Below are 230,686 nucleotides of genomic sequence, written 5' to 3' on the forward strand. Positions count from 1 at the left end.
CATTTGAGAAGATCGTTTCAACTTCTCCTTCAATCGTTGTTCCACTGACTGGAAGGACAATTGCATCAAGGGTCGTTAGCTTCACTTCATCCAATGTGCATTTCGTTGCACCTGTAAAGCCATGATCAAGCTGATCGAATCCGATTAAATATAAATCGGCATTCAATTCGGTTAACTTTCGAATAATTTCAAGCTGGCGGGCATCACCGCCAATAACAGCGATATGTTGATTCGTTAGCATCGTTCCTCCCCTTTCCTTTTCCACGTCTTACTACGGGGATTATTGTAATTTCTCAACATTCTATGTGGTGTATGCCCGCTTGGTGAATCAAGAAGTGTACCAGTTTTATCCCTTTTGATGATTTTGCAAAATGATCATATCTCTTCCAATCGTTTCTATATGCTCCCATGGAATCGTAATTTCTTGTTCTTTGCGTTTTAACCCCATCCAGGATGATTTCGGAATGATCAATTCTTTTAATAACCCTGTTTTTTCATCAAACAATAGATCAGTTTGCCCAAGTACACCAAGCTTCCGCCCTTTTTCTATATCAATAAGCTCCTTACCGCTAAGCTGACTTAATCTCATCGTATGCCCCCTTTAAACAAATTGATGAAAGTCCTATCGGAAATCACTATCTAATAATACGTTCACGTTATATACCATAGTCTATGAGTAGTTTATTAAAGGAAGACATGAAAAAAACCCGCCTTATGATTCGACGGGTTAGCGTCCTTAGGATTTCATACCACCTGGTAATTGACCGTTTGGACTAATAAGCGAACATGAAAATTCATCAGTAAACATCGAATGGATCATACCGTTTACATTCTCATGATTAACGCTCTCAATATTCGTAATAATATCATCGAGTGAACGATGTTGGTTTAATAGTAACTCATTCTTACCGTTTCGGCTCATACGGCTGTTTGTACTTTCAAGACTGAGCATCAAGTTACCTTTTAGCTGCTCTTTGCAATTCTTCAACTCTTTCGTTGTAATGCCATCACGCTTAAATTCCGTTAAAGTCTTCTGGATAGTCTCATATAAGCGATCCAGCTGGTTCTGAGCGGTACCTGCATAGATCGTTAATAACCCACTATCCTGATAAGCAGAATGATAAGAAAAGACTGAGTAAGCAAGTCCTTGATCTTCACGAACATCCTGGAAAAGACGACTACTCATGCTTCCACCAAGCACATTGTTCATCACAATGAGACTATAAATATCATCTGTACCAAACGGAAGTCCAGCGTACCCAAGACATAAATGGGCTTGCTCCGTTTCCTTCTGGCGAGCGATTTGTCCTGAATGGAATTTTGGAGCGAGTACTTCAGGTTTTCCAGCAGGAGTTTCCCAGTGTTCAAATGCACTCTCTACTTTGTGCATGAACGATTCATCAATATTTCCTGCAATCGACACCACAATATTATCCGGTGTGTAATGAGTTTGCATGTAATCACGAAGCGTGTCACCTGAGAATCCTTTTAACGTCTCTTCTGTTCCAAGGATCGGCATCGCAAGCTCATGATCACCATAACTTGCCTGACTCAGCATGTCATGTACAATATCATCTGGGGTATCTTCATACATTTTGATTTCTTCGTGTACAACATTCTTTTCTTTCGCAAGCTCTCCAGCTTCAAATGTTGAATGGAAAAACATATCAGTTAATACATCAAGAGCATAATCTGCGTGCTCATCAAGAACTTTTGCATAATAACACGTGTACTCTTTTGATGTAAACGCATTAACTTGACCGCCAATGCTATCAAAGGATTCCGCAATATCTTTTGCACTGCGCTTATCCGTTCCTTTAAAAAACATATGTTCAAGGAAATGTGAAACACCATTTAATTCTTTCGGTTCAAAACGAGAACCAGTTCCAATCCAAATTCCGATAGCAACTGAACGGACTGTTGGAATATTTTCTAGTACTACTCTGACACCATTTTTACAAGTTACTTTATTTATCAAACCTGTTCCTCCTGTATCGAGCCATTATGTTTCGTCATACTCCAAAAACACTATATCATTAATGAAGAAAGGACACAATTTTATCATCTTTTCTCAAGTCGTTTAGAATCTAACACTTGTGAAACTGTCCCAAGCTGGTAACCTCTCTTTTCTACGCCGCGAATTAACGCTTCAAGACTTTGTTCTGTCGGTTCTGTTGGATGCATGAGTATCAGAGCACCCGCGTGTACATTTTGGAGCACCCTCTCTGTCAGTACTTGTGGTGCAGGTTTTTTCCAGTCCACAGTATCAACAGACCAGAGCACTGTTTGCATCCCAAGCTGATCAGCAATTTGAACGGCGTTATTCGCGTAGCTTCCGCTTGGTGGTGCGAAAACGACAGGTTGTTTATCTATTGTTGCTTCAATAACTTGATTTGTATCTTCAAGCTCTTTACGGATAGCAGCGTCGCTTAGCTGTTTCAAATCAGGATGAGAATAGGCGTGATTTCCGATTTCATGTCCTTCTTCATCAAGCATACGAACGATATCAGGGTTTTTCTTTGCCCATGAGCCATCAAGAAAAAAAGTACCATGAACGCTATGTTTCTTAAGCTGTTGCAACATATCAGGTAAATATTCCTCTCCCCAAGCGACGTTTATCATAAAGGCGACCATCGGCTTCTTAGGATTACCCTTATAGACTGCAGTAGGCTCAAGATCATCCAACTGAACATCAGGCTTCACTTCTTTTTTTACGAGTAGATTCTCATCAAACGCCTTCCCCTTCATTTTTTCATAGGAAGCTTCTGCATCAATTATCAGACCATTATAGCCTGGGATTCCTTTCCAAACACGATCGATTACAGCATTAATTGGAGGTATATCCATGCTTTCCTTCGCATCAGCAATCTCGTCATATAGTGGACTTCCATTCACGTTCAAGGTAGCTTGTTCTTTCAAATCACTTAAATACATTGATGTGTAGGGGTTCTGAAGTGAACCTGCTGCTACGCCTAAGATCATAATAAACACAATAAATTGGATCCAGGATTTCTTCATTCATCTGCCCCCTTTTGTAAAAAAGGTATGTTTAATGGGCAAGCTCTAGAACTTACGTAAAACAAATCGTTGCCAAAAAACAAAGGTTTTCATTAGGTGAAATCAACGCCGGTCACATTTATCAAAATGAAAGGAAACAGTATAAACCAACAAAAATCAGCAAAAAAAAATGAATTCGGCCTCAGCCGAATTCATTAGCTCTTTTGACTTTGTTCTTCACGTTCACGCTGTTCTTTCAAAATCTCTTTACGAGAAAGGTTAACGCGTCCTTGCTTATCGATTTCTTTCACTTTAACCATGATTTCATCACCGATTGAAACAACGTCTTCTACTTTGTTTGTACGTTCTTCAGCTAGTTCAGAAATGTGAACCAGACCTTCTTTCCCAGCAAATAGCTCAACGAATGCTCCAAATTTCTCAACTCGTTTCACTTTACCAAGATAAGTTGTGCCAACTTCCACTTCTCTAACAAGATCTTCGATCATTTTCTTCGCTTTTGCGTTCATTTCTTGCTCAGTAGAAGAAATAAAGACCGAACCATCCTGCTCAATATCAATTTTTACGCCAGTTTCTTCAATGATCTTATTGATGATTTTACCGCTTGGTCCAATAACGTCGCGGATTTTATCTGGTTTAATTGACATTGTAAGAATCTTAGGTGCGTATGCAGAAAGCTCAGTACGAGGTTCGTTGATCGCACTCATCATGTTTTCAAGAATGGCGAGACGACCGTTTTTCGCCTGCTCAAGAGCCTGACGAAGGATGTCTTCGTTAATTCCAGAAATTTTAATATCCATTTGAAGAGCTGTTACGCCTTGCTTTGTTCCAGCAACTTTAAAGTCCATGTCACCAAGAGCATCTTCCATGCCTTGAATATCTGTAAGAACTGTTACATCCTCGCCATCACTTACAAGTCCCATTGCAATACCTGCAACTGGTGCTTTGATCGGCACACCTGCATCCATCATCGCTAGCGTACTAGCACAAATACTTGCTTGTGAAGTAGAGCCATTTGATTCAAGAACTTCAGATACAAGACGAATCGTATATGGGAAATCCTTCTCAGTTGGAATAACCTTCTCAAGTGCACGCTCACCAAGGGCACCGTGACCAATCTCACGACGACCAGGTCCACGCATTGGTCCAGTTTCGCCGACGCTGTATTTCGGGAAGTTATAGTGATGCATGAATCGCTTAGATTCTTCTGTACCAAGACCATCGAGAATCTGAACGTCTCCTAGTGCACCAAGAGTACAAATGCTAAGTGCCTGGGTTTGTCCACGAGTAAACAATCCAGATCCGTGTGTTCTTGGTAGAATTCCTACTTCAGAATCAAGTGGACGAATCTCATCAACGCCACGACCATCAGGTCTTACTTTATCTTTTAGAATTAAACGACGAACTTCTTGCTTAACAAAGCTATTTAGAATTGATTTCACTTCATCGGCACTATACTCTTCGTTTTCTTCATATGCTTCAGTTGCACGCGTCATTACAGCATCAATTGCTTCCTGCCTAGCATGCTTCTCAATCACTTTTACAGCTTCTTTAATGTCAGATAAGTACTGCTCACTAAGAGCTGCTTCAAGCGTTTTATCTGCAGTCTTAAGAACAACTTCGCGCTTTTCTTTTCCAGTAGCTTCAATGATCTCTTCCTGGAATGAAATTAGTCGCTTAATTTCTTGGTGACCAAAAAGAATACCCTCAAGCATGATTTCTTCAGGAACTTCTTCAGCTCCAGCTTCAACCATGTTAATTGCATCTTTCGTACCTGCAACTGTTAGGTGAATATCACTCTGTTCAAGCTGCTCAACGTTAGGGTTTGCAATAAACTCCCCATCAACGCGTCCAACGATAACGCCAGCAATTGGACCATCAAATGGAAGGTCACTAATACCAAGCGCTAGAGATGAACCGAACATTGCTGCCATCTCAGAAGAGCAGTTTTGATCAACGCTCATCACTGTACTGACAACTTGAACTTCATTACGGAAACCATCAGGGAATAATGGACGGATCGGGCGATCAATTAAACGACTCGCAAGAATCGCTTTTTCACTCGGACGTCCTTCGCGCTTGATGAATCCTCCAGGAATTTTACCTACTGCATATAATCGTTCTTCATAATTAACCGTTAGTGGGAAAAACGGAAGGTCTTTCGGCTCTTTAGAACCAGTAACCGTTGCTAGTACGGCTGTATCGCCGTAACGGATCAATGCTGCACCGCTCGCCTGTTTAGCCAGTTGACCAATTTCAACTGACAACTCGCGACCAGCCCAATCGATTGAAAACACTTGCTTATCTTGTGCCATTAATGTGAGAACTCCTCTCATCCAATAAAATCATTTCTTTTATTATACCCTAACCTTTTTGCTTCTAAAAAGAAAGGAAGAAATCTATGTATTTTTAACCTAATAAAAAAGCGGGAAAACATCCCGCTTTTCTGAATCATTATCGACGTAGACCAAGTTCTTTGATAAGTTCGCGGTAACGAGTAACGTCTTTGTTACGAAGATACGTTAAAAGATTACGGCGTTTACCAACCATCTTAAGAAGACCGCGACGAGAGTGGTGGTCTTTCTTGTGGAAACGTAGATGATCGTTCAAATTGTTGATTTCCTCAGTAAGGACAGCGATTTGAACCTCTGGAGAACCAGTATCATTCTCGTGAGTTTTGAACTTAGTGATAAGTTCTTGCTTACGTTCTTGTGTGATTGCCATCCGTTTCACCTCCTTAATTTCTAATCCCCTGATACCGCGCAAACGTCGGTGACTCGATAGCCCAGTATAGGTTGTGTACTTGTCGTACAGATATTAGATTACAGGTTTTTGTTCTAAAATGCAAGGGAAATCTATTTCAGTATTCCTCTTGCATTTTTCGCATCCTGACCTATTTGGGCAATTAAGTCATCAACAGAAGAGAATTTAACCTCTCCACGAATCTTTTGATGGAATTCAACCTCTACAGACGATCCATACAAATTGCCACTGTAATCAAATACGTGAACTTCCAGTGACGGCTGATCAGGTTTTTCGTCATAGAAGGTTGGTTTATATCCAACATTGCATACACCACTCATCCAGCTACCTTCCGTTTTCATACGCACTGCATAAACACCTGTAGCTGGCACGAGATACTCGTCTTTAAGATCGACGTTGGCCGTTGGGAAGCCAATTGTGCGGCCGCGCTGATCTCCTTGAACAACAGTGCCCTTCACCGTGTAGTTCCGACCTAGAACGGCTTTCACGTCCTGGACAGCCCCTTCACGAATATATGAACGAATTAAAGTAGAGCTTACTTTCTCGTCATGTTGAGATACTTTATCAATCACCGTTTGACTAAAATGGTTACGGGCATGAAATGGAAGGGAGTCCATCGTTCCTCTTCCTTTACTTCCATATGTAAAATCAAACCCTGCTACAACGTGAACAACTGATAAGGCAATAATATAATCATCAACAAATTGCTGAGGTGTTAATCCTGCAATCGTAGTATCAAATTTCACGATATAAAGAACGTCAATTCCAAGCTGCTCAATAAGCTCAATTTTATCATCAAGTGGTGTAATGGCTTCTGTTTGAGGTGTAGACTTCCCCAAAACGACTGATGGATGGGGATAAAACGTCATAACTGCTGACTCTACGCCTTTATCATCAGCAATTTCTTTCGCAGTCGAAATCACTTTCTGATGGCCTCGATGAATGCCATCAAAATATCCAAGCGCCATGACGGCAGGATGTTTAGATTTTAACTGATGAGGATGCGATAAATAAATTGTTTTCAACGGTTTCACCTTCTAACTTCATCTCGAAAACACTTTTTCAGGCTTCATTAAGCCCGGCTTCTCAGGATGTTTTTGATAGATTGCAATTGCTTCTCCGTCCCTATTGTACATAACAAGTCTATTCTCTGTCATCTCTTCCAACTGAGGAAGCACAGCGCCATTTTGAAGCTTCTCTTCTAGCGCAGAATCAACAGTATAGGATGGCATAGTAGAAAGAGCGTATTCCATAGGAAAAAGAGATAGCGTTTCCTCTTCTATCATCTGTTTTATCTGATCAAATGTCAAACATTCTTCTAGTTTAAATGGGCCTGACGCTGTCCGAATCAGAGACGACATGTGAGCTGGAAAACCTAGCTTTTCTCCAATATCAACCGCAAGTGTTCGAATATATGTCCCCTTACTGCACGTGGCACGTACAGGGATAGAGACCGCTCCTTCTTCAAGCGTAACCTCTCCAATTAACTCTAGGTTATGAATCGTTACCTTTCTAGATGGACGATCCACCACTTCTCCTTTAAAAGCATACTCATAAAGACGTTTACCGTTAATTTTGACAGCAGAATACATTGGGGGAACTTGCTCGATCTCACCTCGAAACGCAGCAAGTGCTTCTTCTATATCGTTAGTTGAAGGCAGTTTGTCCACTTTCTTTTCTTCCACTTTCTCTCCAGACGCATCTTCCGTCGTCGTTGAAAACCCTAGTGTAATCACTGCTTCATACGTTTTAGAAAAATCCGTCATATACTGGGCTACTTTAGTTGCTCTGCCGATACATAGTGGTAAAACGCCTGTTACATCTGGATCCAAAGTTCCTGTGTGACCAACTTTTTTTGTCATTAATAGCTTTCTAGTAACTGCTACACAATCATGAGACGTCATTCCGGCTGGTTTCTTGAGTGGTAATATGCCGTTCATTGTTTTCCTCCTTTCAATATGATGACATAGAGAAAGGATAGACATTCCTGCCTATCCCTTCGTTTCTACTCATCCGCTTGATTTAAATCTGCAAGAAGTCGTTCAATTTTGTTCCCATAATCGATCGATTCATCAAATTCAAAATAGATTTCCGGTGTTTTGCGAAGACGAATGCGTTTCCCTATTTCAGAACGAATAAATCCAGTTGCTTTCGCAAGACCATTCAGGGTAGCTTCTTTCTTCTCTTCATCACCAAGGACAGTAATAAATACCGTTGCTTGCTGTAGATCATTCGTAACTTCAACAGCTGTTACTGTAACGAAACCTACGCGCGGGTCTTTAATCTTCCTGCTGATTATATCACCAAGTTCTTTCTTCATCTGTTCACCAACACGATTTGCGCGAACATTACTCATCGTTACACCTCGTTTCTTTCCTAAAGCCACTCATAAGTTACTCGAGTGAGTTCGATATCAGGACGTGAATCAATCAATGAGACGGCTCGCTGGAGCTCACGCTCGCATGCCGTTTTGCTTGAAGCCGTTGTAACAATACCAATAACGGTATGTTGCCATAAATCCTGGCTGTCAAGCTCAGAAACAGAGAGATTATAATGCTTCAGACGGCTAATAACCGACTGAAGCACAGATCTTTTTTCCTTCAAGGATTGCGCATCATAAATGATGCATTCACATTCTACATATCCAATCACTTAGGCTTTACTTCAACCATAATATACGCTTCAATGATGTCGCCTTCTTTAACGTCATTGAATTTTGCAAGCGTAATACCACATTCGTACCCTTTGGCCACTTCTTTCGCATCGTCTTTGAAGCGCTTCAATGTATCCACTTCACCTTCGAATACGACAATTCCGTCACGGATGACACGAACGCCAGAATTACGAGTGATTTTACCTTCTGTTACGTAAGACCCTGCAATTGTACCTACTTTAGAAACTTTAAATGTTTCACGTACTTCAGCTTGACCAATCACTTTTTCTTCATAAACTGGATCAAGCATTCCTTTCATTGCAGATTCAATCTCTTCAATCGCTGTATAGATCACGCGATGCAAGCGAATTTCTACTTGCTCAGAATCAGCTACTTTCTTCGCATTTGAATCTGGACGTACGTTAAATCCGATAATGATCGCATTAGAAGCAGATGCAAGGATAATATCTGACTCTGTGATTGCACCAACAGCTGTGTGAATAATGTTAATCTTAACACCTTCTACTTCAATCTTCTGAAGTGAGCCAGCAAGTGCTTCAACAGATCCCTGTACGTCAGCTTTCACGATAATGTTGATATCTTTCACATCGCCCTGCTGAATCTTTTCGAATAAATCATCCAAATTCATTTTAGAAGATTCTTTACGCTGAGCTTCAATTTGCTGCTGATTACGTGCTTCACCAACTTGACGTGCTGTCTTCTCGTCTTCAAATGCTACAAAGCGATCTCCAGCATTTGGTACGTCACTTAAACCAGTCACTTCTACAGGAGTAGAAGGTGCAGCTGTTTCAACACGCTTACCAAGATCGTTGACCATAGCACGAACACGACCAAATGTGTTACCGACTACAACTGGGTCACCGACTTTAAGCGTACCTTCTTGAACAAGAAGTGTTGCGACTGGGCCGCGTCCTTTATCTAGCTGTGCTTCAATGACTGTACCTGTAGCAAGCTTATTAGGGTTTGCTTTAAACTCTTCTACTTCTGAAATCAAGAGAATTGTTTCGAGAAGATTATCAATTCCTTCACGCTTAATGGCAGAAAGGTTAACGAAAATTGTATCGCCACCCCATGCTTCAGAAACAAGTTCATACTCTGTTAGTTCCTGCATCACGCGATCAGGGTTTGCTCCTTCTTTATCCATCTTATTAACAGCAACGATAATTGGCACTTCCGCTGCCTTCGCATGGTTAATAGCTTCAACCGTTTGTGGCATAACGCCATCGTCTGCTGCAACTACTAGAACCGTGATATCCGTTACTTTTGCACCACGTGCACGCATTGTTGTAAATGCCGCGTGTCCAGGAGTATCAAGGAACGTAATTTTTTTGTTATTTTCTTCGATCTGGTAAGCACCGATGTGCTGCGTAATACCACCAGCTTCACCCTGTGTTACTTTTGTATCACGGATTCCGTCTAATAGCGTTGTTTTACCATGGTCAACGTGCCCCATAATTGTAACGACTGCAGGACGTTCAACAAGCTTTCCGTCCTCATCTTCACTTGTGTAATTATCAAGATCCGTTACTTCAAATAGCTCTTCTTCTTCTACTTTTACGCCATAATCATCACAGATAAGTTCCATTGTATCTTTATCTAGTTCCTGATTAATGGTTGCCATAACACCAAGACCCATTAACTTCTTAATCAATTCAGAAGCATCTTTACCTAGCTTTTCAGCAAGCTGTCCAACTGTTAATGAACCAATGAAGGTTACTTTAGAAGGCAATCTTCTTGGAGCAGCTGTGTTTTTAGGTGGCTGTCCTTTACCACGGCGGTTTGGACGACGTCCACCGCGACGGTTATTTGGTGCGCTTTTACTATTCTTTTGATTTGCATTTGCTTTTGGGTTGTTTCGATTGTTTTTATTTTCCATACTGTTTTTGTCGCTTCCCTTTTTGGATTGTTTCGAATCGTTATTAAGCTTATCAATGGCCTGATCATCAATCACAGACATATGATTGTTTACCGTAATATTCATGCTTTTTAACTTTTCGATAACATCCTTACTAGTAGTATTATGTTCTTTTGCATATTCATGAATTCGCATCTTACTCATACGATCACCCCCGAGTTATTGATCGAGCATTGCGTGTAGCTTCTTCGCAAACCCTGCATCAGTAACGGCTATCGTGACTCGTTGAACTTTGCCAATTGCATGTCCAAGCTCATAGCGCCCTGTTACAAAACATACTGGGACTTTATAAGTAGTTGCTTTATCCGTTATTTTCTTTCTTGTGTTATCAGATGCGTCGCTCGCAACTAATACGAGTCTTGCGCTCTTGCGCTGAATTTCCTTCACCACAAGTTCTTCTCCAGACACGACTTTGCCAGCGCGCTGAGCGAGTCCTAACAGTGACTCCCAATTCTTATTCTTCATTTAATTTGACCGCGATTCTGCGAGGTCAGCATAAATATCTTCCGTCACTTCTGCTTTTAGATGAGCCGCTAAAGAATTTCGCTTCTTAGCAAGTACGAAACACTCTTCTTTGTTGCAAAGGTATGCGCCCCGTCCATTCTTTTTACCCGTTTGGTCGATCGATATAACCCCTTCAGGCGAACGAACGATTCGAACGAGCTCTTTTTTAGGCTTCATTTCTTGACAGGCGACACATTTCCGCATCGGAATTTTACGTTTTTGCACGATGGACACCTCTCCTGATCTTGCTTAATCTAGCTCAGAATCTTCCGCGTCATTCTCTTCGAATAGAGGAGCTTCATCAGCACTATAGATGCCAAGCTCTTCCGCTTCAGATTGACTCTTAATATCAATTTTCCACCCAGTCAGCTTCGCAGCAAGGCGTGCGTTTTGACCACGCTTCCCGATTGCAAGTGAAAGCTGATAGTCAGGTACGATAACCTGAGTCATTTTATTTTCTTCGTCTACATTTACTTTAAGTACTTTTGAAGGACTTAGTGCATTTGCTACGTATGCAACTATGTCTTCAGACCAGCTTACGATGTCAATTTTCTCACCTTTAAGCTCATTAACAATCGCTTGTACACGCTGACCACGCTGTCCTACACATGAGCCAACCGGATCAACTTCAGGATCTTCTGCGTGAACCGCAATCTTAGAACGATCCCCAGCTTCTCGCGAAATGGACTTTACTTCAACCGTTCCATCGAATATTTCAGGTACTTCAAGTTCAAATAAACGCTTAAGAAGACCAGGATGAGTTCTCGAAACCATCACCTGTGGCCCTTTGGTTGTTTTTTCAACTTTTGTCACATATACCTTGATCCGATCATGGGAATGATACGTTTCGTTCGGCATTTGTTCACCGGCAGGGAGAAGTGCTTCGATACGACCGAGGTCAACATAAATAAAACGATGATCCTGACGCTGAACAATTCCTGTCATGATATCGTCTTCGCGTTCAATAAATTCGCTAAATATGATCCCACGTTCTGCTTCACGCACACGCTGAGTAACAACTTGCTTCGCTGTTTGAGCTGCGATACGACCGAAATTACGAGGCGTTACTTCAATTTCTACGATATCTTCTAATTCATATTGGCGATCAATGTCTTTCGCATCTTCAAGTGAGATCTCAAGACGAGCATCTTCCACTTCTTCTACGACATCTTTTCGAGCGAATACTCGGATCGAACCTGTATCCTGATTAAAGTCAACTCTAACGTTTTGCGCCTGATGGAAGTTTCGCTTATATGCTGAGATAAGCGCTGCTTCAATCGCCTCAACGATAATATCCTTGCTGATGCCCTTTTCTTTTTCAAGAATATTTAGCGCATCTAATAACTCACTACTCTTCATTTTTCATTCTCCCCTTTAATTAAAAAACAACCGCAAGCCTAGCGCTTGCTACTTTTTCATAAGGTAATTCTACCTTTTTAATTCTTGTTTTCACTCGCTGATCAATAACAACCACTTCTCCATCGAAGTCCGAAAGTACACCTTCAAAGCTCTTTTCGCCATTAAATGGTTCATAGGTTGTGACATAGACTTGCTTGCCAACTGCCTTCTCGAAGTCCGTACGTTTTTTGAGTGGACGTTCTGCACCAGGTGAAGAAACTTCAAGGAAGTATGGTTGTGTAATCGGATCATGTTTATCAAGCTGTTCACTTAGCTTTTCGCTAATTATCCCGCACTCCTCAATATCAACGCCTCGAGGAGAATCGATATAGACACGGAGAAACCAATTCTTGCCTTCTTGTGTGAATTCTATATCTACAAGTTCCAAGTTCATTTCATCTACTATTGGTTTTACTAGTTCTTCAGTAACCGTAATCACATTTTCGTTCATTGGTTGTCCTCCTTTCTGATCCTGTACAGCAGGGTCCCAATCGAAAACGAAAGAGTGGGATAGCCCCACTCTTCCGTCGCGTGTGTATTCACTAGTATTTCCACAATTACTATACCATACTCATATAACCAATTCAACAGAGAAGCGAAGGCGCCTCATTAGAATAAGCTGAGTTGATTCGCATCTGGAAGTCCTTCAAGACATCCATGATCATCCAAGTACTCAAGTACAGTCTTTGAAATCTTGCTTCGCTGCTGTAAATCCTCTTTTGATAAAAATTCACCGGCTTCTTTGGAGTTTTCAATATTGATCGCTGCGTTCGTCCCTACTCCCGGAAGAGAGTTAAATGGAGGAATGAGCGAATCTCCATCGACTACGAATTCAGCCGCTTTTGATCGATAAAGATCTACTTTCTGCATCCGGAGGCCACGTTCTGACATTTCAAGCGCAATCTCCATCACGGTTAATAGGTTTTTCTCTTTCGGTGAAGCATCAAGTCCCTTTTCATTGATTTCTTCGATTTTTGCGCGAATCGCGTTGGATCCTTTCGCCATCGTATCAATGTCAAAGTCATCGGCTCTTACGGTAAAGTATGCTGCATAGAAAAGAATTGGATGGTGAACTTTGAAGTAAGCGATCCGAACAGCCATTAACACATATGCTGCTGCGTGAGCTTTCGGGAACATATACTTGATCTTCAAGCACGAATCAATGTACCAGTCTGGCACATCATGTTTCTTCATTTCAGCTACCCACTCTTCTTGCAATCCTTTCCCTTTTCGCACAAACTCCATAATTTTAAATGCAAGGGACGGGTCAAGGCCTTTGTAGATCAAATAAACCATAATGTCATCACGACAACCAATTACTTCACTAAGGTTACAAGTACCAGCTTGAATCAATTCCTGTGCATTACCTAACCACACATCAGTACCGTGGGAAAGACCTGAAATCTGAACGAGCTCAGAAAATGTACTAGGTTTCGTATCTTCTAGCATTTGACGAACGAATCGTGTTCCGAATTCTGGGATTCCGTAAGTTCCTGTTTTACACATAATTTGATCCTGTGTCACTCCAAGTGATTCCGTTCCACTAAAGAGCTTCATCACTTCAGCGTCGTCTGTTGGGATGGTTTTCGGATCAATTCCACTTAAATCTTGAAGCATACGAATAACCGTAGGATCATCGTGCCCAAGTATATCAAGCTTCAATAGATTATCGTGGATCGAATGGAAATCAAAATGGGTGGTTTTCCATGCGGATGTTTTATCATCTGCTGGGAACTGAATAGGTGAAAAATCGTAAATGTCCATATAATCAGGTACTACGATAATACCACCCGGGTGCTGCCCAGAAGTACGTTTTACTCCTGTGCACCCCGAAACGAGACGATCAATTTCAGCCCCTCGATAGTGAAGGTCATGGTCTCCCATATACCCTTTTACATAACCGTACGCCGTCTTCTCAGCGACTGTACCGATTGTTCCTGCTCGGAATACATTGTCTTCTCCAAACAGTTCCTTCGTATAATTATGGGCTCGGGGCTGATATTCCCCTGAGAAGTTCAAATCAATATCGGGTACTTTATCACCTTTAAACCCAAGAAACGTCTCAAACGGTATATCATGTCCGTCTTTTGTAAGAGGTACATCGCAATCTTCGCATGATTTGTCTGGAAGATCGAACCCTGATCCTACAGAACCGTCATCAAAGAACTGTGACTTCTTACAAGATGGACAAACATAATGAGGTGGTAATGGGTTCACTTCAGTAATTTCAGTCATAGTGGCAACAAATGAAGACCCTACAGACCCACGTGAACCAACGAGATAGCCGTCGTTTAGTGACTTCTTAACTAGCTTATGAGAAATCAAGTAGATAACGGCGAATCCATGGCCAATAATACTTTTTAGTTCTTTTTCAAGTCTCTCTTCCACTATTGTTGGCAGTTCATCACCATAAATGCTTCGAGCCATGTTATAGCTCATCTCACGCATTTCTTCATCGGCACCTTCAATTCGAGGTGTGAATAGATCATCTTTGATCGGTTTAATATCATCGATCATGTCGGCTACTTGCTGTGGTTTTTGTACGACAATTTCCTTCGCTTTATCTGCCCCAAGAAAATGGAAGCAATCAAGCATTTCGTTCGTCGTTCTAAAATGAACCTGAGGTAACGTTTGGCGATTTAATGGGTTACCCGCCTGTGCTTTAATAAGAATTTTACGATAAATATGATCCTCTGGCTCGAGATAATGAACATTACCAGTAGCAACGACTGGCTTATTTAGCTTCTCACCAAGCTTTACAATCTTACCAATAATTTCACGCAACGCCATTTCATCTTGAACAAGTTCTTTCTCGATTAAATGCATGTAATTTTGTGGCGGCTGCACTTCCAGATAGTCATAAAATTTCGCGATGTCCTCCACTTCTTCAGGTGACTTTTGCATCATCCCTTCAAAAACTTCACCCTTGTCACAGCCTGAACCAATCAGCAGACCTTCGCGGTATTTCTCAAGCTTAGAACGAGGAATACGTGCAGTTCGGTAGAAGTAATCAATGTGAGAAAGGGAAACGAGCTTGAACAAGTTTTTTAAACCTACGTCATTTTGCGCCAATATGATCGTGTGCGATGGACGCGTACGTTGGAAACCAGTTTGCCCCATATTATCATTCAGCATATTATGGTTTGTAATTTCACGCTCAAGTGCATCTTTCACCAATTTCCACAATAAATACCCTGTTGCTTCCGCATCATAAATCGCTCTATGGTGCTGAGTAAGGTCGATATCAAACTTTTTACAAAGCGTATTTAAGCGATGGTTTCGCATTTCCGGATATAGAAAACGAGCAAGCTCAAGAGTATCAATTACTGGATTTGTTGCTTCTCCTAACCCAATATTACGTAACCCTACATTCAAGAAGCCCATATCAAAGCTAGCATTGTGAGCAACTAGAATATCATCTCCCATGAATTCGTGGAAGTCTTTTAAGACGTCTTCAATTTCAGGGGCGTTCATAACCATATCGTCCGTAATCCCCGTTAGTTCAATGGTTGTTGAGGATAAAGGATGATGCGGATTAGCAAATCGCTCAAACTTATCAACGATTTCTCCATCTTTCAATTTCACTGCTGCTAACTCGATAATTTTATTATAAACAGCCGAAAGTCCGGTTGTTTCCACGTCAAAAACAATATAAGTGCCCGTTTCAAGGTCACGATTAGCTTCATTGTAGGCCATCGGTACCCCATCATCGACAAGGTCTGCTTCTAAACCATAGATGACTTTTATATCGTTCTTTTGTCCTGCTGCATACGCATCGGGAAATGACTGTACAACATTATGATCCGTAATGGCGATAGCAGGATGTCCCCATTTAGCTGCTTGTGAAATCAGTTCACCTGTTGAGCTGACGGAGTCCATTTGACTCATTTGCGTGTGAGCATGTAGCTCAATACGCTTTTCATCCTCAGGCGCTTCATCTACACGTAGCTCTGGCTTAATCTCTGTCAAATCATTACCGATCATGACAAGGTCGCGCACAAATGTGTCGTTCTGAATCCCGCCGCGTACTTTCACCCATATTCCTTTTCTTACTGCTTCTAGAATTGGAACATCTTCTTTATCACGGGAGAACATCTTTACAAGGATTGAATCCGTGTAATCCGTTATTTTAAACGTTAATAGCGTTCGTCCACTTCTAAGCTCTTTCGTTTCAGCATGGAAGACATAACCTTGAACAGCAATGCGTCGTTCTTCGTCCTGAATAGTTTCGATTGGTACTGGATCTTCTTTGATCTTGTAACCAATGACAAGAGAATCTGGAACGTTTTTACTTGAAGATTTATCTGCCTTTTCTTTTTCAATCAAGGCTTCCATCATCTTAGATTGATCTTCTTGTTGTTTTTGTTCAACAAATTTTTGATAATCCTGTTCAGAAGCCTTAACTTCTACTTCAAGCACGTACTTCGGAAATCCAGCGTGCGTATAACACTCTGACAAAGGACCAGATAGCTTTCGTCTTGCGATTGCAGCTTCCGTTTCATTACGAACCGTTACAATAAGCTTATTTCCACTTATTTTAGGCGTTTGACTTTTCAATACAGCTGTTAGGGATGCGGAATGCTCTTTCATCAGTTCAACGACATTGTCCCAGTACGCCATTGCTAATTCTTCATTTCCTCCACTATCTGTGGAGATTCCGTAAGTCACTGTAGCGATGTGCTTTAATCCATCTTGCAGACGACTGCGAAATAGTTCATATACATGAAACGGAAGAACGTCTGGAAAATGAAAGTCAAAATGCCATTTTCTCGTTTCTTTGTATACAGTTAATTTCGAAATGTACCCATCTCTAAAATAATCAACGAATTTATCAGGAATCGATATTTGTTGAAGGAGCAGTTGGAGACGTTCTTTTCTTATGTTTAAATCCTGGTCCATTCAATTGTTCCTCCTTCTTAAAAATGCGTAAAGGCAACGAAAAAAAAGGTGGAAGGTACCACTGGCACCTATCCACAATTTTAGTTCATTTGTGTTAAAAGCTGCTGGATTGTCTCATTCAAGTTATCAACTGATACTTCAATTGACTCTCCAGTATCTCTTCGCTTCACTTCCACGATCTCATCGTTTGCTTTCTTACCAACGATTACGCGTAATGGAAGACCGACGAGATCCGCATCTTTAAACTTCACACCTGCACGCTCTTTTCGATCATCATATAGAACATCGTAACGCTCATTCTGTAGAGATTCATATAGACGATCTGATAGAGCTGTCTGATCAGCATCTTTCACGTTGATTGTAATCAAGTGAACATGAAATGGCGTTACAGCAAGAGGCCATTTCAGCCCATTGTCATCTGCATTTTGCTCAGCGATCGCTGCAAGCGTTCGTGAAACGCCGATCCCATAACAACCCATCATAATAGGCTTAGCTTTCCCACCTTCATCAAGATAAGAAGCGCCCATTGTTTCACTATATTTAGTTCCTAGCTTAAACACCTGGCCAATTTCAATGCCTTCCGCAAAAACAATCGTTCCATTGCCATCTGGAGAAGGATCTCCTTCTTGAATAAAACGAAGGTCTTCATAACTTGTAACGGAAAGATCTCGATCTGGATTAACATTCTGATAAGCATGTTTACCACTAATTGATCCGTTGACGAGGGCTTTAACTGCATTGTCTGCAATAACCTTGCCGTTAAATTCTTTCACATCAACTTCTTCATTCAAGACTTCTACCATATCCGTTGCGAATAGGTGCTTAACCTTGATGTCATTTAATTCATGATCCCCTCTTACAAGAACAAGAACGGTCTCATCTTCTACCTTTATAAGAGAAGTGCGTATCTGGCGTTCTAACGAAGCCTCGCCCTCCCCTTTAGTTAAAGGTGCCTCTGGCTCGTCCGATTTCTGATACGCTACATGAACTTCTGCCATTTCAATATTCGCCGCGTAATCTGAAGAATCACTATATGCGATCGTATCTTCCCCAACGCTAGATAATGCCATAAATTCTTCTGTATCTTTACCACCCATTGCACCCGAATCAGCCACAACAGGACGGAAATTCAAGCCCAGGGTACTAAAGATTCGACTATAAGCACTATGCATATCATTGTAGGCTTCATCAAGCTGTTCTTCAGAAGAATGGAAAGAGTAGGCATCTTTCATAATAAACTCTCTTCCTCGAAGCAAACCAAAGCGTGGACGACGCTCATCACGATACTTTGTTTGAATTTGATAAAGAGTCACCGGCAGTTGCTTGTACGATTTCAACTCATCACGAACAAGACTTGTAATTAACTCTTCATGAGTAGCACCGAGAGCAAAAGGTCTACCGTGGCGATCCTTTAGTCTCATTAGCTCAGGACCGTAAACGTCCCATCGCCCCGTTTCCTGCCATAGCTCAGCAGGTTGAATCGCTGGCATCAATAATTCCTGTGCACCAGTTTCATCAAGCTCTTTTCGAATGACTTCTTCAATTTTCATTAGTACTTTCTTTCCTAATGGTAGGTATGAATAAATACCTGAAGCATTTTGACGTATAAAACCCGCTCTGACAAGGAGCTGATGACTTTTAATTTCGGCATCAGCTGGATTATCTCGAAGGGTTGGATTAAAATATTTAGATTGTTTCATCTACTGCACCTCATTTCATTCTTAAAACGGGTCCCGTGGCTCCTATAGGAAGAAGCGTTGGATATCATTCCATGTCACTACTAGCATGAGTAACATGAGAAACGAAAAGCCAATAAAGTGAACTAAGCTTTCCTTTTGCGGATCAATTGGCTTGCCACGTAACGCTTCCACACCGATGAATAGTAGTCTTCCTCCATCCAGCGCAGGAAGTGGCAATAAGTTAAAAATACCAAGGTTAATACTTAAGAAACCAGCCCATCTCATGAGAACATAGAGCCCTCCAGACGCAGCTTCTTCTGTGTAACTATAAATTCCTACTGGTCCTGAGAAAGCATCGATGGAAAGCTGCCCCGTTACAAGCTGGCCAAGTCCTACGAATATGGCCTTTCCGAATTCATACGTTGATGTAAAACCAAAAACGATAGAGTCTAAGAAATCCACTTGATATTCTGGGGATACCCCAATACGACCAACAGATTGATTTTCAGAAAGCTCTTGTTTTTCTGGAGTAATGGATAAAGAGACCGATTCACCTTCGCGATCTACTTTAAATCCTAGTTGATTATTTGCGTTATCCTGAATAATAGACGTCATCTTATTCCAGCCTGTTATTTCAGTCCCATTAATCTCAGTTATAACATCACCATTCATCATACCGGCTTGCTCAGCAGGACTACCTTCAACGACTTCCTTAACCTGGCTCGTTGGCGTCCCTTGTAATAAGCCTAGCGTGATAAAAATAACGATCGCAAGTAAGAAGTTCATTACTGGTCCAGCAAAAATAGCCAGGAAACGGTCCCAAAGCGACTTTGAACCGAATTGACGATCAAACGGCGCGATCTGAAACTCAGATCCATCCATCACATAATGAGATGTTTCATCAATTGAGAATACCGTAGCTGGTTCATCTTCGTCTTCGTATCCTTTAATATAAAGCCCACGCTCTAGGTCGGCTTCTTCAACCGTTACTTCTTTTAAATTAGGGTAAGCTGATTTTTGATTGATAACAATCTTTTCAACTTTATTTTGATCATTAAACAGAAGCCCAACACGCTGTCCAGGTTTCAATTCAATCATTTCAGGATCCTCGCCGGCCATTCGAACAAACCCACCGAGCGGCAGAAGTCTGATCGTATAAACCGTCTCACCTTTCTTGATTGTGAAAATTTTCGGTCCGAAGCCTATGGCGAATTCTCGGCACAAGATTCCTGCACGTTTTGCCAGGAGCAAGTGACCCAATTCATGGAAAAAGACAAGTGCTCCGAATATGATAATGATCGAAATCACAGTATTCATATCCACTTACCACCTTTATTTAATTAATGACTGAACTCGTAATCTTGTTTCAGAATCTACAGCAAGAATATCTTCAAGCGATGCATTTTGAACGATATTGTGGTTTTCCATCGCCTGTTCTACGAGCTCTTCGATCGTTAAGAAATCGATCTTTCCCTCCAGAAATGCTGCAACGGCCGTTTCGTTTGCCGCATTCATGACGGCTGGGAGTGAACCACCGGCGCGGCCAGCTTCATAAGCTAACTTTAATGCGCGGAAGCGGTCGTAATCAACCTTCTCAAAATGTAATTTACCAACTTCCCATAAGTTTAACCGTTTTGCATTTCTGATTTCAAGTCGATCAGGATAGCTAAGTGCATACTGAATTGGAATTCGCATATCCGGAGTACCTAGATGGGCCATGACACTACCGTCTATGTACTCTACCATCGAGTGAATAATACTTTCTTTATGAAGCAATACATCAATCTGATCATAAGGTGTACCAAACAGCCAGTGCGCTTCAATCACTTCAAGGCCTTTATTCATCATTGTAGCTGAATCAATGGTAATTTTAGCACCCATTGACCAGTTCGGATGATTTAAGGCATCATTCACACTAACTCCTACAAGTTCTTCACGTGTTTTATCACGGAAGCTTCCACCTGATGCTGTAAGAATGAGGCGCTCCATTTGATCTTGTTTTTCACCATTCAAGCATTGAAACAATGCTGAATGTTCGCTATCTACTGGCAGAAGGGCAGATCCATGTCGTTTGGCTGCCTCTGTTACGAGATGCCCAGCAGTTACAAGCGTTTCTTTATTTGCAATAGCAATCGTTTTTCCCTGTTCAATCGCTGAAAGGGTCGGAGAAAGTCCGATACTGCCGAGAATAGCATTTACAAGAACGGTTGAATCGTGATGACAGGCTACTTCTAGCAATCCTTCATCTCCATAGACAATCTTTGTCTTTCTTGAAATTGTTCTTCTGAGTGAGTCAGCATCTTCTTTCTTTTGAACAGATAATAGCTTTGGCTTAAATTCCTCTGCTATTTCCACCGCTTTTTGAACATTTTTCCCTACTGAAACAGCTACAAGGGAAAACATGTCAGGGTGCATTCTCACAATGTCGAGAGTCTGAATACCGATTGAACCAGATGCTCCCAATAAGCTTATTTTCTTCAAACGACCCGTTCCTCCAATCTACTCTGTTTCATCAAACCAGGTTAAGTAAATGCAGAAGAGGGAGAACGAATATTAGACTATCAAATCGATCAAGTATCCCTCCGTGCCCTGGCAAGATACTGCCTGAATCCTTCACTCCGTAATGACGCTTGAATGCTGATTCAACAAGGTCACCTATCTGTCCAAAAACAGAAGTTAGAACGGAGACGATCAAAACAACTATCATGGAATCATACACCGGATAAATCAATTGAAAAACAACGCCAACAAGAACTGCCATTACAACGCCGCCAACTGCACCTTCAACCGTTTTGTTTGGAGATATATGCGGCCATAGCTTTTTCCTTCCGAGCGATCGTCCTACAAAATATGCACCAGAGTCAGACGCCCATATAAGAAAAATAATGAAAAATAAATGAATCATACCATCTAAATTATTTTCTCCCAGGTACCGTGTCGCTGTAAAATAATAGAAACCTAGACCGACATATAATGAAGCCATCATAATAAATGAACTCTCATCAAAACTATACTTATTCTTCGTAAGGACAGTCATTGCAAGCAAAATAAGCAAACCGAAGAACAAGAGGTCAATCTTGGTGAATACAGACGACGTCAATGACGCAATCCAGTCGTCAGGCATAACAAGAATCCACGTTCCGACGATAGCAAGTAATCCAGGAAGTGAAACCAATGTGATTTTCTTCATTAGTAACAGTTCGACCATTCCAACAGTGGCAACAAGCGCCATCAAAATGATAAATGGCCAGTCTCCTACAATAATCATTCCTAACAAAAGGGCGCCAAAAATCACACCCGTAATAACACGTTGTTTCATTACGTTAATGTCCTCCTACACTTACACCCCGCCGTAACGTCTTCCTCTTCGCTGGTATTCCTGTACGGCCTCAATAAAATGGTGCTCTGTAAAATCAGGCCAAAGAACTTCCGTAAACCAAAGTTCCGTATAAGCTAACTGCCAGAGCATAAAGTTACTTAAGCGAATTTCTCCGCTTGTCCTTATTAATAAATCCGGGTCCGGGTACTGGCTACTGAGTAAATACGAAGAAATCTTCTCTTCCGTAATCTCTTCTTCCGTCAGTATCCCCTTTCTTACATCACTTAATAACCGCTGCATCGCTGTTTTCATTTCATGACGGCTACCATAGTTAAGCGCGAAGTTAAGAATGAGTCCGGTATTGTCCTTCGTCTCTTTCACTGCCTTGCTTATGGCTTTGAACGTATGGGGGGGCAGCTGTTCTCGTTCTCCCATAATTCTAACTTGAACGTTCTGCTCGATCAATTCTGGCAGGTGGCTAAGTAGAAATTGCTCAGGGAGCTTCATTAAAAAGTCTACTTCTTCCTTTGGTCGTTTCCAATTCTCGGTCGAAAAGGCATACAGGGTTAAATATTGAACACCCAGGTCATTCGCCTTTCTTACGATTTTTTTTACAACCTTAACGCCTTCACGGTGGCCAGCCACACGCGGGAGACCTCGCTTCTTCGCCCAGCGTCCATTGCCATCCATAATGATCGCAATATGTCCTGGGATATTTGCAGATGTGTTAATTTCTAAATGTTCCTCATCTTCATTCTTTCTCATCCAGTTCGAGAACTTCCCAAGCATTGCAAATCCTCCATTGTGTCACTTACTTAACAAAAAAACCCCCTGTGGGAAAAGAGGGTCCTTTTATTATCTTATTTTACATGTTATTGAATTAGACTTCCATGATTTCTTTTTCTTTATCAGTCGCAACACTATCAGCTTCAGCTACATACTTGTCAGTAAGCTTTTGCACATCGTCATTACCGCGGCGAAGCTCGTCTTCTGTAATATCGCCATCTTTTTCTTGTTTCTTTAACTCATCATTTGCATCTCGGCGAATGTTGCGAAGCACAACTTTGCCTTCTTCAGCATACTTCTTAACGAGTTTCACAAGATCTTTACGACGCTCTTCTGTTAGAGCTGGAATCGTTAGACGAATAACATTACCATCATTAGAAGGTGTTAGGCCAAGATCTGATTTAAGAATTGCTTTTTCGATCTCGCCAATTGAAGTTTTATCATAAGGTTGGATTAGTAGCATACGTGCTTCCGGAACAGAAATACCAGCAAGCTGGTTAACTGGTGTTGGAGCACCGTAGTAGTCAACTTGAATTTTATCAAGTAGAGAAGCGTTTGCTCTTCCAGCTCTTAGTGTTGCTAGCTCACGCTTTAAGCTTGAGATTCCATTCTGCATACGTTCTTCAGCGTTTTTCAAGATTTCTTTCGTCATCTTAATTTCTCCCCTTTACAACTGTTCCAATTTCTTCGCCGCAAATGGCGCGCTTAATGTTTCCTTCTTCCATAATGGAAAAGACAACAAGTGGAATGTCATTATCCATACAAAGTGAAGAAGCTGTGGAGTCCATTACAGCTAAGCCTTCCTTAAGTACATCAAGGTAAGATAGGGTGTCATACTTCTTCGCAGTAGCGTCAACTGTAGGATCGGCTGTGTAAACCCCGTCTACGTTGTTCTTCGCCATTAAAATAACATCTGCTTCAATTTCTGCCGCACGCAATGCAGCAGTCGTATCTGTTGAGAAGTATGGATTACCAGTACCAGCCGCAAAAATGACAACGCGTTTTTTCTCAAGGTGTCGAATCGCTTTACGACGAATATATGGCTCAGCTACCTGCCTCATTTCAATTGAAGTTTGAACACGCGTCTCAACTCCAATATTCTCAAGGCTATCCTGCATTGCTAGTGAATTCATCACTGTTGCAAGCATCCCCATATAATCAGCAGTAGCACGGTCCATTCCCATCTCACTGCCTACTTTACCACGCCAGATGTTTCCTCCGCCAACGACGACAGCCACTTCCACACCCATTTCGTGAATTTCCTTCACTTGAGATGCGATTGACTGTACGATTGTCGGTGAAATCCCTTGACCTTCTCCACCCGACAAAGCTTCTCCGCTTAATTTTAACACAACGCGTTCATACTTGGCTCCGCTCATTTTAACCCTCCAGCATGTTTATCAGTATTTGTTCTTGAAAAATAGGGAACACAACGTGTTCCCTATCATTGTTTTACTTCTTCACTTGAGACATAACTTCTTCAGCGAAGTTATCTTCACGTTTCTCCATGCCTTCGCCAACTTCGTAGCGGATGAAGCCTTTTACAGTAGCGCCTTTAGATTCAACGTACTTACCAACTTTTTGATCAGTGTCTTTAACAAACGGCTGATCAACTAGAGAAATTTCTTCGAAGAATTTGTTGATACGGCCTTCTACCATTTTCTCAACAATTTTCTCTGGCTTACCTTCGTTAAGAGCCTGTTGCTTCAATACTTCGCGCTCACGTTCAACTTCTTCAGCTGGAACAGCATCACGAGATACGAAACGAGGGTTAACTGCTGCAGTGTGCATAGCAACGTCTTTCGCAACTTCTTCGTCAGTTGTGCCTTCAAGAAGTGTTAGAACACCAATGCGTCCACCCATGTGTAGGTATGCGCCGAATGCGTCAGCGTCAGTTTTCTCAATGATTTGGAAACGACGAAGAGAAATCTTCTCGCCGATTTTAGCGATTTTGTCGTTTAAGAATTCAGTAACGGTTTGTCCGTTTTCCATTTTGCTTTCAAGAGCTGCGTCCACAGACTCAGGATTCGTTTTAAGGAGGTGATGCGAAATATCATTGATTAGTGAAATGAAGCTTTCGTTCTTTGAAACGAAGTCAGTTTCAGAGTTGATTTCAGCAATTACTGCTTTGTTTCCTTCAACAGCGATCGTCGCAAGACCTTCAGCTGCTACGCGGTCAGCTTTCTTAGCTGCTTTAGAGATACCTTTCTCACGAAGCCAGTCGATTGCTTTGTCCATGTCACCGTCGTTTTCTGTTAGAGCTTTTTTGCAATCCATCATACCTGCACCAGTTTGTGCACGCAATTCTTTTACCATTTGAGCTGTTACTGCCATTAGTAATTCCTCCTTGAATTATGATATGTAATCATACCCTTTTGGGTTAAAAAAAGGTGATAAAGGGGTTAGAGTTCCCCTTTATCACCCCTTTGTGTTCTTATACAGATGTTTCTTCAGTTTCTACCGCTTCAACTTCTGCTTCTTCTTCTACTTTGCTAACTTCGATAACAGCGTCAGCCATTTTAGCAGTAAGAAGTTTCACAGCGCGGATTGCATCGTCGTTACCAGGGATAATATAGTCGATCTCATCTGGATCACAGTTTGTATCCACGATCGCAACGATTGGGATATTAAGCTTACGAGCCTCAGCAATAGCAATACGCTCTTTACGAGGATCGATTACGAACATTGCGTCTGGAACGCCGTTCATATCTTTAATACCACCAAGGAATCTTTCAAGGCGATCCATTTCTTTTTTAAGAAGCATAACTTCTTTCTTAGGTAGTACTTCAAAAGTACCGTCTTCTTGCATCTTCTCAAGGCTCTTCAGGCGGTTAATACGCTTTTGAATAGTTTCAAAGTTCGTAAGCGTTCCACCCAACCAGCGTTGGTTGATGTAGTATTGACCAGCACGGATCGCTTCATCCTTAACGGAATCTTGCGCTTGCTTTTTTGTACCTACGAAAAGAACTTTACCACCGTCCTGAGCGATGTCACGAACGAAGTTATAAGCTTCTTCGACTTTCTTCACTGTTTTTTGAAGATCGATAATATAGATACCGTTTCTTTCAGTGAAGATATAAGGTTTCATTTTCGGGTTCCAACGACGAGTCTGATGACCGAAGTGTACCCCAGCTTCAAGAAGCTGTTTCATAGAGATTACTGCCATGATTGTGTTCCTCCTAATGGTTTTTTTATCCTCCGCTTGCATCTATTTCGGAAAAAACTGCGTCTGCAGCACCACTTTCCAAATCAACAAGCGTGTGTGATTAACACCGTTGATTAATATATCATATCAAGTGACAAGTCGCAAGTTTAAATCTTAAATTCCATGAATGCCTATACAAACTCACTTTCATAGTAGACGTAAACGGTTCGAATTCATCTCCATCGTTTGCAAAAGGATTGTTGAAATCAGCAACATTCTATTAAAAAAGCTCCGAGAGTTCTCGGAGCTTTAGTTGAATTACTGTGTCTTTAGTTTTGAAAGCTCTACAAGGAATTTATCGTTAAGAACTTTAATGTAAGTTCCTTTCATTCCTAGAGAACGAGACTCAATAACACCAGCACTCTCAAGCTTACGAAGAGCGTTTACGATAACAGAGCGAGTGATGCCTACGCGGTCAGCAATTTTACTAGCAACAAGAAGTCCTTCATTGCCTTCAAGTTCTTCAAAGATGTGCTCGATTGCTTCAAGCTCACTATAAGAAAGAGAAGAAATCGCCATTTGTACAACCGCTTTGTTTCTTGCTTCTTCTTCAATTTCTTCCGCTTTTTCATGAAGAATTTCCATTCCTACTACTGTTGCGCCATATTCAGCTAATAGAAGATCATCATCTGAGAATGAATCGCTTAGACGTGAAAGGATGAGCGTACCAAGACGGCTTCCACCACCAACGATCGGTACAATTGTTGTAAGACCTTTTTCGAAGAGGTCGCGGTTTTCTACCGGGAAAGCTGTGTACTCGCTTGTGATATCAAGGTTTGAAGAAGTTTCTGCAATGTTGAACAGGTTTTGTGTATATTCTTCAGGGAACTGACGCTCAGAAAACATTTTCTTCATGCGTTCGTTTTCGATTTCTTGATTAATTGCGATTCCAAGCAGCTTACCTCTGCGGCTTACGACATATACGTTCGCCATAATGACGTCACGTAGTGTTTCGGCCATGTCTGTAAAGTTAACTGGCCCCTCAGATTTTTGTAGCATTCCATTAATTTTTCTTGTTTTTTCAAGTAAATTCATAGTTTTGTCCTCCTGCATGTATTATAGGATGTATTGGCTGAGGTCACGGTTCTTCGCAATAGAAGCTAACTTTTCCTCAACATACTCTGGTGTAATCGTGATGCTGTCTAGATTAATGTCCGGTGCTTCAAATGAAAGATCTTCAAGAAGCTTTTCTAAAATTGTGTGCAGTCTTCTTGCGCCAATGTTGTCAGTGTCCTGATTCACTTCGGTTGCAATCGTAGCAATTTTAAGAATAGCATCGTCAGAAAATTCAACTTTAATACCTTCTGTTTCTAATAATGCTGTGTATTGCTTCACAAGAGCATTATCAGGCTCTGTTAATATACGTTTAAAATCGTCTACGGTTAAACTTGATAACTCAACGCGGATTGGGAACCTGCCTTGCAGTTCAGGGATTAGATCAGATGGTTTCGACATGTGAAACGCCCCCGCGGCCATAAACAAAATATGGTCTGTTTTCACTGGACCGTACTTCGTTGTTACCGTTGAACCTTCTACGATTGGCAAAATGTCTCTTTGAACGCCCTCTCTGGATACATCAGCTGACTGCTGACTTTTCCCCGCGACCTTGTCAATTTCATCAATGAAGATGATACCCGATTGTTCCGTCTTTGAAACTGCATCCTGTGCGACTTCATCCATATCCACAAGTTTTGCTGCTTCATCCTGCGTTAAGACCTTTCGTGCTTCTGACACGGGAAGCTTACGTTTTTTCTTCTTTTTAGGCATGATATTTCCGAGCATATCCTGCATGTTCATACCCATTTGTTCCATGCCAGCTCCCTGGAACATGTCCATCATGGAATTGTTTTGTTCTTCCACTTCAACAGTGATCATCCGATCTTCGAGTTCACCTAGCGCAAGCTGTTGTGCTATTTGCTTTCGTCTTGAAGCAATCGACTGATCTTCTGAACTCGCCTGGGTATTTGTTTCTTCTTGCCCCTGATTACCAAATAACATTTCAAGCGGATTCTTGTATTGTGTCTGCTTCTTATTAGACGGTACGAGCAGTTCCACAATGCGTTTATTCGCATTCTCTTCCGCTCTGCCCTTCACCTGTTCCATTCGATCTTCTTTGACAAGTCTGATTGATGTTTCAACGAGATCGCGAACCATTGATTCCACGTCTCGGCCAACATAACCCACTTCAGTAAATTTCGTTGCTTCTACTTTAATAAAAGGAGCATTGACAAGACGAGCCAGTCGTCTCGCAATTTCTGTTTTACCAACACCTGTTGGCCCAATCATTAAAATATTTTTCGGATTCACTTCATCCCTCAGTTTATCGCTTAAAAGACCCCGACGGTAACGATTTCTCAATGCCACAGCAACAGCCTTTTTCGCGTCATTCTGACCAACAATATACTGATCAAGCTTTTCAACAATTTGTCTCGGTGTTAATGGATTAGACATACGATCTCCTCCAAAGATACAGTTTATATACTAAATGGTTTCTACGATAATTTGATCATTTGTGTACACGCAAATTTCTGATGCAATTTCCATAGAGGCCCGCGCAATTTCTTCAGCGGTTTTGTTATCACTGTATCGCTTAAGAGCTCTACCAGCTGAAAGTGCGTAGTTAGAACCTGAACCAATGGAAAGAATGCCATCATCAGGTTCGATTACTTCACCAGTACCTGAGATAAGCAGAAGCTCATCCTGATTCATAACGATTAACATGGCTTCAAGCTTTCTTAGTACGCGGTCACTGCGCCACTCTTTTGCGAGTTCAACAGCAGCACGCTGAAGGTTACCGCCGAATTCTTCCAGTTTGCTTTCGAATTTCTCAAAAAGAGTGAATGCATCCGCAACTGATCCTGCAAATCCAGCAATCACCTTCCCATGAAATAACCTTCTTACTTTCTTAGCCGTATGTTTCATGACTACGGCATTGCCAAATGTCACCTGGCCATCACCGGCCATTGCGCACTCCCCATTATGCTGTACTGCAAATATCGTCGTTGAATGAAAGTCTCCCATAAGTTCCTCCTCCCGAGCTATTTAGCTCTTGGGTGATGGTTCATGTATATATTTCGCAATCGATCTCCCGTCACATGGGTATAGATCTGAGTAGATGATAAATCGGAATGCCCTAAAAGCTCCTGAACAGATCGTAAGTCTGCCCCTTCATTCAGTAAATGTGTTGCGAATGTGTGTCTCATCACATGGGGACTTATATGTACATGCAGTGAAGCGTCTTTCACAATCTTATCCAAAATTGTTCGTACGCCTCTTGCTGTCACGCGACTACCTCTAAAGTTTAAAAACAGGGCTTTTGTCGGCTCTTTTCCGGACGAAGCGAGTTTTACTCGTCCATCCTCTAAATACTCTTTTATTGCATCTATAGCGAAACTACCAATTGGTACATATCTTTCCTTACGTCCCTTACCGATTACAAAAATAGTACCAATCGCGAAATCAATGTCTTCTAAATTAAGCGCAACGCATTCACTAACGCGAATACCACACCCGTACAATACTTCGAGCAAAGCTCTGTCTCTTTGACCAAGCGGCTTAGACGTATCGGGCGTATCAAACAATACATTGAGCTCTTTTTCATACAAAAATTGCGGAAGGCGCTTCTCTTGCTTCGGTAGTGAGCTCATTGTAAAAGGATTAACCTCAACGATGTTTTCACGTAAAAGGAATCGATATAAGCTTCGTAACGTTGAAATTTTTCTCGCTGCTGTTTTTCTTGCGTAACCTCGCTCGTGAAGCTCAGTCAAATAAATTCTGACATCTGCATAAGAAACAGCAGCAAAGACATCGATAGTCTGCTGCTTCATAAAAGACTTGAAATGTTCAATGTCCTGTAAGTAACCTGAGATCGTATGTGGTGAACAATTCTTCTCAATCTGAAGATACTCAGAAAATGATTGAATATGAGCTTGTTGGTTGTTATTCATCGTTATCACCTCAAAAGGCTTCTAAATCGTATCACAATTTAGAAGCCTTAGCAATAGGAATTTACAATCTTTTTACAAAATTCTGAATTGTTTCTAACGCTCGATTAGCGATCGTTTCATTACGCTCTTTCTTGCCTTTAATTCGCGTCTCAAGCGGTGGGAACAAACCAAAGTTAGCATTCATCGGTTGGAAGTTATCCGGATTAGCCGTCGTAATATAATTCGCTAAACTACCAAGCGCAGTTTCTTCAGGGAACACTAGCGGCTCTTCATCCTTCATTAGTCGAGCAGCGTTAAATCCAGCAATTAGTCCAGATGCTGCTGATTCTACGTACCCTTCCACACCTGTCATTTGACCTGCAAAGAATAGATTCTCGCGATCTTTGTATTGGTAAGTAGCTTTCAATAGGTTCGGTGAGTTAATAAACGTATTCCGGTGCATCACGCCATAACGTACGATGTCCGCGTTCTCAAGTCCAGGAATTAAGCGAATCACTTCTTTTTGTGGTCCCCATTTAAGGTGCGTTTGGAAACCAACAATGTTATACAGTGTACCAGAAGCATTATCCTGCCTAAGTTGAACGACAGCGTAAGGACGCTTTCCTGTTCTAGGATCTTCAAGACCTACAGGTTTAAGAGGACCAAACGTCATCGTCTTCTGCCCGCGCTGGGCCATTACTTCAATTGGCATGCATCCTTCGAAGAAAATTTCCTTCTCAAATTCTTTAAGCGGAACCGTTTCAGCTGAAATAAGTGCTTCATAGAACGTGTTAAATTCCTCTTCCGTCATTGGGCAGTTTAAATAAGCTGCCTCTCCCTTATCATAGCGTGACTTCTTATAAACTTTCTCCATATCAATACTTTCCGTTTCGATAATAGGAGCAGCAGCGTCATAGAAGTATAGGTACTCTTCTCCACTTAAAGCCTTTAACTGATCGGAAAGATCCTTAGAAGTTAGCGGACCTGTTGCAATAATTGTTGGGCCGTCAGGGATTTTAGTACATTCCTCTGAAAAGACCGTTACATTTGGATGGTTTTTAACATTCTCCGTTACCTTCGCAGCGAATTCATGACGATCCACAGCCAGTGCACCACCAGCCGGAACGGCACACTCGTCAGCAGACTTAATGATAACTGAATCCATTCGACGCATTTCTTCCTTTAAAACGCCGACTGCATTTGTTAATGTATTCGCTCTTAGTGAGTTACTACATACTAGCTCAGCAAATTTATCGGTATGGTGAGCAGGCGTTTGCTTCTTAGGACGCATCTCATAGAGATGAACGTCCACTCCTTGCTTTGCAAGTTGCCACGCTGCTTCACTTCCAGCAAGTCCGGCACCGATTACCGTCACATGTTTACTCATTGCCATAACCCCTTACTAGTTTTCTTCTTCAACGAAATCGCAGTTTACGCATTTGATTTCTTTCTTTTTCTTCGTTTTCTTCTCGACAAGTAAATCACCGCATTTAGGACATGGTCTTTTGATTGGTTTATCCCATGAAAGAAAATCACATTCCGGAAAACGATCACAACCATAGAAAAGACGGTTCTTTTTACTTTTTCGCTCTACAACATTACCTTCTTTACACTTCGGACAGGTAACACCAACTTCTTTAAGGATTGGTTTTGTATTACGGCAATCAGGAAAGTTTGAGCAAGCCATGAATTTCCCATAGCGTCCCATTTTGATGACCATAGGTGAACCACACTTCTCGCAATCTTCTCCAGCGGGTTCATCTTTAATCTCGACTTCCTTCATTTCTTCCTCGGCTACCTTCAGCCGCTTTTCGAAGTTTTGATAAAATTCATTGATGACAGAAATCCATTCTGCATCGCCATCCTCAATTTTGTCAAGATCATTTTCTAATCCCGCAGTGAATTCAATGTTGATGATATCCTGGAAGAACTCCAAAATCAGCTCTAATACAATTTCACCGAGCTCAGTTGGCACAAATTTCTTATCTTCTAACGCCACATACCCTCGACGTTGAATCGTATCAAGCGTAGGAGCGTAAGTAGAAGGGCGCCCTATACCGAGCTCTTCCATTGTTTTAACGAGGCGAGCTTCTGAATATCTCGGCGGCGGCTGTGTGAAGTGCTGAGATGGATCAATTTCTGATGTAGAAACATCCATGCCTTCTTCAAGGTCAGGAAGCATTTTATCTTCTTCTTTTTTATTGTCGTCGTTTCCTTCAACGTACACCTTCATAAACCCTTTAAATTTCACTTTAGAACCAGTCGCACGGAAGATCGTTCCGTTGTTCTCAAGATCTACACTCATCGTGTCCATAATAGCCGGTGCCATCTGACTGGCTACAAAACGCTCCCAGATGAGCTTGTATAAACGAAGCTGATCGCGCTTTAAGTAAGCCTTCATCTCGGAAGGATCACGCATAACAGATGTCGGTCGAACCGCTTCGTGAGCATCTTGTGATTTACCTGACTGCTTCTTAGCAGGCTTTTTACCCGATAAGTATGTGTCTCCATATTTACCTTGAATGTATTGCTTCGCTTCATCCTTCGCTGTTTCAGAGATGCGTGTTGAGTCAGTTCTCATGTACGTAATTAAACCGACTGTACCTTGTTTACCAATCGCAATCCCCTCGTAAAGCTGCTGAGCAAGCATCATTGTTTTCTTCGCTCGGAAGTTTAACTTTCTTGCTGCTTCTTGTTGAAGAGAAGATGTTGTAAATGAGAGGGCTGGGTTTCGCTTACGTTCTTTCTTTTGAACGGATTTGATCTCAAACTGATCTCCTTCAATGCGCTTTAACACGTTGTCGACGTCTTCACGTGATTGAAGATCTGTTTTCTTTCCATCTACTCCGTAAAAACCAGCTTCGAATTGCTCTCCATCTTTTTCGAAAGAAGCTTTGATTTTCCAATATTCTTCTGCCTGGAAATTCTGAATCTCTTTCTCTCTTTCAATAATAAGGCGAACTGCAACGGATTGAACTCGTCCAGCACTTAGGCCTTTTTTCACTTTTTTCCATAATAATGGACTGATGTTATACCCAACAAGTCGGTCAAGTACTCGACGCGCTTGCTGTGCATCCACTAAATCCATGTTAATTGGTCTCGGCTGCTTGAAAGCATCCTTTACCGCATCTTTTGTAATTTCGTTAAATACGACCCTGCATTCGGTTTGCTCATCAATCTTCAAACTGTGAGCTAGATGCCACGCAATCGCTTCCCCTTCGCGATCGGGGTCAGCTGCGAGATAGACTTTCTTCGCTTTTTTGGCTGCATCTTTAATTTCCTTAAGGACAGGGCCTTTCCCGCGTATTGTTATATATTTAGGAGCATAGTTGTTTTCCACATCAACGCCCATCTGACTTCTTGGCAGGTCAATGACATGACCTAATGAGGCTTTCACCTGATATTTCTTTCCTAAATATTTTTCAATTGTTTTTGCTTTAGCGGGAGATTCAACAATAACTAGATAATCTGCCACAATACGTTTCCTCCCCCCATTGAGGTAAATTTTAAAATCTTCCTTATTATTAAATAGTCAAAACTCGTTTGTCAAATAGTGCTAGTTTCATTTTCATGAAAATTCGGTAATTCATTAAGTATATCTTTTGCTTCTAATACTAGCTTAGCCCCCTGCTGAATAAGTCGATTTGTTCCTTCAAAGTACGAGTCAGTCATCCTGCCTGGTAAGCAAAAAACTTCTCGTCCCTGATCCATCGCTTGATCAGCAGTAATCAACGAACCACTTCGTTTTCTTGCTTCTACAATAAACGTTCCAAGCGATAATCCGCTAATAATTCGATTCCGCTCAGGAAACTGATGTTTTTCTGGTCCCCTATCTGGTGGATATTCTGAAAGAAGAAGACCGTTTTTTGCAATAATTGAAGCAAGTAGCTGATTTTCTTTAGGGTAAATATGCTTAAACCCGCTTCCAAGGACGGCAATCGTGCCTGCATCGTGATCAAGTGCGATCCGGTGTGCAAGAGTATCAACACCGAGAGCAAGACCACTTACGATCGTCCAACCTTTCGTTACGATTGGCGTTAAAATAAGTTTCATCATCGCTTCTGCATCACGCGAATGATTTCTTGACCCGACGACACTAAGAGCTCGTTGTTGATTAAGAAGCGCGGTGTTACCGATACAATATATAACCCACGGTGCATCATAAATATGCGAAAGCCTTTCAGGGTATGCTTCGTCAAATCTCGTAATAGCCCGAATTTCCCCTGCTTTAATATGAGAAATCCTCCATGGTTTCTTCATATGAAGATCTTCATATAATAAGCTCGCATGCTCTCCTGGTATGTGAAATTGTCTTAACTGAGTAGCAGACATATCATATATGCTTTGAAGCGTTGGGTCAAATGTAAGAAATGAACGCAGCACTTTCCAGTCAGTTCCTCGGCACTGATGTAACTGAATTAACCGGCTTCTAAACGTTCTCAACCATGCCTCTCCCCTATCAGCATTAAAATGTATTATTTTCTCGTTATGTATAAGAGAAATAGCTCCCGAACGGGAGCTATTACCATTAAGCCTTATGTGTTGTGCACTTCTGTAGTAATCCTTTATCTTCAAGAACAGAGATGAGCGTTTCGCCCATTACAGCAGGTGTAGGTGCGACTTTAATTCCGCACGACTCCATTGTCTTGATCTTCTCGTCAGCTGTCCCTTTACCGCCAGAAATAATTGCACCCGCATGACCCATGCGCTTTCCTGGAGGTGCCGTTTGGCCACCGATAAATCCAACGACAGGCTTTGTCATGTTTGCTTTCACCCATTCTGCCGCTTCTTCTTCTGCCGTACCACCGATTTCGCCGATCATAATGACGGCGTACGTATCTTCATCTTCGTTGAAAGCTTGCAAGACATCGATAAAGTTCGTTCCGTTAACAGGATCTCCGCCGATTCCAACAGCAGTGGATTGACCGATTCCTGATTCAGAAAGCTGATGAACAGCTTCATACGTTAATGTACCAGAACGAGAAACCACTCCTACGTGACCTTTTTTGTGAATGTAGCCAGGCATAATACCAATTTTACATTCATCAGGAGTAATCACACCAGGACAGTTCGGTCCTACAAGACGTGTTTTCTTCCCTTCCATATAACGCTTTACCTTCACCATATCGATGACAGGAATACCTTCCGTAATACAAATCGCAAGGTCCATTTCAGCGTCTACCGCTTCCATGATCGCATCTGCTGCAAAAGCAGGCGGAACATAGATGACCGAAGCATTAGCGCCAGTTTTTTGAACAGCTTGCTCAACTGTATCAAATACGGGAACGCCTTCCACTTCAGTACCGCCCTTACCTGGCGTTACACCACCAACAATTTTCGTACCATACTCAAGCATTTGCTGTGTATGAAATAAACCAACTGATCCTGTAATTCCTTGAACGATGACTTTTGTATCTTGATTAATGTATACGCTCATTCCTAGTCCCGCCTTTCTACTTCACTAATGAAACGATTTTTTCCGCGCCGTCAGCCATAGACTCAGCAGCGGTAATATTTAATCCAGAATCTTTCAGGATTTGCTTTCCAAGATCAACATTTGTGCCTTCAAGACGAACAACAAGCGGAATTTCAAGGCCTACTTGCTTCGTAGCTTCTACAACACCTTCAGCAATAACGTCACACTTCATGATCCCACCAAAAATGTTTACATAAATACCTTTAACATTTTTGTCTGATAAGATAATTTTGAAGGCTTCCGTTACTTTCTCAGCTGTTGCGCCGCCCCCAACGTCAAGGAAGTTAGCGGGATCGCCGCCGTAATGCTTGATAATATCCATCGTAGACATAGCAAGCCCTGCACCGTTAACCATGCAGCCGATATTACCATCAAGGGCAATGTAGCTAAGTTCATATTTTGATGCTTCGATTTCCTTTGAATCCTCTTCATCAAGATCACGAAGTTCAAGGATATCTTTATGGCGATAAAGCGCATTTGGATCAAAGTTTAATTTAGCATCAAGAGCCATTACGTTCCCATCCCCAGTTGTTACAAGAGGATTGATTTCCGCAATTGAAGCATCTTTTTCTACAAAAACTTTGTATAGGCCAAGCATAAACTTCACTGCTTTATTGATTTGTTCTTTCGGGATATTAATATTAAATGCTAGTCTTCTAGCCTGGTAACCCTGAAGACCTACAGCTGGATCGATCACTTCTTTGAAGATTTTCTCTGGGCTGTGTTCAGCCACTTCTTCAATTTCAGTTCCGCCTTCTTCAGATGCCATCATGACCACTCGTGACGTTACACGGTCAAGTACTAGACCAACGTAATATTCCTGTTTAATATCGCAACCTTCTTCAATAAGTAAGCGCTTTACTTCCTTGCCTTCTGGTCCCGTTTGATGAGTAACAAGTGTTTTTCCGAGGATCTCCTCAGCGTATGTACGAACTTCCTCAAGGTTCTTGGCAATTTTAACACCGCCAGCTTTTCCTCGACCACCTGCGTGGATTTGTGCTTTTACTACGTAAACTTTGCTGTCTAATTGTTTTGCAACGTCCACAGCTTCTTTCGCGGAGTATGCGACTTGTCCATTAGGGACTGATACCCCGTAGCTTCTTAGGACTTCTTTTCCTTGATATTCATGGATATTCATTCTCTCATCCTCCTATCCTAGTCAATCAAATCTTTGACGACGTTTTCATTGTATAGAAAATTCACACCGATTGTCTACCCTTTTGCATAAAGTCTCTGTTGTTTCTTGCAAATATTGTTCCAATTTATCCAGTAAAGAAGCTGTATAGCGATTCTTTCGCTCTTTTTCCGATGTGAACATTGCCATTTTTCACAAAATTTGTTGCATGAATCTCAACGCCATACGAAACTTTCAACTTTTTATTGAGGAAACAAGATTGATGACTAAAATTACAAAAAAAAGAAGAGGGACTATCTCCCCTCTTCTCGTTCGTCTCTTCCTGCTTTTTTTGGTGAGTTCTCTTGCTCTCTTCTTTTATGATCCGTAATGGTTAATTCTCTTGCAGCCGCAGGTGTGTAAACACCAAATTCTTCTCCGGCTTCTTCATAAAACGAGTCGTTTTTGTCTGGACGTCCTGGATCTTTCACAAATGATTGCTCCTTCACACTAGAATAGGTATAGTATCAACTGTTTCAGCCGATTCATACACAATTTAATGCAAGCCTAAGCGATCTCTTACAGGAGCAAATGATTTCCGATGTGCATCCGTGACACCATATTGATCAAGAGCAGCGAGATGTTCTTTCGTTCCATACCCCACATGTCGCTCAAATCCATATTGTGGATAAGTTTCTGCTAATTTTACCATCATGCGGTCACGTGTTACCTTCGCAACGATTGAGGCTGCTGCAATACTAACACTTCTCGAATCACCTTTAATGAGCGATTCCTGATCGATTTGTAGTGGGATGTGCATGGCATCCACTAGTAAGAAATCAGCTTGGACGTTCAATCCCTCAACGGCTTGTTGCATTGCTTTTTTGGTTGCTTGATAAATATTTAATTCATCAATTTCGCTTGAACTAACAACACCAATTCCAATTGAAATAGCATCCTTATGTATCTGATCAAATAAGTCATTGAGTTTCGCACGAGAAAGTTTTTTTGAATCCTGTAGCCCAAGTATAGGTAGATCAGGGTTTAATATGACCGCTGAAGCAACCACAGGGCCTGCTAAAGGGCCTCTTCCTACCTCATCGACTCCTGCTATAGCAAAACGACCTTGTTCTCTGTAATGAGCTTCTAAGGCGCTCATCTCTTCATGCATTTGAAGTATTTTCAATTTTTCTTGCTCTTTCTTTCCTTCTCTAGCAATTAAGCTCATCACACCTTTGCGTGTATCCTGTTTCCATTCTTCCCAATCATCGTTTGTATATTGCCCTCGCTCCAACATCTGGGTAATTTCTTTAATTGACTTTAGTTTTTCACTCATTTAATCTCCTCTTTCTCTTCAGTTCATTTAAAAAAGGTAAGGCTCATGGCCTTACCTTTCTGGCGTTTCAAGTGTCACATCGCCTAATTTACCACTTCGAAGCTCACGTAGCACGGTCTCAGCTGTTTTATCGTAATCAATCCAGCCGCCACTCATTAAAAAGCCACGTTTTTTCCCTATTTCATCAAACAACTCTACAACATCTTCAGGGATATCCTCAAGATGGTAGCGATCCTTCAGTCGGTTAGGATAATATTCACTCATGAATTTGAGTACATACACCGAAATATCCTGAAAATCCAGGATTTCATCTTTTATCGCTCCGGTAGCAGCTAGTTTATATCCGGTTATCTGGTCTTCAAACTTAGGCCATAAAATACCTGGCGTGTCGAGAAGGTCCATTTCATCGCCTACTTTGATCCACTGCTGCTTTTTCGTAATACCTGGTCGATCTCCTGTTTTAGCAATTTTCTTCCCCGCTAAACGGTTGATCAAGGTAGATTTCCCAACGTTAGGAATTCCTAAAATTAATGCCCGAACCGCGCGCGGCTTCATGCCCTTCTCGATCATCCGGTCAATCTTATCACTCATCAGCTCTCTAGCTGCTGCAGGAATACTTTTCACGCCTTTACCGGTTTGCGAATCAATTGGCAATGCTTTATGTCCTTGCGATTGAAAATAGTGTTTCCATTCAGTTGTTTTCTGATCATCCGCCATATCTGCTTTATTGAGCAAAATTAGTCTTGGCTTTGAAGAAACTATTTCATCAATCATCGGATTCCTTGAAGCAAGCGGGATGCGTGCATCCACTAGTTCAATTACAACATCAATCATTTTAAGCTTCTCGGTAATCTCCCGGCGTGCTTTTGCCATATGTCCGGGAAACCATTGAATCGTCATGCCATCTCCACCTATTCTCAAATCATGAGGTATCGAAAAATTCTAGATCCTCACTCCATTACTTGTATATCATTTAAGGGCCAAAAAATAACGTTTGCTTCTCCGACAACTTTTTCAACAGGAACGAAGCCAATGGAACGACTATCTTTACTATGTTGTCGATTGTCCCCCATCACAAACAATTGTCCTTCTGGAACTGTAGCTTCACCAGTTACACCAGTTAAATCGAAATCGTACGTTAAGTTCCCTTCTAGCAAATCATCTTTATATGGTTCTAGATAGGGCTCCTTAACCGCTTCACCATTTACGTAAAGCATATCGCCTTTGTATTCCACCTTATCTCCAGGAAGGCCAATCACTCGTTTAATATAATCTTTACCTTCAGGTGCCTCAAATACAATGATATCGAAACGTTCAGCATCACCAATATTATAGCTGATTTTGTTCACGATCATCCGATCACGATCCTGTAATGTCGGCATCATGCTTTCGCCATCAACAACGATGGGAGCAAAAATAAAATAGCGAACGGCTCCTGCTAGTATAAAAGCAATGATGAGCGCACGTATCCACTCCCAGGAATCTTTCTTCTCTGCTGATCTGGTGCTTTTCATGCTCGTTCCTCCTAATGAAAGGGTCTTTTTTACCTATTTCTTTCCCCTCTAGCCTTTCCTACAAACCTTTATAACCCGCTTTATTTTATCATAGAAAGTTACTTATTTCACATGAGTTTTTTTCAATAGAAAAAAGGAGCCTGACAATGCAAGCTCCCTTTCGCGTCTAACTTTATCGAATTTCTTTAATACGAGCGGCTTTACCACGAAGTGCACGCAAGTAGTATAGCTTAGCACGGCGAACTTTACCGCGACGAGCAACTTCAAGCTTAGCAACTTTTGGTGAATGTACAGGGAATGTACGCTCAACACCTACTCCGTAAGAAATCTTACGAACAGTAAATGTTTCACTGATTCCACCACCACGTCGTTTAATCACAACACCTTCGAATAACTGGATACGCTCACGAGTACCTTCGACAACTTTAACGTGAACTTTCACAGTATCTCCTGGTCGGAAATTAGGAAGATCCGACTTAAGTTGGTCTTTTGTGATATCCTGGATTAACTTGTGCATCAAGTAACCCTCCTTCCACACAGATGCTCATATAAATCATCTTGCATTACAGCGGAACATCGTAATAACGTGACTAATGCCACAACTGTTATCATAGCATAGCACTTTTTAGATTACAAGAATGAATTCACTCTTTTTCTCGCTTAATATCTTGAAGAAATTTCTCTTCTTCCTTCGTCAAGTTTTTCTCTCTAAGAAGATCCGGTCTTCTATTCCACGTGCGCCTTAACGATTCCTTAAGACGCCACTTACGAATAGCCTCATGATTTCCTGATAGAAGCACATCAGGCACGTTTAACCCAGCATAGTCAGCAGGGCGTGTGTAGTGAGGGTGCTCTAGTAAACCACTACTAAACGAATCCATAGGGGCTGATGTATCATTACCTAGGACTCCAGGGAGAAGTCTTGTAACACTGTCAATAACGACCATGCTCCCAAGCTCTCCTCCTGTTAAGACGAAGTCACCAATGGAGATCTCATCCGTTACTAGATTTTCCCGAATCCGCTCATCATACCCTTCATAATGACCGCAAATGAAAATAAGATGATCTTCCTTCGCAAGCTCTTCCGCTTTCTTTTGTGTAAATCTTTCTCCTTGAGGACACATCAGAATGACGCGCGGATGCTTTCCTGCTGAAAGATCGGCGACAGCATCAAAAACCGGTTGAGGCGTCAACACCATTCCAGCTCCCCCACCGTATGGATAATCATCAACGTTTTTATGCTTATTCGAACTATAGTCACGAAAATTAGTCACATTATAAGTCACAGCCCCATTATCCTGAGCACGCTTTAAAATCGAATGGTTAAATACACCTGAGAACATTTCAGGAAACAGCGAAAGCACATCAATCTTCATGCTAATCACGAAGTCCTTCCATTAAATGAACGGTAATTTTCCCTTCACTTAAATCGACCTGTTTCACCACTTGTTCGATGTATGGTAACAAAAGATCCTTACCCCCGCCAGCAGTTTGAACAACCCAAACATCATTTGCTCCTGGTGAAAGAATTTCTTTTACCTTACCAAGATACTCGCCATCTTCAGTATGAACTTCAAGCCCGATAATATCACGGTAGTAGAATTCTTCTTTTGATAGCTTTCCTCCTTGATCTTCCTTTACTTTCAGAATACCTTCTTTCATGTGCTGTACTTCGTTTATATTGTGAAACCCTTCAAATGTAAGCAAATCAAACTGCTTATGCTTTCTATGTGATGAAACGGTTAAAGTTACAGGCTCATCATCCTTAAACAAGTACAGCTTGTTGCCTATTGCATAACGCTCCTCTGGAAAATCAGTTCTAGAAATAACGCGTACTTCACCTCGCACGCCATGTGTATTCACGATCTTTCCTACATTAAGCCATTCTGTCATATCATAATATCCTTTCCTTTTGAGTCAGGGAAGATGCTTTGCACAACCCCATCTTTTACGACTATTTTACCTTTTTGCTCTCTTCCATGCCACTCGTCGCCAATTTGAACTTCCTGAATGGATTGAATTTCACCGTCGTGAATTTCAGACCCTAAAGTCAACTGATCAAGTTGATCCATTTTGAAATCAAGGAATGACATTCGTTCAGATCTTGTCCGAATTTCTTTATCAAATTGATCAGCTATCCACTTTTGATCAGAAGGGCGTTTTTTTTGCAGGCGCTTCATTTCAAATTGAAGTTGATCACATTCCCGCAGAAGAGAGGCATGTTCTTTTTGCCATTTGTCTAGATAGGAAGCCCGGCTTTCTTCAGTTAAAATTTGTTTCACATCATACGTTACAATGATTTTCATTCCGCTGCCCTCCATATGTAAATAGGACCTGATTTTCACACAATAAATAGAAGCAATAGAAAAACCTGGCTTCTGGCCAAGTCTTTTAAAAAGGGAAAGTTTTCGTATTTGATATTAAATCCACTTTCTCATAAGGCTATGTTAATAAATGTGGTTGATTTTTGGCTAAGACGAGTGAAACAGATGTTTCATTCGATTGAGCCAATAAACGAGATATCATCACAATAAGATAACATAGCTTATCATAAAAAAAGAGCCCTTACGATCAATGAGAAGTTTTATAAACGTTAAATATGGATTATGAATCTGGTGAAAGGCACGTGAATTGAAAGTTTCATTCGAGTGAGCTAAAACAAAAAAAGAGGAGTTTCATCTCCCCCTAAAGTATCTCCAACTGTACACGTTTATTGGACTGAACAGCAGCGGCGTTCATCACCGTACGGATTGATCTAGCGACCTTTCCCTGCTTCCCAATCACCTTTCCTGTGTCCTCTGCATGAACGTGAAGCTTGTATATATCCAAACTGCTTGTCTCATCTTTTTCAACACGAACTTCATCAGGATAATCGACAAGAGCTTTTACAATTGTTTCAACCAGGGCTTCCATTATAATCTACCACCTTTTTAAAAATGATGGACCTAGATACACCAAAGGAGGCTTTCAAGAAAGCCTCCTCTAAGGTGTTAAATTACTTTGTGTTTTTTGCGTTGTGAAGCTTCTCCATAAGACCTGCAGTGGAGAATAAGTTACGTACTGTATCAGAAGGCTTAGCGCCTTTAAGCATCCAATCAAGAGCTTTCTCTTCGTTGATTTTCACTTCAACTGGATTAGCAACCGGATTGTAAGTACCGATTTCCTCGATGAAGCGTCCGTCACGTGGTGCACGTGAATCAGCAACAACTACGCGATAGTAAGGAGCTCTTTTAGCACCCATACGCTTTAAACGAATTTTAACTGCCATGTGTTTCACCTCCAAAAATATTCACATAAATAAATATAATATCATAAATTTATACTCTTGTAAAGAGAAAATTTACTTCATTTTTATTGCATGAATGGGAAATTCATGCCCTTACCTTTTTTCTTACCGCCTTTAGACATGTTGGTCATCTGTTTCATCATCTTCTTCATCTCATCAAATTGCTTCAAGAGACGATTGACATCTTGCACAGATGTTCCACTACCGACGGCAATTCTTTTTTTGCGACTCGCATTGATGAGATCAGGCTCTTCTTTCTCGCGTGTTGTCATGGATTGAATAATGGCTTCAACTCGGCCAATTTGCTTCTCATCAACACTGACATTTTTCATGGCTTTCTTATTCATTCCAGGAATCATGTCCATCAATTCATCAAGCGGTCCCATGCTTCGAACCTGACCAAGCTGATCAAGGAAATCATCGAACGTAAAGCTCATCGTTCGCATCTTTTTCTCAAGTTCTTTTGCTTTGTCTTCATCTACTGAAGTCTGGGCTTTTTCAATGAGCGTTAAAACGTCTCCCATTCCGAGAATTCGCGATGCCATTCTCTCAGGATGAAACGGTTCAAGTGCATCGAGCTTCTCACCCATACCAGCAAACTTGATCGGTTTATCTGTTACAGACTTGATCGAAAGTGCAGCACCACCGCGCGTGTCACCATCAAGCTTTGTTAGAATGACACCCGTTATATCAAGCGCATCATTAAAGCTTTCGGCTACATTCACAGCGTCCTGTCCTGTCATCGAATCAACGACAAGAAAAACTTCGTCAGGCGTAACAGCTTCTTTAACATCTTTTAGCTCTTGCATTAGATTTTCATCAATATGCAAGCGACCGGCTGTGTCAATAATGACATAGTCAAGATGCTCTTCTTTTGCTTTTTCGATTGCTTTAGTTGCAATCTCAACCGGACTAACCTGATCGCCCATCGAGAACACCGGCATACTAAGTTGTTTACCAAGCGTTTCAAGCTGGTTAATCGCAGCAGGACGATATATATCCGCCGCTACTAATAGTGGTTTGCGGTTGTGATTTTTACGTAAATGGTTTGCAAGCTTCCCGACAGTAGTCGTCTTACCTGCACCCTGTAGTCCGGCCATCATAATAACAGTCGGCGGGCGACTTGAAACAGCAATTTTGCTCTGTTCGCCACCCATTAGCGCTGTCAGCTCTTCATTAACGACTTTAATGACCTGCTGCCCTGGCGTCAGGCTTTTCATAACTTCCTGTCCGACGGCGCGCTCTTTGACCTTATTGATAAACTGTTTTACGACTTTAAAGTTAACATCGGCTTCAAGCAAGGCTAGCCTTACTTCACGCATCATTTCTTTGACGTCAGCTTCTGTTACTTTCCCTTTACCGCGTATTTTCTGCAGGGTGTCTTGCAGTCGGTCGGCTAACCCTTCAAATGCCATGTTCGCCGCCTCCTAATCCAGTTTTTCAAGCGATGTAATCAACGGCAGCGCCTTCGAGTGTTCATTCTCACTCGCGATCGCTTCTCTAAGCTTTTCTAACAGCTCTTGCCTTTTGATATAACGCTCGAATAGCAACAGTTTTGCTTCATATTCTTCAATCATTTGTTCAGTTCGCTTAATGTTATCATAGACAGCCTGACGGCTAACTTGAAATTCTTCTGCGATTTCACCAAGTGAATAATCATCAAGGTAATACAATGCCATATAATTACGCTGTTTCGGTGTTAAAAGCGACTGATAAAAGTCGAATAACGAGTTAATTCTCATCGTTTTCTCTAGCATTGTTAACAGCCCCTTGTTAAGGTAATCACCTTTACGTTAATTATATTACTATGCGTCATTTTATTTGTCAAGATTTTTTCTTAACACAAATAATTTAGAATTTATTCTTCGTTTTCTTCCTCTTCTTCAATGATTGAGGAGAAGAGTCCGTATACGAATGTATCAGGATCAAACTCCTGCAAATCATCCATTTTCTCCCCTAGACCTACGAGTTTAACAGGGATATCAAGTTCGTGTCGAATGGCAAGCACGATTCCACCTTTTGCTGTTCCATCGAGCTTGGTTAACGCTATGCCAGACACGTCTGTTGATTGTCCAAATTGCTTCGCCTGACTCATCGCATTCTGTCCTGTAGTAGCATCTAGAACGAGAATCACCTCATGTGGACCCGATGGTACTTCACGTTGAATAACACGTTTTACTTTTTCGAGCTCATTCATAAGGTTTACTTTGTTCTGAAGACGCCCCGCTGTATCACAAAGCAATATATCTGCGTTCCGTGATTTAGCAGATTGCACAGCATCGAAAACAACTGCTGCTGGATCTGAGCCTGCTTGGTGTTTTATTACATCAACTTCAGCTCGTTCCCCCCATACTTCTAATTGCTCGATTGCTCCTGCTCGGAACGTATCCCCCGCTGCAAGAACCACTTTCTTTCCTTCTTGTTTAAACTTATGTGCAAGCTTTCCAATAGTAGTTGTCTTTCCTACCCCATTAACTCCAACGAACAAGAAAACCGTTAAACCTTCTTCTTGTACATTAAGAGAGCCATCTTCATCGGACTTATGAAGAAGCTCTGCTAACTTTTCTGAAATGACGCTTTGCAGTTCTTTCGTATCTTTAATGTTACGCGTTCTCGCTTCATCTTTTAATACGTCAATGAGATCCATTACAGTCGCAACACCGACATCGGCACTTATAAGAAGCTCCTCTAGCTCTTCGAAAAAATCTTCATCAACTTTGCGATAGTTTTTTACGAGGTTATTCATTTTTGTTGAGAAAGACGTTCGTGTTTTCTCAAGACCGTCTTTAAATTTCCCGCTTACTTCATCTGTTTGTGTTGTGAACTTGTCTTTTAACTTTTTAAAAAAACTCACGTTTAATCCCCCTACTCATTATTGCGATATTAATTGCTTCGATTCTTCTAGTCTAACGGAAACGAGTCGGGATACACCTGACTCTTGCATGGTAACGCCATATAGAACATCAGACTCTTCCATTGTACCTTTTCTGTGTGTAATCACAATAAACTGCGTTTTTTCACTAAATTGCTTTAAATATTTCGCAAATCGATTGACGTTCGCATCGTCTAGCGCTGCTTCTACTTCATCCAGAACGCAAAACGGAACAGGTCGAACTTTTAAAATCGAGAATAAGAGAGCGATGGCCGTGAAAGCTCGTTCTCCTCCCGATAGAAGCGCTAAATGTTGAAGTTTCTTTCCTGGCGGTTGCGCTAATATATCCACGCCTGTTGAAAGAAGATTATCCGGATCCGTTAGTACGAGATCTGCTTTACCTCCCCCAAACAATTCCTTGAAGACAATTTGGAACTGCGCTCGTATTTTAGTAAATGTATCTTCAAAGCGCTTTTTCATCTCTTGATCCATTTCCTCAATCACATCATACAGTGTTTTTTTCGCTTGAAGAAGATCCGCTTGCTGTTCACTAAGAAATGTATAGCGATCATTCACTCGTTCATACTCATCTATCGCACCAAGATTAACGGTACCAAGCTCATCAATTTCTAGCTTAATGAGCTTTAGCTTACGCTTAGCATCTTCAGGTTCCAGTGTAAGAATGTGCTTTTCTTTCGCCGCTTCATAAGTCAGTCCATACTCTTCACTTAAAATAGCTAACCTGTTCTCAAGTTCCACATCAAGTCTGTTAATCCGCACCTCAACGGCCTGCATTAATCCCGAAAGCTGCTTTTCCTCTGCGATTAATAGATCGAGCTTGCTACTGACAGATTCAATCTCCTGTTGTAAAGATAACTTCACTTCACGTTCATTCTGTAGTGTTGTAAGAAGCTTCTCTTTCTCTGATCGGAATGAGACGATATTTTGGTCAAGCTTCTCCTCACCATTAGAATTGGAAGACATAGCTTCTGATAGGAGCGTAAATTCTTCGGTTGTTTCGGTTAGCTGAGCATTCGTTTCACTTTGTTCAGACGTTAAGCGGTCGAGCGTCTCTTTCTGATTCTGGAATGATTGCTGGTGCTCCGCCACTTTCACTTTAAGGTCTGTGATCTCAGTTTGAATTGTCTCACGAGACGTTTGCTGCGTTTGTTTCTTTGCAGTCAGGTTCTCGATCTTACCTTCAAGTTCTTCTGCTTGTTGAGTAATCACCTCAAGACGTTCGGTCAAATACCCGTGTCGCTTCTGATGAGTTTCTACTTCCTCATCGATCGCTTTCTTTTCTCGATCGTATAGCTGTAAACGTTCGTTTGTATTCCGTTCGTCTCCTTCAATTGCTCTCAAATCACCAAGAAGAGACTGTTCTTCAAGTCTAAGGTTCTCTCCTCGTTCACGCATTTCATCAAGATTCTCTTCAAGATCAGCTAATATTGCTTTATCCTGTTTAATCTCCTGCTCGACTACAGCGGTCTTCTTCTGCATATCATCAAGCTTGTTGATCAGTAGTTCAAGATCTCGCTGACGACTTAGAAGCGATGATGATTTTTGCTTCACACTACCTCCGCTCATAGAACCGCCTGGATTAACCACATCCCCTTCAAGGGTTACGATGCGCGTTCGATATTGCATGATTTTTGCAAGTTCGTTTGCACCCTTTAGGTCTTTAGCTACGAGAACGGAGCCTAATAAATTCTCCATCACTGCTTGGTACTTCGGATCGTACGTGATGAGTTCGGAAGCCACGCCTACGAAAGCTTCATTTTGCTTCACACGTTCTAAATCATAGTTCGAAATTTTTCTGGATTTCACGACTGACAGTGGAAGGAAGGTGGCTCTTCCGGAACGGTTCTTCTTCAAGAATGAGATCGCCTGTCTTCCTGCAGCCTCATCACGAACAACGACATTCTGCATCGCACCGCCAAGGGCCGTTTCAAGCGCTGTCTCTACATCTTTAGGTACTGTTATTAGTTCCGCAACTGCCCCTTCGATCCCGGTAAGGTCTTCGCGAGCTTTGAGTACTTCTTTAACACCCTGGAAGAAACCAGCATAATCGTCCTGCATTTCTTCTAACATTTCTTTCTTAGACTTATATTGTTGAATATATTGATAAGCTTGATAAAGCTTAGATTCTTTCTCACCAAGCTCTTTCTTTTTCTCTTCCACGTCATGCTTGCTTTTATAGAAGCGTGACACGTGCGCTTCAAGTAGCTTCTTGGATTCGGCTAACTTGGCAGAACGCTCCTCTTTCTTTTCGTCCACAGCGCTTCGTTCTTCAATGTATTTATGATTATCTCCATCGAGTCGCTCCTTACGCTGATTAAGAACAGAAAGCTGATCTTGAAGATAGCGGTTTTCGTTACGAATCGACGCTTGTTCGTTAAGTAGCTCGAAGTAATCCGATTTCATACGATCAAGTTCTTGTTCAATGTCTTGCTCAATATCAGAAAGAAGCTCTGTTTCTTTTTTAAGACTGGCCTTTAAGTCACTTAATTCTTTCTTTTGCTGATCAAAGCGTTTATAGTGATGCTCAATTTCTTTCTCATAATAACTTTTTTTCTCTTGTAAAAACGTCATACGCTCACTCAAATTAGTGCGATTTTGATGCGCATTTTTTTTCCGTTCCTTAAGCACTTCTTTCTTTCCTTCAAGCTTCTCTAACTCTTCACTCGTATCAAGGAGCTGCTGCTGATAAGCTTCTAAATTACGCTCAGACTGATCAAGCTTCAATCTGATATTCGTTAGCTCGTCTTTCTTAACCTTAATGGAATCGCCGAGACTGCTTTCTCTCTCCTTTAACGAATCCAATTCAGCTTTCTTTTGCTTCCATGATTGATGATACTCTTCAATTTCATGAACCGTTAGTGCCGCTTCAATCTTTTCCAAGTCTTCTCGCTTTTGCAAGTAATCTTTGGCGATCGATGCCTGCATGCGGAGTGGTTCAACTTGATCTTCCAGCTCATAAAGAATATCCTCGACGCGATGGAGGTTATCTTCCGTCTCTTTTAAACGAGTTTCCGCCTTCGTCTTGCGGGTTTTATATTTCAACACGCCCGCAGCTTCTTCAAAAATCTTGCGACGTTCTTCAGATTTGCTACTAAGAATCTCTTCAATTCTACCTTGACCAATAATGGAAAATGATTCTTTCCCTAACCCAGAATCCATGAAGAGCTCAATGATATCTTTTAAACGACATGTCTGGTTATTTAATAAATACTCGCTATCTCCTGATCGATATACACGTCTTGTGACACTAACCTCATTATAGTCAATCGGTAGATATTGATTTGTATTATCAAGCGTAAGCGTTACTTCTGCTAAGTTAACCGCTTTTCTCGTATCGCTCCCTGCGAAAATGATATCTTCCATTTTAGCGCCTCTAAGTGACTTGGCTGATTGTTCACCAAGTACCCAGCGAATGGCGTCATTTATGTTGCTTTTGCCGCTCCCGTTCGGGCCGACAACTGATGTTACTCCTGGGACAAACTCAACTGAAATACGATCGGCGAATGACTTAAAGCCGACTACATCTAATCGTTTGAGGAACATCATCTTTCCCCCTCATCTGTTTCATCTATGTATGCGAATCAAAACGTTTGGTTTACTTTTTTCACTAACTGTCTTATTTTATCATAAAACAATGACCTCTACGATACTGAGCTGAGACATGTTACAATAAGGAAAACCCTAAAGCAAGACAATGATTCTCTCATTGTTACTTGATTGGGAAATGGTACATAGCATGGCGACATGTCGTCATTAATTAAGTCAAATGAATAAGGCAGGTGTTACGAATGGATCTTTCCATTAAATCAGAAGAAAATCTAGCATTTATGGTCGAGAGCATTAAAGAAAAAATGCAGGTCATCAATTCTGGCATGATTAAGCCAGAAGCATTCGATTTATCTTCTTATGAAGATATTCATGAAATCTATGTGATGTTAAACAAAAAACAATCACTTAGTGTTGCAGAAATGCAGGCAATCTTAGCTGAACTAGGCAAATTGCGCGCATCCTAAATCGTTAGTTAAAAGAGAATGAATCTAATGAAAAAGAATCCTGGCATCAGGATTCTTTTTCATTACGATCTTTTAAGTTTATAAGTGCTTTTTGAGCAGCCATTTGTTCTGCTTCCTTCTTTGAGCGTCCGACCCCAACACCAAGATCACTTCCATTTAACATAACTTTCGAGGAGAACTCTCTGTTATGTGCGGGTCCTTTTTCATCGGTAATAACGTAATCAATCACGCCAAGGCTTTCACGCTGAATAACTTCCTGAAGCTGGCTTTTATAATCCATCACATGAGAAAAAGCACCGGCGTTAATTTTGGGATAAACAAACTTCTCAAGAAATTCAAAGACGACTTCAAGACCTTGATCAAGATACAAAGCACAGACGAATGACTCGAATACATCAGCAAGAAGGGCAGGGCGCATTCTACCACCCGTCATCTCTTCTCCTTTGCCAAGAAGCACGAGATGTCCAAAATTCATGTCATTTGCAAACTGAACAAGTGATGGTTCACAAACAATTGCCGCTCTTAGCTTCGTTAGCTGGCCTTCACTCATATTCGGGTACTTTTCATATAAGTATCTTGATATCGTAAGTTCAAGTACGGCATCTCCAAGAAATTCAAGACGTTCATTATCCATCTGCGGATGCAGTCGATGCTCATTCACATAGGATGAATGGGTAAAAGCTTGAAAAAGAAGCTGTTCATTTTCGAACGATACACCAATTTCCTTTTGAAAAGCAGTGAATTGCGATCTGATTGCCTCTCCAACCACGAGTTGTCGTGAATGCTTAGGTTTGAAACGTCTGGCTCTCGTTTTTGGTGAATGTTTTGATTTGGACATAGATACCTCCACGACTTATCACTATCCTCTTTGTACTCTGGAGCTTTAATCATTAATAGGAATAAACCCCCAGGCTAGCGAGGTTTATTCCACAACTTCAGGATGATCCTGAAGATTATTGATGGCTGTTTATGTAATCAATTACATCGCCAACTGTTACAATTTTCTCAGCATCTTCATCGGAAATTTCAAGATCAAATTCATCTTCAAGTTCCATGACTAATTCCACTACATCAAGGGAATCGGCACCAAGGTCGTCTTTGAAAGAAGCTTCTGGTTTAATTTCAGATTCTTCAACTCCAAGACGATCAACAATAATTTTTGTTACACGCTCTAGTGTATCTGCCATTAGACTCACCTCCCCTCAAGCTATTATAGGATATATAAAACAAAAAAACTAGATGTTGTTGAAAAGTTACATGATCATGCCGCCGTCAATATGAAGCGTTTGACCTGTAATATAATTGGCATCGTCAGAAACGAGAAATTTCGTTGCTTTAGCGATGTCCTCAGCTGCACCGAGTCTTCCAAGTGGAATTTGTCCTTTCATTCCGCTTTTCACTTCATCAGAAAGTTCGTCTGTCATATCAGTTTCGATGAAACCAGGTGCAAGCGCATTAACCGTAATGTTGCGACTAGCAAGTTCTTTAGCAGTTGTTTTCGTTAATCCGATTACGCCTGCTTTCGCTGCTACGTAGTTAGCTTGACCTGCATTCCCAGCTACACCAACGACAGATGCTACGTTTACAATGCGACCATAACGCTGTTTCATCATTTGACGAGTAACGGACTTCGTACAGTTAAAGACACCTTTTAAGTTTGTGTCGATAACGGAATCCCACTCTTCTTCCTTCATACGCATAATGAGATTATCACGTGTAATGCCGGCATTATTCACAAGCACCTCAAGACTTCCGAAAGTTGAAACAACTTCCTTAATCATGCCCTGAACTTCTTCCATGCTTGCTACGTTTGCTTTAATCGCAATCGCATTTCCACCAGCCGCTTTAATTTCGTCTACAACGCTATTTGCTTTCGCTTCACTTCCTGCATAATTGACAGCTATGTTCATGCCCTCTTTAGCAAGCTCTAATGCAATAGCGCGTCCAATACCTCGGGAGGCTCCTGTTACTAGAGCCGTTTTATTTTCAGCCATCGTTTATTCCTCTCCTAACTTAGCAATGAGTTGATCGAGTTGTTCTGGAGTTCCGACTGCATGAACAGATGCACGACGGTTAACCTTTTTGACTAGACCTGAAAGAACATTACCTGGACCAATTTCAATAAACGTATCAACACCAAGGTCCATTAGTTTTCTTACCGTATCTTCCCATAGAACAGGTGAATAGATTTGCTCCAATAAGTGGTTCTGAATCTCTTCAGCAGAAGTAGATGGTTCAGCCGTTACGTTAGCAATGACTGGAATCGATGCATCCTTTATCTCAATTGCTTCAAGTATGCCAGATAGCTGGTCTGCAGCAGGCTTCATAAGACTAGAGTGGAACGGCCCACTTACTTGAAGTGGAATCACCCGCCTAGCGCCCTTCTCTTTTGCTACTTCTGAAGCTTTCTCAACACCTGCTTTGGCGCCTGAAATGACAATTTGTCCAGGACTATTTAGGTTTGCAAGCTGCACAGTATCAGTAGAAGCCGATACCTCGTCAACTACTTGTTGTAACTCCTCTCGCTCCATTCCCATAATGGCTGCCATTGCACCTTCACCTGAAGGAACTGCTTCTTCCATATAAAGCCCCCGGTTTCTAACCGCAAAAACGGCATCGGAAAAGGATAGAGCACCTGAAGCGACAATGGCAGAATATTCCCCAAGACTATGACCAGCCGTATAATCAGCTGTAATGCCTTTTTCGCGAAGAGCTTCAAGAACTGCCACGCTCGTCGTCACAAGAGCGGGCTGTGCATTTTCCGTTCTCGTTAGCGTCTCAATTGGACCGTTCATAATCAATTTAGTTAATTCAAAGTTTAAGCGATGATCTGCTTCTGTAAATACATCTTTCGATACAGAATAAGCTTCCATAAAATCCTGTCCCATCCCGACAGCCTGTGAACCTTGGCCGGGGAATAAAAAGGCTGTTTTTCCCATAATTACTCTCCTTCCTCTTTAACAAGAGATGATTGAATGGCGGTCACAACATTTCCAGTGACCATCGTTCTAGCTTGTTTAATCGCACTGAAAACAGCTCTTCCATTTGAAGATCCGTGCGCTTTAATAACAGGAGCGTTTAAACCAAATAAGCCTGCTCCACCGTACTCTGAATAATCTAGCTTCGTACTTAAATTCTTCAGCTTCGGTTTTAATACTCCTGCTGCTAATTTACTTGTAAATGAGCTTGTGAGCTCTTCTTTTAGCATCTTAAACATTGTGAGAGCCGTTCCTTCAATCGTCTTTAATACTAGATTCCCTGAGAACCCATCACAGACGACGACATCCGCTTCATTACCAAGGATGTCCCTTGACTCTACATTTCCAACAAAGTTCAATCCACTTTCTTGAAGCAGTGAAAAGGCCTGTTTGCTTAGCTCATTCCCTTTACCTTCTTCTGTTCCAATGTTCAAAAGACCTACGCGAGGGTTCTCGATACCTCGTACTTTCTCAGCATAAACCGAGCCCATATGTGCGTATTGGAGAAGGTGCTCTGGTTTCGCATCCATATTGGCGCCAACATCAAGTAGCACAAAACCAGCTTCGTCAATTGTTGGGAGCGTAGGAGCTAATCCTGGACGATCAATGCCCTTAATACGGCCAACGTAGAGCAATCCAGCTGCCATTAACGCACCAGTATTACCAGCTGATATAGCCGCATCTGCCCGACCTTCCTTTACTTCGTTCACGGCTAAAACCATCGAAGCGTTTTTCTTTCGTCGAACAGCTTTTACTGGTTGATCTTCTGATGATATGTATTCTTCCGTATGTAATACCGTGATTCGATCCATGTTTCCTTTTAATAGCGGATTGATTTTCGTTTCGTCTCCTACAATCGTTACAGACAAATCACTAAATGCTTCAATCGCTTCATATACCCCATCTATGATGGCATCAGGTGCGTTGTCTCCACCCATTGCGTCAATTGCAAGTCTCATTTTCAAACAACTTCCCTTCAGGATTTAGTCGAGCGATACATGACAAATTCACCAGAAAAGACATTCTCATTCTGGACGAAGCTATTCACTTCAACCGTTGTCCGGTCTTTCCGTTGATCTATCACTACAGCTTTCGCAACTACTCGCTCTCCTTCATTCACCTGACTTGAAAAGCGAATATTTGCTTTTGCTGTCAGTGCAAGTTCATCATCAATTATAGCAACAGCAAGTGAATTCGCCTGCGCAAAAAGGTGATGTCCTCTTGCGATTTTGTTTCTTGAAAAAACGTGTTCAGGGCGAATGTCCAATATGGAAATCGCACTTTCATCAAGCTGTAGATCGATCACCTGACCGATTACTTCATCAATCGGAAGTGCTTTCACCTCATCAAGCTGCTGTTGTGCCACATACTTAATTCGTTCTCTTAATTCTGGAATGGAGAGCTCAAGACGATCGAGTCTGATGGTTTGAATGCTCACATTAAATTTATCAGCAAGCTCCTCATCTGTGATAAAGGGAGTGCTCTCAATCGTTTCCTTTAGCTGACTTTGCCGATCTTTCTTACTCCTCTTCATATACTACCGCCGCCTATCTAGCATTAATAAACGGATAAAGAGGATCAAGTTGATCCTCTTTATCTCAGTCTTATGACTAGGTCCTAAAAGGTAGTATATACCGAGCATGTTGATTATGCAAGCTAATCCAATTTTTCTCCACTTAAAACGCCCTGCTCTGTCAGATAGTCTCGTAAACTGCGGTATGTCCCATCTTCCCAAAATGCGGTGGACTCTACGAGAGCAGCTGCATCATTTCGAGCTACTTCTAGCACGCGATAATCATGCACCAGGTCGGCTACTTTAAATTCAGGCAAACCACTTTGTTTACGTCCAAAAAAGTCTCCAGGTCCTCGAAGTTCTAAATCACGCTGAGAAAGAACAAAGCCATCATTCGATTCTGTCATAATTTGCATTCGCTCTTTGCCTACTTCAGATTTCGGATCTGCTAGTAATATGCAATAAGATTGCTCACTTCCACGACCTACTCGACCTCTCAGTTGATGAAGTTGAGCAAGACCAAATCGTTCTGCATCATAGATTACCATAATTGTCGCATTTGGGACGTTTACCCCAACCTCAACAACCGTTGTAGATACAAGAAGCTGGACGTCATTCGTACTGAATTCCTCCATTACGGCTTCCTTTTCATCTGAGCTTAGACGTCCATGCATTAAACCTACTTGATAGTCAGGCAATGCTGTTTGCATTTGAAAATGAACATCAATCGCATTTTGTACATCCAACTTCTCTGATTCTTCAATAAGCGGGCAGATCACATAGCCCTGTCTGCCTTGATCTAATTCTTTTTTCACAAAATCGATAACACGCGGTAGCATTCCTGGCTTTGCCCAATATGTCTCAATTGGTTTACGCCCTGCAGGCATTTCATCTATCGTCGAAACATCCATATCCCCAAATACCGAAATAGCAAGCGTCCTTGGGATAGGTGTTGCCGTCATATAAAGAACATCTGGACTTAGTCCCTTTTCTCTTAGTACTCTGCGCTGCCCTACTCCAAACCGATGCTGTTCATCTGTAATAACTAGGCCAAGATTTTGAAATACCACTTCATCTTGTATTAACGCATGTGTCCCAATTAATAGATCCACTTCTCCAACCGCGAGTCGTTCAAGTATCTCTCTACGCTTCTTACCTTTCACAGACCCAGTTAATAGTTCCACCTTTAGTCTGTTACCTAAGAGATCCTGAAATGATTCGTAATGCTGTTCTGCTAGAATTTCCGTCGGAACCATTAACGCCCCCTGGTGACCAGCTAAGTAAGATGCATATAAGCCAATAGCCGCTACTACAGTTTTACCAGAACCTACATCACCTTGGAGCAGGCGATTCATGCGATAGGAGCTTTCCATATCCTTCAATATCTCTCCTACTACGCGATTTTGTGCACCTGTTAATGGAAAAGGGAGGCTTTGTACAAACTCCTCTAATTTTTCCTTTTCAAAAACTTGTGAAGCTCCTTCAGTGTTTTCACGTTCCCTTTTTCGGAAAATCTGCATTTTCAACTGAAATTGGAGTAGTTCTTCATAAACAAAACGACGTCTCGCTTGCTTAAGTCCTTCATGAGAAGGAGGCGAATGCATCATCAAGACGGCATCCTTCCTTGGCATCAACTTATACCTTTCAAGCATTTGAGGTGGAAGGTTTTCTTCAATTTGTTCTCCAAACTGATTCAAAGCAAGCTGAATATATCGCTTCATTGCTTTCACCGTCACATCTCCACCTACAGGATAGATCGGCTCAATTGTGCCGTCTGGGTTATGACTGGAGAACGTGATTTCATTTGCTGAAAGCGTCATTTTATGTTGATCCCATTTGCCAGTAACAGTAACAATCTGTCCTAACGTAAACTGCTTTTTTAGAAAAGCACGATTAAAAAAAACGGCTGTTATGAGGAATTTTCCTACTAACAGCCTTACGGACAATCGTGATTTTTTCTTTCCATAAAAGCGAACTACCGGTTCACTATGAACTTTCCCTTCAAGTGTAGCTCGCTCTTCATGTTTCACATCAGCGAGATCTTTCAACTCATAATCTTCATAGCGAAATGGAAAATATTCAATTAAATCTTGTATTCTGTTTATGCCGATTGATGAAAGAGACGCTGCTTTCTCATCACCAATTCCTTTTATCTGTGTAATCCGATCGTCCATTGATCTTCACTCATTTCCTATCAAGGGATACTCCAAATATTTTCGCTTCTAACTCTCGGCCAGTTGGCGTTGCTGCAAGTCCTCCTTGAGCCGTTTCTCGAAGAGTAGAAGGCATAGATTGCCCAATTTTGTACATTGCATCAATCACTTCATCACAAGGAATGCGACTTGTAATGCCCGCAAGAGACATATCTGCTGCAACTAGTGCGTTGGAAGCGCCCATGGCATTTCGCTTAACGCAAGGAACCTCGACAAGTCCAGCTACAGGGTCACATACAAGACCAAGCATGTTCTTAAGTGCAATCGCAAACGCATGAGAAGATTGTTCAGGAGTACCACCCATTAATTCTACAATCGCTGCCGCAGCCATCCCAGTTGCTGATCCTACTTCAGCCTGACAGCCACCTGCAGCACCTGAAATGGAAGCATTATTAGCTACAACAAACCCAAATGCTCCTGAAGTAAAGAGGTATCTTACCATCTGCTCTTCTGTAGGATTCACTTTCTCTCGAATTGCAAAGAGTGTCCCAGGCACCACTCCTGCAGACCCTGCTGTTGGCGTCGCACAAATGGTTCCCATCGCTGCATTCACTTCATTCGTAGCGATCGCTTTACTTACCGCATCAAGCATTGTTTGTCCAGACAGTGAATTCCCTGTCTTCATATAGTTTTGAAGCAGCACTGCATCTCCGCCAGTTAATCCTGAATGAGAGCGAACATCCTCATTAATTCCCCGTTCAACTGCTTGCTCCATAACAACAAGGTTATTTTTCATTTGAGCATAAACTTCTTCTCGGGTATTTCCTCTGAAATCCATTTCCTGTTCTATCATAATTTCAGAAATTGGTTTATCTTTCGATTGCGCTAACTCTACTAGTTCTGCTACGTTACGAAACATTCCCATTCCTCCTCTATATCTTAATCGCTAATTTTTGCGACTTGAATAATATTCGGTAATGACTCAACCTCATCTAATACAACTTGAGGGATATTTTGATCCACTTCAATCGTCATCAATGCTTCCTTGCCCTTTTCTTTTCGCGAAACGTTCATATGACCGATATTAATTTCATGTTTTGCTAATGTATTAGATACACCTGCAATGGCACCGAAACGATCATTATGGACTACAAGAATAGCTGGACTGTTCCCTGAAAGACCGAGCGCAAACCCATTTAACTCAATGACTTCAATTTTACCTCCACCTATCGAGATCCCGACAAGCTCAAGTTCACCCTTCTCATCAGTGAGATGAATTCGAGCAGTATTAGGGTGATCTGTTAAGGCATCTTCTTCAGTAAAACGAACTTTGATTTTCTTCTCTTTCGCAATTGTAAGCGCATTCACTATTCGCTCATCGTAAGTATCAAAATCAAGCACGCCACCGATTAGGGCAACATCCGTACCGTGTCCTTTGTACGTTCTTGCAAATGAACCATATAAAGAAATTGTAATTGTCTTTGGCTCACGACCAAACAAATGTCTAGCAACTCGACCAATTCTTGCTGCTCCAGCCGTATGGGAGCTTGAAGGACCAATCATAACAGGACCAATAATGTCAAAAACACTGCGAAACTTCACATTGATGCCACCTTTCACCATATACACTTTATCTCACAAAAGATGTTCTTTACAGAAAAAGAAAACCTGGCTCAAGCCACGTTTCTTTTTCTGCAAATATGAAACATTTATTCCACTGCCATGATATAGCTATATATCGGCTGTTTACCTTCGTGAAGTTCTACTTCTACTTCATCAAACTGCTCTTCAATATAAGCAACAATACTTTCAGCTTCTTCTTGATCTGTATCTTCACCATATATGATCGTAACGATTTCATCATCTTCGGTAATCATAGAAGACAGAAGCGACTTCGCGACTTCAAGACGTTCCTTTTCAGAAACAATAATTTTGCCATCTGCGATTCCCATGAAATCATCTTTCGTAATATCGATACCATCAATCTTTGTATCTCTAACCGCAAACGTAACTTGTCCTGATTTAACAGCTGACAGGCTTTCTTTCATTGCTTCCTCATTAGCTTCAGGATCAACCGATGGATTGAAGCCAAGAAGACTAGAAATACCCTGAGGAACTGTTTTAGAAGGAATCACAATTACATTCTCATCTACGACTGAAGCTGCCTGCTGTGCAGTCATCACAATATTACTATTATTCGGTAAGATAATAATATTCTCAGCATAAACTTCTTCAATCGCTTTAATGATATCTTCAGTACTTGGGTTCATCGTCTGGCCACCTGGGATCACATAATTCGCACCTAAGCTTTCAAACAAAGTAGCGATTCCGTCTCCCATGGAAACCGTAATAATTCCGTATTTTTTTCGTTCCGCCGGCTTCTCCTGCTTAGCAGGCTCGGGACGTTCTTCTTTTAAAATTGTAGAATGCTGCTCACGCATATTCTCAATCTTAATTTTAATTAAGCTCCCGTAATTCTGTGCATACGTCATAATATTTCCCGGGTACTCTGTATGCATATGTACTTTAACGAGATCTTCATCAGATACGACCAAAAGCGAATCCCCATGTTTATCGAGTTCGTTTCGGAATGCTTCCTCATCATATGGCGATTTTGCAAGCTTCTCATTTTCGAATTGAACCATGAACTCTGTACAGTAACCAAATTCAATGTCTTCCGTTTTCATATGACCCTGCGCACTTTTGTGGTGCTCAGCTCTAACGAGTTCGTCCATTTTCTCTTGATCAACGGATGAATCGGGCGTTTCTTTTCCTTCTAGAACCGCTAGAAACCCTTCATAAATAAGTAAAAGTCCCTGGCCGCCTGAGTCAACGACACCGACTTCTTTCAGAACTGGAAGAAGATCAGGAGTACGATTGAGGGATTCTTTCCCCTCTTTAACTACTACCTGCATTAATTCAACCACGTCTGATATTTTCTTTGAAGACTTCACTGCTTTTCGAGCAGCGTCTTTAGCTACTGTAAGAATTGTACCTTCCACTGGTTTCATAACGGCTTTATAGGCAGAATCCACCCCGTTTTCAAGAGCAGCGGCTAGTTCTACACTTGTGATCTCAGACTTTCCTTCGATCGATTTCGAAAATCCTCGAAATAGCTGAGAAAGAATTACGCCAGAGTTTCCCCGTGCGCCCATTAATAATCCTCTTGCAAAAAGAGATGCGACATCTCCTACTTTATCTGAGCTGCTCGATCTAACTTCAGCTGCTCCAGACGTAATTGTTAAGTTCATGTTTGTACCAGTATCTCCATCCGGCACTGGAAAAACATTAAGCGCATCTACCATCTTGGCATTCTTTGAAAGATTGTTTGCTCCTTCAAGGACCATTTGCGCAAAACGCTTCCCATCAATCTTTTGAATCGTCACAGACTTTTCCTCCTAACTCCGTTTAAGGGTTCGTCACTCTAACCCCTTGGACGTATATGTTTACTGAATCAATTGATAGCCCAAGCATTTGATCAAGCTGATATTTCACTTTTGTTTGCACATTGTGGGCTACTTCAGAAATCTTAGTACCATAGCTCACGATAATATACATGTCAATGTTAAGGTCATCGTCTTCTTCTTTGCGAACGACAATCCCTCTGCTAAAGTTATCTTTTCCCAATAGTTCTGTAATACCATCTTTCAATTGCTTTTGTGAAGCCATTCCAACAATACCATAACAATCAATCGCAGCGCCACCTGCAATCGCAGCGACTACTTCCGTCGAAATATCAATCTGTCCATATTGGGTTTTCATTTCAATTGCCATTATATTTCCTCCCTTAGCGATTTGGGTACTGATCTTTTGACTACTTCTATCCTCGTATAGATTCTGTTCATAAAATAATGGCTAAGTTACTGAACGATGAGTAAAACGAATGTTTCAAGCAAATGAGCCAAAATCGAGAATTCAACACTATAAGCTTACATAGCCAAAATAATAAATAAATAAATCCTATGCACAGCTACCGTTATTTTACTACACTATTAGTCATAATAAAAGTTCATCGTATAAAACCTCTAATATGATAAGCTTTTACTGTTAAGTTTTTTTCTTGATAAGACGTGTTAAACATCTTGCATTCACTACACCTACATGATACTATAGTGGAGGATTTATCCTGCACTTCTTGTGCAATGTAGGACAGTAAGGAGGTAGAAACAATGGCTAAATGTGCAATCACTGGACGCAAAACTTCGTTTGGTAACAAACGTTCTCACGCGTTGAATACAACTAAACGTAAATTTGGTGCTAACCTTCAAAAGGTACGCATCATGGTAGATGGTAAACCTAAGAAAGTTTATGTATCTGCTCGTGCTCTTAAATCAGGCAAAATCGAACGCGCATAGTAACATGCAAAAAAGCACCCACACGGGTGCTTTTTTTTGTTTCTAAGCTATTCATTTTTTTTGAAAGACCCTAGCACTGCTCTCACAAAACCGCCGAGAAACTTTGGTAATTTAATCGTATAGAACTTCATATTTCCCCCTCCTCAGAAAGTCAAAGATGGACCCCAGGATGAACAATATGAGAATATAAGATGCATTACTATTATATTCGCCGAAATTAAAATAGTACCTAAACCTGCTCGGCGTCCGAACTTCTTACCACCAATAGTATGCCCTGATTAAATGAATAAGACCCATTTTCCTCGATCAGTTCATTGCTAATACATAAACTTGACCCCCATGAAATATGTCTATTCTTAAGGGGATAACGATATCCAATTAGCGTTAAACCTTTGACTTCAGGAGTAAAGGAGAGAAAAGACATATAGGGAAAACGATGATCCTTTTGGACAGTATATGTGCCAGGCTCTTTCATTTCCAATCGATTTAATTTATCCTCAATAGCAAGCTTCACGTGTGACTTCACGCCCTTAATTAACATCTGAACATTCATCCAGCTATGATCAAGCCTACCACCCGTTACCCCATACATTGTAATCTCTTCAGGATCTTCATCGATGGCCCAATCAAGAGCGATTTCTAAATCTGTGTGGTCCTTTTCAGAAGGATAGACGGTAAACGATAAATCGTGTGACTCCATCCATTCTCTTTCTTCATTGGTTACTGAGTCAAAATCCCCGAATCCATGTTCAGGAATAATGTTGTTTTTCAGAAGCGTATAGACGCCTCGGTCGACCCCAATCCACCTTACATTTCTTTCAGTCAAAAGATGAGTTGGAAGATCTTCTTCCGGCCCTCCTGCAACAATATAAATAGGCTTCCTCATTGCTCATGCACCAGCTTAGGTGCTTGATGTGAGAGCAGCGCCAGGACGACAATTGATACAGCAGCAGTTGGTAACAAATAAGATGCATTATAAAGAAAGGAATATAAGGCCACAGGGGTACCTTCTGGTGCCATTTCGCCGAACCAGATCACCCCAGATATAAAATGACTCACAAGTCGAAGCAATGATCCGGTTAAACAGCCAAGAATGATCATGGTGATGCGCTTCCGTTTCGCCTCGTCAACTTTGACACTAAAAATCCCAGCCATACCGACAACCATAAATGCAATTGGATAATCTAATAGAAATTGAATAGGATGCACATAAAAAGGCGGCACGATTAGAGGTTGTAAAATACCAACTAATAGCCCTGTCGTTAAACCGGCACCAAGTCCTCTTCGATAAGCAATTAGAAAAATAGGTACCATTGCTAGCGACACAGAGCCGCCATTTGGCCAAAGCCTGAGTGATAATAAGTCTAAAATCACTCCAACCGCAGCCATTAAAGCTATTTCTACAAGCAAAAGAAGTCGATTATCTTTCTTCATGAATCATAATTCCTCCATAACCTAAACTTTTGTATAAATTCTTATTAAAAAACAGCGGGAGGAGCCCCGCTGTTTTATGATTGACGTATCTGATCAATGGCTGCTTTCCGATCAGAATGATTATAAATGGCTGAACCCGCTACGAGAACAGTGGCACCTGCTTCAATACATGCACGAGCCGTCTCCGCGTTCACACCACCGTCTACTTCGATTTCAGGAGCTACACCAAGAGAATCTGCTAACTGCTTCGTTTCCGTAATCTTCGCAAGAACTCTCTCAATAAAAGCTTGACCACCAAAACCTGGGTTGACCGTCATTAATAGAACTAGATCTACATCCTCAATCACGTGCTTAATGGAATCAACCGGCGTCGCAGGATTAATCACAACACCCGCCTTCACACCTTTACTTTTAATGAGCTGAATAGTGCGGTGGAGATGCGGACAAGCCTCTGCATGGACGGTCAAAATATCTGCTCCAGCTTCAGCAAACTCTTCGATATATTGGTCAGGATTTTCTATCATAAGATGAACATCAAGCGGTAGTGATGTCACTGGACGAAGAGCTCGTACGATTGGTGCACCAATCGTAATGTTCGGAACAAAATGACCGTCCATCACATCTACGTGAATATAGTCAGCACCTGCTGCTTCTACGTCTTTTACTTCTTCACCTAATCTGGCAAAGTCTGATGCCAAAATAGAAGGGGCGATTTTTATCATAATTAATACCTCCGTTTTTGGTCCTTGATTTCCTGGAAGAAAGAAGAATAATGGTCATAGCGATACGCTTGAATCTCTTCTTTTTCGACGGCTACTTTTACTGCACAACCCGGCTCTGATTGGTGGGTGCAAGCGCGAAATTTACATTCACTGCTTTTCATTCTGATCTCCGGGAAGTAGAGCCAAAGATCATCGGCTTCAATTCCTCTAAAATCCAATGAGCTAAATCCAGGAGTATCTGCCACAAGGCCTGAGCCGAAAAGAATAAGTTCTACATGTCGCGTCGTATGTTTTCCTCGGCCAAGGTGAGTCGATATATCACTTGTATCTAGTTCAAGGTCAGGATTAATAGCGTTTAATAAGGAAGACTTCCCTACTCCTGACTGTCCTGCAAACACCGTTACCTTTTCTTGGAAATAAGGCTCGATTTCTGAAACGCCTGAAAGGCTTTGAGCAGAAGAAACGATGACGTCATATCCAATCTCACGATAATCATCAGCATAAGCCATGATCTCACTTTCTTCCACCTCTGCAACCAAATCAATCTTAGTAATACAGATGATTGGCTTAATATCACTAGCTTCAATGTGCACAAGAAATTTATCAAGAAGCTGTGTGTTAAACGTAGGTTGCGTCGCTGAGAAAACAAGAAATGCCTGATCAACATTAGCAATAGGTGGTCGAACCAATTCGTTTTCTCTTTCCTTTATTTCCAATACATAGCCATCCGTTTTGTTCTCGGCTTCATACCTTACAAAATCACCAACAAGTGGCGTGATTTTTCGCTTCCGAAAATTCCCTCTTCCTCTGCACTGATAAATTTCCTTATTCTCTTCATCCTGCACGTAATAAAAGCCACTAAGCGCTTTAATTATTCTTCCATCTGCCATGTAGGACTCCTTACTCATTTTTTCCATATTTTTGTTTCGCTTCGTCATACGTAATGGTCTTTGAATTCTCCTTTTTTTCTTTCCCATCGACATATGTTTTATATGATGCTTCCTCACCGGGGTAAATGGTTAAATCAAACTTAATCTCTTTCGTTTCGGTGATCGTTTCAGAAATTTCTTCTCCTTCTGTCGTTGAATCCTTGTAGAGAATTTCAATTAAATGCTCTTCTCCCTTTTTTACATCGATTTTAAACGAATTTGGAACAACGATTGCCTCATCTTCCGGCGAAGGTTCTGGTTCTGGTTCTGGCTCTGGTTCTGGCTCCGGTTCTGGTTCCGGCTCTGGTTCCGGTTCTGGCTCTGGTTCGGGTTCTGGACCTTTCGATAAAGTAATTGTAATCTCATCGCCAGCTTTCACTTCCGCAGCAGTGCCTGGTGAATGAGAGACGACTTTACCATCTTCAACAAATTCACTAAATTCAGGGTCATTATAAGAGAGATTTAGCTTTTTATCATCTGCATAGCTTTCCACTTCTGCTTTTGTCTTTTCCTTTAAATCCTCTAATGGGAATGGTTCAGGTCCTAAACTATACCATATGATTATTCGATCTTCTGTTGGTAACACCAGCTTCCCAGCCTCAGGATTTTGATCATAGATCTCACCTTCAGGGTCATCTCGGTATTCACCTTCATACTTCACACCTTTAAAGCCTTGCTCTTTCAATAACGGTTCAACCTCATCTTTTGACTTACCGATAAAATCATCAAGCTCTGTTTTTTCAGCACCTTCACTGACATATAAAGTAACGGCGCTATCTTCCTTCACCATCGTACCTGATGTTGGATCCTGCTTAATAACATCGTCTTCCTCGATTTCTTCGCTAAATTGCTCTTCTTTTTTTACATCCAGCTTTTGTTCGATTAGGGCTGATCTTGCTTCTTCATAAGTCATTCCAGATACGTCAGGAACTTCCACATCACTTACTGAGAAGAGATCAGGGATAAAAGTAAATGCAAGCGCGGCTGCACCACCTAAGAGGAGGAGAATCACTAAAACAATAACAGCAATCTTACCGGCCTTTTTCTTCTTTTTAGGTGGCGGATCATCAGACTCTGTCGTTTGCACAGGTTCTTGAGGCCTTGTCTCCTGCATTTTGTCACCAAGACGGCCAGGAGTTACTGGTGCCAACACTTTTGTGGCATCTGCATCATCCTGCTCAGGTGCTTTATCGTAAATTTTAGTTGGACTTAGCGACATCTCAAGCGCTTCATAAAGCTCTTCCGCGTTTTGGTAGCGTTGAACAGGGTCTTTTGCCATAGCTTTCATAATAATATGTTCCACGTTTTTCGGAAGAGAAGTGTTAATCAGGCTTGGTTTAGGAAAACGATCTTGTAAGTGCTTTAGGGCAACAGATACGGGGGAATCACCCGAAAAGGGAAGAACACCCGTGACCATTTCGTAAAGAACGACACCAAGAGAATAAATATCTGACCGTTCATTTGCTACAGCGCCCCGCGCCTGCTCAGGTGAGAAGTAATGCACAGAGCCAAGAACGGAGTTAGTATGCGTAATTGTTGCAGATGTCACGGCCATCGCAATTCCAAAATCCGTTACTTTTGCTTCTCCGTAGTCGTTTATTAGAATATTATGAGGTTTGATATCTCGATGGATGATGTGATTCTCATGTGCATGCTCAATTGCGGACGTCATTTGCTTCATAATATCAATGGCTTCCTCAATCGGCAGTGCTCCACGGTTGCGAATTTTTTGCTTAAGCGTTGTTCCCGGTACGTATTCCATGACGATATAGTAGAAGTCTTCTTCTTCCCCTACATCAAAGATGGAAACGATATTAGGATGAGCTAGACTCGTTGCAGATTCTGCTTCTCTTCGAAATCGCTTTATAAAATCATCATCTTGAGAAAATTCGGGCCGAAGCAGCTTGACAGCAACTGTACGATCCAGAATTAAATCTAAAGCTCGATAGACGATTGCCATTCCGCCGTCACCAATGACTTCAAGCAGTTTGTAACGTCCATTTATGTGCTTTCCTAGCATGAGCCTTCACTTCCAGAAATAGAGGAATTCTCAATAATCGCAACTGTGATGTTATCTTCTCCGCCTGCTTCATTTGCTAAGCGAATGAGTTCTGTTCCCTTCTCGTGGAGAGATCGGTCAGAGTTCATAACTTCCTCTAATTCACGATCAGAAACTTTGTTCGTTAAACCATCTGAGCAAAAAAGGGCCGATTGATTCTCATCCCATTCAAAGGTATGCACGTCTACCTTAACGTTTTCATCTGTTCCAATCGCACGTAATAATACATTTTTTCGAGGATGATCTTCTGCTTCTTCTTCTGAGAGCTGACCACTTTTTACGAGTTCATTCACAAGTGAATGATCACTTGTTTTTAGATCAAGAACACGATCGCCGAATAAGTATGCGCGGCTATCGCCTACATGACCAATTGTAATAAACTCATTTGTACATATAGCTGCTACAAGAGTCGTCCCCATTCCGGAATATTCAGGTTTTTCTTTAGAAAAGGCTAGGATTGTTTCATTCGCTTTACGAATGGTATGTAATAGCCATGCTTCCGCTCTTCCCGGGCGAAATCCAGCTTTCTCTTCTTCCCAACTCATTTCCATCGATTCAACTGCTAGAGCACTGGCAACGTCACCTGCCTGATGACCGCCCATCCCGTCTGCAACAATTACGAGATACTCATTTAGACTATTGTGCACAACCTTCGTGCTATCTTCATTGTATGCCCTTACTTGTCCTTGATCAGTTAATGCTATTGCTTGCATGTGATTACCCCGTCTCCTCTTATCACAAGAATGCGGGAAGAATCGCCTTTTACAAGACGATTCACCAGCACTCAGCATTATTTTTTAACTAAACACGCGATATAAAATCCATCCGTACCAAAATACTGTGGTAGCAACTGTAACTGTCCATCTTCACAATACGTTCTTACTTTTTCTGGTAATCGGTTTGAGAATGATTCATCTAATGAAAAATCAGGATGCTCTTCAAGGAACTGTTTTACCACTTCCTGGTTTTCTGCTCCTTCTATTGTACACGTACTGTAAACCATTTTTCCACCTGGTTTTAAAAGAGAAGCTTGAGAAGCAAGGATGCCTTTCTGAACACTTGTAATCCGCTCAATGTCATCTTCTTTCTTTGACCACTTAATGTCTGGTTTTCTTCTTAGCACTCCGAAGCCTGTACACGGCGCATCAACAAGAATACGATCAAATGATTTTGCCTTGAACCGATCGGCAACGTTTCTACTGTCGAGCGTTTCTGCTTCAATAGCGCGGAGATTAAGACGCTGTGCCTGTTTTTTAATTAATTTAACTTTATGAGGATGCAAATCAAGTGAATTCACATGTCCTGATCCGTTAAGTCTTTCTGCAATATGAGTAGATTTACCACCAGGAGCTGCACAAGCGTCGAGGACTTTTTGACCTGGCTCAATTCCAAGCGCTCTTGCAACAAGCATCGAGCTTTCATCTTGAATGGTTAAATCGCCGCGCTTATACACTTCAGTATCAAGCACTTTCCCCTGGATCACCTTGACGGCATCTACTGAAAGACTACCTTCTACAGCTTCAACACCCTCTTTTTTCAGGTCTTCGATAACTTGATCAACAGAAGTTCGTACCATATTCACACGCGCTGTCACATATGGAGAAAGAAGATTTTCTTCACACATCGCCTCTGTCGCTTCCACACCAAGCTGATCAATCCAGCGTTTGACGAGCCAGAGCGGATGACTTTTCGCAATGGAAATGCGTTCCGCGACATCTTCAATATCTTCAGGATTCTTCAGTCCTTTTCTTTGGGTATTGCGAAGTACCCCATTCACCATTCCACTAATGCCTTTGTGTCCACGTTTTTTTGCTATTTCAACTGCCTCATGGATGATGGCGCGATCTGGTACACGATCAAGATAAACCATTTGATAAAGAGAAAGTTGCAAGAGAGAAATGACCCACGTCTGGATTCTCTTACGATTTGTTAGAAAATCATCTAAGTAGAAATCCAGTGTATTCTTTCGCTGAATCGTACCGTATACGATTTCTGTTAATAAGCCTGTATCTTTCCGGCTTAGCTTATGCTTCTTAATCGTTTCATTCAGCAATAAATTGCTGTATGCCTGGTTTTTGTTAATCTTTTCAATTACATCAAGTGCTGCTTCTCTTACATTTGTCATACTATTCACCAAATCTCTCATTTTTCTCGAATGTTCTTGCTTGTAAATACTGTGCGGATGTCATACGTTTTTTGCCTGATGGTTGAATCTCCGTTAACTTGATTGCTGTTGAGTTGCCTGTTGCTACGACCGGACCATCTGCATCCGTATATAAAACAGAACCTGGATCTGCCTTCTCAGCACTCTCTACTTTCTCAGCCCACCAAATCTTCATCACTTTTCCATCATACTCTGTAAACGCGACTGGCCATGGATGCAATCCACGTACATGGTTATAAATTTCTTCACCAGTCTTCGTCCAGTCGATCTTCTCCTGCTCTCGTTTAATGTTAGGGGCAAAAGTAGCCTCTTCATCGTTTTGCTGTACAGGAGTTAATTCACCATTTAGGAGCTTTGGCAACGTTTCTTTCAAAAGCTCAGAGCCTGAAACACTTAATTTATCATGAAGTGTTCCAGTATTGTCACGTTCTTCAATAGGGACAACGGACTGTGTTAGGATATCGCCTGCGTCCAATTTCTCAACCATATACATGATCGTAATGCCCGTTTCTTTTTTCCCCTGTAGGATAGAGTAATGAATCGGTGCGCCTCCGCGAAGCTCAGGTAGCAATGACGCATGAACATTAATACAACCGTATTTCGGTGCATCAAGCAGCTGTTTTGGTAGAATTTGTCCAAATGCAGCCGTTACGATCAAATCAGGTTCTAAATCTAGAATAGGCTGAAGCTGTGCAGGGTCTTTCACTTTCTCAGGTTGTAACACCGGAAGTCCATGCTTTTCTGCAGCCACCTTAACAGGAGGAGGCGTAAGCACTCTTTTTCTGCCTTTGGGACGATCTGGTTGTGTCACTACACCAACAATGCTATAACCTTCTTCTACAAGCATATCAAGAACAGGAACTGAAAAATCTGGTGTACCCATAAATACAATTTTCGTCATCGTTACTCACTCTCTCCTTCCTGTTCAGGATCGACATACCGAATAACCTTCTCAGTAAAAAGCACGCCATGAAGATGATCGATTTCATGCTGAATCGCTCTCGCAAAGAACCCCTCTGCTTTCAGTTTGAATTCACGTCCAAAACGATTTTGCGCTTTTAGTGTGATCGTATACGGGCGTTCAACTTCTCCAAATAATCCAGGAAAACTTAAACAACCTTCAAGATCCACCTCTTTACCAGAAGCCTTCACGATCTTAGGATTGATTAATTCTAAAGCTTCTTCCTCTCTCGTATCAACAACTGCGACTTGCTGTTTAATGCCAATTTGCGGAGCAGCTAGACCCACTCCATCTGCTTGATACATTGTCTCAAACATATCATCAAGCAACTGATGCAATTCTTTATCGAAATGCTCGACAGGCGCGCATTCCACTTCAAGCACCTCATTCGGGTGCAATACAATATCTCTAATAGCCACTCATATACTCCCTTTCACATTCTACATCATCATATAAGGCTGGGTATCAATAGACAGCTGCAGTCCTCCACGGCTAATTTCCTTCGAAAAGTGCTTTTGGATTTCTTTTAAATGATGATGTAAGTTCGGTTCAGTTTTGTATTTTATCATGCATTGATAACGATATCTATCTTTGATCCGCGGGATAGGTGATGCAACAGGACCGAGAACCACACTAGCTTTGGTTAAATGATCCTTTAAATAGCCCGCAATTTTCTCAGTCACATCAACCGTTTTCGTTAGCTCTTCGTGTGAGACGTTCACCATGGCAAGAAAGTAAAACGGCGGATACCCGAATTGTTTTCTTGTTAGCATCTCACGCTTATAAAACGACTGGTAGTCGTGATCAGCTGCCATTTCAATACTGTAATGTTCTGGCGTGTATGATTGAACGATTACCTCGCCCGGAAGCAGGTGACGGCCGGCACGACCACTAACTTGCGTGAGAAGTTGGAACGTTTTCTCAGAAGCACGAAAATCAGGTAAATGGAGCATTGCATCCCCCGCTAAAACACCAACGAGCGTTACGTTCGGAAAATCAAGACCTTTTGCGATCATTTGAGTACCAAGTAGAATATCCGCTTTTCCTTCTCCAAATTGGTTCAGGAGCTTCTCATGCGCTCCTTTTCTCCTTGTCGTATCAACGTCCATTCTAACAACCCGAGCTTCCGGAAGAATTTTCGTAAGTTCTTCTTCCACTCGCTGCGTTCCTGTCCCAAAGAAGCGAATATGCTCGCTTTCACATTCAGGACAGCGGCTTGGAAAGGGTTCTTCATGGCCACAATAGTGGCATCGCATTGTTCCATTGATTTTGTGATACGTTAAGCTGATATCGCAATGAGGACATTCCGCCACATACCCACAGTCCCGACACATGATGAATGTTGAATATCCTCTTCGATTTAAAAAGAGAACCGTTTGCTCCTTTTTTTCAAGTCGATCTTTCAGTTTGTCATAAAGATCATTTGAAAACATCGACCTGTTGCCGGCTCGCAATTCTTCTCTCATATCGACAATAGATACAGCAGGCATTGCCTGCTTGTTTACTCTTTCTAATAATTCAAGGAGTGTATAGACACCTTTAGACGCTCTTGCAAACGATTCGAGTGACGGTGTAGCACTGCCGAGTACGACGGGACACGCGTAGTGCTCTCCTCGCTTAATGGCTACATCTCTCGCATGATACCTTGGGTTTTCTTCCTGTTTGTAGCTACTCTCATGCTCCTCATCAATAATAATGATGCCAAGATTCGTAAAAGGCGCAAAAACCGCCGAACGTGCTCCAACAACTACTTTCACTTCTTTTCGATGAATTTTACGCCATTCATCGTACTTTTCTCCCCGAGAAAGACCGCTATGTAAAACAGCGACTTCTGAACCGAATCGACTTTTGAATCTGGTCACCATTTGTGGTGTTAATGAGATTTCAGGGACGAGGACAATTGCCTCTTTTCCTTGTTCGAGCACACGATGAATCGATTGCAAATAGATCTCTGTTTTCCCGCTCCCTGTTACGCCATGAATGAGAAACGTCTCGTGATGACGATTTTCAATGCTATGAAGAATTGGAGTAATAGCTTGTTCTTGAAGATCAGTTAGCTCTAGGGCAGTTGAAGGTGTAAACTCTCGACCCTTATAAGGATCACGATAAAGCTCCACTTCTTCTTCCTTTAATATCCCTTTTGACACAAGCGATTTGATCGTAGACCGGGTTGTATCGAGCATATCCATGAGCTCTTTATAAGAAACCGCGCCTTTATATTGAATAAAATGCTGAATAATTTCCTGCTGTTTCAACGCACGATTACCCATTTGTTCTTTTTCGCTTTGAAGTTGATCCTCACTAAGAGCTGCGGAAACCGAAAGGATTGTTTTCGGTGCCGTTTTCTCTTTCACATCATAGCGCACTTCAAGCTCATCATTTTTGATAGCTCGATTTAACTCCTTATGGCTAAAGTGGGAGAGAAAGTCTTCCCACTTCACAACGTTTGAAGAAGTGAGCATGCGATGCCATGGTGCCGCTTCATTCGAACGGTTTCCGAGTACAACTGATTTCGTTACATTCGCTTTCATCGCTGCAGGTAACATAACTTGAAGAGCTGATACGGCATAGCAAAGTGCTTTTTCAGTTAGCCAGAATCCTAGATCAAGTAATTCTTTTGTCAACACTGGCGTAACATCTTTCACTTCACTTATTTCCTTCAATTTTGCATGCTCTGATTCACTAACGACAGAAATAACGAACCCCTGAATTTTTCTTGGACCAAATGGAACGACAACCCTCATTCCAGGTTCGATCATTTCCTCCCATTCTTCAGGTATAGCATAATCAAACATACGATCAGTTTGATTTGCTGGTACGTCAACGATAACTTTAGCGATCATGAATGTGTCACGTCCAAACGTATCACTTCATCCAATATTCGGTTTGCGGCTTCATGTTTTGACTGTAATGGAAGATCTACTCGCTCACCATCTTTTCTAAGGAGCGTCATCACGTTTGTATCTTTGTCAAAACCTGCTCCCTCCGCTTTAATGTTATTCGCACAGATAAGATCAAGGTTTTTCTTTTCTAATTTCTTTAGTGCATATTCATCTAACCGCTCTGACTCAGCAGCAAAGCCGACAAGTATTTGGTCCTTTTTCTGCTGTCCAAGCGTCCATAAAATATCTTTTGTTCGCTCCATTTCAATGACCATGTTCTCATCTGACTTCTTCATTTTCTCAGTAGAGACCATAGAAGGACGGTAATCAGCAACTGCAGCTGCCTTAATGATCACATTAGCATCCTTAGAAGCTGACAGGACAGCTTCGTACATCTCTTCAGCTGTTATCACATCAATACGCTGAACTCGTTCAGGAGTCGTTAACGTAACAGGACCTGCTACAAGAGTGACGTCTGCGCCACGTTTCGCGGCCTGCTCGGCTAGAGCAAAGCCCATTTTCCCGGATGAATAATTTGTAAAGTAACGAACGGGATCAACCGCTTCACGAGTTGGGCCTGCTGTAACGACGACTTTCTTACCAGACAAGTCCCCTACATCATCTTGAAAATATGTTTCGAGCGTTGAGAGAATGTCTTCTGGCTCTGCCATCCGACCTTTGCCAACGTATCCGCACGCGAGTAAACCTTCTCCTGGCTCAAGAAAATGACAGTTGAAGGAGCGCAGTATATCCATATTCTTTTTCACCGCAGGATGATCGTACATATGAACGTTCATGGCAGGGGCTACAAAGACCGGCGCCTCTGTAGCAAGTAATGTGGTGGACATCATGTCATCTGCAATTCCATTAGCTAGCTTACCAATCATGTTTGCTGTTGCAGGTGCAATCAAGACGAGATCGGCCCAATCTGCCAGATCAATATGAGCAACTGATGCTGGATCTTTTTCTTCGAACGTATCTCGATACACATCATTTCGTGATAACGTTTGGAATGTTAACGGCGTTACGAATTCAGTCGCTGAATCTGTCATTAACACTTTTACTTCTGCGCCTGTTTGATACAATTTGCTCGTAAGTGCAGCTGCTTTAAACACCGCAATTCCACCGCTCACACAAAGCAAAATTTTCTTCCCTTTGATACTCACCAGATTCACCTTCCATCTTATTAATTAACATAATATAAATATCGTCACCTTGATAATTGTGGCGATCGTAATGGAATGCTCTCTATAGAATCAAGAAAAAAATAACAACCTATTCTCATAGGTTGTTACTTCTTAATCAGTCTTCTATCATTCCATCAGCAAGTAGTTTGCCATCAAGCACTTCTTCAAGCGCTTTGCCAACAGCCTTAACGGACTTTGGACGATCAACATAAACATTACCAGTTTGTTGAATCGTGCGTGCACGCTTAGCTGAAAGTGTTGCAAGTGTGTACTTTGAATCAATGCGATCCATTAGTGAGTCAATCGATGGGTATAAAATCATAATTAAACCTCCGTTACATTCTTATATTTATGTGCAAGACGATCACGTCTCAGGTGCTCTGCTGTAATAATAGCACGAATTCGCTCGCAGGCTAATTCAACTTGATCATTTTCAACGATATAATCGTATTCATCAATCAATTCGATTTCCTCTTTCGCTACTCCCATACGGTTATCAATTAAATCATTTGATTCCGTACCGCGGTTTACGATGCGATTTCTAAGCTCCGTTAAACTAGGAGGCATTAAGAAAATGAAAGCTCCTTCAGGAAAGTGCTTTCGTACTTGCTTTGCTCCCTGAACTTCAATTTCCAGTAGCACATCTCTACCTGCCTGTAACGTCTCTTCCACATAGTCAACAGGAGTACCGTAATAATTGCCAACATAATGGGCATATTCGAGTAGCTTATTATTCTCGATCATCTCTTCAAATTCCTCATGAGATTTAAAGAAATAATCGACGCCGTTCACTTCACCTTCACGCGGTTTACGGGTTGTAACAGAAATTGAATACTGTACTTCAGCCGCATTTTGCATGAATGCTTTTCTGACTGTTCCTTTTCCGACACCAGATGGGCCTGATAGAACAATTAACAATCCACGTTCTTTTTCCATACTTACCTCCACTTAATTGATGCTACTCGTCTGAAAGCTCGTCTTTGTTTACTAGACGCTGAGCTACTGTTTCAGGCTGGACTGCCGAAAGAATAACATGGTCGCTATCAGAGATAATAACTGCTCGTGTTCTTCGTCCGTATGTTGCATCCACAAGCATATTGCGGTCCCTTGCAACAGTAATGATTCGTTTGATTGGTGCCGATTCTGGACTAACAATTGAGACAATTCGATTCGCATTCACAATGTTGCCGAATCCGATATTGATTAATTTAATACTCATGGTCGTTCCTCCCAGGAATCACGATTCTATTTTTACACCAGTAAGGTGATTTTAAACAAAGCGTTCAGGCTATTCAATATTTTGAACCTGTTCACGAACCTTTTCCACTTCGCTCTTAAGATCAACAATATGCTGGCTGATCTTATGGTGTTGAGACTTGGAACCGATCGTATTCAGCTCCCTATTGATTTCCTGTACTAAGAAATCAAGTTTCCTTCCAACGACACCATCACTACTAAGAATATCATGGAATTGGGCCAGATGACTACGGAGCCTGATGATTTCTTCATCTATACTCGCTTTATCTGCAAGAAAAGCTACTTCAGATAATATCCGTGCTTCATCCACTTCATCTAATTCTTTAAAACTTTCAAGCTTTGTGCGGATCCTATTCTCAAAAGCTGTCGTTACTTCATGAGAAAGGTGTGAAATAGAAATCATTTGATCATTCATGTTGGCAAGTTTTTGGCGTATATCTTGATCAAGTGCCTTTCCTTCGATCTCCCTCATCTCAACGAGCTTATGAATAGCTTGATTTAGCGTATAAAAAATCGATTCCTCAAGCCGCTCGATGTTATGCTCCTTTTCATTCACTTGAAAAACATTCAGATTCATCATGGTAGAAGCTGACAAATCTTCTTTCAAATGATAGCGTTCTGTAGCTTGTTTCAAAATCGTTATGTATTGATCTAGCAAGTGCCAATCTACTTGAACATCAGATGATTGGAAATCAGCTCCATCGATGGTTAAATAAAGTTCGATTTTCCCACGATTGACATAGCTCTGAATCGTCTTCTTCATCTTACCTTCTAGATGAAAGACTGCTTTTGGCATGCGAAATGTTCCATCAAAGTAGCGGTGATTCACAGACTTCATTTCGATTGTGACTTGAACACCCTCATATACATTTGACGCTCTGCCAAACCCGGTCATGCTCTTAACCATATTATCACATCCATTAGCTATTCTAACCAATTGTACCACTTCATCAAACCGAAACAAAGGGATATCTCTCTCGACTATACGTACTACAACAGAAAAACAGAGGGGGCTACCCTCTGCTATGTTTTCTTCTAAAGAGTGTTGTTCCAGCTAGGAGAAATGTTGGAATGCTGGAAAAGACAAGAATTAACATCCATTCTCTCATCGATAAATAAGTTGTATGGAAAATCGGTTGTAATGGTTCATAGTAAATTACTGCCAGAAGCAAGCCAACGGAAGATAGGACAGCAAGAACCAATGCTTTATTCTCAAATGGATTTCGGTGAAAAATCGACCGTTCGCTTCGACAGTCAAAAACATGGATTAATTGCGCAAGAACGAGCGTTGAAAAAGCTACAGTTTGCGCTTGAACGAGGTCATTTGGGTTTTCATTGTAACAGATCATAAACGCTGCTAATGTACATGCTCCGATCATAATCCCTCTAGAAATGATTTTCCAACCTAACCCTCTTGCAAATACGCCTTCTTTCAGCTTGCGTGGGTCTCGCTTCATGACGTTACCCTCTGCAGGATCAAGTCCAAGTGCCATTGCCGGCAACCCGTCTGTAACGAGGTTCACCCATAGAATTTGAATGGGTACGAGAGGAAGCGGCAGCATGAGCAAGATAGCAAATAGCATGACGAGAATTTCGCCTACATTAGATGCTAATAAATAGCGAATGAACTTTCTAATATTCTCATATATGTTTCTTCCTTCTTCAACTGCGTCTCGTATTGTAGCAAAATTATCATCGCTTAAAATGAGCGATGACGATTCTTTTGCCACATCCGTTCCTGTTTGTCCCATTGCAATGCCGATATTAGATGCCTTAATAGCCGGAGCATCATTTACTCCATCCCCCGTCATTGCGACAACATGCCCTTTATTTTGGAGGGCTTTTACAATCTTTAATTTATGTTCAGGCGACACACGAGCAAAAACATAGATGTCTTCAACTTGATTTTCGAGTTCTTCTACTGTCAATGTCGATAGCTTACTTCCTTCCATTACTTTGCCACGCTCTGGTAGAATCCCCAGGTTAAGAGCAATCGCTTTAGCTGTTGTCACATGGTCCCCTGTAATCATAATCGTTTTGATGCCTGCTGTTTTACAATCTGCAACAGCTTGCTTCACTTCTTCCCGTGGGGGATCGATCATACCTTCTAAACCGACAAATGTTAAGCGAGATTCAGCCTGAACGCTATGTAGCATATTCTCTTCATTTTGTATCGGTTTAAAAGCAACTGCAATAGTTCTTAGAGCTAAACTACCAAACGTATCAAGCTGCTCCTGAATTTGTTTCTCATAGCTTTTGCGTAATGGCGCTTTCTTCTCACTCCAAAGAACTGATTCACATTGCTTTAAAACAATATCCGGTGCCCCTTTGGCAATGACATAGCGTTTACCCGAAGAATCTTCCACTATCATACTCATCATTTTCCGATTAGAATCAAAGGGAAATTCTTGAATGATAGTAAACTCTTCTTCTCTTACATCCTCTGTTAACCCAGCCTTCATCGCAGCGGTAACAAGCGCTCCTTCAGTTGGGTCTCCATCAAGTACATATTCACCCTTTTTCTCTATCACTCTTGCATTACTACAAAGAAGACCAAACGTCAGAAGTTGCTTCAAAGACCGTTCATCATCTGAGTAGACACGCGTATTCCCTTTAAAAAAGTCACCGTAAGGAGAATACCCCGATCCGGTCACATCCCACGTTTCCCCTCCAGCCCACAGTTTTGTAACCATCATTTTATTTTGTGTAAGTGTTCCTGTCTTATCAGAACAAATGACTGTCGCACATCCAAGTGTTTCAACAGACGGTAGTTTACGAACAATCGCTTTCCGTTTACTCATTCTCTGCATGCCGATCGCAAGCGCAATGGTCACAATCGCTGGCAATCCCTCAGGAATTGCTGCCACAGCAAGCGATACACCAGCTAAAAACATGCTATACACATCGCGACCTTGAATGATCCCAAGGACGACCACTAGCGCTGTTAACATAAGCGCTGCTGCGATTAAGATTTTACCCAGCTGTTCGAGTCGATGTTGAAGAGGAGTTTCCATCGTATCCGCTGATTGAATTAAGTGAGCGATCTTTCCCATTTCGGTCTTCATTCCTGTTGCTGTTACAATGCCAATCCCTTTTCCCTTCGTAACGAGCGTGCCCATGAATCCCATATTGTGCTGATCCCCTAGCCCAGGATGTTCATCTGGAATCGGCTCTGGATGTTTGTTAACTGGCAATGACTCCCCCGTTAAGGCGGATTCTTCAATAAGCAAGCCCTGACAAGAAAAGAATCGCACATCTGCTCCAATTCGATCTCCACTTTCCATTCGTACCATATCTCCGATAACAGCTTCGGAAGCTTGAATTGTTGTCCATTCTCCATCACGAAGGACCCTCATCTTTGGAGATGACAACTGTTTCAACGCTTGGAGAGACTTCTCTGCTTTTCGCTCTTGAACAAAGCCGAGTATCCCATTCATTAAAATGATTAGGATAATAGCAATGGCATCGAGATACTCTCCAAGTAAACCGGAAATCAATGTAGCTGCAAGAAGCACAACGACCATAAAATCCTTAAATTGAGCTAAGAAGATTAAAATCATAGATGGCCTTTCTACTTCATCGAGCTGATTCAATCCAAATGTCTTTCTTCTTTGGACCGCTTCTTTTGAGCTAATCCCTTCATCGCTTGTCTCTAATTCCTCTTTCACTTCCGCTTTTGTCATGTTATACCAGTTCATTTTCTCCACCCCGATCCTGCACGTAATCTCCCTAATAATTCATCTATATTCAGACAAGCTCAAAAAAATGCTATACTAAGAATAATGTCTATTGATAGGAATGTAGGTGAACAATATGTCTTTTGACGGTATGGTAATGAGAGCCGTTGCACACGAAACAAATGAATTGTTAAAAGGTGGACGAGTTACGAAGATCTATCAGCCTTATGCAACTGATTTATTACTTGTTATTCGTTCAGGTGGTAAAAATCATCAGCTGTTATTATCGGCGAATCCATCTTATGCAAGAATTCAAACAACACAGGAATCTTATGCAAATCCAAAGGAGCCTCCAATGTTCTGCATGCTTCTTCGTAAGCACTTAGAAGGTAGTATTGTAGAAGAGATTAAACAAATCGAAAATGAACGCATTATCCACGTCACATTTAAAGCACGTAATGATCTTGGTGACTTAACAACAAGAACGTTAGTAGCTGAAATTATGGGTCGTCATAGTAACGTTATTTTACTTAACGAATCAAATATGATTTTAGATAGCATTAAGCATCTTTCTCCGTCTGTAAACAGACACCGGACGGTTCTTCCAGGGCAGGATTATATTGCACCTCCTGCACAGAACAAAATTTCACCGTTCGGCTTAACGAGAGATGATTTTCTAAGACAGATTGATTTCAATGCAGGTAAACTAAGCCAACAGCTCGTTCAAGCTTTCGGTGGACTTTCACCACTGATCGCAAAAGAAGTGATTCATAGGGCAGGACTAGCCAACCGCACAACTCTACCGGAAGCTTTCTTTGATGTCTTCCAAAAGCTAGAGCAGCATCACTACAAGCCACAAATGGTAACAGAAGCGAAAGAATTCTTCTCTGTTGTTGAGCTGTCTCACTTATCAGGAGAAAAAAGAGAATTTGAATCTGCTAGCGAACTGCTCGACCGCTTCTATTATGGAAAAGCTGACAGAGACCGCGTAAAGCAGCAATCGAATGATCTAGAGCGTTTTCTTTCAAATGAATTAAAGAAAAACGAGAAGAAAATTCAAAAGCTCACTCGTACGATTCAGCAAGCACAGGAAGCCGATACGTATCAACTACTTGGCGAGCTGTTGACAGCAAACATGCATATGGTGAAGCGCGGGGATAAAAAGGTAGAAGTGATCAACTATTATGATGAAGATGGTGGAACAGTTCTTATTGAGCTGAATCCTCAGAAAACACCTTCTGAAAACGCTCAAGCCTATTTCAAAAGATACAGTAAAGCGAAGAATTCGATCTCTGTTCTTGAAGAACAAATCAGAATGGCCCATCAAGAAATCGCATATCTGGAACAGCTGATTCAACAATTAACCTCGGCCTCCCCACGTGACATAGAGGAGATACGTGAAGAGCTTGAAGAAGAAGGATACATTAAGAAACGTCGTAAAAAGAAGAAATCCAAACCAACGAAACCTCAGCTTGACGCTTACGTCTCGTCAGATGGTACGGAAATACTCGTTGGGAAGAACAACAAGCAAAATGAGTATTTGACGAATAAGCTTGCTGCTCGAGGAGAAACGTGGCTTCATACGAAGGATATTCCAGGATCTCACGTGGTGATTCGAAGTAAAGAATACACGGAGGAAACGCTCCTTGAAGCCGCCAATCTTGCTGCCTATTTCAGTAAAGCACGCGAATCTGGTTCAGTGCCGGTTGATTATACCGAAGTACGTCATGTGAAAAAACCAAACGGCGCCAAGCCAGGGTTTGTGACGTATGATCAACAAAACACTCTTTATGTAACACCAGATCAGGATTTGATATTTAGGATGAAGAAGTAATTTCAAATTCATAACGAAAGAAGGGCTGATCGCAATTGTATAGCGATCAGCCCTTCTTTTTTTATTCATACTAAAAGATATCTTCTATTACCAGGAGTACTCAATTTCACCTAGATTAATCTTCTATATTGAGTTAGAAGTTCAGAGTATCAGCTGAACACTTCTCCAGAAATTTTCTTAGAAGCATCTCCATGCTCCCACCCACAGAAACGATCATAGAATAGATCATATTTCGCTTGATATTGTTCTTTTACCTGATCAATGTTTTTAATCGAATTAATAATCTCATCGTTTGTAAACACTAACGGCCCAGGTAATTCAGACTCCATATCAATATAAAATCCCCTTAAGGTATCACGATATTTTTCTAAATCATATGTGAAGAAAAGAATTGGTCGTTTCAAGTTTGCATAGTCAAAGAACACGGATGAATAATCTGTGATTAAGATATCGGCTATGAGATATAATTCTGAGATATCATCATACTTAGAAACATTGAAAGCAAATCCTTCAAAATCTTCAGTATTAAGATGATCGGCTATAAAGTAATGCGTTCGAAGAAGCACCACATACTCATCACCTAATTCTTCTTGCAATCGCTCAAGATCAAATTTTAACGAAAACTTGTATTGACCAGGTTTATAAAATTCGTCATCGCGCCAAGTAGGTGCATATAATATGACCTTTTTATCTAATGGAATATTTAACTGCGTTTTAAATCTTTCCATAAGCTGTGTTTTGTTATCACTGTGTAATATATCATTTCTAGGATAGCCATATTCAAACATGCGATTGTTAAATTTAAACGCACGCTGAAATATCTCACTGGAGTAAGAATTTGCTGAAATTAAGTAATCCCATCTTCTAGATTGTTCATAAAAGTCTGCTTTATAATTTGGATTGGCTGAATGAACATCATTCATATCAAACACTAGTTTCTTTAATGGTGTGCCATGCCACGTTTGAAGGTAGATATTTCCCTCTCGTTTCTTTAAAGCTTTTGGAATGCGAGAATTCGAAACCCAATATTTTGCCCGCGCCATGTAATAGAAATAAGCTAATGATAGTCGTTTCACTTGCTTAGCATTACCCGGTATTTCTTTACCTGGTTTAGCGAAAACCCAAATATAATTATAGTCCTTATTTTCGTTAATGAGCTCTTCATAAATGTTTTTAGGACTATCTGAATAATTCTTTCCTAAGAAGCTTTCAAATACGATTGTTTTGTTTTGCATTGGTAGCTTAGTAAATACATAGTTGTATAACGTTCGATAAAGTTTTTGGCGACCCTTTAGTGATCTTGAAGTTATTCTTAAAACTTTATGGAGCTTCAATAGCTTCCTAAGCTTTTTCTCATCCTTATTTCTGATCGCTTTTAGCTCTCTTTTAATAAAGAAGCTAATTCTTCTAGAATATGAATGGGTATCTATAAATTGTACGACTGACGATAAATCCTCCAGGACTTCTGAATAGATGTCTTGTTCTTGAAGAACGAAGATCACGTATTGACAATAATAAGAAACGAACTGATTGCATAGAAATTTAATGGCTTTTGGATTCTCTGAGTACACTTCTGTTAGTTTTTGAAATCTCTCCACATATTCTTTTATTTTAGCTACGTCATCGTGTTGTGTTAATGACTCGGGAGAATCGGGGTCTTTTCGCCATTGTTTTTTATAAATATAGCCTGTTATCGTAGGTACGGTTTTGAAATAGTCAAGGAGAGGTAACAAAAATGTTAAATCACTATAGTATCTGTAGTCCTCATCAAAACGTAGATTTAGTTCATCAACTAACGTACGTCTAAACAATCGATTAAGTACAGATTCATTTCGAAATTTAGATTTTGAATATTTAATTCGATGTTTAACAGGTAAAGTGAGGTTGGCTTTTTTATTTTGTTTGTTGAATGAACCAAATATAACTTCATGATGAGTGATGTTGCTAATAAGAAGACCTAGAGCATATTGATCTAAACTATCGTCACTATCTAAAAAGTAGATAAACTCTCCTGTCGCCACATCTAATCCAGTGTTTCGGGCATGCGCTACTCCTTTATTAACTTTTAAATCTATGGATTTTATTCGAGAATCTTGTTTTTCATAATTCCTAATAATCGATAGACTATTATCCGTTGATCCATCGTTAATCAAAATAGCCTCCCAATTGGAATAGGCTTGATTGATTAATGATTCAATACAATTTTCCAAGTAAACTTCTGTATTGTACACAGGAATGATAATTGATATTTTATTTTTCATGACATTTCACCTTTATCTATGATTTTGAGTTCATTGTTATACTACATTTTTCAAAATCACTATCGATTTTCATGTTGGTTCTTATTGAGATCTTTTATACAATTAATCCAACTATCTTTTTGGCATAAAACCCTTTTTATAACATATGAGGACTCAATTTACTAGATTACCATAGCTTAATCTTTTTGTAAATTTTTGTTTTATTTATTACATTAAAGTAAATAAACGTAAAAACTTTAATAATATCGTTATGAAATTTACAATTATTCAACATCATATATTTTGGTTATGTTAGAGAACATTATTAATATTTGACTCTGCCGAAAATCAAAATAGAGGTTAAACTCTTTACAACAAAAAGGTTCCTGCTAAGTAACTAGCGGGAACCTCTTATTTATTAGGCTTTATTCTCAAAAATTGTGGCTATTGAAAAAATTGTATAAAGAATCACACTTCGCTGATTGAAGCGGAAATACCTCCGCTCAGCAACACTGTTTTAGAAAACAGTCATTTGTTATAATACTGCAACCGTAATAATCGCTAACCCATCAAGCACTTCTACATGTTTCGTTTCCTTCGCACCAAGCCCTTTCAGCTTCTCGCTTAGCTGTTCTGGTGTATAGCGATGTCTTTTCGTTGAAACGTTCGACCACTTTAACAGTGATGTTTGTTCAAAACCGCTCATTCCATGCTTTTTTGCATATTCGAAAGCAGCCATTTGGTTCATTTGAAGAGATGGATTTAACATAACAATCCTACCGTCTTCTTTTGTAACCCGCATCATTTCTTTCATACCTGCTTCAGGCTCTGGTAAAAGGAACATAACGCACGTTGATAGAGACAAATCAAACGTGTCATCGTTAAACGAAAGATTGCATGCGTCATCTTCTGAAAAGTGACTTTTATTCGCTCGATTTAAAAAGAAGAAATTCTGTTTGCTTGCCTTCACCATTTCAGATGATAAATCAACACCTGTCAGCATACTCGCTTCCTCGACGCCACGAAGAAGAAGTCTTCCTGTTCCACACCCTACATCTAGAACTGACTTCCCTTCCCATGATCCTGAAGCTTGTTTTAATTCATCGTGAACAGCTCCAAGCCATTTTGTTCTAGCCATATCATCAAAAAAGGATACGAGCGAATCGAACTCTTCTCCTTGCATTTTTCTCATCTTCCCCCTCCTAAACGGAGAGATCTTTCAACTGCTCCAACCATTCTGTTGAAGATGGATTGTCGCGCCAGTGAAGCAGTGATTGAACCTCTCTTTCCTCAATCATACCTGTTTCAACGGCGCTTGTTAACAATTCATCGAAATTGGTAAGGGTATCCCAGGCAATTCGTTCAGCAGCGAACTGCTCTGCCCCTTTTTTCATCCCATATGTAAAGATCGCGGCCACACCAAGAACATTCGCTCCTGCAGATTGTAATTGCTTCACAGCATCAATGGCACTGCCGCCAGTTGAAACCAAATCTTCAATTACCACAACTTTTTGGCCATCATCTACTTTTCCTTCAATAACATTCCCTTTTCCATGCACCTTTGCGCTTCCCCGAACGTAAACCATTGGTAGATCTAATACGTCGCTTACCCACGCAGCATGAGGAATCCCAGCTGTTGCTGTTCCAGCAATCACTTCTGCATCAGGGTATTTTTCCTTCACCATAGTAGCAAGCCCACGGGCAATTTCTTTTCTTACCTTTGGATATGAAAGTGTTAAACGGTTATCACAGTAAATTGGTGATAATAATCCTGAGGACCACGTAAATGGGTTATTCGGCTGTAGACTCACTGCCTCAATTTCCAATAAGGCTTTAGCGATTGATTTCATATGAATTCCTCCATTCAGATTTTAGTATGTTATATGCCGCTAATGGATTCTTCGCTCCAGTTACGCTGCGTCCTACGACTATGAAATCACTTCCTAGAGACCGTGCTTTCTTTGGTGAGCAGACGCGGTTTTGATCACCAGCCATATCCCCTTCGAGTCTAATCCCAGGAGTTACCGTTAGAAAACGATCGCCACAAGCTTCTTTTATCATCGGGACTTCGAGAGCTGAGCTCACAACACCATCAAGCCCACTTTCTCTTGCAAGATTGGCGAGAGAAACAACGCTATTCTTCATATTTCCAGTGATTTGCAATTCTTTTCGAAGCATCTCTTCTGACGTACTTGTTAATTGCGTAACGCCGATGCAAAGCGGGCGCTTTTGCCCTGAGCTCGTACCTGATTCAAGCCCTTCTATTGCCGCCTTCATCATACGCGACCCTCCACTAGCATGAACATTGATCAAATCAACACCAAGACCGGCTAATCCTTTCATCGCCTTTTGGACGGTATTTGGAATATCATGAAGTTTCAAATCAAGAAAAACATCGTGACCTTGCTGCTTTAATTCATCTACTAACTTAGGTCCATGTTGATAGTATGCTTCCATACCAACTTTAACGAAAAGCTTTTCCCGCTCAAATAGCGCAAGGAAATCATCTAGCTCATCTTTTCTAGAAAAATCTAATGCGAGGATGATTGAAGATTCCATTCCGATTTCCAACTCCTTCCCGTAAGCTCTGAAATATGGTGAACACCTAACTCATCAAGCAATGCTGGTAAAGACTCAATAATGTTAGGACATATAAATGGGTCAACGAAGTTTGCTGTTCCAACCGCTACAGCGCTTGCTCCAGCAAGAAAATATTCCACTACATCTTCAGGAGTCTGCACCCCGCCCATACCGATAATTGGGATATTTACTTGTTGACTTACTTGATGAATCATACGAATGGCAACAGGCTTAATGGCAGGACCTGATAAGCCACCAGCCCCATTTGCAAGGATTGGCTTACCGGTTTTCAAGTCAATTCGCATTCCGAGAAGCGTGTTGATCATCGTTAACCCATCCGCTCCAGCACGCTCAACTACTTTTGCCATTTCCACAATATCTGTCACGTTCGGTGAGAGCTTGACGTAAACAGGAACTGACGATACGTCTTTTACAGCTTTAGTTACGTCATATGCTGTTTCTGGTACCGTTCCAAATGCAAGTCCGCCTTCCTTCACATTGGGGCAAGAAATGTTTAACTCTAGCGCATGAACGTTCGGTGCTTTAGAAATCCGTTTAGCCACGGCCACATAATCTTCAATTGTAGATCCGGCGACATTCGCAATAATTGGCACATCAAATTGTGATAACCATGGTAATTCTTCTGTCATGACACGCTCAAGGCCAGGGTTCTGGAGACCGATAGCGTTTAACATGCCTGACGTCGTTTCTGCTACACGAGGTGTAGGGTTTCCGAATCTAGGCTCATTGGTGGTCGCTTTTACCATAATGGCTCCAAGCTGATCTAGTTTGTAAAATTGACTGTACTCTCTACCAAATCCAAAGCAGCCAGAAGCTGGCATAATCGGATTCTTTAAGTCAAGACCTGGTAGCTGAATTCCTAATCGGCTCATAGGACAACCTCCCCTGCTTGAAATACCGGACCGTCACTACAAACTTTTCGATAAGCAAAGCCTGTTTCGTCTCCCTGTACATGACAAACGCACGCAAGACAGGCACCAATTCCACAGCCCATTCGCTGTTCAAGGGAGAGGTACACGCCCTTTTTTGCATGATAGTTTTCTAGCGCTTTTAACATTGGAGATGGACCACAGGCAAAGAGATAATCTGCTTCCATATCAAGCTGATTTGTTACAAACCCTGCTTCCCCATACGTTCCATCCGCTGTTGTAATCGTGACAGGGCCTAATGCTTTAAACTTCTCTTCATAAAAAACTACTGAGCTCGTTTGAAAGCCATTTATGTGCTTCACATTGACGCCGCGCTTCGTTAATTCTTGCGAAAGATAATAAAGGGGGGGCACGCCGATACCGCCTCCTACAAGCAAAGCCGTATCTCCCTCCATTGTTTTATCAACCGGAAACCCTTTACCGAGCGGGCCGAGGAGGTCAACCTCAACCCCCGGCACCATCTCAGATAAAACTTTCGTTCCTTTTCCTTCTGCTCGGTAGATCATCGTCAACTCATGCTTTTTAGGATCAATACGACAAATGCTAATCGGCCTTCTGAGAAGTGGATCTGAACCGAAGCCAGCTTTTACATGAACAAATTGTCCAGGTTGGAAGCTTTCATCAATCTCCTTATGGAAAACTACTGCTTCATAAATCGAAGCTGCAATTTCTTTTTGGGACACGAGCTCGGTTTTTAACTGTCTCATGAACGAACCACTTCTTTTTCGTGAAACTTCGGCATGCTTGTGCTTGTAAAGGTCATTGTTTCAATAACGCGAAGCAGAGCTCTTGCTGTATCAAGAGATGTAAAGCACACAACTCCGTTTTCAACTGACTCTCTTCGAATACGGAAGCCGTCACGAGCCGGTTGCTTTCCTCTAGTGAGCGTATTAATAACAAATTGTGCCTGACCTTCACGAATGACGTGTAGTAAATTCGGCTTTTCTGCCCCAATTTTATTGACGACTGTCACAGGTATTCCAAGATCACGTATGATGTGAGCTGTTCCTTCTGTCGCCAGAATGTGATAGCCGATCGCATTGAAACGCTTCACAATATCGATCGCTTCTTCTTTATCTTTGTCCGCGATTGTGAATAACACTGAGCCGTGAGTTGGAATCTTCATACCTGAAGCAACGAGCCCTTTATATAGAGCTTTCTCCAGTGTGTAATCGCGCCCCATCACTTCGCCTGTTGATTTCATTTCAGGCCCGAGCGTAATATCAACGCGGCGCAGTTTAGCAAATGAGAAGACCGGCACTTTTACATATACATCGTCTCGCTCTGCTCCATACCCTGTTTCGTAACCAAGTGATTCAAGCGATGCTCCTAGAATCACTTTTGTTGCTATGTTCGCCATCGGTACCCCTGTAATTTTACTTAAGAATGGTACCGTCCGACTTGAGCGCGGATTTACTTCAAGCACATACACCTGTTCATTTTGAATAACATATTGGATATTAAGGAGACCTTTGATCTTCAAACCTCTCGCAAGAGCGATTGTCTGATCAATGAGCGTTTGTTTCACCTCACTAGATAAGCTCTGTGGAGGGTATACTGCAATCGAATCCCCAGAGTGAATCCCTGCACGCTCGATGTGTTCCATAATACCTGGAATAAATACGGTTTCTCCGTCAGAGATCGCATCAACTTCAATTTCTTTCCCCATCAAATACCGATCGATTAAGACTGGGTGCTGCGGATTAACCTTAACGGCATTTTCCATGTAATGAAGCAGTTCGCTTTCCTTATACACAATTTCCATTGCTCTTCCGCCGAGTACATAGGATGGGCGAACGAGGACAGGATAGCCAATTCGCTCAGCAATGGCAACTGCTTGATCAACGGAAGTTGCTGTCTTCCCTTCTGGTTGAGGGATGTTCAGCTCTGCCATCGCCATTTCGAATTTGTCGCGATTCTCCGCTCGATCCATATCTTCTAACGATGTTCCAAGGATTTTCACCCCTCGAGCTGATAGTTCGTCCGCTAGATTTATAGCCGTCTGACCTCCGAACTGAACGACTACGCCTTTAGGCTTCTCAAGATCAATCACATGCATCACGTCTTCAACAGTTAATGGTTCAAAATAAAGCTTATCTGAGATGCTGAAATCAGTAGATACAGTCTCCGGGTTATTATTAATGATAATGGCTTCATAACCCGCTTCACGAATGGCCCAAACGCTGTGCACCGTTGCGTAATCAAATTCAATCCCCTGGCCGATTCGAATTGGCCCCGAACCTAGTACGAGCACACTCTCTTTTGGTGTTTCAAGTGATTCATTCTCATCTTCATAAGTGGAGTAGTAATAAGGCGTTTCAGATTCAAATTCGCCCGCACACGTATCAACCATTTTGTAAACGGGACGGATGGCTTCTCGCGTTCGTAGTTCATAGATTTCAAGCTCCGTTTGATCCCAGAGGGTTGCAATGATATGATCTGAGAACCCTTTTTGCTTTGCTTCAAGCAAAAGATCGAGATTTCCTTTGTTTTCTTTCAACTTGTTTTCAAGCTCAATGATTCCTTGCATTTTGACGAGGAAATAATGATCAATTTTGCTCCAATCATGAATTTCTTTTATCGTTTTTCCTCGTCTGAATGCTTCTGCTACAACGAAGATGCGCTCATCGTCCGCAAAGCGAATTCTTCTCTCCATCGTTTCTTCATCAAGATCAGCTAGTTCAGGAATAGTAAGGTGACTAACGTTCGATTCCAGTGAGCGAACCGCTTTTAGTAGTGATTCTTCAAGTGTACGGCCGATTGCCATCACTTCACCTGTTGCCTTCATTTGCGTTCCTAACTTGCGATTTGCACTTTCGAATTTATCAAATGGCCATCTTGGAATCTTAGATACAACATAGTCTAAAGCTGGTTCGAAGCTTGCATATGTTTTTCCTGTAACAGGATTTTTCATTTCAGCAAGAGAGAGCCCCACCGCGATTTTCGCTGCAAGCTTGGCAATCGGGTAACCCGTTGCTTTAGATGCAAGAGCGGAAGAACGACTTACTCTAGGATTTACTTCTATGATGTAATATTGGAAGCTGTATGGATCAAGAGCGAGCTGAATGTTACAGCCCCCCTCGATTTTTAGTGCGCGAATGACTTTTAGCGCTACGTTACGTAGCATTTGATAGTCTCGGTCAGATAGGGTCTGACTCGGCGCTACGACGATGGAGTCACCTGTATGGATTCCAACAGGATCGATATTCTCCATGTTACATACAACGATCGCTTGATCTTGACCATCTCTCATCACTTCATACTCGACTTCTTTAAACCCAGCAATGCTTTTTTCGAGAAGACACTGCGTAACCGGGCTGTATTTTAGGCCACTTGAAACAATTTCTTCTAATTCTTCATCGTTGTTCACGATTCCACCGCCTGTACCACCAAGCGTATAGGCAGGACGTACAATAACCGGGTATCCAATTCGATTCACAAATCGATAAGCTTCCTCAAGGTTATGAATAATATCACTTTCAGGAACTGGCTCGTTTAACTCATTCATGAGCGTACGAAACAAATCTCGATCCTCTGCCTGCTGAATCGCATCAAGTTTCGTACCTAAAAGTTCTACTTCATAGTCTTTTAAAACGCCCGCTTCTGATAATTCCATTGCCATATTCAGTCCAGTTTGCCCTCCAAGTGTTGCAAGAAGAGCATCTGGTCGTTCTTTTCGAATAATACGGCTAACAAAATCAAGCGTTAGTGGCTCGATGTATACTTCGTCCGCGATTGTGGTATCCGTCATAATTGTTGCAGGATTTGAGTTTACTAGAATTACTTCATAACCCTCTTCTTTTAACGCCTGACATGCCTGCGTTCCTGCATAGTCAAATTCTGCTGCTTGCCCGATGACAATCGGTCCAGATCCGATCACAAGGATTTTCTTAATATCTGTACGTTTAGGCATATGTTTTTTCCCCCTTGAATGTTGTAATCATCGAGATAAAGTCGTCAAAAAGTTCATTGGAATCTTCTGGTCCAGGTGATGCTTCTGGATGGTATTGCACACTAAAAGCTGGTTCATTCTTATGCTTGACGCCTTCAATGGAACCATCGTTTACGGCAACATGTGTGACTTCAAGGTTGGTATTCTCTAACGTTTCAGCGGCAATCGTATAACCATGATTTTGCGAAGTAATCGCGACCCGTTTTGTTGTTAAATCCATTACGGGATGATTGGACCCTCTATGACCAAATTTCATTTTCTCTGAATCCGCTCCGCAGGCAAGAGCAAAGAGTTGGTGACCTAGGCAAATGCCAAAGAGCGGAATTTTACCGAGAATACCGTTAATCATGTCCACTCCTTCAGGAACATCTTTTGGATCGCCAGGGCCATTACTTAGCATCACGCCATCAGGATTTAGGCGCAGAATTTCTTCTGCCGACGTATTGTATGGGACAACAACAACATCACATTTCCTTTTTGTTAGTTCTCTTAAAATGCCGTGCTTCATTCCAAAATCGACAAGAACGATGCGGAATCCACGACCTGGACTTGCATAAGGTGCTTTAATGGATACCTGCTGTACCTGGTCCCTTTTCAATGGTGTATCTCTTAGATCACGCGCAATCTTCTCTGGATCAACATCCATGCTACACATTTTTCCTTTTAACGTTCCATTTGAGCGGATCAGCTTTGTTAGCTTCCTTGTGTCAATTCCTTCAAGTCCAGGAATGCCTTTCACACGAAGCAATTCATCAAGCGTCATTTCATTTCTCCAGTAGCTTGGTACTTCTGTTGCTTCTTTCACAATAAGACCGTGTACAGATGGGTTTATTGATTCGAAATCATCTCTGTTTATGCCGTAGTTTCCGATCAACGGATAGGTTAGCGTGACGATTTGAGCACAATAGGATGGATCGGACAAAATTTCCTGATAGCCCGTCATGCCTGTGTTGAAAACAACCTCACCACTTTTCTCAATGTCACTACCGAATGCTTTCCCTACAAAAACGGATCCATCTTCTAATATCAGCTGTCTTCTCATCATTGATCGCTCCCCTTTTCAAACACGATTTTGCCATTGACAACTGTTGCCGTTGGCCATCCTTTACAAGTCCATCCATTAAATGGGGTATTCTTTCCTTTCGAAACAAATAACTCTGGATTAATGTCCTTTTGCTCTGTTAAATCGATAATTGTCATATCCGCTAGTGCACCTATTTCGAGAGTGCCGTATTCAAGTCCAAATGCCTGCGCTGGTTTCACCGTTAACCAATCCACAAGTTGCTTGAGTGTAAAGGTCCCTTTCTCAACAAAATGGGTGAATAACAGCGGAAAAGCTGTTTCCAATCCTACAATGCCGAATGGCGCTTTTTCCATTGACTGTGCTTTTTCTTCCTCTGAATGAGGGGCATGATCCGTTGCAATAAAGTCAATTGTGCCGTCAAGCAAACCTTCGATAAGTGCTTCTCGATCTTCTTTTGATCGAAGAGGCGGGTTCATCTTGTAATGCGTATCAAGTCCCGGTATATCATCTTCTGATAAAAGGAGATGATGTGGTGTTACTTCAGCTGTTACGTTAATGCCAGCCCGCTTCGCATCGCGTACAGTACGGACGGACTCCTTCGTACTAATGTGGCAAACATGATAATGAACGCCTGCTGCTTCAGCGAGCAGAACGTCTCTTGCAATATGTACCGCCTCACAAACCGATGGAATACCATTTAGTCCATTCTCTTTTGAGAAATGACCTTCATGAACGCTTCCTCCGTTGATCAACGTGTTTTCTTCACAATGGGCAACAATTGCTAGGTTACTAGCTGCCGCTCGCTTCATCGCTTCTAACATCATTCCTGCATCTTGAACACCAACGCCATCATCTGTTAAAGCAAACGCACCGTTTGTTTTCAACCCTTCAAAATTCGTAAGCTCTTGACCTAGCTGTCTTGTTGTAATCGCTCCGTATGGTAGGACGCGAACACTTGCCGTTTCTTTGATACGTTTCATTAATGTTTGCATCGTTTCTCCATTGTCTGGTACAGGTCTTGTATTCGGCATAGCTGCGATTGTTGTAAATCCGCCTTTCGCCGCTGCTTTAGTACCAGTTTCAATCGTTTCTTTATGCTCTCCTCCCGGTTCTCTTAAGTGCACGTGAAGATCAACGAGCCCTGGAACTAGGAGGTTCCCTTTCGCATCAAAGGTTTCGTACTCACCCTTTTCAATGCTCTGTGCGATTGTTTCAATTTGACCTTCTTGATTGATAAGAACATCGCGCTCCATCAATTCTCCAGATTCATTAAGTAGTTTCGCGTTTTGGATTAGCATTACACGACCATTCCTTTCTTATTAGGTTGTAGGACCAAATTCAAGCAGGCCATTCGTACGTAAACACCGTTTTCCATTTGTTTAAAAATTCTTGAGCGTTCACATTCCACTAATGATGTATCAATTTCAACGCCTCGATTAACCGGCGCAGGATGCATGATAATGCTGTGTTTCTTCAAACGTCTTTCTCGCTCTACCGTTAAGCCGAATGATTGGAGGTAAGAATCAGTATCGCTTCTTCTTGCATGGCGTTCATTTTGAATGCGGAGTAGCATGAGGACATCCGCCTGTTCAACCGCTTCATCCATTGTGACGTATGGGTAGTCATTCATTGTTTCATCTTGCCATTCACGGGGGCCCGAAAAACTCACTTTTGCACCTAGCCTACTTAATACGTTCGCATTTGACCGCGCTACCCTGCTGTGCTTTATATCACCAGCGATCACAACGTTTAGACCTTCAAATCGCTTGAATTCTTGACGAATCGTTAGGAGATCTAGTAGCGATTGGGTTGGGTGATGCCCGCATCCATCGCCTGCATTAATGATGGACATGGACGTTTTCTCAAGTAGCGGTTCGAAATACTTCTCATCTTTGTGCCTTACGACTACAGCACTTGCCCCAATAGATTCAAGGGTTTTAATAGTGTCGTATAGCGTCTCCCCTTTTTGAACGCTTGATGATGACGTTTCAAAATTCAACACCTCATATCCAAGTCGCTTCTCTGCTACCTCAAAGCTAAATCTTGTTCGGGTTGACGGTTCGAAGAAAAGATTCGCTATAAACACTGGCTCCTGTCTTTGAATACTTTTTCCATTTTTAAAACGTTCAGCCTGCAGTAAAATTTCATGAATTTCATCTAATGTAAGAGAGGTCATATCAAGTAAATGCTTCACATCACTCACTCCGTTTCGTTAATATTTTTCTCAAAAAAAACACCCTGAGCGTTGTCAGGGTGCAGAAGGTTAGACGCGTTTAAGTAAACGCATCTCTTTCCCACCCTTTTAGGTCTCTCTGTACCTTTTTAAAGGATGATGCTATGCAGCTGGTTCGTTATTTTCAAGATCTTCTTCAAACATTTTCTCAACCGATTGTTGTGAGCTTCCGCCAGGCAAAATGAGGTTCAGCGTAATACCAATGACAGTCGCAAGCGCCATTCCTGCAATTTGCAAGTTGTCACTGACCTGGATGAATGCCCCACCTACACCGATGACTAGGATTACGGAGGAGATGATCAAGTTGCGCTTTTCACCAAGATCAATTTTGTTATCAATCAGCATGCGCAAGCCAGATGATGCAATAATTCCGAAAAGAAGGATCGACACGCCGCCCATGACAGCCGTTGGAATCGTTGAGATAAGAGCTGTTACTTTTCCAATGAAGCCGAACATAAGGGCAAGGACAGCAGCCCCTCCGATGACGAACACGCTGAATACTCGTGTTATCGCAAGTACGCCAATGTTCTCCCCATATGTTGTGTTCGGCGGCCCACCAAGGCAAGATGCGATCATTGTGGCTACTCCGTCTCCAAGAATGGAGCGGTGGAGACCTGGAGTTTTCAAGAAATTCTTGCCGGCAACTTTACTTAAAACCATCTGATCGCCAATGTGCTCTGCAATCGTAACAACTGCAATTGGTACCATGATGAATAAGATTTCCCATGAGAAGACATCAACCGGGTTGTAATCCGCAAACGGGATGATGAAATCCGGCATTTGTAAGAATGAAGCTTCTTTAATTGGAGTAAGGTCAACAATACCCATGAAGTAAGCAAAAGTGTATCCAGATACTATGCCGATTAAAATCGGAATCAGGCTGAAAAATCCTCTTAAAAACATGGAAGCGAGAATGGTAACCCCTAGCGTGACAAGCGCGACAGTAAAGTGTGTGCCGCTATAGGCTTCCGTAGCAGGGTTATTCATCGCCATGTCAATCGCCGTTCCTGCAAGACCTAGTCCGATGACCATGATCACGGGGCCAACTACGATCGGTGGAAGAAGTTTTAACAGCCAGTTTAACCCAAGCGCTCGAATCCCAATTGCGACAAGACCGTAGACAATCCCGGCAAAAAAGCTTCCGATCATGGCTCCCTCTGGTCCGTGTAAAGAGACGGCTGAAATGATTGGTGCAATAAAGGCGAATGACGACCCCAGGTATGCTGGGATGCGACCTTTCGTTATGGCAAGATAAGCTAGCGTCCCAAGTCCACTTGAGACAAGGGCAACCGCCGGATCAAGTCCGACGAGAAATGGAACTAATATCGTTGCGCCAAACATGGCGAATAAATGCTGTAAGCTCAATGTAAGCCAGCTTGAAGGTTTGGGTACCTCTCGAATTCCTAATACTTTTTTCATGATGTATTCCTCCTCGGTTGTGCGTGTCCCGGCCATCGTTTTTCTTAACCCTAAGGTATAAAAAAACTCCTTGCATGGCCGCAAGGAGGTACACGCGTGTCCTTAAACGGAACGCGTCTCCTCCCTTGGCCGTCTCTCTGGACGGATTTAAAGGGAGCACGATTTATGATTGTGATAAGCTAACTTGATCAAAGTCATCTACTTCTGTTAGAGCAACTTCAATGATTTCTTCTTTTGCTGTTGGTACGTTCTTCCCTACATAATCGGGACGAATCGGTAATTCTCTGTGTCCACGATCAACTAGCACCGCCAGTTGAATTTGTGATGGACGTCCAAGATCCATTAAGGCATCCATTGCAGCACGAACGGTTCTGCCTGTATAAAGAACGTCGTCAATAAGTATAACTTTTTGATCTGTTACATCCTTTGAAATGCTTGTGCCTTTTATTAGCGGATCCTGATCTTCGTTTTTGTGAGTAAGGTCATCGCGATACATGGTGATATCAACTTCTCCTACTGAAATCGCTGATCCTTCAATTTGTTCGATTCGTTCAGCTAACCTCTCAGCTAAATAAATGCCTCTAGTTTTAATCCCAACAAGCATTGTATTATCAATGCCTTTATTACGCTCTAGAATTTCATGTGCAATTCGCGTAAGCGCTCTTCGAATCGCTTGATCATCGAGCAAAATGCGTTTGTTTTCCATGATGATCGCCCCTCTCTCTTTATCGATCTGTGGCATTAAAAAAACCCTTTTGCCATGAGGGCAAAAGGGTTTTGGGCATATAAATGTACCGATCGTACATAGCCGTTTTTCCTTTGCAGCCTCACGGGACTGTCTTTAAAGGGTATGCTATTGTCTATAAAGAGTATCGCAAAGATCTCTTCTTAAGTCAACCTTAATCTTGTCTAAGTCGCTTTAATAAACGTTCAATATCCTCTGGAATAGGAGCAGAGAATTCAAGCCACTCTTCTGTCACAGGGTGACTGAAGCCTAGAACACCGGCATGAAGGGCCTGACCATCAATCGGAAGCGACTTTCTTCTTGGGCCATATTTAGGATCACCTGCAACGGGATGATCGATATATTTCATGTGAACTCGAATTTGATGCGTTCGACCAGTTTCAAGCTTACATTCAACATAAGTAAATTGCTTATAACGTTCTAGAACATGAAAATGCGTAACCGCATCTCGGCTATTTTCATCCGTTACCGTCATCTTCTGACGATCTTGCTTATCTCGCCCGATTGGCGCATCAATTGTCCCCACGTCATGCTGAATGTTGCCATGAACGATGGCAGTATAACGCCGGTTAACGGTTTTAGCTTGAAGCTGCTTTACAAGTGACTCATGGGCTTTGTCGTTCTTTGCGACCATTAATAACCCTGAAGTATCTTTATCAATACGATGAACGATCCCAGGACGGACAACACCGTTAATACCGCTTAGATCGTTAACTTGATACATTAACCCATTAACAAGCGTTCCGCTAGCATGTCCTGGAGCTGGGTGAACAACCATTCCTCGTGGTTTGTTCACGACAAGAACATCTGCATCCTCGTAAACAATCTCAAGGTTCAGATTCTCTGCTACAATTTCTAATTCTTCAGGCTCAGGAACGGTTACTTCGATCTTATCGCCTGCAGTTGCTTTATAATTGCCTTTCACGTCTTCGCCATTCACTTGAATATTTTTATCTTTAATCCAAGCTTGAACCTGGCTACGCGACCAGTCATTTTCATAAGAAGTAATGAGCTTATCGATTCGCTCACCTTTCTCTTCTTCTGCTACTTTAAATGTGAATTTTTCCATTAGTTTTCCCCTTTAGCCTGCTTACTTTCAAAAATGGTTCCGATAAAGATAAGAATAACACCTACAACAAGGGAGGCATCGGCAACGTTAAAGATCGGAAAATCATAAGAGAAGATAAATGTGTTCACAAAATCTACTACTTCTCCACGAAGGACTCGATCTATAAAGTTCCCTATTGCACCACCAAGTATGAGTGCTAGGGTGACGCTAACGAAACGGCTATGTTTATATTGTTTCATATAATAAATAACCGCTCCAATGACGAAAATGGTAATGATATAAAAGAAAATCATCTGTCCTTGAAGGATTCCGAAGGCGGCGCCCCGGTTTCGATGAGAAGTTAGATAAAGAAAGTCATTAATTAATGTAATGTTTTCACCATATTCCATGTACTTCACAACAAGCCATTTCGTCCACTGATCTAGAACAATGATGCCTATGGCTATGAGATATTTCCACACGAGCGCTCCTCCGATCAAATGTTACTTCCTATGAAAGTTTAGCACAGCTTGCTTCAGCAGACAATCGAAACTGAGCTAACAACAAAGAAAAGACGCTTCGCATCGCAAAGCGTCTTTTCGATTTATTTCTTTAATTAGTAATGATTTTTAACCGTTTCAGCACAGCTAGCGCAAAGAGTTGGGTATTCACTATTAGCGCCAACGTCTTTTTTCACTTGCCAACAGCGCTCACACGTTTCTCCCTCAGCAGGTGAAACGGAGATCGCTAGTTCTTCATATACTTTCGCTTCTGCTGGTGCTTCAGCCTTCGTACCGGCCACTGTAGCACCTGATACGATAAAGAGCTTCTCAAGATTTGCTACGCCTTCCAGCAAATCCTTCGTACCATTATCAGCATAAATATGAAGCTGAGCGGTTAACGATTTACCGATTTTCTTCTCGTTACGCGCTTCTTCTAGTGCTTTTAGAACTTCGTCACGAAGCTCCATCACATGATCCCATTTTTCTTCAAGATCAGCTGTACCTTCAAAATTCTTCACTTCTGGCATATCGGAAAGCTGTACATACTCTTCCTTCTCACCAGGGACAAACTGCCATACTTCTTCAGCAGTGTGCGGAATGATAGGCGAAAGAAGTTTCGTAAGCGCAACAGCTGTCTGATAAAGAACTGTTTGGATCGCACGACGGTTCGGGTGATCTGCATGTTCAATATAAAGCGTGTCTTTCGCGATATCGAGATAGAACGAGCTCATTTCAATTGTAAAGAAGTTATGGATGGTATTATAAACCGTTAAGAACTGATACTCATCATAAGCTTTTTTCACTTTCGATACGAGATTATTTAGCTTCACAAGCATATACTGATCAAGTTCACCTAAATCCTTATACGCCACTTGATGCTCTGTTGGGTCAAACCCTTCAAGGTTCCCAAGCATAAAACGGAACGTGTTGCGAATCTTTCGGTACACTTCAGCTACTTGTTTTAAAATATCATTCGATACGCGAACGTCAGCTTGATAATCAGCCGATGAGACCCATAGACGCAGAATATCCGCACCCAATTGTTTCATAACATCGTTCGGTACCATGGTATTTCCTAGCGACTTACTCATTTTCTTTCCTTCACCGTCAAGAATAAATCCATGGCTAAGAACCGCTTTATAAGGTGCTTTACCTGTTACGGCTACAGCTGTTGATAGGGAGGAGTTAAACCAGCCACGGTACTGATCAGAACCTTCTAGATACAAATCAGCAGGTCGTGCAAGGTCGCTTCTTTCTTCGAGAACAGCTTGGTGAGAAGAACCTGAGTCAAACCAAACGTCCATGATATCCATTTCTTTACGGAATTCACCGTTTGGACTATGCTCTGAAGTAAATCCTTCAGGTAGAAGTTCTTTTGCATCCCACTCAAACCAGATGTTTGATCCATGCTTACGGAACAATTCTGATACATGAGCAATTGTCTCATCTGTAATGATGGGTTCATTATTTTCGCCATAGAACACTGGGATTGGAACGCCCCATGCGCGTTGACGAGAAATACACCAATCTTCACGATCCTTTACCATATTATGAAGGCGGATTTCACCCCATGATGGGAACCATTTCACATCTGCTACAGCTTGAAGAAGTTCAGGGCGGAACTCTTTGATCGACGCAAACCACTGCTCAGTTGCACGGAAAATGATCGGTTTCTTCGTACGCCAATCGTGTGGATAAGAGTGAGTGAAGAATGTAAGCTTCACAAGCGCGCCAACTTCTTCAAGTTTTTCAGTAATTGGTTTATTCGCTTTGTCATAGAACATACCTTCAAAGCCAGGAGCTTCATCAGTGAAAACACCTTTTTCATCTACAGGGCAAAGGATGTCTAGCTTATACTTTCGTCCGATCATATAGTCATCTTCACCGTGTCCAGGGGCTGTATGAACGCAACCTGTACCTGCGTCAAGCGTTACGTGGTCACCAAGAATCACAAGGGATTCGCGATCGTAGATTGGATGCTGAGCCGTCACGTATTCAAGTTCGCTACCTTTTACGCGCTTTACTTCACTTACGTTGTTCCACTCAAATTCTTCTTTTAATTGATCAACAAGCTCTGTTGCTACAACGTATTTCGTAGCATCCGCTTCAATGACGCTGTATTCGAACTTCTCATTCAACGCAATCGCAAGGTTTGAAGGAATGGTCCACGGCGTAGTTGTCCAGATGATAAATTTCTCATCGCCATCAAGAACACCTTTTCCGTCTTTTACATCAAACGCAACGTAAATCGATGCAGAGCGCTTATCTTGATACTCGATCTCAGCTTCAGCTAATGCTGATTCAGATGTCGGAGACCAATAAACGGTTTTTTTATCTTTATAAATATAACCGCGCTTTGCCATTTCTCCGAACACTTTAATTTGCTGTGCTTCATAGCCTTTATCAAGCGTAATGTATGGATTATCCCAATCAGCACGAACTCCAAGTCGCTTGAATTGTTCACGCTGGCGATCAACTTGTTTTAATGCGTATTCTTCACATTTCTTTCTAAATTCAGCAACCGTTAACTTCTTACGATCGACGCCTTTTTTCGTTAACGCCTGCTCGATTGGAAGTCCGTGCGTATCCCAACCAGGAACATATGGAGCATTAAAACCGTTCATTGATTTATATCGAACGATGATATCTTTTAAAACTTTGTTCTCTGCATGACCCATATGGATGTCACCATTTGCATATGGAGGGCCATCATGTAGGACGAATAGAGGGCGGTCCTTCGTTCTTTCCTGTACTTTTTCATAGAGATTAATGTTTGCCCATTCTTTTTGCATGTCAGGCTCTTTATTCGGTAAATTTCCTCTCATCGGAAATTTTGTTTTTGGCATTAAGAGCGTTTCTTTATAGCTCATGAGGTTTCCTCCTTCAACTTATAACGAGCAACAACCGTAACGATCTTCAGCCACTCGGGGATTGTTTCTTCAAAGTGTGCTACAAAATAAAAAAACCTTCTCGTCCCCGAAAAGGGACGAGAAGGTTTTCCCGTGGTACCACCCAAATTAAGCTTTACGCTCACTTTGCATTCGTAACGTGAATGATTCGCCGAGGCTTACTTATCGTTCAGCACGGGACTCAGGGGCGATCTTCTCTGATTGCTTAACACCGGCTCACACCATTCCCGGCTCGCTTTGTTAAGTAAGAATCAGATACTCTTCCCATCTTCGTCGATCGTTATTGCTATTAATAGAAGTATAGTGTAAATAAAAATAAGAAGTCAAGGAAATGACAAAAATTAAATGAGTGCTTTATGCTTTTTCTTCGATTTGCTCCTGTTGCTGCTCTTCTTCCTCATCAAATCGAGCCAATAGGCCATCCCAGTCTTCATTATTTAGCATCTCTAGCTGGGCTTCAACTAGCATACGAAAACGTGTGCGATAAACCGCTGCTTGTTTTTTCAGTTCTTCATTATCCATGGAGATTTTACGCGCTTTAGCGAGCGAATCATTAATAATGCGGTCGGCATTTTTCTCAGCTTCTTTTACGATGAGCTGGGATTCTTTCTTAGCGTTTTGTCGCACTTCTTCTGCTGACTCTTGTGCTACTAAGATCGACTTATTTAACGTTTCTTCAAGGTTTGAGAAGTGCCCAAGTCGTTCTTCTAGAAGCTTCACTCTCTCATTCAATTCTTTCTTTTCTCTGATTACCGTTTCATAATCTTTGATTACCTGATCAAGAAACTCATTGACCTCATCTTCATCATAACCGCGAAATCCGCGTGTAAATTCTTTGTTATGAATATCTAATGGTGTTAAAGGCAATTCAGCCACCTCCGATTTACTCTCTTTTTTCATATACCCGGCTTACTCGTATTTCGACAATCATTTGGATATTCCTTCTATTTATGACAAACTATTTACGAATTTGATACGTAATCCGCCATTTATCCCGCTTTGTTTTGCCATCAACAGAAATAATCTTACTTCTACCGGAACCACGTAACGATAAGTAGTCTCCCTCTTTCACTTCAGCAGAGGGTTGACTGACGATCTTCCAATTTAATTTAGCTCGCTCATGTTCAATCATCGGAGCAACTTTACCTCGTGATAGATTGTATACTTCTGCAAGTACCGTATCCAAACGAAGGCTTGTTACTGTGCCTGACTGCTCCTGCCAGGAAGCTTCTACGACGCTTACGCTCGTTAATGGAATTTCGTTAGGAGATATGGACGCTTTCCCTGCATGTGTTAAATTCATTTTCACGAAATCCGCAATTTCCTTCGCTACGATTAAATTCGCAGAACTATCCTGCACAAGGATATCTCCAAACTTCTCACGCTTAATTCCAAGACCCATCATTGCCCCAAGCAAATCTGGATGAGTAAGTGATACGAATTTGGCTGGATATGTAATTTCAAAAGCGATTATCTCGAAATCTTCAGTTGTTGGTTCAAAGTAAGGAGGAACAAGAAGAGCCCTCTGACGCTCAGACCCTTCAACTCCACCCGAAAAAAACACGCCCACGTCAGAGTGATTTCCAATGATTTGCCTCACCATATCCTGTTCTCTTGGATCAAGAAAATCGGTTAACCTGGGAGCATACCTTTCTTGAACCTCATCCTGCCATTGTAAAACGCGATCGACAAATGTTCTTTCTTCTGGACGATAATGTTCGTAAATAGACATTAGCCTATGAATCTAAAGACCGCAATAATTCCATATTGCACAAACTGAAGTGCGAAAATGGCTACGATCGGCGAAATATCAAGCATTCCACCGATTGGAGGAATAATTTTGCGAAACGGAGCTAGATATGGTTCTGCTATAGAAGCAATCATTCGTCCAATAGAAGATTCTCTTGCATTTGGAATCCATGACATAAAGATGTAAATGATGAGGATCCACGTATAAATTTGTACTGCTGAAAGTAAGATTGAAACTATGTTCAAACTTTTCACCCTTTCTTAATTACTGGTCTTCGTAAATTTCATCTGTAATGTTACCTGAAATTTCAACATTGTCCGGTGTACATATAAACGTATCCGGACCGAGTTTCTGAATATCGCCACCAACAGCGTAGACTGTTCCACTTAGAAAATCGACAATGCGTCTCGCCTGATCTTGTGGAATACGCTGAAGATTCATCACAACAGACTTGCGATTTTTCACGTGATCAGCGATATCCTGAGCTTCAGCATACACTCTTGGTTCAACTAGCACAACTCTTGAGTTCTTATGAACGCTTTGAAGACTTACCACATTTTGTTTAGACTGCTTACGATTCGCTCGAGTAACTTCAGGCTCTTCTTCTTCCATATATGAATCTTGCTCCTGCTGCTCATCCAACTCTATCGTTTCATCATCAAGTTCAAAGAACTGCTTGAATTTCGTTTTGATACCCAATTCCCTGCACCTCCTGGAGAGCTTATTTTATTTTTCATTTCCGACAAGTGACGATCCAATGCGAACATATGTCGCGCCCTCTTCAACAGCAATTTCATAATCATTTGACATCCCCATTGAAAGCTCATTGCATGGAGCATGTGGGAGTGAAAGACTTTGGACACGTTCTCCAAGCTCACGAAGTTTCTTGAAAACATCTCGAATTTCATTTGTATTATCTGTATGCGGAGCCATAGCCATTAATCCTACGACTTTAATAGATGAGAATTCATTAAGTGACTCAATAAAAGGTAGCGTCTCATCTGGCGATAATCCATGCTTAGATTCTTCACCAGAGACGTTAACTTGTACAAAGCAGTTTACTTCGACATCAGCTCTCTTTTGTATTTCTTTAGCTAGAGATATACGATCGAGGGAATGAATATAATCTACAAATGGAAGAATGTCTTTCACTTTACGAGATTGTAGTGTGCCAATAAAGTGCCACGAAGGCAATGTGCCAATAGCTTCTACTTTCTTCAATAGCCCCTCATCACGACTTTCACCGAAGTGAGTAACGCCTGCTTCTAATGCTTCTTTTGTACGTTCGACGCTAACATATTTAGTCACCGCTACAACATTAATATGATGAGGATCACGACCTGACCGTTTTGCTGCTGCGCTAATTTTCTCCTTGATTGTTTCTAGACTTTCTCTTACATTCACGATAATGCTATACCTCCCCGAGTCCTATGTATGCCATCATTCTTCCTGTTTTTCCATTTTCTTTTCGATGGGAGAAAAACAGATTGCTACAGCTTGTACAATAGTCAGTAACTGATAGTTGACTCGACTTAATCCCTGACCGAAGGAGGAGCTCGCGATTCACGGCTTTTAAATCAAGCTGGTATTTCCCAGTTGCTTTTTCATCAAAAAACAGATCCTGATCTCCTACTAGCGCTTTAATGTGTTCGATGACGCCATCATCAACCTCGTAGCAACATTTCCCTATTGAAGGGCCGATTGCAGCATAGATATCGTCGGTTTGGATTCCATCGTTGTTCCACGCACGAATCATCTCTCCTGCAATATTCTTCGTTGTTCCTTTCCAGCCTGCGTGGGCAATCCCCACTCTTTTAGCTGATGGCGCATAGAAATAGAGCGGAACGCAATCGGCATAAAGAGCGGTTAGAAGAACTTCCGGATCATCTGTATATAACCCGTCCACTTTCGGAATGGCATCTTGATGATTCGTTGCTCCTCGTCCCTTATCCGCTGCTGTTACATTCGCAATGTCGGCGCCATGAATTTGCTCACCAACGATCCATCGATCAAGGGATTGTCCGATATCATAGGCAAGGGTTTCGCGATTTATTAGTACATCTCTCGCTCGATCTGGTACGTGGAATCCAAGATTCAAGCTAGAAAACGGAGTCTGGCTAACTCCGTTTCTACGGGTTGAAAAACCTGCTATCAGGTTATCGTTCCGTTCAGCTTGATCTGGAAATTTCAGTGCCAGTGATGTTTTATGTGTTGATGGTTGAAATGGTTCTTTTTCCACAGTTGCACCCCTTTATACCATGATACAGTTTATACCTTATTTTATCATAATATGTTGAACCTAAGGGATATAGATTGTTAGATCTTTTTTTCCTTATGATTCTTTCTGAAACGATTCGCCATCAGCTGTATCATGATGTCTTACCAGAATAACATCTGACCCAATTTTCACTATGTTGCGCCATGGAATCACGACATCACTTTCTCGCGCAAACAATCCCATCATTTTACCTGCACCTGGAATCACAATCGCTTCTATTTTGCCTGTCGTTAAATTAATTTCCAGATCAGCGATGTGACCAAGCTTACGTCCATTCGAAACATTCACAACATCTTTCACCTGAAATTCTGATATTTTTATCATCGCACACCCACCTTTCATCTCATTATATGAAAAGAAGGCAAAAGAAAAGACCTGTTTCCCAGGTCTCGTTCTAACTTTGGATATTTTTATTCATTTGGTGAATCGCCGCTTTCTCAAGTCGGGACACCTGTGCTTGCGAAATCCCAATCTCATCTGCTACTTCCATTTGCGTTTTACCCTGGAAGAATCTCATTTGTAAGATCATGTTCTCTCGTTGATTTAATCTTGTCATGGCTTCCTTTAAAGCAATATCTTCAAGCCACTGGATGTCTTTCTGTTTATCATCACTGATTTGATCCATAACGAAAATGGGGTCGCCTCCGTCATTATAAATAGGTTCAAATAATGAAACAGGATCCTGAATCGCATCAAGTGCAAAGACTACTTCTTCCTTCGTCACCCCAAGCTCTTTGGCAATTTCAGTCGGATTTGGTTCTTTGGAATTCTTCGTCATTAATTTATCTCTAATCTGGAGAGACTTATAAGCGATATCTCTTAAAGATCGTGACACTCTGATCGGGTTATTGTCACGGAGATATCTTCTGATTTCACCGATGATCATCGGCACTGCATAAGTAGAGAATTTCACGTTTTGCCCTAAATCAAAGTTATCTATGGATTTCATCAGGCCAATGCAGCCCACCTGAAATAGATCATCCACGTATTCCCCTCGATTATTAAATCGCTGGATCACGCTTAGAACAAGCCTTAAATTACCATTCACCAGTTCTTCACGTGCCGAAATATCCCCTTCCTGCATCTGCTTAAAGAGTACTCTCATTTTTTCATTTTTAAGTACTGGAAGTTTGGATGTATCTACTCCACAAATCTCGACTTTGTTTCGTGTCAACTCATTCCCTCCTCATCGGAGATGCTGTCAAAGTAAAGTATCTCCGCGAGTGGGAATTTTATGCATCTATTATCCTAAGAAGCTCAGACCATTTTATTGAACTCTTTCCGAAGTCGTTTAATAATGCGCTTTTCGAGCCTTGAAATATAAGATTGAGAAATGCCAAGCAAATCGGCAACATCCTTTTGCGTTTTCTCTTCTTCTCCAGCAAGACCAAACCTTAACTCCATAATTTGTTTTTCTCTTGGATTAAGTGTTTCTAATGCTTTCACAAGTAATCTACGATCAACGCGAGCTTCTATCCCTCGCGTAATGATATCTTCATCTGTCCCTAGAACATCAGACAAAAGGAGCTCATTTCCATCCCAGTCCACATTAAGCGGCTCATCAAATGAAACTTCTGAGCGTATTTTATTATTCCGTCGAAGGAACATTAATATTTCATTCTCTATACACCTTGATGCATAGGTTGCAAGCTTGATTTTTTTCTCAGGATTAAATGTGTTTACTGCTTTGATGAGACCAATCGTACCAATACTAATTAAATCTTCAATGTTGATCCCCGTATTCTCAAATTTCCGTGCAATATAAACGACCAGACGAAGATTACGCTCTATTAAAATCGATCTTGCTGCTTTATCTCCCTTAGGTAATTGGATTAATAAATGCGCTTCTTCATCTTTCGATAGAGGAGGAGGTAGTGCTTCACTCCCTCCTATGTAATAGATCTCATCAGGTTTAATACCAAGCTTCATTAGGATCCGCTGCCACCATAGAACTAACTTAATTTTCATTTTCCCCATCTCGAACTCCTCCTTGGTCGTCTTGTTTTCTCTTCTATGACGCAGTCGCCTTATGTCCTGTCAGCATTTTCGGATGAAGGATACACGTATAATCTTTTTCTCCTGAAATCGTATGAAAGCTTAATCCAACAAGTACTTTTTTGACAGTTAATGAACGTCCCTCCATCGAGATCAATACTTCATCCGGCTTTACAGCACACAAGAATTGATGATCTTGTCCGACTGCCCGAAACGGAACAATACGTAACCGATGTTCCCAACGATCCTCCTCTCCTTCTTCTTGGAATTCCGTGATGTTTTTGGCTTTCTGAATAAACGATGGTGGAAAGTTCGCTTCATGCACCGTCATATCGAGGATCATAACAGGTGAGCCGCTTAAAGGGTCTTGTAACTGGTTGCCGCTATCGACAAGTGCTTTAGCTGAAATTGTCACATCATCAATTCGGATACTAACTTCTGCTAGTTGATCAAAATGAATTCGTGTTGTCTCGAGATGATCCACTCTTCTTTTTGAAAAAAACCAAACGATAGGGAAACCAACTAACACAAAAAGCCAGCTAACGGGATCCCCAAATCCAGTGCTTTGTGTAGCGACCGCTCCGTTATACACCGTCATATCTTTTTGAAAGAAATAATGTGCCCCCATCATTCCCCCGCCAATCATAAAAGTAACAAAATAGAAGAGAAGCCAACATTGAAAGAAGCTACGAAACCTTGTAAAGCCAAACGTTACCACAACAATAAGTAAGGAGTAGAGCAGCTTCATGAATGGGTTTACCATAAATGTTAGGGCAGGAACAAAAAGAAAAAGCACATAACACGAAGCGATCAATGCACCAGTAGCAAGCCGTCTCTTTTTTACTTGTTTCTTCAGCAGTATCCCAGTTAGCGCAAGCAGCATGTAATCGAAACAAAAATTTAGCAACCAGATCACATCAAGGTATACTGCCACCGAACGCCTCCCCCCTTGCGATTTTGATACTAAGTATAGACTAAGTTTCTTTATAAAACTGTCAGATTGTGCCGGTTAGAGTGAGGTTATTTTGGATAATTATCACTAGTTTTGTCAGGCGACCATCCGTCCAAAAACATAAAAAAAGCCGCCCTTTTAGAGGACGACTTCTCAATTAAATGGATTGATTTTGATAAGCTCCGTACGTTATTTCCATCCCTGTTGACGCAGGTATAAGCAATTCACAACAATACTCAGGAAAAGCTTTTTCTAGCGCTAATTGAAGATCATTCGACGAAGCTTTGGGATGAAAGACAATTAATGTTGGACCTGCACCGCTTAAAGCAGCTCCATACGCACCATTTTCCATAGCAATCGCACGAACCTTTTCTAAGTCTGGCACTAGATGTTTTCGATAAGGTTGATGAAAAAGATCACGCTCCATTAGCTTACCCGCCAATTTCCAATCGTTCTGAAGAGCAGCGCCTACAAAAACATTTGCGATATTGCTTGCCTCTACAGCTTCTTGAAAAGGGAGCATATCGGGCAACACTGATCGAGAATCCGTTGTTTTCAATTTGCGATTTGGTATTAGTGCGATCATCTCTAAATCAGTTACTTGATGTGATATCGTTCCTATTCCTTCCTCTCCAGTTGCAATAACGAGTCCGCCATAAAGGGACGCGGCAACATTATCGGCATGGCCTTCAAATGTTGTGGCAATCTGTACTTTTTCTTCAATCGTTAGATGAAGATCCATTGTAAAGTCCGCAATTTCGACAGCAGCAACAATGGCTGCAGCACTGCTCCCAAGTCCCCTCTCTAAAGGAAGTTCACTCGTCATTGTGACAGTATGAGGAGAAGGTTTCTTTCCATTCCCATACTTCTTTTCGATTTGCTCGATTGTTTGATAAATCATATTATCTTTGCCTGCTGGCAATACATCATCAAAGTCAATGTAATGAAAGGACCATTCTGAAGAAGGTTCCAATTTTACGTGCAAATAGCGATTGATTGCAAGACCTACTGAATCAAATCCTGGTCCAAGATTTGAAGTACTACCTGGAACTTTCAAGTAAAGGCCTTCTTCTCTATTCACTGGCTCACACATCCCTTGAGCTCCTCAAGAAACTGTGTTTTATCTGCTGCAACAACACGTGGTTTTGCAACAACAAGGTCCATTGCAGTGGAAGGATCTTTCAATCCATTCCCCGTTAATACGGCAACAACCTTTGATCCCTTCTTAATCTCTCCTGAGGCAACCTGCTTCATTACTCCAGCTACCGAAGCACACGAAGCTGGTTCAGCAAAAACGCCTTCCTTTTTGGCAAGCTCTTGATACGCATGCAAAATTTCATCATCTGTTACGCTATCGATTTTACCTTTTGATTCAATCACAGCTTCTTCGGCAAGATGCCAACTAGCTGGATTACCAATACGAATGGCTGTAGCGATTGTCTCTGGATTGGGGATGATTTTCTTTTGAACGATCGCAGCAGACCCCTCAGCCTCAAATCCACGCATTTGCGGTCGACTATCTTCTGTCACATATTCTTTAAACCCTTTCCAATAAGCAGAAATGTTCCCAGCATTGCCAACAGGAATCGCTAGCACATCTGGCGCTTCCCCAAGTTGATCACATACTTCAAAAGCCGCTGTCTTTTGACCTTCTAATCGGTATGGATTAACAGAGTTAACTAGAGCAATAGGCTCAGTCTCCGCAATATCGCGCACCATTCTGAGCGCTTCATCAAAATTCCCATCGATCTCAAAAATTTCTGCGCCATAAATCATGGCTTGGGCAAGCTTACCTAGCGCTACTTTCCCCTTAGGTATAACGATAATGCAGCGTAAGCCTGCTCTTGCCCCATAAGCTGCGGCCGCAGCTGCTGTGTTGCCTGTAGAAGCACATATAATAGCGTCACTGCCTTCTTCCTTCGCCTTAGCCACAGCCATTACCATGCCACGATCTTTAAATGAGCCCGTCGGATTTGCTCCTTCAATCTTCACATAAAGGGAAATACCTAGTTCGTTTGAAAGCTGATCAAGCTTTAGCAGCGGTGTATTTCCCTCATTTAGCGTGAGCTGAGGAGTCTCCTCTGTTAGAGGTAAATATTCTTTATATTGCTTAATCAAACCATTCCAGCTCATTACATTCCCTCCACTCGGTAACGACTCTTCACTTCTACGACTACATCCAAGTCTCTCAAACGATTATGAACTTCTTCAAATGCTCGTTGATTCGTTTCATGTGTAATGATGACAAGTTCAGCCGTACCATTATTCACAACTGGCTCTTGAATCAATTTCTCTAAACTTAATCCACGATCCTGGAATAGATGAGAAATTTTTGAAAATGCACCCGGTTCATCTTTTACAATTAACCTGATAAAATGTTTGCTTTTAATTTGCTCATCGCTTGTTAACTTCCGCTCATGCTGTGGAAGAATAACGCTTTTTCCATTCACACCTAATCGCATATTTTTAATAACAGCTACGAGATCGGATACAACCGCAGTGGCAGTCGGTAATTGACCTGCACCAGGGCCATAGAACATTGTTTCTCCTACCGCTTCACCATAGACATACACCGCGTTATATTCATCGTTAACGGACGCTAATGGGTGTCTTGAAGGAAGCAATGTTGGCTGAACCGAAAGTTCAATAGATCCGTCTGTTGAGCTCGCAATGCCTAATAATTTAATTGTGTAACCTAGCTTCTTACTATAAGCAATATCTTCTTCATCAACACGTGTGATGCCTTCTACTTTTACATCATCTAATCCAACCTTCATGGAGAAGCCAAGCGTCCCAAGAATCACCATTTTTCTAGCAGCATCTAACCCTTCTACATCAGCAGTAGGATCCGACTCCGCAAATCCAAGGTCCTGAGCTTCTTTTAAGACACTCTCATATGGGACATTGTTTTTTGTCATTTTAGTTAAAATGTAGTTTGTTGTTCCATTCACAATTCCCATTAGCTTAGTAATGCGGTCAGAAGATAATCCTTCTACTAAACTTCTAAGGATAGGAATGCCACCCGCTACACTAGCTTCATAGAAAAGATCACTTTCATTATCAACTGCAGCAGTTAGTAATTCTCTTCCATGGATCGCCATCAGGTCTTTATTCGCTGTTACAACATGCTTATGATTCTTAAGAGAAGCAAGAATGAACTCTTTCGCCTGATCAATCCCACCAATTACTTCAATCACAACATCGACCTCTGGATTATTGATAACATCTTCAGGATCTTGAGTGAGAATGCTTGAATCTAGATCAACGTTTCTTTCTTTATCCATATCTCTTACAAGCACCTTTGCCACTTTCACCTGACAACCCACTCGCTGCTGTAACTCTTTCTGGTGGGAATCAATCATATGTACAACACCACTACCTACTGTGCCAAGTCCTAACAATCCTACAGATACGCAATCCTTCATATACTCTCCACTCCTTTGTCCTTCTGGTGAGGACACTTGTTTTTATATAATGGACATTATACGTGTGATTGCCCACGAACACAACACCGTTTTCAGAAATAAATAAATTTTATTTATATTAACACAAAAAGCGGAAGTGGTCGACCAGGTCCGACAAGCGCTGGAACCTTTCGATTGGAACACGCCCTTTGTGTTCTAAGCGAACGGTGAAGCGACTCGAGGACCTGACCACTGGAGCTGGATTACACAAAAAGCGGAAGTGGTCGACCAGGTCCGACAAGCGCTGGAACCTTTCGATTGGAACACGCCCTTTGTGTTCTAAGCGAACGGTGAAGCGGCTCGAGGACCTGCCCACTGGAGCTGGATTACACAAAAAGCGGAAGTGGTCGACCAGGTCCGACAAGCGCTGGAACCTTTCGATTGGAACACGCCCTTTGTGTTCTAAGCGAACGGTGAAGCGGCTCGAGGACCTGACCACTGGAGCTGGATTACACAAAAAGCGGAAGTGGTCGACCAGGTCCGACAAGCGCTGGAACCTTTCGATTGGAACACGCCCTTTGTGTTCTAAACGAACGGTGAAGCGGCTCGAGGACCTGCCCACTGGAGCTGGATTACAAAAAAAGCGGAAGTGGTCGACCAGGTCCGACAAGCGCTGGAACCTTTCGATTGGAACACGCCCTTTGTGTTCTAAACGAACGGTGAAGCGACTCGAGGACCTGACCACTGGAGCTGGATTACACAAAAAGCGGAAGTAGTCGACTAGGTCCGACAAGCGCTGGAGAGAGAAGAAATGAAGAGATTTAATAAACGACTAACCGAACTTTCCCAAATAAAAAAACCAGCTCTAAAAAGAGCTGGTTTTCTGAGTTATCTTCTATTACGTTTGCGGTTACGAAGGAAAGTAGGAATATCTAGCGTATCGTTAGACTCTTCCGTTCTTGTACCGAATTTAGATGGCTCCGGCTGAACTTCTTCCTCTTCATGCTTCTGCTGTTGTATCGGAGCGCTTTGCTTCGATTGTGCAGAAGGACGTGGAACCGTCTTCTTCTTATTTTCGTTCTCGTCAAAGCCAGTAGCGATCACTGTAACAAGAATTTCGTCCTTTAAATCTTCGTTAATTACAGAACCGAAAATCATATTCACATTCTCATCAGAAGCTGATGAAACAATGTCAGCTGCTTCATTTACTTCGTACAGGCTCAAATTAGATCCGCCCGTAATGTTCATAAGCACCCCTTTTGCACCATCAATAGATGTTTCTAGGAGTGGACTGGAAATAGCTTTTTTAGCAGCCTCAGAAGCGCGGTTTTCGCCTGTTGCAATACCAATTCCCATTAATGCAGAACCACGTTCAGTCATAATGGTTTTAACATCTGCGAAGTCAAGGTTAATAAGACCCGGTACTGCAATAAGGTCTGAAATCCCTTGAACACCTTGACGAAGAACGTTATCCGCTTCACGGAACGCTTCAAGCATTGGAGTGTTTTTATCAACAATTTCAAGTAGACGATCGTTAGGGATTACAATTAACGTATCGACTTTTTCCTTAAGCATTGCAATTCCAGTAACGGCTTGTGTCGAACGCTTCTTACCTTCAAAGGTAAATGGACGTGTGACAACTCCTACTGTTAATGCACCAAGTTCTTTGGCAATTTCAGCAATGACAGGTGCAGCACCTGTTCCAGTTCCGCCACCCATTCCTGCGGTAACGAATACCATATCAGCACCGCTAAGCGCTTCCTGAATCTGTTCTTTGCTTTCTTCAGCAGCTTTCTTTCCGATTTCCGGATTAGCTCCTGCACCAAGACCTCTTGTTAATTTACCACCAATTTGCATTTTAACTTCTGCTTTAGCAAGGTTCAATGCCTGTGCATCCGTGTTAACAGCAATAAATTCAACACCTTGGACACCATTCTCGATCATACGATTGACAGCATTGCTTCCGCCTCCGCCGACACCGATTACTTTTATCTGTGCTAATTGTTCCATATTCATATCAAACTCTAACATCTCAGGTCCTCCTAATCTTGTAATAGCCCTTTATTCAACAAATAGATTAAAGAAATTCTTCACTTTCTCTTTCATACCTGGTGAAGAAGATTTCTCACCTGGTTGAGGTTCGGCTTTTGTTCTACGCTTGGGCTTCACTTCTTCTTCAGGGTTGAGTGATGCTGCCACTTCTTTCCCCTGAATCTTCACGTTTTTATACGTGAACTGGATAAGACCAATGCCAGTTGTGTATTGCGGTTCGCGTACGCCGATATAGTCAGGGACCGCAACACGTACATTGTGCTGCAGAATTTCACGAGCAAGTTCAAGAACTCCGTCCATTCCGACCATACCACCGGTTAGAACAAATCCGCCCGGCAATTCACGAATTCCCATTCGCTTAATTTCGTCTTCTATCAATTCTAACATCTCTTCGATCCGAGGTTCTATAATATGAGCTAATTCGTACTGATTAAATTCTTGTTCAGCCGAACTTCCTATTGTCGATACTGTGAAAGCTTCCTCTTCTGAAGCAAGATCAACGAAAGCATTGCCATGCTTAATCTTAATTCGCTCAGCTTCTTCAGTCGTTGTTCTAAGACCAATCGAAATATCTTTGGTTACGTGATCGCCACCAATTTGAAGTACAGATGTGGCTTTCAGTGAGCCTTCTTCAAAGATAGAAATCGTAGTAGATCCAGCACCCATGTTAACTAGTGCTACACCTAAATTACGCTCATCTTTTGATAAAGCCATTGACCCACACGCTAGCGGTTGTAGACAAATATCAGCAATTTCAAGACCCGCTTTTTCAACGCATCTTAATAAATTATGTAATACTGTTTTTGAACCTGTGATGATTGTTCCTTCCATTTCAAGGCGAACACCAATCATCCCACGTGGATCCGTAATGCCGTCGAGTCCATCAACTACGAACTGTCCTGGAATCACATCAATAATTTCTCGCTCAGGAGGGATAGAAACAACCTGTGCTGCGTCAATTACTCTAGCAATATCTTCATCATGAATTTCACGATCCTCACTCGATACAGCCACTACCCCATGACAGGGTTGTAACTGTACGTGATTGCCGTTAATCCCCACAATCACAGAACGAACCGATAAACCTACCATTCTTTCTGCGTTTTCTACTGCCTGCTTAATTGAACGAACAGTTTCATCTATATCCACAATCGATCCTTTACGAATTCCATCGGAAGGCGCGCTGCCGACTCCAAGAATATTTAAAGAATCGTTCGTCATCTGGCCAATGATTACTTTCACATTGGATGTACCGATGTCTAGACTCACATAAATCTCATTGCTGTTCATTCTCCTGGCACCTCCTTCAAAATGCTACCATGTTCAGGTATTAATAGTTTCTCTATAATAGGGTTGAAAAAATGTCCAACACCTTTATATACACAATAATCTCTTGAATTAAACTTCCTCAAGGCTCGCTTCATGAAGTCCCGGGAAGAATGTGATATAAGGACTCTATTCCACAAATCCGTTTATTTCCCTTCTTTTATACGAGATTTCCTCTTATTTTTTTGGGTGACACTCCCCTACTCTCTTCGGTTCATTCCTTTTTTACTGAAGAGATGTACAAAGCAGTGCATAAGTATTAGTCTACACCATGTGAAAGCAGTAGAAAAGTCACTGTTTTCGTGATTGGAAAGAATTTTGCTGTTTTCTTTCATTTTTACATGAAAATGAGTTATTAAACATAAATTGCCCTGCTCATAAACCTTCGTGAACAAAGAGCATTCCCTGTCCATTAGAACAGGGATTATCTATACATTTTATCGTCAAGATTCCTTCTTTTCCTCTTCTTCAGTTGAAACGTCCTCATAAGGCTCAAGCCAACTACCTTCATTTAGATAAAGAATACCTTTGGCTTTATCTTTAAGCTTCTCAACTATTAACGGGTAGCTATTCACCTTCTCAGAAAAATCGCTAATGCTTGTTTTCACTTCATATCCGTCTGTCATATAAAGAGTTAAGTTAAAAGCTTTATCCCCATTCGGCGTATAGTGAATCTCAGAAATACGATTAATAATACTTAATTCTACTTTCCTGAGCTCGCCTGCCATTTCTGATAGCTCTGTACTTTCGTTCCATTGCATCAAAATAGGAGCGCTCACTGGCGTTTCACCTTTAGGGAGTGCATCAAGAATAGCACCAGATTGCAAAATCGGGAAATATTCACTTCCCTTTTTTAGATATGCGACTCGAGCATTCTCCACAACCTCCACTTTAGCAGTCGCAGGAAACTGTCTAGTCACAGTTACTTCTTTAATTTCTTTTGATTTTTCTACCTTTTCTTCTACATTTTTAGCATTTAAATTCCAAAAGCTCACGCTATTATTAAGCTCACTTAACTTAATAATTTCTTTTTCTGAAACATAATTGTTGCCAGAAACCTCAACGTTCCGAATGTGACTTAAGGAAGATTGGAAGTAAATGATCAGCAAAATGAGAAAGAAGAAGATTGATAAATAGACGATTAATCTTCTGTTAGCGCGCTGTTTACGCTGTGCTTTCAACGTGGGAATCCGATCTTCAATTGTTACAACTTTGCGATCTTCCATTGTCTTGCCTCCGTCTCCGGTAAATGAACTTCTGTCTATACTTACGATGTTACTAACGCTTATCATGGCAACCGAACGGCATGACCCAGCTGTTTGTCCTCATTTCAATCATTATAGCATAAGTTAAGGTGTTATTAGCCTCTAGAAGGAAATTCATCCCAGAGAATTGTTCTTAATAATAAGCTATATTACTTAACATTGTTTATTTCAGCTCTGTGCCGACAAATAGAATGAGCCAATACTTAAGAATCACTAGTATAAGCTAACAAAGATATATAATAAATAGGGAAATTCAAAGGGTTACCTCGTAATTTTAATCAATCATGTAAATCATAGAAAAAGAGCGCTCTCTAATGAGCGCTCTTCCATGATCTGCTTAAAACTTTGCGTACCGACTGATATTGAGTAACACTCCCATTGCTACAAGCATGAGCGTTAAGGAAGAGCCCCCGTAGCTAAGGAAAGGGAGGGTAATCCCTGTTACAGGCATTAAGCCAGTTACAACGCCAATATTGATCATTACTTGAATCGCAAGCATCCCGATGATACCAACAGCAAGAAGACTACCAAACAAATCAGGAGCTCTTAGTGCAATGCGAATCCCTCGCCACAGAAGAAGTGAAAATAAGAGAATCACAAAGCTTCCACCGATAAATCCGAGTTCTTCAGATAAAATTGCAAAGATAAAGTCTGTTTGCGGTTCAGGTAAATAATAAAATTTCTGTCTACTTTGGCCTAGCCCAAGCCCCATCAGTCCACCCGGGCCAATGGCATAGAGCGATTGAATGATTTGAAAACCACTACCGAGTGGGTCACTCCACGGATCAAGGTAGGAGGTGATTCGCGCAATTCGATAGGGCGCTGATAAAATCAGGACGGCAAAGCCGGCTAAACCAAGCATACCAAGCCAAACAAAGTGGGCTATTCTTGCCCCCGATATAAAAATCATTACGACGCACGTACCAACCATAACCGCTCCAGTTCCAAGATCCGGTTGAAGCATAATCATACCGAAAGCTATGAACACAATACCAAGCGACGGCACTAGTCCTTTTTTGAATGACGTAATTCGTTTTTGATTTTCGGATAAATATTTAGCAAGAAAAGCAATCATTGCAAGTTTTGTAAATTCAGATGGTTGGATTGAAAACGCACCAACACCAAGCCAGCTTCTCGCTCCCCCTCGAACAAGTCCAACTCCTGGGATCAGGACTAGAACAAGCAGAATGAAGCAGATGAGCACGCCTACTTTTGACCAGGTGCGCCATGTCCAATACTCAACGTTCATCACGAAGAACATGGCCACAACACCTACCCCCGCAAAAAGAAGCTGTCTTTTTGCAAAGAAAAATGCATCGTCAAATTTATAAGAGGCCCATACAGCGCTGGCACTGTAAACCATGATTAATCCAATTGCTAACAACACTAATGTTGCAGTTAAAAAGACCAGGTCTGGCGTTGATTTTGTTTTCGGCAATAGACCCACACTCCGTTTTGTCGATTTTACCTAACCGAACTCACCGGATAAGCAAGACAACCTCTCATTAGAGTCTATGCATTGCCTCAATAAAGATGTCTCCACGTTCTTCAAACGTTTTGAATTGATCCCAGCTTGCACAAGCCGGTGATAGAAGAACAACATCCTCCGCTTCGGAAAGATTATAAGCTGTTGTAACAGCTTCCTCTACATTATCGACAACAGTCACAGAATCCAGTCCTGCTGATGAAGCTGTTTTTTCTAATTTAGAGGCAGTCTGACCAAACGTAATTAAGTGCTTCACTTTTGTTTGGAAATACGGAATTAAATCGTCAAACCCGTTCCCACGATCAAGACCTCCAGCGAGAAGAATCACGGGCTTTTTGAAGGAATCAAGCGCTTTTTTAGTAGCAATTGAATTCGTTGCTTTAGAATCATTGTAAAATTTACGTGCGTTAACTTCTCCTACGAACTGTAGACGATGTTTCACACCGTGAAAGTTTGTTAGTTCTTGATGGATTTTTTCATTTGAAACACCTGACAACTTCGCTACAGCTATAGCAGCAAGCGTATTTTCCACGTTCTGCTTCATTGATAGATCTTCAATCTTAATCACTTTTTCCTCTTTAAACACGATCCACTCTTCATCAATACATACGCCAGAATCTAATGTTTTTGTGGCTGAAAAAGGAACGAGTGAAGCATTAGAAGCCTCAGCAAAACCAGTGACAAGTTGATCGTCGGCATTATAAACAGCAAAATCTTCCTCGGTTTGATTTTGGAACAAACGAGCTTTAGCTGCGGCATAAGCCTCTTTAGTTCCATGATAATCAAGGTGTGCCTCATAAATATTTAGAAGTACTGCAATATGAGGATGGAAGTTCATTGTTCCTTGAAGCTGAAAACTAGAGAGTTCTGTCACAAGCGTTTGATTAGGTGTAGCTTCCGCAGCTACCTCACATACAACTGTTCCAATATTGCCTGCCACAATCGGATTAGACTCTGTATGTCTTAATAATTGTCCAATAAGAGTTGTTGTGGTTGTTTTCCCGTTCGAACCTGTTATGGCGACAAACGGAGCTTCTGATATTTCACCTGCGATTTCAACTTCTGTCACAATTGGAATCTCCCTCTTTTGAGCTTCTGCTAAAAGTGGATTTTCATAAGGTATCCCGGGATTCTTCACAATTAAATCGACGCCATCTAGAAGTTCAAGAGGATGCCCACCGCCTACAACGGTGAACCCTAATTCTTGAAGTTCCATTGCTTTAGGATTGTTTTTCACTTCTTCGCGATCATTCACTTTTACTTTAGCGCCAAGAGATCGTAGGAGCTTCGCTGCCGCAAATCCACTTTTCGCTATTCCTAAAACAAGAACAGACTTATTTTCATAATTAACTCTTTTCATTACATCCACACCTCAAGATAGATTCCAAACGTTGCACATAGTAAACCAACTGTCCAAAATGTAGCGACAACGCGCCATTCCGTCCAACCAGAAAGCTCATAGTGGTGATGAAGAGGACTCATCTTAAACACACGTTTACCTGTCGTTTTAAATGAAGTCACCTGAATAATAACGGATAGGGTTTCAATGACAAACACCCCACCAATAATCACGAGAAGAAGCTCAAGCTTCGTCATAATGGCAACAGCCGCAAGTGCCCCCCCAAGCGCAAGTGATCCAGTATCACCCATAAATACTTTCGCAGGGTGAGCATTAAAGACAAGAAATCCTAGTACTGCGCCAACGACACTGACGGAGAAAATAGCCACATCATACATGTATACTGACGCCGCAAGAATGGCAAATGCGCCGAAGGCAATAGCCGACGTTCCTGCTACAAGCCCGTCCAGTCCATCTGTCAGATTGACAGCGTTTGACGCGCCAACTAGCATGACAAAAAGTAAAATCACATATCCAATGCCAATGTCAAAGCTCCACTCTGTCCCTGGAACATGAATCGCTGTATCAAATCCAACGGTTCTTAATCCAAAATAAACAAGGATCGCAATTAGGAGCTGACCTAATAGTTTTTGTTTTGATGTTAATCCAAGGTTACGCTTTTTCACAACTTTAATAAAATCATCCAAAAAGCCAATCAGTCCATATCCAACTGTTACAAATAAAAGCAGCCAAATTTGGGTTGAAATTTCATCATATTTAAGAGCGATAATAATAGTCCCGAGAATAATAGACAGAATAATGATCAGTCCACCCATCGTCGGAGTCCCAGATTTCTTTTGGTGTGACTTAGGTCCTTCTTCTCTGATGCTCTGTCCAAATTTAAGCCTTCTTAAATATGGAATAAATACGGGCGATACTAACACCGCAATAATAAATGATGTTAATAAGCTAAAAATTAATAATCTTTCAATCACTGTACTGCCTCCTTAAGATTCATTCTCTAATGCCTTTACGATGGTTTCGAGCCCTAGCCCTCTTGAAGCTTTTAACAAAACGGCTGTTTTATCATCAAGTTGGCCCGATAGATATGATGCGGCATCTTCTTTATTGTCAAAGGAAACAGCAGGCACTTGCTGTGCTTCGTCTTCCACGATCCCATCATAAATCCACTTTGCTTTTTCTCCAACTGTAATCACTTCCGTAATAGACGATTTAATCGCCGTTGCTATGTTACGGTGGAGAAATTCTTCTTGATCACCTAACTCATACATATCACCAAGAATGGCAATTTTCTTATCAAATCCTTCCAATTCAGCAAGCGTTTCAACCGCAGCTTTCATGGATGTTGGACTGGCATTATAGGCATCATTAATAATTAATGCACCGGTTGAACTCGTAAACTTCTCCAGTCTCATCCCAGTAAGGGTTAAGGAAGATAGAGCTTTTCGGATTTGGTCATCTGTCATTCCAAGTTTTCTTCCTGCAGCAATGCTGTAGAGCGCATTCTTAATATTATGTTTACCTAATAATGCAATTTTGAACGGCTCTTTTTCATTTAATAACGTAAACGAATACCCATTATCCAGCTTTACAACTTGATCTACTTGAAGGTCATTTGTCTCATCGTACCCGCAAGAAATCGCATTCTTCTGAAGTGGAGCAAGAAGAGGCTCATCTCCATCAAGCACGAGATGACCATTGGACTTAAGTCCCTCTGCTATTTCCATTTTCGCTTTGGCGATATTTTCTCGACTGCCTAGTTGAAGTAAATGAGACTCTCCAATGTTCGTAATGATCGCAACATCCGGTGTAGCGATCTGGGTAAGAAGGGAAATCTCACCTGCTCCGCTCATCCCCATTTCAAGGATCAATACATCTGTTTCTTCAGGCATAGCAAGAACTGTCATCGGGAGTCCCCAATGATTATTCAAGTTGCCCTGTGTTTTATACGTTTTATATTTAGGACTGAGAACCGCTTCAAGCATATCTTTCACTGTTGTCTTTCCATTACTACCAGTTACACCGATAACATATGGATTTTGTTCTTTAAGAACTTGTTTCGCAAGCTCCTGAAACCCAACGGTTGTGTCGTCAACTTCGTATACATTGATCTTCCCGACGAGATCTTGAGGAAATGGCTTATTTTTATCCCAAAGCGTTCCAGTTGCCCCATTAGCAATGGCTGCATCTATGAAACGATGACCATCGAATACATCGCCAACGATCGGAATAAATAATTTGTTCGTACAGTCTTTCCTCGTATCCGTCGCCACACCTTCAAAGACCAGTTCATGTTCAACTGGTCCCTGACTAATATTGTTTAGTAATTTAGATGAAAAGTTCATCTCTTCCGCTCCTTTATTGCCTGACGTGCTATTTGTCGATCATCAAAATCGAGCACTCGATCGCCGATGATTTGATAAGTTTCATGTCCTTTACCTGCAATAAGGACAACGTCGCCTTCCACAGCGTGAGTAACAGCATGATGAATAGCTTCTGCTCGATCTGTAATACGGATATAATGTCCACTTACACCTTCCACCATATCATCTAATATGCGTTCAGGATCTTCACTCCTCGGATTATCTGAAGTAAGAACCGCTGTATCTGCTAATTCTGTTGCGATCTTTGCCATGAGCGGTCGTTTCGTACGATCACGATCTCCCCCGCAGCCAACGACAGCAAATACATTCCCTTTTGACATCTCTTTAACTGTTAACAGCACATTCTCAAGGCTATCCGGTGTATGCGCATAGTCAACGATAACGGGAAATTCCTGTCCTTCATCAACAAGTTCAAACCGTCCCGGAACACCTGCAATTTGTTCAAGACTCTCTAGAATACGATCAAGTGATAACCCGTTAGAAAGACAAGCTGCAATAGCTGCAAGTGCATTGTAGACGCTGAATTTGCCTGTTAACATCAGTTTCACATCTCGTTCTTCTTCAGGAGTAACGAGGTGAAAACTTGTCCCGTTAGCGGAAAACGAGATGCTGTTAGCCATAATATCAGCGTTATTATCAATTCCATATTTCAAAATGTGCGCTGAAGTCATTTGTTCATATTGCTCACTCGCTTGATCATCGGCATTTAAAACGGCTACCTTTTTTCTCCCTGTATCATATGTATTACCTAACTGTGAAAAAAGAAGACCTTTTGCCTGACGATATTCCTCCATTGTTCCATGATAATCAAGATGATCTTGAGTTAGATTCGTAAAGACCGCTACATCATAATCACAGCCTCTAACGCGACCTAATGTTAACGCGTGAGAAGAAACTTCCATAACAGCCGTTTGAACATTGCTTTCCTGCATTTTGGCAAATTGCTTTTGAAGTAGCAATGGTTCAGGCGTCGTGTTTTTCGTCTCGAATTCTTCATCTGCTATTTTCATATTAATAGTGCCGATTAATCCTGTCGTTTGCTGTTCATTACGATGAATCTGCTCAATTAAATGAGAGACGGTCGTTTTGCCATTCGTTCCCGTTACACCAATTAAAGAAAATGATTTCGTTGGATTATGATAGAAATAATTAGCTAGCTCTGCAAGCGCACGATGAGCATCTCTAACAATAATAACTGGAACAGAAACGTCTAGCTCCTTTTCAGATATAAGTGCAACTGCTCCCTGTTGTACAGCCTGCTCAGCAAAATCATGGCCATCCACTGTGTAACCAGGGATACAAACGAATAAACTATTAGCTTTAACAGCTCGACTATCACTTTCAATCGTTGCTATTTCCGGGTTCCCTTTTCCTACTTGCTTATATGTAAGTAATGCATGGAGAAGTTCTTGTAATTTCATCTCTTTCAAACCTTTCTAGTTCGCTGACATATTTTCAGAAAACAAGCCAAGAGCATACGCCTTGGCTTGTTCACTACTTATTGTACTCACCGGTCGCTTATTTGTCACCCATATAAAGTCGAATTTCTGACCCAGCCGGTAATTTCACTCCAGGTTCAGGGGCCTGAGCCACAACGGTATCCCCTTCACCACTTGAATCAATTTTCAAATTATACATTGCTTTATGAATATCTACAGTAGATAAACCTACTAAATCCGGCATTTCAATCATCTCTTCATCCTGCCATGTCTTTTCTTTCTCAATTTGATCTTCCCTTTTTTCCACACCCATAACCGTCAAACTATCCTGGATAATATTACCTACGATTGGGGCGGCTACGATTCCACCAAATTGGAGCGTATCTTTCGGATTATCAATTGCGACATATACAACAATTTGAGGATCATCCGCAGGAGCAAAACCAATAAAAGAGACGATATGATTATTTTTTAAATAAGCGCCGTCTTTCGCTTTTTGAGCCGTTCCAGTCTTTCCACCTACCCTATAGCCATCTACATAAGCGTTTTTTCCAGTTCCAAGTGCAACGACCGTCTCAAGCGCATGCCTTACTTCTTCTGATGTTTCTTTTGAAATCACTTGTCTTTTCGCAGTTGGCGAGTTTTTACTTACAACTGCTCCCGTCTCAGGATCTAGCCACTCTTTTGCAATGTATGGTTCATAGAGTGTCCCTCCGTTCACAGCAGCTGAAACAGCTGTTACCTGTTGAATAGGCGTAACGGATACCCCCTGACCGAAGGCTGTTGTTGCCAGCTCTAGTGGACCGACATTATCAACATCAAATAATATCCCGCTTGCTTCACCTTGTAGGTCAATGCCGGTTTTGTCACCGAAGCCAAATTTATCAATATATGAAAAGAGCTTTTCTTTGCCCAGACGTTCCCCAAGAAGAACGAAACCAGGGTTACAGGAATTTTGCACACCTTCTAAAAACGTTTGACTTCCATGACCTCCAGCTTTCCAACATCTTAATTTTGTTCCAGCCACTTCAATGCTTCCAGGGTCGTGAAAATGATCTTTCTCAAGATCAACTTCCCCTTCCTCAAGAGCAGCAGCTAGCGTAATAATCTTAAATGTTGATCCTGGTTCATACGTACTCCAAACAGGCTTATTTTGATTCCAGACGTCAGGAGAGACTTGCTGAAATTCTTCTGGATTAAAATCCGGCCTTGAAGTCATCCCGAGAATCTCACCTGTATTCGGATCCATTGCAATGGCTGCCGCTCCATCCGGATGGTAGGTAGCTTCCGCAATATCCAACTCTCGTTCCATAATTGTCTGGATTTTTGAATCAATTGTTAAACGTAGATCAAGCCCATCTACAGGCTCTGTATAGTCATCTGCAAGAGAAGGCATCCGCTTACCTTTCGCATCTGCATAATACTCAACCTGTCCTTTTTCACCGCTTAACTCTTCATCATAGTAGAGCTCAATACCTGTCAAACCTTGATTATCAATACCACTGAACCCTAGCACGTGAGCTAGAAAGTCGCCGTTTGGATAGTGACGTTTGTTATCTTCAGCAATGTAAACACCTGAAAGATTCAATTTCCGAATTTCATTTGCCTTTTCATTCGACATTTTCTTACCTTCAGGACGAATCCAAACCATTGATTGATTCTGGGTGATCGTTTCATAAACCTTTTCTTTACTCGTATTAAGGGAAGCAGCAAGAGCTTCAGCAGTAGCCGCAGGATTTTGAAGCTGTCTTGGAACGATTAGTACAGAAGGGGCACTAATATTCGTTGCAAGAGGCACTCCGTTACGATCCAAGATTTCGCCTCGACTCGGTTCGAACGGAATATTTCGACTCCAAGAATCTTTCGCTTTCTCACTTAGCCAATTTCCCATCACAAGCTGCACATAACCAAGCCTCACGACGACAACCGCAAATACAAATAGACCGATGACAAGCGCCATCACAAGTCTCCTTCGAACAGTAACAGTGGAAACGCGCATAAACTCATCCTCCCTGATTATGCTCGTTCCACTATATGTTCAACACGGTTTAGATAGACCTGCTAGTCTGTAATTGGCTCCGCATCTTCCTCAGCTTCCGTTTGTTCTGGTTCTTCTTCTTCAGAAGAAGGAGACTTCAGCTCAACGACTAGATAGTCGTCTTTTTTGATATTACTTCCTTTGTTAATGCCTTGCTTCGTAACATATCCAGCTCCCATGACATTCGGTTTAAGGTCCATTAGCTCGACTAACTTCATAACGTCAGCTAGAGACCACCCCGTGATATCAGGCATTTTCGCACTACCTTCTGCACGCAAAATAATTCGTTCATTATCGAGGATTTTCGTACCTGCATGAGGAGATTGACCTGTGACCTCTCCATCACCAAGTACTGTAACCGATAAGCCTTTCGCTTCAAGTTCTTTCTTCGCCTCGTCTGCATTCATGCCCGTCACTTCTGTTAATACTTGACCGCTCTCTTTCTTTGAGCTTTCTTCGGACGTTTCTTCTTTCTTTTCCATCGGATCAATATTTAAATATTGAAGACTATTTTTCATAACTGTGTTAAAGATTAAAGAAACAGGGTCACTTCCTAGTTCAGGATATTCAAGCTGCGGGCGATCAACAGCAACATAGACTACTAACTCCGGATCATCTGCAGGTGCCATACCTATAAACGAAAAGATGTTATTTCCATATCCGCTCATATAGCCCTTTGAACCTTGTGAAATTTGAGCTGTACCGGTTTTACCAGCAATCTCGTAACCTTCAATGTTATATGGGGTACCTGTGCCATCCGTCACTACCGTACGTAAAAGATCTCGCGTTTGTTTAGCGGTGTCTTTAGAAATAGGTTCTCCAGCTACTTCAGGTTCGTGATTCAGCTTCACTTCGTTAGATTCAGGATCAACTATTTTTTCTATGACATATGGCTTCATCATCTTACCGCCGTTAGCTATTGCAGTTATAGCTTGTACTTGTTGGATTGGCGTTATCGTAGATCCTTGTCCAAATCCAGTCGTAATTCGTTCAAGCTCTCCACCATAAGTAATTCTTGAAGAAGACTCCCCTGGGAGATCAATACCTGTTTTCGAATCCAATCCGAATTTAGTTAAGTAATCCTTATACTTCTCATAGCCTAGTTTTTCTTTAACAAGGATGGAAGCTGCAACGTTAGAGGATTGTCGAATACCTTCATCAAAACTAATTGCCCCCCACCCTTCACCACCATTATGATCACTCACTCGGCCACCAGGTACTGAATATTGACCTGATTGAAAGAGCTCGTCTCCATTGTATACACCTTCTTCAATGGCTGATGCAACAGTGAAAATTTTCATAGTCGAACCTGGCTCAAATGCTGTAAGAGCCATATTCGTGTAATTAGAAACGTTTCTTAAGTTTGGATCAAAGGTTGGACGATTGCCCATCGCTAGGATTTTACCTGTATCTGGATCTGCCACAATCGCCGTCATTCGTTCAGGATTGAATTTCTCCTGTGCCTCATTCAAAGCATTTTCCATTAACACTTGGATTTTTTGATCAATTGTTAAATAAACATCGTTGCCACTTTTAGAAGGGGTGATATTTTCGTTTCCATAAGGAAGTCTAAACCCTTCACGATCACTTTGATACGTTTCTTTCCCTTCCTGCGGCATGAGATATTTATTCAATTCCTTTTCTAATCCTAGTAAACCTTCCTGCACGCCATCATCATTTTCATTTGTAAAACCAAGAAGATGGGAAGCAAACTCTTCGTTCGGATAAAGTCTTGTTTTCGTTGGGATGAATCCAACTCCTGGTAAATCCATTTCTTCTATTTTTTCTTTTTGAGTTAAGCTTAAATCTTTACCCGATGCACCAAATTCTACTTGAAAAAGGTCGTCTCTTGATAAAATTTCTTTCACGTCGGATTCTTCCATCTCAATAATAGGTGCAAGCGCAGCAGCTGTTTTATCGACGTTTTCTACATGATCTTCATATTCTTTATCCAAAATCGCTCTTAGCGTAAAGGAAGGAATATCGGTAGCTAGAGCATTCTCACCTGTTCGGTCAAAGATCGTACCGCGATCCGCTTCGAGAATTTTGCTTCTAGTCCACTTATCTTTTCCAAGCTCCATCAAGTCCACTTTTTCACCATCGGAACCTGATACCGCCTGTGTCCACTCGATGTAGAAAAACCGTCCAATAAAAGCAAAAAAGAGCAGGACAAATAGTGACATTAAAATCGCTGCTCCAACATTAATATGTGAGTTCTTGTTTGTTTCTTTCATGACAGTGCAAACCTCCGAAATTATGATCCTTTGTTGATCACTTCTACATTTTGATCATTCAGTTCCATGCCTAATTTATCTTCGGCAATGTTCACAATTCGACCAGGCGCACTTAATTCTGTCACTTTAACCTGAAGCTCTTCATTCTGTTTCACTTGAGCACGTTGGTCTGCTTCCGCTTGTTGCAGGCCAGTATTCAAATTATAAATCTTAGCGTAATTAGAAACCATAAAGATCGACGCCGCCACGAACGTTAGTACAAGCATCATCCAGAGCAACTTCTCTCCTTTAGTGATTCGTCCACGTTCCACATGAACGGCTTGCTGTTTCGTTTCAACTTGTTTTTTTTGCGTTTGCTGCTGCTGATACTTATACGCCAGGTTACTCATCATTTTCCCCCTTGCACCTCTTTATATTTTTATCTTTACACTTTCTCGGCTACACGAAGCTTTGCGGATCGTGCGCGTCTATTTGCTTCTTGTTCTTCTTCTGACGGAAGAATCGGCTTTCTTGTTACAAGCTTGATATCAGGTTGATAGGCGTCTGGAATAATCGGCATTCCAGGCGGAAGTTCAGGCCCAGAGGCCGCTTCCTTCATTGTCGTTTTGCAAATCCGATCTTCAAGAGAATGGAACGTAATCACACTCATTCTGCCACCAGAGTTCAAAATAGACATCCCATCTTTAAGAGCCTCTTCAAATACTTTAAGCTCATCATTCACTGCTATTCGAATAGCCTGAAAAATTCTTTTAGCGGGATGTCCTCCCTTCCTTCTCGCAGGTGCTGGAATAGCGTCCTTAATAATATCAACGAGTTCAAATGTGGTTTCAATCGGTTTTAAGTCTCTTGCTTTTTCAATTTTGCGAGCGATTTGTTTTGAAAACTTTTCTTCACCAAATTTGAAAAAAATCGAGACGAGGCGTTCATACTGCCATTCATTCACCACTTCATACGCCGATAAACTGGAAGATTGGTCCATTCTCATATCGAGCTGAGCATCATGCTGATAACTAAACCCCCGCTCACCTTTATCAAGCTGCGGAGAGGAAACACCTAGGTCGAATAAAATGCCATCAACACCTTCAACACCAAGGTCAGAGAGGGCTTCTTTGATGAAGCTAAAGTTTCGTTCAATAACTGTCAGCTTGTCCTCATAGCCTGCAAGTGTTGTTTTAGCGTTATCTATTGCCCATTGATCCTGATCAAAAGCATAGAGGTGTCCTGTGGTAAGCTTATCCAGGATTGCTTTTGAATGACCGCCGCCGCCAAGCGTACAGTCAACATAAATGCCATCTTCTTTAATATTTAGTGCGTTCACTGCTTCTTCTTTTAATACTGTAATGTGTTCAAACATAGCTACACCTTAACCTTCATTCCATATTGGCCTTCTACAAATCGAAATCCATCATACTTTCCGCGATTTCAGAGAAAGACTCTTCTGATGCATTGAAATACTCTTCCCAAACGGCTCTGTCCCAAATTTCTAATCGATTTGAAACACCAATCACAACGCATTCTTTCTCAAGCCCTGCATACTGGCGTAATGTTCCGGCAATATTTACCCTGCCCTGTTTATCCAGTTGGCATTCAGTTGCACCTGAGAAAAAGAATCGGGTAAAAGCACGAGCATCTTTCTTTGTAAAAGGGAGTGTTTTCATCTTCTCTTCAAGAACTTCCCATTCTGTCATTGGGTAGCCGAAGATGCATTTATCTAACCCGCGAGTGAGGACGAAGGTTTCACCAAGTTCTTCACGAAACTTAGCGGGAATGATCATTCTGCCTTTTTCATCAACAGTATGCTGATATTCCCCCATAAACATGGCTTCCTCCACCTCTCCCACTTTCTACCTCTAAGTTACCACAACTCCCCACTTTTCACCACTAAAAAAATAATTCGTACCACAAAACAAAAATCCTGCTGTTCAGCGGGATTTTTATTTAAAAACATTTGATTTTCAAACAAAAAGGCTACTCGCCATTCCGCGGGTGCCTGTCACCCGCTTAAAATCATGCCCTATAGCAGCTATATTGGCCAAAATTAGAATATATTGGCTAAATCAAAAAAGCTGCCAGAATCCTCCGGCAGCTTTCCTTCTATCCCTTAAAGATAAATCACCTTATGCTTATCATTAAACGGAAGCTCAAGTTCCATCACTTGATCCACAAAATCCATACCATGCCAATTCAAATAATAGACTGCGTTCCACTTCCGCTCTTGAGGCGCTCCGTTAGGTTTTAACGCAAAGCCTACTTCATCGAATTTATCCAGCGTATTTTCATGCTGATACTCGAGTGATTGATAAAGTTTTTGCTGAAGAAGATCAAGCTGTCTTTGAAGAAACAGGCCATTTTTTTCAGCAAAGCGATTAAGTCCATGATCAACGGATTCTGTTAATTCGCGAAGGTTTTGATGAATATCGTCCACTTTCAACTTAGCATCCTTAAATGTAGCCCCGATCCCTACATCATCTAAATGACGCACGTAGGATTCTTTCATGTGATCAATCCCTGACTTTAAAATTTCTTCGTCTGATAAAGAGAGATCACCGATATACTTTTGAATATGCCGCTCTACAAACGTAAATGTCAGTCGCGGCACGATGACAGGCATTTTTATTCCGAAAGTATGAAAGGCTGGCTTCAGTAAAGCCCAGTAAGCAAGTTCACCTGGTCCAGCCACGAAACCTAGCACAGGAAACATAACATCTTGCATGATCGGTCGCGTCACAACATTGTTACTTAAATCTTCCGGCTGACGTTCCGCTAATTCAAGCAGCTCTTCTATTGAGTAGGAAACGGAAGCGGTTTTCCCCTCAAATCTTCCGTTTATTCGTTCTAGTAATATCCGTTCGCCGTTTACCTTTACGAATAAATTTGCTTGTAGGTCATCAAGATCGACACCAATTGGATAATTCTCTTCACGAAGATGAGCCGCCTGGGTTAAAACACCTTCATTGATTGTTTCGTTTTGATGAATCATTTGTTTAAACGCGTCCGTCTGTAGACGGCGAAAATCTCGGTTACCTGAATCTACGAGCACAAGTCCATGCTTTGAAAAAAGCTTTGTCATGATGTAACAAAAATGATCCACGTACGTATTAGATTTCTCAGTTACACGTTCTAGAAACCCTTGAATCTCTTTCGTATAAGAGGTTTCGCCAAATCGTTTGAGCATGTCACGCGTCCAGGAGTTAATCGCATCACGATCAAGCGATATATCAGACAATGCCTGCTTTGTCATTTGCTTTTGAGGCACTGCCTCTTTGCGCTCTCGCCCTTCGTCATACGAATAAATATGATTGACTTCATGATAATCATGATCTTCTCCCGCTACCCAAAAAATAGGGATAACAGGTACACCTAGCTTGCGTTCTTTCTCTGCTGCTAACTTAATGACCGATATCGCTTTATTGATCGTATAAAGGGGGCCAGTTAACAGCCCAGCCTGTTGTCCTGCAACAACGGTTACCGCTTCTGGCTGTTGTAAACGCTCGATATTTGCTAGCGCCGGTCCTTCTGCTTCAAATTGCTTATTAAACTCCATCAAGTGTTGCGTTAAATTCGCACGATCTTGATGACGTTCCATTAACTCTTCGTATCGCTTTTCATATGATGAATCATGCTGATATGTATAGTCAAAAAAAGCTGAGATTCCTTTTTTCTCAGCAATGTAATCTGTCGCAATGACATTTGATCCTGGAAGGAATGTTTCTTTGAGTTTCATTTATATTTCTTCCTTTCTTGACACAAATGCGGAACTCCGCCTATTTAATCCTTTGTTAGTATATCAAACTTCCTCATTGCTACCAAAAAAAAAGCTTATAAGTTAGACCGATAGAATTCGGTGAACTAACCCAATAAGCACTAAAACAATATACCCTGTAGAAAACAATAGAAAATTAAAACGCCACGCACCTTTTATCACTTTGTGAATCTCGACATCATCTTTCATTTTCCAATGAAGCACGGTAAATGCACCAGCCGCTCCAATAATCATTAGTAGAATGACCAAAAGAAATGATTGACCAAGTAATTCAACGAGAATAAAGTGAACGCTTAAGATAAAAAAGATCGTTGAAACATCTACCGCAAGACGAAAGGAGAACTTTTTCTTCCGCGTCGTTTTTACCGTAATAATATAGACCAGGTACCAGGCAAGCAGCGGAATGGTTACGGCCGTTGCTACAATCCATGATAAGAGGTTTTCCATTTCATGAGACTCCTTTCTCTATCTATTTAACATCTCAAGACCCTTCACACTGTCGTAGACAAACCTAGAATAAGGAACGTATTGGCCATTTAATTCAGCTTCTTTAAGAATAAAGCCTGTGATCGCATCGATCTCTGTCACTCTTCCCGCCTTTAAGTCTGCAAGCATAGATGACGCATTCGAGCTCGTTCGCCTGCATATAAGCTGCGTATCATTCCAAGCATCTTCATACTCTAATTGAAGTACGCGACAGGTCTCCTTAACTAATTCTCGCATCACACTATAAAACCTTGGATTTTGGAGCAACTCTCCATTTGTTACGTGATAAATTCCGCTGAGAGGATTAATCGCACAGTTCACAATAAGTTTTTTTGCAAGCATCTGGTACCAGTCACTTTCATAATAAATCGGAAAATTCCTGGTTGAGAGGTTTGCAAGCGGATTAGGAAGACCACTAAATGCACTCACTCTTATAACGCCGCTTCCTGTGTGTTCGACCGTTCTCTCATCTACCTTCTTTGCGCCATGCTCAATAACTCCAACTAGAATATTATGCTGTAGTAATGATAAATGAGAAAGGTGCCCCATGCCGTTTTGTACAAAAAGGATATCAGGTAAATGGTTATCCCGGTATACCTTTTGAATCATCTTTATAACAGAAGGAACTTGATTCGATTTCACTGCAACAACTAGTAAATCCGATTCGTCCCCCGCCAGAAGATGCGTGGATCGCACATGCGCTACGCGTATATTTTCTCCTTGTTTATATGTGATCCCTCGATTGAGCAGATCGGCTTGTTCATTTCGATGACATACGACTGTAACGACGTGCTCTTCCATCGCAAATTTTGATGCTAACAGTAAACCGATTGATCCAGCTCCGATAACCGTAATATTCAACTTTTTCGTCACCCTCTTGTCTAACACATGATATTCTTCTTAAAGTTTAGCACAGGTTCTCGTCAATGATGAGTAAAAAATCCCTTAACAGTTAAGTTAAGGGATTTTACGACTTTTATACAGGATAAACAGGGTGTTTCTTATCTGGCGCTGCCACTTCTTTTGATTCATAGTAGCTTAATCGATCCACTAAAACTCCCCGTAGCTCACTTCCGGGAACAATGTCATCCACAATTAATTCAGAAGCAAGTTTGTAAATATCAATGTGTTCTTTATACTCCTGATGCTTCTCTTTGACGTATTCCATACGTTCCTTAGGATCCTCAATCGCATTTATCTTATTAGCATAAACAGCATTGACTGCAGCTTCAGGTCCCATTACGGCAATTTGTGCAGTCGGAAGAGCTATGCAGCAATCAGGTTCAAATGCAGGGCCTGCCATCGCATACAACCCCGCTCCATAAGCTTTCCTCACGACTACCGAGATCTTTGGTACCGTAGCCGAGCTCATTGCCGCAATCAATTTAGCGCCGTGGCGAATAATCCCAGCACTTTCAACTTTCGTTCCAATCATAAATCCAGGAACGTCCGCAAGAAACACTAGAGGAATATGATAGGCATCGCAGAGCTGAATAAATTTCGCACCCTTATCTGCAGAATCAACGAAAAGAACGCCGCCTTTAACCTTTGGTTGATTGGCAATCAATCCAACTACTCGTCCATCTATTCGAGCAAAACCAGTAATCAACTCTGGCGCAAAGAGCTTCTTCATTTCAAAAAAGCTTTCACTATCCACGAGTGCCTCAATTAAGTCATACATGTTAAATGGCGCATTTTGATTTTCAGGGACGATATCACTGATTGACTTTTCAAGGGAAGGTAGCTTACCTTCTAGATGAGGTGAGCGCTTATGGAAATTCCCCGGAAAATAACTAAGGTAGTTCCTACCAAGTTCAATCGCTTCCTCCTCGTTTGCAGCAAGAACGTCACCGCACCCGCTTGTACTGCAGTGCATTCGTGCACCACCCATTTGTTCTAACGTTACTTTTTCCCCTATTACTTTTTCAGCCATCCTAGGTGAACCAAGATACATCGACGCGTTTTTATCGACCATAATGACAATATCACAGAAAGCTGGTATGTATGCGCCACCGGCGGCTGAGGGTCCAAACAGCAAGCAAACTTGTGGTACCATTCCAGACATTTTCACTTGATTATGAAAAATCCTTCCAGCCCCACGTCGATTTGGAAACATTTCAAGCTGATCCGTAATTCTAGCTCCGGCTGAATCGACCAAATACAAGAGAGGTACTTTCAAGCTCATTGCTGTTTCTTGAATGCGAATAATCTTCTCAACCGTTCTCGCACCCCAAGATCCTGCCTTAACAGTAGAATCATTGGCCATCACACAAACCTTTTCTCCATTCACTTTGCCAATCGCGGTGACAACTCCATCTGCAGGAAGATCTTTCGCATGATAGTTCGCGAATTTACCATCTTCCGTATATTCACCGTTATCAAATAGAAGCTTAAGTCGGTCACGCACAAAAAGCTTATTCGATTCCTTTAGCTTTTGATGGTATTTGTCAGATCCACCACCTTCTACTTCTGTAGCTTTAGTGGCTAAAAGTTCTTCAAGATGATTCATTTTGAATCCTCCTTTGTTTATGATTAGATCGAGCGCTCGTTCAGCTAGCTTCCTTACTTAACGGTAACGAGAACATCACCTTCGTTAACAAAATCACCAACGCTTACTTTCACCTCTGTGACCGTTCCTTCCTCTACACCTTCAATCGGAATTTCCATTTTCATCGATTCAAGCATCACAAGCTCCTGACCTGCTGTAATTGAATCTCCTTCTCCTACCATTACGTTTAATACCGTTCCAGCCATTGATGCTTTTATTTCTTGCATTTTCATCATTCCTTTTCTCATTGATTATTTTTTAATATGATGACGAGCTAAATAAGACGTCGAATAGTTCCCCTCTTGAAAATGACGCTCACCTAGTAATTGGGTAAACAACGGACCATTATGCTTGATCCCAGTTAATGAGAAATCCTTAAAGAAAGCCTCTCCTTTGTCGATTGCTTCTTTACGAGTAGCGCCTGACACAATAATTTTGGCAATCATCGGATCGTAGAACGGGGAAACACTTGAACCACTTTCGTAGCCTGCATCAATCCGAACCCCTTCTATTTCAGGAAACTTTAGCGTTTCAATTTTGCCAGGTGATGGCATGAACGATGTTGGATCTTCTGCATATAGCCTAAATTCAATACTATGACCAGTTGGCACAATATCTTCTTGCTTCAAAGGTAAGTCTTTACCTTGTGCAACAAGGAGCTGCCATTCAACTAAATCTACTCCAACAGTTTCTTCCGTGATCGGATGCTCTACTTGTAACCTGGTGTTCATTTCTAGAAAATAAAAGTTTTCATTCTGATCCATCACAAATTCTACTGTCCCAGCATTTGTATAATGAACATGCTTAGCAGCTAATAAAGCGGCTTCTCCTATTTGAACACGAGTCTTTTCGGACAAAAAAGGTGATGGCGTTTCTTCAAGCACCTTCTGATTGCGCCTCTGTATCGAGCAATCTCTTTCGAACAGATGGACGATATTGTCATTGTCGTCTCCTACAATTTGCACTTCGATATGGCGCGCATCGTCAATGAATTTTTCGACGAACATCGCCCCGTTACCAAAATAGGCTTTAGCACGGTTCTGACTTGATACGAACGCTTTTTCTAACTCTTGATCATTTTCACAGCGCTGCATGCCAATCCCGCCTCCGCCTGCAGCTGCTTTTAACATGATCGGGTAGTTGATTTCATTTGCAAATGCGATCGCTTCGGTCACATCCTCAATTTCACCACTGCCCGGAACGACCGGTACCCCTGCTTCTTGCATTGTTTTTCTCGCGGTGATTTTATCACCCATTGCTTCAACCACATCAGCAGATGGTCCGATAAACGTTATCCCTCTCTCTTCAATCTTTCTTACAAAAGAGGCGTTCTCAGACAAGAAGCCATATCCGGGATGGACTGCATCCACCTTCTCTTCTTGCGCGATTCGAAGAATTTCATCCTGATTTAAGTAGGATTTAGCTGCTGGTGGATCTCCAATGTGATGAGCCGTTGTTGCTTGGTTTACATATGGAAGATCTTTGTCAGCGCTAGAATAAACAGCAACCGTCTCTATTCCTAGTCTGCTGCATGTTCGAATGATTCGTTCAGCAATTTCGCCACGGTTTGCAATTAGGATTTTTTTCAAACTATCGCCCCTCTCATTACAATCATGAACCAGGTTTTTGAAAACCCTTACATTTATCATATCATTAATTCCGCTTCACGTTTCAATAAATATTCAAATTATTCCTTTTATACTTTGTTTTTTGAAATGAGGAAAAGTTTCGTGTTTTCGGTTATAATATAAATGAGAAGGAAGTTTATACTTCTATTCATCTTAGAGATTAAATAAGCACATTTGACGGAGGGGGCCGCTATGGTAGACTTAACAGTTCGTCCACTTGTAATCAATTACAAAACTCTTGAGGAGTTTAAGAAATTTAAAGAGTTCGGCATTCAGGAACTATCCATGATGGAGGATCTTCAGGATAATATCATCGAAAATGATAGTGAATCGCCATTCTATGGCATCTACTACGCTGACAAACTAGTAGCTAGAATGAGCCTTTATCGAATCGATGGAAAATATGATCGTTACTTCGATCCACCACAGGATTACCTGGAGCTCTGGAAGCTTGAAGTGCTTCCGCAGTATCATAATCGAGATTATGGTTCGACTCTTGTTAATTTCGCAAAAACATTTAATGTTCCAGTGAAAACAAATGCGAGACAAGGTTCAGGTGAATTCTGGGAGAAGATGGGGTTTGAAGCCGTTACGTATCAACCTGATCGCGATCGAGGCGAAAATCCGTATGTTTGGTACCCAGAAGGCGTTTCCGAACAAGAATAATAAAGAAATAGGAGCAGCCCTGGCTGCTCCTATTTCTTTATTTTCTCTAAATTCCCATTAGCATCCATCTGAAATCGCAAATTCCCTTGATCTTCTTCTTGGAAAATAACCATCTTTCTTGCTTTTTCCATGATCTCTAATAAAGATTGGTAATCTTCCTGTACTGACATATATTCTTTCTCTAGTTGATGAAGATGCTGTTTGAGTTGCAGGTTTTCAGCCATAGCTTCTTGTAATGAAGCTTCATGTTGATTTGATTCGGCAAGGTGCGTTTTGGATGTGATTAATAAGCTGATCGCTTCGTCAATTAAATCAATGCTTCGATCCTCTTCTACCGATTCACGTTTCGACTGTGATTGGTTCTTTTTCTGTTCCTTACGCTGTTTCTTTGCTAATGTTATCGCTGCTTCGTACTGTTTTCGAATCAAGGAGTTCCATCGGAAACCGCACGCAGCCGGCGTTCGAGAAAGTGTTTTCCCTACTTCCTCAAATGCAGCTAGTTGTGTGCTGAATTCTCTTATATGACGTAAAACGACTTCGGCTAACAACACATCTTCGTCTTTTGACCATGCATCCTGGCGAATTGGTACCAATCGCAATCCCCCCAATAACCGTTTTACAGTCATCTTATGCATTTACTAGAGGTAGTAGACTCTTCTATTCATGAAAGAATCTATTTTCTTATCTATTGGGTCAATTTCAGATTAAGTCAATCGCTAAAACGTCTATAAAAAGAGCTATGATAGCTAATTATGTTAACTTTAAGGCATAGGATACGATGGAGTTAACGCCTACCACTTTTATTCAAGAATCTTGCCACAGCATGATGGTGCTCTTCGGTCGCCCATAGAATCGCACAGCTTCTTATTTCTTTCTCAACTCTATCTCGAATCAGATTTTGATCTAGACTAGTTAACCAGTAAGACTTATAAGTAGAGAGGATCAAAGGAGAACGCTTTAACAGATTTTCTATGTATTGGTAAGCATCGTCTTGAAAAGAAGCGTGTGTGGTTACATATGTAAGACATCCATTTGCAAGGGCTTCTTGATCAGAATAGCGATCAGCACTCATGAGCATTTTCATCGCTTCCCCATGATTCATTCTTGTTAGAGCGTACGTGGATCCGCCCCAGCCTGTCGTTAGCCCGATCGATCCCTGGATGAAACCTACTTGAATATTCTTTTTCGCTATCCGAAAGTCACACGCAATAGCAAGTTCAAGCCCACCTCCAACAGCATGACCATTCAGTAGAGCCACAGTTGGTTTCTGACAGAAAAACAAGCGGTCTAGCACATCACCCATTTTCCGAAGCATCGTATATGCCTGCTCTTCAGTGTAAAGTTCCTTGAAAGCCCTTACATCCCCGCCGCTACAAAATACCTTATCTCCGCTTCCGGTTACAACGAGGTATTTTACATTTGGATCAGATTCCGCCTTATCAATTGCCGCCATTAACTGATCCATCACCTCATAATTAATCGCATTTCTTTGCTCAGGGCGATTAATCGTAAGAATTGCTGCTTCGTTACGACTCTCCACTTTTACACTCGTCATCCATCATCCCACCTTATATAGTTCAACTTATTGAGCGCTCATTCTTTTTACTATTCGTAGTTAAATGTTTTTAAATAATCGAATAATTAAAACGTAAAAAAAAGCAGAGAGATTTCTCTCTCTGCTTTTCAACATTACTTGCTTACTACGTTTTCACCTTTGTAATTTCCACACTCTTTACAAACACGGTGAGAAAGTTTGAATTCGCCGCAATTAGGGCATTTTACCATTCCTGGTACTTCTAATTTATAATGAGTACGACGCTTATTTTTACGCGTTTTAGAAGTTCTTCTAGCTGGTACTGCCATTGTTTCCACCTCCTTAAAAAGTTAACTGATCTTACGGAAGTCAGGCTTAGTTATCTTCATTTTCCTTGTTGAAAAAATCAGCTAAACCGGCCATACGAGGATCAACCTTTTCTTTCGGTTGTTCTTTCGTAATGACTTCCCATCCATTTCCGGATTTTTTTGGCATTTCATCAGATTCAGAGCTGTATTTCACAACTCGAATCGGAATCTCCAAAAGTATATTTTCCTTAATATACGGAACTAAGTCAACCGTATTTCCCGAAACTTGATGAATTTCTTCATCTTCCACCTCAAAATCAACGCCACTTGTGTTTGCTTCAAGCACAAATGTCTCCATTGGGCGAATTACGAACGGAAAATCAACATCCTCTAGTGTGTTGGCACATGGAAGAACCATTTTGCCTTTCACTGTTAGATGAAAGGTAACCTTATTACCGTGAAACGATGTTTCTCCGGTAACATGAACTGGTGTAATCTCACGAATATCTGGATTACGTTCCTTCAGTTCCTCTACATTTACTTCTTCGTCAATTGTAAGGCCTTTTAGTTTAAAGGACTTCAATTGTTCAATTGACCATTTCATCTGTATATCACCTCAAGGCAACAAAAGTATTATAGCTACAAAATACGTAAATGTCAATATTTTTTCTTTACACCAGTTGTTTCATCATTAATCTTGGTATAATGTTTATCATACCAGAGGAAAAACCTTGAATTCAACTAATAAAAATGTACGTCCCTTATACAAGGGACAGAGAGGAGCAGCCGAATGACATCTGCTGGAGTTATTGTGGAATATAACCCTTTTCACAATGGACATTTGCATCATTTAAATGAAACAAAAAAAGCGGCCAACGCTGATGTAATCGTTGCAGTCATGAGCGGATCTTTTCTTCAGAGAGGAGAACCAGCACTCGTTGATAAATGGACACGAACACAAATGGCCTTAAAAAACGGAATTGATCTTGTAGTAGAATTACCTTACGTATATGCTACCCAAAAAGCGGAAATTTTTGCGAAGGGTGCTATCTCAATCTTAAATTCACTCGGAGTCGATTACGTTTGTTTCGGAAGTGAATCTGGAGACATCGAAGAGTTTCAAGAGACTGCATCGTTTATCGAAATGCACGAGAAAGACTACAACGAACGCATTAAATATTATATGGGACAAGGTAACAGCTATCCGAAAGCTTCTTCACTAGCTTTTGAAAGCCTTGAAGGACACGCTCACGTTCTTGACCTATCACAGCCCAACAATATATTAGGCTACCATTATGTGAAAGCCATACAGGCACAGAATGCTCTCATCGAACCATTAACGATACTTCGTACAAAGGCAGGCTACCATGACCAAGACTTCGTTGATAAAAGAATAGCAAGTGCGACTGGCATTCGACGAGAATTATTTAAAGGCAGTTCTCTTGATCAAATTCAGGCTTACGTGCCAGAACCAACTTATTCTGAATTAACAAACTACCAACGGACATATGATTCTTTTCAGGGATGGCATAACCTTTATCATTTGCTTCGCTATAAGCTGCTTACTTCTAGTAATGTTCACCTTTCCTCCATTTATGAAGCGGAGGAAGGACTTGAGAATCGTCTAGCTACAATGGCGAAGCAAGCCCAAACGTTTCAATCCTTCATGGAACTCGTGAAAACGAAACGGTATACATGGACAAGAATCCAACGCTTAGCGCTCCATATTCTAACACAAACAAGTAAAAATGATATGTTGCCTGCTTTGGAGAACAAGGATGCTCCTTACGTTCGAATTCTTGGTATGACGAAAGCTGGAAGATCATTCCTTAATGAAAAGAAAAACTCTCTTCCCGTTCCTCTTGTATCGAACATCAACCAGTTTGATCATCCTTTTCTTACAGTTGAGAGACGCGCTAGTCAAGTTTATGCGCTCGGCTATTCAGGTTTCCATCAAGAAGCGTTTCTACAGAAAGAGCATCAATCTGTCCCAATTATGATCGATTAAAAAATCACCCTGCTATTATGGCAGGGTGATTTTTATAAGTATCCAACGCTCACGTTTTACTTCACGTCTAATTGCTTTAAATAGTCAATAGCATCCTGGAATGTTTCGACTGGGACAATTTTCATATCTGTATCGATATCTTCTGCCGCTTCCATAGCATCATCGTAGTTGGAGTGAGCCACTGGGGCGAAGAATATTTCAGCTCCAGATCCATCAGCTGCCACGATTTTTTGTTTAATCCCGCCGATAGGTCCAACCTCTCCACTTTCATTAATCGTACCTGTTCCGGCAATGTCGTACCCTTTTGTCCAATCTTCTTTGGTTAACTGATTGTAAATTTCTAACGTGAACATTAGCCCGGCTGATGGTCCGCCAATTTCATCTGTATTGATATTAATAGAGGGATCTGTTTCAATTGACGTTGCTGTTACTGGACCAGTGATACCAACGCCAACTTTATCATCTTCTGTTCCATATGCTTCAGGGAATTTCGAGAAACCTAGCTCTATCTGCTTTTCTTGATCGCCTCTTTTGATCGTCATATTAACCGTATCTGACTCCTCATAGGACCCTAGTTCATCAAGCAGCTGTTCCGTTTCCTCAATCCTTTTCCCTTCAACCTCAACAATCAAATCACCCAGTTCTAATTTCCCATCTGCCGGCATGCCTTCTATTATACCCGTTACTAGGACACCATTTTTCGTGACTTTTATCTCTTTCTTTGCGGCTTCATAAGCAACGATTGTGGCACTCGTTTGTGAATTAGCCATCACATCAAGCTGTCTTTGGTGATACTCATCGTCCGATTCACCTTCACGCTTAATTAAGTCTTCTGCGATCAATTCATGATACTCATTAAATTGCGCCCATATATATTGAACTAAGTTTGCTTCTCCGACTCGGACAGTCGTGAGCATAAACTCTCCACCATCTTGTGAGCCACCTTCAACATTGATTACTTCATCTAACACTCTTGCTTCTCCCGGTGTCGTTACATAATATGGGAGATCAATGAATGTAACGGCAGCAACCAATACAATGATAATCGCCCACACATAGGTGAATCTCTTTGTGCCTCGGTTCATTTATTTTTCTCCTTCCACACCTTCACCGCCTGATGAATTTGATCAAGGTGGCGGTAGGCTTCTTCCTCTCCAATTTTAATAATATCCATCACATTCGTAAATGCTCTTGATTGAAATGATTCTAAGCCAGGTTTAATCATGACATCTGCATTAATTTCATGAAGCCTTACCATTTCATTTTGCATAATATCAATACTTTGCATAATCACGTCAATAATTGATGTAACATCAGGCTCTTTCTTTACGTTTGAAACATCAACAGCAATCACAAGATCTGCCCCCATTTCTCTTGCTACAGATACAGGAACACGATCAATCACACCACCATCAACAAGAAGCCTATCACCTATTTTTTCAGGGACAAGAATTCCCGGAATAGCGATGCTGGCTCTAACAGCCTGTGCAACAGGACCAGAACGAAAGACTACTTTCTCTCCTTTAATAATATCCGTCGCCACAATCGCAAGTGGAGGATTCATATCCTCAATTTGCTTTCCCTGCGTTAATGTTTCAATTAAACTCTTTACTTTATTACCTGCAATAAATCCCATCTTTGGTACTGTAAAATCCAAATAATATTTTCGTCGAAAAAGCGATGCCATTTTCTCCATCGTATCGACATCGTGTCCCGAACCATAAATTGCCCCTACTAAAGAGCCCATGCTGCTTCCTGCAATGTAATCAATTGGTATTTTTTCTTGAATAAGTACTTTTAGCACCCCTAAATGAGCGAATCCCCTCGCTCCTCCGGAACCGAGAGCTAATCCGATTTTAGGACGGTTCATTGAGAACGCCTCCCTGTCTATACCTGCTTAATCATATGGTCTAATTGTGCCTCACATACGTATATTTTAATTATCGGACAGGTTTGATGCATATTTGAATTGACTTAAGACGATCAAATAGTGGGAGGAATGTACTTGTGAACGTTCAAGTAGTGAAAACATTATTGCTTGCAACGTCAGTTACGATCGTTGCTCTCGCCGTTATTTTATTTCCAGAACACACTCTAGATGCCTCCAAAAGTGGTTTATCAATGTGGTGGAATATTGTATTCCCCTCTTTATTACCCTTTTTTATTATTTCTGAACTGTTGATTGGTATTGGGGTTGTGCGATTTATAGGGATTCTATTAGAACCTTTGATGCGACCACTATTTCGTGTACCAGGATCAGGTGCTTTTGTTTTTGCTATGGGAGTTGCCTCTGGATTTCCTGCAGGAGCGAAATACACAGCACATCTTCGCCAAAACAATGACATTACAGCCATCGAAGGCGAGCGACTCGTTTCATTTACGAACTGTTCGAATCCGCTCTTTATCTTTGCTGCTGTTGGGGTTGGATTTTTCCATAATCCTGCACTTGGCGTTATTCTTGCTGCCGCTCACTATGGCGGGAATATCATGGTTGGACTAGTCATGCGTTTTCATCACCCGGAAGATCACCATCCCACTGTTACCATACGATCACATCAGTCGAGACTTAGTTTAGCTTTCACTGCACTTCATGACACCCGAATGAATGACAAGCGTCCATTCGGCAAAATGATGGGTGATGCTGTTCATTCTTCTATCAAAACATTATTAATGGTTGGTGGGTTTATCATTCTATTCTCAGTATTAAATGAACTGCTTTCTGTCATTGGTCTTGCACCATTACTTGCTGGAGCACTTAGGTCTATCCTGATTCTCCTTCAGCTTCCACCAGAGCTTGATGTTCCTCTGCTTTCCGGAATGTTTGAAATCACACTAGGTAGCCAGCTCGCAAGTGAAAGTTCAGCTACTCTAGTTGCGCAGGCTATGATTACGAGCTTCATTCTTGCTTTTAACGGTCTTTCCGTACAAGCACAGGTCGCAAGTATTTTGGCAGATACCGATATTCGATTTAAGCCCTTTTTTTTCGCCAGATTACTTCATGGCTTCTTCGCGGCTTTCCTAACGCTCGTCATCTGGAAACCACTCTATTTAAACTATTTATCTTCGGGAAATGGATCGCTTCCTGTTTTGAATCGAGAAGATACACCGTCCATTATTGAATCAGTTTACTCATTTCTTGAGCAAACAGGTCCCTGGATTACACTATTCTTCCTACTAACGTTCATCGTGTTATGCACACAGCAATTTAAGCAAACGAAGCGAAAGGGGTTTAAGTAGAAAAAAGACCCCCGTTAGCCTAACGGGGATTCTCCATACTTTTCTCTGAGGGCATTTTCAACAATCTCTGGAACAAGGTCTGATACAGGGGCGTGGTATTTTGCTACCTCTTTCACAATACTTGAGCTTAAGAATGAATATTGATTGTTTGTCATCATAAAGAAAGTTTCAATTTCATCTTCAAGCTTGCGATTGATTGAAGCAATTTTCATTTCATATTCAAAATCTGAAACGGCACGCAGCCCGCGTAAAATCGTTGATGCTCCTACGCGTTTCGCATATTCGATTAATAGCCCGTTATGGGAATCTACTGTTACATTTGGAATGTCTTTCGTCGCTTCTTTCAATAGCTCGACCCGTTCTTCTACTGAGAACAGCGTTGATTTGCTTTGATTATTTAGAACAACAATCTTAATGTTGTCAAAAACTCTTGCGCCTCGTTTAATAATATCCAGATGACCAAATGTCACCGGGTCAAAACTGCCTGGACAAACTGCAATTTTTCCCATGACTATTCCTCCTTCTCAACACCCGACTGTTCATATGTATAAATTGAAATCGTCGTTTTACCACTATACGTTTCCTCACGAATCATCCGTAAACCCGCAAATTCTTCTGGTAATGTCACTTCTTTCTTGTGCTCGACAACGATTGTTGCATTTTCCTCTAACAAATCATACGCTGTCAGCTTTTCAAGATCATGAAGAATTTGCTCTTTATGATAAGGAGGATCCAAAAGAACAAGTGAAAAAGCTACTTCTCGTTTTTGAAGTGCTTTTAACGCTCGTTTTGAATCATTTCGAAAAACTTCCGCGGATTCCGTAAACTTCGTTTGTTCTAGGTTCCACTTGATCGTTTCAATGGCTTTATTCTCGCGATCAACAAACACACATTTCTCAATCCCACGGCTTAACGCTTCAATTCCTAGCGCCCCACTGCCTCCATATAAATCAAGCGCCATTCCGCCATCAAAAAAAGGGCCAATCATATTAAAAATCGACTCTCTTACTTTATCTGTCGTTGGTCTTGTAGAGGTTCCTGGAACAGGTTTAATATGCCTTCCTTTACAATCTCCTGCAATTATACGCATCTCTCTCACAACCTTATCCTTTCCATATTCCTACTTATCCTACCACAAAAAAAGGGAAAGCTAAAATCAATGTATAAACGAAAAGGCGATGGTGATACTAAACGTAGTAGCATCGTTCATACGAAATGGTGCTGCCAACCGCGGAGAAAGACTTACGTTTCCCCATAAGTTCTTCCTCCGGTTTCTCCTCTCCCATTTGCCTTGGCTTCACAGCTTAAGGCACCCGCAGGATTTACTGCGGGTTTTTTTGTGAAGTGATATTTGCTCTCTTTTGCTCGATCAGCTAAAAAGAAAGTTCTTTCTTATCCAGGGTCTAAATCAAGTGGCATATCGATCGCCTGAATGCCATCCCAATCATGCTGAATCCAATCCCCAAAAGTTCCTTCATTAATGCCAGTGTGACTAAACAAATAATCTTCAACGTCAGATAGTGATTGATCAGAAAGCATTTCAGCCTCTGCAGCTGTAATAACACCGTGTAAAACTAGAGCTGCTAAGATATCCGCAATAATAAGCCCTTGAATCAATTTTTTATCGATGGTTTCCTCTCTAGCATTTCGTCCTTTCCAGTATAAATAGAGCAAGCCCCCTACTAAAATAACTAGAAGCAGAATCGAGACCATAGAGTTAACCTCCTTTCTTATCATTCTAATGCAAACGCTTTATCCTTTCCATCATAATGAATTCATGCTACATTATGAATGGATTTCTGAAGTGACTGAAAGGAGAACAACATTATGATTCAACGCTTTATTGAACTAGGAGAAGGCTATTCTGATATTTATGAATTAGTTGAACTTGCAAGAACCAATTCCCATCGTGTTCACCGTTTGTTATTACTAAAAACACTCAAAAATGACCGCCAAGTCGTATCGCCTGTCGTCGTTTTAAAACCTGCCGGAGAAGGTAACCTTCAGCCATTGTACATATCTTTAGAAGGAATTCCTTCTAAAGAGCCTTCTGTGCAACGTTTAAAGCTCTTCGAAGACCTAAGCAAGGAATTGGACGTTTCGATCATACCAATGGAAATTAAGCCTTCAAGTGAGTTTAATGAGAAGGATCTATACTTTAATTACATCATCGGTATTCTTCGTTTAAATAACCTGATTCCCCCACTTCAATAATTTCATTAACAAAAGCAGGGGCCAATGACCCCTGCTTTTGTACGTTAAGATGTTATTTCTTTGGCTTCATATATCGCTCGTTTCCGATCAAGAATTGGAAGTACTCTTCTTTTCACATAGGCCACACTTATCAATAATATAATACCTGCAAATAAAAAGAGACCTCTTGTCCCAATAACCGCTACAATCGCTCCTCCAGTTACTGGTCCAAGCAAATTCCCCAAATAGACGGCACTATTAGAAAAGCTATATGTTCTACTTTCCATTCCGACAGGTGACAGTGTTTTCACTAGTGAATTTACGGAAGGCAGTAATCCTCCAATACACAACCCTAACAAAAAGCGCAAAGCTATTAATTGCCACAGCTCCTGAACAAAGGCCTGCGGAATAGAGAAAATCGCCGCTCCTATTAATGAATAATAAAGAACATGGTGTGAACCCTTGCGATCTCCCACTTTTCCGAGTTTAGGAGAAGCTAACATATTGGCAATACCCATAACAGAAGCAGCGATCCCTGCAAATAAAGCCACATTTCCCCCTGAAGTAAGCTGTTGTACAAAGAGTGGAATAAGTGGATTCATTCCAAGAAGCGCAAACTGCACGAGAAAACCTACTAACATTAACGATAGCATCGGTGAATGAACAGTTACTTTCTTGAAATCTTTAATCGCATTACTCTTTTCCTTTTTCGCTGATGGTTCTGGTTTTGTCTCTTCTTTAACAAGAAACAACACAACGAATGCCGCCAGCAATATCACAACACCCGTAATATTAAAGATCATTCGAAATCCTAGCGTTTCAGCCATTAATCCACCAAATAATGGACCACAAATAGCACCAGCTACAGCTCCAGAATTTAAAGTGCCGAGCGCGTATCCGACGTGTTCCTTCGGCGTGTTTGTCGCTACTAGTGCAATAGCGGCAGGTATAAATCCTGAAACAACTCCATTTAACAAACGTAAGCCAAGTAAAGACCAGGGACCTGTGGCAAATCCGGTTAAAATAATCACGACAGCCATACCGAAGCCTGAACGAAGTAGCATAAGTTTCCGTCCATGTCGATCTGCCATACGTCCCCAGAATGGTGAAAATAAAAAGGCAGTTAAAAAATTCGCACCAAAAATAACACCTGACCAAAGACTAATTTGACTTTCTCCTTCTACACCAAGTTCCTGAACGTACAAAGGTAGAAACGGCATAATCATTGTCATAGCACCAAGAACTAAAAATTGACTAGCAAACAAAATCCAGACATTACGTTTCCAATTATCCATTTTGTCACTTCCTTTAATCCGACCATTATATCCTTCGGGCTTCGAAATAATCAACCTTTAAAACTAGATTTTCTTCATTAGGATGAGGGTCCGGTAAAGAAGAGGTTTTCCATAAAGCGCAGGATGAACAACAGAGATTTCTTAAGGCTTATGTGCCGTTGCTTGGTTTTTGACTCTTCCAAGTGAAAGATCGCGCTGTGATGAGGCAAAATAAAAAAGCCATCCTTTAGGATTGGCTTTTTAAAGTCCCATCTTGTAATCATATTGTTTTGCTTTATCAGGCTTTGCATTTTGATATTCCGTCTGCACTTCTGGACGTTTGGATGGCTCCACTCGCTTCACAAAATGGAGAGAGTTCAAGCGCTCTTTCGTTGTTTCCAATTGATCGAGATTAATATAAATCACGACATACTTTTGTTTTGAGGAAACGTAGTGAACATTTCCAAACCTTCTTAACTGCTTGGCATGCTTCAATGACTGAATATAGACTGCCAGGCCAACTCGTTCTACAAACATGACGCGCTTCCCCTTTACTTATGAAATCTACTCGTTCGATGAACAGAGTGATGGTCATTTTATTATGATTCAGTTAGGATAACAGTAGACTGCGTTTATGAAAGGATGCTCTTCAATGAACCTTGATGAAATTTGGAGTCCATTTCTAAATCAACTAGCCACGTCAAATACCGTAAAGTCTGTTTCAAAAAAAACAATCACAGGTATTCCCTTTCTTTATCTTACAGTAAATTCGGATATCATAAAAGCTGAGATTGAAACCTTGATTAAATTAGAGGCGGCAAAATGCATGAGAGGGAAGCAATTGAGAATGGAATATTCATTCGTTCGAGAAGAAAGAAATCTTCTTGTTTATCGAGTGCGCTTTCTCGTACCACAAGAAAAGATGTTTTGCTGCGGAAACTTATGTCCTGACTGTATACGTTACCGAAATTGAAAAACCAGAGCAAAAGCTCTGGTTATCCACATCCACAGCTGCCGCCTGAGCCGCAGCCTCCCCCACATGATTGATTATCAAAGAAAGGATTTCCAGATGGAACTTTGATTGAAGGAGACACTTCACCAGCTAATAGAGAACAAACCTCTACTAGAAGGCCTTCGAGTTCCGTTTCCGCTTGCTTAAATGCCGCTACCGCTTCGTGAAGATCCATGTCTCTCTTCGCTTCACGTACTTTCACAGTAATCGTCATAAAGTCCGGATGATAACGCCCGAAACGTTGAACCTCATCATAAAGTTCCTTCATTTCTGTGAAACGCTTAATCAAACGCTGCGCTTCCCTATTCTTTGATAATTGCTTCTTTGCCTCATGATATTCATGAGCTACTTCTGAATCTTTTATCAAAAATCCAAGCTCTTCGGCCTGGTCTAAAATCATTACACTATCTAGAGTAGCAATCATACGTACACCTCCACATTTATCTTACCACTTCATGGAACCTCCTGACCAGTCCTCTACTATATTAGTAAAGTGAATATCCACGATTTGGTTATTGACTTTTTTTGGTGTAAGCTCTATAATTTTCTAGATTTATGTGTTTTCATTTTAGCTATGTTAGATTGTGGGTCCCTTCATTATTGGCGTATCTACGGCCTTTTTTAACGGTTCGAGAATATTTATTCGCACTCAAAAATGCCAATAATCGAGAGTTCAACAATATAAGCTAGCATGGTTATTTTAGAGAGGAAGAAAAAGAAAACTGTGAAACTTATTACGTTCAATCCGTTTCGTACGCTAGGCATGTCAGGTATTTCTTATGTTAAACCCGATCATATGTTCAAAGAAATTGATGAAATTAGAAGAGCCGATGTGCTTTTATTTCCAGAAAAATGGCAGGTTAATTCTCTTGTTTATGGTCTAAACAAAAATATCTTTCCATCCATCCAATCCATTCAACTGGGATTTGATAAAGTGGAAATGACAAGAGCATTTTGGTCACTTTCACCAGATCTAATGCCTTACACCGAAATAGCAGGTCGTTCCAAAGACACAATTGAACGTATTTTAAATACATTCCCCTTCCCTTTCGTTGCAAAGGAAGTACGCAGTTCTATGGGAAATGGCGTGTTCCTTATCCGTTCCGAAGAAGAATTTCTAACTTATGCAGAGCGTAACGACGTTCTCTATGTGCAAGAATATTTACCAATAGAAAAAGACCTCCGTGTTGTTTATGTAGGTAATACAGTTGTATCGGCCTATTGGCGTGTTGGAGGAGAGTCATTTCTTAATAACGTGGCACAGGGAGGAAAGCTGTCTTTCCATCAAATTCCTGACGAAGCACTCGAGCTCGTTGATCGAACAGCCAAAGCTCTCGGAATTAACCACGCAGGATTTGACGTTGTGTATGCAAACGGAAAGTACTACTTTCTTGAATTCAATTGTTTGTTTGGAAATCAAGCGCTTGTTCAACAGGGTATCCATGTAGAGAACTTGATATTTCATTATTTACAGGAGCAGTTTCCACCTATCGTACCGCCGACAACACCTTTCAAGCAAATTTCCTAAACATAAGCCTCCTGAAAAGAGGCTTATTTTATTTCCACTTTCATTTCTTTCAAAGATAAATACCTTCCTCCATCTTCCCTCATAATATCTAAACGAATCGTATGCTTGCCTTCGGGTAAATTTCGAATAACAAAAGCTGCACTTTCTACAGTTTGATGCTTCACACCGTCAAGATATACATTCAGATGTCCATGGTACTCTTTTTCTGTATTTTCTTTATCGAATGAAAAATTAGGAATTAAGCATTCAATAAAGACGTTATGATCTTTCACTCTGTGATTAACGACAACAGGCTCGGTGTTTTCTTTAGCTGCGACGTTATCCTGTAAAGCCTGACTAAATCCAACCACCGGAACACAACAGCCAATCATCAACAGAATGATCATTAGCTGTCTTTTACCGCGCTTCAACAACATCTTCAATCACACCCCTTTAAACATAAGTGTGCCCCAAGAATAATAAAAAATAAGAAGATATGATTAGATCAATAGAGAAAACCAGCCTACGCAACCATAAAAAAAGACCCTAATTTTTTAATTGGGTCACTAATGCTAGCATCATATTCACCATATTTAATTGGTTTTGAAAGCGATCAACCCGTTGTGGGAAAGTCTGACCATAAAATGTTTTGGAGGCTTCCTCAAATTCTTTTAGTGCGAACGGTTCTCTACTTAAACGCCGATACCAGCTAGGCTGATTACGTAGAAATAGCACCAGATCCTGCCGGTTAGCGAGAAACTCCTGTACTTCTTCACGCATGTGATCTCCTCCTAATCATGTCGAAAGGGAAACGGGGAGTGTGATTGAGAATAAGGAGATTGTGGTTTTGGTTTCGAACGAAATTGTGATAAAACTTCTTGAATAGAATAAACAGCTCCACTAAATTGTTCGATACCTTTTTGAACTTCTTCAAAATTCATTTGTTTAAGGGCTGATAACATGCCACCAATACTTTTCTCTTCTGAGACTTCTTCCCGATCTTCATCCATTTCTTCTTCATACCAGCTAGCATCGTCCTCACCAAAAAGCATCCATTCCTCAAATAGCTCTTGAAGCGTTTTTTCCTTTCGCTTCACCTTTTTTAGCACATGAGGATGAGCTTTGACGAATGTCTTAAATTCCTGAACTTTTTGAGTTCCTTTTTCTTTTGCTTCAGGCAAATTCGCCACCTCCATTTCCATACAAACCAAAATGGTCTTACTACATCATAATTAGACTTTTAACAATTGTGCGCCTATTTATTGGTGTATTCGACCATTACTGGTAAACTAAAAATAATCGCACACTGGAAAAGGAAGGTAGATTATATGGAGAATGAATCAATACATACGTTAATTTCACAAATTTTAGATGAAGCAAATGAGCAAGAAAAACACTCCCTTCGCTTCCTACTTGAGGGTGTTCTAAAAAAACAGCAAGATCATTATAAAACCTATCTAGCTGGGTTCATGGGAATTAGGAGTAAAAAACTTGATGAAGACACTTATGAAAGTATTATTCCGAATCAAGAACTTGTTCATAACCCATTGCATATCGTTCACGGTGGAATAACCGCTTCATTAATTGATATTGCAATGGGCTCACTTGTTCACCAATCACTACCTTCTGACAAAGCAGCAGTGACTTCTGAAATGAATATTCACTTTCTTGCGAAAGGGGATGGTCATGAGTTAAGGTGCCAATCTCATGTTGTGTTTAAAGGGGACGAAAGATGGGTTGTGAAAGCTAACGTCTATCGTGATGATCTGAAATTAATCGCCACGGCAACCGGAAACTTCATGGTTATTCCTAGAAAGGTTTAATGAAATTCTGTGTGTAATATTCACGATAAACCCCTACACCAATTTCAGAGAACTCTTCATTCAATAGAGCTTCACGATGACCTTTACTGTTTAACCATCCAATCATCGCCGCTCCAGCATCTGGATATCTTGCAGCGATGTTCTCTCCAGCATAGCTATAGAGAACGTCGCCCTTCTTTAAGCGATCGGAAAGTTCCCCTTCAGATGGTGAAGTATGCGAAAAGTAATCATTCTCTCCCATATCCTTACTATGTCCAAAGGCAACTTCTGAAACTTCATTGTTATAGCTTAACGATTGTTTGTCAGATAAAATTCTTAACACGTTTGTCATCGAAAAAATTTGTTTTTCCATCGCATCTTCGACTTTATCCCATTCACTCTGTGATAGCGACTCCGTGTCAAGAAGTTCACCACGATAAGAAACCGCATAAGGTCTTTGCTTCACTAGTACACTCGGCTCAGCAATCCGAACAGCACGTAAACTTCCGTTAAACTTATCAAAATAATACTGTGCGTATAAATCTTCATGTAATTTAATTAAAGGCTTAAGCTGTTTTTCTTCTTCAGTGAGCTGAAACCGATAATCATATTGATCTACCTTAACAGGGATTTCATTTAGAGGCTTCTCTTCTTTGAATATATCAGCCGCTTTCTCCCCCATTGGGTATCGTTCACCAGCGTCAACATTTCCCATAAAGAAAATTGTCACCACCTGTTCATTTTCAATACCAACTTGTAAATAGGCAGAATTAGACTGCTCATAAATCCACCAGTCATACCCAAACGGTGAGGGATCCACTCTGTCTGGTTTCCCCAAATTAGATTCAATCGTTTCTGGTCCTTCCCCTACCCATTTCTCCAGTCCTTTAAGCTCTGGCAATGGCTCATCTTTTTTCACTTCGTCTTGTTGGGTTGGAGACTTTTCCGTAGTTTCTTCGAGAACAAACTTTTCTTCATTAATGATGCGCTCAACTTCCTGTCCCAAATGACTCCACTCAATTTTGTCATAAACATCTATTCCGATCACGATGACAACAATCAGCAAAGTGAAGCGAAGTATATTTTTCATGATTCGTTCGCCTCCATTTCATTGTATCTATTATGCCTTATCTCTGTTGTACACCGCAACGGTTAGCCTCTCGGACGCTTAGAGTAACCACCTTAAAAGTAAAAAAAGAAGAGCACCTGGCTCTTCTAGTTTAAGCGTTTATTTTTTCTTTTAGATGGAAGTAAGAGACGATTCCAACAAAACGATCACCGTCTACTACAATAACCTCTGTTAGGCGGGATTCATTCATTAACTCTGCAGCCTGCTCAGGCTTCATATCAGGCGCCAAAGTCATAGATGGCTTTTCGAGAAGTTCCTCAACTTTAGTCATGCCAGCTTGATTATCAGCAAAACCACCAACCGCAATTGCTCGATCTGTCACAATTCCAACCAAATTTTCACCATCACAAACGGGAACAATCGTGACATTTTCATTCTTCATAGTCGCAGCCGCTTCGGCAACACTATCAGAAGGCTTACTCGGAGTAACATATTTAGCAATGTCTCCAACTGATACCATGCTTCGTTGAAGTGCCGAGCCCAGCTGATCACGAAGGGTTTCAAGCTTTTTGTTACATGTGTTAATGATCGTATCAGGAAATTCTTCGTCATATTCCACACCGTGAGGATAATAATGTTTTCCTAAGTATGGCTTACCAAGCTTGATCACTGCATAAGAAGATTCAACCATTCCCTCGATAGCTACACCAGGAACTCGAAGATAGTAAACGTCACCATTTGTCATATCCTCAAATTTATAATCGTATGTAACTCGTTCATAATCCCATTGACCAGCAAGAACTAAACCGTTTTCATGCATAATATGATCTAGAATGGAAAATTGAACGATCGTAGATTCCAGACCAGTCTTGTCAAATTTCATAATTCATTTGCCTCCTTTGTAATTCACAACATGTCCACTCTTTAATAATAGTATAAGGGGCAGTGTGGTTGCAATGTTTACTTCGTTTTCACATGGATAATCCATACATTATTATCCTGTCCAATCGAAAAGAAATTACATGACTTCAAAAGAAATAATAATAATCTGAGTGAAATCGGTCGCTTCTGGTGAAACTACGCTAGAAAGGAGATGATTTCATGAGAAAATCAGTATCATTTTTAATGGTCTTTCTTCTCATAACTTCACTATTAGCACCAACTAATGCCCACGCTCAGAGTACATACATAGTAAAATCCGGTGACACGCTGTGGAAAATTTCCAAGCGCTATAAAATCGGACTTACTGAGATAATCAGTGCAAATCCTCAATTCGATAATCCAGATCTTATTTATCCGGGTGATCATGTTAACGTACCTACAGCAAATCCCTCGATCCAAAAGTCTAAAGACGTGGGACAACAAGTGATGGATTTAACAAATGCAGAGCGTGCGAAAAACGGGCTGTCGCCATTAACGTGGAATTGGGAAGTGGCTAGAGTAGCCAGATACAAATCAGCAGATATGAGAAATAAAAATTATTTTTCTCATCAGTCACCTACGTACGGTTCTCCCTTCTCAATGTTAGAGAATTTTGGCGTTTCCTATCGAAGTGCCGGAGAAAACATTGCCGCAGGACAAGCAACACCTGAAGAAGTCGTTCAAGCGTGGATGAATAGCGAAGGACACCGAAAAAACATTTTAAGTTCTGGTTACACACAGATTGGCGTCGGATACGTCCCAGGTGGTTCATACGGTCATTACTGGACACAAATGTTCATTTCAAAGTAATCAGAAAAGCCTCTTTGTTTAAAGAGGCTTTTCTATATGGATTTATTCATTAAGTTCCTCGTCTGTAATAGATAAGGCTGACACAAGCACATTCACTTCTTCCACGTGTAGCCCCGTCATTTTTTCTATATCATTTTTAATTCTTTCTTGCAGAACAAAGCATGTATAGGGAATAATTTCTCCAAAACCAATTGCCACTTCTACTTTAAGTGATAAACCCGCGTCTTCCTGGTAACTATCATATTGGAAAGAAGCCTTCTTCCCTTTCCCAACCATCTTTCTCAATGTCTTTTTAACGGGCGCTTCAATAAATTTCACGCCCGGCGTTTCATTAATCGCTACTTCTAAAATAAAATCAATGACGCTCTCTGAGATGGTTAGGCTTCCTTGATGGAATGATTTTCTCATGATGATCCTTCCCCCCTCTTGCATACACTCTTAATATTATATGAATAGCTCAAAATGAATTATTCGTCTAATAATTCATTTCTCTCTACTGGTAAAGCGTAATCGTCCGTACTATAATATAAGAAGATGGTTTGACTTAGAAAGGAGAACAAGATTGCCAAAGTTCCTCACAAAGCGATTTATATTAACTTTACTTGTCATTGCGATTTTAGCAGTGCTTGCTTTCTGGATCTTACCGGTCTCCATTCCTCTTATTCTCGCGTTTTTCAGTGCTCTAGTCCTTGATCCAGCTGTTAAACTGATTCAGAAGAATACGAAACTTAAGCGGTACTTTCCAGTGATTATTGTCTTTACGCTATTTGTTATTTTCATTTCGTTACTAGGCTACTTCCTTATTACAAAAGTGATAACTGAAGGAATAGCGCTAGTCGAGAACTCTCCTCTGTACATACAAAACATCACCAAGATGTGGGATAGTATGGAATCCAACATGGAGGCCGTATCCAAAAGTTTTCCTCCTGAGTTTGTTCAAGAATTCACCAATCAGGTTGATCGATTTCTTGAAAATACAAAGGATACCATCAGTAGCATTGATTACTTAAAAATCATTACCATCATTGTCACAGGAATTCCAAATTATTTAGTTAGCATTGTTGTATACTTAATTGCCCTCTTCTTATTCTTGATGGATCTTCCAAGACTGAAGAAGCAATCTTATTCTTACTTATCACAACAAACGGCAGAAAAAGTTCAATTTATGACCGGGCGTCTTTCCTACGTCATTTTTGGTTTTTTTAAAGCTCAGTTTCTTGTCAGCATTATCATTTTCTTTGTTAGTTTAATTGGACTATTATTCATTACGCCGAAGGTTGCCCTTCTAATGGCGTTTATCATTTGGGTCATTGATTTTATACCGATTATTGGTTCGATCGTTATACTCGGGCCCTGGGCGATTTATTATTTAATAACTGGCGATATCGCCACTGGAAGTCAAATGGCGATTCTAGCGGTTGTGCTTCTAGTCATTCGTCGAACAGTAGAACCAAAAGTAATGGGACGACATATCGGACTATCTCCGTTGTCTACGTTAATATCCATGTACATTGGTTTGAAACTTCTCGGTATTATGGGCTTCATCATCGGGCCAATCCTTCTCATTGCCTTTAACTCTGCAAGAGAAGCCGGGCTAATAAAAATTAATTTCAAAGTTTAACGAAAAGTGCAGCTTATAGGCTGCTCTTTTTTTGTTTGAGTTTACGTAAAAATAAAAAAGAAGCTGTTTCCATATGGAAACAGCTTCTTTTGGATCAATTTACCAAATCATACCCATTAGGGCGACAACACACGTGCCAGCTACGAATACTCCAAAGAATATTCCCCATGCAGGATACTGATGTCCTTTGTGGCTTAAATGCATGAACATGTATAGCTGAAATACGAGTTGGATACCAGCTAGGATCATGATAAAAACAACTGTAAAAGCATCAGATATCGCATCGCTAGCTACTGCTACGAACGCAATCATCGTCAGGAAGATCATCATGGCAAAGGAAACAAGTTGTTGCTTAAATTCCTTCTCATGAGCAATCTCGTGATGAATGTCGAGATGACTTTGATCGTGCTCTGACAGAGTATCGTGACCTTCATGATGTGCCATAAAATTAACCCACCTTTCCCATTAGGTAAACAACTGTAAAGATGAAGATCCATACAACATCAATAAAGTGCCAGTAAAGAGCAAAGAGATAAAACTTCGGTGCTGTATACAGGTCCATTCCTCTTCTTAAATTACGAATAATAAGAATCGTAATCCAGGAAATCCCCACTAATACGTGAGCTCCGTGAGTACCTACAAGTGTGTAGAAAGCAGATCCCCATGCACTACTTTTAATGGTATGACCATATTCATGTACATAATGATTAAACTCATAAATTTCAAGACCTAGGAAAGCAAGCCCAAGAAGTCCTGTAACAACAAACCATCCAATCATTCGCTTAAAATGATTAGTCTTAAGAGCCATTGTTGCAAATACAGACGTTAAACTACTTGTTAATAAAAGCATAGTTGCAATAAAGACTAGTGGAAGCTCAAACAGTTCGTTTGCTGATACTCCACCATTTGTGGCATTCCTTAGTCCTAAGTATACCCCAAAAAGCGAGGCGAAAAGCACGGTTTCGCCTCCAAGGAAGAACCAGAAACCAAGAAATTTGTTTTTACCATCTAACGTAGCCCGTTCTGGATTGGCAGGCAATTTAGTCATTGTTTCGTTCGATTTCATTTGCCTTCCCTCCCTTCAGCAGGCAGATCTTCTTTATGAATATGATAGCCATGATAATCAATAACAGAGCGTAAAATCATCGCTAATACCGTGACCACAAGACCACCAATGGCAATTATCCAATTTGAGTAGATCGCTGCAAGAGCCGCAATAAACAATCCAAGAGAAAGAACAAGTGGAAGAATAGAAGAATCCGGCATATGGATATCATCTAAAGGTTCCGCGGCAACCATAGCTTTATTACCTGCTCGTTTTTCTAACCACCAAGCATCAAGACCACGTACTAGCGGTGTTTGGGCAAAGTTATATTCTGGAGCTGGTGATGAAATCGCCCACTCAAGAGTACGCCCGTCCCAAGGGTCGTTTCCAGCTTTTTTACCTTTAACAGAAGTTTGGATAATGTTCCAAACCATAATAATGGTTGCAAGTCCCATTAAGAAAGCACCCATCGTTGCTGCGAAGTTCGCTTCATCAAGGCTTTGACCAGAAAGATACGTATAAACTCGACGCGGCATTCCCATAAGTCCGAGGAAGTGCATCGGGAAGAACGTTAAATGGAAACCGATAAAGAATAACCAGAAATGAAGCTTTCCAAGAAATTCGTTCAATACTGTTCCAAAAATCTTCGGCCACCAGTAGTACATACCGGCAAATAGACCGAACACTACCCCACCAACAATTACATAGTGGAAGTGAGCTACAACGAAGTAGCTATCGTGGTACTGATAGTCAGCAGGTGGAACGCTTAGCATTACCCCTGTCATACCACCAAGTACGAAAGAAGGAATAAATCCTACTGCAAATAAGTTTGCTGTTGGGAAGCTCACTTTTCCTCCCCACATTGTAAAGAGCCAGTTAAAGATCTTAACCCCAGTCGGAACTGCAATTAACATTGTTGCAACAGCAAAAATAGAGTTGGCAATTGGTCCTAGTCCCACCGTAAACATATGGTGAACCCATACCATAAAACCTAAGAAACCAATAAGAGCTGTCGCGAAAACCATTGCTGAATAACCAAACAGACGCTTTCTTGCGAATGTTGCAATGATTTCAGAGAACATACCAAATGCAGGTAGAACGAGAATGTAAACTTCCGGGTGCCCGAAGATCCAGAATAGATGTTCATAAATAATCGGGTTACCTCCCGCTTCAGCTGCGAAAAACTGCGATCCGAACAAACGGTCAAACATGAGTAACGCTAGACCAATTGTTAGAGCAGGGAAGGCAAAAAGAATAAGACCAGAAGTAATAAAACTAGACCATGTGAACAACGGCATACGCATAAATGTCATACCCGGTGCCCGCATGTTTATGATGGTAACTAGGAAGTTAATTCCCCCGATTAACGTTCCGATACCTGAGATCTGAAGCCCTAGAACGTAAAAATCGACTCCGTTCCCTGGACTTGTTGTTGATAGTGGTGCATAACCGGTCCAACCAGCATCCGGTGCTCCGCCCATGAACCAACCAAGGTTCAGTAGAATACCACCCGCTGTAAATAACCAAAAGCCTAATGAGTTAACGAATGGGAAAGCTACATCTCGCGCTCCAATTTGAAGCGGAATAATCGCATTCATAAACCCAAATATTAGTGGCATGGCTGCCAGGAAGATCATTGTCGTCCCGTGCATCGTAAGCAGCTGGTTAAATGTTTCAGCTCCCACAAAATCAAATTCTGGATAAAGCAACTGCACCCGCAGTAAGATTGCTTCTAAACCACCGAGTAGAAAGAAGAAAGCACCGGAAGCGAGATAGAGAATCCCGATCTTCTTATGGTCAACGGTAGTAAGCCAATCCCATACAGGATTTTTCTTTTTATAAGCATGTGCTGACACGTATTAAACCTCCTTATTTCCGATGACTATTCTTCAACTTTTAGTCCTTGCAAGTAAACAACTAAAGCATCAAGCTCCTCATCATTTAGCTGATCTCCAAACGCAGGCATGTTATTACCAGGTTTGTATTCCGACGGATCGCTAATCCAGCCCTTAATGTTCTCATCTGTATGTTCGAGAACGCCCGCTACTTTCTCACGGTCACCAAAGTTTGTTAAGTTCGGACCTGTGTTACCGCCTTCACTGCCAACGGCGTGACAGCCGATACAGCTGTTTGCGAAGATTTCTTCCCCTTGAGCTGCTTGATCAGAAGCTGCCTGTGAACCGGCTTCTTTCATGTTTTCTGCCCATGCTTCAAAATCTTCTTTTTCTTGAGCAATTACTTTAAAGTCCATCAAAGCGTGTGATGGTCCACACAGCTCAGCACACTTCCCATAATATGTACCTGGTTCCTGAGCATTTAGCCACATTTTATTCTCTGTAGCTGTATTCGTATCCATTTTTCCACCTAGAGTCGGAACCCAAAAAGAGTGTGTGACATCTTTGGAAACGAGTTCAAAATAAACTCTTTCTCCTGTTGGAATGTGTAAATCTTGAGAAGTCTTCACTTCAAGATCAGGATACTCAAATTCCCACCAATACTGATGAGCTGTTACTTTGACAACGGTTGCACCTTCAGGTACTTTTTCAGTGCCCTCATCTAATGCAAACGTAGTCATTACTGTCGGAACGGCAAGGATCAAAAGAAGGATAATAGGAACAACAGTCCATAGTATCTCAAGAACGACATTACCTTCCGTTTGTTCTGGAATTTCATTGTCGCTTTCACCACGTCGTCTAAAACGAACAAGCACAACTGTATAAATGAGTGCTACTACAACGAAAACCCCGATCATGATGTAAAGGCTTAACATCATGAGATTAAATTGCATTTCAGCCCCTTCTCCCTTAGGGAGCATAGCTGTTAGTTGTTCGTTACCGCAACCCGTAAGCGTTAACGCAATTACCGATAGCAGTGGTAAAAAACGCCAAACATTTTTCCAACGTTTCATTTGCACCTTAAACCTCACTTTCTTTAGTAGCTTTTACTCAAAATTGAGTTATAGGAAGACAAGGAGGGCATCCCTACCCACCTTGTCTGACCATACATTAATCATCCCTTAAGGATTAATATTTACTGCAATCATAACAATAAACAGGATTGTAATATAGTTAAGCGAATAAACAAACATAATTCTCGCCCACTTAATATCATCTTTCATGAAAAATCCTGCAATTCCAATCGCTAGCCATCCAAAACCAAGGATAGCTGCGACAGTGATGTACACTGGTCCAAAGCTGTATAGCAATAGTGACACTGGTACTAAAGCAGCCGTATATAAAACGATTTGGCGCTTCGTCATTGGAAAACCGGCTACAACAGGTAGCATTGGAATTCCAGCGTCACGATAATCATCTACACGCTTCATAGCGAGTGCTAAGAAGTGTGGAGGCTGCCAGATAAACATGATTAAAAACATTCCCCATGCTACAGGGCTTAAGTTAGGATCAATTGCAGCCCAGCCAATAAGCGGCGGAAGTGCACCTGAAAATGACCCGACAACTGTATTTAAAGAAGTTGTACGCTTTGTCCACATTGTATATAACACAACGTATATAACAAGTCCTAAAAGACCCAGTAACGCAGCCATTGGTTCAACAATCAATAGCATTATTGTACCAACAATGGCTAAGCCAAGACCTACAAATAACACCTGGTTAGCAGGAATTTTACCTGTAACTGATGGTCGCGTATTCGTTCTCGCCATCACTTGATCAATATCACGGTCAATGTAGTTATTCAAAGATGTTCCCCCGGCAACAACAAAAGCTGTTCCCAACATCGTGAGAATGAGTACCATTGGATTAGCGAATAGATCAAATCCTGCAGCAACTGATGCAACCCATAAGCCAGTGAAAGCTGTAATTAAATTATCAAATACAATGCCTAATTTCGTAAGTGTCAGAAAGTCTTTCCACGTACCAGATGGATTTGCTTCTGATAGCGGGCCCGGCTCCATAACGCGATTAGATGCTTCGTATGCAGTTCTAGCTTTACTCAATCTACACACCTCCTTTTTCATTTGACTGAAGTAAATCAGCCATTCTATCGTTCATGTTAGACAATCTTATTAGAAGACTGTGTAAGCCCTGATCATTATGTTGTATCACGATTACCCCTCCAGGTTACTCACATGCTGTTAAACAAAATGTAATTCAATCTTCACATCTTGCTATTAAAACTCGATAACAGCTATGGTAAGATAATGTTGGTTTTGTGAAAGGAAGCAGTATCCGCAATCCTTATCCATTATAAACGAATCTAATTGTTTTGTATACGTCGTTTCATAATGGGAGCTCATCCTTTCATTCGTGCAAAGATGTGCTTGCCTCTTCACACATTCATTGTACTATGATTTACACACAATTAGATAAGAAGGTGTTATTTGTGAATAAATTGTTGAAATTATTCGGGATTATTACGTCACTTGGAATGCTTCTCGTACTCTTAATGGGTGCAGTCGTAACGAAAACAGGATCGGGTGATGGCTGTGGGAACTCTTGGCCTTTATGTTATGGAAAGGTTCTACCTGAAGCACCAGAAATAGAAACGATCATCGAGGTCAGTCATCGGATCGTTTCAGCAGCCCTCGGTCTGCTCGTGATTATTCTTGCCATATGGGCTTGGAGAAAAATCGGACATATTCGAGAAACAAAGTTTTTAGCGATTGCTTCAGTCTTCTTAATCGTCTTTCAAGGTTTGTTAGGCGCTGCCGCTGTTGTATGGGGCCAATCAGATATTATTCTTGCATCTCATTTTGGTTTCTCACTTGCTAGTTTTGCGAGTGTTGTTCTGCTAACTATTCTCGTTTTTGAAGCGTCAGGGAATAAAAGAACGCCTCATGTACCTAAACGTATTCGTTTTCATTTATACGCGATTACAATCTATTCATATATTGTCGTTTATACAGGAGCGCTCGTGCGCCATACAGGCGCCAGTATGGCCTGTGACAAAGTTCCGTTTTGTAGCGATGGTCAACTGCTCGCTTTCTCTGGTCCACAGGGAATCCAAATGTTACACCGAACGGCAGCCGTACTCATCTTTGTATGGTTACTCTACATTCTCATCATAGGATTACGAGAGTTCAAAAACAAAGGGACGATGCGAACTGGTATTATTTTAGCTTTTGTTTTCATTTGTTTACAGGCGTTGAGCGGTATTCTGGTAGTCGTTTCAAACCTGAATTTGTTTCTCGCACTTTTCCACGGACTCTTTATATCTGGTTTATTTACAGTTCTGCTCTACCTTGTTATGCTTTCACTTCGAAGTGGCAGGCAATAGAAAAAAGCTGCGCAATTTTGCGCAGCTTTTTCTTATTCATTCATTTCTAGCAATAAGTCTCCCGATTCAATTCCCTCTCCATTAGCCACATGAATATGTTCCACTGTGCCACTACGAGGTGCCTGGACGGTTGTCTCCATTTTCATCGCTTCTGTGATCATGAGGTGATCACCTTTGTTTACTCTTTCTCCTTTTTCAACGAGGACTTTAATGACAGTTCCCGGCATCGTTGCTCCAATATGATTTGGATTAGTGCGATCCGCTTTCGGTTTAGACGCAATTGCCGTTTTGATATTTTCGTCTTTAATCACAACTTCACGCGGCTGACCATTTAATTCGAAGTAAAGGGTGCGCTTGCCTTCTAGATTAGGCTCTCCAACCGAGACGAGCTTGACGATGAGCGTTTTACCCTGTTCGATTTCGACCTCAACTTCTTCTCCAAGTCGCATGCCATAAAGGAAAGTTGGTGTATCTAGAACGGATACATCCCCAAACATCTCTTGAACCTCTGCATACTCTAGATAGACTTTCGGGTAAAGAGCATAAGAGATCAGATCATGGCTAGTTACTTGACGATTCAATTTGTGATAAAGAGTTTCCTTTAAATCCGTAAAGTTAACGGGTTCTAGAAGCTCTCCAGGTCTTGAAGTAATCGGCTCTCTACCTTTAAGAATAATTTGCTGAAGTTCTTTAGGAAAGCCTTGATACGGCTGGCCAAGGTATCCCTGGAAGAGTTCTACAACTGAATCAGGGAAATCTAGAGATTCTCCACGCTCGTACACATCATCTTCTGTTAAATTATTTTGAACCATATAAAGAGCCATATCGCCTACAACCTTAGAAGAAGGCGTAACCTTTACAATATCTCCAAACATTTCATTAACTCTTCGATACATGCGTTTCACATCATCCCAGCGTTCTCCAAGACCAACGCCTTTTGCCTGTTGTTGAAGATTACTATACTGCCCACCAGGCATTTCGTGCTCATATACTTCCGTATGTGGAGCGGTCATCCCACTTTCAAATCCACTATAGTATTTACGTGTATCTTCCCAGTAATGAGACAATTCTTCTAACGCTTTAATACTAATATCCGGCTGTCGCTCTGAACCATCCATTGCATAATACAAGGAATTGGCACTTGGCTGAGATGTTAAGCCAGCCATAGAACTTACGGCTACGTCTACAATATCTACACCAGCCTCAATGGCTTTCGCGTATGTATAGATCCCATTACCGCTCGTATCGTGCGTATGAAGATGAATAGGTATAGAGACCGTTTCTTTTAACATTGATATAAGTTCATATGCCGCTTGAGGCTTGAGTAACCCTGCCATATCCTTAATTCCTAAAATATGAGCACCAGCGTCTTCAAGTTCTTTTGCGAGCTGTTGATAATATTCAAGGTTATACTTCGACTTATCCGGATTTGAGATGTCACCTGTGTAGCAAATTGAAGCCTCAGCAATTTTTCCTGTTTGACGAACCGCTTCAATCGCTTTTGTCATGCCGTCCACCCAGTTCAAACTATCAAATATCCTAAACACATCAATTCCGGCGTCGGCAGACTTCTGAACAAACTCTCGAATGAGATTATCTGGATAATTCTTATATCCTACTGCGTTTGATGCTCGTAACAACATCTGGAACATCACATTTGGTACTTGCTCTCTAAGCTTAATTAAGCGATCCCACGGATCTTCTTTTAAATATCGTAATGAGACATCGAAGGTAGCGCCGCCCCACATTTCCATTGAGAACAGTTCGGGTAGCATGCGGGCAGTCGGCTCTGCAATATGCAATAAATCAGTCGTTCTCATTCTTGTCGCCAGAAGAGATTGATGACCGTCACGGAATGTCGTGTCGGTAAGTAACGTTTTCTTCTGTTCTTTCACCCATTTAACAAGTCCATCTGCACCTTGTTCATCAAGAATTTGTTTCGTTCCTTTTGGTATAGGCTCACTGTATTTTAAATGTGGTACTCTACGTTTCGTAAACGCAGGTTTTTTCTTTATATCAAGACCCGGGAAACCGTTAACTGTGATGTTCCCGATGTATGATAGCATTTTAGTGCCACGATCTTTTCGCTTCGGAAACACAAATAGCTCTGGTGATGAATCGATGAAAGATGTATTATATTCGCCTGATCGGAAGTTCTCGTGTTTCATTACATTTTCAAGGAAAGCAATATTCGTTTTAATTCCTCTAATACGGAATTCTTTTAAGTTTCTGACCATTTTAGATGAGGCTTGGTCAAAATTCAGCGCCCACGTTGATAGCTTCACAAGAAGTGAATCGTAATAAGGAGTAATGACAGCACCTTGATAAGCATTCCCTGCGTCAAGACGAACGCCGAATCCGCCACCCGATCTGTACGCCATTAGCTTCCCTGTATCAGGCATAAAATTATTTTCCGGATCTTCCGTCGTTACACGACATTGAATAGCGTAGCCGTGACAGTCAATGGCATCTTGCTTTGGTATACCTAGTCGATCACCATGAATGTGTTCACCCTCAGCAATCATAATTTGAGATTGAACAATATCGATTCCCGTGATCATTTCTGTAATGGTATGTTCCACTTGAACTCGAGGGTTTACTTCAATAAAATAGAATTCCCCCTCTTGGTTAACAAGAAATTCAACAGTACCTGCATTGACATATTGTACGTTTTCCATCAATTTCACTGCAGCTTCACAAATTTCTTGTCTAGAATCCTGTGTAAGTGAAACACTTGGTGCTACCTCGACAACTTTCTGGTGACGACGCTGCACCGAGCAGTCTCTCTCATAGAGGTGAATGGTATTACCATGCTTATCTCCAAGAATTTGAACTTCGATATGTTTCGGATTTTCTACAAATTTCTCCACATAAATTTCATCGCGCCCAAAGGCTGCTTTTGCTTCAGATTTAGCACGATCATAAGCCTCCGCCAAAGATTCTTCACTTCGGACGATTCGCATGCCTCTTCCGCCGCCTCCTAGGGCAGCTTTAATCATAAGAGGATACCCATTCTCATCTGCAAATGCCTTAACCTCATCAAGTCCTTCTACAGGTCCATCCGTTCCTGGAATGACCGGAAGCCCTGCTAATATGGCTTGTTTTCTAGCCTCTACCTTATCTCCGAACATTCGTAAATGGTTGAGTTCAGGTCCGATAAAAATGAGACCTTCCTCCTGACAACGTTTAGCAAACTGAAGATTCTCAGAAAGAAAGCCGTATCCAGGGTGAATGGCATCAATGTCGTTCGCCTTCGCAATCTCGATAATCCCCTCGATATCTAAATAAGCATCAATCGGCTTTTTATCCTCTCCGACAAGGTAAGCTTCATCTGCTTTATAACGATGGTACGATCCACTATCTTCTTTAGAATAAATAGCTACGGTTCGAATGTTCAATTCGGTACAAGCACGGAAAATTCGAATGGCGATTTCACCACGGTTAGCAACTAAAATTTTTGAAATAGCTGGCATATAATTTCCTCCTTAAACTAAAGCTCCATTTGAATCGTATTATCCTTTTTAACGTAACCTTCTTTCTGCTCTTTCCTTATATTCACAAAAGCAGAAACGTTCACTAGTATCCCCATTGATATCATCAGTAAAATTAATGAAGACCCACCGTAACTGATAAACGGAAGTGGGACACCTGTTACTGGTAACCAGCCTGTTATTGCACCAAGGTTGACGGCTGTTTGTACACCTATCATACCAGCAATGCCTATAGCTAGTAAGCTACCAAATGTATCCTTACAGCGAATACCTATAACAAATCCTTTAAATACGATATAACCTAACAAACCTACTACAAATACAACACCGAGTAATCCTAACTCTTCAGCTACAATGGCCATAATGAAATCGGTATGTGGTTCAGGTAAAAACCCGTATTTTTGAATACTCTGGCCAAATCCCTGACCAGTAATTCCACCTGATGCTATAGCGATATAAGAATTAATTAAATGGAAACCACTGTCTTCTGGGTCCGAAAATGGATCATAAGCTCCAGTAAATCTTGATGCCTGTTCAGGTGAGAGCGTCATCCACGCTAGAGCGAAAACAATCCCACCGATGACGATAAGCCCCAAAATGTGTCTCCACTTCATGCCAGAACAAACAATGACAATACCTGAAGTTAATGCGATAATCATTGCCGTCCCAAGATCTGGCTGTGAAGCAACTAACGCGAAAATCAATCCAATGACCATTAGAGGAGGCATTGCCCCTCTTACAAAGTTAGAAATATAGGCTTGTTTTTTGGAGTAAATAGCCGCAAGGTAAATGATTAACCCTAGTTTAACGAATTCAGAAGGCTGAAAACTAAACGAGCCGATTTCAATCCAACTCTGTGCATTGTTCGTCGTGGATCCGATCAATTTTACAAGCAGTAGTGACAAAACAGAGAGTCCTAGAATAGGAACGATAAATTTCCTATAAGCCTTATATGGAAAGACCATCGCTAGTAGGAACATAACGAGAGATGCCGCTAACCAGATGATTTGTCTGTTGAAGAAGTAAGCACTGTTTGCTTCATGTCGCATCACAGCCCATACCATACTTGCACTGTAAACCATAACGAGCCCAAACCCGCACAAAAGTAATACACTAATGATTAGAGAGTAATCATAATGCTTAAATAATTTTTTAATCATAAACGTCATCCTACCTATTTATTTTCTATTAAGAAGTTTGCATCAGCTCACTGTTAACTTCATAATTACTTGTTGGTTTATTCGCCTTTTAGAAACTAAAAAGTATTGGTGGTGTTGAAGGATTCCCGTGGCCAGACCCCACATTGCTTAACTTTAAATCAGAACACGCATCTTGTGTTCTAGTTCAAGAGCTCCACTATCTCCGTTTCTAAACGCTCGTCTCTGCTTTTCATGTGTCTAGCTGCAGTGGGCAGGGTCTCGATCGCTTCACCCCATAAAATGAACACAAAGACCGTGTTCTTTTTATGGGCCTCCAGCGCTTGTCGCCCCTAAACGCCCGCTCCGCTTTTCGGTGTCCAGCTACGATTCGCAGAAACTGCGATATTTCACTCTTTCACCAGAACACAAAGGGCGTGTTCTAGTTCAAGAGCTCCAATATCTCCGTTTCTAAACGCTCGTCTCCGCTTTTCGAAGTATGTATAGGTTTCGATGGGATTTGGGTGAAACCTGCTGTCCTTTTGAAATTAAGTTTTTTTGAGAAGGACTTTTAATATGGTCCATCCGTCTGATTCTTTCCCGAGAAGTTTGAACGGGATCAGATTGGTTATTCCAAGCCAGAGGTTAAAGAAAAGAACCCAGGCTATGATGGATGGGTGGAATGGCAGAATGAGAGCGAGTGCGGCGACGATAAGATTCATGAGTGGACCAGCTATGGCAATGGCGAGTTTCCCATAGGCTTTATCAGGTTGTGAGCTGATGGTCATTCCTCCAGCGAAATAAATAGCATTAACGGCTACTTCTCCTCTCGGGTGTCTCCATGTAAAGATTCTTGGACCTATGCCCAGGTGTAGTTTCACACCAGCTCTCGTAAAAACATTGGCTGCCACTGTGTGGCCCGCCTCATGAAGTAATAAACTGATGGGAGATATAACAAGGATCACCATGAGCAAATCATACATTCGTATCTACTCCTAAAATCTTCTGAATTCTTTTACGGCCTATTCGTATTCTATCATATTTTCTTCTTGCTACTATCACTTAATGCGGAACTGCAAAGTGAATAAGTCAAAAAGTTTATGTGTGACAAAGAAAACAAAAATAAACAAAAAGCTCAAACTATCATTGATAGTTTGAGCTTTCATTATTTCCTCATACTAGCTTCATGAAGAGCCGAAAGCTGACGCTCAAGTGATTCAAGCAATTCTTTGCCATCCTCTTCATTTACTAATCCAAGACGAACCGCGAAGTCAATTTCGCGAGATAAACCAAACATCTGCGTATCAAGAACCTCTTCATACAGAGGACACTGAGGCATCGTCAAATTCTCCATTTGAACTTCGATAAGTTTTAGGATCTTATGCGCATCGGCTTTTAACAGCTCGTATGCTTTTTCACGATGTCCTGTTGCCATACCAGTTGACAAATCTGATCCCTCCGTTCCCTTTCCCATTCCTTCTATTATCATAAAAGGAATACCACAAAATTGCAAGAAAAAGCAGGGTAAACGCGGATGTATTTAGAAAATACTTAGTCCATATTGTGAAGAAAGATTCTCAAGAAGTTTGTTTCCAGCAATGCTATTTCCTTTTGCATCAAGTGGTGGACTATAAACACCAATTCCCATTTCATTTGGAACAAGGCTTAAAATCCCACCTGAGACACCACTTTTTGCAGGGATGGCCACGTTAATCGCAAACTCACCAGATGCATTGTACATGCCGCATGTGACCATAAACGTTTTCACGATTCTCGCTATATATCTTGGTATAATCCTTCTTTCCGTTTCAGGGTCTTTTCCTTCATTGGCTAGAACCATCCCTATTCTAGCAAGATCTTTACAGTTCACTTCGATTGCACACTGTTTTGTATAGGCTTCAAGAAGCATTTCTACATTATCATCAATAATGCCGTGCTGCTTCATAAAATAACTTAATGCTCGGTTTAAATTCGCCGATTCATATTCCGAATCCGCGACTTCGGTATTAATTCCAATGCTAGAGTTGTTCGTCATATCATGTATTAATTGCAGTATGCGTCCAACTTTTTCCTCTACTGAACTACCATGAATCATATTTGTAACAACTAATGCCCCCGCATTAATCATTGGATTAAGTGGTTTTGAGGGTACCATCGTCTCAAGTTTGGCAATTGAATTAAATGGATCTCCCGTAGGCTCCATTCCTACCCTTGAGAAAACATGCTGCTCTCCTGCGTCCATGATTGCTAAGGCTAGTGTTAGAACTTTAGAAATACTTTGAAGGGTAAACGTTTCGCCTACATCTCCGGCTGATAAACATCCGTCTTCCTTGGAGTAGATTGCGATTGCTAGCTTATCTGGATCGGATTTTGCAAGGGCTGGAATATAATCTGCCACTTTTCCATCTTTCGTATAGGGCTTGCTTTTCCTAACTAGTTCCATTAATTCTTCTTCTGTACGACATCTCATCTTAAATCCTCCCGCTCGGAACAAATTGACTCTCACCATACTGTTCCCCAAATGTGACAAATGCAAGCATAACCGGTATACTTGGTTTGCAAAAGATTTTGATTGTGGGGTGTACAAGATGGAGACGATTCTACCTATTAAGGGGAAAGTCAATTATTCCATTACTTTAGACGCAAGCGTATGGATATTTGATGATCGTAAGATTGAATTAGAGGAATTTTTGAAATTTGATGGTTCAAGCGAAAAGAATGAGAACGATTACATACGTACTCAGGCTGAACGCTTTGAAAGAGAGCTTACAGGAATTAAACCTCCTGTTAACAAAAGTATCAAAAGGTTTGAGAAAGAACGCATTCTAACAGGAAGTTTCGTTATTCCCCTTAAACCTTTTTTATCTAATGCTGATCCTACTAACGATAGCGAGAAGGTTCAGCTCGATTTCAAAGATGGCTCTAAGCAGAGTATGACATTGGATGAAGCCATGAACGGCTTTCTTCGCTTTTCACAAGATGGAAAGCCGCTCAGGGAAGATGGCCCTACCCATTTCTATTTCGGGGATGGCTCAAACGCTTCCGAACCATTTAAATACGTTTCAGGTATAACTGTTATCTAAAGTAGATCAGCTGCAATGCGGGCAAGCAGAGAACGTTCACCTTTCTCGAGCTTAACATGTCCGCTAAGCGGCTGGTCTTTAAATTTTTCGACTACATAGGTGAGTCCATTCGTGTATTCATCAAGATAAGGATGATCAATTTGCTGTGGATCACCGAGGAGAACAATTTTACTTCCCTCACCAACTCTTGTTAAGATCGTTTTCACTTCATGCTTGGTTAAATTTTGTGCTTCATCTATTATTATATATTGATCAGGTAAACTTCTTCCACGAATGTACGTTAATGCTTCTACTTGAATGGAACCGATTCCCGAGAGGATCTTTTCAAGCTCCCCCGTCTTTTTAACATTAAACAGATATTCTAGATTATCAAATATAGGCTGCATCCACGGACGTAACTTTTCTTCTTTCTCCCCTGGCAGAAATCCAATATCTTTTCCAACTGGAACAATCGGCCGCGCAATAAAAAGTTTTTTGTAGCGATTTAAATCTTCTGTTTGCATTAATCCAGCCGCCATTGCTAAAAGCGTTTTTCCTGTTCCTGCTTTACCTACAAGTGTAACAAGAGGAATATCGCTCCGAACAAGTAAATCTAACGCCATTCTTTGCTGTACATTCCTCGGCCCTATTCCCCACATATATTCCGTTTCCATCGCTGTCTTTTCAACTTTTTTACAATTCTTATCCACTTTTCCAATTCCAGATGACGAGGCTTGAACTGGATCTTTTAAGATGACGTATTGATTGGGATAAAGCGGTCTTCCTTTTAACATTTTGGCGTCAATATAATGCTTCTCAAAAAACTGATTGAGCACCTCTGAATCAACGTACCGTTCTTCATATCCTGTATAAATCTGATTAAATTCAACAACTCTGTCGCTTAAAAAATCCTCCGCTTGTATGCCCATTGCATCCGCTTTAACACGAACCAAAGCATCTTTACTAACAAGAATCACTGTTCGACCAGACTTTAATTTTCCTTCTTCTAAAAACAAATTCAATGCGACTGCCAGAATTCTGTTATCGTTCGTTTTCTCAACAAATTTATCTTGTAAGTATTGAAAAGATCGATGGTTCAGTTCGATTCGAAGCGTACCACCGTTTTCAAGAGGAATCGACTCATGAAGCTTTCCGCGTTCTCGAAAACCATCAATCATGCGTGATACTTGCCTTGCGTTCCTGCCTATTTCATCCATATACCTTTTTTTTGAATCCACTTCTTCTAACACCACAGCTGGAATGACAATTTCATTCGTCTCAAACGAATAAATCGCATTTGGATCCTGGAGTAACACGTTAGTATCTAGGACGTAAACCTTATCCAACACTTCGCCTCCTGACCAAATTTAAGTTGCTCTAACAGGTACGAAAAACAGTTGGGACTATCTACGTTTTCTATAATCTATGAACAAGTGTATAAAGTTAGACGGTTATTCAGAAAATAATTAACAAACTGTAGGAATTTATTATAAATCGCTTATTACGGAGGTAATCGATATGATTAAGATTCGATGGAGTCTCATCGTGATTTGTCTACTTGCTGCATGTCAGGCAAATGATGATCCTGTTGCTACAAATAAGGAAAAAACGGAGCGAGTTCAATATGTCAAGCAGTCCGTCAAAACACCAGAGGATAAAAACTTATCAGCTACAGATATTGCGGAAAATCTTGTTACAATCGCTAAACAAGTACCTGATGTGAACGATGCTACAGCTATTGTTACTGGAAAATATGCAGTAGTCGGTATTGATGTAAACCAAAAGCTCGATCGTTCTCGAGTTAGCTCCATCAAATATACAGTAGCCGAAGCACTTCAAAAAGATCCATATGGAGCAAATGCAGTGATTACAGCTGATGCCGACACTACTTATCGATTGAAGCAAATGGCGACCGAAATTAAACGAGGGCATCCAATCGGAGGTGTAATGGAAGAGCTTGCTGATATTGTCGGAAGACTAATGCCTGAAGTGCCAAGTAAAACGAACAAATCCGAACCTGATCCTGTTCGCTCAAATGACAAACAAATACCCGCAAAAGAAGAAAAACAATTGAAACAGCAGCAGGAGAAACAAGACTTAGATAAGTAATTCTTCGGCTTTTACAGATCTCTACTAAAACAAACTAACCGACCCCAACGGGTCAGTTAGTTTGTTTCGGTGGTTTTTTTTAATTGAGCCATGACGGAGCGATCTAATTTTGCAGCTGCTTCAGGATCATACGTTTTTTCATAGACAGGTTCAACCGACATTTTCGCACCATAAAACATCACATCTCGCACTTCTTTAATCTGAAGCTTAAACATTGTAAGCTTCAGCGGAACGTCCTGCATCCTCTCCTCCGCTAATGAAGCCCTACCGGTGATTGCATAGGTACTTTCATTTCCAATTAGCGTAATCGAAACATGATCATTGGTCTGAATATTTGTCACAATTCTCGATTTCTGATCCACAGCGAACACGATTGTTTCACGATTGACAGCGTATAACCAGGAGATAGCGCTAATATTTGGTCCTGTTGTTTCATGATCAATCGTTGAAAGAAGCGCATATTGTTCTCTCTTAAGTAACGTTAAAAGATCATTCGTTAAAGTTTGGTCTACTTTATTTGGCATGATATTCCCTCCATTTTATTACCTGTTATCTAACGCATTATACTGCAAAGGATACCGTTATTCATGATATACTAGCAACATGGAATGAGAGGTGTAAAAGATGCGAGTAAAATGTGTATTATGTGATAAAATCGAAAAAATCGATAGCGGGAGTCCGCTTGCTAAAAAACTACGCAATAGACCGATTCATACCTATATGTGTGACACATGCAATGAACGAATTGAGACGCGAACAAAAGAACGTAAAGATACTGGGGAGTTCAAATTATTCCACCAGGATGAATCGAACGATGAGTGGTAAAATAAAGCTTGGTCTACTGGCTGGAACGATTTCTGGGATTGCCCTCGGACTAATATTAAAAGTTATTCAAATCACTACTGGCAAACTCGTTTATACACTCCTTCTAAACATTGATTTCATACCGATTATTGGGAACATAAACTGGCCAGAACTTATTGAATTTGTTTTTCATCTTATTATCTCCCTTATCATCGGTGTTGTTTTCAGTTTAGGGAGCTCAAGATTTTTCTCTAATAAGAAAGTATATCAGGCGATCTTTGCTTACGTATTAACTCTACCAACCGTTTTTCTCTATTTCCCTTTAACATACTTTGCTATTAAGCCCACTCCGGATCTCTTTGACCTCGTCGCGATTGGATACTGGACAATAGGGCACTTCATCTATGCAGCGATCTTGTTTGGTGTTTATGCCCTTTATGAAAAATAGCCTTGTGATAAGAAAGACGTGCTTTCAGCACGTCTTTTCTCATTCATTGATTATACTTTGGTTCATTTTCAATCGAGGATAACAGCGCTTCAATTAATTCAGATGGAAATTTCTTCGAATCGCTTTTTCCATCCTTCACATAATAAACGACGTAGTATTCCTCAGTCACTTCCACAGATAAGTCCTCCACATAATGATCTTCTGTTAAGATGTCCATAAAAAAACTGCACGTATCTTGCGCTGCCTGATCATCCTTTCGATGATCAGCGACAACTTTAATACTAAGCCAATTATACATCGTATCCTGAAGATTCAAAGTGTCCCTCCACCTTATGACATTACGCTTCTTTTTTCTTCGCTTGATTGAGTCGCACCTTATAAATAATTAATACGACAGCAGAAGCTACTAATCCTTCAGCAACCGGCAAACCGATTCCAAAAAAGGTTAGCGGAAAACATCCAATAACAAGAACAGCGTAAACGATGACGTTTTTTAGCAGAGGAAGTTTTTTAGCAAAGCCAAGACGATAGACAACAATACAAAGGATAACGATGATCGCATATAGCAAATAAAACCCCAGGGTCATATTATCTTCAATGCCAACCAACTTAGCGAAAAATGATAATTCTTCCGATGCAATGGTAGGTTCCGTATTCATTTATTCACCCCCGGTATAAAAGCATAATAAAACAAACCATAAATAAAAGTAAACGATTTCTTCTCTTTTTTTTTAAAAAAAGCTATGTTAATAAAGGTTTCACTCAAGTGAGCCCAAAATCAAGAATCAACAGGAAAACCTAACATAGCTTTTAAAAAACCCATACATAAGAGGGAAAATTGCTAAACAATAAAAAAACGATCCAAAAGGGATGCCCCTTTTGAATCGCATTAGACACCCTTATTGGGCTGTTTTTTTCTTTTTAGCGTTCTTTTCACGTTCGTTCTTATCAAGGATTTTCTTACGAAGACGGATTGAATCCGGTGTTACTTCGCAATACTCATCATCGTTCAAATACTCAAGTGCTTCTTCAAGAGTTAGAACGCGAGGCTTCTTCATAGAAACCGTTTGGTCTTTGTTGGCAGAACGCATATTCGTCATCTGCTTCACTTTAACGATGTTAACCGTGATGTCATTCTCACGAGTGTGTTCCCCAACGATCATTCCTTCGTAAACTTCAGTACCTGGAGCTACGAAGATTGTACCGCGGTCTTCAACACCCATAATACCGTATTCTGATGCTTTTCCTTTTTCCATTGAAACAAGAACACCAGCACGACGTCCACCTACTCGACCGCTAATAAGAGGCATATATGTTTCAAATGTATGGTTAATAATACCATATCCACGTGTTTGTGTTAGGAACTCAGTTGAGTAACCAATCAAACCACGAGCAGGAACCATGAATTCAAGGCGAACTTGACCTGAACCGTTGTTTACCATGTTAACCATTTCACCTTTACGCTCACCAAGTGATTCCATTACAGAACCAGTGTAGTCTTCAGGTACGTCGATTTGAACGCGTTCAACAGGCTCACTTGCAACGCCGTCTACTTCACGAACGATAACTTCAGGTTTTGAAACTTGAAGCTCATATCCTTCACGACGCATGTTCTCAATTAGGATTGAAAGGTGAAGTTCACCACGTCCTGAGACAACCCATGCATCTGGAGAATCTGTATTTTCAACGCGAAGACTTACGTCAGTTTCAAGCTGAGCTCTAAGACGCTCTTCAATTTTACGACTTGTAATGTATTTACCTTCTTTACCAGCAAAAGGACTATTGTTTACAAGGAACGTCATCTGAAGAGTAGGCTCGTCAATACGAAGGATAGGAAGTGCTTCCTGATGATCGTAAGGACAAACTGTTTCACCTACGTTGATTTCTTCCATACCAGAAACCGCTACAAGGTCGCCAGCTTTCGCTTCTTCGATCTCAGTACGCTTCAATCCAATGAAACCAAAGAGCTTAGTCACTCTGAATTGCTTCACTGTTCCATCGACCTTCATCAGGGCTACCTGTTGGCCAACTTTCATTGTTCCTCTGAACACACGACCAATTCCAATTCTTCCAAGATAGTCGTTGTAATCAAGAAGTGTAATCTGGAATTGAAGAGGCTCGTCACTGTTATCTAGAGGTGCAGGAATGTTATCAATAATTGTGTTCATAAGAACTTTCATATCGTCATCCTGTACTTCAGGATCAAGACTAGCTGTACCGTTGATTGCTGAAGCATAAACTACTGGGAAGTCCAGCTGATCTTCGTCCGCGCCAAGATCAATAAATAAATCAACTACTTCATCCACAACTTCTTCAGGACGTGCTGCAGGACGGTCAATTTTGTTAAGAACTACAATTGGTGTAAGCTTCTGCTCAAGAGCCTTCTTAAGCACGAAACGTGTCTGTGGCATACACCCTTCATAAGCGTCAACAACTAGAAGAACGCCATCTACCATTTTCATGATACGTTCAACTTCACCACCGAAATCGGCATGTCCAGGTGTATCCATGATGTTGATTCGTTTGTCTTCATAGTTAATTGCCGTATTTTTAGCAAGGATCGTGATCCCGCGTTCTCTCTCAAGGTCGTTCGAATCCATCGCACGTTCGCTTACTTGCTCGTTATCACGAAACGTTCCAGACTGGTGTAGCATTTGGTCTACCAACGTCGTTTTGCCGTGGTCAACGTGGGCAATGATTGCGATGTTACGAATATCTTCTCTTATTGCCATTAATTATTCTCTCCTCGTATTCTCGCCTTATTTCTGACGATAAACTCAATAACTAGACCATTATAACACAGATATCGCTATACGCGAAATTTCTCTTCTTTCACCAGCCACACGGTTATTGTACACTAGTACTATAAAGGGGGCTTTCTACATGAACAAGCATAATTTCCTTTTACTCTTAATGGCCATTCTAGCGGTTGCAAGCATGTGTGCAATCGGCGTATCTATAGCTGAGCAAAGCTGGATCGGCGGGCTTCTTTCATTTATCGGAGTAGGTTTCTTTATGGGAATGGGCTTTCGTATTAAACGTAAAGCAGAACTATAAGATCACATGAAAAGAGCTGTTCAAATAGAACAGCTCTTTTATCTATTTACCTTTCACCCATTTGGGTGGACCAAAATCAAATATTTCTTTCCCTCTTCTTCAATTCCGTATTGCTCGAATCCACACTTACCTAAAAAAAGACTCCATTCGTTCAGATCATAAGGAATACCTGAAAAAACAACATTGTTTTTTTTACTTAAGAGGGTGAGAATAACGCTACGACCAATGCCCGACCTTCGCTTCATAGGATGAACAACAATTGTCCCTAACCATGATTTTTGATTAGACGGTGCATCGTCAAGAACGGCCGTAATCGCTACCGGTAGATCGCCGTAGAACCATACATTAAACTCGCAGCCCATTCCTTCATATGTTTGTATGTATGAAACCATATCTTCGAATAATGGGATTCGACCAAATTCTTCAAGAAGCCATGTTTCGTCTTCTTGCGTCCACTCAAAAAGAAGCTCAGCAATATTTTCTTGAGATTCAGGAGCTGTAAACAACCTCATCTTGAAGAAGGAGTTCTTAAGTAATAATTTTGATCAAGCGCAGGCTGAATGTATTCTTTTTGGACCTCAGTATGGAATAATTCAGTACCAGCAAAAATTGTATTCTTATCAAGTAAATCAATCTCTTTGTTATCAACTGTTGTACATATCCCTCCGCCTTCCTCGATTAACATTTTACCAGCAGCAAAATCCCACGGAGCAAGTCGCAGGGAAACATACCCATCAAGTCGACCCGCTGCTACGTACGCTAATTCAATAGCTGCACTACCATAAGAACGTGTTCCACGGATTTTTTTAAGAAGAGGTGAGAACGTGCGAGGGTCTATTCGATGATTTTCTGTTACCCAGGTCGCGTTAATAGCAAGAAGGGATTCTGAAAGGTTAGTCGTTTTCAACGGTTTGATTTTCTCATCATTTAAATAAACTCCTGAACCTTTTTTACAATGATACAACTCGTCCTTCGTTACATCATAAATAAACGCCAGTTTCCCTACTCCCTCTTCGTATATCCCGATCGATATAGCGAAATTCGTTTGTTGATGAACGAAATTCATCGTTCCATCAATAGGATCTAAAAACCAAATAATGCCGTTCAACTGTTCTATATTATCACCAAAACCTTCTTCGCCCATGATTCGATGACTTGGGTAAGCTCCCTTAATTTTCTCAATAAAAAACTTCTCCGTTTGTTTATCAATATCCGTTACGAGATCGTTTGGATTGCTTTTAGTATCAATCTTAAAGGAAGTTGTGAAGGAAGCCATGATCTCTTGACCCGCTTCTCGTATCCATCTGATTGCATCTTCATATACATTGTCCCAGTTTGTGTGCTGTGTCATGGTTCGATCTCCTTTTGCCTTAATTTTCTTTCTACCTCTTATTATGACAGGAAAAGAAGAAAAAACGAACCTTTTTGCAAGGTTCGCTTCATTAAGCTTCTAATCTGACCATTTCTTTTCGAAGCTCCTCTAGCTTCATTTTACATCTCTTCATTTCATCCTGATCACTAGCCGTCATTGCATCGTGTAGTGTTGCCAGCTCATAGTCAATTTCCATTCTCAGCACCGGGATCCGCTTCTCTGCCTCGTTTCTTTGCAATGACTGAATCACTTGTTTCATGGTAACCTACACCCCTCTCAAATTCGATTAAGCAGTCATAGTCATCAGATCCGGCTATAAGACGGAATATTCTGATATTTCTGCTTTGATTAATATATCTTATGCTTTACCTGTCGACTATGCAACCTCTTTATTTGTTTCTATTTTTCCTCTTTTTCGCACATTTCAAACCTATCATGACACACCAATCGTCATTTTATATGTAAATGTTCGGTCTATGTTACTATAAGAATATAAATTTTTTGTCGTATTGGAGGATAATATGTCTTTTAAAGGATTTACTCAAACTGATTTTCAATCATTCGAAATTGATGGACTTGAGGCTCGAATGGAAGCCATACAAGAGCGTATTCAACCAAAATTCACTGCCATTAGCGAGGAAGTTAAAAGCGATCTTGAGATTCTTGCTGGAAATGAGATGCACCTTCACATTGCTCGTCATGCAAGACGAACGAAGAATCCTCCCGTTGATACGTGGATGGCGTTTTCGCATAACAAACGCGGGTACAAAATGCATCCTCACTTTCAAATCGGGCTTTTTGATGATCATGTCTTTGTATGGCTTGCATACATTTACGAGCTTCCAGGAAAGCCACAAATAGCTTCCTTATTTTTAGATCACTTAAATGAACTAAAGAAAGATATTCCAACTTCATATTGGATCTCTACTGACCACACTAAGAAAAAAGCAAGTCACCCCATCAAGGATAGTGATCTGGATAAAGTACTCACCCGCTTTAGAGATGTAAAGAAGGGCGAATTTCTAGTTGGTCGTCATTTTGCCAGTGACGACCCTTTATTGAATGATGGAGAGAAATTTATTGAAGAGGTCAAACAAACTTTTGAGACCCTAATGCCTATCTATCAACTTTCACTTCAAGCAACAAAATAAACCAGGGGAATAATCCCCTGGTTTTTATTTATTCATTTTTACTTTATCGCGTTCTGTTTCTCTTGCTTCTTTAACTACATGATAAGTTGAAAATCCTGTCTCTTTATCGAACTGTCTAAATATCTGCTTTTCCTCTGATTTAGAGGGAACGACATCTTTAAATGCATGATAGCTACTAATCAATTCGCCCTTATGAACCCCTCTGTCATATGTTTGCTCAATTAATTGAAAAAAGTTCACAACTTTGATGACTTCTTCTTTACTCCAATCAATTGAAATAGGATATTGCACTTCCATTTTCAATCTCCTTTCTCACTTTACCATTTTAATCGAATTTCGTTTGCTTCTTTATCCATACGATCAAATAACTCCGCTACTGAAGGAACATCATTGATCGCTCCCATAACCTGACCTGCCCAAGCAAAGCCTTCCTCTTCTTTTCCATCATATATAAATTTCCTGTTTGCTTCACCGCTTATGTATTCTTTAAGAAGGTCATATCCTCCCTGATTTGCTTCAATTTGTGAAATCTCTTGAGCAAACACATTCCTAATAACTCTTGCAGGTGCTCCAATACTACGCTTAATAATCATAGTATCCGTTTCAGACCCTTGAAGCAAACGACGCTTGTAAACATCATGAGCATGGGTACATTCTTTTGTAGCAATAAATCGTGTACCCATTTCAATTCCCTCAGCGCCAAGTGCGAGAGAAGCCATTAGCGCTCGTCCATCACCTATTCCTCCTGAAGCAATAACCGGAATAGACACAGCATCAACTACTTGAGGAACGAGTACCATCGTACCAATATCATCCTTTCCAAGATGTCCTCCCCCCTCTTGCCCGACAACCATTACTGCAGTAGCTCCTAACTCTTCTGCTTTTACTGCTTGTCTTTTACTAGCAGTCAAAACAAGAACTTTCACATTCGTTCCTTTTACCATATCAAATACCGGCTTAGGGTTTCCACCGGTAACCGAAATGATCTCCACCCCTTCGTGAATGGCTGCTTCAAGCATATGCTCAAAGGGTCTTCCGTGTTGACCAATCGCAAAGTTCACTCCAAATGGCTTATCGGTGAGACTTTTAGTAAGGGCGATTTCTTCTTTAAGCAGTGTTGCTGACTCCATAGACATAGCTGTGAGCTGCCCTAATCCTCCTGCGTTGCTAACAGCAGAAGCTAATTCGTGATATGCAAGATAGGCGAGACCCCCTTGAACGATTGGTCTTTCAATACCTAATAACTGAGTAATTCGCGTATTCCACTTCATCATGAATCCTCTCCTTATGATAACCCATTTCGAGAGTTAGAAGTGATCTCCTCTTTTCTGTTCTAGGAACGATGCTTCCTTATATAGTTGATCTATAAGCATGGGTTTAAAATAAAACTTGCAAATTATCCCTCATGTGATTATACTCAGTTTGTTTAAGGCAGAAAGAAGTCCTATAACCAATGTTCTTCTTTTAAGTGCCATATCTGGCTATACAAAAAGTTCACTTAGACTAAACCCGCTTTCCACAAACTACTGTGGAGGGCTTTATCTAGTAACGTATAAGCTATATTACTGATTTCAAGATTTTCGGCTCATTCGGTATAAAAGAGCAGACGATCTACAACGTTATTCATTTAACCAAAGTATAAATAAAGAGGTGCTGGATTTGCAACAACACGAAACACCATTGTTCACTGGTTTAGTAAACCACGCTAACAAAAACCCTATTCAATTTCATATACCCGGCCACAAAAAAGGCTCTGGCATAGATCCTGAATTTCGTTCTTTCATAGGCGAAAACGCCCTGTCAATTGATTTAATTAACATTCAACCACTTGATGACCTCCATCATCCACACGGTATGATTAAGCAAGCACAGGATCTAGCTGCTGAAGCTTTTGGCGCTGACGCAACCTTTTTCTCTATTCAAGGTACAAGCGGTGCAATCATGACAATGGTCATGACTGTATGTTCACCAGGAGATAAAATTATTGTCCCGAGAAATGTTCATAAGTCTGTTATGTCTGCAATCATTTTCTCCGGCGCAACACCTGTATTTATTCATCCAGAAATTGACCCTAAGCTTGGCATCTCCCACGGCATTACTCCTATAGCCGTTAAGAAAGCATTAGAACAGCACCCTGACGCAAAAGGTGTCCTTGTCATTAACCCCACCTATTTTGGTATATCTGCTAATCTTGAAGAGATTGTCACGATTTCTCATGAGTATGACGTTCCTGTATTAGTTGACGAAGCTCACGGTGTTCACATTCACTTCCACGAGCGACTGCCCGTTTCAGCTATGCAAGCAGGTGCAGATATGGCAGCTACAAGTGTGCATAAATTAGGGGGATCAATGACACAAAGTTCCGTCCTTAATGTAAAAGAAGGGCTTGTTTCTGCAAAACGCGTCCAAACCATTATTAGCATGCTAACAACTACTTCCACTTCGTATATCCTTCTTGCTTCTCTTGACGTTGCAAGAAAAAGATTGGTCATGGATGGATATGATTTAATTGAACGCTCCATACAACTTGCAGAAGAAGCGCGAAAGCAAATAAATGATATTTCTCCTCTATATTGTGTTGGGCAAGAAATCCTTGGAACGAACGCTACTTACGATTATGATCCAACGAAATTAATCATTTCTGTTCATGACCTTGGAATTACTGGTTATGAAGCTGAAGTTTGGCTTCGAAAAGAAGCGAACCTTGAAGTAGAGCTCTCTGATTTGTATAACCTATTATGTATTGTAACTCCTGGCGATACCGAGGAAACAACCACCGCTCTTGTTCATGCTCTAAAAGACATGGTAGACGCCTTCAAAGAGACAGAAGGTTCAATCACTAAAAAGTTTGATGTTCACGCTCCAGATATCCCGATTCTAGCTGTTTCACCTCGAGATGCTTTTTATTCTGAAACAGAGGTGATTCCATTTAAAGAATCGGCAGGTCGTGTCATTGCAGAATTTGTGATGGTTTATCCACCCGGAATTCCAATCTTCATCCCAGGTGAAATCATTACAGAAGAAAACTTAACATATATCGAAGAAAACATTGAAGCTGGACTACCGGTTCAGGGGCCTGAGGACGACGAATTAGTTCACATTCGGGTCATTAAAGAATATAAAGCCATTAAATAAGAGGCGGCCAATTGGCCGCCTCTTTCTTTGCTATATACGTTATTTTTTATCTTTTTTATTGCATTCCGGGCATCTGCTATAAAGTGTACTTACCTTCTCTTCATGTACGTGATCAATTGTTTTTTCGCAAGTTTGGCAAATGATAATACCCATTCTCAACACCCCTTAAGTTAGTTTTGAAAACGCTTCCGTTTCGCTTAACTTCATAATAGTGTGTCACAATTGATTTGTCAACACTATATTGTATATCACATTATATTCTTTTTGTGTCCAATATGTGTGGATGAACGACCAATTGTCAGAATACAATTTACACTGTACACTTTATTATATGACGATGGGAGGAATGATCATGCCTCAAAGTGCTTACTTAAAACCAAAAACGGAAGATGAACTATCACTTGAGCATATTAAAAGCTTACTTTCCTACTACACGGACATAACATCCAAAACTGGAGAGCAACTTTCTTGGTCCTATAGTGAGTCTGCTTTCCCCTACACTATGATTGAACAAGTGGATAGAGACATTTGGTTTTATTTAAAAGGAAAACATAGTGATTATCGGATGATTATCATCGGTTTAGTAGACAGCAAACTTCAGATTGTTCTACCGGATCAATCCACTCACGGTGATAAAGCGAAAGCGAATGAATTGTGTAAATTTCTTGCAAATAAATTACAGGCCGATCTTACTCTTTTTAACGGTAGAACAATGTATTACGCAAAAAAATAAACAGCCAAATGGCTGTTTATTTTTTTAAAGGTTCAATTTCTTCAGGGTCAATTAAGTTATAATCTTTATCTCTTAATCCTTTCACAATATCTCCTAAGGCAGCAGCTGTCCAATCACGGTCATGCATAAGTAAGTTTGCCCCATTTTGAAGTAGCGGTGAATTTACCATAATGTCTTTGATTGCATCTTCACTTTGATATTCCTTCACCCAGTCATACCCATATGTCCAATTCATCACGAGCATGCCTTCTTCATCGGCTAATGACTTCGAAAAGTCAGTATTAGATCCAAATGGTGCTCTAAAGAATTTCGGCTTTTCTCCAATTACTTCTTCGATCATTTCATTTACCTTCAATATCTCTTCTTTTTGCTCTTCTTCTGATAATGTTTTGAGATCAGCATGCGTCATCGTATGGTTTCCTATTTCAAAGCCCATATCATAAATTTCTTTTAACCTTGCTTTTTCTTCATCTGTATCAATAAAATGACCATTAATAAAGAAAATGGCAGGAGCATCTAGTTCTTTTAATGTTTTTGCCATTTCTACTGCATTCGTGTCTGGAGCATCGTCAATTGTAAGTAGAACCGCTTCAGCAGGAGCATCATTTATCGGTTCAAAACCCCAAAAAGCTTCGTTAAGTCGATATTCAGGCTCTACTACTTCTGCAGTAGCTTCTTCTTCTTTCTGATCCTCTGATTCAGCATTATTTGTCGCGTCTGAATCTGTTTCTTCTTTATTTGTTTCTTCGTTTGTCTCTTGCTCATTTGAAACTTCACTATTGTTTGCTTCATTCGTTGATGCTTCTGAATTTTCTTGTGAACCAGCATTTGTAGAACACGCTGCTACAAAAAGCAAAAGCGCTAATGTCATCCATTTCAATGTGTTTGTCATTTCTCTCTCCCCTTATCTAGTCTCATTTCATCATAAACGAATTAATGAACAGTATAAAGAGGAAATTGTCACAAATAACCAACTATCCACCCATCTATTTTTCAACTATTCCGACTTCCTTTCTGACATGGTTTTTTCCTTTACAACGTTTATAACAACAAATATACTAGACAACGTGTCTTTTGCTTGACTTGTCCTGAAGCCTGTTAATAAAAGGGAATAGGGCGCTTACCTGCATAGTTTTGGTAACGACAGGTAACATTGAGTACACATACATTTTATTTCCTGTGTATAAAAGTGCTTTCAGATGACAGTACTATTTTTTGGAATTAATTTAGAAAGGTGATGATGAAATTTGAATAAGCTTACAGCAGTCTTTATTATCTCTGTACTTCTGTCTCTAATCTTTATTTCTTGGGGAACGATTTCTCCTGAGTCATTAGATTCGACTACAAGCTCCCTTCAAAGCTTTCTTCAAGTGAAGTTTGGATGGTTTTATTTATTAGCAGCGTCAGGCTTTCTTATTTTTGCGATTTATCTTATCTTTTCGAAGTATGGAAGACTTCGACTTGGTAAAGAAACCGATGTACCTGAATATAACCTAATTACATGGTTTGCTATGCTTTTCTCAGCCGGAATGGGGATTGGACTTGTATTCTGGGGTGTAGCAGAGCCGATGTTCCACTACTATGATCCTCCAGCTGGGGCAGCTGGTCAGTCAGATGAAGCAGCGCGACTAGCCTTTCAATACAGCTTCTTCCACTGGGGACTTCACCCGTGGGGAATTTACACAGTCGTTGCTCTCGCACTTGCATTCTTTAAATTTAGAAAAGGTGCACCAGGCTTAATCAGTGCGATTTTCTATCCAATTCTTGGAGAACGTGTAAATGGACCAATTGGTAAACTTATCGACGTTATTGCTGTCATTGCAACTGTATTTGGTGTCGCGACGTCACTTGGCTTTGGTGCTTCTCAAATAGGCGGAGGAATTTCCTATTTAACAGGCATTGAAAATTCATTTACAACACAGTTAATCATTATTCTTATTGTAACTGTCCTCTATATGATCTCTGCTTCAACGGGGATTTCAAGAGGGATTAAGTATTTAAGTAATACAAACATTGTGCTAGCGATCTTGCTCATGTTCTTCCTGTTATTCGCAGGACCTACAAACTTTATTATGGACCTCTTCACATCTACACTTGGATCTTACATTCAAAACCTACCAAGTATGAGTCTCCGTATGAGACCTTTTGAAGGGTCGTCTTGGATCCAGAGCTGGACAATCTTCTATTGGGCATGGTGGATTGCTTGGGCTCCATTCGTTGGAACATTTATTGCTCGTGTATCAAAAGGTCGAACGATCAGAGAATTTGTTCTTGGTGTCCTTTTAGTTCCGACAATCTTTGGTGGATTATGGTTCTCCGTATTTGGAGGGTCAGCTATTTCACTTGATATGGCAGGAACAGGTATTTACGACATTATCAATAACCAAGGTATGGAAGTTGCGCTATTCGCTGTACTTGAGCAATATCCACTTGGAACAACCATGTCGATTATTGCCATTTTACTAATCAGCACATTCTTTATTACTTCAGCTGACTCAGCAACATTCGTCCTTGGAATGCAAACGACGAACGGTAGCATGAATCCTTCCACCAAAGTGAAATTAACTTGGGGTGTGATTCAGTCATCTGCTGCTGCAGTTCTGCTTTGGTCTGGAGGATTAGGAGCCCTTCAAACGGCTTCTATCATCGCTGCATTCCCGTTTGCTATCATTATAATAGGAATGGTCATTTCTCTCATTAAAGCCTTCAAACAAGAGAAGATACCTCCTAGACCACCTAAGAAAGATGATCCAAAATCATAAAACACAAAAAGCGTCCTACCCTCTTGGTAGGACGCTTTTTCATTTACCTTCTAACTATTATATTAATGAACGTTATCGAAATTAGTTTATAATCTATAACCAACCGTAGAAAGCCTAATCTTTAAATAGATACGTCCATCAAATCAAATGGTATAGATAGATAATAATGAATGCCAGAGTAGAAGAAAAAGAAATCAAATAGATAAGCTCTCTACCTATTCTAACCATTTGAACAGAAATGGTTAGAATAAGATAAAGAAAAACTAAAAATAATATAATCTTAAATCCAATATGATCTCTAGGAGAATAATAAACAAGTTGAAAAAAAGCAAACCAGATCAAAAGCTGAATGCAAATAACTTTTCCATACATGGAACGGCACCTCCGTATGATACAGTGTCCTATTCTCAAATGTATGTGTAAGTACATCTCCTAATCGCTTCATTTCTATATTTAGTTTCCAATAAATAAAGAAAACTAAACATACCTAATCCATTCGGTTATATTTATGAATGTGGTGCATTTCCAACCTCTATTAACTAATCAGAGCAATTGAATCGACTTGAATGAATTATAAAATTATCATGAGCGGTCTGCTCATTCTCCATATAAAAACTCCAGAGACTATCGTCTCTGGAGTTTTTATATTAATTATTAACCAATGTGAATTGGAGTACCTAGAGCTACTTCAGCAGCTTCCATAGTAATTTCTCCAAGTGTTGGGTGAGCATGAATTGTAAGCGCAATGTCTTCAGCTGTCATACCAGCTTCGATTGCAAGACCAAGCTCAGCAATCATATCAGAAGCGTTAGGACCAGCAATTTGAGCGCCGATCACTAGGCCATCTTCTTTACGAGTGATAAGCTTCATGAATCCTTCACTGTCGTTAAGAGACAATGCACGGCCGTTAGCGCCGAATGGGAATTTAGATGCTTTCACATCGAATCCTTGATCTTTTGCTTCTTGTTCAGTGTAACCAACTGAAGCGAGTTCTGGGTCAGAGAAAACAACCGCAGGAATTGCAAGATAGTCAATCACAGAGTTTTCACCACTGATCGCTTCTGCAGCTACTTTACCTTCGTAAGAAGCTTTATGAGCAAGTGCAGGACCTTCTACGATATCACCAATAGCATAGATGTTATCGAAGTTTGTACGACACTGCTTATCAATCTTCACAAGACCTTTGTCCGTCATTTCAACGCCAAGTTCTTCAAGACCGATTTCATTTGTATTAGGCTTACGACCAACTGTAACTAGTACATAATCAGCGTCAAACGTCTGCGTTTCACCTTTGATTTCTGCTGTTACTGTTACGCCGTCTTCTGTTTCTTCAACGCCTTGTGCAAGAGCTTGAGTAATGATTTCTACATTACCTTTCTTCTTAAGACGACGAGAAACAAGAGAGCTCATTTGTTTTTCGAATCCAGGTAGAATTTGCTTCGTACCTTCAAGGATTGTTACTTCAGTACCAAAGTTTGCGTACACAGTACCAAGTTCGATACCGATGTATCCTCCCCCGATAACAACCATTTTCTTAGGAACTTCGTCAAGTGCAAGTGCACCAGTTGAAGAAATAACGCGCTTGCTCCATTTGAAGCTTGGAAGTTCGATTGGGCGAGATCCTGTTGCGATGATGCAGTTGTTGAATGTATACGTTTGAGAGTTCTTTTCGTCCATGATACGAACTGTGTTCTTATCGACGAAATAAACTTCACCACTGATAACATCAACTTTATTTGATTTCATAAGTCCTGCTACGCCACCAGTAAGCTTGTCAACAACAGAAGACTTCCACTCCTGAACTTTCTTCATGTCAACGCTCACGTTCTCAGCAGTGATTCCGATATCATCGGAATGCTTTGCAGACTCATATTTATGAGATGCATTAATCATTGCTTTTGAAGGAATACAGCCGACGTTTAAGCAAACTCCGCCTAGAGTTCCTTTGTCAGCAATGGCAACTTTCTGACCAAGCTGTGCTGCACGGATTGCAGCAACATATCCACCTGGTCCAGCTCCTACTACAAGTGTGTCTAATTCGATTGGAAAATCTCCTACTACCATATTATTACGCCTCCATCATTAAGAGTTGTGGATCGTTCAACAGACGCTTGATGTGGTTAAGAGCAAGTTGTGCTGTTACGCCATCAATAAGTCTGTGGTCGTAGCTGATCGATAGAGCAAGAACAGGTGCAGCAACGATTTCTCCGTCGATAACAACTGGCTTCTCCTCAATACGACCAATACCAAGAATAGCAGCATCCGGGTTGTTGATGATTGGGGTAAACCATTGACCACCAGCAGAACCCAAGTTAGAAATAGTGCATGTGCTACCTTTCATATCGTCCCCTGATAGTTTACCATCGCGAGCTTTTTTAGCCAACTCATTAATTTCAGATGAAACATTAAGAAGTGGCTTACGGTCTGCTTCTTTCACAACTGGAACAACTAGTCCAGCGTCAGTGTTAGCAGCGATACCGATGTTGTAGTAATGCTTGTGTACGATTTCGTCAGTAGAATCATCAATAGATGCATTCAACATTGGGAATTCGCGAAGTGCAGAAACAAGTGCTTTTACAACGTATGGAAGGTAAGTTAGCTTCACATCTTTGTCTGCAGCATATTGTTTGAACTTCTTACGGTGAGCAACAAGATCTGTTACAACAATTTCATCCATGTGAGTTACGTGTGGAGCAGTATGCTTCGAGTTAACCATTGCTTTAGCAATTGCTTTACGCATACCTTTCATCTTCTCACGAGTTTCTGGTTGTGCAGATGCTTGTGGCTGTGCAGATGTAGTAGAAGCTTCTTGCTTCGCTTCAGCTTTTTCTTCTGTCGCTGCTGGAGCTTCAGAAGCTGCTTCGCCTCCACCATTCAAGTGAGTGTCGATATCTTCTTTCACAACGCGACCATTCTTACCAGAACCAGATACTTTAGCAATGCTTACGCCGTTTTCACGAGCATACTTACGTACTGCTGGCATAGCGATAACGCGTTTAGTAGGGTCTGTTTCTTCGTCGTCTTCAGGAAGTGGTTTTGATCCAGCGCTGTCTTCTTTCGCTTCTGATTTAGCTTCTGCTTTAGGAGCTTCTTCTTCAGCTTGCGGCTGTTCAGCTGCTGGTTCTTCTTCTGCATCTTCATAACCTTCTGCGTCGAAAGTGATGACTACATCTCCAACAATAACAGTTGCACCTTCTTCAGCGTGAACTTCTTTAACTGTTCCGTCTACTGGAGAAGGGATTTCAACAACAGCTTTGTCGTTTTGTACTTCTGCAAGAATATCGTCTTCTTTTACTTCATCTCCGGATTTAACAAACCATTTTACGATTTCGCCTTCATGGATACCTTCACCGATATCCGGCATCTTAAATTGAAATGCCACGGGACTTCGCCTCCTAATTGTAGAAAAATTTTGCTCATATAAGATCTGAAGCGAAGCGCATAATGCGGCTTCACTTCATGTTTTTTTATAAAAAGTTAATTAGAAATTAACTACTTGTGTAGCTTTTTCGATGATGTCAGTGTGATCAGGAAGCCATACATCTTCAGCAGCTGAGAATGCGAATACAGTATCAGGTGCAGCTACGCGAAGCACTGGTGCTTCAAGGCTTAGGATTGCGCGGTCGTTGATTTCTGCTACAACGTTAGCTGCAATTCCTGCTTGCTTTTGAGCTTCTTGAACAACGATTGCACGATTTGTTTTTTCAACAGAGGCAATAATTGTATCGATATCGAGCGGGCTAACCGTACGAAGGTCGATTACTTCTGCACTAATGTCGTTCTTTTCAAGCTCTTCAGCAGCTTTAAGAGAAGCCTGAACCATCGCACCGTAAGTTACGATTGTGATGTCAGTACCTTCACGTTTTACTTCAGCTTTACCAATTTCAATTGTGTATTCTTCTTCAGGAACTTCCTGACGGAAAGAACGATAAAGCTTCATGTGCTCAAGGAAAATAACTGGATCGTTATCACGAATCGCAGAAATAAGAAGTCCTTTTGCATCATAAGGGTTTGAAGGGATAACAACTTTTAGCCCTGGCTGTTGCGCCATTAGACCTTCAAGGCTATCCGCGTGAAGTTCTGGTGTTTTAACGCCGCCACCAAATGGTGAACGAACAGTAATCGGCGCGTGGAAAGAACCGCCTGAACGATAACGAAGGCGAGCCATTTGACCGGAAATAGCATCCATTACTTCGTATACAAATCCAAAGAACTGAACTTCTGGCACTGGACGGAATCCAGTAAGTGCAAGTCCGATAGACATGCCACCGATACCTGATTCAGCAAGCGGAGTATCGAATACGCGATCTTCGCCAAATTCCTTTTGAAGTCCTTCTGTCGCACGGAAAACGCCGCCGTTTTGACCTACGTCCTCACCGAATACGAGTACGTTCTCGTCATTTTTCAACTCCGTACGCATCGCATCAGTGATTGCTTGAATCATTGTCATTTGCGCCATAGCTTACTTCGACTCCTTTGCACTATATTGTTCGTATTGTTCACGAAGGTTCTGTGGAAGCTCTTCGTACATGTTAGAAATAAGATCCGTCACTTTTTGCTTAGGAGTGCCATCTGCTTTTTTAATAGCAGCTTTGATTTCTTCCTTCGCTTTATCGACTACTTCGTTTTCTTTCTCTTCAGACCAAAGGTTTTTGCTCTCAAGATACTTGCGGAAACGAACGATTGGATCTTTCTTTTCCCACTCGCTATCTAGATCTTCAGAACGGTAACGAGTTGGATCGTCACCAGCCATTGTATGTGGACCATAGCGGTAAGTCATTGTCTCAATTAGAGTTGGACCTTCGCCATTAATTGCGCGTTCACGAGCGTCAGTAACTGCTTTATAAACAGCAAGAACGTCCATGCCGTCTACTTGAACACCCTGGATACCAGCCGCAACTGCTTTTTGAGCGATTGTTTTCGCTGCAGATTGCTTTTCAACTGGAACAGAGATTGCAAAACGGTTGTTTTGCACAACAAAGATAGCTGGGGCAGCATATGCACCTGCAAAGTTCATTCCTTCATAGAAATCACCTTGTGAAGCACCACCGTCACCAGTGTAAGTGATCGCTACGTTTTTCTTGCCTTTTTTCTTAAGTCCAAGTGCAACACCAGCAGTTTGTGTAATTTGAGCACCGATGATGATTTGTGGGCTCAACACGTTCAGGCCATCAGCCTGGTTCCCCACAAAGTGACCACGAGAGAATAAGAATGCTTTATATAATGGAAGACCGTGCCAGATGATCTGTGGAACATCACGGTAACCTGGAAGAATCCAGTCCTCTTTATCAAGTGCAAACTGACTTCCTAGTTGTGAAGCTTCTTGTCCTGCAGTTGGTGCGTAGAAGCCAAGACGTCCTTGACGGTTCAAAGAAATTGAACGCTGATCAAGAATACGTGTGTACACCATGCGGCGCATTAGTTCTTGAAGCTGCTCATCTGATAGTTCAGGCATTGCTTCTTTGTTCACGATTTCGCCATTTTCATTTAGAATCTGGAACATTTCGAATTGGCCTTCAATGTTTTCGATGGTTTTTGTTCCCATACCTTTCACCTCATCCTTTCATTCATAAAGAGATAGATTATTGAATTGCAATAGTGCAATTATGAGTGGGTCGTTCAGTTTACAGACATAACTAGCATGTCCATTTCAACGTTATTAAATGACAAATAGCATTCATTAAATTGCATTACTTAAGACAACACTCAATGTCATACCCTTAATCCTGAAGAAATAATCCCTAGCGCTATGTATTACTGCGAATAATAGTCTGTATCAGTAAGATTAAGGAAGTGCTTCTCTTCATGAGTAAGTTCGTTTTTAAGTTTACAATACAGTAAGTTTCAAGTCAATTAATTGATTTAATAATTGCGTGTTAAAAGATGAAAACCAAACTGTTACATTACATAATCCCACACTGTACTAGTGTAAATATTTAGGGGGATTATATTTAAAGTCGTCCATTTTGCTAACAATTTACCTTTTTTCCTTGTTGTTGGACGATCATTCAACTTAATTTATCCTTATCGAGCTATAAACTAAGGAAATGGAGAAGATCAAAAAGAACCGCTCAAGTTGAGCGGTTCTTAGGTTATTCTGTGTAGTTTACGTCTAATTCAGCTGATTGGTAAAATGCTTTTTTCGCTTCATTAAACTCAGTTGTATATTTATTGAACTCTTCTTTATGCTCAGACACTTTACTGTACTGATCATTTACAATCTTAATTTGTTCCTGAAGCTGATCTAATGTAAGTTCTTTATCTTGAAGTGAACTGTAGAGCTTCTTATCTTGTTTCACTGCTTCTTCATATTCTTTATTGAGCTTTTCATAAGCTTCATATCGCTTATCCATTGTCTCAATAAGAATCTTAGCGTCCTTTTTAGCAGCGTCACCTTCAAGGTCTTCTGTTAGATCTTTAATTTCTTCAAATTCTTTGTACGCTTCATCTATACTTTCTTTTTCCTTTTTTAAGTACTCAAGTCTTTTATCCGTATTTTCTTCTGCTTCCTTTGAAAGCTTTTCGACTTCATCGAACTCATCCATACTTAGTGCAACAATGTCATCATAAATTTCATGTTCCTTTTTTTCTGCTTTAGCTAACGGTTCTTGTTGTTCCCTAAACTGATCTTCAAGCGCGACCGCTTCTTCTAAATGATCATACATTTTTTCTTCTGTACTACCACCGAATTGACAACCCGCTAAACCAATTAAAAGAAAACAGAAAAAAAGAGAAATAATTCCCAAGCGATATTTACGTAGCAAAAAAAGTCCCCCCACATATCCAATTCATACCAATTGATTTCACATCACTGATTACTATACCACAAGACAGTTCTCAATAGAATACTCCATTTTTACAACACCCCAAAATTATCAGAACCCCTTTCCGTTAATACACTTATCGCTTTAGACTTTTATGTTAGGGGCCTGCTCCTCTATGCTTTCTTGTTAGCTCATCTTCTTTATTATTTAAGGTTAGTAAGACTTGCCATTTTAAAGGATTTTCAGTTATGTTGGGTTGTGCTAAACTATCACTATTGTAAGATTTTAATGGTGATGAAATAAGGAAATCAACTTTTCCAAAAAGTTTGCTTAAATCAGAGCAATTTCTTTATTCCCTTCATAAAGTTGAATATAATTAATATTAGAATGACCGTTTTTGAATAGGAGTGAATGATGATATGTTAACCATGAAAGATATTCGCAGAGAAGGAGATCCAATTCTTGAGAAAGAAGCGAAAGAGATTGATCTTCCTGCATCAGAAGACGATAAACAAACTTTAAGAGAAATGCTTGAGTTTCTTAAGAATAGTCAGGATCCTGAAACTGCACTTGAATATGAACTGCGCTCAGGTATTGGTATTGCAGCGCCACAAATTGGCATTAGTAAGCGGATGATTGCTGTCCATGTGTCTGATCAAAGAGGCACTTTATACAGCTATGGAATTATGAATCCTAAAATCATAAGCCATTCAGTTGAAAAAACCTATTTAGATGGTGGCGAAGGGTGCTTATCTGTGGATCGTGAAGTTCCTGGTGCAGTACCGCGTTATGCACGCATTACCGTAAAGGGTGTGGACGCTGAAGGAAATCCTCTTAAGCTTAGATTAAAAGGACTACCTGCCATTGTTGTCCAACATGAAATCGACCATCTTGACGGGGTTATGTTTTATGATCGAATTAATAATGAAGAGGCAAATGAACTTTCTCCATTAGGTAGCTAATTTAATAAGTATTAATAAAGGGATCGCAATTATTATTGCGATCCCTTTCTATTATAGTAGTCCTACTTTTTTAAGACCTTGTTGAATACCATCTTGGTCAACTGCATCAGTCACTATATCAGCCACTGCCTTCACTTCATCATATCCATTTCCCATCGCTATACCCGTCCCTGCAAATTTCAACATTTCTATATCGTTCAACGCATCTCCAAAAGCATACGTATTTTCACGTTTAAAACCGAGATGGTCGATCATAGCTTCAATGCCTCTTGCCTTTGAACCACCAGGAGGAATTACATCCATTGAATAATCATGCCAGCGAATAAAATCAAGGTTACCATATGCATCGCGATATCCATTCTCTTCTTTACTCTCACAGAACAATAGCGCCTGATAAATATCTCTCGAATGATAATAAGAAGGATCATACCCAGGATAGTGCATTTTAAGATCATCCATACTTTTCATAATATGTGGATGCTCATCGTGATTACTCATCATTGCTTCATGATCGAGAAAGACCATTGGATGACCCTTTCTCCTTGCTTCTTCTTCAAGTACAGAGATTTCTTCACGACTAAGAGGGTTCGTTAAAACAACCTTTTCTTGATGTTTCACATACTGACCATTAAAACTAATAAACGTATCTATCCCAAGGTTCTCTCTTAGATCTGCAAACATAAAAGGAGCTCTTCCGGTAGCAATCGCTACATGGACACCTTTTTCGGTTAAAGCTTTTAAGGACTCTCGTGTTGAAGATGGGATTTGTTTATTATGATCAAGAAGCGTCCCATCGATATCAAAAAATACAATTTTCTCATTGTGCATTATTTTCACCTATCTTCACTAGTTTTTCTATGAGCACTAACCTTAATATGCGAGTAATCAAGCTGACTTCTTTATAGAATTCACTTCGCGATTTGCTTTCCTACCTGACATGTAGACACCAATAAAAATACAAAGCAGCCCAATGATCATAGGGAACGTAATTACTTCATTTAAATAAACACTACCCCAAATCAAAGCTGTCACTGGCACAAGGTATGTTACAAGAGTGGCAAACTCTGCACTCCCCTTCTGAATCATATAATAGAAAAGTAAATAAGCGAGACCTGAGCCAAACACGCCTAGACCAATAAGCGATATTAGAATATCACGTTGTAGCAAGAAGGTAAACTCAATGCCTCCGTCTCCAAACAGGACCATTAATAGCCCCCCGCCTACTGCCCCAATCGTAAGCGTGATAAATGACAAAACATCAACTGGCACATCTTTCAAATTCTTTTTCGTGAATTGGGAAGCAAAGCCATAGCACCCTGTTGCAATAAGCATAGGTAAGATCCCCCACACATCTCCCTGCACTAATTCCTGAATATCCAGATCAATGAGAAAGATAATTCCAATAAACCCTACGATAATTCCTGACCATTGCTTTTGAAATAGAATTCTACCGAAGAAAAGCGCACCAATTACGCTTGTAAAAAGGGGTGTCGTTGCATTAAGAGTAGCAGCAAGACTGCTTGTAATTCGCTCTTCGCTTAATGCAATCATTCCCCAGGGAATGAGCGCATTCATTACCCCAATCGTGATAAGGCTCGCCCAGGGTAGATCCTTTCTTATCAATTGAAGGCGCCTTCTGATCAGTAAGTACATGAATAAAGCTAGTGCACCTAGCAAACATCTAAAGAACACTACTCCCCATGGTCCTACAATAGGTACTATTAATTTTATGAACATGAAGGACATGCCCCATATTAAGCTGAGTGAAATAAGTGCGGCATAAAGTCTCATTGGTACCCCCTTTGTGTATGTAATTTTGTATAAATAGCCCTAAGTATTTATAGTTTTACGTAAAGCTAATCATCCCTTATGCTATACCACTATCTTATGTTACATTAAATGGCATCAAGTGTCTTCGGTTATGACATCCACCTTTTCCCAAATTAATTCAATCAGCGTTGATAAATACTAGGCTTAGTTATCAAAAAAAGGAAGGGTGAGCATAATGTATCGTAAAATGAAACGTAAACTAATTAAAACCTGGAGAAATGTGCTATTTCCACAACCGAAGTATTCCATTGATTAACGTAAATTGCACATAAATTCATGCGAATTCTCCTATTTCTTATGGAAATGTGGTTAGAAACATGAAAAAGAAACCAATTTCCTATATAATAAACGAAGATGCACACAAATTGTCTGAGTTAAGGAGAGATTTAGAATGATTTATAAGGTATTTTATCAAGGCACTAAAAAGGAGGTTCCTGTAAGAGAGCGAACAATGAGCCTATACGTAGAGGCTGCTTCTGAACGGGAAGTTCGCTACAAGCTTAAGGAACGTGACATTAATATCGAATTTATTCAAACCGTGGAAGATGACTTCTTAGAGTTTGAGCAAAAATCAGAGCACTTTGAATTGGAGAATGTATAGACTATGAAATTTGTTAAAAATCATCAAACCGCCGTTTTCGCTTTAGGTGGACTCGGAGAAATCGGTAAAAACATGTACGGTATTCAGTTTCAAGACGAGATTATTCTTGTTGATGCGGGGATTAAGTTTCCTGAGGAAGAACTATTAGGAATTGACTACGTAATTCCTGATTATTCTTATCTCGTAAAAAATCAGGATAAGATTAAAGGTCTCTTTATTACGCACGGTCACGAAGATCATATAGGCGGCATCCCCTACTTACTTCGTGAAATCAATGTTCCTATTTACGGAGGAAAGCTTGCTTTAGGGTTTATTAGAAATAAGCTTGAAGAGCACGGCCTTCTACGTGGGGCATCCCTAAATGAAATTACAGAAGAAGATATTATTAAATTTAGAAAGACTTCTGTTATGTTCTTTAGAACAACACACAGTATTCCGGATTCCTTTGGGGTTGTTGTTAAAACACCTCCAGGTAACATTGTTCATACAGGAGACTTTAAGTTTGATTTCACACCAGTCGGTGAACCAGCAAACTTAACAAAAATGGCTGAGATTGGTAAAGAAGGCGTTCTAGCTCTTCTTTCTGACAGCACAAACAGTGAAGTTCCTGGATTCACAATGTCCGAGCGTCGCGTTGGTGAAACCATTCAAGATATCTTTAGAAAAGTAGACGGACGCGTTATTTTCGCAACATTCGCATCCAATATTCACCGCCTACAGCAAGTGGTTGAAGCAGCTGTCGAAAATGGACGTAAAGTAGCTGTATTTGGTCGTAGTATGGAGTCCAACATTACAATTGGACAAGAACTTGGCTATATTAATGCACCTAAAGATACGTTCATTGATGCCAATCAAATTAATCGACTACCTGAAAACAAAGTGACGATTCTTTGTACAGGAAGTCAGGGTGAGCCAATGGCTGCTCTATCTCGAATTGCGAATGCGACGCATCGTCAAATTCAAATCATTCCTGGAGATACAGTTGTCTTCTCTTCTTCACCTATCCCTGGTAACCAGGTAAGTGTATCAAGAATCATTAACCAGCTTTCTCGCGCAGGCGCTGACGTGATTCACCATAAACTAAGTGACATTCACACATCTGGTCACGGTGGTCAAGATGAGCAGAAGCTTATGCTTCGTCTCATTAAGCCAAAATTCTTTATGCCAATTCACGGTGAGTATCGCATGCTTAAGATGCATACGAAGCTTGCTCAGGATTGCGGAATTCCACAAGACCATTCCTTTATTATGGATAATGGTGAAGTTCTTGCTCTTAGCGAGAACGAAGCTTCGATTAGCGGTAAGATTCCATCTGGCTCTGTTTATGTAGATGGTAAAGGGATCGGGGATATTGGAAACATTGTTCTTAGAGACCGTAAAATTCTCTCTGAAGAAGGTCTAGTTATTGTCGTTGTCTCCATTAACATGAAAGAGTTTAAGATTCTTTCAGGTCCAGATATTATTTCACGAGGATTTGTTTATATGAGAGAATCTGGTGATTTGATTAATGATGCTCAAGAGCTATTATCGAAACATCTTAATGGCGTCATGGAAAAGCGTACAAGTCAATGGTCTGAAATTAAAAATGAAATTACAGATACTCTTGCACCATTCCTTTACGAGAAAACGAAACGTCGCCCTATGATCCTTCCGATCATTATGGAAATTTAATTATACAAAAGAGCCTGTCGCTTTTGCGACAGGCTCTTTTTTGTTATTCATTAATCTCGGTTCAAAATTTGACGTTCAAGACGATTAATGTCCTGATCTGATCCTATTACAATAAGAATGTCTCCTTTGGAGATCTTCTGATCAGCTTGAGGAGATACAATAATCTCATCACCTTTTTTAATAGCGACAATATTGGCACCATACTTCGCCCGAATATCAAGTTCAATAATCGTCTTATTATCCATTCTAGAATTAGCAATAAGCTCAACAATGCTGTGTTCATCAGATAGCTCTAAATAGTCTAAAACGCTATTTGAGACCATACTGTGTGCAATTCGGACACCCATATCACGTTCCGGGTGAACAATCTTATCAGCACCGATTTTATTCAAAACCTTCTCGTGATAATCATTTTGTGCTTTAACCGTAATTTTGCTAACGCCAAGCTCTTTTAGAATTAAAGTTGTTAAAATACTTGATTGAATGTTATCCCCGATCGCTACGATAACGTGATCAAAGTTTCGAATACCGAGGTTCTTTAGAACACTCTCATCTGTTGAATCTGCGATCACAGCATGTGTAGCCACTGAAGAAAATTCATTCACTTTATCTTCATCCATATCAATTGCGAGGACTTCCATCCCCTGCTGACTTAATGACTTACAAATGCTTCCTCCAAAACGGCCGAGTCCAATTACGGCAAACTGCTTTTTCAACGCACACTCCTCCTACTCATTCAGAAAGAAACGCGCGCCAGCAAATATGCTGACGCACTATCAATACTATCCTACCACTCTTATCATCAGTGTCAATATTCTCTCTAAGACTTATTATTCTTATTCCCTTTGACATACTCTGCATCAAATAAAAAGAGTCTCATCAGCAATATTAAAGAAGGAACTAGGAGAAAAAGTCCTGCAATAAAAGCGAAGACTAGGTAGATCCCCGTCGTTTCATTCGTATACCCTGAATAGATTGTAATATAGTCATATAAAATCCACGGTAAATGTGATACGCCGTATCCAAAGAATGCGAAGAAGAATTGCAACATAACAAAGATAAAAGCCGTACCATATCTTTTCCGATTAAAAATGAGATATGTTGCCACTAGGAAACAGAAAAGAGATGCGATAAAGAACCAGGCATAATCAAGAATTCGCTCAAAGTGAACTGGATTATGCTGCTGAAGAGCTACGAACACAAGAATACTAGATAAAATGGTTGGAGCGCTCCAGAACAGTGCATATTTTCTTAAAAGCTCAAGTGCAGGTTGGTCATTCGCTCGACTAGCATAATAGGTTAGAAAGGCGGCGCTAATAAATAGAACCGACACGATCGCTAAGAGCACGACTGACCAAGAATAAAAGCTTGAAAATAATTCCCCTGCCAAAAACTTAACTTCACCGTTCACCTCTTCAATAAATCCACCTTCTGATAGAGTTAACGCTGTGGACAGAGAAGCAGGTATTAGTAATCCTGTCACTCCATATAAAAAAGTATAGACTCTGCTTTTCTTGGCGCCGTAATTTCCAAAGGCATAGAACGAGCCTCGGATGGCTAGTAGTATGATCGCGATACTACCTGGAACAAGCAACGCGGTTCCATAATAATAGGCAGTATCAGGGAAAAAACCTACTAAACCAACAAAAAAGAAAACAAAGAATACATTCGTCACTTCCCACACTGGGGATAAATAACGACTAATAATTTTATTTATAATATGATCTTTTCCTGAGAGTTCTCCATAATAGGCAAAGAATCCTGCCCCAAAATCTATGGAGGCTGTGATCAAATACCCATATAGAAAAACCCATAACACCGTTATTCCTACTAACTGAATGTCCATTATTTCACCCCTCTCAATCGAAGCAATTATTTCAATTTAGCGATTTCCTCAAGTTCATTTTCAGCTGGATTAGTATTGAACATTTTCTTAAGGACAGTAACAGTAAGCGTTCCAAGAACAATGTAAAGAAGAAGGAATAAGATAAACATCCATCCGACGCTGTCCGCAGTTGTTGCAGCTTGTCCTGTTCTGAGAATATCCCATAAGATCCATGGCTGGCGACCTACTTCTGAGAAAATCCATCCAAATTCAATCGCAAGGACTGAGAGTGGCCCCGCCAAAACAATTAACCGTAAAAACCATTTATTTTCCGTGTTAAATCGTTTTAACCTTAGCGCAATCACGTAGAAAAAGGTTAAAGCAGCGAGAAACATTCCGATTCCGACCATCCCGTCAAAAAGGTAATGAATGAATAATGGTGGCACTTCATCTTCAGGTACTTGATCAAGTCCCATTACTTCCGCATTTGGATTACCATGAGCAAGGATACTTAAGAAGTTCGGTAATACTAGCCCATATTTTACTTCATCCGTTTCTTTATCTAGAAATCCGCCCACGACAAGATCTGCATTTTCTGATGTTTCAAAGTGCCATTCTGCGGCTGCAAGCTTACTTGGTTGATATTCAGCTAAAAATTTACCAGAAAAGTCACCAATCACGGCCGTCCCAATCGCAAAGATAAATCCTGCGGTCATAGTAAGCTTTAGAGCTTTCCTATAATAAGTACTACGCTTACCCTTAAGCATTTTAAATGCCGTTATAGCAGCTAGTACAATAGCAGAAGTGAGGTATGCGGACATGACCACGTGGCCTACTTTCGTTGGTGTTGCTGGGTTGAACATCGCTGCGAGTGGTTCAATATTTGTTAATACACCATCAACTATATCAAATCCCTGCGGAGAGTTCATAAAAGCATTTACAGTGGAAATAAAGAAAGCAGACAGTGTAGAGCCAATCACAACTGGAATCGATATAAACCAGTGATAGATCGGTTTTTTGAATCGATCCCACGTATAAAGATAAATTCCAAGAAAAATAGCTTCAAAGAAGAAAGCGAACGTTTCAAGGAATAACGGTAAACTAATGACCTGTCCTGCTAACTGCATGAAATTCGGCCATAAAAGTGATAATTGTAGACCTATCGCTGTACCAGTTACAACACCGACAGCAACGGTAACGACGAACCCTCTAGCCCAGCGGCGCGCTAGCAATGTGTAATAAGGGTCATTCCGTTTAATCCCTATCCATTCAGCAAGGCTAATTAATAATGGGACACCAACACCTAACGTAGCAAAAATAATATGAAAACCTAACGTTAGACTTGTTAATAGACGACTTAGAGTCGCTGAATCTAGTTCCAAATTATTCATCCCCTTTGTTCCAATTTCATATCATCTGTTACTCAACTTCCCTTATCATTCACAATAAAAACGATTGTACCTTTGAATTACACTTTTATTATGGCTCATTCATGAGATTGTGACAAGTATCACAAACTGTATAATTCCGAAACTTTTTTTCTTGTTAATATTCTGTTCACATTTAGATTAACTTCTGTATTTTTTTCGTTTTACCTCCATTAAATGTCTGATTGATATTAATGGGCAAAAAAAAGAAGCCTACTTGGCTTCTTTCTATACAGCGTCCATCATATTGAATTGTGATTTAACAAGCTCATAATACGTTCCACCTTTACGCATAAGCTCAGTATGATTTCCTTGTTCCAATATGCGTCCGTGGTCGAGAACAATAATATTATCTGCCTCACGAATCGTTGAAAGCCTGTGAGCGATCATGATTGCCGTCCGGCCTTCCAATACAACATTTAGCGCCTTCTGTATTTTCAGCTCTGTCTCTGTATCTATACTTGCTGTTGCCTCATCTAAAATCAATATTCGAGGATCCGCAAGAAGTGCTCTCGCAAACGATAATAGTTGCCTTTCACCTACTGATAGAACGTTACCTCTTTCTTCTACCTCTGTTTCATAGCCGTCACTCAAGCGCTGTATAAAAGGATCAGCTCCTACTGCTTTAGCTGCTTCCTTCACTTCTTCATCGCTAGCGTCCGGACGTCCAAATCGAATGTTTTCAATAATGGTACCTGAAAAAATGAACGTATCTTGCAAAACGACACTGACTTTCTCACGTAAGCTATCGAGTTTAACGTCTTTAAGGTCCGTTCCATCAATTCGAACTGTTCCACTTGTAGGATCATAGAATCGGCTTATCAGATTAGCGATTGTTGATTTCCCTGATCCAGTATGACCTACAAGCGCAACGGTGTCACCAGCTTTCATTGTTAAGCTCATTTCATGCAGAGCTTTGCGGCTTTCATCATATGAGAATTCAACATTTTCAAATGTGATTTCGCCCTTCATTTCCTTAAGCTCTTTCGCATTTTCCTTTTCTGGTACATTCGGTTGTTCATCAAGAAATTCGAAGATTCTCTCAGACGAAGCCATCGCGACGAGAAGCTGATTATACACTTGACCAAGTCGAGAGATTGGTTCCCAGAACATTCCTAAGTAGAAAGCAAACGTAACAAATACTCCGTAGTCCATTCCATTTTGAATAAGGTAAACCCCGAACCAAATTAATATGGCTGTACCAATGGCATTAGACATTTCAACAAAAGGTCTGAAAATTGCACTCTTCTGAGTCGCGTCTTTCCAACTAGCATAGTTTTCATGATTAACGCCCTGAAAAAATTCCATATTTCCTTTTTCCTGCGTATACGATTGAGTCACTCGAATTCCTTGAATACTTTCATTCAAATGGGAATTCAGCTTGGCTTGTTTAATACGAACTTGTTGCCAGGAACGACGAATGCGTTTTCGCAAGCTCGTAGAAATGAGAAACATGAGCGGTAAAATAATCATAATAGCAAGTGTTAACTGAGGACTTAAGACAAACATAATGACAAGGATTCCTAACAATAGAACAATATCCATGAGGAGATTAATAACGCCATTCGTAAATAACTCTTGCATAGAATTCACATCATTAATTACCCTGACAAGAATAGAACCTGCCGATCGTTTATCAAAAAATCCATGCGACAAGCGCTGAATATGCTTAAACAACCCTTGTCTAATGTCGTAAATAATGTATTGTCCAAGCTCATTTGTCCATTTTATTCGATATGAATTGGCAATCCAAGAAATCAAATACAATCCAGCTATGCCAATAATTAATTGAATAAGTAATGTTTGATCACGATTTTTGATCGCATGGTCAAATAGTAATACCCCAATAAATATGGGTACAATTAATCTAACAGCCGTTGCCAACAACATTGAAATGATTGCTTTTGGCAACAAACTCTTCTTGTAAGGCTCCATGTATTCAAGCAAGCGCGACATTTGTTTCCAATTGAACTGTTTTTCAATTGCCGTATCTTGAGAGTAATGGAACCTTTCTCTACGATTTTGTTTCAACCCTTCACCCCACTTCAACCAGTTTGTCTGGCCATGATCTCTTTGCGATCTTGATATTGTATATCATAAATATTTCGGTAATAGCCGTTTTGATCAATGAGTTCTTGATGTTTTCCTCGTTCTACAACCTCACCCTCATTTAACACGATTATTTCATCTGCATGTTTCAATGAAGAAATTCTGTGTGCAATAATGAACGTTGTTCTTCCTTTCATAACCTCTTCAAATGCTTTTTGGATTTTCACTTCCGTTTGCATATCAACTGCGCTTGTAGCATCGTCAAGGATTAGAATACTAGGATCTGTTAGGATGGCTCGAGCAATGGCAATACGCTGCTTTTGCCCGCCAGATAGCCCCATTCCACGTTCGCCTAGTACGGTGTCATATCCATCTCTCATTTCCATAATAAATTCATGCGCCTGCGCTCTTTTTGCCGCATCCTGTATGGCTTCAAAAGAGATATCGGGATCACCATAAGCAATATTATCTCGTATAGTAGACGAGAACAAAAACGTCTCCTGCAGTACCACACCAATATTTTTTCGAAGCGATTTCACTGTATACTCTTTAATATTCCGTCCATCGATTACTACTTCGCCTTCGTTAGGTTCATAAAATCTTGCAATCAATTGGGTGATCGTTGTTTTACCTGCTCCCGTAGCCCCAAGTAAACCAATCGTTGTGCCTTTTGGGGCATTAAACGAAATATTCTTTAATGCTTCGTCATCATCAGAAGCATACTTGTGTGTGACATTCTTAAATGATACGTTTCCTTCAAGACGTTCAACGTCCAACGCGCCATCCCGATCATAAATATCTTCAGGTTCATCTAAAATTTCAAGTAAACGTTCTCCAGATGCTTTGGATTGAGAAAACGTGTTGATGACGAATCCAAGATTCATGATTGGCCAGATTATATACCAGACAAGACTAAAGAAAGCCACTAACTCACCAGGTTTAAGTTGGTTTTGAAACACAAGATATCCGCCATATGAAAGCAAGAAAACAACACATAAATTCCCGATAAACTCCATGAGCGGGAAAAATTTAGCCCAAATGTACGATGTTGTTAAGTAGTTATCACGATAGTCCGTATTGCTATCAACAAACTTATTGATTTCAAAATCTTCTCTTGATAATGACTTCACCGTATTAATGCCACTAATATTCTCTTGAACTTTCGTATTCAACCGCGCCATTGATTTACGAATTCCTCTAAACGCAGGGTGAACTCTCTTATCGAATCGATAAACTACAATCGCGAGAAATGGGAGCATTCCAAGCGTAACTAACGCAAGCGGAATAGAGTATCCAAACATCACGATCAAACTAAAACTTACGATAAGAACAAAGTTGATCACTTGTGCGAATCCAAATGATAAGAAAAACCGGAACCCTTCCACGTCAGCCGTTAAGCGTGACATTAGATCCCCTGTTTTCGCGTTATCATAATAACGAAAAGGTAAATATTGAAGTTTTTTGTAAAGCTCCTCTCGAAGTCGATACACTGCTGTGACTCCGAACAAGTCCCCTAGATATTGTTGGAAAAACGTAGCAGTCCCTTTTACAATCATGATTCCTATGAAACCAAATGCAAGATATGGTACCCATTTGTATTCTTGCTTTAGAATGACATCATCAATTGTAAATTGAAGAAGCATAGGATAAAGGACTGTGATACCCGTGACAAAAATAAGGGAAAATACGGACCATAGAAAAAGCTTTTTGTATGGCCAATAAAAATCTTTCAATCTTTTAAACGTTTCCATTTCAACACCACCTTCAGCCAGTAAATAGTCATTAAAAAAATAGTGACAATATACATAATATATCGGAATTCGAAATAAATAACCACCTATTAGGCCTAAAATTCGGAATTATTTAAATAGGGGGTATTCCTCCTTAGATCGAGAAAATATTTGCTATCATTCTGCTGAACAGTTCTTGCAGCAATCTTTTCAAGCACACAACTTAAATTCGTAGGGAACATTCGAGTGATTAGCTAAAATAAACCATACAAAAAACCCCAGAGAGCAGTGCTCCCTGGAGTAGGTTGTTTTTATCTTATTTAAGTGTTTCTTGACCTGGCTTCCAGTTAGCCGGGCAAAGTCCACCAGTTTGTAATGCTTGAAGTACACGTAGTGTTTCATCTACGTCACGGCCAATGTTATTGTGGTTAACAACAGAGTACTGAAGTTCGCCTTCAGGATTGATGATGAATAGGCCGCGAAGTGCAACACCTTCATCTTCAATAAATACGCCGTAGTCTTTAGAAACTTTGTGATTTGTATCTGCAGCAAGTGCATAGTTAAGGTCACCAAGACCATTGTCGTTGCGGTCTGTGTTGATCCATGCAAGGTGTGTATGGATTGTATCAGTAGATACTCCGATTACTTCTGCATCAAGATCGTCGAATTCTTCGAAACGATCGCTTAGTGCTGTAATTTCAGTTGGGCATACAAATGTGAAGTCCATTGGATAAAAGAAAAGGACTGTCCATTTATCGTTCTTCATATTTTCTTCAAGGCTTACTTTGCCAAATTCTTTGTTTGTCATAACTGCTTCCATTTCGAAGCGAGGTGCTTGTTTTCCTACCATGCGTTCTACCATGTGTAAATCCCTCCTAGAAAATATCCTGCGGCTTTCGCCCACAAATGACATTATAGTACATGAGTTATTTTTAGTCAATGTTAAATAATAATTAATTTAATGTGGGTTAATGACCTTCCTCCACTATCGTACCCACGTTTACCCCTCACTAAACAGGGTAACTTTAGTATAGCGAAAATCATTTCATTCGTCTCGTCTTAACACTTCACTTGAATTATCATGACAATTTTCGCTATAATTTGACCGAGTGCTAATCCTACATAATGTAGTGAGAATTAAAGGAGGAAGTCTATTGAACTTTGTTGACAACATTAATTGGGAAGGTTTCTTAATGGATACTGGCTTAATTATCCTTAAGCTAATCGCTATCCTAATCATTTATGCAATTGTAAAAGCAATCGGAAATCGTTTCATCGAAAGAACCTTTACTCAAGTATCAGAGAAGCAGAACATGAGTCCAGGGAGAGCAAATACGTTAAAAAATTTATCAAAAAGTATTTATACGTACATTCTACTCTTCATGGTTGTTGCGATCATCTTTGAAACCTTTGGCTTTGATATTAAAGCGCTAATCGCTGGTGCAGGTATTATTGGTCTCGCTGTCGGCTTTGGAGCCCAGGGTCTCGTAAGTGATGTGGTGACAGGCTTCTTTATCCTTCTAGAAAAACAAATGGACGTTGGCGATTACGTAACTGCTGGCGGCTTTGGGGGAATCGTAGAAGAAGTTGGCCTTCGCACAACCCACATTCGTTCGTTTGATGGGACATTGAATTATGTACCAAACCGCGAAATTAGCTCATTAAGCAACCATTCACGTGGTAATATGCGCGCTCTTGTTGATATTGGTATTTCTTATGATGACAATATTGACGAAGCGATCCGCGTGATTCAGAAAGTGTGTGATAACGTTGCGGCTACAAATGAAGCTGTCGTCGAAGGACCAGATGTTCTAGGCGTTCAAGGTCTTGGTTCTTCAGATGTCGTTCTTCGCGTTCTATGCCGCACTCAGAACATGGAACAATGGGGCGTTGAGCGTCAGCTTCGGAAAGAAATTAAAGAAGCTCTTGATGCAAATGGCATTGAAATCCCATTCCCGCATCAAGTATTCATTGAAAAGAAAGAACAATAAGCGTTTGTCCCTTCCTTTTATTGGGTAAAGATATCACAGATCTTTCAAAGGAGTGTGATCATATTGCCTTACAATTCTAAAAGCGAGTTGCCAGATCAAGTAAAAGACAACTTGCCTTCGCACGCACAGGATATCTTTAAAGAAGCATTCAACTCCGCATCTGATCATATGATTCTGAGAAAACGGCTTTTAAAGTAGCTTGGAGCGCTGTGGAAGAAAAATACGAAAAGAATAATAATGGAAACTGGGTCAAAAAGAATAACAATAGCTAAAAAAAATGAACCTCTACCTAGGTAGAGGTTCATTTTTTTATTGATAACGACTATCCACCTGCTGACATACTTGATCAGCTGTCATCCCATCTGCGTTTATAACCGCCCCATTCGTGCTTGCATATTGCATGCCCATCACATTTTGATCTTGACCAGATACAACACAACAGTCACAACCATTTGCATCACTTTCTTGTTTCAAGGATACAACCTCATACCCTTTCGCTTGCAAAGCTTGAGCTACATCAGATAGCGTATCTTCTACAGCAATTCGTTTCATTTCACTCGCTCCTTATTAATATGTAGTTTCTAACTCTATTATTTTGACCACCGTTTTATGAATTATACGTCTAGCATTCATAAGAGAAAAACTCAGGTAATATATCAAACTAAAAAACAATAGCCCTCAGGCATATGCCTGAGGGCTATTGTTTTTTAGTTTGCAACCTTATTTAAATAAGAAGTTAGCGCAAGATACGCCGTTTCAATCGCAGACTCATCAGGTTTCAGTGTAGATGTATGCAAACCGGATGGAGAATTCACTCCAAGCCAGAACATAAATCCAGGAATCTCTTTTAGAAAGTACCCGAAATCCTCACCAGTCATCGCTTCTCGACATTCAACTACGTTGACATCTTGGAGTTTTCTCGTTTCTTCCATGAAAGATTGTACTAAGTTTGCATTGTTCGTCACCTGGTAATAATTAGAGCCATAATCAATAGAAGCAACACATTCAAATGATGCCTCGATGCCTTTTACTATAGCTTCAATACGGTGCTTAACTTGAGACATAGAATCGGCAGATAAAGTACGGATTGTACCTTCTAACCTGGCCTTTTCGGCAATGATGTTTTGCTTCGTGCCTCCGTCAATTTTTCCTACCGTTACCACAGCTGAATCAAGAGGATCTACATTTCTCGCTACAATAGATTGGAACTGAGTAACGAGATGGCTAGCGGCAACAACCATATCACGTGTATGGTGAGGATACGCCGCGTGACCACCCTTTCCTTCTAAATCAATGAATAACTCAGAAGTATTAGCAAAGAGCAATCCTGGGCGTGTGGCAATTGTACCTACGGGGTACTCAGGTGCAATATGTAACGCAATCATTTGATCCGGCTTCCATGCTTTGAATTCATCACTTTCAAGCATTGGTAAAGCGCCACCAGGACCTTCTTCTGCAGGTTGGAAGACAAACAGCAAATTGTCTTTTACGGAATGAGTTGAATAGTACTCAAGAACGGAAAGAGCAATCGTCATATGAAGATCGTGTCCGCATGCATGCATGAACCCTTCATGCTCAGACTGAAAATCATACCCGGTCTCTTCTTTGATCGGTAAACCATCGATATCTGTCCGATATCCAATTGTTTTTGAAGGACTTTCTCCATTTACAAATACAAGGATACCCGTTCTCCAGGTTTTCACCTGGAGACGGTCCTGTGGGAGTTTTTCTATAAACTGAAGAAGATAACCTTGCGTTTTCACTTCCTGAAAGCCAATTTCAGGAATGCGATGCAGGTCCCTTCGTACGGTTTTGATATCCATTAGAATTAATCGTTTTGAAGCTGACGAAGCTCTTTTTTGATTTCTGTTTTTGAACGAGTTTGATCATCAATTTTCTTAAGAACACGTGCTGGAGTTCCTGCAACTAGTGTGTACTCAGGAACATCTTCGGTCACAATAGCGCCAGCCGCTACAACAGATCCTTTTCCTACTTTCACGCCTTCTAGAACGACTGCGTTCGCACCAATCACAACGTCGTCTTCAATGACAACAGGGCTAGCAGAAGGTGGCTCAATAACGCCTGCAAGAACAGAACCTGCGCCAATATGACAGTTCTTACCGACAGTTGCACGTCCACCCAGAACAACGTTCATGTCGATCATAGTTCCTTCCCCTACAACAGATCCGATATTGATCATCGCACCCATCATAATAACAGCATTATTGCCAATTTCAACTTGATCACGAATAACAGCGCCCGGCTCGATTCGCGCTTGAATTCCTTTAAGGTCAAGCATTGGAATAGCTGAATTACGACGATCATTTTCTACTACATAATCTTCAATATTGGAAGCTTCAGACTCAAGTGCTTTCTTAATGTCTTTCCACTCACCAAAAAGAACACCAGTGTTCCCTGTAATGAATGACTTCGTGTTACTACCAAAGTCGATTCCCTCAAGGTTCCCCTTAATATGTACTTTCACAGGAGTAGATTTCTCACTGTTTTGAATAAAGCTAATAATTTCGTTTGCATCCATCATTTTCATGGTGTATTTCCTCCTTTGTTCATCATGCTCATACAAGCACAGCATGTTACTCATTTTATCGTACATGATCGATCACGTGAAGTCTAATCTTACAGGCTATTCACTTAACAATTCTACAAACTTCTGAACCTGCTTCAATTGCATCGCGGTATCATTTGTTAATAACCACGTATCACGCTTTAATGGCAACCCTTCACCGTCCTTAAGTGGAATCCGAAAATATTCTTTATCATTCTCCGTAATGCTGATGGAAGGTAAGATAGCGTAGCCAATCCCATTTAGCGCCATTTGTTTACACGTTTCGATTTGATCAACGACAATTGTTTTCTTTGGAGGCGCAAATGATTGGGTTTGCCACCACTCCTGTATTTCTTGAAAATAAGTAGAGTCACTTTTAAATTGAATAAATGGTTTTTCTGTTTCTCGCAATTCTTCCATTGATTTAATGGACGTATCGACCAAATAGAGCTCATCTGAAATCAAATACTGACTTCTCCCTCTCCAATCGGGCTTCCCACGAATAATTCCAATATGAATATCATCTTCGTACAAGTACCGTAATATGTCACTACTCCATCCTGTAACTAGGGATATTTTGACACTGGGATAGTGCTCAACAAATTTCTTTAGCACCGCTGGAAGCCAGTATTGTCCGATAATAGATGCTACCGCTAGTTTCAGCGTTCCATGAACTTCTGAGCTTAGCGCTGTTAATGCTTCAAATACTTTTTCTTCTCTACGAATCGTATCATTAGCAAAAGCGATAATCCGTTCACCCGCAGGTGTAATCGTTAATCCTTTTTGAGAACGAAGGAAAATCGGTACCCCCCATGCCTTTTCGATCGATTGAAGGCGTTGACTTAGCGCCGGCTGAGATACATAAAGTCGCTCAGCCGCTCTTCGCATATTCGCTTCCTCTGCTAAAATCGAAAGAACCTGATATTCTGAGCTCATTAAATGGCCCCCTTTTCTTATAACTCTTCATTTCATCATAAGGAAATCTTATTGTAATTCATCATTATAATCTAATTTCATTATGGATTAAAGAAGACTATACTATGACATGAGATATTTTTGATGGAGATGATCATATGGAATGGCTTTTCTTATTTGGCATTGGTCTTATTGCCACATTTGTTGGCACCTTGTCTGGCAGCGGAGGACTTATTAACTTTCCCTCGATGATGTTACTCGGTCTTCCCATTCATTCAATTATTTCAGCAAACAAGTTTTCAAATATGCTTAGTTCATTTTCTAGCTTTTTTGTTTTATTAAAGAGGAAAGAACTCTCTATGAAAGAAGCACTGAAAACAGGACCTATCGCTTTAACTGGCGGCGTCCTCGGTGGATTATTTGCCTCGTCACTATCACAACAAGCACTTCAACTATTCGCCGGAGGTATGCTTCTTGTTGCCTTAACATTATCATTTATGAAAAAAAAGGAATCCATTCATTTATCACTTAAGGTTCCTACCAAAGCACTCCCGTTCGTTGGTCTAATTGGATGGTATGATGGTACGTTCGGCCCTGGACAGGCGACACTTCAAATGCACTTATTTCGTCACAGCGGCATCTCCTACCTTGCTTCAATAGGTCTAACACGATTTAATACCTTCTTAAGTTGTACAGGGGCTGTCATGGTCTATTCACTTAGTGGTCACCTTAACATGGCGATCGCGCTCCCACTTGCGGCTGGCTCTATCACTGGAGCACAAATTTCTGTTCGAATGGCCAATAAACTTTCTCTTGTGCAAATAAACTGGTTGCTTCGCTCCATGACCATTTTGTTGATTTTACAAGTATGCTACAGCTTATTTAAAACACCATTTTAGGAGTGATTAACATGGTTATCGATTATATTCGTCTCCACCATATTCAAATTTGTATACCCATCGACCAGGAGGAAATTGCGAGGAATTTCTATATAGGGATACTAGGCTTTGAAGAAATCGAAAAACCGGCTGTTTTAAGAAAAAACGGAGGCTTCTGGTTAAGGGCTGCAGACATCGAATTACACGTTGGGACCGAAAGTACTATTGCTCCAGGGAAAAGACATCCTGCTTTTGAAATTCATAATCTATTAGAAGCGAAGGCACATTTAGAAAAACACCACATCCCGATACAGAAGGAGAAACCAATTGAAGGATACCAGCGTTTTAGCTTTTATGATCCTTTTCAAAACCGGATTGAATTCATTTCACGTATAGGAAAACCCGGCTTATGAGCGAGCCGGGCTTTGTTTCTTATCAGGCTTTGGAATAAAGAGTACTAGCAGAAAGCTTAAGAGTGCCATGACTGCAACTCCTCCATACACCCATTTTAAAGAGGTTGTGAGTCCGTTCTGCAACAAATCAAGAACAGAAGGATCAAGACTGTTACGCTTTGTTTCATCAAGTAATTGATTGGCTGTATTAAGATTCACACCTTCTCCCGAAGAGCGGTTCGTTAAATATTGTTGAAGGCGGCTGTTTAAAATACCGCCAAGTAGCGCAGCACCGACTGCACTTCCAAGCGTTCGCATAAACATATTTGAAGCTGTCGCAATTCCTCGCTGCTTCCAGGAAACTGAGCTTTGGATGGCAACAATAAATGTTGTAGACGTTAACCCCATTCCAACACCAATAAGGAATGAACCAAAACCTGCAAAGATGGGTCCTAATGCTGGCGTCATCAACAGATAGATCACTGAACCGCTAATAAGTGAAATTCCTCCAAGGACTGATGTAATCCTAAATCCGATTTTTATGACGAGTTTCCCTGCTATAGTAGACGCAATCGGCCATCCGATCGACATCGTCGTAAGCGTAAATCCTGCTACAATAGGAGATTTCTCCATTACTCCCTGAACAAAAGTTGGAAGAAAGCTAGATACCCCAATCAAAATCATGCCCGTCGTAAACGTTACTGAATTCGATATGGCGATAACCGGATCGCGCCATATACCAAGAGGCATTAGCGGCTCTTTCGCTTTAAGTTCGACTCTAAAAAAGATCGCCATAGCTACGAATGATGTACTTAGAAGGGTGAGGATAGGTAAGGAAGTCCACTTCCAGTGAACGCCTCCTTCGATCAAGACGACCATCAATGCACTGATCGAAACAAGCAAAAGGATGGCCCCAGAGTAATCAATCGATTTTCGTTCTTTATCAATCGATTCATGAAGCAAGAGAACAATGCCAACTAACGATAGAACTCCGAGAGGAATGTTCATCCAAAATACCCATGACCAATCAATGTACTGAACAAAAATACCGCCTAGAGCCGGGCCTGCAATTGCAGATATTCCCCACACGCTAGCAAGATACCCTTGAATCTTTGCCCGCTCCTCCATCGAATACATATCGCCTACAATCGTAAGCGCTATTGGTTGTACGGCTCCTGCTCCAATACCTTGAATAAGCCTGAAAAGGATAAGTGCCTCCATCGATTCCGCAAATCCACACAATAAAGATCCTATTAAAAAAATGACAATACCGATCGAATAGATCGGCTTCCTACCAAAGAGATCTGAAAGTTTACCGAAGATAAGGACCGTAATCGCAGACATTAATAAATAAGCTGAGAAAACCCAGCTAAACGTCGAGAATCCGCCAAGGTCGCTCACAATACCAGGCATCGCTGTTGAAACGATTGTTCCTTCGATCGCGGCCATGAACATTCCAATAATAATGGCTCCAAGTACGAATGGTCGATTGGTCTCCTTGTTTTGAATACTTAATGTGATTTGATTTGTTAGCGATTTCATTTTATTCATCCCCATATGTAAAAATCCCGGTAATAGTACCGGGATAAATGCTTAAGACTGTCTAACTGATGACTCATGCAAATAACGATTAACAAACTTAAGAAGCGCTCTTCTTGTTAGAATGCCTTTAAAAATATTCTCATCATCGACTACACAAAGAAACGGATGATCAATTGCTAGCTTTAACCCTTTGAAAAAGCCGTCCTTTTCATTAATACAAGGTATTTCTGTATTCATAACTTCTTCAACAACTAATTCACTTAATTTCTCGAATTCAATTCGCTCAATGCCTAGAATCGAATCAAGGATGAGCGGCTGACTAATTAATCCCTTTAGACGATATTCAGTATCTAATACTGGGATAGATGAATAGCCTGATTTAATCAAAATAAGCATCGCGTGCTCCAAAGGATTCGTCAGCTGTACATGTGCTACTTTTTCTGCTGAAATCACAAGATCTTCAATTCCTGTTTCATACAAATTAGGTAATTCCATATGTTTTGCCATTTAAAACGTCCCCTCAAGCATGATTCGCCCTGTAATTATTCTCTAATGAAGGTCTCTTATTATAGTAACATGAATGGGGATTGTCCGTTAACTGTTACTCGATTAATGTTCATAAATCATTTTTCGAGTCATACCTCCATCAACAACTAAATTCTCACCTGTGACAAAATCATTTTCTTCATTCGTTAGGAAGAGACAGGCACGTCCAATATCTGATGGCTTTCCAACTCTTTGGGATGGATGCTGCTCATGATCCATGTCACGTAAAGCCTCATAGTCTTCTACTTCAATCCAACCCGGGCTAATTGAATTGACAGTAATATGATCATCTGCAAGGGACACTGCTAGCGCATGAGAAAGCGCTACGATTCCTCCCTTAGTAGCAGCATATGCTTCACTGTTCGGTTCTGACATCGTCGCTCTCGTTGAGGCAATGTTGACGATTGAGCCACCGTTATTTCTTCTCATAAGATGAGCTGCGGCACGAGACCCTAGAAATACGCTTCGTAAATTGGTGTTGATGACATTATCCCACTCTTCTACACCTAGTTCATCCATATGTTTAAATGCTGTTAGACCAGCATTGTTGATTAAGATATCTAGTCGCCCATACTTCTCTTCAACTTTATGAAAAAGCTGTTTAATGGATTCTGGTTTACTTACATCTGTTAAGATAGTGTCACCATAACCTCCATGCATTAATTTTTCTGTTTCTTTGCAACCTTCTTCATTCACATCGGCAAGAACAACACGATAGCCTTTATCGGCATAAGCAATCGCAACTCCCCTACCGATCCCATGTCCAGCACCTGTTACTACAACGACTTTTTGCATCAAATAACCTCCTAAAACCAGTTTTTACGTTTGAAATAAACGAGCATTAATCCAGTTATGATAATCATGACAATCCAAACGGCTGGATAACTCCATTCCCAACTAAGTTCCGGCATGTTTGTGAAATTCATTCCATAAATTCCTGCTATGAATGTTAACGGAATAAAAATTGTCGAAACAATCGTTAATACTTTCATAATCTCGTTCATTTTCATACTTAAGCTGGAATAGTACACATCTAATAAACCGTAAAGTTGTCCTCGAGAAGTTTCGACCATATCATTTGCTTGTACAATATGATCGTGAATATCCTGCAAATAAAAGGAAATGTCTTCTTTTATGTAAGGGACTTTTCGATTAATTAATTTGTTTACGACTTCTCTAACTGGCCAAACCGTTTTCTTAAGCTGAAGAATAGTATTCTTATATTGATTAATATCTTGCAATGAATGATTATCAGGATCCTCCATGATCATCCCTTCTAACTCAGCTATACGATCGTCCATTTCATCCATAATGATCAGATATTGATCAAAGATTACATCAAGTAAGGAATAGTAAAGAAAATCCGCCCCGCTCTTTCGAATTCTTCCTTTGCTTTCCTGCAGTTGTAAACGAACTGGATCGAATAAGTCGCCGCGCTTTTCCTGAAAAGTGACGACTGTGTTTTCCATCAAAATAAAACTCACCTGTTCGATGTCAAGATCAGTACTTTCAGGTGATAAATCAAGCATCTTTACAATCGAAAGTAAGTGATCTTCAAAAAAGTCTATTTTCGGTCGGTGATCCGTATTTAAAATATCCTCTGTCGTTAAAGGATGAAGTCCTAATTTCTTACTAATCTGATCTACCAACTGAACATTATGTACGCCATTTACATTAATCCAAGCTACTTGATCAGAGTCAATCAATGTCTTTATTTTATCTATCGAAACATCTTCAAACTCTTCCATTCCATTAGAGTCAAATGCGATAGCTGAAACAGTGACTTCCTCCGTTTGCTTATCTCCTATATAAACAAGCGAGCCTGGGGGCATTCCCTTTTTTTGAGTTCGATTTCTTCTAAGTTTTGTACGAATCCCCATTTGATTCCACCTCAATTCTCTTCTAAAATACCCTAATTTAATAAATTGAAAACACGAAAAGTTTTTCAATTATCCTGTTTAGACGCATGTCCAACAATAATTCAGCATAAAAAAAAGCCCATTCACTAGGGCTAAAGCACATCTTCTTTACGAATGATCTCTTCATACTTTTTCCAGAACGTTTCAAGATCAGACTTAGAAGAATCTGTCTTAATAGCATTCCACACAACTATCATAAATAAAGCAAGTCCAAGAAATAAAGCGACTAATGATAATAGTACAGCTACCATCGAATCCCCCCTAAGCGGTTCTTTCCATTTTATGATGGTAAATGCACTAAAATGTTAGAATAAACAGATATTACTTGATTCTTTTTTCTAACTAGGTTATGTTACGAAAAACATCTTTTTCATCAGACAGGTACTTATTATCAAAATTAAAATATAAGGAGGAGCATTATCATGGATCACTCTCGAAAAGATATTAAACAAATTGAAGAAAAGGCTAAAGAAGATCAGCGCCGTGCCGAGAAAGCCAAAAAAGTTGTGAAGGAAGCACAAAAAAGCGCCAATCCACAAAGAGAACACAACGAATTCTCATCGAAATAATAACAAAAGGACGCCTTCCAATTGGAAGGCGTCCTTTTGTTATTGTTCTGTATTCAATTCAATCAGATTGCCATCAGGATCAGAAACAAAAATTTGAGCAAAACCACTTTTACTCGTTGGATTCTCATAAACTTCTATCTTTTTTTCACGCAGCCATTTCAACGTATTATCATAACTATTAACACGAAAAGCGAAATGCCCTTCCCTCGATGACAATGATGTTGAACCCCGAAGCGTATTAGCATCAGGGTATACAATTAAATGAAGCTGTTGTTGACCGATTTGAAACCAGGCGCCTGGAAAGTCAAAATTTGGGCGTTTTATTTCTTTCAAGCATAATATATCTTTATAAAACTTTTTTGCCCGTTCAAGGTCTGTTACCGCCAAACTAACATGATGAATTTGCTGCACTTCAATCAATTTCGTTCCTCCCGCTCTTTACTTCTTGATTCTCTTGATTACTACCTAACTTTTGACTTGAAGGTAAGATAATTCGAAAAACAGTTCCTTCGCCCTCATGGCTAGTAACCTCAATGCGACCGCCGTGTTCCTTAATTACTTTATAGCTTACCATTAATCCTAGCCCAGTTCCTTTTTCTGAAGTTTGATAGTAAGGTTCACCCAGCCGATTAATCAAATGCTTAGGTATTCCCATGCCTTGATCTTCCACTTCCACAATTACTTCTTTTTCCTTATTTTCTAAAAGACTGATTCTAAGTTGACCGCCATGTGGCATGGCTTCAATGCCATTATTCATAATGTTCGTAATGACCTGCTTTATGTGTGAGCTGATACAAACGCACTGAATATCCGTATGACTATAAACTTCAATTATATCAATACTATACTCAGCAGCCTTTTTAGATAGGCGCTCAATTAAATCTCTCATTAGTTGATTCATATGAACCGTTTCGTACGAAACAAACTCTCTTTTGGATAGAAGAAGAAATTCATTTATCGTCTCCTCTAGCTGTTCCATTTCCTCCCCAACTACTTTAAGAAGTTCTTGATTAACTGCTTCATTTCCATCAAGCATTTGAAGAAAACCTTTCACTGTTGATAGCGGGTTTCTAATTTCATGTGCTACCCCTGCCGCAAGATCTCCAAGAACGTGGCTTGTTTCCGTCTTACGCAGATGTTCTTCCGCATCCTTAATCTGAGTCACATCTCGAATAATGACAAGGTGATGCTGAGGATAGATGTGGTAGCTTAATGTAAAACTAAATGTTTGAACGACACCTGTTTGCTCGTTCATTATTTTTCCTTCACCGCTTCTACCTAATTCAGCAGGATGATCCCACACAATATCACATTCTTTTTCTAATGAAGAATAATGCTTATCAACGACCTCATTCTCCTTTAATTGAAATAGGTCGCAAAATGCACCATTAACTTTTACAATAATTCCTTTTTCATTTAGGATAGCCATACCATCTAGAGCTCTTTCAAACAATTGACGAAACCGCTCTTCACTTCGCTTTAGTTCTGAGAACATTTGTTTTCTCTCTGTAATATCACGGTATATGGTTAAATACAAATCTCCATATCCGCTTTTCTTCGTTGTAAACTCAAGCTGTTTCTTTTCTCCGCCGAGCATTGTGAATTGAAGATCGCCTCTAATCTCACCTTGTTCTTCTAACGTTTTTTGAAACGATTTTCCCGCCTTAATATCAACGCCTTCAAGAAAATCAAACAAATTATACGTTTTCATTTCATTTAAACTGACCTTAAAGATCTGACAAGCAGCAGGATTCGCGTCTACGATCATCCGATCTTTGTCCCAAATTAAAATACCATCTAGCGCATTTTCAAAAATGTTCGTGAATTTATCTTTGCTCTCCATCAACTGGTCAAACAATACCTGCTCTTCGGTAACATCGCGAATAATTGATAAATTGTAATCTCGATAAGCTTTATATGTTATCGATAATTCAATGGATTTCCGTTTGCCATTCATAAGGAGAACAGGAAGCTTCTCCACTACATACCCCTTTTCAATCAAATTCTTTCTCATTTCTTCCAATGTTTCAAGCCCCTGAGGTGCAACATGATGTCCAAGTTTCATAGATTGAATCGATTCCATATCAATTTCAAAAATATCACAGCATGCTTGGTTGATTTCAATCAAGTTTCCCTCTTGATTCGAAAGCGTCATGCCGTCTCTAGAATGATTGAAAATGTGATCAAGCTTTCGACTTTTTTCAATCAATTCGAGGTGAAGATCATTCTTTTCCATTTCAGAGCCGGCTTCAAGCATGGAAAATGTTTGCTGATTCGTTTTTTTATATTCCATACGCGGTCTCCTTTTATGTGTAATAGTCTCATTATACCATCTCGGGGCATTGAACATAGTATTTAACTCCTAGACTCATCATTTTACTAGACGAATTAAATAACCTTTTCCTTTATCTTGTAAAACTCTGCCATTTACATATCTTCAGATGAATAGACATGAATGACTACTGAACCTTCGATCACTTTCGCCCTTATAAGAATCGGCTGATTAAGTTCATTTCGAAAGGAAAAATCTGGTCCGTACCAACTCACGGTGGCATCTCTACCAGGTTTCACATATGGAACACTTCTACTATGGGAATAGCGTTCTAAAATATGGACGCCCGCCTGGTCTACTGCATTAAAAAGAGTAGATGACACTTGACAAATTCCCCCACCAATTCCTTCAGATAACTCACCTCTTACAATGATTGGAGCTGGCAAATAGCCCTTCTCTTTTGTTCTTTTTCCAACTGTTCGATTGAAAGAAAACGTTTCTCCTGGGAATATTACAGCATTGTTAATCGCCTCAGCCGCTAACATAATATTCTTCGTTCGCTCCAGATTCCCTTTCCTAAAATAAGTAACAAACCCTCCCACTTGTTTTTTTCTAATGGATGATAAAAGCTCTGCGTTTACTTTTGGGTAAAGAATGGTGAGATCTGGTTGAATCCAAGTTGAACTATTGAGGTATAGACTATGAAGCAAATTCTCTCGAAAAGCGCCTCGATGTAACGTGTATCCATTGACTCCATCGACAATAGCTCCTTGGTTATCAATGTAGGCATTTACTGGAGACTTTGAGATAGCTACATCTACTTCATCCATTAATTCCTCCACCCGATCTGCTTCATAAAAAGGATAACCAAGGTCTTTTGAAAATAACTCTTCTTTCTTAATCTGATAAGTCTGTGCTCCTTTTTGGTGAATCGTTATGTGATGGTTTGAAATCGATGAAAACGCTATGGCCAAAGTTAGAAATAAGTGCACCTTTACCATTCCCCCTTCTGAACTCGATCGTAGTATGCTTCATTTTAGGGATTAATAAAATAGCATACATCAGTATCGCTTGAGCAAAATAACTATGATGACTATACACAAGGGGGGAGCTAATGAAGCGTTTATTCACTTATTTAATTTTATTATGTACGCTAGTCATTCCTACACGCGCTATAGCTGCCGAACCTTTTGATCACCTTCTCCCTATCGATAGTGAAATCAAACTTCTGTCATGGGAAAAAGCAGATGAGCTACTCCCTCGGAAATCGATTTTTACAATGATTGATATTGAAAGCGGGAATTCATTTCAAGTTCAACGGAGAGCTGGTAGTAAACACGCAGATATACAACCGTTAACGAGAGAGGACACAAAGGTTCTAAAAGCGATTTATCAAGAATGGAGTTGGAAACGAAGGGCTGTCATTGTGCTATACGAAGGGAAAATGATTGCTGCTTCCATGAATGGAATGCCTCATGGAGCTGGCGCATTAGATAATGGATTTAACGGACACTTTTGCCTTCACTTCTTAAATAGCACGACTCATCGCACCCCTACACCAGATCCCGCGCATCACTTAATGATTCTAAAAGCAGGAGGACAGTTAGATCGCTATTTAATGAAGCGGACCCCTGAACAGCTCGTTGATGTTCTTATGCTGGCGATCAATAACACAGATGCTTCTTTATTAAGAAGAATTGTTTCTACACCTTTATCTGAGAACGAATTAATCGACCTCTCTCGCTTGTCGTTTACGAAATGGAAAGTGATCAAATCAAATCAAGCTGAACAACAAGTCAAAACCAGAGTCGAAATTTATATAAAAGATGCTGGTGTTATTACAACAACGATTGATTTCACTGCACGACAAGATCCGATCACAAACAAATGGCAACTCGAAATACCAAAATTACTCGAAATTTCAAAAGACTAACAAGGAGTGGCATAAATGGATCGTTTTGAACAAGCTTATGAAGAGTATGTTAAAAATAGTGAGGCATATTATACTCCACCAGAGGCAAATTCCACCCATATTACGGCCGTCCGCAAAAATGAGGATGGAGATTTAATTGCTTTTAAAACAAACACGGGAGAAGAGCTAGATTATATCCAGGCTTTAGACGCTGCAAAGAATGGTCAACTTTCGGGGGTAGATGTATTTCAAAAGTATGGTAGAGAAATTATTCGAAGTGAGCCTGATGGTACGAAAGAAAATAATTTCGATCATTTACCAGAATTTTAAGGATGTCCGATCTCACTCCTCCGTTTACTTCTTGAACCAATGCAAAAAAGCGACACCTCAATGAAGTTGAGGTGCCGCTTGGAATGTTTGATGTATGGTGATCCGTATTGGGCTCGAACCAACGACCTCTACCCTGTCAAGGTAGCGCTCTCCCAACTGAGCTAACGGATCAATTAGGACATTTATAAATATACATGAAGTTCTAAAGAACTGTCAATCCTTTCATGGGAAAATATTAGAAAAAAAGGGCACCGAAACGATGCCCTTTCATTTATCCGATTCGTTCTTCTTTATCTCGCTTTTCACGCTCTTCTTTATCAAGGGATTCCTCTCGATCACGCAGACGATGCGCAAGGCGACTAGATGCATTTGCCGCAATGCTGGCGATGAGATCATCAAGGAAGGTGTGAACACTTTCCCCTACTTTTGTATCAAGCTTTTTGATGATACCAAATTTTTGTTTATCAAGGTGACCGAATGTCGTAACCGCAATACTACCGTAGCCGAATACGGCACCAAGTGCGATTGTTTCATCAACACCAAATAACCCTTCATCCGTCTCCACAATGGATTGAAGTGGTTCAGAAAGCTTTCCTTGTTCCGCTAGCTTATCTAGTTCAATTCCAACCAGAACCGCATGCTGGATTTCTCGTTTTGTGAGAACAGCCTCAACACTTTCGACACAGTCCTCCATGGAAAGGTCATCTACATATGGGGATTGCATTTCGTAAACAATTTCTGCAATATCCTCGATTGTAACGCCACGTTCTTTTATTAGGGCTTTTGCTGCTGCTTCTGTTTCTCTACTATGGATGCGCTTCTTCATAATAAGACCCCTCTCTGTAAACGATAAATAATTATGTGTTAGAATCATTATATCACTAATGTTTTTTACATTGTCAAACAATCAAACTATTTCAACAATTTTACGGGAGGCACTGCAATGAACCGAGGTACATACAAAGATGAAAGCATCTACAGTCACTATTTAAAAGAAGAAATTCCTTTCCAAGTTTATTTACCATATAATTATTCACCACTATACAAATACTCTTTTCTTATCGCTAATGATGGGAGCGATTACTTTAAATTAGGAAGACTTGGCCGCACAGCCGATGAACTAATTGAAGATGACGAAATTGAAGAGCTCATTATTGTAGGGATTCCCTATAAAAGTGTGGAAGATCGCTGGAGAAAATATCACCCAGACGGAGAGCAGTCAGATGATTACCTTCGTTTTCTTGCGAATGAACTTGTTCCTTATTTAGATGAACAGTATGCTACCTACCATCTTGGGTATGGTCGAGGATTAATTGGTGACTCTTTAGCAGCTACAGTCGCTTTGCGCGCTTCTCTTGACTACCCAAGAACGTTCGGTAGGGCTATCCTTCATTCACCATATGTAGATGAGGCGATCATGAATAAGGTAGAGGATTTTGCTGAGCCTGAGTTGCTATCTCTATACCATATTATCGGAACAGAAGAAACAGAAGTACCTACAACAGATGGGAAAACAAAAAATTTCATTAATCCAAACCGTAAATTAAATAAAATTATAAAGGAAAAAGATTTTGATTATTTCTATGATGAATTCGAAGGCGGGCACCTTTGGAAGAACTGGCAACCGGATATGAAACGCTCTCTTTTACACATGTTTAAACTCTAAGTGAGTCAATCGTTTCTTATTTTTGAATTTTTGGTATAATTATAAATGGAACATTATATGACTTGTCGATCAATGGCAATCGAGTATATTAACCAGGAGGGAATGGAATATGAAATACGGCATTGCAATTTTCCCATCGAAAAAACTAGCAGACGTTGCTAACTCCTTTCGAAAACGTTATGATCCGCACTATGCGCTCATTCCACCACATTTGACTTTACGCGAGGGCTTTGATGCAACGGAAGAAGAGATTCAGAAATTAACACCTGTGCTACACAAAATCTCTGATGAGTCTAAACCTTTTTCAATGCATGTTTATAAAGTAGGATCTTTTAATCCTGTTAACAACGTGATTTATTTTAAAGTGAAAGACAATGAAGTTCTTGATGATTTGCATAGAAAGTTAAATCCTGAAGAGGCTCTTTCGGAACGTGACTACAACTTTGTTCCTCACATTACGATCGCACAGAACCTTTCGGATGATGAGCATTCTGATGTATATGGTAGTTTGCAGATGAAAGATGTTAATCACGAAGAAACAATCGATCGCTTCCAGCTCCTTTATCAATTAGAAAATGGTATGTGGACCGTTTATGAAACGTTTCACCTTGGCAAAGTTCGCTAATGGAAGTGAAAGTCGTTCAATCGAAGAAAGAGTTGGATGATGCTTTTCAAGTAAGACAGACTGTTTTCGTTGAAGAGCAAAAAGTACCAGCTGAATTAGAAATTGATGAGCACGAGAAACACGCTTATCACTTTGTAGCTTACGATGATCACCAACCTACAGCTGCTGGTCGTTTTAGAGTATTAGATCATATAGCTAAAGTTGAACGAATCTGTGTGCTAAGGGACTATCGTAAAACAGGTCTCGGACAGATTCTAATGAATTCAATTGAAAAACATGCGAGAGAATTAGATCTTAAAGAAATGAAACTCAATGCACAAATGACCGCTGTAGGGTTTTATGAGAAACTTGGATACACAACGGTTTCTGGAGAATTTATGGACGCTGGGATACCTCACGTCACAATGATAAAAGCACTATGACACTGGTTTCTAACCAGTGTCTTTTTGTTTGGACTTTCTTCAATTAATAATGTACCCTCTCTCCAACCTGAATGTTTTTCTTAAATATAATCGTATCAACAAAAAATTAAAAAAAACCAATTAAATCATCCTTTTTCGTGCATGCTAAAATTGATGCAAATTGAATTGGAGATGGTGATCTGTGGGTATTGGATCAATTACGTTAGAGCTTCTCGTTGGCTTTCTAGCTTTACTCGTACTAACAAAGGCACTTGGTAAAACACAGATTACTCAAATCACACCTTTTGACTTTATCTCATCACTCGTACTTGGAGAACTTGTAGGAAATGCGATTTACGACAAAGAAGTCAATATATTATCGATTATCTATGCAGTCTTACTATGGGGTGTATTAATTTATATTGTGGAATGGATTACACAGAAATTCAGAGGTACGAGAAGCATTCTAGAAGGAAATCCTTCTATTGTGATCAGTCATGGAAAAATTAATCGGCGTCAACTTCAAAAAAACAAATTAGATATCAATCAATTACAAAATTTACTTCGACAAAAGGATGTTTTCTCACTTCGAGAAGTTGAATTCGCCATTCTTGAAACGAATGGAAGTATTAGTGTATTAAAGAAATCAGATTATCAGCAGCCGACAAAACAAGACTTTGATCTTAAACCAAAACAGGGTTATTTATCAGTTGATATTATTTCGGATGGGAAAATCGACTGGGGAAACCTTCATGATGCTGGTTTCAATGAGGAATGGTTGAATAAAATTCTTAAGGAGCATAACATCGATCATGCTGAAGATTTATTAATATTGGAGTGGCAACAGGATACAGGTGTATTTCTACAAAAAATTGATAAGGATTAGGTGATCTATTCTCCCAATCCTTACCCGAATTGTAAATAACGTACATCCTTAATCATATGGATCATTGTGATAGGTAAATGAGGTGTTTATGGAAAGAACCACAATCATCTACCTCATCCGTATATTTATTATTCTTGCCATTGGATCAATTTTGGATTAGGGTCAAGAATACTTTCATACTGCCCTCTTTTTCCATATACAGCTTCCGGATCTAGTTTAAGATACCGGTTGTATTTTTCTGCTCGCAGTTCTGCTGTAGACCATCCTAAATGCTTAATTCTTAAACAAGATAAGCTATTGGGAAGCTGAAAAATATTCTCAGGATATCTTCCACAATGCTGTTTCTGTTCTTTCCATTTATAAGTGAAATCGTTTTTGTATCTTAATAAAAAGGGACGATAAAGATGGTGAGCATTCCATTGTTCATCTTCTCGATAGTTTTTTCCGTCCCACATATCATAAATCCGGAAAGAAAACAGATCAAACTCTTCTTGGTTTGTTAGCGCTCTAAGTTGTTGAGCGACGCCGTCCTCAAACATCTCATCAGCATCCATGTTCAGAATCCAGTCAGGATTTGTTTCAATTGTTTTCTCCCATTGCTGTTTACGGAGAGTAATTTCATTTGAAAATTTGGATTCGCTATTATGAATAATGGTTAACGGAATATCCTCTAGTATTTTTTTGCAAATTCTAACTGAATTGTCCGTGCTTCCATCGTCTATGATTACAGCCTCATCAATATAATCCAGGTGCTTTCTTAATACTTTTTCTAAGTATTTTCCCTCTTCATTTTTAATAACCATAGACAACGTAATTCGTGGTTTTTGAGAAGTTTTCACTTTCTTATCCGCTACAGGCAATTCAATCACGTCAGCTTCCAAGTAATCATTTACACCTTCAAGGTCCGATCGCCGATATAGATGATAAGGAGGATAATGAGTGTCCGCCCATAAAGAAAGACCTAGCGCACCCGCTCGAATACAAAAATGACGATCCTCTCCCCAAAATGTTAAATTCGGGATCTTTTTGAAGCATACCCCTTTTTCAAGCGCATTCCTTGAAATCAATGTGCATGCACCAAGCCCGCCTACTTCATAAACACCTGGTTGCCTTAATTGATTGATGAAATCACGATATCGCTGTCCTTCTTCTGAATCGTTTAGCTCTTCACCAGGTTTTTTTTCAAATTGAGTGTACTCGTCAGTAAGCCATACTTGAGGTTGTTCCATCGCTTCAGGCTGCCATCTAGTCCAGAATACCTCGGATATAATATCTTTCTGTTGTGCAACTAAATGTTGAATCGTTTCCTTTTGTAAGACAAGGTCTGAATCCACTAGAAAGATATAATCAAATTTATGTTCTTTTGCATGTTCAATCATTGCATCCTTAAATTGAGCGACCTTCCATACAAGGCTCTCATTCCAATAATGTGTCATCTGATTTTTTCGGTATTCTTCTTCAGAATCAATATCCTTAATCATCACTTCCTGCATTTCCTTTTGAAAATCCTTTAACAATAACGTTGATTTCTTATCCTTATTGTCGTTAATAAAATAATAATAAAATGATAACCCTTCTTGATTTAGCCGTTTCAATGACTTCAGAAAACACCTTAGAATCTCAGGATCTTGCCGAATCGGGCTTGCTATTAAAACCTTCTTTTTAACTGAAAGAAGCCTTTTTTCAAGATACTGTTTATTCTGCACATATTTAGAGTCACCTGGTCGAGTAACTCCCGCCATTTCATTATAGTAATAAGCAGTCTCATAATCTCCAAGAACATCATAGCAAACACAAAGTTGAATATACGGAATCCAATTTGAATAGAAACGCTTTTGGGTACCTAAATTATCTTCTTGAATGGTTGTTTTCGTAGCCAATTTATACCAAAATATAGCAGGTTGATAATCCTTCTTTTCAAAGAAATAATTGGCTACCTTACAGCAAAATTCAGGTCTTGGTGTAGTATAAGAAAAAGAATGAAGGATAGAGCGCAAACTGTCTGCCTTCTTACCAAGGGCAGCATAACAGTCAGCAAGCTTTGCACACGTAGCCACATTGTCTTCTATCCAGCCTTTTTGTCCTTCCAAAAATTTCTCATAATACTCAATTGCCGTTTCGAATTCGCTATGGTCTTTAAGCTCATTAGCAAAATAATACATATCTCTAGGAGTAAATTGTTCTTCACGTTCTAGCCTTTCTTTATAGATCGTTATATTTCTAGTTGCATCATGATGGATGGGATTATGAAGAACAGAAATCTCACTGTTGATTATATTACCACCAACTTCTAAATACTCATGAACTGCCCCGACCCACTTGAAATGACGCTCTCGCCTTACTAGACGATTTCGCATCAAACTCGAAGTCACATTCCCAAATTCATCTAAGGAAAGGTTGTAGTGCATCCTTACTGAATCGACAGAGGGATCGAGATCGTTCTTCAACTTCTTCAGCTTTTGACGGTCTTCTTCTAGAAAGACATCGTCCGCATCAAGCCATAGAATATAATCCATTGTCGCTTTAGAAAAAGCAAAATTACGAGCCTTCGCAAAATCATTTACCCATTTAAAATCATAAATGTTTGCTTGATAACTTTCAGCAATCTCCTTTGTCTTGTCATCGGATCCTGTATCGATAATATTAATCTCATCAACAATGTCATGAATGGAATGAAGGCATGTCCCTAATACAGCTTCTTCATTTTTTACAATTAAGCATAAACTGATTGAAACCAAATCTCATTCCTCCTAAGAATTAGTATAATTTAATTAATTCAATTGCGTTAAAGGGGAACTTATTACATAAACCCACATTCATTGGAAAAATAACGGGACTCCCATGGCTAACAAAGTATGCAGTAAAGATTTAAACACAACCATGGGAGATCCCGTTCTAGAAAGTTTATACAAGTATTAGAGAACTGCTATTTTTTACTTCACCAACTTTCAGTGAGTAAAAATGTAGCCGTTACTGTCGCTGTACCTCCCTCCAAATTCACTGCAGCTAGCGTAACAATTTCATTCGTTGGGAGGGTGAAATCAATTAATTCATTCATACCTACTACTCTGCTAACCCCAGACCCACCTGATGTTGCTCCTTGAAATACCACTTCACCAGCGGTGTACGTGGTCGCCGTATTATTCACCTCTAAAGCCGTCTCGGTATTTGGTATATTCGTATTAGCAGTAGGGAAATTCCCAAATGAACCGTTAATTGTGCCGCCTATTAAGACCTGATAAGCAACATCTAAAGAAGAAATAACCTGAATTCCTTCCAGACTAATTTGAACAGAATTAGCTCTTCCTGATCCTGCTGGAAACACTGATTTTCTCCTAAATGAAATGAGAGGTGTTAACGTTGCTCCAATTCCACTAACCGTCCTTCTCTCCGATGTAACCCTGTATATTGGATTATATCTCCCCACAATCCCGTATTGTCTCCCACCTACAAAAACGGAAAGTGCTGATGAAGTACCATCGTTATCGACCTGCGCTCTTAGTGGAAGATTGGGATCAACAAAACTTGTTTCTCCGGTTGGAGAGTATCTGTGAACCGTAATAACTTCTTGTGCAAGGGTAGTGGGATCTGGCAATACGACTCTAAATTCAATAACTCCATATCCATACCATGTAAAAAAAATTTGAAAGATGTTCCCTTTACTTAGCGAAAGAGTTGCTCCACTAGGACCGCTTCCATCTAATGGATCAACATTCCAGGATGATTGATTAATAACCGTATCGACTCCACCTCTTCTAACAGCTACAAATGTATCTGTTGCATTCCGACCAAAGTAACCCCCGTTCTGATCATCAAACAACCCCCACCTTGTAACTTGTGTACCTGTTGGAAGACTGGGAAGACGGATTCCTATCCCCGCCTCACCAGCATACCCGGGTTCATACCTTCCTCTTAATGCACTATCCAGTGTAGCCGCGTCAGTGCCGCCAGTAGAAGTACTGACGCTATATTCAGTTGCATCATTTGTAACGGTTCCCCCGCCAGTCGTAGTCACAATATCTCTTATAGCAGAAACACCATAAACGGATGTCAATTCTACGATTGGCGTCCTTTCTGCAATTCGAAGCTCATCAAATTGTGAACTAACATTTGGGCCAATGTTAGTAATGTTTATATCCGCCAAAATCAACCCTCCATTCTCTGCAAGTCCTCACCATTCTTCAGTTACTCTGAACGTGGCAACTACGGAACCACTTCCTGTAAATGTTGCAACGGCCAGTGTCACAAATGCGGTATCAGGGAGTTCGAAATCCAACAAGGATGCAGATGCCAGAACTCGATTGTTCCCCTGGGCAGAAGCTGCTGCAAGTCCCTGTAAGAGTACCTGCCCGCCTGTTAATGTAGTGGATGTAGTATTTACAAGTAAGGCCGTTTCAGAGTTTGGAATATTCGTCGTTGCAGTTGGAAAGGTGACAAAGGACCCATTCAGCGTTCCACCGAGTAAAACTTGATAATAAATATCATCACTAGTTACTAAATCAATCCCCTCTAGTGTTACACTTACTGAGTTAGGCCTACCTGACCCTGCGGGAAATTCAGTCTTACGTTGAAAAGAAATAACGGGTGTTAATGTTGTGGTTGCTGTGATCGTACGTCGTTCAGATGTGATTCTAAATGTTGGGTTGTAGTTCCCTATAATTGAATACTGCCTTCCTCCTACAAATACCTGAAGCGCACTTGCAGTTCCATCATTATTAATCTCGGCTCGTAAAGGTAAGTTAGGATCAGCAAGACTCGTTTCTCCACTTGGAGCATAACGATTAACGGTTATAACTTCTTGTGCAAGAGTAGTAGGGTTCGGAATGACAACTCGAAACTCAATGACACCATAGCCATACCACGTGAAATCTATTTGAAATATATTACCTTTGGATAAATCTAAGGTCGCTCCACTTGGACCTGTTCCATCGAGTGGATCGACATTCCAAGAAGCTTGGGGAATAACCGTATCTACACCGCCTCTCCTAATTCCTACAAACGATGAAGTATCATCCACTCCGAAGAAAACACCATTTTCATCATCAAACAATCCCCACCTTACAACTTGAGTGCCTGTTGGCAGATCAGGAAGACGGACACCAATACCTGCCTCTCCAGAATAGCCAGATTGATACCTACCTTTTTCCGCACTAGACAATATTGCTGAATCAGCTCCGCTGGCTGTAGTCGTTAAAACAAACTCAGTATCATTGCTTGAAACGGTTGCACTACCAGTAGTTGAAACAATATCTCGTAAATCAGATAGACCGTAGACGGAAGTCAATTCAATAATAGGCGTTTTGGCAGCCGTTCTTAATTCACTAAATTGTGAACTGACATTTGGACCTACATTTGCAATTGTTACATCTGGATCTATAGTTCCAGTAGGACCCGTTGCACCGGTTGCCCCAGTTTCTCCGGTTGCACCTGTTTCTCCCGTGGCTCCGGTTGCACCAGTTTCACCCGTTGCTCCCGTTTCTCCCGTTGCTCCTGTTGCCCCGGTGGCTCCGGTTGCTCCCGTGGCTCCCGTTGCTCCCGTTTCTCCGGTTGCACCAGTTTCACCCGTGGCTCCGGTTTCTCCGGTTGCTCCAGTTTCACCCGTTGCCCCGGTTACCCCCGTTTCCCCTGTTGCCCCGGTGGCTCCGGTTTCTCCTGTTGCACCCGTGGCTCCGGTTTCACCAGTTACTCCTGTTTCTCCGGTTGCACCCGTGGCTCCGGTTTCTCCGGTTTCTCCAGTTTCACCCGTTGCCCCGGTGGCTCCGGTTTCTCCTGTTTCTCCAGTTGCTCCTGTTGCACCCGTGGCTCCTGTTGCACCCGTGGCTCCGGTTTCTCCCGTGACTCCGGTTGCACCCGTTTCCCCTTTTGCCCCGGTTACTCCGGTTTCACCCGTGGCTCCGGTTTCTCCTGTTTCTCCAGTTGCACCCGTTGCTCCGGTTACTCCGGTTGCCCCGGTTGCTCCCGTTGCCCCGGTGGCTCCAGTGGCTCCAGTTGATCCGGTTGCTCCCGTGGCTCCGGTTTCACCAGTTACTCCGGTTTCTCCGGTTGCTCCCGTGACTCCGGTAGCTCCCGTTGCTCCCGTTTCTCCGGTTGCACCAGTTTCACCCGTGACTCCGGTTTCTCCGGTTGCTCCAGTTTCACCCGTTGCCCCGGTTACCCCCGTTTCCCCTGTTGCCCCGGTGGGTCCGGTTTCTCCTGTTGCACCCGTTGCTCCTGTTGCACCCGTTGCTCCGGTTTCACCAGTTACTCCTGTTTCTCCGGTTGCTCCTGTTGCTCCCGTTTCTCCGGTTGCTCCTGTTTCACCGGTTGCTCCCGTTGCTCCGGTTGCACCCGTTGCTCCTGTTTCTCCCGTTGCTCCTGTTTCACCGGTTGCTCCCGTTTCTCCGGTTTCTCCCGTTGCTCCTGTTTCACCGGTTGCTCCCGTTTCTCCCGTTTCTCCAGTTGATCCCGTTACCCCAGTTGCTCCGGTTGCCCCGGTCGCTCCACTCAATTGGGCCCCTATCAATTCAGAAGAAACCAAACGATGAGCCGTGACCAATTGGCCTGCAGTGTTTTTACCCCAGGCAGATACTTCAATATTTTTTTCAGCGGCCCCACCCGTAGTGAAATTAAACTCAAATGCATCAAAATTAGCCGCAAAAGTCTTAGTTATAACTTGATTCGGTGCAATACTGAACAATTCTTGAACATATAAAGTTCTGGTGTTACTTAATATATATCCTTCGATATAGACAGTTCCGTTCAACGTTGAACTTCGATTTGTTATTTTCGCTGAAAACTGTTGTGTTGCTCTGACACCATTTACTGGAGCGTTTTCGATTGGCCCAGTGTATAATATTGGCATTTCACCCCCCTTTTCCCATTAAAAGCTTCACTTCAACCGTTTGTTAAGGAAAGTAAAATTCCGCTGTTTAATCTACTTTCAATTCAGATAGGACAAGTCTATGTGCCGGTTGCAATGTGCCATTCGACTTTCCCCAAACTGATATTCCTGTTTGCGCCATTGCAAGGCCAGTTATATTAAACGAAAATTGATAACCATCAAGATCTGCAAAATAAGTCTTTGAAACGACACCATTCACAGGAATAGTCATTAGTTCTAAGACATACACAGTCTGAGTTCCGTTTAGTTGCTTCCCCACTATTTCTACTGTAGAGGTATTGATAGGACTACGGTTCGAAATCTTGATTATCACCTGTTGCGTTGGCCTGATACCATTAATAGGTTTATTTTCAATTGGCCCAGTCGTCAAAATAAGCAACATCTCTCCTCCTTACCCTACTCACTTCAAGTGACTTAATCACCTCACTTGATCCAGATGACCCTATCTGAAGTGAAAATCCCCGCGTCATTTTTGGAAGGTCTGTCATTACTAAGTTGCATCTCAAACAATATATGATGATTCCTTTCTAATATGAAAAATATTTACAGGGGTACTCCCTTACATAACTAATAGATAACTGTTACCATATCACACTGAATTCTGCACTTTTTAAATATTGTATATCACAGTAATTATTTTCACGTTTACGCTAATATGAATAGAATTGTTTTAGTGCATTTCAAGCTAGAATCCGAGGTTACAATCCAGCACAAATAGGCGTATCTAACTGTGTATTGTAAATTCCCACTGGCGGTAATCCGATATCACCGATGCCACTATTACAATACTGCTATGAATCCATGAATTGACGATATTTGAATAACCTGTAAGAAGTATTGTCCACTCTATCCTTTTTCAGATATACCAAATCCCCCGTACTGAATGGAACTGGAAAATAGTTATTCTCAAAAATTACATTGCCGCTAAAAATTGCCAATTTGTATATCTCGGAAGAGTGATGTAAGGCTTGGAATAATTACAAATGGGAAGTGTAAATCGGACCATGCTTAGATTTTTCACAACTCGATTCATATGTTCCCTGATATGCATTGCTTTTAAATGTATGAGACGTCTCGTCAAAAATTAATTATCCATTGTTAAATCTAAATAAGCGGCACTCGAAAAGAGTACCGCGTTTAAGCTAAAATTGAATAATATTCAGGTTTCTATTGATTACCGATAAGGTCGTAACATTCGAAGCAGCTGTAACAATTACTCTAAGCTGATAATTGTTTAGCCCGATTACTGGCGTTGTATCAACAAAAGTGTCTGCAAGTGGTAAGTTTTGCGTACCAGCACCTGATCCTACTCTGTTGGCTGTTCTCGTTTCAATAAGAGTTCCATTACGATATAACCGCAACACATAAGTTACGCTATAATTAGCTGTGTTTACAAATTCCACTCCCACAGCATAGTCAATCTTCATTAAGTTCCCTGATACAGCTGTTATAGGAATAGAATTAGAAACTACTTCGGTATTAAGAGGAGGAAAAACCCCAAGAGTAGCTGGATTTTGATTTTGATATAAATTCGCACCGCCAGTACCAGTTGCTCCGGTTGTTCCGGTTACTCCGGTTACTCCGGTTGCTCCCGTTGCTCCCGTTACTCCTGTTGCTCCGGTTGTTCCGGTTGTTCCGGTTACTCCCGATGCTCCGGTTGATCCGGTTGCTCCCGTTACTCCTGTTGGTCCCGTTGTCCCGGTTACTCCGGTTGCTCCTGTTGCTCCTGTTGGTCCCGTTGTTCCAGTTACTCCGGTTACTCCCGATGCTCCGGTTGTTCCGGTTGCTCCGGTTTCTCCGGTTGATCCAGTTACACCTGTTGATCCCGTTGTCCCGGTTACTCCCGTTACTCCTGTTGATCCCGTTGTTCCCGATGCTCCGGTTGTTCCGGTTGTTCCGGTTGCTCCGGTTTCTCCAGTTGCTCCTGTTGGTCCGGTTGGTCCGGTTGATCCCGTTGTTCCGGTTTCTCCAGTTGCTCCGGTTTCTCCGGTTTCTCCGGTTGCACCCGTTGCTCCGGTTTCTCCGGTCGCTCCTGCTTCTCCCGTTGCTCCAGTTACCCCAGTTGATCCGGTGGCACCGGTTGCTCCGGTGGCTCCCGTGGCACCGGTTTCACCCGTTGATCCGGTTTCTCCGGTCGCTCCTGCTTCTCCCGTTGCTCCAGTTACCCCAGTTGATCCGGTGGCTCCGGTTGTTCCTGTTTCACCGGTTGCACCCGTTGATC

General features: G+C 40.9%; 231 protein-coding genes, 1 tRNA gene and 1 other annotated feature (2 of these 233 cut by a window edge). Of the genes, 37 read left to right on the plus strand and 195 right to left on the minus strand.

The window, feature by feature from the left end; all coding sequences use genetic code 11:
- From dpaA to smc, 48 genes are all read right to left on the minus strand, one after another.
- A protein-coding gene (gene dpaA / locus ABVF21_RS02560) for a dipicolinic acid synthetase subunit A (protein WP_303531302.1) crosses the window boundary here: on the minus strand, positions 1-241 show its beginning. It extends 662 nt beyond the left edge of the window; 241 of the gene's 903 nt are visible here — the first part of the coding sequence; its start codon is at positions 239-241; the stop codon falls past the left edge of the window.
- A gap of 105 nt (positions 242-346) precedes the next feature.
- Entirely contained in the window at positions 347-589 is a 243-nt protein-coding gene (locus ABVF21_RS02565) for a YlmC/YmxH family sporulation protein (protein WP_194221437.1), read from the minus strand.
- 147 nt (positions 590-736) lie between these two features.
- Positions 737-1,978 carry a M16 family metallopeptidase gene (locus ABVF21_RS02570; protein WP_194221436.1) on the minus strand — a complete coding sequence of 414 codons (1,242 nt, stop codon included), beginning with the start codon at positions 1,976-1,978 and terminating at the stop codon, positions 737-739.
- Positions 1,979-2,061: 83 nt separating this feature from the next.
- The gene (locus ABVF21_RS02575; protein ID WP_371017435.1) at positions 2,062-3,018 is read right to left on the minus strand and encodes a polysaccharide deacetylase family protein; all 957 of its coding nucleotides are present in this window, start codon (positions 3,016-3,018) and stop codon (positions 2,062-2,064) included.
- A 194-nt stretch (positions 3,019-3,212) separates the two neighbouring features.
- Positions 3,213-5,330 carry a polyribonucleotide nucleotidyltransferase gene (locus ABVF21_RS02580; protein WP_303531297.1) on the minus strand — a complete coding sequence of 706 codons (2,118 nt, stop codon included), beginning with the start codon at positions 5,328-5,330 and terminating at the stop codon, positions 3,213-3,215.
- A gap of 139 nt (positions 5,331-5,469) precedes the next feature.
- A complete protein-coding gene (rpsO, locus tag ABVF21_RS02585; protein WP_048309782.1) occupies positions 5,470-5,739 on the minus strand; it encodes a 30S ribosomal protein S15 in 270 nt (89 codons plus the stop codon).
- Between the two features lie 131 nt (positions 5,740-5,870).
- Positions 5,871-6,803 (minus strand): bifunctional riboflavin kinase/FAD synthetase, encoded by a 933-nt coding sequence (gene ribF, locus ABVF21_RS02590; RefSeq protein WP_371017436.1) that lies wholly within the window; start codon positions 6,801-6,803, stop codon positions 5,871-5,873.
- Between the two features lie 18 nt (positions 6,804-6,821).
- Positions 6,822-7,718 carry a tRNA pseudouridine(55) synthase TruB gene (gene truB / locus ABVF21_RS02595; protein WP_371017437.1) on the minus strand — a complete coding sequence of 299 codons (897 nt, stop codon included), beginning with the start codon at positions 7,716-7,718 and terminating at the stop codon, positions 6,822-6,824.
- 65 nt (positions 7,719-7,783) lie between these two features.
- On the minus strand, positions 7,784-8,134 hold the full coding sequence (gene rbfA / locus ABVF21_RS02600) for a 30S ribosome-binding factor RbfA (protein WP_098443391.1): 351 nt from the start codon (positions 8,132-8,134) through the stop codon (positions 7,784-7,786).
- Between the two features lie 20 nt (positions 8,135-8,154).
- Positions 8,155-8,430, minus strand: coding sequence for a DUF503 domain-containing protein (locus ABVF21_RS02605; RefSeq protein WP_371017438.1), 276 nt, complete (start codon positions 8,428-8,430; stop codon positions 8,155-8,157).
- The gene (gene infB / locus ABVF21_RS02610; protein WP_194221430.1) at positions 8,427-10,511 is read right to left on the minus strand and encodes a translation initiation factor IF-2; all 2,085 of its coding nucleotides are present in this window, start codon (positions 10,509-10,511) and stop codon (positions 8,427-8,429) included. Before infB ends, ABVF21_RS02605 begins: the two co-directional genes overlap by 4 nt.
- A gap of 15 nt (positions 10,512-10,526) precedes the next feature.
- Entirely contained in the window at positions 10,527-10,832 is a 306-nt protein-coding gene (locus tag ABVF21_RS02615) for a YlxQ family RNA-binding protein (RefSeq protein WP_194221429.1), read from the minus strand.
- On the minus strand, positions 10,833-11,096 hold the full coding sequence (gene rnpM, locus ABVF21_RS02620; RefSeq protein ID WP_276511843.1) for an RNase P modulator RnpM: 264 nt from the start codon (positions 11,094-11,096) through the stop codon (positions 10,833-10,835).
- A gap of 24 nt (positions 11,097-11,120) precedes the next feature.
- Complete coding sequence (nusA, locus tag ABVF21_RS02625; protein ID WP_194221428.1) at positions 11,121-12,230, minus strand: transcription termination factor NusA; 1,110 nt, start codon at positions 12,228-12,230, stop codon at positions 11,121-11,123.
- Positions 12,231-12,249: 19 nt separating this feature from the next.
- Complete coding sequence (gene rimP, locus ABVF21_RS02630; protein WP_194221427.1) at positions 12,250-12,720, minus strand: ribosome maturation factor RimP; 471 nt, start codon at positions 12,718-12,720, stop codon at positions 12,250-12,252.
- 158 nt (positions 12,721-12,878) lie between these two features.
- Positions 12,879-17,168 (minus strand): PolC-type DNA polymerase III, encoded by a 4,290-nt coding sequence (locus tag ABVF21_RS02635; protein ID WP_371017439.1) that lies wholly within the window; start codon positions 17,166-17,168, stop codon positions 12,879-12,881.
- Between the two features lie 80 nt (positions 17,169-17,248).
- Positions 17,249-18,868, minus strand: coding sequence for a proline--tRNA ligase (locus ABVF21_RS02640; RefSeq protein WP_371017440.1), 1,620 nt, complete (start codon positions 18,866-18,868; stop codon positions 17,249-17,251).
- A 42-nt stretch (positions 18,869-18,910) separates the two neighbouring features.
- A complete protein-coding gene (gene rseP, locus ABVF21_RS02645) occupies positions 18,911-20,164 on the minus strand; it encodes an RIP metalloprotease RseP (protein ID WP_303531290.1) in 1,254 nt (417 codons plus the stop codon).
- Between the two features lie 15 nt (positions 20,165-20,179).
- Positions 20,180-21,328, minus strand: a complete 1,149-nt coding sequence (gene dxr, locus ABVF21_RS02650; protein WP_303531288.1) for a 1-deoxy-D-xylulose-5-phosphate reductoisomerase — start codon at positions 21,326-21,328, stop codon at positions 20,180-20,182.
- A 31-nt stretch (positions 21,329-21,359) separates the two neighbouring features.
- Positions 21,360-22,166: a phosphatidate cytidylyltransferase gene (locus ABVF21_RS02655; RefSeq protein WP_194221422.1), complete on the minus strand. Its 807-nt coding sequence runs from the start codon at positions 22,164-22,166 to the stop codon at positions 21,360-21,362.
- Between the two features lie 21 nt (positions 22,167-22,187).
- Positions 22,188-22,955, minus strand: coding sequence for an isoprenyl transferase (locus ABVF21_RS02660; RefSeq protein WP_194221421.1), 768 nt, complete (start codon positions 22,953-22,955; stop codon positions 22,188-22,190).
- Positions 22,956-23,046: 91 nt separating this feature from the next.
- Positions 23,047-23,604: a ribosome recycling factor gene (gene frr, locus ABVF21_RS02665; protein WP_194221420.1), complete on the minus strand. Its 558-nt coding sequence runs from the start codon at positions 23,602-23,604 to the stop codon at positions 23,047-23,049.
- Position 23,605: 1 nt separating this feature from the next.
- Entirely contained in the window at positions 23,606-24,331 is a 726-nt protein-coding gene (gene pyrH, locus ABVF21_RS02670; RefSeq protein ID WP_194221419.1) for a UMP kinase, read from the minus strand.
- Between the two features lie 73 nt (positions 24,332-24,404).
- Complete coding sequence (gene tsf / locus ABVF21_RS02675; RefSeq protein ID WP_194221418.1) at positions 24,405-25,286, minus strand: translation elongation factor Ts; 882 nt, start codon at positions 25,284-25,286, stop codon at positions 24,405-24,407.
- A gap of 100 nt (positions 25,287-25,386) precedes the next feature.
- Positions 25,387-26,118 (minus strand): 30S ribosomal protein S2, encoded by a 732-nt coding sequence (rpsB, locus tag ABVF21_RS02680; RefSeq protein WP_098443375.1) that lies wholly within the window; start codon positions 26,116-26,118, stop codon positions 25,387-25,389.
- A gap of 297 nt (positions 26,119-26,415) precedes the next feature.
- Positions 26,416-27,192: a GTP-sensing pleiotropic transcriptional regulator CodY gene (codY, locus tag ABVF21_RS02685; protein ID WP_194221417.1), complete on the minus strand. Its 777-nt coding sequence runs from the start codon at positions 27,190-27,192 to the stop codon at positions 26,416-26,418.
- Positions 27,193-27,213: 21 nt separating this feature from the next.
- Positions 27,214-28,608: an ATP-dependent protease ATPase subunit HslU gene (hslU, locus tag ABVF21_RS02690; RefSeq protein WP_371017441.1), complete on the minus strand. Its 1,395-nt coding sequence runs from the start codon at positions 28,606-28,608 to the stop codon at positions 27,214-27,216.
- A gap of 30 nt (positions 28,609-28,638) precedes the next feature.
- Complete coding sequence (gene hslV / locus ABVF21_RS02695) at positions 28,639-29,178, minus strand: ATP-dependent protease subunit HslV (protein ID WP_303531285.1); 540 nt, start codon at positions 29,176-29,178, stop codon at positions 28,639-28,641.
- Between the two features lie 17 nt (positions 29,179-29,195).
- On the minus strand, positions 29,196-30,104 hold the full coding sequence (gene xerC / locus ABVF21_RS02700; RefSeq protein ID WP_303531283.1) for a tyrosine recombinase XerC: 909 nt from the start codon (positions 30,102-30,104) through the stop codon (positions 29,196-29,198).
- Positions 30,105-30,165: 61 nt separating this feature from the next.
- Complete coding sequence (gene trmFO, locus ABVF21_RS02705) at positions 30,166-31,470, minus strand: FADH(2)-oxidizing methylenetetrahydrofolate--tRNA-(uracil(54)-C(5))-methyltransferase TrmFO (RefSeq protein ID WP_303531281.1); 1,305 nt, start codon at positions 31,468-31,470, stop codon at positions 30,166-30,168.
- Positions 31,471-31,485: 15 nt separating this feature from the next.
- A complete protein-coding gene (gene topA, locus ABVF21_RS02710; protein ID WP_371017442.1) occupies positions 31,486-33,558 on the minus strand; it encodes a type I DNA topoisomerase in 2,073 nt (690 codons plus the stop codon).
- A gap of 71 nt (positions 33,559-33,629) precedes the next feature.
- On the minus strand, positions 33,630-34,526 hold the full coding sequence (gene dprA / locus ABVF21_RS02715) for a DNA-processing protein DprA (RefSeq protein ID WP_303531277.1): 897 nt from the start codon (positions 34,524-34,526) through the stop codon (positions 33,630-33,632).
- Between the two features lie 85 nt (positions 34,527-34,611).
- Positions 34,612-35,520, minus strand: coding sequence for a succinate--CoA ligase subunit alpha (sucD, locus tag ABVF21_RS02720; protein ID WP_303531275.1), 909 nt, complete (start codon positions 35,518-35,520; stop codon positions 34,612-34,614).
- A gap of 16 nt (positions 35,521-35,536) precedes the next feature.
- On the minus strand, positions 35,537-36,697 hold the full coding sequence (sucC, locus tag ABVF21_RS02725; protein ID WP_194221409.1) for an ADP-forming succinate--CoA ligase subunit beta: 1,161 nt from the start codon (positions 36,695-36,697) through the stop codon (positions 35,537-35,539).
- A gap of 290 nt (positions 36,698-36,987) precedes the next feature.
- Positions 36,988-37,164, minus strand: coding sequence for a hypothetical protein (locus ABVF21_RS02730; RefSeq protein WP_371017443.1), 177 nt, complete (start codon positions 37,162-37,164; stop codon positions 36,988-36,990).
- Positions 37,165-37,229: 65 nt separating this feature from the next.
- Positions 37,230-38,009 carry a ribonuclease HII gene (locus ABVF21_RS02735; RefSeq protein WP_303531271.1) on the minus strand — a complete coding sequence of 260 codons (780 nt, stop codon included), beginning with the start codon at positions 38,007-38,009 and terminating at the stop codon, positions 37,230-37,232.
- A 51-nt stretch (positions 38,010-38,060) separates the two neighbouring features.
- Positions 38,061-38,909, minus strand: coding sequence for a ribosome biogenesis GTPase YlqF (ylqF, locus tag ABVF21_RS02740; RefSeq protein WP_303531270.1), 849 nt, complete (start codon positions 38,907-38,909; stop codon positions 38,061-38,063).
- A 50-nt stretch (positions 38,910-38,959) separates the two neighbouring features.
- On the minus strand, positions 38,960-39,523 hold the full coding sequence (gene lepB, locus ABVF21_RS02745; RefSeq protein WP_303531268.1) for a signal peptidase I: 564 nt from the start codon (positions 39,521-39,523) through the stop codon (positions 38,960-38,962).
- Positions 39,524-39,695: 172 nt separating this feature from the next.
- On the minus strand, positions 39,696-40,040 hold the full coding sequence (gene rplS, locus ABVF21_RS02750) for a 50S ribosomal protein L19 (protein ID WP_098443362.1): 345 nt from the start codon (positions 40,038-40,040) through the stop codon (positions 39,696-39,698).
- Between the two features lie 127 nt (positions 40,041-40,167).
- A complete protein-coding gene (gene trmD / locus ABVF21_RS02755; protein WP_303531754.1) occupies positions 40,168-40,899 on the minus strand; it encodes a tRNA (guanosine(37)-N1)-methyltransferase TrmD in 732 nt (243 codons plus the stop codon).
- A 1-nt stretch (position 40,900) separates the two neighbouring features.
- On the minus strand, positions 40,901-41,416 hold the full coding sequence (rimM, locus tag ABVF21_RS02760; protein ID WP_194221404.1) for a ribosome maturation factor RimM: 516 nt from the start codon (positions 41,414-41,416) through the stop codon (positions 40,901-40,903).
- Entirely contained in the window at positions 41,413-41,829 is a 417-nt protein-coding gene (locus ABVF21_RS02765) for a YlqD family protein (protein WP_303531265.1), read from the minus strand. The genes rimM and ABVF21_RS02765 overlap by 4 nt, the downstream gene beginning before the upstream one ends.
- A gap of 379 nt (positions 41,830-42,208) precedes the next feature.
- Positions 42,209-42,436: a KH domain-containing protein gene (locus tag ABVF21_RS02770; RefSeq protein ID WP_303531264.1), complete on the minus strand. Its 228-nt coding sequence runs from the start codon at positions 42,434-42,436 to the stop codon at positions 42,209-42,211.
- Between the two features lie 82 nt (positions 42,437-42,518).
- Positions 42,519-42,791 (minus strand): 30S ribosomal protein S16, encoded by a 273-nt coding sequence (gene rpsP / locus ABVF21_RS02775; protein WP_098443358.1) that lies wholly within the window; start codon positions 42,789-42,791, stop codon positions 42,519-42,521.
- A gap of 83 nt (positions 42,792-42,874) precedes the next feature.
- On the minus strand, positions 42,875-44,224 hold the full coding sequence (gene ffh / locus ABVF21_RS02780) for a signal recognition particle protein (RefSeq protein WP_194221401.1): 1,350 nt from the start codon (positions 44,222-44,224) through the stop codon (positions 42,875-42,877).
- A gap of 12 nt (positions 44,225-44,236) precedes the next feature.
- Complete coding sequence (locus ABVF21_RS02785; protein WP_194221400.1) at positions 44,237-44,566, minus strand: putative DNA-binding protein; 330 nt, start codon at positions 44,564-44,566, stop codon at positions 44,237-44,239.
- Between the two features lie 101 nt (positions 44,567-44,667).
- Positions 44,668-45,663: a signal recognition particle-docking protein FtsY gene (ftsY, locus tag ABVF21_RS02790; RefSeq protein ID WP_194221399.1), complete on the minus strand. Its 996-nt coding sequence runs from the start codon at positions 45,661-45,663 to the stop codon at positions 44,668-44,670.
- An 18-nt stretch (positions 45,664-45,681) separates the two neighbouring features.
- The gene (gene smc / locus ABVF21_RS02795) at positions 45,682-49,245 is read right to left on the minus strand and encodes a chromosome segregation protein SMC (protein ID WP_303531258.1); all 3,564 of its coding nucleotides are present in this window, start codon (positions 49,243-49,245) and stop codon (positions 45,682-45,684) included.
- Between the two features lie 245 nt (positions 49,246-49,490).
- Here smc and ABVF21_RS02800 point away from each other — a divergent pair, with 245 nt between their 5' ends.
- Positions 49,491-49,715: a DUF1128 domain-containing protein gene (locus ABVF21_RS02800; protein WP_226612818.1), complete on the plus strand. Its 225-nt coding sequence runs from the start codon at positions 49,491-49,493 to the stop codon at positions 49,713-49,715.
- A 46-nt stretch (positions 49,716-49,761) separates the two neighbouring features.
- Here the strand turns inward: ABVF21_RS02800 and rnc are convergent, their stop codons facing one another.
- From rnc to ABVF21_RS02855, 11 genes are all read right to left on the minus strand, one after another.
- A complete protein-coding gene (gene rnc / locus ABVF21_RS02805; RefSeq protein WP_194221396.1) occupies positions 49,762-50,553 on the minus strand; it encodes a ribonuclease III in 792 nt (263 codons plus the stop codon).
- A 115-nt stretch (positions 50,554-50,668) separates the two neighbouring features.
- A complete protein-coding gene (gene acpP, locus ABVF21_RS02810) occupies positions 50,669-50,902 on the minus strand; it encodes an acyl carrier protein (protein ID WP_048309824.1) in 234 nt (77 codons plus the stop codon).
- Positions 50,903-50,968: 66 nt separating this feature from the next.
- Positions 50,969-51,709, minus strand: coding sequence for a 3-oxoacyl-[acyl-carrier-protein] reductase (fabG, locus tag ABVF21_RS02815; protein WP_194221395.1), 741 nt, complete (start codon positions 51,707-51,709; stop codon positions 50,969-50,971).
- A 3-nt stretch (positions 51,710-51,712) separates the two neighbouring features.
- A complete protein-coding gene (fabD, locus tag ABVF21_RS02820) occupies positions 51,713-52,654 on the minus strand; it encodes an ACP S-malonyltransferase (RefSeq protein WP_371017444.1) in 942 nt (313 codons plus the stop codon).
- A gap of 2 nt (positions 52,655-52,656) precedes the next feature.
- Positions 52,657-53,652, minus strand: a complete 996-nt coding sequence (plsX, locus tag ABVF21_RS02825; protein ID WP_371017445.1) for a phosphate acyltransferase PlsX — start codon at positions 53,650-53,652, stop codon at positions 52,657-52,659.
- Positions 53,653-53,669: 17 nt separating this feature from the next.
- Complete coding sequence (gene fapR, locus ABVF21_RS02830) at positions 53,670-54,227, minus strand: transcription factor FapR (RefSeq protein WP_303531250.1); 558 nt, start codon at positions 54,225-54,227, stop codon at positions 53,670-53,672.
- A 122-nt stretch (positions 54,228-54,349) separates the two neighbouring features.
- A complete protein-coding gene (gene recG / locus ABVF21_RS02835) occupies positions 54,350-56,380 on the minus strand; it encodes an ATP-dependent DNA helicase RecG (protein WP_303531248.1) in 2,031 nt (676 codons plus the stop codon).
- Between the two features lie 10 nt (positions 56,381-56,390).
- Complete coding sequence (gene sdaAA / locus ABVF21_RS02840; protein WP_303531247.1) at positions 56,391-57,278, minus strand: L-serine ammonia-lyase, iron-sulfur-dependent, subunit alpha; 888 nt, start codon at positions 57,276-57,278, stop codon at positions 56,391-56,393.
- Between the two features lie 20 nt (positions 57,279-57,298).
- Positions 57,299-57,961: an L-serine ammonia-lyase, iron-sulfur-dependent subunit beta gene (gene sdaAB / locus ABVF21_RS02845; RefSeq protein WP_303531246.1), complete on the minus strand. Its 663-nt coding sequence runs from the start codon at positions 57,959-57,961 to the stop codon at positions 57,299-57,301.
- 107 nt (positions 57,962-58,068) lie between these two features.
- Positions 58,069-59,745 carry a DAK2 domain-containing protein gene (locus tag ABVF21_RS02850; RefSeq protein ID WP_371017446.1) on the minus strand — a complete coding sequence of 559 codons (1,677 nt, stop codon included), beginning with the start codon at positions 59,743-59,745 and terminating at the stop codon, positions 58,069-58,071.
- Positions 59,746-59,767: 22 nt separating this feature from the next.
- Complete coding sequence (locus ABVF21_RS02855) at positions 59,768-60,133, minus strand: Asp23/Gls24 family envelope stress response protein (RefSeq protein WP_194221387.1); 366 nt, start codon at positions 60,131-60,133, stop codon at positions 59,768-59,770.
- Between the two features lie 395 nt (positions 60,134-60,528).
- Between ABVF21_RS02855 and rpmB the strand changes: the two genes are divergently transcribed.
- Complete coding sequence (gene rpmB / locus ABVF21_RS02860) at positions 60,529-60,714, plus strand: 50S ribosomal protein L28 (RefSeq protein WP_098443343.1); 186 nt, start codon at positions 60,529-60,531, stop codon at positions 60,712-60,714.
- Between the two features lie 47 nt (positions 60,715-60,761).
- On the opposite strand, the gene spoVM is transcribed toward rpmB, so the two are convergent.
- The 17 genes from spoVM to ABVF21_RS02945 all read right to left on the minus strand — a co-directional run bounded on the left by spoVM (position 60,762) and on the right by ABVF21_RS02945 (position 78,007).
- On the minus strand, positions 60,762-60,845 hold the full coding sequence (spoVM, locus tag ABVF21_RS02865) for a stage V sporulation protein SpoVM (RefSeq protein WP_048309835.1): 84 nt from the start codon (positions 60,843-60,845) through the stop codon (positions 60,762-60,764).
- Between the two features lie 98 nt (positions 60,846-60,943).
- On the minus strand, positions 60,944-61,600 hold the full coding sequence (locus ABVF21_RS02870) for a thiamine diphosphokinase (protein ID WP_194221386.1): 657 nt from the start codon (positions 61,598-61,600) through the stop codon (positions 60,944-60,946).
- Entirely contained in the window at positions 61,597-62,148 is a 552-nt protein-coding gene (gene thiT, locus ABVF21_RS02875; RefSeq protein WP_194221385.1) for an energy-coupled thiamine transporter ThiT, read from the minus strand. Before thiT ends, ABVF21_RS02870 begins: the two co-directional genes overlap by 4 nt.
- Before the next feature lie 74 nt (positions 62,149-62,222).
- Positions 62,223-62,870: a ribulose-phosphate 3-epimerase gene (rpe, locus tag ABVF21_RS02880; RefSeq protein WP_303531240.1), complete on the minus strand. Its 648-nt coding sequence runs from the start codon at positions 62,868-62,870 to the stop codon at positions 62,223-62,225.
- Positions 62,871-62,872: 2 nt separating this feature from the next.
- A complete protein-coding gene (gene rsgA / locus ABVF21_RS02885; protein ID WP_371017447.1) occupies positions 62,873-63,760 on the minus strand; it encodes a ribosome small subunit-dependent GTPase A in 888 nt (295 codons plus the stop codon).
- A 10-nt stretch (positions 63,761-63,770) separates the two neighbouring features.
- Positions 63,771-65,819, minus strand: coding sequence for a Stk1 family PASTA domain-containing Ser/Thr kinase (gene pknB, locus ABVF21_RS02890; protein ID WP_371017448.1), 2,049 nt, complete (start codon positions 65,817-65,819; stop codon positions 63,771-63,773).
- On the minus strand, positions 65,813-66,571 hold the full coding sequence (locus ABVF21_RS02895) for a Stp1/IreP family PP2C-type Ser/Thr phosphatase (protein WP_371017449.1): 759 nt from the start codon (positions 66,569-66,571) through the stop codon (positions 65,813-65,815). Before ABVF21_RS02895 ends, pknB begins: the two co-directional genes overlap by 7 nt.
- A 77-nt stretch (positions 66,572-66,648) precedes the next feature.
- Complete coding sequence (gene rsmB, locus ABVF21_RS02900; RefSeq protein ID WP_303531236.1) at positions 66,649-67,983, minus strand: 16S rRNA (cytosine(967)-C(5))-methyltransferase RsmB; 1,335 nt, start codon at positions 67,981-67,983, stop codon at positions 66,649-66,651.
- Between the two features lies 1 nt (position 67,984).
- Positions 67,985-68,923: a methionyl-tRNA formyltransferase gene (fmt, locus tag ABVF21_RS02905; protein ID WP_303531234.1), complete on the minus strand. Its 939-nt coding sequence runs from the start codon at positions 68,921-68,923 to the stop codon at positions 67,985-67,987.
- 2 nt (positions 68,924-68,925) lie between these two features.
- On the minus strand, positions 68,926-69,402 hold the full coding sequence (gene def / locus ABVF21_RS02910; RefSeq protein ID WP_194221378.1) for a peptide deformylase: 477 nt from the start codon (positions 69,400-69,402) through the stop codon (positions 68,926-68,928).
- Between the two features lie 21 nt (positions 69,403-69,423).
- Complete coding sequence (priA, locus tag ABVF21_RS02915) at positions 69,424-71,826, minus strand: primosomal protein N' (protein ID WP_371017450.1); 2,403 nt, start codon at positions 71,824-71,826, stop codon at positions 69,424-69,426.
- On the minus strand, positions 71,823-73,025 hold the full coding sequence (gene coaBC / locus ABVF21_RS02920; protein WP_371017592.1) for a bifunctional phosphopantothenoylcysteine decarboxylase/phosphopantothenate--cysteine ligase CoaBC: 1,203 nt from the start codon (positions 73,023-73,025) through the stop codon (positions 71,823-71,825). Before coaBC ends, priA begins: the two co-directional genes overlap by 4 nt.
- 142 nt (positions 73,026-73,167) lie before the next feature.
- Positions 73,168-73,374 carry a DNA-directed RNA polymerase subunit omega gene (rpoZ, locus tag ABVF21_RS02925; RefSeq protein WP_202407214.1) on the minus strand — a complete coding sequence of 69 codons (207 nt, stop codon included), beginning with the start codon at positions 73,372-73,374 and terminating at the stop codon, positions 73,168-73,170.
- A gap of 2 nt (positions 73,375-73,376) precedes the next feature.
- Complete coding sequence (gmk, locus tag ABVF21_RS02930) at positions 73,377-73,988, minus strand: guanylate kinase (RefSeq protein WP_303531230.1); 612 nt, start codon at positions 73,986-73,988, stop codon at positions 73,377-73,379.
- 22 nt (positions 73,989-74,010) lie between these two features.
- Positions 74,011-74,271: an extracellular matrix/biofilm regulator RemA gene (remA, locus tag ABVF21_RS02935; protein ID WP_159782328.1), complete on the minus strand. Its 261-nt coding sequence runs from the start codon at positions 74,269-74,271 to the stop codon at positions 74,011-74,013.
- Between the two features lie 69 nt (positions 74,272-74,340).
- The gene (locus tag ABVF21_RS02940; RefSeq protein WP_303531226.1) at positions 74,341-75,216 is read right to left on the minus strand and encodes a YicC/YloC family endoribonuclease; all 876 of its coding nucleotides are present in this window, start codon (positions 75,214-75,216) and stop codon (positions 74,341-74,343) included.
- A 106-nt stretch (positions 75,217-75,322) separates the two neighbouring features.
- Positions 75,323-78,007, minus strand: a complete 2,685-nt coding sequence (locus ABVF21_RS02945; RefSeq protein WP_371017451.1) for a calcium-translocating P-type ATPase, SERCA-type — start codon at positions 78,005-78,007, stop codon at positions 75,323-75,325.
- Between the two features lie 115 nt (positions 78,008-78,122).
- Between ABVF21_RS02945 and ABVF21_RS02950 the strand changes: the two genes are divergently transcribed.
- Positions 78,123-79,820, plus strand: coding sequence for an Rqc2 family fibronectin-binding protein (locus ABVF21_RS02950; RefSeq protein WP_303531742.1), 1,698 nt, complete (start codon positions 78,123-78,125; stop codon positions 79,818-79,820).
- A gap of 149 nt (positions 79,821-79,969) precedes the next feature.
- Here ABVF21_RS02950 and ABVF21_RS02955 read toward each other — a convergent pair whose 3' ends face one another.
- The 47 genes from ABVF21_RS02955 to ABVF21_RS03185 form a co-directional block, all read right to left on the minus strand.
- Positions 79,970-82,081, minus strand: a complete 2,112-nt coding sequence (locus ABVF21_RS02955) for a bifunctional glycosyltransferase/CDP-glycerol:glycerophosphate glycerophosphotransferase (protein ID WP_303531224.1) — start codon at positions 82,079-82,081, stop codon at positions 79,970-79,972.
- A gap of 514 nt (positions 82,082-82,595) precedes the next feature.
- The gene (locus ABVF21_RS02960; protein WP_371017452.1) at positions 82,596-83,252 is read right to left on the minus strand and encodes a class I SAM-dependent methyltransferase; all 657 of its coding nucleotides are present in this window, start codon (positions 83,250-83,252) and stop codon (positions 82,596-82,598) included.
- Between the two features lie 10 nt (positions 83,253-83,262).
- A complete protein-coding gene (gene pyrE, locus ABVF21_RS02965; RefSeq protein ID WP_371017453.1) occupies positions 83,263-83,910 on the minus strand; it encodes an orotate phosphoribosyltransferase in 648 nt (215 codons plus the stop codon).
- The gene (gene pyrF / locus ABVF21_RS02970; RefSeq protein WP_371017454.1) at positions 83,894-84,619 is read right to left on the minus strand and encodes an orotidine-5'-phosphate decarboxylase; all 726 of its coding nucleotides are present in this window, start codon (positions 84,617-84,619) and stop codon (positions 83,894-83,896) included. Before pyrF ends, pyrE begins: the two co-directional genes overlap by 17 nt.
- Positions 84,592-85,533, minus strand: a complete 942-nt coding sequence (locus ABVF21_RS02975; protein ID WP_194221368.1) for a dihydroorotate dehydrogenase — start codon at positions 85,531-85,533, stop codon at positions 84,592-84,594. The genes pyrF and ABVF21_RS02975 overlap by 28 nt, the downstream gene beginning before the upstream one ends.
- Positions 85,530-86,297, minus strand: coding sequence for a dihydroorotate dehydrogenase electron transfer subunit (locus tag ABVF21_RS02980; RefSeq protein ID WP_194221367.1), 768 nt, complete (start codon positions 86,295-86,297; stop codon positions 85,530-85,532). The genes ABVF21_RS02975 and ABVF21_RS02980 overlap by 4 nt, the downstream gene beginning before the upstream one ends.
- Complete coding sequence (gene carB / locus ABVF21_RS02985) at positions 86,294-89,503, minus strand: carbamoyl-phosphate synthase large subunit (RefSeq protein ID WP_371017455.1); 3,210 nt, start codon at positions 89,501-89,503, stop codon at positions 86,294-86,296. The genes ABVF21_RS02980 and carB overlap by 4 nt, the downstream gene beginning before the upstream one ends.
- Positions 89,496-90,584, minus strand: coding sequence for a carbamoyl phosphate synthase small subunit (locus ABVF21_RS02990; RefSeq protein WP_371017593.1), 1,089 nt, complete (start codon positions 90,582-90,584; stop codon positions 89,496-89,498). The genes carB and ABVF21_RS02990 overlap by 8 nt, the downstream gene beginning before the upstream one ends.
- Positions 90,584-91,864: a dihydroorotase gene (locus ABVF21_RS02995; protein ID WP_371017456.1), complete on the minus strand. Its 1,281-nt coding sequence runs from the start codon at positions 91,862-91,864 to the stop codon at positions 90,584-90,586. The genes ABVF21_RS02990 and ABVF21_RS02995 overlap by 1 nt, the downstream gene beginning before the upstream one ends.
- Positions 91,864-92,760: an aspartate carbamoyltransferase catalytic subunit gene (locus ABVF21_RS03000; RefSeq protein ID WP_371017457.1), complete on the minus strand. Its 897-nt coding sequence runs from the start codon at positions 92,758-92,760 to the stop codon at positions 91,864-91,866. Before ABVF21_RS03000 ends, ABVF21_RS02995 begins: the two co-directional genes overlap by 1 nt.
- Positions 92,761-92,901: 141 nt before the next feature.
- Positions 92,902-94,218, minus strand: coding sequence for a solute carrier family 23 protein (locus ABVF21_RS03005; RefSeq protein WP_303531215.1), 1,317 nt, complete (start codon positions 94,216-94,218; stop codon positions 92,902-92,904).
- A 163-nt stretch (positions 94,219-94,381) separates the two neighbouring features.
- A complete protein-coding gene (gene pyrR / locus ABVF21_RS03010; protein WP_194221361.1) occupies positions 94,382-94,924 on the minus strand; it encodes a bifunctional pyr operon transcriptional regulator/uracil phosphoribosyltransferase PyrR in 543 nt (180 codons plus the stop codon).
- 193 nt (positions 94,925-95,117) lie between these two features.
- The gene (locus tag ABVF21_RS03015) at positions 95,118-96,032 is read right to left on the minus strand and encodes an RluA family pseudouridine synthase (RefSeq protein ID WP_303531213.1); all 915 of its coding nucleotides are present in this window, start codon (positions 96,030-96,032) and stop codon (positions 95,118-95,120) included.
- Positions 96,032-96,493 (minus strand): signal peptidase II, encoded by a 462-nt coding sequence (gene lspA / locus ABVF21_RS03020; RefSeq protein WP_303531211.1) that lies wholly within the window; start codon positions 96,491-96,493, stop codon positions 96,032-96,034. Before lspA ends, ABVF21_RS03015 begins: the two co-directional genes overlap by 1 nt.
- Before the next feature lie 134 nt (positions 96,494-96,627).
- Entirely contained in the window at positions 96,628-99,384 is a 2,757-nt protein-coding gene (gene ileS / locus ABVF21_RS03025) for an isoleucine--tRNA ligase (RefSeq protein WP_371017458.1), read from the minus strand.
- Positions 99,385-99,493: 109 nt separating this feature from the next.
- Positions 99,494-99,703: a binding site (T-box leader), on the minus strand.
- 74 nt (positions 99,704-99,777) lie between these two features.
- Positions 99,778-100,290, minus strand: coding sequence for a DivIVA domain-containing protein (locus ABVF21_RS03030; RefSeq protein ID WP_371017460.1), 513 nt, complete (start codon positions 100,288-100,290; stop codon positions 99,778-99,780).
- A gap of 91 nt (positions 100,291-100,381) precedes the next feature.
- Positions 100,382-101,155: an RNA-binding protein gene (locus ABVF21_RS03035; RefSeq protein ID WP_371017461.1), complete on the minus strand. Its 774-nt coding sequence runs from the start codon at positions 101,153-101,155 to the stop codon at positions 100,382-100,384.
- A complete protein-coding gene (locus ABVF21_RS03040; protein ID WP_194221355.1) occupies positions 101,155-101,418 on the minus strand; it encodes a YggT family protein in 264 nt (87 codons plus the stop codon). Before ABVF21_RS03040 ends, ABVF21_RS03035 begins: the two co-directional genes overlap by 1 nt.
- Positions 101,419-101,437: 19 nt before the next feature.
- A complete protein-coding gene (locus ABVF21_RS03045) occupies positions 101,438-101,872 on the minus strand; it encodes a cell division protein SepF (protein ID WP_194221354.1) in 435 nt (144 codons plus the stop codon).
- Positions 101,873-101,899: 27 nt separating this feature from the next.
- A complete protein-coding gene (locus tag ABVF21_RS03050) occupies positions 101,900-102,577 on the minus strand; it encodes a YggS family pyridoxal phosphate-dependent enzyme (protein WP_371017462.1) in 678 nt (225 codons plus the stop codon).
- A 7-nt stretch (positions 102,578-102,584) separates the two neighbouring features.
- Positions 102,585-103,412, minus strand: coding sequence for a peptidoglycan editing factor PgeF (gene pgeF, locus ABVF21_RS03055; protein ID WP_371017463.1), 828 nt, complete (start codon positions 103,410-103,412; stop codon positions 102,585-102,587).
- 93 nt (positions 103,413-103,505) lie between these two features.
- Positions 103,506-103,775 carry a YlmC/YmxH family sporulation protein gene (locus ABVF21_RS03060; RefSeq protein ID WP_098443312.1) on the minus strand — a complete coding sequence of 90 codons (270 nt, stop codon included), beginning with the start codon at positions 103,773-103,775 and terminating at the stop codon, positions 103,506-103,508.
- A 70-nt stretch (positions 103,776-103,845) separates the two neighbouring features.
- The gene (gene sigG / locus ABVF21_RS03065) at positions 103,846-104,625 is read right to left on the minus strand and encodes an RNA polymerase sporulation sigma factor SigG (RefSeq protein ID WP_194221351.1); all 780 of its coding nucleotides are present in this window, start codon (positions 104,623-104,625) and stop codon (positions 103,846-103,848) included.
- Positions 104,626-104,708: 83 nt separating this feature from the next.
- Positions 104,709-105,428 carry an RNA polymerase sporulation sigma factor SigE gene (sigE, locus tag ABVF21_RS03070; RefSeq protein WP_194221350.1) on the minus strand — a complete coding sequence of 240 codons (720 nt, stop codon included), beginning with the start codon at positions 105,426-105,428 and terminating at the stop codon, positions 104,709-104,711.
- Between the two features lie 34 nt (positions 105,429-105,462).
- The gene (spoIIGA, locus tag ABVF21_RS03075) at positions 105,463-106,380 is read right to left on the minus strand and encodes a sigma-E processing peptidase SpoIIGA (protein WP_283152268.1); all 918 of its coding nucleotides are present in this window, start codon (positions 106,378-106,380) and stop codon (positions 105,463-105,465) included.
- A gap of 175 nt (positions 106,381-106,555) precedes the next feature.
- Entirely contained in the window at positions 106,556-107,491 is a 936-nt protein-coding gene (thrB, locus tag ABVF21_RS03080) for a homoserine kinase (protein ID WP_303531204.1), read from the minus strand.
- Positions 107,476-108,531: a threonine synthase gene (gene thrC, locus ABVF21_RS03085; RefSeq protein ID WP_371017464.1), complete on the minus strand. Its 1,056-nt coding sequence runs from the start codon at positions 108,529-108,531 to the stop codon at positions 107,476-107,478. The genes thrB and thrC overlap by 16 nt, the downstream gene beginning before the upstream one ends.
- Positions 108,531-109,823, minus strand: a complete 1,293-nt coding sequence (locus tag ABVF21_RS03090) for a homoserine dehydrogenase (protein WP_303531200.1) — start codon at positions 109,821-109,823, stop codon at positions 108,531-108,533. The genes thrC and ABVF21_RS03090 overlap by 1 nt, the downstream gene beginning before the upstream one ends.
- An 867-nt stretch (positions 109,824-110,690) precedes the next feature.
- Positions 110,691-111,833 (minus strand): cell division protein FtsZ, encoded by a 1,143-nt coding sequence (ftsZ, locus tag ABVF21_RS03095; RefSeq protein WP_194221345.1) that lies wholly within the window; start codon positions 111,831-111,833, stop codon positions 110,691-110,693.
- Positions 111,834-111,863: 30 nt separating this feature from the next.
- Complete coding sequence (gene ftsA, locus ABVF21_RS03100) at positions 111,864-113,144, minus strand: cell division protein FtsA (protein ID WP_194221344.1); 1,281 nt, start codon at positions 113,142-113,144, stop codon at positions 111,864-111,866.
- 479 nt (positions 113,145-113,623) lie between these two features.
- The gene (locus tag ABVF21_RS03105) at positions 113,624-114,406 is read right to left on the minus strand and encodes a cell division protein FtsQ/DivIB (RefSeq protein ID WP_303531197.1); all 783 of its coding nucleotides are present in this window, start codon (positions 114,404-114,406) and stop codon (positions 113,624-113,626) included.
- A gap of 376 nt (positions 114,407-114,782) precedes the next feature.
- On the minus strand, positions 114,783-115,883 hold the full coding sequence (spoVE, locus tag ABVF21_RS03110) for a stage V sporulation protein E (protein WP_194221342.1): 1,101 nt from the start codon (positions 115,881-115,883) through the stop codon (positions 114,783-114,785).
- Between the two features lie 67 nt (positions 115,884-115,950).
- The gene (murD, locus tag ABVF21_RS03115; protein WP_371017465.1) at positions 115,951-117,291 is read right to left on the minus strand and encodes a UDP-N-acetylmuramoyl-L-alanine--D-glutamate ligase; all 1,341 of its coding nucleotides are present in this window, start codon (positions 117,289-117,291) and stop codon (positions 115,951-115,953) included.
- Positions 117,291-118,265, minus strand: a complete 975-nt coding sequence (gene mraY, locus ABVF21_RS03120) for a phospho-N-acetylmuramoyl-pentapeptide-transferase (RefSeq protein ID WP_194221340.1) — start codon at positions 118,263-118,265, stop codon at positions 117,291-117,293. Before mraY ends, murD begins: the two co-directional genes overlap by 1 nt.
- Positions 118,266-118,277: 12 nt before the next feature.
- Positions 118,278-119,636, minus strand: coding sequence for a UDP-N-acetylmuramoyl-tripeptide--D-alanyl-D-alanine ligase (locus ABVF21_RS03125; RefSeq protein ID WP_303531195.1), 1,359 nt, complete (start codon positions 119,634-119,636; stop codon positions 118,278-118,280).
- Positions 119,633-121,096, minus strand: a complete 1,464-nt coding sequence (locus ABVF21_RS03130; RefSeq protein WP_303531194.1) for a UDP-N-acetylmuramoyl-L-alanyl-D-glutamate--2,6-diaminopimelate ligase — start codon at positions 121,094-121,096, stop codon at positions 119,633-119,635. Before ABVF21_RS03130 ends, ABVF21_RS03125 begins: the two co-directional genes overlap by 4 nt.
- Positions 121,097-121,193: 97 nt before the next feature.
- A complete protein-coding gene (locus ABVF21_RS03135) occupies positions 121,194-123,113 on the minus strand; it encodes a stage V sporulation protein D (RefSeq protein ID WP_303531192.1) in 1,920 nt (639 codons plus the stop codon).
- Positions 123,114-123,175: 62 nt separating this feature from the next.
- Positions 123,176-125,386, minus strand: a complete 2,211-nt coding sequence (locus tag ABVF21_RS03140) for a penicillin-binding protein (RefSeq protein WP_371017466.1) — start codon at positions 125,384-125,386, stop codon at positions 123,176-123,178.
- 20 nt (positions 125,387-125,406) lie between these two features.
- Complete coding sequence (gene ftsL, locus ABVF21_RS03145) at positions 125,407-125,775, minus strand: cell division protein FtsL (protein ID WP_303531187.1); 369 nt, start codon at positions 125,773-125,775, stop codon at positions 125,407-125,409.
- 35 nt (positions 125,776-125,810) lie between these two features.
- Positions 125,811-126,740 carry a 16S rRNA (cytosine(1402)-N(4))-methyltransferase RsmH gene (rsmH, locus tag ABVF21_RS03150; RefSeq protein ID WP_303531185.1) on the minus strand — a complete coding sequence of 310 codons (930 nt, stop codon included), beginning with the start codon at positions 126,738-126,740 and terminating at the stop codon, positions 125,811-125,813.
- A gap of 34 nt (positions 126,741-126,774) precedes the next feature.
- Positions 126,775-127,206: a division/cell wall cluster transcriptional repressor MraZ gene (mraZ, locus tag ABVF21_RS03155; protein WP_371017467.1), complete on the minus strand. Its 432-nt coding sequence runs from the start codon at positions 127,204-127,206 to the stop codon at positions 126,775-126,777.
- Between the two features lie 281 nt (positions 127,207-127,487).
- Positions 127,488-129,110 (minus strand): bacillithiol biosynthesis cysteine-adding enzyme BshC, encoded by a 1,623-nt coding sequence (gene bshC / locus ABVF21_RS03160; RefSeq protein WP_371017468.1) that lies wholly within the window; start codon positions 129,108-129,110, stop codon positions 127,488-127,490.
- Between the two features lie 102 nt (positions 129,111-129,212).
- Positions 129,213-129,596, minus strand: a complete 384-nt coding sequence (locus tag ABVF21_RS03165) for a DUF3397 domain-containing protein (protein WP_371017469.1) — start codon at positions 129,594-129,596, stop codon at positions 129,213-129,215.
- An 18-nt stretch (positions 129,597-129,614) separates the two neighbouring features.
- Positions 129,615-130,496, minus strand: coding sequence for a 2-dehydropantoate 2-reductase (locus tag ABVF21_RS03170; protein WP_371017470.1), 882 nt, complete (start codon positions 130,494-130,496; stop codon positions 129,615-129,617).
- 115 nt (positions 130,497-130,611) lie between these two features.
- Complete coding sequence (locus ABVF21_RS03175) at positions 130,612-132,144, minus strand: acyl-CoA carboxylase subunit beta (protein WP_303531180.1); 1,533 nt, start codon at positions 132,142-132,144, stop codon at positions 130,612-130,614.
- A 53-nt stretch (positions 132,145-132,197) separates the two neighbouring features.
- Positions 132,198-132,410 (minus strand): biotin/lipoyl-binding carrier protein, encoded by a 213-nt coding sequence (locus ABVF21_RS03180; protein ID WP_194221329.1) that lies wholly within the window; start codon positions 132,408-132,410, stop codon positions 132,198-132,200.
- 24 nt (positions 132,411-132,434) lie between these two features.
- Positions 132,435-133,772, minus strand: coding sequence for an acetyl-CoA carboxylase biotin carboxylase subunit (locus tag ABVF21_RS03185; RefSeq protein ID WP_371017471.1), 1,338 nt, complete (start codon positions 133,770-133,772; stop codon positions 132,435-132,437).
- Positions 133,773-134,003: 231 nt separating this feature from the next.
- Between ABVF21_RS03185 and ABVF21_RS03190 the strand changes: the two genes are divergently transcribed.
- Positions 134,004-134,477, plus strand: a complete 474-nt coding sequence (locus ABVF21_RS03190; RefSeq protein WP_194221327.1) for an N-acetyltransferase — start codon at positions 134,004-134,006, stop codon at positions 134,475-134,477.
- 29 nt (positions 134,478-134,506) lie between these two features.
- On the opposite strand, the gene ABVF21_RS03195 is transcribed toward ABVF21_RS03190, so the two are convergent.
- From ABVF21_RS03195 to ABVF21_RS03210, 4 genes are all read right to left on the minus strand, one after another.
- Positions 134,507-135,070: an RsfA family transcriptional regulator gene (locus tag ABVF21_RS03195; RefSeq protein ID WP_194221326.1), complete on the minus strand. Its 564-nt coding sequence runs from the start codon at positions 135,068-135,070 to the stop codon at positions 134,507-134,509.
- 191 nt (positions 135,071-135,261) lie between these two features.
- Positions 135,262-136,032: an enoyl-CoA hydratase/isomerase family protein gene (locus ABVF21_RS03200; RefSeq protein ID WP_371017472.1), complete on the minus strand. Its 771-nt coding sequence runs from the start codon at positions 136,030-136,032 to the stop codon at positions 135,262-135,264.
- 134 nt (positions 136,033-136,166) lie between these two features.
- Entirely contained in the window at positions 136,167-136,340 is a 174-nt protein-coding gene (rpmF, locus tag ABVF21_RS03205; RefSeq protein ID WP_048309912.1) for a 50S ribosomal protein L32, read from the minus strand.
- Between the two features lie 46 nt (positions 136,341-136,386).
- A complete protein-coding gene (locus tag ABVF21_RS03210) occupies positions 136,387-136,923 on the minus strand; it encodes a YceD family protein (protein ID WP_194221324.1) in 537 nt (178 codons plus the stop codon).
- A 186-nt stretch (positions 136,924-137,109) separates the two neighbouring features.
- Between ABVF21_RS03210 and ABVF21_RS03215 the strand changes: the two genes are divergently transcribed.
- On the plus strand, positions 137,110-138,327 hold the full coding sequence (locus tag ABVF21_RS03215) for a nucleotidyltransferase (RefSeq protein ID WP_371017473.1): 1,218 nt from the start codon (positions 137,110-137,112) through the stop codon (positions 138,325-138,327).
- A gap of 56 nt (positions 138,328-138,383) precedes the next feature.
- On the opposite strand, the gene ABVF21_RS03220 is transcribed toward ABVF21_RS03215, so the two are convergent.
- Both ABVF21_RS03220 and ABVF21_RS03225 read right to left on the minus strand, forming a co-directional pair.
- Entirely contained in the window at positions 138,384-139,412 is a 1,029-nt protein-coding gene (locus ABVF21_RS03220; RefSeq protein WP_303531176.1) for a SepM family pheromone-processing serine protease, read from the minus strand.
- A complete protein-coding gene (locus ABVF21_RS03225; protein WP_371017474.1) occupies positions 139,409-140,197 on the minus strand; it encodes a patatin-like phospholipase family protein in 789 nt (262 codons plus the stop codon). Before ABVF21_RS03225 ends, ABVF21_RS03220 begins: the two co-directional genes overlap by 4 nt.
- A gap of 137 nt (positions 140,198-140,334) precedes the next feature.
- Between ABVF21_RS03225 and ylbJ the strand changes: the two genes are divergently transcribed.
- Complete coding sequence (gene ylbJ / locus ABVF21_RS03230; RefSeq protein ID WP_303531173.1) at positions 140,335-141,564, plus strand: sporulation integral membrane protein YlbJ; 1,230 nt, start codon at positions 140,335-140,337, stop codon at positions 141,562-141,564.
- A gap of 14 nt (positions 141,565-141,578) precedes the next feature.
- On the opposite strand, the gene coaD is transcribed toward ylbJ, so the two are convergent.
- The 3 genes from coaD to ABVF21_RS03245 all read right to left on the minus strand — a co-directional run bounded on the left by coaD (position 141,579) and on the right by ABVF21_RS03245 (position 143,277).
- On the minus strand, positions 141,579-142,073 hold the full coding sequence (coaD, locus tag ABVF21_RS03235; protein WP_303531172.1) for a pantetheine-phosphate adenylyltransferase: 495 nt from the start codon (positions 142,071-142,073) through the stop codon (positions 141,579-141,581).
- A 2-nt stretch (positions 142,074-142,075) separates the two neighbouring features.
- On the minus strand, positions 142,076-142,663 hold the full coding sequence (gene rsmD / locus ABVF21_RS03240) for a 16S rRNA (guanine(966)-N(2))-methyltransferase RsmD (protein WP_276511842.1): 588 nt from the start codon (positions 142,661-142,663) through the stop codon (positions 142,076-142,078).
- A 293-nt stretch (positions 142,664-142,956) separates the two neighbouring features.
- Positions 142,957-143,277 carry a hypothetical protein gene (locus ABVF21_RS03245; RefSeq protein ID WP_303531169.1) on the minus strand — a complete coding sequence of 107 codons (321 nt, stop codon included), beginning with the start codon at positions 143,275-143,277 and terminating at the stop codon, positions 142,957-142,959.
- Between the two features lie 114 nt (positions 143,278-143,391).
- Between ABVF21_RS03245 and ABVF21_RS03250 the strand changes: the two genes are divergently transcribed.
- Complete coding sequence (locus ABVF21_RS03250; RefSeq protein ID WP_283152286.1) at positions 143,392-143,778, plus strand: DUF7147 family protein; 387 nt, start codon at positions 143,392-143,394, stop codon at positions 143,776-143,778.
- Between the two features lie 44 nt (positions 143,779-143,822).
- Here the strand turns inward: ABVF21_RS03250 and ABVF21_RS03255 are convergent, their stop codons facing one another.
- A complete protein-coding gene (locus ABVF21_RS03255; RefSeq protein ID WP_303531166.1) occupies positions 143,823-145,052 on the minus strand; it encodes an MFS transporter in 1,230 nt (409 codons plus the stop codon).
- A 240-nt stretch (positions 145,053-145,292) separates the two neighbouring features.
- On the minus strand, positions 145,293-145,568 hold the full coding sequence (locus ABVF21_RS03260) for a YlbG family protein (RefSeq protein ID WP_098443273.1): 276 nt from the start codon (positions 145,566-145,568) through the stop codon (positions 145,293-145,295).
- A gap of 115 nt (positions 145,569-145,683) precedes the next feature.
- Here ABVF21_RS03260 and ABVF21_RS03265 point away from each other — a divergent pair, with 115 nt between their 5' ends.
- Positions 145,684-146,004, plus strand: a complete 321-nt coding sequence (locus ABVF21_RS03265) for a hypothetical protein (RefSeq protein ID WP_194221314.1) — start codon at positions 145,684-145,686, stop codon at positions 146,002-146,004.
- 22 nt (positions 146,005-146,026) lie between these two features.
- Here the strand turns inward: ABVF21_RS03265 and ABVF21_RS03270 are convergent, their stop codons facing one another.
- Positions 146,027-146,467 (minus strand): YlbF family regulator, encoded by a 441-nt coding sequence (locus ABVF21_RS03270; RefSeq protein ID WP_226612726.1) that lies wholly within the window; start codon positions 146,465-146,467, stop codon positions 146,027-146,029.
- Between the two features lie 300 nt (positions 146,468-146,767).
- On the opposite strand from ABVF21_RS03270, the gene ABVF21_RS03275 reads away from it, so the two are divergent.
- Entirely contained in the window at positions 146,768-147,571 is an 804-nt protein-coding gene (locus ABVF21_RS03275) for an ATP-grasp domain-containing protein (RefSeq protein ID WP_371017475.1), read from the plus strand.
- A gap of 23 nt (positions 147,572-147,594) precedes the next feature.
- On the opposite strand, the gene ABVF21_RS03280 is transcribed toward ABVF21_RS03275, so the two are convergent.
- From ABVF21_RS03280 to ylbD, 3 genes are all read right to left on the minus strand, one after another.
- Entirely contained in the window at positions 147,595-147,987 is a 393-nt protein-coding gene (locus tag ABVF21_RS03280; RefSeq protein ID WP_194221311.1) for a hypothetical protein, read from the minus strand.
- Positions 147,988-148,096: 109 nt separating this feature from the next.
- Positions 148,097-148,330 (minus strand): YlbE-like family protein, encoded by a 234-nt coding sequence (locus tag ABVF21_RS03285; protein WP_226612723.1) that lies wholly within the window; start codon positions 148,328-148,330, stop codon positions 148,097-148,099.
- Between the two features lie 11 nt (positions 148,331-148,341).
- The gene (gene ylbD / locus ABVF21_RS03290; RefSeq protein WP_371017476.1) at positions 148,342-148,731 is read right to left on the minus strand and encodes a spore coat protein YlbD; all 390 of its coding nucleotides are present in this window, start codon (positions 148,729-148,731) and stop codon (positions 148,342-148,344) included.
- A gap of 147 nt (positions 148,732-148,878) precedes the next feature.
- Between ylbD and ABVF21_RS03295 the strand changes: the two genes are divergently transcribed.
- Positions 148,879-149,373, plus strand: coding sequence for a PaaI family thioesterase (locus ABVF21_RS03295; protein WP_303531160.1), 495 nt, complete (start codon positions 148,879-148,881; stop codon positions 149,371-149,373).
- On the opposite strand, the gene ABVF21_RS03300 is transcribed toward ABVF21_RS03295, so the two are convergent.
- Both ABVF21_RS03300 and ABVF21_RS03305 read right to left on the minus strand, forming a co-directional pair.
- On the minus strand, positions 149,360-150,442 hold the full coding sequence (locus ABVF21_RS03300; protein WP_371017477.1) for a CAP domain-containing protein: 1,083 nt from the start codon (positions 150,440-150,442) through the stop codon (positions 149,360-149,362). The genes ABVF21_RS03295 and ABVF21_RS03300 overlap by 14 nt on opposite strands.
- Before the next feature lie 130 nt (positions 150,443-150,572).
- Positions 150,573-151,304: a YugN family protein gene (locus ABVF21_RS03305; RefSeq protein ID WP_194221306.1), complete on the minus strand. Its 732-nt coding sequence runs from the start codon at positions 151,302-151,304 to the stop codon at positions 150,573-150,575.
- 218 nt (positions 151,305-151,522) lie between these two features.
- On the opposite strand from ABVF21_RS03305, the gene safA reads away from it, so the two are divergent.
- Positions 151,523-152,152, plus strand: coding sequence for a SafA/ExsA family spore coat assembly protein (gene safA / locus ABVF21_RS03310; RefSeq protein ID WP_371017478.1), 630 nt, complete (start codon positions 151,523-151,525; stop codon positions 152,150-152,152).
- A 42-nt stretch (positions 152,153-152,194) separates the two neighbouring features.
- Here safA and ABVF21_RS03315 read toward each other — a convergent pair whose 3' ends face one another.
- Positions 152,195-152,560, minus strand: coding sequence for an Asp23/Gls24 family envelope stress response protein (locus ABVF21_RS03315; RefSeq protein WP_371017479.1), 366 nt, complete (start codon positions 152,558-152,560; stop codon positions 152,195-152,197).
- Positions 152,561-152,714: 154 nt separating this feature from the next.
- Between ABVF21_RS03315 and ytvI the strand changes: the two genes are divergently transcribed.
- The gene (gene ytvI, locus ABVF21_RS03320) at positions 152,715-153,773 is read left to right on the plus strand and encodes a sporulation integral membrane protein YtvI (RefSeq protein ID WP_303531154.1); all 1,059 of its coding nucleotides are present in this window, start codon (positions 152,715-152,717) and stop codon (positions 153,771-153,773) included.
- A 99-nt stretch (positions 153,774-153,872) separates the two neighbouring features.
- Here ytvI and ABVF21_RS03325 read toward each other — a convergent pair whose 3' ends face one another.
- From ABVF21_RS03325 to cyoE, 5 genes are all read right to left on the minus strand, one after another.
- Positions 153,873-154,217 (minus strand): cytochrome C oxidase subunit IV family protein, encoded by a 345-nt coding sequence (locus ABVF21_RS03325; RefSeq protein WP_194221302.1) that lies wholly within the window; start codon positions 154,215-154,217, stop codon positions 153,873-153,875.
- Between the two features lie 4 nt (positions 154,218-154,221).
- The gene (locus tag ABVF21_RS03330) at positions 154,222-154,839 is read right to left on the minus strand and encodes a cytochrome c oxidase subunit 3 (RefSeq protein ID WP_303531152.1); all 618 of its coding nucleotides are present in this window, start codon (positions 154,837-154,839) and stop codon (positions 154,222-154,224) included.
- Complete coding sequence (gene ctaD, locus ABVF21_RS03335; RefSeq protein WP_303531151.1) at positions 154,836-156,674, minus strand: cytochrome c oxidase subunit I; 1,839 nt, start codon at positions 156,672-156,674, stop codon at positions 154,836-154,838. Before ctaD ends, ABVF21_RS03330 begins: the two co-directional genes overlap by 4 nt.
- Positions 156,675-156,700: 26 nt before the next feature.
- Positions 156,701-157,726: a cytochrome c oxidase subunit II gene (gene coxB / locus ABVF21_RS03340; RefSeq protein WP_303531149.1), complete on the minus strand. Its 1,026-nt coding sequence runs from the start codon at positions 157,724-157,726 to the stop codon at positions 156,701-156,703.
- Between the two features lie 108 nt (positions 157,727-157,834).
- On the minus strand, positions 157,835-158,776 hold the full coding sequence (gene cyoE, locus ABVF21_RS03345; RefSeq protein ID WP_194221298.1) for a heme o synthase: 942 nt from the start codon (positions 158,774-158,776) through the stop codon (positions 157,835-157,837).
- Between the two features lie 386 nt (positions 158,777-159,162).
- On the opposite strand from cyoE, the gene ABVF21_RS03350 reads away from it, so the two are divergent.
- Positions 159,163-160,056 (plus strand): COX15/CtaA family protein, encoded by an 894-nt coding sequence (locus ABVF21_RS03350; RefSeq protein ID WP_371017480.1) that lies wholly within the window; start codon positions 159,163-159,165, stop codon positions 160,054-160,056.
- Positions 160,057-160,088: 32 nt separating this feature from the next.
- Here the strand turns inward: ABVF21_RS03350 and pyc are convergent, their stop codons facing one another.
- The 5 genes from pyc to glsA all read right to left on the minus strand — a co-directional run bounded on the left by pyc (position 160,089) and on the right by glsA (position 167,153).
- A complete protein-coding gene (gene pyc / locus ABVF21_RS03355) occupies positions 160,089-163,529 on the minus strand; it encodes a pyruvate carboxylase (RefSeq protein WP_371017481.1) in 3,441 nt (1,146 codons plus the stop codon).
- 17 nt (positions 163,530-163,546) lie between these two features.
- Positions 163,547-164,707, minus strand: a complete 1,161-nt coding sequence (gene ftsW, locus ABVF21_RS03360; protein ID WP_194221295.1) for a putative lipid II flippase FtsW — start codon at positions 164,705-164,707, stop codon at positions 163,547-163,549.
- Positions 164,708-165,231: 524 nt separating this feature from the next.
- Positions 165,232-165,666, minus strand: a complete 435-nt coding sequence (locus ABVF21_RS03365) for a site-2 protease family protein (RefSeq protein WP_303534943.1) — start codon at positions 165,664-165,666, stop codon at positions 165,232-165,234.
- Between the two features lie 182 nt (positions 165,667-165,848).
- Complete coding sequence (locus ABVF21_RS03370) at positions 165,849-166,118, minus strand: YlaN family protein (RefSeq protein ID WP_098445722.1); 270 nt, start codon at positions 166,116-166,118, stop codon at positions 165,849-165,851.
- A 105-nt stretch (positions 166,119-166,223) separates the two neighbouring features.
- Positions 166,224-167,153 carry a glutaminase A gene (glsA, locus tag ABVF21_RS03375; RefSeq protein ID WP_371017482.1) on the minus strand — a complete coding sequence of 310 codons (930 nt, stop codon included), beginning with the start codon at positions 167,151-167,153 and terminating at the stop codon, positions 166,224-166,226.
- A gap of 118 nt (positions 167,154-167,271) precedes the next feature.
- Between glsA and ABVF21_RS03380 the strand changes: the two genes are divergently transcribed.
- Positions 167,272-167,766 (plus strand): peptidyl-prolyl cis-trans isomerase, encoded by a 495-nt coding sequence (locus ABVF21_RS03380; RefSeq protein ID WP_303534938.1) that lies wholly within the window; start codon positions 167,272-167,274, stop codon positions 167,764-167,766.
- Here the strand turns inward: ABVF21_RS03380 and ABVF21_RS03385 are convergent.
- Positions 167,763-169,091 carry a PhoH family protein gene (locus ABVF21_RS03385; RefSeq protein WP_303534937.1) on the minus strand — a complete coding sequence of 443 codons (1,329 nt, stop codon included), beginning with the start codon at positions 169,089-169,091 and terminating at the stop codon, positions 167,763-167,765. The genes ABVF21_RS03380 and ABVF21_RS03385 overlap by 4 nt on opposite strands.
- Positions 169,092-169,263: 172 nt before the next feature.
- Between ABVF21_RS03385 and ABVF21_RS03390 the strand changes: the two genes are divergently transcribed.
- Entirely contained in the window at positions 169,264-169,854 is a 591-nt protein-coding gene (locus ABVF21_RS03390) for a YhcN/YlaJ family sporulation lipoprotein (protein WP_303534935.1), read from the plus strand.
- 56 nt (positions 169,855-169,910) lie between these two features.
- Here ABVF21_RS03390 and ABVF21_RS03395 read toward each other — a convergent pair whose 3' ends face one another.
- Positions 169,911-170,378, minus strand: a complete 468-nt coding sequence (locus ABVF21_RS03395; protein WP_303534933.1) for a pyridoxamine 5'-phosphate oxidase family protein — start codon at positions 170,376-170,378, stop codon at positions 169,911-169,913.
- Positions 170,379-170,478: 100 nt separating this feature from the next.
- On the opposite strand from ABVF21_RS03395, the gene ABVF21_RS03400 reads away from it, so the two are divergent.
- Together ABVF21_RS03400 and ABVF21_RS03405 are read left to right on the plus strand one after the other, a co-directional pair.
- Complete coding sequence (locus ABVF21_RS03400) at positions 170,479-170,679, plus strand: YlaI family protein (RefSeq protein WP_194221287.1); 201 nt, start codon at positions 170,479-170,481, stop codon at positions 170,677-170,679.
- Positions 170,669-171,106 (plus strand): hypothetical protein, encoded by a 438-nt coding sequence (locus tag ABVF21_RS03405; protein WP_303534931.1) that lies wholly within the window; start codon positions 170,669-170,671, stop codon positions 171,104-171,106. Before ABVF21_RS03400 ends, ABVF21_RS03405 begins: the two co-directional genes overlap by 11 nt.
- Before the next feature lie 43 nt (positions 171,107-171,149).
- On the opposite strand, the gene ABVF21_RS03410 is transcribed toward ABVF21_RS03405, so the two are convergent.
- The 3 genes from ABVF21_RS03410 to typA all read right to left on the minus strand — a co-directional run bounded on the left by ABVF21_RS03410 (position 171,150) and on the right by typA (position 173,838).
- A complete protein-coding gene (locus tag ABVF21_RS03410; RefSeq protein ID WP_303534930.1) occupies positions 171,150-171,422 on the minus strand; it encodes a hypothetical protein in 273 nt (90 codons plus the stop codon).
- 22 nt (positions 171,423-171,444) lie between these two features.
- Positions 171,445-171,765 carry a YlaH-like family protein gene (locus ABVF21_RS03415; protein WP_371017483.1) on the minus strand — a complete coding sequence of 107 codons (321 nt, stop codon included), beginning with the start codon at positions 171,763-171,765 and terminating at the stop codon, positions 171,445-171,447.
- 240 nt (positions 171,766-172,005) lie between these two features.
- Positions 172,006-173,838, minus strand: a complete 1,833-nt coding sequence (gene typA, locus ABVF21_RS03420) for a translational GTPase TypA (protein ID WP_194221284.1) — start codon at positions 173,836-173,838, stop codon at positions 172,006-172,008.
- Positions 173,839-173,989: 151 nt separating this feature from the next.
- Here typA and ABVF21_RS03425 point away from each other — a divergent pair, with 151 nt between their 5' ends.
- Positions 173,990-174,163 carry a DUF5325 family protein gene (locus ABVF21_RS03425; RefSeq protein ID WP_194221283.1) on the plus strand — a complete coding sequence of 58 codons (174 nt, stop codon included), beginning with the start codon at positions 173,990-173,992 and terminating at the stop codon, positions 174,161-174,163.
- Between the two features lie 53 nt (positions 174,164-174,216).
- Here the strand turns inward: ABVF21_RS03425 and ABVF21_RS03430 are convergent, their stop codons facing one another.
- From ABVF21_RS03430 to ABVF21_RS03440, 3 genes are all read right to left on the minus strand, one after another.
- On the minus strand, positions 174,217-174,675 hold the full coding sequence (locus ABVF21_RS03430) for a hypothetical protein (RefSeq protein ID WP_303534928.1): 459 nt from the start codon (positions 174,673-174,675) through the stop codon (positions 174,217-174,219).
- Complete coding sequence (locus tag ABVF21_RS03435) at positions 174,672-175,514, minus strand: inositol monophosphatase family protein (protein ID WP_303534927.1); 843 nt, start codon at positions 175,512-175,514, stop codon at positions 174,672-174,674. The genes ABVF21_RS03430 and ABVF21_RS03435 overlap by 4 nt, the downstream gene beginning before the upstream one ends.
- Before the next feature lie 91 nt (positions 175,515-175,605).
- Positions 175,606-175,794, minus strand: a complete 189-nt coding sequence (locus ABVF21_RS03440) for a hypothetical protein (protein WP_371017484.1) — start codon at positions 175,792-175,794, stop codon at positions 175,606-175,608.
- Between the two features lie 262 nt (positions 175,795-176,056).
- Here ABVF21_RS03440 and ABVF21_RS03445 point away from each other — a divergent pair, with 262 nt between their 5' ends.
- A complete protein-coding gene (locus ABVF21_RS03445) occupies positions 176,057-176,686 on the plus strand; it encodes a YktB family protein (RefSeq protein ID WP_371017485.1) in 630 nt (209 codons plus the stop codon).
- A 24-nt stretch (positions 176,687-176,710) separates the two neighbouring features.
- On the opposite strand, the gene ABVF21_RS03450 is transcribed toward ABVF21_RS03445, so the two are convergent.
- Together ABVF21_RS03450 and ABVF21_RS03455 are read right to left on the minus strand one after the other, a co-directional pair.
- Positions 176,711-176,983, minus strand: coding sequence for a UPF0223 family protein (locus ABVF21_RS03450; protein ID WP_194221278.1), 273 nt, complete (start codon positions 176,981-176,983; stop codon positions 176,711-176,713).
- 20 nt (positions 176,984-177,003) lie between these two features.
- The gene (locus ABVF21_RS03455; RefSeq protein WP_303534955.1) at positions 177,004-177,957 is read right to left on the minus strand and encodes an NAD(P)H-dependent flavin oxidoreductase; all 954 of its coding nucleotides are present in this window, start codon (positions 177,955-177,957) and stop codon (positions 177,004-177,006) included.
- Between the two features lie 388 nt (positions 177,958-178,345).
- On the opposite strand from ABVF21_RS03455, the gene ABVF21_RS03460 reads away from it, so the two are divergent.
- Complete coding sequence (locus ABVF21_RS03460) at positions 178,346-179,821, plus strand: aminotransferase class I/II-fold pyridoxal phosphate-dependent enzyme (protein ID WP_371017486.1); 1,476 nt, start codon at positions 178,346-178,348, stop codon at positions 179,819-179,821.
- Positions 179,822-179,860: 39 nt separating this feature from the next.
- Here ABVF21_RS03460 and ABVF21_RS03465 read toward each other — a convergent pair whose 3' ends face one another.
- Positions 179,861-179,974 carry a GapA-binding peptide SR1P gene (locus ABVF21_RS03465; protein WP_098443236.1) on the minus strand — a complete coding sequence of 38 codons (114 nt, stop codon included), beginning with the start codon at positions 179,972-179,974 and terminating at the stop codon, positions 179,861-179,863.
- 199 nt (positions 179,975-180,173) lie between these two features.
- Between ABVF21_RS03465 and ABVF21_RS03470 the strand changes: the two genes are divergently transcribed.
- Complete coding sequence (locus tag ABVF21_RS03470; protein ID WP_371017487.1) at positions 180,174-180,554, plus strand: DUF1885 family protein; 381 nt, start codon at positions 180,174-180,176, stop codon at positions 180,552-180,554.
- Positions 180,555-180,570: 16 nt separating this feature from the next.
- On the opposite strand, the gene ABVF21_RS03475 is transcribed toward ABVF21_RS03470, so the two are convergent.
- Entirely contained in the window at positions 180,571-181,446 is an 876-nt protein-coding gene (locus ABVF21_RS03475; protein ID WP_371017488.1) for a polysaccharide deacetylase family protein, read from the minus strand.
- A 355-nt stretch (positions 181,447-181,801) separates the two neighbouring features.
- Here ABVF21_RS03475 and ABVF21_RS03480 point away from each other — a divergent pair, with 355 nt between their 5' ends.
- On the plus strand, positions 181,802-183,316 hold the full coding sequence (locus ABVF21_RS03480; RefSeq protein ID WP_303534919.1) for a glycine betaine uptake BCCT transporter: 1,515 nt from the start codon (positions 181,802-181,804) through the stop codon (positions 183,314-183,316).
- Between the two features lie 654 nt (positions 183,317-183,970).
- Here ABVF21_RS03480 and lpdA read toward each other — a convergent pair.
- The 5 genes from lpdA to ABVF21_RS03505 all read right to left on the minus strand — a co-directional run bounded on the left by lpdA (position 183,971) and on the right by ABVF21_RS03505 (position 190,080).
- Entirely contained in the window at positions 183,971-185,380 is a 1,410-nt protein-coding gene (lpdA, locus tag ABVF21_RS03485; RefSeq protein ID WP_224879540.1) for a dihydrolipoyl dehydrogenase, read from the minus strand.
- 4 nt (positions 185,381-185,384) lie between these two features.
- Positions 185,385-186,698 carry a dihydrolipoamide acetyltransferase family protein gene (locus ABVF21_RS03490; protein WP_371017489.1) on the minus strand — a complete coding sequence of 438 codons (1,314 nt, stop codon included), beginning with the start codon at positions 186,696-186,698 and terminating at the stop codon, positions 185,385-185,387.
- A 99-nt stretch (positions 186,699-186,797) separates the two neighbouring features.
- Positions 186,798-187,775, minus strand: coding sequence for an alpha-ketoacid dehydrogenase subunit beta (locus tag ABVF21_RS03495; RefSeq protein ID WP_159782242.1), 978 nt, complete (start codon positions 187,773-187,775; stop codon positions 186,798-186,800).
- A gap of 3 nt (positions 187,776-187,778) precedes the next feature.
- Complete coding sequence (gene pdhA, locus ABVF21_RS03500) at positions 187,779-188,861, minus strand: pyruvate dehydrogenase (acetyl-transferring) E1 component subunit alpha (protein ID WP_194221270.1); 1,083 nt, start codon at positions 188,859-188,861, stop codon at positions 187,779-187,781.
- Positions 188,862-189,408: 547 nt separating this feature from the next.
- The gene (locus ABVF21_RS03505; RefSeq protein ID WP_371017490.1) at positions 189,409-190,080 is read right to left on the minus strand and encodes a YkyA family protein; all 672 of its coding nucleotides are present in this window, start codon (positions 190,078-190,080) and stop codon (positions 189,409-189,411) included.
- A 419-nt stretch (positions 190,081-190,499) separates the two neighbouring features.
- Between ABVF21_RS03505 and def (ABVF21_RS03510) the strand changes: the two genes are divergently transcribed.
- Positions 190,500-191,042 carry a peptide deformylase gene (def, locus tag ABVF21_RS03510; RefSeq protein WP_371017491.1) on the plus strand — a complete coding sequence of 181 codons (543 nt, stop codon included), beginning with the start codon at positions 190,500-190,502 and terminating at the stop codon, positions 191,040-191,042.
- Between the two features lie 51 nt (positions 191,043-191,093).
- On the opposite strand, the gene ABVF21_RS03515 is transcribed toward def (ABVF21_RS03510), so the two are convergent.
- Together ABVF21_RS03515 and ABVF21_RS03520 are read right to left on the minus strand one after the other, a co-directional pair.
- Positions 191,094-191,870 (minus strand): Cof-type HAD-IIB family hydrolase, encoded by a 777-nt coding sequence (locus tag ABVF21_RS03515; protein ID WP_303534909.1) that lies wholly within the window; start codon positions 191,868-191,870, stop codon positions 191,094-191,096.
- A 57-nt stretch (positions 191,871-191,927) separates the two neighbouring features.
- Positions 191,928-192,833, minus strand: coding sequence for a DMT family transporter (locus ABVF21_RS03520; protein WP_371017492.1), 906 nt, complete (start codon positions 192,831-192,833; stop codon positions 191,928-191,930).
- A gap of 430 nt (positions 192,834-193,263) precedes the next feature.
- Here ABVF21_RS03520 and ABVF21_RS03525 point away from each other — a divergent pair, with 430 nt between their 5' ends.
- Positions 193,264-193,473, plus strand: a complete 210-nt coding sequence (locus ABVF21_RS03525; protein WP_303534906.1) for a DNA-dependent RNA polymerase subunit epsilon — start codon at positions 193,264-193,266, stop codon at positions 193,471-193,473.
- A gap of 3 nt (positions 193,474-193,476) precedes the next feature.
- On the plus strand, positions 193,477-195,144 hold the full coding sequence (gene rnjA / locus ABVF21_RS03530; RefSeq protein WP_194221264.1) for a ribonuclease J1: 1,668 nt from the start codon (positions 193,477-193,479) through the stop codon (positions 195,142-195,144).
- 50 nt (positions 195,145-195,194) lie between these two features.
- Here rnjA and ABVF21_RS03535 read toward each other — a convergent pair whose 3' ends face one another.
- The 6 genes from ABVF21_RS03535 to ABVF21_RS03560 all read right to left on the minus strand — a co-directional run bounded on the left by ABVF21_RS03535 (position 195,195) and on the right by ABVF21_RS03560 (position 203,037).
- Positions 195,195-195,860 (minus strand): potassium channel family protein, encoded by a 666-nt coding sequence (locus ABVF21_RS03535; RefSeq protein WP_194221263.1) that lies wholly within the window; start codon positions 195,858-195,860, stop codon positions 195,195-195,197.
- Between the two features lie 104 nt (positions 195,861-195,964).
- On the minus strand, positions 195,965-196,990 hold the full coding sequence (locus tag ABVF21_RS03540) for a cytochrome d ubiquinol oxidase subunit II (RefSeq protein ID WP_303534903.1): 1,026 nt from the start codon (positions 196,988-196,990) through the stop codon (positions 195,965-195,967).
- Positions 196,991-197,016: 26 nt separating this feature from the next.
- Positions 197,017-198,351: a cytochrome ubiquinol oxidase subunit I gene (locus ABVF21_RS03545; protein WP_194221261.1), complete on the minus strand. Its 1,335-nt coding sequence runs from the start codon at positions 198,349-198,351 to the stop codon at positions 197,017-197,019.
- A 273-nt stretch (positions 198,352-198,624) separates the two neighbouring features.
- Positions 198,625-200,427, minus strand: a complete 1,803-nt coding sequence (locus ABVF21_RS03550) for an ABC transporter ATP-binding protein (protein WP_242057375.1) — start codon at positions 200,425-200,427, stop codon at positions 198,625-198,627.
- Positions 200,428-200,441: 14 nt separating this feature from the next.
- Complete coding sequence (locus tag ABVF21_RS03555; RefSeq protein WP_303534902.1) at positions 200,442-202,196, minus strand: ABC transporter ATP-binding protein; 1,755 nt, start codon at positions 202,194-202,196, stop codon at positions 200,442-200,444.
- A gap of 295 nt (positions 202,197-202,491) precedes the next feature.
- The gene (locus tag ABVF21_RS03560; RefSeq protein WP_303534901.1) at positions 202,492-203,037 is read right to left on the minus strand and encodes a peroxiredoxin; all 546 of its coding nucleotides are present in this window, start codon (positions 203,035-203,037) and stop codon (positions 202,492-202,494) included.
- 331 nt (positions 203,038-203,368) lie between these two features.
- On the opposite strand from ABVF21_RS03560, the gene ABVF21_RS03565 reads away from it, so the two are divergent.
- From ABVF21_RS03565 to ABVF21_RS03575, 3 genes are read left to right on the plus strand one after another with little or no spacing between them, the layout of a single operon-like run.
- Positions 203,369-204,166 carry a mechanosensitive ion channel family protein gene (locus tag ABVF21_RS03565; protein WP_370314489.1) on the plus strand — a complete coding sequence of 266 codons (798 nt, stop codon included), beginning with the start codon at positions 203,369-203,371 and terminating at the stop codon, positions 204,164-204,166.
- Between the two features lie 54 nt (positions 204,167-204,220).
- Positions 204,221-204,364: a ChaB family protein gene (locus tag ABVF21_RS03570; RefSeq protein ID WP_371017493.1), complete on the plus strand. Its 144-nt coding sequence runs from the start codon at positions 204,221-204,223 to the stop codon at positions 204,362-204,364.
- Positions 204,365-204,375: 11 nt separating this feature from the next.
- Positions 204,376-204,438 (plus strand): hypothetical protein, encoded by a 63-nt coding sequence (locus tag ABVF21_RS03575; RefSeq protein WP_371017594.1) that lies wholly within the window; start codon positions 204,376-204,378, stop codon positions 204,436-204,438.
- Between the two features lie 37 nt (positions 204,439-204,475).
- Here the strand turns inward: ABVF21_RS03575 and ABVF21_RS03580 are convergent, their stop codons facing one another.
- The 4 genes from ABVF21_RS03580 to ABVF21_RS03595 form a co-directional block, all read right to left on the minus strand.
- On the minus strand, positions 204,476-204,718 hold the full coding sequence (locus tag ABVF21_RS03580) for a YkuS family protein (protein ID WP_371017494.1): 243 nt from the start codon (positions 204,716-204,718) through the stop codon (positions 204,476-204,478).
- 155 nt (positions 204,719-204,873) lie between these two features.
- Complete coding sequence (locus tag ABVF21_RS03585) at positions 204,874-205,989, minus strand: N-acetyldiaminopimelate deacetylase (RefSeq protein WP_371017495.1); 1,116 nt, start codon at positions 205,987-205,989, stop codon at positions 204,874-204,876.
- A gap of 5 nt (positions 205,990-205,994) precedes the next feature.
- Positions 205,995-206,714, minus strand: a complete 720-nt coding sequence (gene dapD / locus ABVF21_RS03590; protein ID WP_194221255.1) for a 2,3,4,5-tetrahydropyridine-2,6-dicarboxylate N-acetyltransferase — start codon at positions 206,712-206,714, stop codon at positions 205,995-205,997.
- Between the two features lie 96 nt (positions 206,715-206,810).
- Positions 206,811-207,668 carry a LysR family transcriptional regulator gene (locus tag ABVF21_RS03595; protein WP_194221254.1) on the minus strand — a complete coding sequence of 286 codons (858 nt, stop codon included), beginning with the start codon at positions 207,666-207,668 and terminating at the stop codon, positions 206,811-206,813.
- Positions 207,669-207,805: 137 nt separating this feature from the next.
- On the opposite strand from ABVF21_RS03595, the gene ABVF21_RS03600 reads away from it, so the two are divergent.
- On the plus strand, positions 207,806-208,546 hold the full coding sequence (locus ABVF21_RS03600; RefSeq protein WP_371017496.1) for a sulfite exporter TauE/SafE family protein: 741 nt from the start codon (positions 207,806-207,808) through the stop codon (positions 208,544-208,546).
- An 11-nt stretch (positions 208,547-208,557) separates the two neighbouring features.
- Positions 208,558-208,938 carry a VOC family protein gene (locus ABVF21_RS03605; RefSeq protein WP_303534899.1) on the plus strand — a complete coding sequence of 127 codons (381 nt, stop codon included), beginning with the start codon at positions 208,558-208,560 and terminating at the stop codon, positions 208,936-208,938.
- Here ABVF21_RS03605 and ABVF21_RS03610 read toward each other — a convergent pair.
- The 5 genes from ABVF21_RS03610 to ABVF21_RS03630 form a co-directional block, all read right to left on the minus strand.
- A complete protein-coding gene (locus ABVF21_RS03610; protein ID WP_303534897.1) occupies positions 208,933-210,459 on the minus strand; it encodes an MDR family MFS transporter in 1,527 nt (508 codons plus the stop codon). The two genes, ABVF21_RS03605 and ABVF21_RS03610, sit on opposite strands and share 6 nt — an antisense overlap.
- A 51-nt stretch (positions 210,460-210,510) precedes the next feature.
- On the minus strand, positions 210,511-210,966 hold the full coding sequence (cbpB, locus tag ABVF21_RS03615; protein WP_194221250.1) for a cyclic-di-AMP-binding protein CbpB: 456 nt from the start codon (positions 210,964-210,966) through the stop codon (positions 210,511-210,513).
- Between the two features lie 102 nt (positions 210,967-211,068).
- Positions 211,069-211,800, minus strand: coding sequence for an SDR family NAD(P)-dependent oxidoreductase (locus ABVF21_RS03620; protein WP_371017497.1), 732 nt, complete (start codon positions 211,798-211,800; stop codon positions 211,069-211,071).
- An 11-nt stretch (positions 211,801-211,811) separates the two neighbouring features.
- Entirely contained in the window at positions 211,812-212,885 is a 1,074-nt protein-coding gene (gene corA / locus ABVF21_RS03625) for a magnesium/cobalt transporter CorA (RefSeq protein WP_371017498.1), read from the minus strand.
- A 131-nt stretch (positions 212,886-213,016) separates the two neighbouring features.
- Positions 213,017-213,175 carry a hypothetical protein gene (locus tag ABVF21_RS03630; protein WP_303534889.1) on the minus strand — a complete coding sequence of 53 codons (159 nt, stop codon included), beginning with the start codon at positions 213,173-213,175 and terminating at the stop codon, positions 213,017-213,019.
- 171 nt (positions 213,176-213,346) lie between these two features.
- Here ABVF21_RS03630 and ABVF21_RS03635 point away from each other — a divergent pair, with 171 nt between their 5' ends.
- Entirely contained in the window at positions 213,347-213,493 is a 147-nt protein-coding gene (locus tag ABVF21_RS03635; RefSeq protein WP_194221246.1) for a hypothetical protein, read from the plus strand.
- Between the two features lie 39 nt (positions 213,494-213,532).
- Here the strand turns inward: ABVF21_RS03635 and ABVF21_RS03640 are convergent, their stop codons facing one another.
- The 3 genes from ABVF21_RS03640 to ABVF21_RS03650 all read right to left on the minus strand — a co-directional run bounded on the left by ABVF21_RS03640 (position 213,533) and on the right by ABVF21_RS03650 (position 216,757).
- A complete protein-coding gene (locus ABVF21_RS03640) occupies positions 213,533-213,904 on the minus strand; it encodes a VOC family protein (protein WP_308809530.1) in 372 nt (123 codons plus the stop codon).
- A 1-nt stretch (position 213,905) separates the two neighbouring features.
- Positions 213,906-215,786 carry a PAS domain S-box protein gene (locus ABVF21_RS03645; RefSeq protein WP_371017499.1) on the minus strand — a complete coding sequence of 627 codons (1,881 nt, stop codon included), beginning with the start codon at positions 215,784-215,786 and terminating at the stop codon, positions 213,906-213,908.
- A 134-nt stretch (positions 215,787-215,920) separates the two neighbouring features.
- A complete protein-coding gene (locus ABVF21_RS03650; protein WP_371017500.1) occupies positions 215,921-216,757 on the minus strand; it encodes a VanW family protein in 837 nt (278 codons plus the stop codon).
- Between the two features lie 122 nt (positions 216,758-216,879).
- Here ABVF21_RS03650 and ABVF21_RS03655 point away from each other — a divergent pair, with 122 nt between their 5' ends.
- Positions 216,880-217,698 (plus strand): hypothetical protein, encoded by an 819-nt coding sequence (locus ABVF21_RS03655; protein WP_371017501.1) that lies wholly within the window; start codon positions 216,880-216,882, stop codon positions 217,696-217,698.
- Between the two features lie 15 nt (positions 217,699-217,713).
- Positions 217,714-218,007, plus strand: a complete 294-nt coding sequence (locus ABVF21_RS03660; protein WP_371017502.1) for a DUF3892 domain-containing protein — start codon at positions 217,714-217,716, stop codon at positions 218,005-218,007.
- A 95-nt stretch (positions 218,008-218,102) separates the two neighbouring features.
- Here the strand turns inward: ABVF21_RS03660 and ABVF21_RS03665 are convergent.
- Both ABVF21_RS03665 and ABVF21_RS03670 read right to left on the minus strand, forming a co-directional pair.
- Positions 218,103-218,178 (minus strand) — tRNA-Val (locus ABVF21_RS03665).
- A 100-nt stretch (positions 218,179-218,278) separates the two neighbouring features.
- The gene (locus ABVF21_RS03670; RefSeq protein ID WP_371017503.1) at positions 218,279-218,833 is read right to left on the minus strand and encodes a phosphatidylglycerophosphatase A family protein; all 555 of its coding nucleotides are present in this window, start codon (positions 218,831-218,833) and stop codon (positions 218,279-218,281) included.
- A gap of 117 nt (positions 218,834-218,950) precedes the next feature.
- Between ABVF21_RS03670 and ABVF21_RS03675 the strand changes: the two genes are divergently transcribed.
- The 4 genes from ABVF21_RS03675 (at position 218,951) to ABVF21_RS03690 (ending at position 221,585) form a co-directional block, all read left to right on the plus strand.
- Positions 218,951-219,673, plus strand: coding sequence for an alpha/beta hydrolase (locus tag ABVF21_RS03675; protein ID WP_371017504.1), 723 nt, complete (start codon positions 218,951-218,953; stop codon positions 219,671-219,673).
- Positions 219,674-219,782: 109 nt separating this feature from the next.
- Complete coding sequence (locus ABVF21_RS03680; RefSeq protein WP_194221238.1) at positions 219,783-220,298, plus strand: YjcG family protein; 516 nt, start codon at positions 219,783-219,785, stop codon at positions 220,296-220,298.
- Positions 220,298-220,720 (plus strand): GNAT family N-acetyltransferase, encoded by a 423-nt coding sequence (locus tag ABVF21_RS03685; protein ID WP_194221237.1) that lies wholly within the window; start codon positions 220,298-220,300, stop codon positions 220,718-220,720. Before ABVF21_RS03680 ends, ABVF21_RS03685 begins: the two co-directional genes overlap by 1 nt.
- Before the next feature lie 181 nt (positions 220,721-220,901).
- A complete protein-coding gene (locus ABVF21_RS03690; RefSeq protein ID WP_371017505.1) occupies positions 220,902-221,585 on the plus strand; it encodes a DUF421 domain-containing protein in 684 nt (227 codons plus the stop codon).
- Between the two features lie 128 nt (positions 221,586-221,713).
- Here ABVF21_RS03690 and ABVF21_RS03695 read toward each other — a convergent pair whose 3' ends face one another.
- The 5 genes from ABVF21_RS03695 to ABVF21_RS03715 form a co-directional block, all read right to left on the minus strand.
- Complete coding sequence (locus ABVF21_RS03695) at positions 221,714-224,323, minus strand: glycosyltransferase (protein WP_371017506.1); 2,610 nt, start codon at positions 224,321-224,323, stop codon at positions 221,714-221,716.
- Positions 224,324-224,523: 200 nt separating this feature from the next.
- On the minus strand, positions 224,524-225,729 hold the full coding sequence (locus ABVF21_RS03700) for a hypothetical protein (RefSeq protein ID WP_371017507.1): 1,206 nt from the start codon (positions 225,727-225,729) through the stop codon (positions 224,524-224,526).
- Positions 225,730-225,756: 27 nt separating this feature from the next.
- Positions 225,757-228,426 (minus strand): hypothetical protein, encoded by a 2,670-nt coding sequence (locus ABVF21_RS03705; RefSeq protein WP_371017508.1) that lies wholly within the window; start codon positions 228,424-228,426, stop codon positions 225,757-225,759.
- A gap of 67 nt (positions 228,427-228,493) precedes the next feature.
- Positions 228,494-228,844 carry a hypothetical protein gene (locus ABVF21_RS03710; RefSeq protein ID WP_194221233.1) on the minus strand — a complete coding sequence of 117 codons (351 nt, stop codon included), beginning with the start codon at positions 228,842-228,844 and terminating at the stop codon, positions 228,494-228,496.
- A gap of 763 nt (positions 228,845-229,607) precedes the next feature.
- Positions 229,608-230,686, minus strand: partial view of a hypothetical protein gene (locus ABVF21_RS03715; RefSeq protein WP_371017509.1) — the 3' end only. The gene runs 1,378 nt beyond the window's last position; 1,079 of the gene's 2,457 nt are visible here — the last part of the coding sequence; its start codon lies off the right edge, out of view — the gene reads right to left on this strand; the stop codon is at positions 229,608-229,610.

The sequence above is a fragment of the Pseudalkalibacillus sp. JSM 102089 genome (assembly GCF_041366475.1).
Classification (GTDB): domain Bacteria; phylum Bacillota; class Bacilli; order Bacillales; family Guptibacillaceae; genus Guptibacillus; species Guptibacillus hwajinpoensis_B.

Excerpts from the sequence above, each read along its gene's own strand:
- ABVF21_RS03060 (WP_098443312.1), bottom strand. The coding sequence starts at position 103,775 with ATGATAAAAATATCAGAATTTCAGGTGAAAGATGTTGTGAATGTTTCG.
- typA (WP_194221284.1), bottom strand. The coding sequence starts at position 173,838 with ATGGCAATAAGAGAAGATATTCGTAACATCGCAATCATTGCCCACGTT.
- ABVF21_RS02960 (WP_371017452.1), bottom strand. The coding sequence starts at position 83,252 with ATGAGAAAAATGCAAGGAGAAGAGTTCGATTCGCTCGTATCCTTTTTT.
- smc (WP_303531258.1), bottom strand. The coding sequence starts at position 49,245 with ATGTTCCTCAAACGATTAGATGTAGTCGGCTTTAAGTCATTCGCCGAT.
- glsA (WP_371017482.1), bottom strand. The coding sequence starts at position 167,153 with ATGAGATGTCGTACAGAAGAAGAATTAATGGAACTAGTTAGGAAAAGC.
- sucD (WP_303531275.1), bottom strand. The coding sequence starts at position 35,520 with ATGAGCGTATACATTAATCAAGATACAAAAGTCATCGTTCAAGGAATT.
- ABVF21_RS03560 (WP_303534901.1), bottom strand. The coding sequence starts at position 203,037 with ATGGTAGAACGCATGGTAGGAAAACAAGCACCTCGCTTCGAAATGGAA.
- dapD (WP_194221255.1), bottom strand. The coding sequence starts at position 206,714 with ATGAAAATGATGGATGCAAACGAAATTATTAGCTTTATTCAAAACAGT.
- ABVF21_RS02655 (WP_194221422.1), bottom strand. The coding sequence starts at position 22,166 with ATGAAACAACGTGTTATTACGGGTGTGATTTTTGGCGCCCTTTTGTTA.
- acpP (WP_048309824.1), bottom strand. The coding sequence starts at position 50,902 with ATGGCAGATACACTAGAGCGTGTAACAAAAATTATTGTTGATCGTCTT.
- pyrF (WP_371017454.1), bottom strand. The coding sequence starts at position 84,619 with ATGGAATCTTCAATCATCCTCGCATTAGATTTTTCTAGAAAAGATGAG.
- ABVF21_RS03165 (WP_371017469.1), bottom strand. The coding sequence starts at position 129,596 with ATGGAAAACCTCTTATCATGGATTGTAGCAACGGCCGTAACCATTCCG.
- plsX (WP_371017445.1), bottom strand. The coding sequence starts at position 53,652 with ATGAGACTTGCAATTGACGCAATGGGTGGAGACAACGCACCTGATGCC.
- gmk (WP_303531230.1), bottom strand. The coding sequence starts at position 73,988 with ATGGAAAAAGAACGTGGATTGTTAATTGTTCTATCAGGCCCATCTGGT.
- ABVF21_RS02955 (WP_303531224.1), bottom strand. The coding sequence starts at position 82,081 with ATGAAAAATAAAATATCAATTATCATTCCTGTGTACAATACAGAAGTT.
- ABVF21_RS03670 (WP_371017503.1), bottom strand. The coding sequence starts at position 218,833 with ATGAAGAAGCGCATCCATAGTAGAGAAACAGAAGCAGCAGCAAAAGCC.
- ABVF21_RS03520 (WP_371017492.1), bottom strand. The coding sequence starts at position 192,833 with ATGAGACTTTATGCCGCACTTATTTCACTCAGCTTAATATGGGGCATG.
- ABVF21_RS02800 (WP_226612818.1), top strand. The coding sequence starts at position 49,491 with ATGGATCTTTCCATTAAATCAGAAGAAAATCTAGCATTTATGGTCGAG.
- ABVF21_RS02980 (WP_194221367.1), bottom strand. The coding sequence starts at position 86,297 with ATGAGACAGTTAAAAACCGAGCTCGTGTCCCAAAAAGAAATTGCAGCT.
- hslV (WP_303531285.1), bottom strand. The coding sequence starts at position 29,178 with ATGGGAGACTTTCATTCAACGACGATATTTGCAGTACAGCATAATGGG.
- rnjA (WP_194221264.1), top strand. The coding sequence starts at position 193,477 with ATGAAATTTGTTAAAAATCATCAAACCGCCGTTTTCGCTTTAGGTGGA.
- rsgA (WP_371017447.1), bottom strand. The coding sequence starts at position 63,760 with ATGGCAGATGGAAGAATAATTAAAGCGCTTAGTGGCTTTTATTACGTG.
- tsf (WP_194221418.1), bottom strand. The coding sequence starts at position 25,286 with ATGGCAGTAACAGCTCAAATGGTAAAAGAATTGCGTGCACAAACTGGT.
- ABVF21_RS02785 (WP_194221400.1), bottom strand. The coding sequence starts at position 44,566 with ATGCTAGAGAAAACGATGAGAATTAACTCGTTATTCGACTTTTATCAG.
- rpmB (WP_098443343.1), top strand. The coding sequence starts at position 60,529 with ATGGCTAAATGTGCAATCACTGGACGCAAAACTTCGTTTGGTAACAAA.
- ABVF21_RS03380 (WP_303534938.1), top strand. The coding sequence starts at position 167,272 with ATGGAGACGATTCTACCTATTAAGGGGAAAGTCAATTATTCCATTACT.
- pknB (WP_371017448.1), bottom strand. The coding sequence starts at position 65,819 with ATGCTAGGAAAGCACATAAATGGACGTTACAAACTGCTTGAAGTCATT.
- ABVF21_RS02995 (WP_371017456.1), bottom strand. The coding sequence starts at position 91,864 with ATGCTAATCCAAAACGCGAAACTACTTAATGAATCTGGAGAATTGATG.
- sdaAA (WP_303531247.1), bottom strand. The coding sequence starts at position 57,278 with ATGTTTCGTAACGTAGCAGAACTAGTAGAGTTAGCGCAATCGAAAGAT.
- ABVF21_RS03090 (WP_303531200.1), bottom strand. The coding sequence starts at position 109,823 with ATGAAGGATTGCGTATCTGTAGGATTGTTAGGACTTGGCACAGTAGGT.
- fapR (WP_303531250.1), bottom strand. The coding sequence starts at position 54,227 with ATGAAGAGGAGTAAGAAAGATCGGCAAAGTCAGCTAAAGGAAACGATT.
- ABVF21_RS02615 (WP_194221429.1), bottom strand. The coding sequence starts at position 10,832 with ATGAAGAATAAGAATTGGGAGTCACTGTTAGGACTCGCTCAGCGCGCT.
- ABVF21_RS02950 (WP_303531742.1), top strand. The coding sequence starts at position 78,123 with ATGTCTTTTGACGGTATGGTAATGAGAGCCGTTGCACACGAAACAAAT.
- ABVF21_RS03330 (WP_303531152.1), bottom strand. The coding sequence starts at position 154,839 with ATGAAATCGAACGAAACAATGACTAAATTGCCTGCCAATCCAGAACGG.
- rpsP (WP_098443358.1), bottom strand. The coding sequence starts at position 42,791 with ATGGCAGTTAAAATTCGTTTAAAGCGTATGGGTGCTAAAAGAGCTCCT.
- ABVF21_RS03635 (WP_194221246.1), top strand. The coding sequence starts at position 213,347 with ATGGATCACTCTCGAAAAGATATTAAACAAATTGAAGAAAAGGCTAAA.
- lepB (WP_303531268.1), bottom strand. The coding sequence starts at position 39,523 with ATGAAAAGCACCAGATCAGCAGAGAAGAAAGATTCCTGGGAGTGGATA.
- ABVF21_RS03515 (WP_303534909.1), bottom strand. The coding sequence starts at position 191,870 with ATGCACAATGAGAAAATTGTATTTTTTGATATCGATGGGACGCTTCTT.
- murD (WP_371017465.1), bottom strand. The coding sequence starts at position 117,291 with ATGAAAAGAGTTAATTATGAAAATAAGTCTGTTCTTGTTTTAGGAATA.
- rsmB (WP_303531236.1), bottom strand. The coding sequence starts at position 67,983 with ATGACAAATGTAAGAGAAGCAGCACTTGATGTAATTGAAAAGATTAAC.
- ABVF21_RS03180 (WP_194221329.1), bottom strand. The coding sequence starts at position 132,410 with ATGCAAGAAATAAAAGCATCAATGGCTGGAACGGTATTAAACGTAATG.
- ABVF21_RS02565 (WP_194221437.1), bottom strand. The coding sequence starts at position 589 with ATGAGATTAAGTCAGCTTAGCGGTAAGGAGCTTATTGATATAGAAAAA.
- ABVF21_RS03425 (WP_194221283.1), top strand. The coding sequence starts at position 173,990 with ATGAACAAGCATAATTTCCTTTTACTCTTAATGGCCATTCTAGCGGTT.
- ABVF21_RS03295 (WP_303531160.1), top strand. The coding sequence starts at position 148,879 with ATGGAGAATGAATCAATACATACGTTAATTTCACAAATTTTAGATGAA.
- ftsW (WP_194221295.1), bottom strand. The coding sequence starts at position 164,707 with ATGATTAAAAAATTATTTAAGCATTATGATTACTCTCTAATCATTAGT.
- ABVF21_RS02855 (WP_194221387.1), bottom strand. The coding sequence starts at position 60,133 with ATGGCAATTGAAATGAAAACCCAATATGGACAGATTGATATTTCGACG.
- bshC (WP_371017468.1), bottom strand. The coding sequence starts at position 129,110 with ATGAAACTCAAAGAAACATTCCTTCCAGGATCAAATGTCATTGCGACA.
- ABVF21_RS03415 (WP_371017483.1), bottom strand. The coding sequence starts at position 171,765 with ATGAATACGGAACCTACCATTGCATCGGAAGAATTATCATTTTTCGCT.
- pyc (WP_371017481.1), bottom strand. The coding sequence starts at position 163,529 with ATGCCAGCTATTTCAAAAATTTTAGTTGCTAACCGTGGTGAAATCGCC.
- coaD (WP_303531172.1), bottom strand. The coding sequence starts at position 142,073 with ATGGGAAAAATTGCAGTTTGTCCAGGCAGTTTTGACCCGGTGACATTT.
- ABVF21_RS03365 (WP_303534943.1), bottom strand. The coding sequence starts at position 165,666 with ATGTATGATTTGCTCATGGTGATCCTTGTTATATCTCCCATCAGTTTA.
- ABVF21_RS02575 (WP_371017435.1), bottom strand. The coding sequence starts at position 3,018 with ATGAAGAAATCCTGGATCCAATTTATTGTGTTTATTATGATCTTAGGC.
- thiT (WP_194221385.1), bottom strand. The coding sequence starts at position 62,148 with ATGAAGAAAGATAATCGACTTCTTTTGCTTGTAGAAATAGCTTTAATG.
- ABVF21_RS03215 (WP_371017473.1), top strand. The coding sequence starts at position 137,110 with ATGACATCTGCTGGAGTTATTGTGGAATATAACCCTTTTCACAATGGA.
- ABVF21_RS03220 (WP_303531176.1), bottom strand. The coding sequence starts at position 139,412 with ATGAACCGAGGCACAAAGAGATTCACCTATGTGTGGGCGATTATCATT.
- thrB (WP_303531204.1), bottom strand. The coding sequence starts at position 107,491 with ATGTGTGAGCCAGTGAATAGAGAAGAAGGCCTTTACTTGAAAGTTCCA.
- ABVF21_RS03440 (WP_371017484.1), bottom strand. The coding sequence starts at position 175,794 with ATGAAACAAGTGATTCAGTCATTGCAAAGAAACGAGGCAGAGAAGCGG.
- hslU (WP_371017441.1), bottom strand. The coding sequence starts at position 28,608 with ATGTCTAATCCATTAACACCGAGACAAATTGTTGAAAAGCTTGATCAG.
- ABVF21_RS03135 (WP_303531192.1), bottom strand. The coding sequence starts at position 123,113 with ATGCGCGTTTCCACTGTTACTGTTCGAAGGAGACTTGTGATGGCGCTT.
- ABVF21_RS03105 (WP_303531197.1), bottom strand. The coding sequence starts at position 114,406 with ATGGAAGATCGCAAAGTTGTAACAATTGAAGATCGGATTCCCACGTTG.
- ABVF21_RS02990 (WP_371017593.1), bottom strand. The coding sequence starts at position 90,584 with ATGAGAAGACAGCTGATATTAGAAGATGGATCCGTTTTTGTAGGGAAA.
- truB (WP_371017437.1), bottom strand. The coding sequence starts at position 7,718 with ATGAACGGCATATTACCACTCAAGAAACCAGCCGGAATGACGTCTCAT.
- remA (WP_159782328.1), bottom strand. The coding sequence starts at position 74,271 with ATGAGTATTAAATTAATCAATATCGGATTCGGCAACATTGTGAATGCG.
- rimP (WP_194221427.1), bottom strand. The coding sequence starts at position 12,720 with ATGAACGAAAATGTGATTACGGTTACTGAAGAACTAGTAAAACCAATA.
- rnc (WP_194221396.1), bottom strand. The coding sequence starts at position 50,553 with ATGTCCAAATCAAAACATTCACCAAAAACGAGAGCCAGACGTTTCAAA.
- ABVF21_RS03245 (WP_303531169.1), bottom strand. The coding sequence starts at position 143,277 with ATGGTCTCGATTCTGCTTCTAGTTATTTTAGTAGGGGGCTTGCTCTAT.
- ABVF21_RS03035 (WP_371017461.1), bottom strand. The coding sequence starts at position 101,155 with ATGTCTATTTACGAACATTATCGTCCAGAAGAAAGAACATTTGTCGAT.
- ABVF21_RS03600 (WP_371017496.1), top strand. The coding sequence starts at position 207,806 with ATGGAATGGCTTTTCTTATTTGGCATTGGTCTTATTGCCACATTTGTT.
- rpmF (WP_048309912.1), bottom strand. The coding sequence starts at position 136,340 with ATGGCAGTACCAGCTAGAAGAACTTCTAAAACGCGTAAAAATAAGCGT.
- ABVF21_RS02870 (WP_194221386.1), bottom strand. The coding sequence starts at position 61,600 with ATGAGGAAGCCTATTTATATTGTTGCAGGAGGGCCGGAAGAAGATCTT.
- cbpB (WP_194221250.1), bottom strand. The coding sequence starts at position 210,966 with ATGGCAAAACATATGGAATTACCTAATTTGTATGAAACAGGAATTGAA.
- ABVF21_RS02765 (WP_303531265.1), bottom strand. The coding sequence starts at position 41,829 with ATGAAAATCATTGTAACGTATGATGTGAAACAAATTTTAACTGAAGAA.
- ABVF21_RS03300 (WP_371017477.1), bottom strand. The coding sequence starts at position 150,442 with ATGAAAAATATACTTCGCTTCACTTTGCTGATTGTTGTCATCGTGATC.
- ABVF21_RS03265 (WP_194221314.1), top strand. The coding sequence starts at position 145,684 with ATGAACCTTGATGAAATTTGGAGTCCATTTCTAAATCAACTAGCCACG.
- rseP (WP_303531290.1), bottom strand. The coding sequence starts at position 20,164 with ATGAATACTGTGATTTCGATCATTATCATATTCGGAGCACTTGTCTTT.
- rbfA (WP_098443391.1), bottom strand. The coding sequence starts at position 8,134 with ATGAGTAATGTTCGCGCAAATCGTGTTGGTGAACAGATGAAGAAAGAA.
- rsmH (WP_303531185.1), bottom strand. The coding sequence starts at position 126,740 with ATGTTTGAACACATTACAGTATTAAAAGAAGAAGCAGTGAACGCACTA.
- ABVF21_RS03495 (WP_159782242.1), bottom strand. The coding sequence starts at position 187,775 with ATGGCGCAAATGACAATGATTCAAGCAATCACTGATGCGATGCGTACG.
- rpe (WP_303531240.1), bottom strand. The coding sequence starts at position 62,870 with ATGATAAAAATCGCCCCTTCTATTTTGGCATCAGACTTTGCCAGATTA.
- ABVF21_RS03540 (WP_303534903.1), bottom strand. The coding sequence starts at position 196,990 with ATGGACATTCAGTTAGTAGGAATAACGGTGTTATGGGTTTTTCTATAT.
- corA (WP_371017498.1), bottom strand. The coding sequence starts at position 212,885 with ATGGGGATTCGTACAAAACTTAGAAGAAATCGAACTCAAAAAAAGGGA.
- pyrE (WP_371017453.1), bottom strand. The coding sequence starts at position 83,910 with ATGAAATCAATCGCTAAAGCCTTATTGGAAATTGAGGCAGTGAGTCTA.
- ABVF21_RS03645 (WP_371017499.1), bottom strand. The coding sequence starts at position 215,786 with ATGGAATATAAAAAAACGAATCAGCAAACATTTTCCATGCTTGAAGCC.
- rpoZ (WP_202407214.1), bottom strand. The coding sequence starts at position 73,374 with ATGATTTTATACCCATCGATTGACTCACTAATGGATCGCATTGATTCA.
- ffh (WP_194221401.1), bottom strand. The coding sequence starts at position 44,224 with ATGGCATTTGAAGGGTTAGCCGACCGACTGCAAGACACCCTGCAGAAA.
- ABVF21_RS03405 (WP_303534931.1), top strand. The coding sequence starts at position 170,669 with ATGAGTGGTAAAATAAAGCTTGGTCTACTGGCTGGAACGATTTCTGGG.
- ABVF21_RS03005 (WP_303531215.1), bottom strand. The coding sequence starts at position 94,218 with ATGAAAAAAGTATTAGGAATTCGAGAGGTACCCAAACCTTCAAGCTGG.
- def (WP_371017491.1), top strand. The coding sequence starts at position 190,500 with ATGTTAACCATGAAAGATATTCGCAGAGAAGGAGATCCAATTCTTGAG.
- ABVF21_RS03525 (WP_303534906.1), top strand. The coding sequence starts at position 193,264 with ATGATTTATAAGGTATTTTATCAAGGCACTAAAAAGGAGGTTCCTGTA.
- ABVF21_RS03660 (WP_371017502.1), top strand. The coding sequence starts at position 217,714 with ATGGATCGTTTTGAACAAGCTTATGAAGAGTATGTTAAAAATAGTGAG.
- ABVF21_RS03610 (WP_303534897.1), bottom strand. The coding sequence starts at position 210,459 with ATGAAATCGCTAACAAATCAAATCACATTAAGTATTCAAAACAAGGAG.
- thrC (WP_371017464.1), bottom strand. The coding sequence starts at position 108,531 with ATGAGCTGGAATGGTTTGATTAAGCAATATAAAGAATATTTACCTCTA.
- ftsL (WP_303531187.1), bottom strand. The coding sequence starts at position 125,775 with ATGAGTAACCTGGCGTATAAGTATCAGCAGCAGCAAACGCAAAAAAAA.
- ABVF21_RS03260 (WP_098443273.1), bottom strand. The coding sequence starts at position 145,568 with ATGTTTGTAGAACGAGTTGGCCTGGCAGTCTATATTCAGTCATTGAAG.
- ABVF21_RS03470 (WP_371017487.1), top strand. The coding sequence starts at position 180,174 with ATGCCTCAAAGTGCTTACTTAAAACCAAAAACGGAAGATGAACTATCA.
- ABVF21_RS03705 (WP_371017508.1), bottom strand. The coding sequence starts at position 228,426 with ATGCCAATATTATACACTGGGCCAATCGAAAACGCTCCAGTAAATGGT.
- ABVF21_RS03605 (WP_303534899.1), top strand. The coding sequence starts at position 208,558 with ATGGTTATCGATTATATTCGTCTCCACCATATTCAAATTTGTATACCC.
- rimM (WP_194221404.1), bottom strand. The coding sequence starts at position 41,416 with ATGACAGAATGGCTTAATGTAGGAAAGATCGTGAATACACATGGCGTG.
- carB (WP_371017455.1), bottom strand. The coding sequence starts at position 89,503 with ATGCCTAAACGTACAGATATTAAGAAAATCCTTGTGATCGGATCTGGA.
- ABVF21_RS03130 (WP_303531194.1), bottom strand. The coding sequence starts at position 121,096 with ATGAAATTACAAGAACTTCTCCATGCATTACTTACATATAAGCAAGTA.
- fabD (WP_371017444.1), bottom strand. The coding sequence starts at position 52,654 with ATGGGAAAAACAGCCTTTTTATTCCCCGGCCAAGGTTCACAGGCTGTC.
- pyrR (WP_194221361.1), bottom strand. The coding sequence starts at position 94,924 with ATGGAAAACAAACGCATTTTGCTCGATGATCAAGCGATTCGAAGAGCG.
- ABVF21_RS03175 (WP_303531180.1), bottom strand. The coding sequence starts at position 132,144 with ATGAATCATCTTGAAGAACTTTTAGCCACTAAAGCTACAGAAGTAGAA.
- priA (WP_371017450.1), bottom strand. The coding sequence starts at position 71,826 with ATGATCGCTAAAGTTATCGTTGACGTACCAGCAAATCAAACTGATCGT.
- rpsB (WP_098443375.1), bottom strand. The coding sequence starts at position 26,118 with ATGGCAGTAATCTCTATGAAACAGCTTCTTGAAGCTGGGGTACACTTC.
- frr (WP_194221420.1), bottom strand. The coding sequence starts at position 23,604 with ATGACGAAAGAAATCTTGAAAAACGCTGAAGAACGTATGCAGAATGGA.
- ABVF21_RS03675 (WP_371017504.1), top strand. The coding sequence starts at position 218,951 with ATGAACCGAGGTACATACAAAGATGAAAGCATCTACAGTCACTATTTA.
- sigE (WP_194221350.1), bottom strand. The coding sequence starts at position 105,428 with ATGGGGAAAATGAAAATTAAGTTAGTTCTATGGTGGCAGCGGATCCTA.
- ABVF21_RS03015 (WP_303531213.1), bottom strand. The coding sequence starts at position 96,032 with ATGGAAAAATTCACATTTAAAGTAGCAGAAGAAGAGAAAGGTGAGCGA.
- nusA (WP_194221428.1), bottom strand. The coding sequence starts at position 12,230 with ATGAAGAGTAGTGAGTTATTAGATGCGCTAAATATTCTTGAAAAAGAA.
- ABVF21_RS02640 (WP_371017440.1), bottom strand. The coding sequence starts at position 18,868 with ATGAAACAATCTAAATATTTTAATCCAACCCTTCGAGATAATCCAGCT.
- ABVF21_RS03400 (WP_194221287.1), top strand. The coding sequence starts at position 170,479 with ATGCGAGTAAAATGTGTATTATGTGATAAAATCGAAAAAATCGATAGC.
- ftsZ (WP_194221345.1), bottom strand. The coding sequence starts at position 111,833 with ATGTTAGAGTTTGATATGAATATGGAACAATTAGCACAGATAAAAGTA.
- ABVF21_RS03200 (WP_371017472.1), bottom strand. The coding sequence starts at position 136,032 with ATGACGAGTGTAAAAGTGGAGAGTCGTAACGAAGCAGCAATTCTTACG.
- ABVF21_RS03475 (WP_371017488.1), bottom strand. The coding sequence starts at position 181,446 with ATGACAAACACATTGAAATGGATGACATTAGCGCTTTTGCTTTTTGTA.
- fabG (WP_194221395.1), bottom strand. The coding sequence starts at position 51,709 with ATGGCTGAAAATAAAACGGCTCTAGTAACAGGAGCCTCCCGAGGTATT.
- ABVF21_RS03450 (WP_194221278.1), bottom strand. The coding sequence starts at position 176,983 with ATGGAAGTGCAATATCCTATTTCAATTGATTGGAGTAAAGAAGAAGTC.
- ABVF21_RS03285 (WP_226612723.1), bottom strand. The coding sequence starts at position 148,330 with ATGCGTGAAGAAGTACAGGAGTTTCTCGCTAACCGGCAGGATCTGGTG.
- ABVF21_RS03555 (WP_303534902.1), bottom strand. The coding sequence starts at position 202,196 with ATGGAAACGTTTAAAAGATTGAAAGATTTTTATTGGCCATACAAAAAG.
- ABVF21_RS03225 (WP_371017474.1), bottom strand. The coding sequence starts at position 140,197 with ATGAACCGTCCTAAAATCGGATTAGCTCTCGGTTCCGGAGGAGCGAGG.
- ABVF21_RS03655 (WP_371017501.1), top strand. The coding sequence starts at position 216,880 with ATGAAGCGTTTATTCACTTATTTAATTTTATTATGTACGCTAGTCATT.
- ABVF21_RS03190 (WP_194221327.1), top strand. The coding sequence starts at position 134,004 with ATGGTAGACTTAACAGTTCGTCCACTTGTAATCAATTACAAAACTCTT.
- mraZ (WP_371017467.1), bottom strand. The coding sequence starts at position 127,206 with ATGTTTATGGGGGAATATCAGCATACTGTTGATGAAAAAGGCAGAATG.
- ABVF21_RS03140 (WP_371017466.1), bottom strand. The coding sequence starts at position 125,386 with ATGAAAGAAACAAACAAGAACTCACATATTAATGTTGGAGCAGCGATT.
- ABVF21_RS02660 (WP_194221421.1), bottom strand. The coding sequence starts at position 22,955 with ATGCTTGGGAAGTTCTCGAACTGGATGAGAAAGAATGAAGATGAGGAA.
- ABVF21_RS03395 (WP_303534933.1), bottom strand. The coding sequence starts at position 170,378 with ATGCCAAATAAAGTAGACCAAACTTTAACGAATGATCTTTTAACGTTA.
- ABVF21_RS02940 (WP_303531226.1), bottom strand. The coding sequence starts at position 75,216 with ATGGTTAAGAGCATGACCGGGTTTGGCAGAGCGTCAAATGTATATGAG.
- ABVF21_RS03125 (WP_303531195.1), bottom strand. The coding sequence starts at position 119,636 with ATGAACTTTTCATCTAAATTACTAAACAATATTAGTCAGGGACCAGTT.
- rplS (WP_098443362.1), bottom strand. The coding sequence starts at position 40,040 with ATGCACAAGTTAATCCAGGATATCACAAAAGACCAACTTAAGTCGGAT.
- ylqF (WP_303531270.1), bottom strand. The coding sequence starts at position 38,909 with ATGACGATTCAATGGTTTCCCGGACATATGGCAAAAGCACGCCGGGAG.
- pyrH (WP_194221419.1), bottom strand. The coding sequence starts at position 24,331 with ATGAGCGGAGCCAAGTATGAACGCGTTGTGTTAAAATTAAGCGGAGAA.
- codY (WP_194221417.1), bottom strand. The coding sequence starts at position 27,192 with ATGAATTTACTTGAAAAAACAAGAAAAATTAATGGAATGCTACAAAAA.
- ABVF21_RS03595 (WP_194221254.1), bottom strand. The coding sequence starts at position 207,668 with ATGAGCTCAGAATATCAGGTTCTTTCGATTTTAGCAGAGGAAGCGAAT.
- ABVF21_RS03305 (WP_194221306.1), bottom strand. The coding sequence starts at position 151,304 with ATGAAATTTGACAAGACTGGTCTGGAATCTACGATCGTTCAATTTTCC.
- ABVF21_RS02770 (WP_303531264.1), bottom strand. The coding sequence starts at position 42,436 with ATGGAAGCCCTGGTTGAAACAATTGTAAAAGCTCTTGTCGATTATCCT.
- ABVF21_RS02895 (WP_371017449.1), bottom strand. The coding sequence starts at position 66,571 with ATGCAAGCAATAGCATTAACTGATCAAGGACAAGTAAGGGCATACAAT.
- lpdA (WP_224879540.1), bottom strand. The coding sequence starts at position 185,380 with ATGGTAGTAGGAGATTTTCCAATCGAATTAGACACACTTGTAGTAGGA.
- trmD (WP_303531754.1), bottom strand. The coding sequence starts at position 40,899 with ATGAAGATTGATGTGCTTTCGCTGTTTCCTGAAATGTTCTCAGGTGTA.
- ABVF21_RS03465 (WP_098443236.1), bottom strand. The coding sequence starts at position 179,974 with ATGGGTATTATCATTTGCCAAACTTGCGAAAAAACAATTGATCACGTA.
- infB (WP_194221430.1), bottom strand. The coding sequence starts at position 10,511 with ATGAGTAAGATGCGAATTCATGAATATGCAAAAGAACATAATACTACT.
- ABVF21_RS02975 (WP_194221368.1), bottom strand. The coding sequence starts at position 85,533 with ATGAGCCGATTAGGAATTCAGCTACCAGGTCTTGACTTAAAGAATCCG.
- ABVF21_RS03255 (WP_303531166.1), bottom strand. The coding sequence starts at position 145,052 with ATGGATAATTGGAAACGTAATGTCTGGATTTTGTTTGCTAGTCAATTT.
- rpsO (WP_048309782.1), bottom strand. The coding sequence starts at position 5,739 with ATGGCAATCACACAAGAACGTAAGCAAGAACTTATCACTAAGTTCAAA.
- ABVF21_RS03270 (WP_226612726.1), bottom strand. The coding sequence starts at position 146,467 with ATGATTGCTACTCTAGATAGTGTAATGATTTTAGACCAGGCCGAAGAG.
- ABVF21_RS03325 (WP_194221302.1), bottom strand. The coding sequence starts at position 154,217 with ATGGCACATCATGAAGGTCACGATACTCTGTCAGAGCACGATCAAAGT.
- ABVF21_RS03455 (WP_303534955.1), bottom strand. The coding sequence starts at position 177,957 with ATGAAGTGGAATACGCGAATTACTCAGTTATTAGGTATTGAAAGACCA.
- pdhA (WP_194221270.1), bottom strand. The coding sequence starts at position 188,861 with ATGGGAACAAAAACCATCGAAAACATTGAAGGCCAATTCGAAATGTTC.
- ABVF21_RS03280 (WP_194221311.1), bottom strand. The coding sequence starts at position 147,987 with ATGTTGTTGAAGCGCGGTAAAAGACAGCTAATGATCATTCTGTTGATG.
- ABVF21_RS03370 (WP_098445722.1), bottom strand. The coding sequence starts at position 166,118 with ATGGCAACAGGACATCGTGAAAAAGCATACGAGCTGTTAAAAGCCGAT.
- ABVF21_RS03680 (WP_194221238.1), top strand. The coding sequence starts at position 219,783 with ATGAAATACGGCATTGCAATTTTCCCATCGAAAAAACTAGCAGACGTT.
- xerC (WP_303531283.1), bottom strand. The coding sequence starts at position 30,104 with ATGAATAACAACCAACAAGCTCATATTCAATCATTTTCTGAGTATCTT.
- ABVF21_RS03565 (WP_370314489.1), top strand. The coding sequence starts at position 203,369 with ATGGATACTGGCTTAATTATCCTTAAGCTAATCGCTATCCTAATCATT.
- ABVF21_RS03585 (WP_371017495.1), bottom strand. The coding sequence starts at position 205,989 with ATGGATATCAAAACCGTACGAAGGGACCTGCATCGCATTCCTGAAATT.
- ABVF21_RS03580 (WP_371017494.1), bottom strand. The coding sequence starts at position 204,718 with ATGAAACGAATTGCTGTAGAAGATACGCTATCTGATGTAGCTCAAGCT.
- ABVF21_RS03435 (WP_303534927.1), bottom strand. The coding sequence starts at position 175,514 with ATGACACAGCACACAAACTGGGACAATGTATATGAAGATGCAATCAGA.
- ABVF21_RS02635 (WP_371017439.1), bottom strand. The coding sequence starts at position 17,168 with ATGGACCAGGATTTAAACATAAGAAAAGAACGTCTCCAACTGCTCCTT.
- ABVF21_RS03685 (WP_194221237.1), top strand. The coding sequence starts at position 220,298 with ATGGAAGTGAAAGTCGTTCAATCGAAGAAAGAGTTGGATGATGCTTTT.
- ftsA (WP_194221344.1), bottom strand. The coding sequence starts at position 113,144 with ATGAACAGCAATGAGATTTATGTGAGTCTAGACATCGGTACATCCAAT.
- safA (WP_371017478.1), top strand. The coding sequence starts at position 151,523 with ATGAGAAAATCAGTATCATTTTTAATGGTCTTTCTTCTCATAACTTCA.
- recG (WP_303531248.1), bottom strand. The coding sequence starts at position 56,380 with ATGGACGATCGGATTACACAGATAAAAGGAATTGGTGATGAGAAAGCA.
- sucC (WP_194221409.1), bottom strand. The coding sequence starts at position 36,697 with ATGAATATCCATGAATATCAAGGAAAAGAAGTCCTAAGAAGCTACGGG.
- ABVF21_RS03390 (WP_303534935.1), top strand. The coding sequence starts at position 169,264 with ATGATTAAGATTCGATGGAGTCTCATCGTGATTTGTCTACTTGCTGCA.
- ABVF21_RS03630 (WP_303534889.1), bottom strand. The coding sequence starts at position 213,175 with ATGGTAGCTGTACTATTATCATTAGTCGCTTTATTTCTTGGACTTGCT.
- trmFO (WP_303531281.1), bottom strand. The coding sequence starts at position 31,470 with ATGAGTAAACATGTGACGGTAATCGGTGCCGGACTTGCTGGAAGTGAA.
- ABVF21_RS02945 (WP_371017451.1), bottom strand. The coding sequence starts at position 78,007 with ATGAACTGGTATAACATGACAAAAGCGGAAGTGAAAGAGGAATTAGAG.
- ABVF21_RS02735 (WP_303531271.1), bottom strand. The coding sequence starts at position 38,009 with ATGAGTGAAAAACTAAAGTCAATTAAAGAAATTACCCAGATGTTGGAG.
- ABVF21_RS03315 (WP_371017479.1), bottom strand. The coding sequence starts at position 152,560 with ATGAGAAAATCATTCCATCAAGGAAGCCTAACCATCTCAGAGAGCGTC.
- ABVF21_RS03445 (WP_371017485.1), top strand. The coding sequence starts at position 176,057 with ATGTCTTTTAAAGGATTTACTCAAACTGATTTTCAATCATTCGAAATT.
- coxB (WP_303531149.1), bottom strand. The coding sequence starts at position 157,726 with ATGAAACGTTGGAAAAATGTTTGGCGTTTTTTACCACTGCTATCGGTA.
- ABVF21_RS03250 (WP_283152286.1), top strand. The coding sequence starts at position 143,392 with ATGATTCAACGCTTTATTGAACTAGGAGAAGGCTATTCTGATATTTAT.
- spoVM (WP_048309835.1), bottom strand. The coding sequence starts at position 60,845 with ATGAAGTTCTATACGATTAAATTACCAAAGTTTCTCGGCGGTTTTGTG.
- ABVF21_RS03210 (WP_194221324.1), bottom strand. The coding sequence starts at position 136,923 with ATGAAATGGTCAATTGAACAATTGAAGTCCTTTAAACTAAAAGGCCTT.
- ABVF21_RS02580 (WP_303531297.1), bottom strand. The coding sequence starts at position 5,330 with ATGGCACAAGATAAGCAAGTGTTTTCAATCGATTGGGCTGGTCGCGAG.
- ABVF21_RS03430 (WP_303534928.1), bottom strand. The coding sequence starts at position 174,675 with ATGAGGTTGTTTACAGCTCCTGAATCTCAAGAAAATATTGCTGAGCTT.
- fmt (WP_303531234.1), bottom strand. The coding sequence starts at position 68,923 with ATGACGAAAATTGTATTTATGGGTACACCAGATTTTTCAGTTCCTGTT.
- ABVF21_RS03620 (WP_371017497.1), bottom strand. The coding sequence starts at position 211,800 with ATGCAAAAAGTCGTTGTAGTAACAGGTGCTGGACATGGGATCGGTAGG.
- ileS (WP_371017458.1), bottom strand. The coding sequence starts at position 99,384 with ATGAGCTATAAAGAAACGCTCTTAATGCCAAAAACAAAATTTCCGATG.